216 protein-coding genes, 5 tRNA genes, 1 other RNA gene and 1 pseudogene (1 of these 223 running past the window's edge) are annotated in these 230,686 nt (G+C 71.0%); 77 read left to right on the top strand and 146 right to left on the bottom strand.

The window, feature by feature from the left end:
• Positions 1-87: 87 nt before the first annotated feature.
• Positions 88-1,512 (top strand): type I glutamate--ammonia ligase, encoded by a 1,425-nt coding sequence (glnA, locus tag ASF89_RS08420; RefSeq protein WP_055797142.1) that lies wholly within the window; start codon positions 88-90, stop codon positions 1,510-1,512.
• A 147-nt stretch (positions 1,513-1,659) separates the two neighbouring features.
• Here glnA and ASF89_RS08425 read toward each other — a convergent pair whose 3' ends face one another.
• From ASF89_RS08425 to ASF89_RS15695, 4 genes are all read right to left on the bottom strand, one after another.
• Complete coding sequence (locus ASF89_RS08425) at positions 1,660-4,608, bottom strand: bifunctional [glutamine synthetase] adenylyltransferase/[glutamine synthetase]-adenylyl-L-tyrosine phosphorylase (RefSeq protein WP_055813770.1); 2,949 nt, start codon at positions 4,606-4,608, stop codon at positions 1,660-1,662.
• An 11-nt stretch (positions 4,609-4,619) separates the two neighbouring features.
• Entirely contained in the window at positions 4,620-5,957 is a 1,338-nt protein-coding gene (locus ASF89_RS08430; RefSeq protein WP_055797135.1) for a glutamine synthetase family protein, read from the bottom strand.
• Between the two features lie 73 nt (positions 5,958-6,030).
• Complete coding sequence (locus tag ASF89_RS15690) at positions 6,031-6,201, bottom strand: SPOR domain-containing protein (protein ID WP_156357335.1); 171 nt, start codon at positions 6,199-6,201, stop codon at positions 6,031-6,033.
• Between the two features lie 45 nt (positions 6,202-6,246).
• Positions 6,247-6,399 (bottom strand): hypothetical protein, encoded by a 153-nt coding sequence (locus ASF89_RS15695; protein ID WP_156357334.1) that lies wholly within the window; start codon positions 6,397-6,399, stop codon positions 6,247-6,249.
• A 79-nt stretch (positions 6,400-6,478) separates the two neighbouring features.
• On the opposite strand from ASF89_RS15695, the gene map reads away from it, so the two are divergent.
• Positions 6,479-7,342, top strand: a complete 864-nt coding sequence (gene map, locus ASF89_RS08435) for a type I methionyl aminopeptidase (RefSeq protein ID WP_055797132.1) — start codon at positions 6,479-6,481, stop codon at positions 7,340-7,342.
• 34 nt (positions 7,343-7,376) lie between these two features.
• On the top strand, positions 7,377-8,138 hold the full coding sequence (gene ppgK, locus ASF89_RS08440; RefSeq protein ID WP_055797129.1) for a polyphosphate--glucose phosphotransferase: 762 nt from the start codon (positions 7,377-7,379) through the stop codon (positions 8,136-8,138).
• 81 nt (positions 8,139-8,219) lie between these two features.
• Here the strand turns inward: ppgK and rnpB are convergent.
• From rnpB to ASF89_RS08460, 5 genes are all read right to left on the bottom strand, one after another.
• Positions 8,220-8,601: RNase P RNA component class A (rnpB, locus tag ASF89_RS11610), an RNA gene on the bottom strand.
• Positions 8,602-8,659: 58 nt separating this feature from the next.
• Positions 8,660-9,400: a zinc ribbon domain-containing protein gene (locus ASF89_RS08445; RefSeq protein ID WP_235484051.1), complete on the bottom strand. Its 741-nt coding sequence runs from the start codon at positions 9,398-9,400 to the stop codon at positions 8,660-8,662.
• Between the two features lie 79 nt (positions 9,401-9,479).
• Positions 9,480-10,295: a Nif3-like dinuclear metal center hexameric protein gene (locus tag ASF89_RS08450; protein ID WP_055813773.1), complete on the bottom strand. Its 816-nt coding sequence runs from the start codon at positions 10,293-10,295 to the stop codon at positions 9,480-9,482.
• A gap of 9 nt (positions 10,296-10,304) precedes the next feature.
• Positions 10,305-11,768, bottom strand: a complete 1,464-nt coding sequence (locus ASF89_RS08455; RefSeq protein ID WP_055813776.1) for a hypothetical protein — start codon at positions 11,766-11,768, stop codon at positions 10,305-10,307.
• Positions 11,769-11,889: 121 nt separating this feature from the next.
• Positions 11,890-14,331, bottom strand: coding sequence for an excinuclease ABC subunit UvrA (locus tag ASF89_RS08460; protein ID WP_082489889.1), 2,442 nt, complete (start codon positions 14,329-14,331; stop codon positions 11,890-11,892).
• A 108-nt stretch (positions 14,332-14,439) separates the two neighbouring features.
• On the opposite strand from ASF89_RS08460, the gene ASF89_RS08465 reads away from it, so the two are divergent.
• Entirely contained in the window at positions 14,440-15,402 is a 963-nt protein-coding gene (locus ASF89_RS08465) for a hypothetical protein (protein WP_055814839.1), read from the top strand.
• 24 nt (positions 15,403-15,426) lie between these two features.
• Here ASF89_RS08465 and ASF89_RS08470 read toward each other — a convergent pair whose 3' ends face one another.
• From ASF89_RS08470 to ASF89_RS08480, 3 genes are all read right to left on the bottom strand, one after another.
• On the bottom strand, positions 15,427-16,029 hold the full coding sequence (locus tag ASF89_RS08470; RefSeq protein WP_156463352.1) for a GIY-YIG nuclease family protein: 603 nt from the start codon (positions 16,027-16,029) through the stop codon (positions 15,427-15,429).
• Between the two features lie 46 nt (positions 16,030-16,075).
• Entirely contained in the window at positions 16,076-16,309 is a 234-nt protein-coding gene (locus tag ASF89_RS08475; protein WP_055797119.1) for a PLDc N-terminal domain-containing protein, read from the bottom strand.
• 141 nt (positions 16,310-16,450) lie between these two features.
• Complete coding sequence (locus ASF89_RS08480) at positions 16,451-17,197, bottom strand: SDR family oxidoreductase (protein WP_055813779.1); 747 nt, start codon at positions 17,195-17,197, stop codon at positions 16,451-16,453.
• On the opposite strand from ASF89_RS08480, the gene ASF89_RS16185 reads away from it, so the two are divergent.
• The 3 genes from ASF89_RS16185 to ASF89_RS08490 all read left to right on the top strand — a co-directional run bounded on the left by ASF89_RS16185 (position 17,196) and on the right by ASF89_RS08490 (position 19,174).
• Positions 17,196-17,420, top strand: a complete 225-nt coding sequence (locus ASF89_RS16185) for a hypothetical protein (protein WP_255354982.1) — start codon at positions 17,196-17,198, stop codon at positions 17,418-17,420. The genes ASF89_RS08480 and ASF89_RS16185 overlap by 2 nt on opposite strands.
• Positions 17,421-17,485: 65 nt before the next feature.
• A complete protein-coding gene (locus ASF89_RS08485; RefSeq protein ID WP_055813781.1) occupies positions 17,486-18,532 on the top strand; it encodes a Gfo/Idh/MocA family protein in 1,047 nt (348 codons plus the stop codon).
• A 9-nt stretch (positions 18,533-18,541) separates the two neighbouring features.
• On the top strand, positions 18,542-19,174 hold the full coding sequence (locus ASF89_RS08490; protein WP_055797107.1) for a Pr6Pr family membrane protein: 633 nt from the start codon (positions 18,542-18,544) through the stop codon (positions 19,172-19,174).
• 58 nt (positions 19,175-19,232) lie between these two features.
• On the opposite strand, the gene ASF89_RS08495 is transcribed toward ASF89_RS08490, so the two are convergent.
• Entirely contained in the window at positions 19,233-19,886 is a 654-nt protein-coding gene (locus ASF89_RS08495) for a LysE/ArgO family amino acid transporter (protein ID WP_235484054.1), read from the bottom strand.
• A 69-nt stretch (positions 19,887-19,955) separates the two neighbouring features.
• Here ASF89_RS08495 and ASF89_RS08500 point away from each other — a divergent pair, with 69 nt between their 5' ends.
• Positions 19,956-20,864, top strand: a complete 909-nt coding sequence (locus ASF89_RS08500; RefSeq protein ID WP_055813786.1) for a LysR family transcriptional regulator ArgP — start codon at positions 19,956-19,958, stop codon at positions 20,862-20,864.
• Between the two features lie 19 nt (positions 20,865-20,883).
• On the opposite strand, the gene ASF89_RS08505 is transcribed toward ASF89_RS08500, so the two are convergent.
• Both ASF89_RS08505 and ASF89_RS08510 read right to left on the bottom strand, forming a co-directional pair.
• Complete coding sequence (locus ASF89_RS08505) at positions 20,884-22,632, bottom strand: MDR family MFS transporter (RefSeq protein WP_055813789.1); 1,749 nt, start codon at positions 22,630-22,632, stop codon at positions 20,884-20,886.
• A 7-nt stretch (positions 22,633-22,639) separates the two neighbouring features.
• Positions 22,640-23,383 (bottom strand): TetR/AcrR family transcriptional regulator, encoded by a 744-nt coding sequence (locus ASF89_RS08510; protein WP_055813793.1) that lies wholly within the window; start codon positions 23,381-23,383, stop codon positions 22,640-22,642.
• Between the two features lie 104 nt (positions 23,384-23,487).
• Between ASF89_RS08510 and cls the strand changes: the two genes are divergently transcribed.
• Positions 23,488-24,969 (top strand): cardiolipin synthase, encoded by a 1,482-nt coding sequence (cls, locus tag ASF89_RS08515; RefSeq protein WP_055813796.1) that lies wholly within the window; start codon positions 23,488-23,490, stop codon positions 24,967-24,969.
• Positions 24,970-24,977: 8 nt separating this feature from the next.
• Here cls and ASF89_RS08520 read toward each other — a convergent pair whose 3' ends face one another.
• Entirely contained in the window at positions 24,978-25,934 is a 957-nt protein-coding gene (locus ASF89_RS08520; protein WP_082489891.1) for an alpha/beta hydrolase fold domain-containing protein, read from the bottom strand.
• Between the two features lie 94 nt (positions 25,935-26,028).
• Here ASF89_RS08520 and ASF89_RS08525 point away from each other — a divergent pair, with 94 nt between their 5' ends.
• Positions 26,029-27,174, top strand: coding sequence for a glycerol dehydrogenase (locus tag ASF89_RS08525; protein WP_055813799.1), 1,146 nt, complete (start codon positions 26,029-26,031; stop codon positions 27,172-27,174).
• Positions 27,175-27,313: 139 nt separating this feature from the next.
• Positions 27,314-28,537 (top strand): chromate efflux transporter, encoded by a 1,224-nt coding sequence (chrA, locus tag ASF89_RS08530; RefSeq protein WP_055813802.1) that lies wholly within the window; start codon positions 27,314-27,316, stop codon positions 28,535-28,537.
• Between the two features lie 86 nt (positions 28,538-28,623).
• Here chrA and ASF89_RS08535 read toward each other — a convergent pair.
• Together ASF89_RS08535 and ASF89_RS08540 are read right to left on the bottom strand one after the other, a co-directional pair.
• Positions 28,624-28,699: transfer RNA gene (locus tag ASF89_RS08535), tRNA-Val, on the bottom strand.
• A gap of 79 nt (positions 28,700-28,778) precedes the next feature.
• Positions 28,779-29,252 carry a peroxiredoxin gene (locus tag ASF89_RS08540; RefSeq protein ID WP_055797083.1) on the bottom strand — a complete coding sequence of 158 codons (474 nt, stop codon included), beginning with the start codon at positions 29,250-29,252 and terminating at the stop codon, positions 28,779-28,781.
• 271 nt (positions 29,253-29,523) lie between these two features.
• Here ASF89_RS08540 and aceE point away from each other — a divergent pair, with 271 nt between their 5' ends.
• The 6 genes from aceE (at position 29,524) to ASF89_RS08570 (ending at position 37,228) form a co-directional block, all read left to right on the top strand.
• A complete protein-coding gene (gene aceE / locus ASF89_RS08545; protein ID WP_055813805.1) occupies positions 29,524-32,268 on the top strand; it encodes a pyruvate dehydrogenase (acetyl-transferring), homodimeric type in 2,745 nt (914 codons plus the stop codon).
• 37 nt (positions 32,269-32,305) lie between these two features.
• Positions 32,306-33,511 (top strand): CdaR family transcriptional regulator, encoded by a 1,206-nt coding sequence (locus ASF89_RS08550; protein WP_055797077.1) that lies wholly within the window; start codon positions 32,306-32,308, stop codon positions 33,509-33,511.
• A 111-nt stretch (positions 33,512-33,622) separates the two neighbouring features.
• Complete coding sequence (locus ASF89_RS08555; protein WP_055813808.1) at positions 33,623-34,543, top strand: ACP S-malonyltransferase; 921 nt, start codon at positions 33,623-33,625, stop codon at positions 34,541-34,543.
• Positions 34,540-35,550, top strand: a complete 1,011-nt coding sequence (locus ASF89_RS08560) for a beta-ketoacyl-ACP synthase III (RefSeq protein ID WP_055797071.1) — start codon at positions 34,540-34,542, stop codon at positions 35,548-35,550. Before ASF89_RS08555 ends, ASF89_RS08560 begins: the two co-directional genes overlap by 4 nt.
• Before the next feature lie 78 nt (positions 35,551-35,628).
• Positions 35,629-35,877 carry an acyl carrier protein gene (locus ASF89_RS08565; protein WP_055797067.1) on the top strand — a complete coding sequence of 83 codons (249 nt, stop codon included), beginning with the start codon at positions 35,629-35,631 and terminating at the stop codon, positions 35,875-35,877.
• Between the two features lie 112 nt (positions 35,878-35,989).
• The gene (locus ASF89_RS08570) at positions 35,990-37,228 is read left to right on the top strand and encodes a beta-ketoacyl synthase (protein WP_055797064.1); all 1,239 of its coding nucleotides are present in this window, start codon (positions 35,990-35,992) and stop codon (positions 37,226-37,228) included.
• An 83-nt stretch (positions 37,229-37,311) separates the two neighbouring features.
• Here the strand turns inward: ASF89_RS08570 and ASF89_RS08575 are convergent, their stop codons facing one another.
• The 9 genes from ASF89_RS08575 to ASF89_RS08615 form a co-directional block, all read right to left on the bottom strand.
• Positions 37,312-37,803, bottom strand: coding sequence for a DUF3145 domain-containing protein (locus tag ASF89_RS08575; RefSeq protein ID WP_082475128.1), 492 nt, complete (start codon positions 37,801-37,803; stop codon positions 37,312-37,314).
• A 184-nt stretch (positions 37,804-37,987) separates the two neighbouring features.
• The gene (locus ASF89_RS08580) at positions 37,988-39,649 is read right to left on the bottom strand and encodes a bifunctional 3'-5' exonuclease/DNA polymerase (RefSeq protein ID WP_082489893.1); all 1,662 of its coding nucleotides are present in this window, start codon (positions 39,647-39,649) and stop codon (positions 37,988-37,990) included.
• A gap of 63 nt (positions 39,650-39,712) precedes the next feature.
• Positions 39,713-40,564: a DUF1684 domain-containing protein gene (locus tag ASF89_RS08585; protein ID WP_055797057.1), complete on the bottom strand. Its 852-nt coding sequence runs from the start codon at positions 40,562-40,564 to the stop codon at positions 39,713-39,715.
• 54 nt (positions 40,565-40,618) lie between these two features.
• On the bottom strand, positions 40,619-41,251 hold the full coding sequence (locus ASF89_RS08590; RefSeq protein WP_055813810.1) for an FMN reductase: 633 nt from the start codon (positions 41,249-41,251) through the stop codon (positions 40,619-40,621).
• A 16-nt stretch (positions 41,252-41,267) separates the two neighbouring features.
• Positions 41,268-42,380, bottom strand: coding sequence for an LLM class flavin-dependent oxidoreductase (locus ASF89_RS08595; RefSeq protein WP_055814846.1), 1,113 nt, complete (start codon positions 42,378-42,380; stop codon positions 41,268-41,270).
• Between the two features lie 538 nt (positions 42,381-42,918).
• Positions 42,919-43,260: a hypothetical protein gene (locus ASF89_RS08600; RefSeq protein WP_055813813.1), complete on the bottom strand. Its 342-nt coding sequence runs from the start codon at positions 43,258-43,260 to the stop codon at positions 42,919-42,921.
• A 56-nt stretch (positions 43,261-43,316) separates the two neighbouring features.
• A tRNA-Ile gene (locus ASF89_RS08605) sits at positions 43,317-43,390 on the bottom strand.
• 15 nt (positions 43,391-43,405) lie between these two features.
• The gene (locus ASF89_RS08610; protein WP_235476420.1) at positions 43,406-44,668 is read right to left on the bottom strand and encodes a glycosyltransferase; all 1,263 of its coding nucleotides are present in this window, start codon (positions 44,666-44,668) and stop codon (positions 43,406-43,408) included.
• 74 nt (positions 44,669-44,742) lie between these two features.
• Positions 44,743-45,657: a DMT family transporter gene (locus tag ASF89_RS08615; RefSeq protein WP_055814849.1), complete on the bottom strand. Its 915-nt coding sequence runs from the start codon at positions 45,655-45,657 to the stop codon at positions 44,743-44,745.
• A gap of 41 nt (positions 45,658-45,698) precedes the next feature.
• Here ASF89_RS08615 and def point away from each other — a divergent pair, with 41 nt between their 5' ends.
• The gene (gene def, locus ASF89_RS08620; protein WP_055797047.1) at positions 45,699-46,265 is read left to right on the top strand and encodes a peptide deformylase; all 567 of its coding nucleotides are present in this window, start codon (positions 45,699-45,701) and stop codon (positions 46,263-46,265) included.
• Positions 46,266-46,416: 151 nt separating this feature from the next.
• On the opposite strand, the gene ASF89_RS08625 is transcribed toward def, so the two are convergent.
• From ASF89_RS08625 to dusB, 10 genes are all read right to left on the bottom strand, one after another.
• Positions 46,417-46,489: transfer RNA gene (locus ASF89_RS08625), tRNA-Asn, on the bottom strand.
• A gap of 90 nt (positions 46,490-46,579) precedes the next feature.
• Positions 46,580-47,578, bottom strand: coding sequence for an NAD(P)-dependent oxidoreductase (locus ASF89_RS08630; RefSeq protein WP_082489895.1), 999 nt, complete (start codon positions 47,576-47,578; stop codon positions 46,580-46,582).
• The gene (locus tag ASF89_RS08635; protein ID WP_055814855.1) at positions 47,575-48,444 is read right to left on the bottom strand and encodes an ATP-binding cassette domain-containing protein; all 870 of its coding nucleotides are present in this window, start codon (positions 48,442-48,444) and stop codon (positions 47,575-47,577) included. The genes ASF89_RS08630 and ASF89_RS08635 overlap by 4 nt, the downstream gene beginning before the upstream one ends.
• Before the next feature lie 17 nt (positions 48,445-48,461).
• On the bottom strand, positions 48,462-50,132 hold the full coding sequence (locus tag ASF89_RS08640) for an ABC transporter ATP-binding protein (protein ID WP_055814858.1): 1,671 nt from the start codon (positions 50,130-50,132) through the stop codon (positions 48,462-48,464).
• Positions 50,133-50,230: 98 nt separating this feature from the next.
• The gene (locus ASF89_RS08645; RefSeq protein ID WP_055813816.1) at positions 50,231-51,244 is read right to left on the bottom strand and encodes an ABC transporter permease; all 1,014 of its coding nucleotides are present in this window, start codon (positions 51,242-51,244) and stop codon (positions 50,231-50,233) included.
• Positions 51,245-51,246: 2 nt separating this feature from the next.
• Positions 51,247-52,344, bottom strand: a complete 1,098-nt coding sequence (locus tag ASF89_RS08650; protein WP_055797041.1) for an ABC transporter permease — start codon at positions 52,342-52,344, stop codon at positions 51,247-51,249.
• A gap of 129 nt (positions 52,345-52,473) precedes the next feature.
• Positions 52,474-54,096 (bottom strand): ABC transporter substrate-binding protein, encoded by a 1,623-nt coding sequence (locus ASF89_RS08655; protein ID WP_055797036.1) that lies wholly within the window; start codon positions 54,094-54,096, stop codon positions 52,474-52,476.
• Positions 54,097-54,379: 283 nt separating this feature from the next.
• Positions 54,380-56,287 (bottom strand): DNA primase, encoded by a 1,908-nt coding sequence (gene dnaG, locus ASF89_RS08660; protein ID WP_055813819.1) that lies wholly within the window; start codon positions 56,285-56,287, stop codon positions 54,380-54,382.
• Positions 56,288-56,363: 76 nt separating this feature from the next.
• Positions 56,364-57,650, bottom strand: a complete 1,287-nt coding sequence (locus tag ASF89_RS08665) for a deoxyguanosinetriphosphate triphosphohydrolase (RefSeq protein WP_055813822.1) — start codon at positions 57,648-57,650, stop codon at positions 56,364-56,366.
• A 62-nt stretch (positions 57,651-57,712) separates the two neighbouring features.
• Positions 57,713-58,870 carry a tRNA dihydrouridine synthase DusB gene (dusB, locus tag ASF89_RS08670; protein WP_055813824.1) on the bottom strand — a complete coding sequence of 386 codons (1,158 nt, stop codon included), beginning with the start codon at positions 58,868-58,870 and terminating at the stop codon, positions 57,713-57,715.
• Positions 58,871-58,885: 15 nt separating this feature from the next.
• Here dusB and ASF89_RS08675 point away from each other — a divergent pair, with 15 nt between their 5' ends.
• Complete coding sequence (locus ASF89_RS08675; RefSeq protein ID WP_055813829.1) at positions 58,886-59,362, top strand: aminoacyl-tRNA deacylase; 477 nt, start codon at positions 58,886-58,888, stop codon at positions 59,360-59,362.
• 29 nt (positions 59,363-59,391) lie between these two features.
• Here the strand turns inward: ASF89_RS08675 and ASF89_RS16190 are convergent, their stop codons facing one another.
• From ASF89_RS16190 to ASF89_RS08695, 5 genes are all read right to left on the bottom strand, one after another.
• Positions 59,392-59,517, bottom strand: a complete 126-nt coding sequence (locus ASF89_RS16190) for a hypothetical protein (RefSeq protein WP_255354983.1) — start codon at positions 59,515-59,517, stop codon at positions 59,392-59,394.
• On the bottom strand, positions 59,514-60,149 hold the full coding sequence (locus tag ASF89_RS08680) for a DsbA family protein (protein WP_055813831.1): 636 nt from the start codon (positions 60,147-60,149) through the stop codon (positions 59,514-59,516). The genes ASF89_RS16190 and ASF89_RS08680 overlap by 4 nt, the downstream gene beginning before the upstream one ends.
• A gap of 105 nt (positions 60,150-60,254) precedes the next feature.
• Positions 60,255-61,151: a hypothetical protein gene (locus ASF89_RS08685; protein WP_156463353.1), complete on the bottom strand. Its 897-nt coding sequence runs from the start codon at positions 61,149-61,151 to the stop codon at positions 60,255-60,257.
• A 1,079-nt stretch (positions 61,152-62,230) separates the two neighbouring features.
• A complete protein-coding gene (locus tag ASF89_RS08690; protein ID WP_055797012.1) occupies positions 62,231-63,616 on the bottom strand; it encodes a glycine--tRNA ligase in 1,386 nt (461 codons plus the stop codon).
• A 79-nt stretch (positions 63,617-63,695) separates the two neighbouring features.
• Positions 63,696-64,766, bottom strand: coding sequence for an aminotransferase class V-fold PLP-dependent enzyme (locus ASF89_RS08695; RefSeq protein ID WP_055813838.1), 1,071 nt, complete (start codon positions 64,764-64,766; stop codon positions 63,696-63,698).
• An 81-nt stretch (positions 64,767-64,847) separates the two neighbouring features.
• Here ASF89_RS08695 and ASF89_RS08700 point away from each other — a divergent pair, with 81 nt between their 5' ends.
• Together ASF89_RS08700 and ASF89_RS08705 are read left to right on the top strand one after the other, a co-directional pair.
• A complete protein-coding gene (locus tag ASF89_RS08700) occupies positions 64,848-65,798 on the top strand; it encodes a LysR family transcriptional regulator (RefSeq protein WP_082489896.1) in 951 nt (316 codons plus the stop codon).
• 34 nt (positions 65,799-65,832) lie between these two features.
• The gene (locus tag ASF89_RS08705) at positions 65,833-66,483 is read left to right on the top strand and encodes a hypothetical protein (RefSeq protein WP_156463354.1); all 651 of its coding nucleotides are present in this window, start codon (positions 65,833-65,835) and stop codon (positions 66,481-66,483) included.
• Position 66,484: 1 nt separating this feature from the next.
• On the opposite strand, the gene ASF89_RS08710 is transcribed toward ASF89_RS08705, so the two are convergent.
• Both ASF89_RS08710 and recO read right to left on the bottom strand, forming a co-directional pair.
• Positions 66,485-67,279, bottom strand: a complete 795-nt coding sequence (locus ASF89_RS08710; RefSeq protein WP_055813844.1) for an isoprenyl transferase — start codon at positions 67,277-67,279, stop codon at positions 66,485-66,487.
• Positions 67,276-68,067 carry a DNA repair protein RecO gene (gene recO, locus ASF89_RS08715; protein ID WP_055813846.1) on the bottom strand — a complete coding sequence of 264 codons (792 nt, stop codon included), beginning with the start codon at positions 68,065-68,067 and terminating at the stop codon, positions 67,276-67,278. Before recO ends, ASF89_RS08710 begins: the two co-directional genes overlap by 4 nt.
• Positions 68,068-68,101: 34 nt before the next feature.
• Between recO and ASF89_RS08720 the strand changes: the two genes are divergently transcribed.
• Positions 68,102-68,764: a trimeric intracellular cation channel family protein gene (locus ASF89_RS08720; protein WP_055813848.1), complete on the top strand. Its 663-nt coding sequence runs from the start codon at positions 68,102-68,104 to the stop codon at positions 68,762-68,764.
• A gap of 854 nt (positions 68,765-69,618) precedes the next feature.
• Here ASF89_RS08720 and leuA read toward each other — a convergent pair.
• The 11 genes from leuA to hrcA form a co-directional block, all read right to left on the bottom strand.
• The gene (leuA, locus tag ASF89_RS08725) at positions 69,619-71,376 is read right to left on the bottom strand and encodes a 2-isopropylmalate synthase (RefSeq protein WP_055813851.1); all 1,758 of its coding nucleotides are present in this window, start codon (positions 71,374-71,376) and stop codon (positions 69,619-69,621) included.
• 206 nt (positions 71,377-71,582) lie between these two features.
• Positions 71,583-72,251: a response regulator transcription factor gene (locus ASF89_RS08730; protein WP_055813854.1), complete on the bottom strand. Its 669-nt coding sequence runs from the start codon at positions 72,249-72,251 to the stop codon at positions 71,583-71,585.
• Positions 72,248-73,516, bottom strand: coding sequence for a sensor histidine kinase (locus ASF89_RS08735; RefSeq protein WP_055813857.1), 1,269 nt, complete (start codon positions 73,514-73,516; stop codon positions 72,248-72,250). Before ASF89_RS08735 ends, ASF89_RS08730 begins: the two co-directional genes overlap by 4 nt.
• Positions 73,517-73,612: 96 nt before the next feature.
• Positions 73,613-74,554, bottom strand: coding sequence for a GTPase Era (era, locus tag ASF89_RS08740; RefSeq protein ID WP_055796992.1), 942 nt, complete (start codon positions 74,552-74,554; stop codon positions 73,613-73,615).
• On the bottom strand, positions 74,551-75,894 hold the full coding sequence (locus tag ASF89_RS08745; RefSeq protein WP_055813860.1) for a hemolysin family protein: 1,344 nt from the start codon (positions 75,892-75,894) through the stop codon (positions 74,551-74,553). Before ASF89_RS08745 ends, era begins: the two co-directional genes overlap by 4 nt.
• A 7-nt stretch (positions 75,895-75,901) precedes the next feature.
• A complete protein-coding gene (gene ybeY, locus ASF89_RS08750; RefSeq protein ID WP_055796984.1) occupies positions 75,902-76,363 on the bottom strand; it encodes an rRNA maturation RNase YbeY in 462 nt (153 codons plus the stop codon).
• Positions 76,360-77,436, bottom strand: a complete 1,077-nt coding sequence (locus ASF89_RS08755) for a PhoH family protein (protein ID WP_055813863.1) — start codon at positions 77,434-77,436, stop codon at positions 76,360-76,362. Before ASF89_RS08755 ends, ybeY begins: the two co-directional genes overlap by 4 nt.
• Complete coding sequence (locus ASF89_RS08760; RefSeq protein ID WP_055798374.1) at positions 77,426-77,824, bottom strand: histidine triad nucleotide-binding protein; 399 nt, start codon at positions 77,822-77,824, stop codon at positions 77,426-77,428. The genes ASF89_RS08755 and ASF89_RS08760 overlap by 11 nt, the downstream gene beginning before the upstream one ends.
• A gap of 62 nt (positions 77,825-77,886) precedes the next feature.
• On the bottom strand, positions 77,887-78,618 hold the full coding sequence (locus ASF89_RS08765; RefSeq protein ID WP_055813866.1) for a 16S rRNA (uracil(1498)-N(3))-methyltransferase: 732 nt from the start codon (positions 78,616-78,618) through the stop codon (positions 77,887-77,889).
• Between the two features lie 2 nt (positions 78,619-78,620).
• The gene (gene dnaJ, locus ASF89_RS08770) at positions 78,621-79,733 is read right to left on the bottom strand and encodes a molecular chaperone DnaJ (protein WP_055813868.1); all 1,113 of its coding nucleotides are present in this window, start codon (positions 79,731-79,733) and stop codon (positions 78,621-78,623) included.
• 73 nt (positions 79,734-79,806) lie between these two features.
• Positions 79,807-80,829, bottom strand: coding sequence for a heat-inducible transcriptional repressor HrcA (gene hrcA, locus ASF89_RS08775; protein WP_055796972.1), 1,023 nt, complete (start codon positions 80,827-80,829; stop codon positions 79,807-79,809).
• A 145-nt stretch (positions 80,830-80,974) separates the two neighbouring features.
• On the opposite strand from hrcA, the gene ASF89_RS08780 reads away from it, so the two are divergent.
• Positions 80,975-81,451 (top strand): DUF4870 domain-containing protein, encoded by a 477-nt coding sequence (locus ASF89_RS08780; protein ID WP_369814549.1) that lies wholly within the window; start codon positions 80,975-80,977, stop codon positions 81,449-81,451.
• Positions 81,452-81,455: 4 nt separating this feature from the next.
• Here ASF89_RS08780 and ASF89_RS08785 read toward each other — a convergent pair whose 3' ends face one another.
• Both ASF89_RS08785 and ASF89_RS08790 read right to left on the bottom strand, forming a co-directional pair.
• Positions 81,456-82,571 (bottom strand): site-specific integrase, encoded by a 1,116-nt coding sequence (locus tag ASF89_RS08785; protein WP_055813871.1) that lies wholly within the window; start codon positions 82,569-82,571, stop codon positions 81,456-81,458.
• Entirely contained in the window at positions 82,546-83,262 is a 717-nt protein-coding gene (locus tag ASF89_RS08790) for a helix-turn-helix transcriptional regulator (protein ID WP_156463355.1), read from the bottom strand. The genes ASF89_RS08785 and ASF89_RS08790 overlap by 26 nt, the downstream gene beginning before the upstream one ends.
• Positions 83,263-83,378: 116 nt before the next feature.
• Between ASF89_RS08790 and ASF89_RS16105 the strand changes: the two genes are divergently transcribed.
• The 9 genes from ASF89_RS16105 (at position 83,379) to ASF89_RS08835 (ending at position 88,181) form a co-directional block, all read left to right on the top strand.
• Positions 83,379-83,588 carry an AlpA family transcriptional regulator gene (locus ASF89_RS16105; RefSeq protein ID WP_235484056.1) on the top strand — a complete coding sequence of 70 codons (210 nt, stop codon included), beginning with the start codon at positions 83,379-83,381 and terminating at the stop codon, positions 83,586-83,588.
• A gap of 34 nt (positions 83,589-83,622) precedes the next feature.
• Positions 83,623-84,054 (top strand): hypothetical protein, encoded by a 432-nt coding sequence (locus ASF89_RS08795; protein ID WP_156463356.1) that lies wholly within the window; start codon positions 83,623-83,625, stop codon positions 84,052-84,054.
• A complete protein-coding gene (locus ASF89_RS08800; protein ID WP_156463357.1) occupies positions 84,051-84,233 on the top strand; it encodes a hypothetical protein in 183 nt (60 codons plus the stop codon). Before ASF89_RS08795 ends, ASF89_RS08800 begins: the two co-directional genes overlap by 4 nt.
• A 35-nt stretch (positions 84,234-84,268) precedes the next feature.
• Positions 84,269-84,916, top strand: coding sequence for a hypothetical protein (locus ASF89_RS08805; RefSeq protein ID WP_055813885.1), 648 nt, complete (start codon positions 84,269-84,271; stop codon positions 84,914-84,916).
• 313 nt (positions 84,917-85,229) lie between these two features.
• Positions 85,230-85,712, top strand: coding sequence for a hypothetical protein (locus ASF89_RS08810; RefSeq protein ID WP_055813889.1), 483 nt, complete (start codon positions 85,230-85,232; stop codon positions 85,710-85,712).
• A 29-nt stretch (positions 85,713-85,741) separates the two neighbouring features.
• Positions 85,742-86,539, top strand: a complete 798-nt coding sequence (locus tag ASF89_RS08815; RefSeq protein ID WP_055813892.1) for a hypothetical protein — start codon at positions 85,742-85,744, stop codon at positions 86,537-86,539.
• A gap of 460 nt (positions 86,540-86,999) precedes the next feature.
• Complete coding sequence (locus ASF89_RS08820) at positions 87,000-87,188, top strand: hypothetical protein (protein WP_162240689.1); 189 nt, start codon at positions 87,000-87,002, stop codon at positions 87,186-87,188.
• Between the two features lie 222 nt (positions 87,189-87,410).
• Positions 87,411-88,040, top strand: coding sequence for a hypothetical protein (locus ASF89_RS08830; protein WP_055813901.1), 630 nt, complete (start codon positions 87,411-87,413; stop codon positions 88,038-88,040).
• A gap of 68 nt (positions 88,041-88,108) precedes the next feature.
• Positions 88,109-88,181: transfer RNA gene (locus tag ASF89_RS08835), tRNA-Arg, on the top strand.
• Positions 88,182-88,204: 23 nt separating this feature from the next.
• Here ASF89_RS08835 and ASF89_RS15700 read toward each other — a convergent pair.
• From ASF89_RS15700 to ASF89_RS08850, 3 genes are all read right to left on the bottom strand, one after another.
• On the bottom strand, positions 88,205-89,206 hold the full coding sequence (locus tag ASF89_RS15700; RefSeq protein WP_156463358.1) for a hypothetical protein: 1,002 nt from the start codon (positions 89,204-89,206) through the stop codon (positions 88,205-88,207).
• A gap of 324 nt (positions 89,207-89,530) precedes the next feature.
• Entirely contained in the window at positions 89,531-89,968 is a 438-nt protein-coding gene (locus ASF89_RS15705; protein ID WP_156463359.1) for a hypothetical protein, read from the bottom strand.
• Positions 89,969-90,064: 96 nt separating this feature from the next.
• Positions 90,065-90,649: a GntR family transcriptional regulator gene (locus ASF89_RS08850; RefSeq protein WP_082489901.1), complete on the bottom strand. Its 585-nt coding sequence runs from the start codon at positions 90,647-90,649 to the stop codon at positions 90,065-90,067.
• Between the two features lie 119 nt (positions 90,650-90,768).
• Between ASF89_RS08850 and ASF89_RS08855 the strand changes: the two genes are divergently transcribed.
• On the top strand, positions 90,769-90,996 hold the full coding sequence (locus tag ASF89_RS08855) for an Lsr2 family protein (protein WP_055813914.1): 228 nt from the start codon (positions 90,769-90,771) through the stop codon (positions 90,994-90,996).
• A gap of 91 nt (positions 90,997-91,087) precedes the next feature.
• A complete protein-coding gene (locus tag ASF89_RS08860; protein ID WP_055813917.1) occupies positions 91,088-91,441 on the top strand; it encodes a hypothetical protein in 354 nt (117 codons plus the stop codon).
• A gap of 266 nt (positions 91,442-91,707) precedes the next feature.
• Here ASF89_RS08860 and hemW read toward each other — a convergent pair whose 3' ends face one another.
• The 4 genes from hemW to ASF89_RS08880 all read right to left on the bottom strand — a co-directional run bounded on the left by hemW (position 91,708) and on the right by ASF89_RS08880 (position 96,759).
• Positions 91,708-92,934: a radical SAM family heme chaperone HemW gene (gene hemW / locus ASF89_RS08865; protein ID WP_055813920.1), complete on the bottom strand. Its 1,227-nt coding sequence runs from the start codon at positions 92,932-92,934 to the stop codon at positions 91,708-91,710.
• Between the two features lie 2 nt (positions 92,935-92,936).
• Positions 92,937-93,692 (bottom strand): DUF1990 family protein, encoded by a 756-nt coding sequence (locus ASF89_RS08870; protein ID WP_082489902.1) that lies wholly within the window; start codon positions 93,690-93,692, stop codon positions 92,937-92,939.
• Positions 93,693-93,696: 4 nt separating this feature from the next.
• On the bottom strand, positions 93,697-95,547 hold the full coding sequence (lepA, locus tag ASF89_RS08875) for a translation elongation factor 4 (RefSeq protein ID WP_055796961.1): 1,851 nt from the start codon (positions 95,545-95,547) through the stop codon (positions 93,697-93,699).
• A gap of 66 nt (positions 95,548-95,613) precedes the next feature.
• Complete coding sequence (locus ASF89_RS08880; RefSeq protein ID WP_055813923.1) at positions 95,614-96,759, bottom strand: pyridoxal phosphate-dependent aminotransferase; 1,146 nt, start codon at positions 96,757-96,759, stop codon at positions 95,614-95,616.
• Between the two features lie 244 nt (positions 96,760-97,003).
• Here ASF89_RS08880 and rpsT point away from each other — a divergent pair, with 244 nt between their 5' ends.
• Positions 97,004-97,264 (top strand): 30S ribosomal protein S20, encoded by a 261-nt coding sequence (gene rpsT, locus ASF89_RS08885; protein WP_055796955.1) that lies wholly within the window; start codon positions 97,004-97,006, stop codon positions 97,262-97,264.
• A 138-nt stretch (positions 97,265-97,402) separates the two neighbouring features.
• On the opposite strand, the gene holA is transcribed toward rpsT, so the two are convergent.
• The 5 genes from holA to ASF89_RS08910 all read right to left on the bottom strand — a co-directional run bounded on the left by holA (position 97,403) and on the right by ASF89_RS08910 (position 105,815).
• Entirely contained in the window at positions 97,403-98,437 is a 1,035-nt protein-coding gene (gene holA, locus ASF89_RS08890) for a DNA polymerase III subunit delta (RefSeq protein ID WP_055813927.1), read from the bottom strand.
• Complete coding sequence (locus ASF89_RS08895; RefSeq protein WP_156463360.1) at positions 98,347-100,848, bottom strand: ComEC/Rec2 family competence protein; 2,502 nt, start codon at positions 100,846-100,848, stop codon at positions 98,347-98,349. Before ASF89_RS08895 ends, holA begins: the two co-directional genes overlap by 91 nt.
• A gap of 14 nt (positions 100,849-100,862) precedes the next feature.
• Positions 100,863-101,558 carry a ComEA family DNA-binding protein gene (locus ASF89_RS08900; RefSeq protein ID WP_055813932.1) on the bottom strand — a complete coding sequence of 232 codons (696 nt, stop codon included), beginning with the start codon at positions 101,556-101,558 and terminating at the stop codon, positions 100,863-100,865.
• Between the two features lie 107 nt (positions 101,559-101,665).
• On the bottom strand, positions 101,666-104,287 hold the full coding sequence (gene leuS, locus ASF89_RS08905) for a leucine--tRNA ligase (protein WP_082489903.1): 2,622 nt from the start codon (positions 104,285-104,287) through the stop codon (positions 101,666-101,668).
• 121 nt (positions 104,288-104,408) lie between these two features.
• Positions 104,409-105,815, bottom strand: a complete 1,407-nt coding sequence (locus ASF89_RS08910) for an anthranilate synthase component I family protein (protein ID WP_055813938.1) — start codon at positions 105,813-105,815, stop codon at positions 104,409-104,411.
• 12 nt (positions 105,816-105,827) lie between these two features.
• On the opposite strand from ASF89_RS08910, the gene ASF89_RS08915 reads away from it, so the two are divergent.
• Positions 105,828-106,679, top strand: a complete 852-nt coding sequence (locus ASF89_RS08915; RefSeq protein WP_082489904.1) for an aminotransferase class IV — start codon at positions 105,828-105,830, stop codon at positions 106,677-106,679.
• 85 nt (positions 106,680-106,764) lie between these two features.
• Here ASF89_RS08915 and cydC read toward each other — a convergent pair whose 3' ends face one another.
• The 4 genes from cydC to ASF89_RS08935 are packed head-to-tail and all read right to left on the bottom strand — an operon-like array spanning position 106,765 to position 112,655.
• Complete coding sequence (gene cydC, locus ASF89_RS08920) at positions 106,765-108,543, bottom strand: thiol reductant ABC exporter subunit CydC (RefSeq protein WP_055813940.1); 1,779 nt, start codon at positions 108,541-108,543, stop codon at positions 106,765-106,767.
• Positions 108,540-110,231, bottom strand: a complete 1,692-nt coding sequence (gene cydD, locus ASF89_RS08925; RefSeq protein WP_055813943.1) for a thiol reductant ABC exporter subunit CydD — start codon at positions 110,229-110,231, stop codon at positions 108,540-108,542. Before cydD ends, cydC begins: the two co-directional genes overlap by 4 nt.
• 10 nt (positions 110,232-110,241) lie before the next feature.
• Positions 110,242-111,243, bottom strand: a complete 1,002-nt coding sequence (gene cydB / locus ASF89_RS08930) for a cytochrome d ubiquinol oxidase subunit II (RefSeq protein WP_055813947.1) — start codon at positions 111,241-111,243, stop codon at positions 110,242-110,244.
• Positions 111,243-112,655, bottom strand: coding sequence for a cytochrome ubiquinol oxidase subunit I (locus tag ASF89_RS08935; RefSeq protein ID WP_055813950.1), 1,413 nt, complete (start codon positions 112,653-112,655; stop codon positions 111,243-111,245). Before ASF89_RS08935 ends, cydB begins: the two co-directional genes overlap by 1 nt.
• Before the next feature lie 87 nt (positions 112,656-112,742).
• Between ASF89_RS08935 and ASF89_RS08940 the strand changes: the two genes are divergently transcribed.
• Positions 112,743-113,405 (top strand): DedA family protein, encoded by a 663-nt coding sequence (locus ASF89_RS08940; RefSeq protein WP_055813953.1) that lies wholly within the window; start codon positions 112,743-112,745, stop codon positions 113,403-113,405.
• A gap of 66 nt (positions 113,406-113,471) precedes the next feature.
• On the opposite strand, the gene ASF89_RS08945 is transcribed toward ASF89_RS08940, so the two are convergent.
• Positions 113,472-114,119 carry a TetR/AcrR family transcriptional regulator gene (locus tag ASF89_RS08945; RefSeq protein ID WP_055796927.1) on the bottom strand — a complete coding sequence of 216 codons (648 nt, stop codon included), beginning with the start codon at positions 114,117-114,119 and terminating at the stop codon, positions 113,472-113,474.
• A 140-nt stretch (positions 114,120-114,259) separates the two neighbouring features.
• Here ASF89_RS08945 and ASF89_RS08950 point away from each other — a divergent pair, with 140 nt between their 5' ends.
• From ASF89_RS08950 to ASF89_RS08980, 7 genes are all read left to right on the top strand, one after another.
• Positions 114,260-114,982 carry an SOS response-associated peptidase gene (locus ASF89_RS08950; RefSeq protein ID WP_055796924.1) on the top strand — a complete coding sequence of 241 codons (723 nt, stop codon included), beginning with the start codon at positions 114,260-114,262 and terminating at the stop codon, positions 114,980-114,982.
• Positions 114,983-114,999: 17 nt separating this feature from the next.
• Positions 115,000-116,040 (top strand): App1 family protein, encoded by a 1,041-nt coding sequence (locus tag ASF89_RS08955; RefSeq protein WP_055796920.1) that lies wholly within the window; start codon positions 115,000-115,002, stop codon positions 116,038-116,040.
• Positions 116,041-116,125: 85 nt separating this feature from the next.
• Positions 116,126-116,494 carry a helix-turn-helix transcriptional regulator gene (locus ASF89_RS08960; protein WP_156357328.1) on the top strand — a complete coding sequence of 123 codons (369 nt, stop codon included), beginning with the start codon at positions 116,126-116,128 and terminating at the stop codon, positions 116,492-116,494.
• Positions 116,491-117,774: a type II toxin-antitoxin system HipA family toxin gene (locus ASF89_RS08965; protein WP_055796913.1), complete on the top strand. Its 1,284-nt coding sequence runs from the start codon at positions 116,491-116,493 to the stop codon at positions 117,772-117,774. Before ASF89_RS08960 ends, ASF89_RS08965 begins: the two co-directional genes overlap by 4 nt.
• 69 nt (positions 117,775-117,843) lie before the next feature.
• A complete protein-coding gene (locus ASF89_RS08970; protein WP_055796910.1) occupies positions 117,844-118,170 on the top strand; it encodes a DUF6504 family protein in 327 nt (108 codons plus the stop codon).
• Positions 118,171-118,291: 121 nt separating this feature from the next.
• The gene (gene pnuC, locus ASF89_RS08975) at positions 118,292-118,981 is read left to right on the top strand and encodes a nicotinamide riboside transporter PnuC (RefSeq protein ID WP_055798370.1); all 690 of its coding nucleotides are present in this window, start codon (positions 118,292-118,294) and stop codon (positions 118,979-118,981) included.
• 21 nt (positions 118,982-119,002) lie between these two features.
• On the top strand, positions 119,003-120,790 hold the full coding sequence (locus ASF89_RS08980) for a glycoside hydrolase family 15 protein (RefSeq protein WP_055813956.1): 1,788 nt from the start codon (positions 119,003-119,005) through the stop codon (positions 120,788-120,790).
• 73 nt (positions 120,791-120,863) lie between these two features.
• Here the strand turns inward: ASF89_RS08980 and ASF89_RS08985 are convergent, their stop codons facing one another.
• Complete coding sequence (locus ASF89_RS08985) at positions 120,864-122,228, bottom strand: glucose-6-phosphate dehydrogenase (protein WP_055813958.1); 1,365 nt, start codon at positions 122,226-122,228, stop codon at positions 120,864-120,866.
• Between the two features lie 204 nt (positions 122,229-122,432).
• Positions 122,433-123,770 (bottom strand): aromatic acid exporter family protein, encoded by a 1,338-nt coding sequence (locus ASF89_RS08990; protein ID WP_055813961.1) that lies wholly within the window; start codon positions 123,768-123,770, stop codon positions 122,433-122,435.
• A 113-nt stretch (positions 123,771-123,883) separates the two neighbouring features.
• On the opposite strand from ASF89_RS08990, the gene ASF89_RS08995 reads away from it, so the two are divergent.
• The 7 genes from ASF89_RS08995 (at position 123,884) to ASF89_RS09025 (ending at position 133,741) form a co-directional block, all read left to right on the top strand.
• Positions 123,884-127,333, top strand: coding sequence for a DNA polymerase III subunit alpha (locus tag ASF89_RS08995; protein ID WP_055813964.1), 3,450 nt, complete (start codon positions 123,884-123,886; stop codon positions 127,331-127,333).
• 124 nt (positions 127,334-127,457) lie between these two features.
• Positions 127,458-128,480, top strand: a complete 1,023-nt coding sequence (locus ASF89_RS09000; protein ID WP_055813967.1) for a glutathione S-transferase family protein — start codon at positions 127,458-127,460, stop codon at positions 128,478-128,480.
• Entirely contained in the window at positions 128,477-128,812 is a 336-nt protein-coding gene (locus ASF89_RS09005) for a TraR/DksA family transcriptional regulator (protein ID WP_055796890.1), read from the top strand. Before ASF89_RS09000 ends, ASF89_RS09005 begins: the two co-directional genes overlap by 4 nt.
• Before the next feature lie 185 nt (positions 128,813-128,997).
• Positions 128,998-130,236, top strand: coding sequence for a D-mannonate dehydratase ManD (gene manD / locus ASF89_RS09010; protein WP_055813970.1), 1,239 nt, complete (start codon positions 128,998-129,000; stop codon positions 130,234-130,236).
• 147 nt (positions 130,237-130,383) lie between these two features.
• On the top strand, positions 130,384-131,667 hold the full coding sequence (locus ASF89_RS09015) for a GAF domain-containing protein (protein ID WP_055813973.1): 1,284 nt from the start codon (positions 130,384-130,386) through the stop codon (positions 131,665-131,667).
• A 101-nt stretch (positions 131,668-131,768) separates the two neighbouring features.
• Positions 131,769-133,310 carry an aldehyde dehydrogenase family protein gene (locus ASF89_RS09020; protein WP_055796881.1) on the top strand — a complete coding sequence of 514 codons (1,542 nt, stop codon included), beginning with the start codon at positions 131,769-131,771 and terminating at the stop codon, positions 133,308-133,310.
• Positions 133,310-133,741, top strand: coding sequence for a DUF779 domain-containing protein (locus ASF89_RS09025; protein ID WP_055813976.1), 432 nt, complete (start codon positions 133,310-133,312; stop codon positions 133,739-133,741). The genes ASF89_RS09020 and ASF89_RS09025 overlap by 1 nt, the downstream gene beginning before the upstream one ends.
• Here ASF89_RS09025 and ASF89_RS09030 read toward each other — a convergent pair.
• Both ASF89_RS09030 and ASF89_RS09035 read right to left on the bottom strand, forming a co-directional pair.
• A complete protein-coding gene (locus ASF89_RS09030; RefSeq protein ID WP_055813979.1) occupies positions 133,714-134,424 on the bottom strand; it encodes an SGNH/GDSL hydrolase family protein in 711 nt (236 codons plus the stop codon). The genes ASF89_RS09025 and ASF89_RS09030 overlap by 28 nt on opposite strands.
• 65 nt (positions 134,425-134,489) lie before the next feature.
• Positions 134,490-135,227, bottom strand: a complete 738-nt coding sequence (locus ASF89_RS09035) for a hypothetical protein (RefSeq protein ID WP_055813983.1) — start codon at positions 135,225-135,227, stop codon at positions 134,490-134,492.
• A gap of 86 nt (positions 135,228-135,313) precedes the next feature.
• Here ASF89_RS09035 and rplU point away from each other — a divergent pair.
• The 6 genes and pseudogenes from rplU to ASF89_RS09055 form a co-directional block, all read left to right on the top strand.
• Positions 135,314-135,614, top strand: a 301-nt coding sequence (gene rplU / locus ASF89_RS09040; RefSeq protein ID WP_156463383.1) for a 50S ribosomal protein L21, incomplete at its 3' end; no start/stop codon positions are given.
• Between the two features lie 9 nt (positions 135,615-135,623).
• The gene (locus tag ASF89_RS15395) at positions 135,624-135,725 is read left to right on the top strand and encodes a hypothetical protein (RefSeq protein ID WP_369814555.1); all 102 of its coding nucleotides are present in this window, start codon (positions 135,624-135,626) and stop codon (positions 135,723-135,725) included.
• Between the two features lie 28 nt (positions 135,726-135,753).
• Positions 135,754-135,863: 50S ribosomal protein L27 (locus tag ASF89_RS16295; RefSeq protein WP_369814556.1), on the top strand; the 110-nt coding region annotated here is incomplete at its 3' end.
• 1 nt (position 135,864) lies between these two features.
• Positions 135,865-136,113: pseudogene (gene rpmA, locus ASF89_RS09045) on the top strand (50S ribosomal protein L27); the annotation flags it as partial.
• 129 nt (positions 136,114-136,242) lie between these two features.
• Positions 136,243-137,418: an alcohol dehydrogenase catalytic domain-containing protein gene (locus tag ASF89_RS09050; RefSeq protein ID WP_055796865.1), complete on the top strand. Its 1,176-nt coding sequence runs from the start codon at positions 136,243-136,245 to the stop codon at positions 137,416-137,418.
• Positions 137,419-137,637: 219 nt separating this feature from the next.
• Positions 137,638-138,609 carry a phosphodiesterase gene (locus ASF89_RS09055; protein WP_082475118.1) on the top strand — a complete coding sequence of 324 codons (972 nt, stop codon included), beginning with the start codon at positions 137,638-137,640 and terminating at the stop codon, positions 138,607-138,609.
• Between the two features lie 1,119 nt (positions 138,610-139,728).
• Here the strand turns inward: ASF89_RS09055 and ASF89_RS09060 are convergent.
• On the bottom strand, positions 139,729-140,556 hold the full coding sequence (locus tag ASF89_RS09060; RefSeq protein WP_055813992.1) for an oxygenase MpaB family protein: 828 nt from the start codon (positions 140,554-140,556) through the stop codon (positions 139,729-139,731).
• 38 nt (positions 140,557-140,594) lie between these two features.
• Here ASF89_RS09060 and ASF89_RS09065 point away from each other — a divergent pair, with 38 nt between their 5' ends.
• The gene (locus ASF89_RS09065; protein WP_055813995.1) at positions 140,595-141,071 is read left to right on the top strand and encodes an NUDIX domain-containing protein; all 477 of its coding nucleotides are present in this window, start codon (positions 140,595-140,597) and stop codon (positions 141,069-141,071) included.
• A gap of 44 nt (positions 141,072-141,115) precedes the next feature.
• Here ASF89_RS09065 and ASF89_RS09070 read toward each other — a convergent pair whose 3' ends face one another.
• The 9 genes from ASF89_RS09070 to ASF89_RS09110 all read right to left on the bottom strand — a co-directional run bounded on the left by ASF89_RS09070 (position 141,116) and on the right by ASF89_RS09110 (position 148,903).
• Complete coding sequence (locus tag ASF89_RS09070) at positions 141,116-142,747, bottom strand: stealth conserved region 3 domain-containing protein (protein ID WP_082475117.1); 1,632 nt, start codon at positions 142,745-142,747, stop codon at positions 141,116-141,118.
• 113 nt (positions 142,748-142,860) lie between these two features.
• Positions 142,861-143,226 carry a DUF6804 family protein gene (locus tag ASF89_RS09075; protein ID WP_055796856.1) on the bottom strand — a complete coding sequence of 122 codons (366 nt, stop codon included), beginning with the start codon at positions 143,224-143,226 and terminating at the stop codon, positions 142,861-142,863.
• 69 nt (positions 143,227-143,295) lie between these two features.
• Positions 143,296-143,880: a GDSL-type esterase/lipase family protein gene (locus ASF89_RS09080; RefSeq protein ID WP_055813998.1), complete on the bottom strand. Its 585-nt coding sequence runs from the start codon at positions 143,878-143,880 to the stop codon at positions 143,296-143,298.
• Between the two features lie 78 nt (positions 143,881-143,958).
• Positions 143,959-145,479 (bottom strand): SDR family oxidoreductase, encoded by a 1,521-nt coding sequence (locus tag ASF89_RS09085; RefSeq protein ID WP_055798367.1) that lies wholly within the window; start codon positions 145,477-145,479, stop codon positions 143,959-143,961.
• A gap of 130 nt (positions 145,480-145,609) precedes the next feature.
• Positions 145,610-146,554, bottom strand: a complete 945-nt coding sequence (locus ASF89_RS09090; protein ID WP_055814001.1) for a bifunctional riboflavin kinase/FAD synthetase — start codon at positions 146,552-146,554, stop codon at positions 145,610-145,612.
• The gene (locus ASF89_RS09095) at positions 146,554-146,973 is read right to left on the bottom strand and encodes a hypothetical protein (protein WP_055814004.1); all 420 of its coding nucleotides are present in this window, start codon (positions 146,971-146,973) and stop codon (positions 146,554-146,556) included. Before ASF89_RS09095 ends, ASF89_RS09090 begins: the two co-directional genes overlap by 1 nt.
• Positions 146,974-147,031: 58 nt before the next feature.
• Positions 147,032-147,400 (bottom strand): hypothetical protein, encoded by a 369-nt coding sequence (locus ASF89_RS09100; RefSeq protein ID WP_055796845.1) that lies wholly within the window; start codon positions 147,398-147,400, stop codon positions 147,032-147,034.
• Positions 147,397-148,299, bottom strand: coding sequence for a tRNA pseudouridine(55) synthase TruB (gene truB, locus ASF89_RS09105; RefSeq protein WP_055796841.1), 903 nt, complete (start codon positions 148,297-148,299; stop codon positions 147,397-147,399). Before truB ends, ASF89_RS09100 begins: the two co-directional genes overlap by 4 nt.
• Positions 148,300-148,342: 43 nt before the next feature.
• Complete coding sequence (locus ASF89_RS09110; protein WP_055814007.1) at positions 148,343-148,903, bottom strand: hypothetical protein; 561 nt, start codon at positions 148,901-148,903, stop codon at positions 148,343-148,345.
• 85 nt (positions 148,904-148,988) lie between these two features.
• On the opposite strand from ASF89_RS09110, the gene ASF89_RS09115 reads away from it, so the two are divergent.
• Entirely contained in the window at positions 148,989-149,858 is an 870-nt protein-coding gene (locus ASF89_RS09115; RefSeq protein WP_055814010.1) for an A/G-specific adenine glycosylase, read from the top strand.
• Here the strand turns inward: ASF89_RS09115 and rbfA are convergent.
• The 20 genes from rbfA to ASF89_RS09215 form a co-directional block, all read right to left on the bottom strand.
• Positions 149,855-150,397 carry a 30S ribosome-binding factor RbfA gene (gene rbfA, locus ASF89_RS09120; RefSeq protein WP_055814013.1) on the bottom strand — a complete coding sequence of 181 codons (543 nt, stop codon included), beginning with the start codon at positions 150,395-150,397 and terminating at the stop codon, positions 149,855-149,857. The genes ASF89_RS09115 and rbfA overlap by 4 nt on opposite strands.
• 99 nt (positions 150,398-150,496) lie before the next feature.
• Positions 150,497-153,280: a translation initiation factor IF-2 gene (gene infB / locus ASF89_RS09125; protein ID WP_055814016.1), complete on the bottom strand. Its 2,784-nt coding sequence runs from the start codon at positions 153,278-153,280 to the stop codon at positions 150,497-150,499.
• A 75-nt stretch (positions 153,281-153,355) separates the two neighbouring features.
• Positions 153,356-153,658 carry a YlxR family protein gene (locus ASF89_RS09130; RefSeq protein WP_082475116.1) on the bottom strand — a complete coding sequence of 101 codons (303 nt, stop codon included), beginning with the start codon at positions 153,656-153,658 and terminating at the stop codon, positions 153,356-153,358.
• Positions 153,659-153,751: 93 nt separating this feature from the next.
• On the bottom strand, positions 153,752-154,741 hold the full coding sequence (gene nusA / locus ASF89_RS09135; RefSeq protein WP_055796824.1) for a transcription termination factor NusA: 990 nt from the start codon (positions 154,739-154,741) through the stop codon (positions 153,752-153,754).
• A 155-nt stretch (positions 154,742-154,896) separates the two neighbouring features.
• Positions 154,897-156,660 carry a proline--tRNA ligase gene (locus ASF89_RS09140; RefSeq protein WP_200937142.1) on the bottom strand — a complete coding sequence of 588 codons (1,764 nt, stop codon included), beginning with the start codon at positions 156,658-156,660 and terminating at the stop codon, positions 154,897-154,899.
• A gap of 65 nt (positions 156,661-156,725) precedes the next feature.
• Positions 156,726-157,541 carry a hypothetical protein gene (locus ASF89_RS09145; RefSeq protein WP_156463361.1) on the bottom strand — a complete coding sequence of 272 codons (816 nt, stop codon included), beginning with the start codon at positions 157,539-157,541 and terminating at the stop codon, positions 156,726-156,728.
• 5 nt (positions 157,542-157,546) lie between these two features.
• Positions 157,547-158,599, bottom strand: coding sequence for a VWA domain-containing protein (locus ASF89_RS09150; RefSeq protein ID WP_235484059.1), 1,053 nt, complete (start codon positions 158,597-158,599; stop codon positions 157,547-157,549).
• Between the two features lie 8 nt (positions 158,600-158,607).
• Complete coding sequence (locus ASF89_RS09155) at positions 158,608-159,633, bottom strand: VWA domain-containing protein (protein WP_055814025.1); 1,026 nt, start codon at positions 159,631-159,633, stop codon at positions 158,608-158,610.
• The gene (locus ASF89_RS09160; protein WP_055814029.1) at positions 159,624-160,106 is read right to left on the bottom strand and encodes a hypothetical protein; all 483 of its coding nucleotides are present in this window, start codon (positions 160,104-160,106) and stop codon (positions 159,624-159,626) included. The genes ASF89_RS09155 and ASF89_RS09160 overlap by 10 nt, the downstream gene beginning before the upstream one ends.
• A complete protein-coding gene (locus ASF89_RS09165) occupies positions 160,093-160,980 on the bottom strand; it encodes a DUF58 domain-containing protein (RefSeq protein WP_156357326.1) in 888 nt (295 codons plus the stop codon). The genes ASF89_RS09160 and ASF89_RS09165 overlap by 14 nt, the downstream gene beginning before the upstream one ends.
• A gap of 5 nt (positions 160,981-160,985) precedes the next feature.
• Complete coding sequence (locus ASF89_RS09170; RefSeq protein ID WP_156463362.1) at positions 160,986-162,017, bottom strand: MoxR family ATPase; 1,032 nt, start codon at positions 162,015-162,017, stop codon at positions 160,986-160,988.
• Between the two features lie 68 nt (positions 162,018-162,085).
• On the bottom strand, positions 162,086-162,745 hold the full coding sequence (locus ASF89_RS09175; RefSeq protein WP_055796800.1) for a methionine ABC transporter permease: 660 nt from the start codon (positions 162,743-162,745) through the stop codon (positions 162,086-162,088).
• Position 162,746: 1 nt separating this feature from the next.
• Positions 162,747-163,790, bottom strand: coding sequence for a methionine ABC transporter ATP-binding protein (locus ASF89_RS09180; RefSeq protein ID WP_055796796.1), 1,044 nt, complete (start codon positions 163,788-163,790; stop codon positions 162,747-162,749).
• 82 nt (positions 163,791-163,872) lie between these two features.
• Complete coding sequence (locus ASF89_RS09185) at positions 163,873-164,796, bottom strand: MetQ/NlpA family ABC transporter substrate-binding protein (protein ID WP_055796794.1); 924 nt, start codon at positions 164,794-164,796, stop codon at positions 163,873-163,875.
• A 214-nt stretch (positions 164,797-165,010) separates the two neighbouring features.
• Positions 165,011-166,159, bottom strand: a complete 1,149-nt coding sequence (ispG, locus tag ASF89_RS09190; RefSeq protein ID WP_200913444.1) for a flavodoxin-dependent (E)-4-hydroxy-3-methylbut-2-enyl-diphosphate synthase — start codon at positions 166,157-166,159, stop codon at positions 165,011-165,013.
• 40 nt (positions 166,160-166,199) lie between these two features.
• On the bottom strand, positions 166,200-167,534 hold the full coding sequence (locus ASF89_RS09195) for an RIP metalloprotease (protein ID WP_235484061.1): 1,335 nt from the start codon (positions 167,532-167,534) through the stop codon (positions 166,200-166,202).
• A gap of 101 nt (positions 167,535-167,635) precedes the next feature.
• On the bottom strand, positions 167,636-168,712 hold the full coding sequence (gene dxr, locus ASF89_RS09200; RefSeq protein WP_055814032.1) for a 1-deoxy-D-xylulose-5-phosphate reductoisomerase: 1,077 nt from the start codon (positions 168,710-168,712) through the stop codon (positions 167,636-167,638).
• 50 nt (positions 168,713-168,762) lie between these two features.
• The gene (locus ASF89_RS09205) at positions 168,763-169,785 is read right to left on the bottom strand and encodes an FKBP-type peptidyl-prolyl cis-trans isomerase (protein WP_082489907.1); all 1,023 of its coding nucleotides are present in this window, start codon (positions 169,783-169,785) and stop codon (positions 168,763-168,765) included.
• Positions 169,786-169,864: 79 nt separating this feature from the next.
• The gene (locus ASF89_RS09210) at positions 169,865-170,431 is read right to left on the bottom strand and encodes an FKBP-type peptidyl-prolyl cis-trans isomerase (RefSeq protein WP_055814035.1); all 567 of its coding nucleotides are present in this window, start codon (positions 170,429-170,431) and stop codon (positions 169,865-169,867) included.
• Between the two features lie 98 nt (positions 170,432-170,529).
• Positions 170,530-171,018, bottom strand: coding sequence for an OsmC family protein (locus tag ASF89_RS09215; RefSeq protein WP_055798358.1), 489 nt, complete (start codon positions 171,016-171,018; stop codon positions 170,530-170,532).
• A 45-nt stretch (positions 171,019-171,063) separates the two neighbouring features.
• On the opposite strand from ASF89_RS09215, the gene ASF89_RS09220 reads away from it, so the two are divergent.
• Positions 171,064-172,116 carry an asparaginase gene (locus ASF89_RS09220; RefSeq protein WP_055814878.1) on the top strand — a complete coding sequence of 351 codons (1,053 nt, stop codon included), beginning with the start codon at positions 171,064-171,066 and terminating at the stop codon, positions 172,114-172,116.
• A 21-nt stretch (positions 172,117-172,137) separates the two neighbouring features.
• Here ASF89_RS09220 and ASF89_RS09225 read toward each other — a convergent pair whose 3' ends face one another.
• From ASF89_RS09225 to ASF89_RS09265, 9 genes are all read right to left on the bottom strand, one after another.
• Positions 172,138-173,010, bottom strand: coding sequence for a hypothetical protein (locus ASF89_RS09225; RefSeq protein ID WP_055814038.1), 873 nt, complete (start codon positions 173,008-173,010; stop codon positions 172,138-172,140).
• A 141-nt stretch (positions 173,011-173,151) separates the two neighbouring features.
• On the bottom strand, positions 173,152-174,609 hold the full coding sequence (locus tag ASF89_RS09230; protein ID WP_055814041.1) for an FHA domain-containing protein: 1,458 nt from the start codon (positions 174,607-174,609) through the stop codon (positions 173,152-173,154).
• A gap of 241 nt (positions 174,610-174,850) precedes the next feature.
• Positions 174,851-177,124 carry a transglutaminase-like domain-containing protein gene (locus tag ASF89_RS09235; RefSeq protein ID WP_055814044.1) on the bottom strand — a complete coding sequence of 758 codons (2,274 nt, stop codon included), beginning with the start codon at positions 177,122-177,124 and terminating at the stop codon, positions 174,851-174,853.
• A gap of 77 nt (positions 177,125-177,201) precedes the next feature.
• On the bottom strand, positions 177,202-178,596 hold the full coding sequence (locus ASF89_RS09240; RefSeq protein ID WP_082489908.1) for a DUF58 domain-containing protein: 1,395 nt from the start codon (positions 178,594-178,596) through the stop codon (positions 177,202-177,204).
• Positions 178,593-179,564, bottom strand: a complete 972-nt coding sequence (locus ASF89_RS09245; protein ID WP_055814047.1) for a MoxR family ATPase — start codon at positions 179,562-179,564, stop codon at positions 178,593-178,595. Before ASF89_RS09245 ends, ASF89_RS09240 begins: the two co-directional genes overlap by 4 nt.
• 19 nt (positions 179,565-179,583) lie before the next feature.
• Positions 179,584-185,436, bottom strand: a complete 5,853-nt coding sequence (locus ASF89_RS09250) for an Ig-like domain-containing protein (RefSeq protein WP_156463363.1) — start codon at positions 185,434-185,436, stop codon at positions 179,584-179,586.
• A complete protein-coding gene (locus ASF89_RS09255; protein WP_082475114.1) occupies positions 185,433-186,878 on the bottom strand; it encodes a serine/threonine-protein kinase in 1,446 nt (481 codons plus the stop codon). The genes ASF89_RS09250 and ASF89_RS09255 overlap by 4 nt, the downstream gene beginning before the upstream one ends.
• Before the next feature lie 166 nt (positions 186,879-187,044).
• Positions 187,045-187,845 (bottom strand): PP2C family serine/threonine-protein phosphatase, encoded by an 801-nt coding sequence (locus tag ASF89_RS09260; protein WP_055814054.1) that lies wholly within the window; start codon positions 187,843-187,845, stop codon positions 187,045-187,047.
• The gene (locus ASF89_RS09265) at positions 187,842-188,366 is read right to left on the bottom strand and encodes an FHA domain-containing protein (protein WP_055814057.1); all 525 of its coding nucleotides are present in this window, start codon (positions 188,364-188,366) and stop codon (positions 187,842-187,844) included. Before ASF89_RS09265 ends, ASF89_RS09260 begins: the two co-directional genes overlap by 4 nt.
• Before the next feature lie 169 nt (positions 188,367-188,535).
• Between ASF89_RS09265 and ASF89_RS09270 the strand changes: the two genes are divergently transcribed.
• Positions 188,536-189,096, top strand: a complete 561-nt coding sequence (locus tag ASF89_RS09270; protein WP_200937144.1) for a methylated-DNA--[protein]-cysteine S-methyltransferase — start codon at positions 188,536-188,538, stop codon at positions 189,094-189,096.
• On the opposite strand, the gene ASF89_RS09275 is transcribed toward ASF89_RS09270, so the two are convergent.
• From ASF89_RS09275 to argS, 21 genes are all read right to left on the bottom strand, one after another.
• Entirely contained in the window at positions 189,089-189,850 is a 762-nt protein-coding gene (locus tag ASF89_RS09275; protein WP_055814060.1) for a YaaA family protein, read from the bottom strand. The genes ASF89_RS09270 and ASF89_RS09275 overlap by 8 nt on opposite strands.
• A 22-nt stretch (positions 189,851-189,872) precedes the next feature.
• Positions 189,873-190,133, bottom strand: a complete 261-nt coding sequence (locus ASF89_RS09280; protein ID WP_055796750.1) for a F0F1 ATP synthase subunit epsilon — start codon at positions 190,131-190,133, stop codon at positions 189,873-189,875.
• 2 nt (positions 190,134-190,135) lie between these two features.
• Complete coding sequence (atpD, locus tag ASF89_RS09285; protein WP_055814063.1) at positions 190,136-191,596, bottom strand: F0F1 ATP synthase subunit beta; 1,461 nt, start codon at positions 191,594-191,596, stop codon at positions 190,136-190,138.
• 39 nt (positions 191,597-191,635) lie between these two features.
• The gene (locus ASF89_RS09290; RefSeq protein ID WP_055796744.1) at positions 191,636-192,535 is read right to left on the bottom strand and encodes a F0F1 ATP synthase subunit gamma; all 900 of its coding nucleotides are present in this window, start codon (positions 192,533-192,535) and stop codon (positions 191,636-191,638) included.
• Between the two features lie 43 nt (positions 192,536-192,578).
• The gene (gene atpA / locus ASF89_RS09295; RefSeq protein WP_055796741.1) at positions 192,579-194,216 is read right to left on the bottom strand and encodes a F0F1 ATP synthase subunit alpha; all 1,638 of its coding nucleotides are present in this window, start codon (positions 194,214-194,216) and stop codon (positions 192,579-192,581) included.
• Between the two features lie 61 nt (positions 194,217-194,277).
• Positions 194,278-195,072 carry a F0F1 ATP synthase subunit delta gene (locus ASF89_RS09300; RefSeq protein WP_055814068.1) on the bottom strand — a complete coding sequence of 265 codons (795 nt, stop codon included), beginning with the start codon at positions 195,070-195,072 and terminating at the stop codon, positions 194,278-194,280.
• Positions 195,073-195,074: 2 nt separating this feature from the next.
• Positions 195,075-195,635, bottom strand: coding sequence for a F0F1 ATP synthase subunit B (locus tag ASF89_RS09305; protein ID WP_055796735.1), 561 nt, complete (start codon positions 195,633-195,635; stop codon positions 195,075-195,077).
• Positions 195,636-195,655: 20 nt separating this feature from the next.
• Positions 195,656-195,889, bottom strand: a complete 234-nt coding sequence (gene atpE / locus ASF89_RS09310) for an ATP synthase F0 subunit C (protein WP_043594505.1) — start codon at positions 195,887-195,889, stop codon at positions 195,656-195,658.
• Between the two features lie 53 nt (positions 195,890-195,942).
• Positions 195,943-196,749: a F0F1 ATP synthase subunit A gene (atpB, locus tag ASF89_RS09315; RefSeq protein ID WP_055796730.1), complete on the bottom strand. Its 807-nt coding sequence runs from the start codon at positions 196,747-196,749 to the stop codon at positions 195,943-195,945.
• Between the two features lie 206 nt (positions 196,750-196,955).
• Positions 196,956-197,384 carry a hypothetical protein gene (locus tag ASF89_RS09320; protein WP_055796728.1) on the bottom strand — a complete coding sequence of 143 codons (429 nt, stop codon included), beginning with the start codon at positions 197,382-197,384 and terminating at the stop codon, positions 196,956-196,958.
• Entirely contained in the window at positions 197,381-198,661 is a 1,281-nt protein-coding gene (locus ASF89_RS09325; RefSeq protein WP_235476411.1) for an MraY family glycosyltransferase, read from the bottom strand. The genes ASF89_RS09320 and ASF89_RS09325 overlap by 4 nt, the downstream gene beginning before the upstream one ends.
• Positions 198,658-199,335, bottom strand: coding sequence for an L-threonylcarbamoyladenylate synthase (locus tag ASF89_RS09330; RefSeq protein WP_055814071.1), 678 nt, complete (start codon positions 199,333-199,335; stop codon positions 198,658-198,660). Before ASF89_RS09330 ends, ASF89_RS09325 begins: the two co-directional genes overlap by 4 nt.
• 38 nt (positions 199,336-199,373) lie before the next feature.
• The gene (prmC, locus tag ASF89_RS09335) at positions 199,374-200,261 is read right to left on the bottom strand and encodes a peptide chain release factor N(5)-glutamine methyltransferase (RefSeq protein ID WP_055814072.1); all 888 of its coding nucleotides are present in this window, start codon (positions 200,259-200,261) and stop codon (positions 199,374-199,376) included.
• Positions 200,258-201,340 carry a peptide chain release factor 1 gene (gene prfA, locus ASF89_RS09340; RefSeq protein WP_055796719.1) on the bottom strand — a complete coding sequence of 361 codons (1,083 nt, stop codon included), beginning with the start codon at positions 201,338-201,340 and terminating at the stop codon, positions 200,258-200,260. The genes prmC and prfA overlap by 4 nt, the downstream gene beginning before the upstream one ends.
• Before the next feature lie 2 nt (positions 201,341-201,342).
• A complete protein-coding gene (gene rho, locus ASF89_RS09345) occupies positions 201,343-203,637 on the bottom strand; it encodes a transcription termination factor Rho (protein WP_055814077.1) in 2,295 nt (764 codons plus the stop codon).
• Positions 203,638-203,893: 256 nt separating this feature from the next.
• On the bottom strand, positions 203,894-204,847 hold the full coding sequence (gene thrB / locus ASF89_RS09350) for a homoserine kinase (RefSeq protein WP_055796712.1): 954 nt from the start codon (positions 204,845-204,847) through the stop codon (positions 203,894-203,896).
• Entirely contained in the window at positions 204,844-205,926 is a 1,083-nt protein-coding gene (thrC, locus tag ASF89_RS09355; protein WP_055796708.1) for a threonine synthase, read from the bottom strand. Before thrC ends, thrB begins: the two co-directional genes overlap by 4 nt.
• The gene (locus ASF89_RS09360; protein ID WP_055796705.1) at positions 205,926-207,260 is read right to left on the bottom strand and encodes a homoserine dehydrogenase; all 1,335 of its coding nucleotides are present in this window, start codon (positions 207,258-207,260) and stop codon (positions 205,926-205,928) included. The genes thrC and ASF89_RS09360 overlap by 1 nt, the downstream gene beginning before the upstream one ends.
• A gap of 79 nt (positions 207,261-207,339) precedes the next feature.
• Entirely contained in the window at positions 207,340-208,740 is a 1,401-nt protein-coding gene (gene lysA, locus ASF89_RS09365) for a diaminopimelate decarboxylase (RefSeq protein WP_055814080.1), read from the bottom strand.
• Positions 208,741-208,825: 85 nt separating this feature from the next.
• Entirely contained in the window at positions 208,826-209,593 is a 768-nt protein-coding gene (locus ASF89_RS09370) for an LmeA family phospholipid-binding protein (RefSeq protein ID WP_055814084.1), read from the bottom strand.
• Positions 209,590-211,254 carry an arginine--tRNA ligase gene (gene argS, locus ASF89_RS09375; protein ID WP_055814087.1) on the bottom strand — a complete coding sequence of 555 codons (1,665 nt, stop codon included), beginning with the start codon at positions 211,252-211,254 and terminating at the stop codon, positions 209,590-209,592. Before argS ends, ASF89_RS09370 begins: the two co-directional genes overlap by 4 nt.
• A gap of 103 nt (positions 211,255-211,357) precedes the next feature.
• Here argS and ASF89_RS09380 point away from each other — a divergent pair, with 103 nt between their 5' ends.
• Positions 211,358-211,999, top strand: coding sequence for a hypothetical protein (locus ASF89_RS09380; RefSeq protein WP_156463364.1), 642 nt, complete (start codon positions 211,358-211,360; stop codon positions 211,997-211,999).
• Between the two features lie 25 nt (positions 212,000-212,024).
• Here the strand turns inward: ASF89_RS09380 and ASF89_RS09385 are convergent, their stop codons facing one another.
• Positions 212,025-212,783, bottom strand: coding sequence for a gamma-glutamyl-gamma-aminobutyrate hydrolase family protein (locus ASF89_RS09385; RefSeq protein ID WP_055814092.1), 759 nt, complete (start codon positions 212,781-212,783; stop codon positions 212,025-212,027).
• A 74-nt stretch (positions 212,784-212,857) separates the two neighbouring features.
• Complete coding sequence (locus ASF89_RS09390) at positions 212,858-213,526, bottom strand: pyridoxal 5'-phosphate synthase (RefSeq protein ID WP_082475112.1); 669 nt, start codon at positions 213,524-213,526, stop codon at positions 212,858-212,860.
• 103 nt (positions 213,527-213,629) lie between these two features.
• On the opposite strand from ASF89_RS09390, the gene ASF89_RS09395 reads away from it, so the two are divergent.
• A tRNA-Arg gene (locus ASF89_RS09395) sits at positions 213,630-213,701 on the top strand.
• Positions 213,702-213,725: 24 nt separating this feature from the next.
• On the opposite strand, the gene ASF89_RS09400 is transcribed toward ASF89_RS09395, so the two are convergent.
• From ASF89_RS09400 to ASF89_RS09410, 3 genes are all read right to left on the bottom strand, one after another.
• Positions 213,726-214,289 (bottom strand): recombinase family protein, encoded by a 564-nt coding sequence (locus tag ASF89_RS09400; protein WP_055814095.1) that lies wholly within the window; start codon positions 214,287-214,289, stop codon positions 213,726-213,728.
• Positions 214,290-214,379: 90 nt separating this feature from the next.
• Complete coding sequence (locus ASF89_RS09405; RefSeq protein ID WP_055796681.1) at positions 214,380-214,595, bottom strand: hypothetical protein; 216 nt, start codon at positions 214,593-214,595, stop codon at positions 214,380-214,382.
• Positions 214,596-214,691: 96 nt separating this feature from the next.
• Entirely contained in the window at positions 214,692-215,576 is an 885-nt protein-coding gene (locus ASF89_RS09410; RefSeq protein ID WP_055796678.1) for a DMT family transporter, read from the bottom strand.
• A gap of 70 nt (positions 215,577-215,646) precedes the next feature.
• Here ASF89_RS09410 and ASF89_RS09415 point away from each other — a divergent pair, with 70 nt between their 5' ends.
• The 6 genes from ASF89_RS09415 to ASF89_RS09440 all read left to right on the top strand — a co-directional run bounded on the left by ASF89_RS09415 (position 215,647) and on the right by ASF89_RS09440 (position 221,776).
• Positions 215,647-216,054, top strand: a complete 408-nt coding sequence (locus tag ASF89_RS09415; protein WP_055814098.1) for a hypothetical protein — start codon at positions 215,647-215,649, stop codon at positions 216,052-216,054.
• A gap of 93 nt (positions 216,055-216,147) precedes the next feature.
• Positions 216,148-218,199, top strand: a complete 2,052-nt coding sequence (locus tag ASF89_RS16230; protein WP_055814101.1) for a TPM domain-containing protein — start codon at positions 216,148-216,150, stop codon at positions 218,197-218,199.
• A gap of 58 nt (positions 218,200-218,257) precedes the next feature.
• On the top strand, positions 218,258-218,971 hold the full coding sequence (locus tag ASF89_RS09425) for a PspA/IM30 family protein (RefSeq protein ID WP_055814104.1): 714 nt from the start codon (positions 218,258-218,260) through the stop codon (positions 218,969-218,971).
• A complete protein-coding gene (locus tag ASF89_RS09430; RefSeq protein ID WP_055814107.1) occupies positions 218,968-220,083 on the top strand; it encodes a DUF418 domain-containing protein in 1,116 nt (371 codons plus the stop codon). Before ASF89_RS09425 ends, ASF89_RS09430 begins: the two co-directional genes overlap by 4 nt.
• A gap of 62 nt (positions 220,084-220,145) precedes the next feature.
• Positions 220,146-220,976, top strand: coding sequence for an arginase family protein (locus ASF89_RS09435; protein WP_235484103.1), 831 nt, complete (start codon positions 220,146-220,148; stop codon positions 220,974-220,976).
• Entirely contained in the window at positions 220,973-221,776 is an 804-nt protein-coding gene (locus tag ASF89_RS09440) for a crotonase/enoyl-CoA hydratase family protein (protein ID WP_055796658.1), read from the top strand. The genes ASF89_RS09435 and ASF89_RS09440 overlap by 4 nt, the downstream gene beginning before the upstream one ends.
• A 143-nt stretch (positions 221,777-221,919) precedes the next feature.
• Here ASF89_RS09440 and ASF89_RS09445 read toward each other — a convergent pair whose 3' ends face one another.
• Positions 221,920-222,090: a CsbD family protein gene (locus ASF89_RS09445; RefSeq protein WP_055796655.1), complete on the bottom strand. Its 171-nt coding sequence runs from the start codon at positions 222,088-222,090 to the stop codon at positions 221,920-221,922.
• Positions 222,091-222,248: 158 nt separating this feature from the next.
• On the opposite strand from ASF89_RS09445, the gene ASF89_RS09450 reads away from it, so the two are divergent.
• From ASF89_RS09450 to ASF89_RS09460, 3 genes are read left to right on the top strand one after another with little or no spacing between them, the layout of a single operon-like run.
• Entirely contained in the window at positions 222,249-223,649 is a 1,401-nt protein-coding gene (locus ASF89_RS09450) for an NAD(P)/FAD-dependent oxidoreductase (protein WP_055796653.1), read from the top strand.
• Entirely contained in the window at positions 223,646-224,002 is a 357-nt protein-coding gene (locus ASF89_RS09455) for a Fe-S oxidoreductase (RefSeq protein WP_235476409.1), read from the top strand. Before ASF89_RS09450 ends, ASF89_RS09455 begins: the two co-directional genes overlap by 4 nt.
• Positions 223,999-224,820, top strand: a complete 822-nt coding sequence (locus ASF89_RS09460) for an SDR family NAD(P)-dependent oxidoreductase (RefSeq protein ID WP_055796650.1) — start codon at positions 223,999-224,001, stop codon at positions 224,818-224,820. The genes ASF89_RS09455 and ASF89_RS09460 overlap by 4 nt, the downstream gene beginning before the upstream one ends.
• 4 nt (positions 224,821-224,824) lie before the next feature.
• On the opposite strand, the gene ASF89_RS09465 is transcribed toward ASF89_RS09460, so the two are convergent.
• Entirely contained in the window at positions 224,825-225,766 is a 942-nt protein-coding gene (locus ASF89_RS09465; protein WP_200913442.1) for a siderophore-interacting protein, read from the bottom strand.
• 106 nt (positions 225,767-225,872) lie between these two features.
• Positions 225,873-226,304 carry an SIP domain-containing protein gene (locus ASF89_RS09470; protein ID WP_055796644.1) on the bottom strand — a complete coding sequence of 144 codons (432 nt, stop codon included), beginning with the start codon at positions 226,302-226,304 and terminating at the stop codon, positions 225,873-225,875.
• Positions 226,305-226,562: 258 nt separating this feature from the next.
• On the opposite strand from ASF89_RS09470, the gene ASF89_RS09475 reads away from it, so the two are divergent.
• The 5 genes in view from ASF89_RS09475 to ASF89_RS09495 are tightly spaced (each overlapping or abutting the next) and all read left to right on the top strand, a layout consistent with a single transcriptional unit that may run on beyond the window.
• Positions 226,563-228,071 (top strand): ABC transporter substrate-binding protein, encoded by a 1,509-nt coding sequence (locus ASF89_RS09475; protein WP_055814113.1) that lies wholly within the window; start codon positions 226,563-226,565, stop codon positions 228,069-228,071.
• On the top strand, positions 228,068-229,021 hold the full coding sequence (locus ASF89_RS09480; RefSeq protein ID WP_055814116.1) for an ABC transporter permease: 954 nt from the start codon (positions 228,068-228,070) through the stop codon (positions 229,019-229,021). The genes ASF89_RS09475 and ASF89_RS09480 overlap by 4 nt, the downstream gene beginning before the upstream one ends.
• Positions 229,018-229,905 (top strand): ABC transporter permease, encoded by an 888-nt coding sequence (locus tag ASF89_RS09485; protein ID WP_055814119.1) that lies wholly within the window; start codon positions 229,018-229,020, stop codon positions 229,903-229,905. The genes ASF89_RS09480 and ASF89_RS09485 overlap by 4 nt, the downstream gene beginning before the upstream one ends.
• Positions 229,902-230,681: an ABC transporter ATP-binding protein gene (locus ASF89_RS09490; protein ID WP_055796632.1), complete on the top strand. Its 780-nt coding sequence runs from the start codon at positions 229,902-229,904 to the stop codon at positions 230,679-230,681. The genes ASF89_RS09485 and ASF89_RS09490 overlap by 4 nt, the downstream gene beginning before the upstream one ends.
• Positions 230,678-230,686, top strand: the start of a protein-coding gene (locus ASF89_RS09495; RefSeq protein ID WP_055796629.1) for an ABC transporter ATP-binding protein. Its footprint extends 804 nt past the window's final position; the window shows 9 of its 813 coding nt (coding positions 1-9); the start codon lies at positions 230,678-230,680; its stop codon lies off the right edge, out of view. The genes ASF89_RS09490 and ASF89_RS09495 overlap by 4 nt, the downstream gene beginning before the upstream one ends.

Below are 230,686 nucleotides of genomic sequence, written 5' to 3' on the forward strand. Positions count from 1 at the left end.
ACGTCGAAACGGCCCCTCAATAGCCTCGTCTGAGGCTGCAGCCGTGGCCTGTCCGTTCCAGCCAAGCCCATTGGAGAGACATCTCGTATGTTCACTGATTCTTCCGAGGTGCTGAAGTTCATCAAGGACACCGACGTCAAGTTCCTTGATATCCGCTTCACCGATCTTCCCGGTGTCCAGCAGCACTTCAACATCCCCGCCTCCACGGTCGACGAGGAGTTCTTCTCCGTCGGACAGCTCTTCGATGGATCGTCCATCCGTGGCTTCGCCTCGATCCACGAGTCGGACATGCAGCTCATCCCGGACGTCACCACCGGCTACGTCGACCCGTTCCGTGCCGAGCGCACGCTCATCCTCGTGTTCGACATCTTCAACCCGCGCAACGGCGAGCTCTACAGCCGCGACCCCCGACAGGTCGCCAAGAAGGCCGAGAAGTACCTCGCGTCGACCGGCATCGCCGACACCGCGTTCTTCGCCCCCGAAGCCGAGTTCTACATCTTCGACGACGTCCGCTACGAGGTGAAGCAGAACGCCAGCTTCTACAGCGTCGACAGCGAAGAGGGCGCCTGGAACACCGGCCGCGTCGAAGAGGGCGGCAACCTCGCCAACAAGACCGCGTACAAGGGCGGCTACTTCCCCGTCAGCCCGGTCGACAAGACTGCGGACCTCCGCGACGACATCAGCCTCAAGCTGATCGACGCGGGCCTCGAGCTCGAGCGCGCGCACCACGAGGTGGGCACCGGCGGTCAGCAGGAGATCAACTACAAGTTCGACACGATGGTCCACGCGGCGGACGACATCCTGAAGTTCAAGTACATCGTCAAGAACACCGCCGAGCTCTGGGGCAAGGTCGCGACCTTCATGCCGAAGCCGCTGTTCGGCGACAACGGCTCGGGCATGCACACGCACCAGTCGCTGTGGAGCGAGGGCAAGCCCCTCTTCTACGACGAGAACGGCTACGGCGGTCTCTCCGATCTCGCCCGCTGGTACATCGGCGGTCTGCTGAAGCACGCTCCCGCCGTCCTGGCCTTCACGAACCCGTCGATCAACTCGTACCACCGTCTGATCCCGGGCTTCGAGGCTCCCGTCAACCTCGTCTACTCGGCCGGCAACCGCTCGGCTGCGATCCGGATCCCGATCACGGGCACGAACCCGAAGGCCAAGCGCATCGAGTTCCGCGTACCGGACGCCGCCTCGAACCCGTACCTGGCGTTCGCCGCGCAGCTGATGGCCGGTCTCGACGGGATCCAGAACCGCATCGAGCCGCACGAGCCGGTCGACAAGGACCTCTACGAACTCCCCCCGGAGGAAGCCAAGAACATCCCCCAGGTCCCCGCGTCGCTCGACGGTGCGCTCGACGCACTCGAGGCCGACCACGAGTTCCTCACCAAGGGCAACGTCTTCACCGAGGACCTCATCGAGACCTGGATCGCGTACAAGCGCGAGAAGGAGATCCTCCCGATGGCCCAGCGCCCCCACCCGTTCGAGTTCGAGCTGTACTTCGGCGTCTGACCCGGACAGGTCTCACGAGGCCCGTGCCCCCCAGGGGTGCGGGCCTCGTGGCTTTCCCCGCACACGTTCTCACCGGGCCCCCACGGTCGCGAGGTGCGCGCCGGGCGCCGTGCGCGAGCGAACCCGCCGTGCACGAGCGGACCCGATTCAGCCAGTAGGCTCGGGGGTCTCGTCGAGTCCGTAGAAGCCGCGCTCGAAGACCGCACGGGAGCGCCTCGTGGCGGCCAGGTAGTCCTCTTCGAGGCGCGTCGCCGACCCCGGCGGGTACTCCATCAGTCGAGCCACGCCCTCGAGGAGGCGCCGGTCCGTCGGCAGGACGTCGGACGTCCGGGATGTCCACAGCACGACGGCCGACCGAGCGCGTGACGCGATCGTCCAGGCGTCATGGAGCTTCTGCGCATCGTCGTCCGTCAGGAGACCGGCCTCCGCTGCGGCGGCGAGGGCGTCGAGGGTCGACGGCGTCCGCAGCCCCGGCACCTCGTGGGCGTGCTGGAGCTGGAGGAGCTGGACGTACCATTCGACGTCGCTGAGCGAACCGCGCCCGAGCTTGAGATGACGAGACGGCTCGGCGCCTTTCGGAAGTCGTTCCGCTTCGACCCGGGCCTTGATGCGCTTGACCTCGCGCACCTCCTGCTCGGAGATCGCGGTGGGGTACCGGACGTCGTCGGCCAACGCCATGAAGTCGGACGCCAGCGAGTCGTCGCCGGCGACCGCGCGGGCGCGGAGAAGCGACTGGGCCTCCCAGGTCAGCGACCAGCGGGCGTAGTAGGCGCGGTAGGAGGACAGCGATCGGGCGACGGTGCCGTTCTTGCCCTCCGGTCGCAGACCCGTGTCGAGGTCGAGGGGTACGAGGGCATCGGAGGTCAGCCGGTTCATCTCGCTCACCACGGCCAGGGCCCGGCGGTGCGCCGAGCCATCGTGGTCGTCGGGGGCACGGTAGACGAAGAGCACATCGGCATCGGACCCGAACCCGAGCTCCTCACCGCCGTATCGCCCCATCGCGATGACGGCGAACTCGAGATCGCCGGCGTCGCGCCGAGCGAGGGCCAGCGCGCCGGAGATCGCGGCGGTCGTCACCGCCGACAGCCCGCGGGCGAGCTCGTCGATGCTGAGCAGGCCGAGGATGCCGCCCATCGCCAGACGGAGGATCTCCCGTCGACGCGACTGGCGGAGGACGGCCGCGGCGGCGTCGACGCCCGAGTGGCGCGCGACGGTGGCCTCGGCCTCGGCGAGGAGCGTGCCGAGCGCTCGAGGTCGCAGCTCGTGGTCGTTCTCGAACCAGGCCGCGGCCTCGGGGATGCGGTCGAGGAGATCGGCCACGAACCGCGAGTTCGACAGGACGGTGGTCAGCCGATGAGCAGCCCCGGAGGAGTCCCGCAGCATGCGCAGGAACCAGTACGACTCGCCGAGTCCGTCGCTCAGGCGTCGGAACGCGAGCAGCCCCAGGTCGGGGTCGGTGCCGTCGGCGAACCATTGCAGCATGGCCGGCAGCAGGTGACGCTGGATGCTCGCGCGCCGGGACACCCCCGCGGTCAGGGCGGCGATGTGCCCGAGGGCCCCGCGCGGGTCGACGAAGCCGATGACGGCGAGGCGCGCCGCGGCCTGGTCGCTGCTGAGCCCGAGCTCCTCCTCCGGTCTCGCGGCGACGGCCGATAGGAGGGGCCGGTAGAAGAGTCGCTCGTGGAGGGTCCTGACCCGCCGCCGGACGTCGTGCCACGTGCTCACGAGGTCGCCGGCCGTGGCGCCGAGGCGGGTCGATCTCGCCAGCACGCGCAGCTCGCCCTCGTCGACGGGCATGAGATGGGTCCGTCGCAGCTTCGAGAGCTGGATGCGGTGCTCGAGGAGACGGAGGAGGCGGTAGTCGCGATCGAACTCGGCCGCCTCGGCACGACCGACGTACCCGCGCCGGGCGAGCGCGCCCAGGGCGTCGAGGGTGGCCCTCTGACGGACGTTCTCGTCGGCCTGACCGTGCACGAGCTGCAGGAGCTGGATCGTGAACTCGATGTCGCGCAGTCCGCCCGGGCCGAGCTTCAGCTGGCGGTCGACCTCGTCGGCCGGGATGAGATCGGTCACCCGTTCGCGCATGCGCTGCACGGACTCGACGAAGTTCTCGCGCGAGGCCGCCGCCCAGACGAACGGGGCGATCCGCTCGACGTAGCGGTCGCCGAGCTCGCGGTCGCCGGCGAGAGGACGGGCCTTGAGCAGGGCCTGGAACTCCCAGCCCTTGGCCCACCGCTCGTAGTAGGCGATGTGCGATTCGAGGGTCCGGACGAGGGCGCCGGCCTGCCCCTCGGGGCGGAGGTTCGCATCGACCTCCCACAGCTCGGTCTCGAGGGAGAGCTCGGAGACCGCTCGCACGGTGTGGACGGCGAGGCGGGTGGCGATCTCGACGGCGCGGCCGTTCTCGAGCCCGTCCGCCCCCTGCGCGACGTAGACGACGTCGACGTCGCTGAGGTAGTTCAGCTCTCTCGCACCGGCCTTGCCCATCCCGATGATCGCCAATCGCGTCCGTTCGACGTCCTCGGCGGGGAAGGCGACCTCCCGACGGGCGATGCCGAGCGCCGCCTCGAGGGCAGCGCCCGCGAGGTCGGCCAGCGCCGTGGCCACGAGGGGCATCACGGCGAGAGGGTCGGGTGCGTCGAGGTCGTACGACGCGAGCTGGAGCAGGTTCCGCCGGTATCGCACCCGCAGGGCGACCCGCGCCTCGTCACCCACCCGGTCGCCGACGGCCTCCTGCAGGTCGGCGACGTACTCCGCTTCGGACGGCGGCTGCGTCAGGGAGGCGCGGAGCGCCTCCGACTCGGCCGGTCGTCGGACGAGGAAGTCGGCGAGCCCCGAGGAGGCGCCCAGCACCACGACGAGGCGGGGACCGAAGCCGTCCGCCAGCAGGGACTCGACCGTCGGCCGATCGCGGTCGATCAGACGATCGAGGTGGAGCAGTGCCGCGTCGGGATCCGGGCATGCCGCGAACGAGGGCAGGAGCACCTCGACGGCCGGTGTCGACACGGCGAGCTCGGCGAGGCGGTCGCGCGCCTCGCCGAGCCGGGAGAACCCGAGTCGAGCCAGCTCGGACAGAGCCGCGGCGGGACGGGGCATGGGTCGTGTGCTCAGAGCATCTCGAGGTTCGAGCGCAGCTCGAACGGCGTCACCTGAGCCCGGTAGGCCTTCCACTCCTGACGCTTGTTGAGCAGGACGTAGTTGAAGACCTGCTCCCCCAGCGTCTCGGCGACGAGCTCGCTGTCCTCCATGATGGACAGCGCGTGGTCGAGACTCGCCGGCAGCTGCCTGTACCCGAGGGCGCGACGCTCGGCGTCGCTCATGCCCCAGACGTTGTCCTCCGCCTCGGCGGGCAGCTCGTAGCCCTCCTCGATGCCCTTGAGGCCGGCGGCCAGCATGAGCGAGAAGGCGAGGTAGGGGTTCGCCGCCGAGTCGATGGCGCGGTACTCGACCCGGCTCGAGTTGCCCTTGTTCGGCTTGTAGAGAGGGACCCGGACGAGAGCCGACCGGTTGTTGTGGCCCCAGGTGACGAAGCTCGGGGCCTCGTCGCCGCCCCAGAGGCGCTTGTAGCTGTTGACGAACTGGTTGGTGACGGCCGTGATCTCGGGAGCGTGCTTCAACAGACCGGCGATGAACTGGCGCCCGATGGTCGAGAGCTGGTACTCGGCGCCGGCCTCGTAGAACGCGTTCGAGTCGCCCTCGAAGAGCGACATGTGGGTGTGCATGCCCGAACCGGGGTGCTGACTGAACGGTTTGGGCATGAACGTGGCGTAGACGCCCTGCTCGATGGCGACCTCTTTGATGACCGTCCGGAAGGTCATGATGTTGTCGGCGGTCGTCAGCGCGTCCGCGTAGCGCAGATCGATCTCGTTCTGCCCGGGGCCGGCCTCGTGGTGGCTGAACTCGACCGAGATGCCGAGGTCTTCCAGCATGCGGACCGAGCGGCGACGGAAGTCGTGCGCCGTGCCTCCGGGGACGTTGTCGAAGTACCCGGCGGAGTCCACCGGCTGAGGACCGTCATCGCCGACCTGCGCGCTCTTCAGGAGGTAGAACTCGACCTCGGGATGCGTGTAGAACGTGAAGCCCCGATCGCCGGCCCGGGCCAGGGTGCGCTTGAGGACGTTGCGCGGGTCCGCCACGGCGGGCTGGCCGTCGGGTGTCGTGATGTCGCAGAACATCCGGGCGGTGGGGTCGATCTCACCACGCCACGGCAGGATCTGGAACGTGGTGGGGTCGGGCTGCGCCAGCACGTCGGCCTCGTACGAGCGGGTGAGGCCCTCGATGGCGGATCCGTCGAAGCCGATGCCCTCGGCGAAGGCCCCCTCGACCTCGGCGGGCGCGATGGCCACCGACTTGAGGGTGCCGATCACGTCGGTGAACCAGAGGCGGATGAACTTGATGCCGCGCTCTTCGATCGTTCGAAGAACGAAGTCTCTCTGCTTGTCCATTCACGGCCTTTCTGCTCGCCGTCCAGGCTAGTGGACGCACCGGGTGTCGCGAGGGTCGCCGCTCCGGCGGGGATCAGTCGTCGGCGGCGTCCTCGGCATCGAGACGCGCGTTGCGGGCCTTGATGGTCTCGATGGCCTTCGCCGCCTCGTCGCGCGTGGCGTACGGGCCGGCACGGTCGACAGCGGGCGACACCTTGCCCTCTTCGACCTCGTGCGTCTTCGTGTTGAACCAGAACTCAGCCATGCGGGAAGGCTACCGCCCGCCGGCCGGAGCCGCCCGGAGACGCCGTCAGCGGCGCGGAGGCGCCACGGGCGCGGGCCGACGGCCCGGTGCTCGACGGGCGAGCAGCGACGAGACGAGCGGCGAGAGCAGCATCACGAGGATCCCGGCGATGATGACGAGCGAGCCCACGACCATGAGGGCGATGACGATGGCGACCATGTCGTCGATTCTCGCCTGTCGACGGGACCACGGCAAGCGGACGCGCCCGCCCGACGACGCGCCCCCTAAGCTGGTCGACATGCCCCGGGACCTCGACGGAACACTGACTCCGGGCCGGATCTCAGCGCAGCGTCCGGTCCCCGCGTCCATCCCCCGACCCGAGTACGTCGGCCGGAAGGCACCGAGCCCCTACACGGGCGGCGACGTGTACGACGCCGAGACCGTCGAGCTGATCAGGGCGAGCGGGCGCATCGCCTCGCAGGCCATCGACGCGGTCGAGGCGGCGATCCGCCCCGGCGTCACGACCGACGAGCTCGATCGCGTGGCCCACGAGTTCGTCGTCTCGCACGACGCCTACCCGTCGACCCTCGGCTACCGGGGGTTCCCGAAGTCGATCTGCACCTCGGTGAACGAGGTGATCTGCCACGGCATCCCCGACGACACCGAGTTGGTCGACGGCGATCTGATCAACATCGACATCACCGCCTTCGCCCACGGCGTGCACGGCGACCTGAACCGCACCTTCGTCGTCGGCGAGGGCGCGCCGGCGACCGTCGACCTCGTGGATCGCACTCGCGAGGCCCTCCGCCGCGGCATCAAGGCGGTCGCGCCGGGCCGCGAGGTCAACGTGATCGGTCGGGCCATCGAGTCGTACGCGAAGCGCTTCGGCTACGGCGTCGTCCGCGACTACACCGGCCACGGCGTCGGTCGGGCCTTCCACTCGGGCCTGATCATCCCCCACTACGACGCGCCCCGGTACGACGACGTCATGGAGGTCGGGATGGTCTTCACGATCGAGCCCATGCTGACCCTCGGGGGCATCGACGCCGACATCTGGTCCGACGACTGGACGGTCACGACCCGCGACAAGAGCCTCACCGCGCAGTTCGAGCACACGCTCGTCGTCACCGAACGCGGTGCCGACATCCTCACCCTGAGCTGACGCTCACCCCTCCACCCCCGGAAAGGAACCACCCGTGTCACAGAAGGCAGTGGGCATCGACATCGGCGGCACCGGCATCAAGGGGGCCATCGTCGACCTCGAGTCCGGCGAGCTCCTCACCGACCGCATCAAGAAGCCCACCCCCGCCGGCGGTGAGCCCGACGACATCGTCGCCGTGGTCAAGCAGATCGTCGACGAGCTCGGGGTCGACGACGACGCCATGCCGGTGGGCGTGTGCTTCCCCGCGGCGATCATGGACGGCACCACCCTGTCGGCGGCCAACGTGTCGAAGAAGTGGATCGGCTTCGAGGCCGAGAAGCTCTTCGAGACCACCCTCGGCCGGGACATCCACTTCGTCAACGACGCCGACGCCGCCGGTTACGCCGAGACCCGTTTCGGCGCCGCCCGCGGAGTCAAGGGCCTCGTCATCATGACGACCCTCGGGACCGGCATCGGGACGGCGCTGATCAACGACGGCGTGCTGATCGTCAACGCCGAGCTCGGACACCTCGAGATCGGCGGCAAGGACTACGAGACGAAGGCCTCGTTCGCCGCCAAGGAGCGCGACGAGCTCACCTGGAAGCACTGGGCCAAGCGCCTCCAGAAGTACTACTCGCACCTCGAGGCCCTGCTCTACCCCCGACTGATCATCGTCGGCGGCGGCGTCTCGAAGCACCACGAGGAGTTCCTGCCGCTTCTCGACCTCCGGGCCGAGATCGTCCCGGCGACGCTGCGCAACAACGCCGGCATCATGGGAGCCGCGGCTCTGGCCGCCTCGTCGAACCCGGTCGGCTGACGATCGGGCGCACCGCCCACGACGCGAGAACACCCTGCTGCCGGAGGCGCGCCTCCTGCAGCAGGGTGTTCTCGCGTGAGGCGAACGGGCCGGCTGATACGCCGGGTTCTGTCTCGATGCTCACGCACCGTGGACGGCCATCTCTCTCGGAACTGCGTCGCCGCAGCTCTCCAGCGGTCTACCCGAGGACTCGGCGAGCAACCTCGACGCCCTCTGTCTGACCTTGCTCCGGGCGAGGTTTACCTAGCCGGTCGGTCACCCGAACCGCTGGTGGTCTCTTACACCACCGTTTCACCCTTACCCCGGTCGCACCTCGCGGTGACGACCGTGGCGGTCTGCTCTCTGTTGCACTGTCTCGCGGGTTGCCCCGGGTGGGTGTTACCCACCGCCCTGCTCTGTGGAGCCCGGACGTTCCTCGGCGGCACGGGCGGACCCGTGCCGACGCGACCGTCTTGCCGACCCGTTCGCCCCTTCAGCCTACCGGCCTCGGGCCGGGCGACGCGAGCGGCCGCGGAGGAGGGTCAGATGCCGGACTCCTGCGTGCGGACGAGCACCGCGTTGCTGTCGGGGCAGAGCAGGACGTCGTAGGCGGAGGCCGATCGCACGGCGGCGAGATCGCTGCCGGTGAGGGTCACGCCGCTGGCGCTCGACACGCCTCCGCGCAGGAGGGACGCGCCGACGCCGTAGCGCTCGCGCTGACGTTCGTAGAGGGCCAGCAGATCGGCGGGGACCCGCGCCGCGAGGGTCTGCCGGTCGGCGGCCACCTGAGCGCGCTCGCGCTCGAGCCCGGCCAGCGACTCGTCGCGCGACGTGGTCGCGTCGGCGCGACGACCGTCGATCTGGTCGAGCTCGCTCTGGGTGAGACGGGCGACGGCGCCGAGGCTCTCGACGCGCTCCATCACGTCCATCTGGAGGTCCTCGAGGTCGGAGGTGCGCCGGGCGAGGGCGGCCAGCTCGCCCTCGAGCGCCTGCACGTCTTTCACGGACGACGTGGAGGCGAGACGCTGCGTGTCACGCGCGACCCGTGCCTCGACGACGGACACGTCGGACTCGATGCGCTTCAGCTCGACCTCGGCGTCTTCGAACGCGCCCTGCTCGGAGGCGAGACGGCTGCGGAGGCGGGCGGCGTCGCCGTCGATGGTCGCGAGGACGGCGATCTCGGGGAGGTTGCGGGCCTTGTGGGCGAGCTGCTGCAGGGTCGTGTCGAGCTTCTGGAGATCGAGCAGCAGGGCCTGATCGGCGGGGCTGGCGGTCAGCGGCATGCGTGGCCTTCTTCGTGTCGGTGCGGATGGTCGGAGGACGGGGTGCCGAGGAGGCGCGGCGTGGGCGGGCGGTCGGGCGTCACTGCACGACGGTGAAGTCCCAGGGGTCGGTGCGCAGGTCGCTGAGCGTCACCTCGACGTCGCCGAGGGCCTCGCGCAGCTGGGCCGCGGCGGTGTCGAGCCAGAGCCACTCGGCGGCCCAGTGGGACACGTCGATCAACGCGGGCCCGCGACCGAGGAGCATGAGCTCGCGGGCGTCGGAGGCGGGGTGATGGCGGAGGTCGCTCGTGATGAAGACGTCGGCGGACCGGACGGCGGGATCGTCGAGGAGGGAGTCTCCGGCTCCGGCGCAGAGCGCCACCGTCTCGACGAGGCGTTCAGCGGACCCGGCGACCCGGATGCCGGAGGCGGTCGGCGGGAGCACGTCGCGGAGCATGGTCGCCAAGGCGACGAGCGGGACCGGCTCGGCGAGTCGCCCGACGATCCCGAGGCCGGTCGTCGGGGTGCTCCCCGCGGTGATCGGTCGCTGGTCGAGGAGGCCGAGCTGGTGCGCGAGCACCCGGGAGGTGCCGGTCTCGACGACGTCCGCGTTGGTGTGAGCCGCGACGAGCGCGCAGCCGCCCCTCACGAGACGGGCGATGACGGCCCCCTTGGTGGTGTCCTCGGACACCGTGCGGGCGCCGCGGAACAGGAGCGGGTGATGCACGAGGAGGAGGTCGGCATCCAGTCCGAGCGCCTCGTCGACCGTGTCGAGGACGGCGTCGACGGCGAGGTGGATGTGGGTCACGGGCCGCTCGGGATCGCCGACGGCGAGCCCCGGGGAGTCCCAGGACTCGGCGCCGCTCAGCGGCCAGAGGCGTTCGACGACGGCGGAGACGGAGGCGAGGGTGGACACCCCGTCAGCCTAGTCGCGAGACGGGCGACGGACCCCGGTGAGCAGGACCGCGACGACCAGTGCGGAGACGGCCGCGACGAGGAGGGCGAGGGCCACCGCCGCGCCGGCCGCGGGGCCGGAGCCGCCGATGCCGGAGACGAGATAGCCCTGCCAGGCGAGTGCTGCAACGACGGGCGACAGCACGCCGAATCCGAGGACGGCGGCCACCACGACGGCGGCCACCACCGCGATCGGACGCCGACGCTCGACGACGGACGCGTCGTCGGCGCGCGCCGACACCGCCATCGTCGCGACGACCGCGGAGAGGGCGCCGATCACCGGGACGGCCAGCGTCGCCACGACGGCGGTGCCGAGGGACTCCCCCGCCGCGACGGCCAGGATCAGGGCGAGGAGCACGAGGACGCCTGCGCCGACGACGGCGATGCGGAGCGCTCGGCCCGTACCGGCGACGAGATCGCGGAGACCGGGGCCCTCGGAGACGGCGGGACGGGTCGGGGCCTCAGCCTCGGCCTCGGATCCGGAGACCACGGGGGTCTCCTTCGCCGGACCGGTGACGTCGGCGACCGGGGCGGTCGACGTCTCGCGGGGCGCTGCGGCGGGGGCCTCGGCGGCGGCTCCGACCTCGGCCTCCGGCTCGGCCACGGCCTCCGGCTCGGCCACGGCGTCCGGCTCGGCCACGACCTCCGGCTCGGCCACGACGTCGGCCTCGGCCTCGGCCAATCGGGCCGCCTCGCGACGCGCGGCGAGGTCGGCCTCGGCCTCCTCGGGGGTGACGATGGGGATGAGGTTCGTGTCGCTGTCGTCGACGTCGCCTCCCGCCGGAGCAGGAGCGCCTGCTCCGATGATGTCGATCACGCCCGTGAACCGCAGGCGGGTGCGTTCGAGGACGAGCGCCGCCTCGTCCGTCCCGACGCGGCTGATCTCGCTCTCCCACCGGGCGAAGCGGGCCGCCTCGGCGCGGCGGGCGAGCAGCTGCGCCTGCACCACGGCCATGAGGTCGACCGTCGCGGTGTCCTCGAAGCGCCGGGTCACGAGACGGGCGAGGACGTCGTCGTCGAGGGTCACGCGCTCCGGCGGCTGCGGCAGATCGGGGCCGACGGGGACGGCGAAGACCGGCAGGGTGATGGCGGACGTGTCGACCGAGTGGCGCGGCGCGCTGACCGGCCGGGGGTCCGGCATGGCCTCGGAGGACGCCTCGCGGTCGGCCCCGGAGCCGGGATCGGACGCTGTCGGGACCATGATCGGCTCGGGGGCGTCGGCGCGGTGACTGGGGACGGAGGCGGGGCGGGAGGCGATGCTGTCGCGCGCCTCCGGGGCGAGGGTCTGAGACACGGGGTGGAGCTCCTGCGGGGGCGGCGTCGTGGACGGCGCGGGGGTCGGGGTGGGCTCGACGAACGTCGAGCGGAACCGGTGGGCGTCGACCTCGGGAGGCGCGACGGCGTCCGTCCTCAGCAGGTCCGCGTTCTCGGTCATGCGTGGATGGTACGTCCGCGGGGGCTCCGGATCGGCGCGGCTCGCCGTGCCGACCGGGACTAATCCCGGTGAGCGCGGGTGCACGGCATGCCCTCGTCCGAGACGGGACCGTCCGCGCGGATCAGCGGTCGGCCAGCGCGGCGGCGAGGTAGGGGGCAGTGCGGCTGTGCGGGGAGGCCGCGACGAGCTCCGGCGTGCCGGACGCGACGACCCGCCCGCCTCCGTCACCGCCGGCCGGGCCCATGTCGATGACGTGATCCGCCGCCGCCACGACGCCCATGTGGTGCTCGACCACCACGACGGTGTCGCCCCCGTCGACGAGTCCCTGCAGCTGCGCGACGAGCAGCTCGACGTCGGCGGGATGCAGACCCGTGGTCGGCTCGTCGAGCAGGTAGAGGGTCCGCCCCGTGCGCACACGCTGGAGCTCGGTGGCCAGCTTGATGCGCTGAGCCTCGCCGCCGGACAGCTCCGTGGCCGGCTGACCCAGCCGCAGGTACCCGAGACCGACCTCGCGGAGGGTCTCGAGAGCCCGGGAGGCGGCGGGCACCCCTCTCAGGAACCCGGCGGCCTCGGCCACCGTCATCGCGAGCACATCCGCGATGCTGCGGTCGTTCCACCGCACCTCGAGCGTCTCGGCGTTGTAGCGGGCCCCGTGGCACTCCGGGCAGGGGGCGTAGCTGCCCGGCAGGAACAGCAGCTCGACCGACACCGAGCCCTCGCCCTGACAGACGTCGCACCGGCCCCCGACCACGTTGAACGAGAACCGCCCGGCGGTGTAGCCGCGGGCGACCGCCTCGTCGGTCGAGGCGAAGACCGACCGGACCGCGTCGAACAGCCCCGTGTAGGTGGCGAGGTTCGATCGCGGCGTGCGCCCGATCGGGCGCTGGTCGACCTCGACCACGCGATCGATCCCGTCGAAGTCCGTCGCGGTGTCGGCCAGGACGCCTCCGACGAGGGTGGACTTGCCCGACCCCGAGACGCCCGTCACGGCGGTGAGGACCCCGCGCGGCACCTCGACGTCGACCTCGTGCAGGTTGTGCCGCGAGACCGATCGGAGCGCGAGCACGCCGTCGGGTCGACGCCGCTCGGAGGTCCGGACCGGGGCATCCGACCCGGGGACGAGGAACCGCCTCGTGACCGAGCGCTCGACCTCGGCGAGACCCGCGACCGGTCCGCTGTAGAGCACCGCGCCTCCTTCGCTCCCCGCCCCCGGTCCGACGTCGACGACCCAGTCGGCTCGCCGGACGATGCTCATGTCGTGCTCGACCACGAAGACCGAGTTGCCGCTCGCCCGGAGCTCCTCGAGCACGGCGACGAGGGGCTCGGCGTCGGCCGGGTGGAGCCCGGCGCTCGGCTCGTCCAGCACGTAGACCACGCCGAAGAGCCCCGAGCGCAGCTGCGTCGCGATGCGCAGACGCTGCATCTCGCCCGGGGACAGCGATGGCGTGGCGCGGCCGAGACTCAGATAGCCGAGCCCGAGGTCGTCGAGGACGGTCGTCCGCGCGAGGAGGTCGGAGGCGAGCGTGACGGCGACCTCGGTCACCTCGCCCGACGAGGCGTTCGAGACCGCGGCGGAGGCCGAGGTGAGCGAGGCGGTCGGACGGAGCACGTCTCCGAGCTCCGCCAGGGGAAGGGAGTTCAGCTCGGCGATCGTCCGACCCGCGAACGTGACGGCGAGGGCGGCCCGGGTGAGCCCGCTGCCGCCGCAGAGCGAGCACGGACCGCTCTCGACGAAGCGCAGGACCTTCGCCCGCTGGGTCTCGCTCTGCGAATCGGCCAGGGTGTGGAGCACGAACGCCCGCGCGCTCCAGAAGCGGCCCTTGTAGGGCTTGGCGACGCGGTCCCGCTGCGGGACCACCTCGACCACGGGCTGCTCGTCGGTGAAGAGGAGCCAGTCGCGGTCGGCCTGCGGCAGCTCCCGCCAGGGCCGGTCGATGTCGTAGCCGAGCACCGCGGTGACGTCACGGAGGTTCTTGCCCTGCCAGGCGCCCGGCCAGGCCGTGATGGCCCCCTCGCGGATCGACGACGAGGGGTCGTGCACGGCCGACGCCTCGGTGACCTCGTGAGCCACGCCGAGGCCGTGGCATCTCGGGCACGCGCCCGCCGCCGTGTTCGGCGAGAACGAGTCGGACTCGAGGCGGGAGGCGCCCTCGGGGTAGGTGCCGGCACGGGAGAACAGCATCCGCATCGAGTTGGAGAGGGTCGTCACCGTGCCGACGGTCGACCGCGAGCTCGGGGCGCCCCGTCGCTGCTGCAGGGCGACCGCCGGCGGCAGACCCGATATCCCATCGACGTGCGGGGTGCCGCCCTGGGCGATCAGCCGGCGCGCGTAGGGGGCGACGGACTCGAGGAAGCGACGCTGAGCCTCCGCGTAGATGGTCCCGAAGGCCAACGAGGACTTGCCCGAACCGGACACGCCGGTGAAGGCGACGATGCTGTCGCGCGGCACGTCGACGTCGACCGAGCGCAGGTTGTTCTCGCGGGCTCCCCGCACCCGCACGAAACCCCGGTCGTGGACGTCGGCGGCTCGGCGGGGGAGGTCGGGAGGGGCGGTGTCGGGCATCCGGTCGATGGTAGAGGAGTGCGGCGACACGGGGCCGGAGCGGTCGGGGCCCGGACGGCGGGGCGGTCGCCCGACGGCGATGTCGGTGGTCGCTCTTAGCCTGATGCCGTGCCCGAGCCGATCGACAGCTGGTGGGCGCGACGGCAGACGTCGCGCGGTCTCGCCGTGCCCTACCCCGTGGGTTCCTACCGTGAGGCATGGGCGTCGTTCCCGGTGCTCGTCCGGCAGTACCGCCCCGAGCACAACGGCGGCATCGTGCTCAGTCAGATCCCGCCCGCCGCCGACGTCTACCTCTGCTGGCTGTGCGACGCCGGGCACCTCTTCGTCGCCACCCCCGACGAGCAGCGCCACCGACCCGGCCGCGAACGGCGCCGGTCGTCGTGGTGCCCCGACTGCAGCGACCTCGCCCGACCGCGGCCCCTGCCGATGCGCACCGAGGCGGTCGCGCGTCGGGTCGCGGCGACTCCCGCCGTCCCCGCCGTCGATCCGGGTCGGATGACCCCCCAGGCGCCGTCCGCTCCCCCGCTCCCCTCGACGCCGCGGTCTCCCGAACGCCCGGCGAACCTGCGACCGCGAGGGTCGAAGCCGACACGGGCCACGAGGCCGGTGTGCGCCAAGACGCCGACGCTGCCGACCGGCACCGCCTTCACGAGCTCGTGCGCGCCGCCGCCCGCGTCGGCGGTCGAGGCCGAGCTGCGAGCCGGGCTGACGTCGCGACTCGAGTTCGCGGCCGGTCTCAACGCCGTGCGGGTGGCCCGACCGTTCTTCGATCACCTCGAGGTCTGGCCCGACATCGTGCTCTCCGACCTGCGGGTGGCGATCGAGTACGACTCGACGGGACGCCACGGACTCGAGCACGTCGGCAGGCGCGAGGTGGCCGACCGACGCAAGGACGCCGCCCTGCGGTCGGCGGGGTGGGAGGTCATCCGCCTGCGGACGGGACGGCTGCCGATGCTCGGTCCCCACGACCTGTCGCTCTCGGGGCTGACGCGTCAGACCGTCCCGCGGCTGCTGGACGAACTGCGCGCCATCCGGGGGCCGCTGTTCGTCGACGCCTATCTGCGCCCGTAGCCGGGTCGCATCGGCTGCGGGCGTCTACCCTCGGAGGGCCGTCGCCTCGCTCCGCCAGCGCGCATGGCGCCCCCAGGGGTCGTCGACGCCCGCCGCGAGCGTGGCGATGTGCGCGGCGAGCGGCTCGTTGACGGCGAACCACTCCGTCCGGGCGAACCGCCACGCGGCGAACTGATCATGACGACGACGCTCGACCGCCCGGTCGCCCCGTTCGAACGCCAGCACCTCGTGATGCCAGAGACGCCCGAGCCGCTGCCGCGGATTCGCCGTCGTGCCGATCTTGATGCGGTCGTCGAAGCGGATGTAGTAGACGACATCGACGCGCGGCGGCGCGAGGTCGCCGTCGGGCGAGTCGCCCTGCCGCCACTCGCAGACGGCGCACAGCCAGCCGGCAGGCCAGTGGACCCCGAGTCTCGAGCCGCAGGCCGCGCAGGGGGCGGGCAGCAGGTCGGTGGTCCCGTCGACCGTCTCGGAGCGCGCCGCGGCCCAGTCGGCGGCGAGGGCCAGGTGCTGTTCGCAGAGCGCCACGGGCGAACCGGGCAGCGCCCTGCCGTCGCAGGCGACGGGGTCGTCGTGGACCGCGCCTCCTCGGCAGGCGTCGGCGGATCGGGGCGAGCGCGTGTCCATGCCGGCACGGTAGGCCCGACCACCGACAGACGGCGACGACCGGGGGTCAGTCGGGCTCGTGATCGATCCGGAGCCCCAGGGGGTGCGGCCCGAGCAGCAGCCAGACAGCGCCGGCGCCGATGGGGAACAGCACCACCGCGACGGTCCAGACGGTCCGCTCGATCGGGGTCGTGTCGGCCCTCCGGCGCACGGCGCGGACGATGCTCGCCACGATCGCCACGTACACGGCGAACGCGCCGACCGCGAGCACGACCGTGCCCCACTCGCCCCATCCGCTCATCCCCCCAGCCTACGGTGCCGCCCGCGCGGAGCCACCCGCCCGGCTTGAACCGCCCGCGCGGAGCCACCCGCCCGGCGCCGCCCGCTCGAGGCCGCTCGCTCAGTGCCGCCTGCTCAGTGCCGCCTGCTCAGTGCCGCCTGCTCAGTGCCGCCCGCTCAGCATCGCGAGCACGTCGTCGTAGCGCCCCTCCGCCTCGGCGTCGCGGAGGAACCGCACCCGCTCGACCAGGATCTCGTGGGCGTCCGGCTGCGCCTCCAGCAGGGCCATCGTCTCGTCGAGGTACTCGTCGAGCGGCATCGCCGACGGGTCGTCCTGCTGACCCAGCAGGGTCGTCCGCACCGCCGGGGGCACGAGCTCGATCACCTGGACCCCGGTCGGGGCGAGCTGCACCCGCACGCTCTCGCTGATCGAGTGGATGGCCGCCTTGGTCGCGTTGTACGTCGGCGTGGCGGGCAGGGGGACGCTCGCGAGACCGGACGACACCGTGACGAACGCCGCCCCCGGTCGCGACTGCAGGAACCCGGTCCAGGCGGCGAGCAGACGGATCGGTCCGAGCAGGTTGGTCGTGACCGTCGTCTCGGCCGTCTCGAGGAAGCCCGGCGTCCGGACGTCCTCGAAGCGCATGACGCCGGCCATCGCGATGACGACGTTCGTCTCGGGCCACCGGTGCTGCACCTCGCGCGAGACGGAGACGACGGCGGCGGGGTCGGCCGTGTCGAGCAGGATCGACTCGATGCCGGGCTCGTCCCGGGCGATCTCGGCGAGCAGATCGACCCGGCGCCCGGCCACGACGACCGTGTTGCCGGCGTCGCGGAGCCGCCGGGCGAGACCGAGGCCGATGCCGGACGTGCCGCCGGGGATGAAAACGGTGTTGCCGCTGATCTTCATGCGATGCTCCTCGTGCTGTGGGTGTCGCGACCAGCCTGGGCCGAGGAGGCACGGGTCGGCAGAGTCCCACCCCGAGCTGGGCCCCATCCAGGTGGACTGCCAGGCGCTCTTCACCGAGGACCAGTCGCAGACGCTCCTGGTGCTGACGCCGACGCCGGGATCGCCGGACGCGGAGAGCCTCCGCCTGCTCGGCGTCGTCGGCACGCAGCGCTTCGCCGACTGACCGGGGTCGCTCGTCGGCCCGGCACGGCATGATGAGCGGACGACGATGTGACCCGAGGAGACCCCATGCCCGCCCCCGCCTTCCCCTCCGCCGACAACGCCCCTCTGCGGGGAGGTCCGACGCTGCGCTGGGGAGTCATCGGACCGGGTGAGATCGCCGGCGACTTCACCGACGCCCTCCACCGGCACACGGACCAGCGCGTCGTGGCCGTCGCGTCGCGTCGCCGGGAGCACGCCGAGGCCTTCGCCCGAGACCACGGGGTCGACCGTGCCTTCGACGACGCCGAGGCGATGGCCGCCTCCCCCGACGTCGACGTCGTGTACGTGGCCACACCGCATACGCGGCACCTGCCCGACGCCCTGACCGCGATCGCGGCCGGCAAGCACGTGCTCGTGGAGAAGCCCCTGGCCACGACGGTCGCCGACGCCGATCGCATCGCGGAGGCCGCGGCGGCGGCCGGCGTGCTCGCGATGGAGGCGCTCTGGACGCGCTATCTGCCGCACTCGACGGTCATCGCCCGGCTCCTGGCCGACGGGGCGATCGGCGACGTGCGCCTCGCGACGGCGGACGTCGCCTGGGCCAACGACCTGAGCGCTCCGGGGCGGATGAGCGATCCGGCCCTCGGCGGCGGGGCCCTGCTCGACATCGGCGTGTACGCGTTCTGGTTCACCCAGTTCGTCACGGGTCATCCCGTCGAGCGCTCCGCCACCGGCTCGACCCGAGCCGACGGCGTCGATCTCGACGCGGCCGTCGTGACGCGGACCGCGGAGGGCGTGCTCGCCACGGCCGTGACGAGTCTCCTCGCCACCTCGCCCGGCATCGGCACGGTGGCCGGCTCGGACGGCTCGCTCCGCACCCTCGACCACCTCGTGTTCCCGGCGTCCTTCGAGCTCACGACGGGTCGCGGCACCGCCGTCTGGAGCGACCCGGCCGTCCCGACCGGTCGCGAGGGACTGGCGTACCAGGCGGCTGCGCTCGCGTCGTTCGTCGACCGGGGGCTCCGCGACTCGCCCCTCCACGGGATGGCCGACTCGAGATCGATCCTGGCGACGATCGAGGCGGCCCGCGCCTCCCTGACCGTCGTCGACGGGCGCCCGTCCGCCGCTCGCTAAGCTGACGCCATGACGCGAGCCCGAGTGATGATCCCGTTCCGGCTCGTCATCGCCCTGATCGGCCTCGTCGCCGTGGGGACCCAGTTCGGGGTGACGCTGGTCGAGGACTACAGCGTCGTCAACTTCTTCTCGTACTACACCAACCTCAGCAACCTGTTCGCCGTGGTGGTCTTCTCGGTCGGGGCCGTGCGCACCCTGCGCCGCCGACCGGGCAGCCGCGGGTGGGACGTCGTGCGTCTCGTGAACGTCGTCAACATGGTCTTCGTCGGGCTCGTCTTCAACCTGCTGCTCGCCGGGGTCGGTGGCGGCGTCATCCCCTGGGTGAACGTGGTCGTGCACATGCTCGTGCCCGTGGCCGCCCTGATCGACTGGCTCGTCCTGCCGGCCGGTCGGCGCCTCCCCTGGTCCGCTGCGCTGGTCGGCCTCGTGACCCCCGTGGTCTACAGCGTCTACACGATCATCCGCGGCGCGGTCATCGGCTTCTACCCGTACCCGTTCTACGACCCCGCGGCGCAGGGCGGCGGCGGCGGCGTGGCGGTCTACGTCGGCGTGCTGCTGGTGGCCCTCACGGTGCTCTCGTTCGCTCTCGTCGGACTCGGACGCCTCTCCGGACGCTTCTGGAGGGCGCGCCGGGGCTCCTGAGCCGACCCGCGCCTCCTCGCCGGACCCGCCTCTCGAGGCCGACCGTCGGCGACGGCGGTCAGGGGACGAGGAGCAGGCGCAGGCCGAGGACGGTCATCACGACGGCGATGATCGCGTCGAGCACCCGCCAGGCACCGGGCCGGGCGAAGACCGGACGCAGGAGGCGCGAGCCGAATCCGAGGGCCGTGAACCAGACGAGACTGCCCAGCACCGCGCCGACGGCGAACCACCAGCGCAGCTCCCCGGGCTGCTGATTCGCCACGGAACCCAGGAACACGATCGTGTCGAGGTAGGTGTGCGGGTTCAGCCAGGTGAAGGCGAGGGCCGCCAGGACGGTGGTCGTCACCCGCACCGGAGCCGTCGTCGTGGCGGCCGCGGCGTCGCCGTCGGCGACCACGAGCGCACCGACGGGACGCACCGCCCGGACGGCCGCCAGCACCGCATAGACAAGCAGGAACGCCGCGCCGACGAACCGCACCACGACGACGACCCCGGGGTGCGCCGTGATGAGCGCGCCGATGCCGGCGACCCCGGCGCTGATCAGGACGGCGTCGCTGACCGCGCAGACGATCACGACCGGGAGGACCACGCGGGCGGTCCTCGTCAGTCCGACGCGCAGCACGAAGGCGTTCTGCGCCCCGATGGCGACGATGAGGGCGAGGCTGGTGCCGAAGCCGAGGAGGGCGGTCGGCAGGAGGCTGGTGAGGAGCACGCCGTCGACGCTACGACCCCGGCTCTCATCCATCCAGCTCATGTTCCTGATGCCGCATAAGCTGCTCTGATGCAGCGCTTCACCATCGATCAGCTCGACACGCTCCGCACGATCGTCGACGAGGGCACGTTCGAGGCGGCCGCGCAGCGCCTCCACATGACGCAGTCGGCCGTGTCGCAGCGCATCAAGCAGCTCGAGCGCATCGCGGGCGCGATCCTGCTGCAGCGCACGACCCCGGTGACGCCCACCGCGGCGGGCGACGTCGTGCTCCGCCATGCCCGTCAGATCGACCTCCTCACCGCCGACCTCGTGTCCGAGCTGGGCACGACCGAGGTGGGGGGTGCACCGACGACGCTGCCGATCGCGGTCAACGCCGACTCGTCCGCGACCTGGTTCCTCGACGCGCTCGCCGAGGTCGCGGATGCGCATCCCGTGGTCTTCGACCTCCGACGAGCGGACCAGGATCGCACCTCGGCGCTGCTGCGCTCGGGCGACGTGCTCGCCGCGGTCACCGCGACACGGGCACCCGTGCAGGGATGCACGGTGGAGCCCCTCGGAGTCATGCGCTACCGGGCTGTGGCCAGCGCGTCGTTCGTGGAGCGACGGCTGGGCGGCACAGCCGGCGTCGACCTCCTCGACCGGGCCCCCATGGTCGTCTTCGACCGGACGGACACCCTGCAGCACGACTTCGTCCGCCGCGTGTCCGGGCGCGACCCGCGCGCTCCCCGGCACCACGTGCCGGCGTCCGCCGACTTCGCGCGGGCCACCGTGCTCGGGCTCGGCTGGGGCATGCTGCCCGAGGCGCAGGCCGTCGACGACATCGCGGCGGGGCGACTGGTCGAGCTCGCGCCCGACTCCCCCGTCGACGTGGCCCTCTTCTGGCAGCGGTGGACCCTCGACTCCCCCCTGCTCGACGCCCTCACCCGGGCGGTGCTGAAGACGGCCCGGCGCAGTCTCCACCGGGCTCGGCCCGAGTGAGCGCGCCGGGCCGCGGGCCCTAGCCGGCGTCCGGCCGCCGCGGGGACTCTGCGTCCGGCGCGGCGTCGCCGTCCGGCGCGGCAGCGGTCGGCGGCACCGCGGTCGCTCCGGAGGCGACCGCAGCGGCCGTGGCCGCCTCACCGGCCGTCGACGTCGCCCGCCCACGGCCGGCAGCCTCCAGCTCCTCCGCCTCGGCACCCGAGAGCGCCTCTCCCCTGGCCACCATGCCGGCGACGTCGCTGAGCGCGATCTGCGGCAGGAACAGGGCCAGCACGAGAGCCACGGCGATGAACGGGACCAGGTAGGCGAACACCGGTGCGAGCGAGTCCGCGTACGCCTCGACGACCAGCCGGCGGATCGCGTCGGGGAGTTCGTTCAACGCCGCCGGATCGAGCGTGGCGGTCGCCGACGAGGCGTCGCTCGGCGAGGCGCCGGCGTCCGTGAACACCGTCGTCAGGTTCGACGTCAGACGGCTCGTGAACATGGCGCCGAAGACCGCGACGCCGAGGGCCGCTCCGACCTCGCGGAAGTAGTTGTTCGTGCTCGTCGCGGTGCCGACGTTCGCCGCGTCGACCGAGTTCTGCACGACCAGCACGACGACCTGCATGATGAGGCCGAGCCCGGCGCCGAAGACGAACAGGAACACGCAGATCATCGCCAGGGGCGTGTCCGCCGTCAGCGTCGTGAACAGCAGCATGGCGATGCCCGTGAGGATGGTGCCGACGATCGGGTAGATGCGATACCGGCCCGTCTTCGTGATGAGGTTCCCCGAGAGGATCGACGTGCCGATGAGGCCCGCCATCATCGGGAGCAGGAGCAGACCCGACACCGCCGCGGAGGCGCCCGACGACATCTGCAGGAACGTCGGGACGAACGCGATGGCCGAGAACATGCCGATGCCGAGCACGAAGCCGATCCCCGTCGCGAGCACGAACACCTTGTTGCGGAAGAACGACAGCGGGATGATCGGGTCGTCGGCGCGCGATTCGACGAACACGAACAGGCCGACGGCCACCAGGAAGCCGGCACCCCACGTCCAGGTCTCGCCGGCGCCCCAGCCGTGGTCCGCCTGTCCGCCGAACTCGGTGAAGAAGATGAGGCAGGTCGTCGCGGCCGAGAGCAGGACGACCCCCAGGACGTCGATCCGCTTCGAGGCCTTCTTGCTCGGGAGGGTGAGGGCCATCCAGGCGATCACGAACGCGGCGACGCCGACCGGGATGTTGATGTAGAAGGCCCACTGCCAGGTCAGGTGGTCGACGAAGAACCCGCCGAGGAGGGGGCCGCCGATCGCGGAGAGGCCGAACACCGCGCCGAGCGGGCCCAGGTACTTGCCGCGCTCGGACGCGGGCACGATGTCGGCGATGATGGCCTGCGACAGGATCATGAGCCCGCCGCCGCCGAGACCCTGGATCGCCCGGAACACGACGAACATCCAGAAGTCGTCGGCGAAGGCGCAGCCGATGCTCGCGAGCGTGAAGATCGCGATCGCCGCGAGGAAGAGATTGCGCCGACCGAGCACGTCGCCGAATTTGCCGTAGATGGGCATGACGATGGTGGTGGCCAGCAGGTAGGCGGTGGTGATCCAGGCCTGGTGCTCGACGCCGCCGAGCTCGCCGACGATGGTCGGCATGGCCGTCGAGACGATGGTCTGATCGAGGCTCGAGAGCAGCATGCCCGAGATGAGGGCGCCGAAGATGATCCAGATCCGCCTCTTGGTGAGGAGGAACGGCGCGTCGCCCTTCGTGGCGGGTGTGGTGGACGTGGTCATGACGGGCTCAGCGGGCCTCTCGCTCGGTTGTGACGGGGACGGTGGGGGGCGTGAACAGCTGCCGGGCGAGACCGAACCACTCGGCGAGGACGTCGTCGAAGCGCCTCGTGGGGTCGTCGGTCTCGAAGAAGAACTCCTCGACGGCCCGCTGGGTCAGCGACGTGGCGAGGAGGAAGGCGGCCTCGATGCGCCGGTCGTCGGCGGGCAGACCCTCGTGGCGCGCGATCGCCGTGATCACGCGCCGCTTCTGCTCGCCGCCCTGGCGCATGATCGCGGCGAACAGCCGCGGCTCGCGCTCGAGCGCGGCGCGGAACTCGGCGGCGCGGTCGCGCGTCAGCCCGATCTGCTCGACGCGGGCGACGACGAGTCGCGACAGGTCGTCGAACACGCTCGACAACGGCAGGAGGCGCGGATCGCGAGACGACGCCGCGTACGCGTCGAGCGCGTGGTCGTCATCGTCGATGGCCGTCCCGACCACGGCATCGTCCTTCGAGGCGAAGTGGTTGAAGAACGTGCGCCTCGACACTCCGACGGTGACGCAGAGCTCGTCGATCGTGAAGCCGGCCGAACCGCGGGCCGCGGTCAGCCGTCGCGCCTCGGCGACGAGGTCCGCTCGGAGCCGGACGCGTCGGAGGCCAGCCCTGCCGAGCGCCTCGGGAGCCGTGGTCGCCGCGGGGCCGGTCATCGCGCCTCCTGCTCGATCGTCGTCGGATGTGGTCGGCGACGTCGCCGGAGGCTGGATGCCCGACATGCACTATTGCACTCCTCGGATCAGAGTGCAATAGGACTCGCACCGCACTGGCCGTGTGCCGCACCATCCGGGCGGGTACGCCGTGATGCTGCGAGGATCGACGCATGAACTGGCGCAGGATCCTCAAGGCGTTCCCGACCGTCGTGCTCGTCCTCGACATCCTCATCCGGATCGCCGCCGTCGTGGTGGTCCCCCGCAACCGCCGCCCGAGCTCGGCCATGGCGTGGCTGATGGCGATCTTCGTCGCCCCCATCCCCGGCAGCATCCTCTTCGGCCTGATCGGGTCGACGAGGCTGCCGCAGGATCGCCGCGACCGGCAGCGCGAGATCAACGACCTCATCCTCGAGAACACGAAGGGGCTCGACAACCGCGCCGACACGGTCACGCAGCCGCCGTGGTTCGGCACCGTCGTGCGGCTTAACCGCACGCTCGGCTCCATGCCCCTCATCCCGGGGAACACCGCCCGGCTGCTGCCGGAGTACGCCGAGTCCATCGCCGCCATGACCGCCGCCGTCGACGCCGCCGAGCGCTACGTCCACGTCGAGTTCTACATCTTCACCCGCGACGAGAGCACCTACCTCTTCTTCGACGCCCTGAAGCGGGCGCACGACCGAGGCGTCCGGGTGCGCGTGCTGTACGACCACTGGGCGACGATCCGCAACCCGCAGGGTCGCGTCACCCGCCGGTGGCTGCGCGACTCGGGCATCCGGTTCGAGGAGATGCTCCCGTTCCACCCCACCAAGGGCATGTGGCGCCGGCCCGATCTGCGGAACCACCGCAAGATCGTCGTGGTCGACGGGAACGTCGCCTTCACCGGTTCGCAGAACATGATCGACCCGAGCTACAACAAGCGCGGCAACATGCGGCGCGGTCTGCAGTGGAAGGACCTCATGGTGAGGCTCGACGGCCCCGCCGCCATCGGCCTCAACGCCCTCTTCATCACCGACTGGTACAGCGAGACGGACGAGCTGCCGACCGACACCGACGCCGACGCGGACGCCGAGTCGCCGGTCGACCGCCCGGCCGACTCCGAAACCCTCGAGTGCCAGGTGGTCCCGAGCGGACCGGGCTTCGACGGCGAGAACAACCTGCGCCTGTTCAACGCCCTCGTCTACGGTGCCCAGGAGCGCCTCATCATCGCGAGCCCGTACTTCGTCCCCGACGACTCCATGCTCTACGCCATCACGACCGCCGCCGAACGAGGCGTCGACGTCCAGCTCTTCGCCTGCGAGGTCGCCGACCAGTTCATGGTCTATCACGCGCAGCGCTCGTACTACGAGACGCTGCTGCGCTCGGGAGTGCGCATCTTCCTGTACGAGAAGCCGACCGTGCTGCACTCGAAGCACTTCACCGTCGACGACGACGTGGCCGTGATCGGCTCGAGCAACATGGACATGCGCTCGTTCAGCCTGAACTTCGAGGTGTCGCTGATGGTGCGCGGCGCCGGCTTCGTCGAGGAGGTCCGCCGCATCGAGGACGACTACCGCTCTCGGTCGCATGAGGTCACCCTCGCCGCGTGGTTGTCGCGACCCGCCGGGCTGCAGGTGCTCGACAACGTCGCCCGGCTGACCGCCGCCGTGCAGTAGCCGCGCTGTCAGCCGGCGACGGCCTCGCGCAGCGTCGCCACGATCACCCGCCGGGCCGCGCGCCCGCTTCGCGTCGGCAGCAGCGGGAACGCGTGGATCAGACCGGGCCCCTCGTGCCAGTCGAGCGAGACGCCCGCGGCGGCCGCGCGGGACCTCAGGAGGTGCGCGTCCGGATTCAGGACGTCCCGCGTCCCCGAGAACACGGTGAGAGCGCCGAGCCCCGACAGATGGCCGAACAGCGGGCTGACCGTGGGGTCGCGGAGGTCGAGGGCCCCGCGCCAGTGCTCGGACAGCACCCGGCCCCCCGGTGTGCCGAGCCACGGGTCACTCGGCTGGACCTCCGGGATCCGCGGGTTGCTCCAGCCGAGGTCGAGTGCGGGGGCGATCAGCACCGTCCTCGGCACGACGACTCCGGCGTCACGCAGCGACAGGGCGGCCGAGAGCGCGATCTGGCCGCCCGCCGAGTCGCCCGCGAGTGCGACCGGTCCCGTCGACGACGCGACGAGGTCGACGACGCCGCGCCGCGCCTCCTCGGCCGTGCCGAACGGGACGAGACCGTAGATCGGCACGACGACCGTGGTGGCCGACTCCGCCGCGATCTGCGCGATCAGATGCCAGTGCTGCGACACGATCTCGCCGACCCAGCCGCCGCCGTGCACGTAGACCACCGAGCCGCTCGAGACCCCGTCGCGGCGCGTCACGCGGTACACCGGCCACGCGCCCCGCAGCTCGACGTCGACGCGGACGTCGGAACGCAGGGTGCTCGGCGGACCGAACGGCGCGGGGCGCAGCGAGCGGGCGCGGATCCGTCGACGGGCGCCCGCCGCGCTGACGAAGGTCCGATTCGCCCCCGTAAGCCGCAGGAACGTCGTCACCACCGACTGCGGCACGACGAGCCGCGCCCCCAGGGGCACGCTCACGCCCTGGTCGGAGGAACGGAGGGGGCCGGCGCCGCGCGTGCTCATGCACCGACGGTACCCCGCGTCACCCGGCACGGAGGGGCCACCGAGGAGGCGCGCGTACCGTCCAGCGGACACGCACCGACGAAAGGAACGCCCTATGACCACCCCCATCCGCACCGTCATGAGCCCCGCCCGCTACGTCCAGGGCAAGGACGCGATCACCCGCCTCGGCGAGTTCGTCGCGCCCATCGGCCGGCGTCCGCTGATCGTGTCGGACGACATCGTCTGGGGTCTCGTCGAGGACGCCGTCACCGCCGGCTTCGAGACCGCCGGGCTCGGCGTCGAGCGCGTGGGATTCGGCCGGTTCGCGACCCCCGCGGCGATCGACGAGCTCGTCGAGACCATCCAGGGCGCCTCGGCCGACGTCGTCGTCGCCATCGGCGGCGGCAGCGCGATCGATGCCGCGAAGGCGGCGGGTCACCTCGCCGGCATCCGGTGGGTCAGCGTCCCGACCGTCGCCTCGACCGACGCTCCGACGTCGGCGCTCGCCGTGGTCTACACCGACGAGGGCGAGTTCATCGAGTACCGGTTCTTCCCCCGGAACCCCGACCTGGTGCTGATCGACACGCAGCTCGTCGCGAACGCCCCCGCGAAGTTCCTCGTCGCGGGGATCGGCGACGCCCTCGCGACCTGGCTCGAGGCGCGCGCCTCCGCCCGCTCGCACGCCACCACCATGGCCGGCGGCCTCCCCACGCAGGCCGGCACGGCCCTCGCCGAGCTGTCGTGGCGCATCATCCACGAGAACGCCTTCTCGGCGCTCGCGGCCGCGGAGGACGGCGTCGTGACCCCGGCCCTCGAGGCCCTCGTCGAGGCCAACACGCTGCTCTCGGGGCTCGGCTTCGAGTCGGGCGGGCTCGCCGCCGCGCACGCCATCCACAACGGGCTGACCGCCGCACCGCAGACGCACGGGCTCACCCACGGGCAGAAGGTGAACATCGGCTCGATGACGCAGCTCGTGCTCGAGGGTGCTCCTCGCGCCGAGATCGAGGACTTCGTCGAGTTCACGACGCGGGTCGGGCTGCCGAACACCCTCACCGAGATCGGCCTCACCGTCGACGACCTGGACGAGCTGACGGCCGTCGCCGAGGCCGCCACCGTCGAGACCGAGACCATCCACAACATGCCGTTCCCGGTGACGGCCGCCGACGTGGTCGCCGCCCTCGTCTCGATCGAGCGGCTGTCGCGCTCGATCCGCGCCGAGCGGGGTCTGCCCGAGCCCGAGCTGTACGTCGCCGGGCACTGACGAGGCGGCACGTCAGACCCCGGGAAGCCGCCGAGACCCCAGGGCGCGAGCCGGGGCCTGAGCGGCTCCCCGGGGTGTCGAGCGACGGCGTCGCGGCGTCCGTCACCTGCGGGACACCTCGACCGGGCATCCTGTCCCGGTGACGCACGACGCGACGACCGAACCGGCCACCCGAGGCACCCCCTTCGAGGTCGCCCGGGTCTTCTCCCTGCTGGGGCTGACGTCGTTCGGCGGCCCGGTGGCGCACCTCGGGTACTTCCGGTCCGAGCTGGTCGAGCGGCGACGATGGCTCCCGGACGCCCGCTACGCCGAGCTCGTCGCCCTCGGACAGTTCCTGCCCGGCCCGGCATCGAGTCAGGTCGGGTTCGGGCTCGGTCTGCTGCGAGCCGGGCCGCTCGGGGCGGTGGCCGCGTTCGTCTCCTTCACCCTCCCGTCGGCTCTGATCCTGTTCGCCGCCGCCCTCGGCGTCGGAGCGCTCGACGGGCCGGTCGGCACAGCCGTCGTGACCGGTCTCACGATCGCGGCCGTGGCGGTCGTCGCCCAGGCCGTGACGGGGATGGCGCGGACGCTCGCGCCCGACCCGACCCGCGCCTCCCTCGCCGTCGCCGCGGCCATCGCGGCCCTCGTGCTGCCCGGCTCGACCGGCCAGGTCGGGGCGCTCGCCGTCGGCCTGCTCGCCGGGATGGTCCTCTGCCGAGGAGACGAGGAGGCGCGGGTCGAGACGGTCCGGTCGCCCGTCGGTCGACGGGTGGGCGCGGTCTGCCTGACCGTCTTCGCGATGCTCCTGGCGGGGCTGCCCGTGCTGACCGCCGCGACCCGGTCCGAGACGGTCGCCCTGATCGACGTCTTCTACCGGGCCGGCGCGCTCGTCTTCGGCGGTGGTCACGTGGTGCTGCCGCTGCTCCAGGCGGGCCTCGTCGAGCCCGGATTCGTCGATGACGACGTCTTCCTGACCGGCTACGGCCTCGCGCAGGCGGTGCCCGGGCCGCTGTTCACGTTCGCGACGTATCTGGGGGCGGTCGCCGACCTCGGACCGGGCGGGGCCCTCGGGGCCGTGCTGGCCACCCTCGCGATCTTCGCGCCCGGGTTCCTGCTGCTCGTCGGGGTCCTGCCGTTCTGGGACGCCCTTCGTGGTCGCCGCCTCGTCGGAGCGGCCGTCCGCGGGGCGAACGCGGCCGTGGTCGGGGTGCTGGTCGCCGCGCTCTACGACCCCGTGTCCACCGCGGCGATCACCGGCGTCGGGTCGTTCTGCCTCGCGCTCGTGTGCTTCGTGCTGCTGATCGTCTGGCGGGTGCCGGCGTGGGCGGTCGTAGCCGTGGGGGCGGTCGGCGGTCTCGTGCTGTCGGCGGGCGGCGTCGCCTGACCGGTGGTCGGCGGCCCCGCCCGTCTCCGCCGACTGAGCCGTCGCCCCGGGCGGCCGCCGCAGCGTGTCGGGCGCGCGCCCCCTCGTGGTGGGCCCTACCGGGCTCGAACCGATGACATCCACGGTGTAAACGTGGCGCTCTACCAACTGAGCTAAAGGCCCCTGCGCCGGTCGGACCGGGCGGGTGTGAAAAGGATAGCCGTCGAGGAGGCGCGGGTCGCGCCTCCTGGCGGGTGTCGCGTCAGACGGTGGCGGGCACCAGGGCGTCGAGCGAGGCCCGGTAGTCGTCGAGCGAGCGCTCCTGGCCGGGCTCGGTCACGAAGTGCTCGCGGATGACGCCGTCGACGTCGATCAGGAACGTGGCGCGCGTGGCGAAGCCCTTGTGCTCGAGGAACACTCCGTATTCCTTCGACACCTCGCCGTGGGGCCAGAAGTCGGCGAGGAGCGTGAACTCGTAGCCCTTCTCGTCGGCGAACGCCCGCAGGGTGGCCTTGGAGTCGACGGAGACCACGAGCAGCTCGACGCGGTGGTCCTGGAACATCGACAGGTTGTCGCGGAGCGTGCAGAGCTCTTTCGTGCAGGTGCTCGAGAACGCCAGCGGGAAGAACACGAGCACCACGGGCCTGACGCCGCGGAAGTCCGAGAGTCGGACGTGCTCGCCGAACTGGTTCGGCAAATCGAAGTCGGGAGCCTGGATGTCGTTCTCCAGTGCCATGGTGCGATCCTTCCGCGTCGGCCCGGGCGGCCGGCGACAAACACGATGAGTGATCCTACGCCGCACGCGGGCGAGCGCAAGGGCCGCTCCCAGCGCGTGCGGAGGCTGACTGGGGCAGGGTCACTGTCAGTCGGGGTCACTAGACTCGGGCGAGTCAGGTGGGTGCGTGTCCGGAACCCGGGCGCGAGAGACCTGGCATCTGTCTGTCCACCACACACGGTGCGACCCACACACGGTGCTATCAACACCACGATATTGATTGAGGTCAAGGGTGACGGTAAACGACCAGGACCCGTACACGGTCGACACGACCGATCGCGATCCCGAAGAGACCGCCGAATGGCGGGAGTCGCTCGACTCCCTCGTGGCGGCCCAGGGGCACGAGCGGGCTCGCGAGATCATGAAGAGCCTGCTGACTCGGTCGAGCGAACTGCACCTCGGTGTGCCGATGGTCCCGAAGACGGACTACGTCAACACCATCGCTCCCGAAGACGAGCCCGCCTTCCCGGGCGACGAAGAGCTCGAGCGCCGCTACCGCCGCTGGATCCGCTGGAACGCGGCGATCACCGTGCACCGCGCTCAGCGCCCCGGCGTCTCGGTCGGCGGCCACATCTCGACCTACGCCTCGTCGGCCGCCCTCTACGAGGTCGGCTACAACCACTTCTTCCGAGGCCAGGATCACTCCGGCGGCGGCGACCAGATCTTCTTCCAGGGCCACGCCTCCCCCGGCATGTACGCCCGCGCGTACCTCGAGGGCCGACTCGGCACCGATCAGCTCGACGGGTTCCGCCAAGAGAAGTCCCACGCCTCGGGCGGACTCAGCTCGTACCCGCACCCGCGCCTCATGCCCTCGTTCTGGCAGTTCCCGACCGTGTCGATGGGTCTCGGCCCCATCAACGCGATCTACCAGGCGCAGGTCGCCAAGTACCTCACCAACCGCGGCATCAAGGACGCCTCCGACCAGCAGGTCTGGGCGTTCCTCGGCGACGGCGAGATGGACGAGGTCGAGAGCCGCGGTCAGCTGCAGGTCGCGGCGAACGAGGGCCTCGACAACCTGAACTTCGTCATCAACTGCAACCTGCAGCGCCTCGACGGGCCGGTCCGCGGCAACGGCAAGATCATCCAGGAGCTCGAGAGCTTCTTCCGGGGCGCCGGCTGGAACGTCATCAAGGTGGTCTGGGGTCGCGAATGGGACGACCTGCTCGCCCGTGACACCGAGGGCGCGCTGCTCAACCTCATGAACACCACGCCCGACGGCGACTTCCAGACCTACAAGGCCGAGAGCGGTGCGTACGTCCGAGAGAACTTCTTCGGCCGCGACCCGCGCGCCCTCGAGCTCATCAAGGACTTCACCGACGACCAGGTCTGGAACCTCAAGCGCGGCGGCCACGACTACCGCAAGGTCTACGCCGCGTTCAAGGCGGCGGCCGAGCACAAGGGCCAGCCGACCGTGATCCTCGCGAAGACGGTCAAGGGCTACGGTCTCGGCCCGTCCTTCGAGGGTCGCAACGCCACGCACCAGATGAAGAAGCTCACGCTCGACAACCTCAAGCAGTTCCGCGACGAGATGCGCATCCCGATCTCCGACTCGCAGCTCGACGAGAACCCGTACTTGCCGCCGTACTACCACCCGGGCGACGGCGACGAGGCGATCCAGTACCTGCACGAGCGCCGGCGCGCTCTCGGCGGGTACGTTCCCGAGCGCCGCTCGAAGTACACGCAGCTCTCCGTCCCCGAGTCGACGTCGTACGACGTGGTCAAGAAGGGCTCGGGCAAGCAGGAGGTCGCCACGACGATGGCCTTCGCGCGTCTGCTCAAGGACCTGCTCCGCACGAAGGACTTCGGCCACCGGATCGTGCCGATCATCCCCGACGAAGCACGCACGTTCGGCATGGACGCCTACTTCCCGACGTCGAAGATCTACAACCCGAACGGTCAGCACTACACGTCGGTCGACCGGGAGCTGCTGCTGGCCTACAAGGAGAGCCCCCAGGGCCAGCTCCTGCACGTCGGCATCAACGAGGCCGGGGCGTTCGCGGCCTTCACCGCCGTCGGCACCTCCTACTCGACCCAGGGCGAGCCCCTCATCCCCGTCTACGTCTTCTACTCGATGTTCGGGTTCCAGCGCACGGGCGACGCCATGTGGGCCGCCGGCGACCAGATGGCCCGGGGATTCATCATCGGCGCCACGGCCGGTCGCACCACCCTGACCGGTGAAGGTCTGCAGCACGCCGACGGACACTCGCCGCTGCTCGCGTCGACGAACCCGGCGGTCGTGTCGTACGACCCCGCATTCGGCTACGAGCTCGGCCACATCGTCAAGTCGGGCATGGACCGCATGTACGGCACCGACGAGAACGGCACCCCGACGCACGCCGATCCGAACGTCATGTACTACATCACGGTCTACAACGAGCCGATGCAGCAGCCCGTCGAGCCCGACGACGTCGACGTGGACGGCATCGTCCGGGGCATCTACAAGCTCAAGAGCGCCGAGAACCTGGGCCCGCGCGCCCAGCTCCTCGCGTCGGGCGTGGGTGTGCCGTGGGTGCTCGAGGCCCAGCGCCTCCTCGCCGACGACTGGAACGTGGCCGCGGACGTGTGGAGCGTCACCTCCTGGAACGAGCTGCGACGCGACGGGCTCGCCGCCGACCAGCACAACTTCCTCAACCCCGAGGGCGAGCAGCGCATCGCGTACGTCACCGAGAAGCTCCAGGGAGCCGAGGGTCCGTTCATCGCGACCAGCGACTTCATGGCCGCCGTCCCCGACCAGATCCGCGAGTACGTGCCCGGCGACTACCTGACGCTCGGCGCCGACGGCTTCGGCTTCTCGGACACCCGCGCGGCGGCCCGTCGATTCTTCACGATCGACGGACCCTCGGTCGTCGTCCGCACGCTGCAGGCCCTCGCCCGCCGCGGAGAGGTCGAGCCCCACATCGTGCAGCAGGCCATCGACAAGTACCGGCTGAACGACGTGACCGCCGGCACCAGCGGCAACGCCGGCGGGGAGAGCTGACCGGCCAGTGAGTGCAGAGCGGGTTCCGACCTCGCCGATGGAGCCGTCCGCAGCCACGAAAGAGCGCACGCTCGCGTGGCTGCGGACGGTCTCGGGGGAACTCTCCACCGCGACCATCAAGCGGCTCGAAGAGACACTCCCCTGGTACGGCGACATGCCGCCCGGGCGACGATCGGCCGTGGGGCTCGTCGCCCAGGCCGGCATCACGTCGTTCATCAGCTGGTTCGACGACCCGCGGTCCACACCCTGGATCGCGGCCGACGTCTTCGGCGCCGCTCCCCGCGAGCTGCTCCGATCGATCAGTCTCCAGCAGACGCTCCAGCTGATCCGGGTCACCGTCGAGGTCGTAGAAGAACGAGTCAAAGACGGTGACGACTCGCTGCGCGAGGCGATCCTGCTCTACTCGCGTGAGATCGCGTTCGCCTCAGCCGACGTCTACGCCCGGGCAGCCGAGGCACGGGGCCTCTGGGACGCCCGCCTCGAGGCCCTCGTCGTGGATTCCATCCTCAGCGGCGAGTACGACGACGAGCTCCCCAGCCGCATCGCCGCGCTCGGATGGCACGGGCACGGCGAGGTCTCGGTGCTGGTTGGCACGACCCCGCGGATGCTCGACGTCGACATGCTGCGTCGGACGGCCCGCCACCTGGCCGCCGACGTGCTGATCGGCGTGCAGGGGCGCCGCCTCGTCCTCGTCATCGGACGAGCCGAGGAGGCCGTCGACGAACACGGCACCCCGTCCGGCGCCAACCGCCCCTCGTTCACCGACATCGCCAAGGCGCTCGAACCCGGCTTCGGCGACGGGCACCTCGTGCTCGGACACGAGGTCCCGAGCCTCGTCGACGCGTCCAAGAGCGCCAAGACCGCGCTGGCCGGCTTCTCGGTGGCGCGTGCCTGGCGCAACGCACCGCGCCCGGCGCTGGCCGACGACCTCCTGCCCGAACGCGCTCTCGCCGGTGATCCGGTCGCCCGGTCGACGCTCGTCAACCGCGTGTACAAGCCGCTCAAGCTGCACTCGACCGAGCTGCTCGCGACCCTGTGGTGCTACCTCGACAACGGGAGGTCCCTCGAGGCCACCGCCCGTGAGCTCTTCGTGCACCCCAACACCGTGCGATACCGGCTCAAACGGGTCAGCGACGTGATCGGCTGGGACGCCACCGGCGCCCGCGAAGCGCTCATCCTCCAGTCGGCGCTCATCCTCGGGTCGATCGCCGACCACGACGGGCAGGCGGGGCGCCGTCGCTGAGGCCGACCCGCGCATCCTCGGCTGCCGGATGGTGAGAACCCACAAGGCGGTCGCGGATCTTTGGTCGAGTTGCTACACCGGCGGCGCCACTCGGGGCGGCATGATGGATCAGTGATCGTTGTCGTTGCGCCCGGCCAGGGCTCCCAGAAACCCGGATTCCTCGAACCGTGGCTCGCCGACCCGCAGCTGGCGTCGCTGCTCGGCGAACTGTCCCAGGCGGCCGACGTCGACCTCGTCGCCCACGGCACCACGTCCGACGCCGAGACCATCCGGGACACGGCGGTCGCCCAGCCCCTGATCGTCGCGGCCGGCATCATGACGGCGCACGCCCTCTTCTCCCGCGTGGACCGTTCGCGCATCGCCGGGGTCGCCGGGCACTCCGTCGGAGAGTTCACGGCGGCCGCGGTCTCCGGGGTGCTCAGCGACACCGACGCCGTCTCGCTCGTCGCCGAGCGGGGCCGCGCCATGGCCGACGCCGCCGGTCGGGTCGAGACGGGCATGAGCGCCGTGCTCGGCGGCGACCATGCCGAGCTGCTGGCCCGTCTCGACGAGCTCGGACTGGAGCCGGCCAACTACAACGGCGGCGGGCAGATCGTCGTCGCCGGCGAGCTGTCGGCCCTCGCGGCCCTCGCCGAGCAGCCGCCCGCGAAGGCTCGGGTGATCCCCCTCCAGGTGGCCGGAGCGTTCCACACGCGCTACATGCAGCCGGCCGTCGAACGTCTTCGCGACGCGGCATCGGGTGTGGCCGCGTCCGACCCCACCCTCACCCTGTGGACCAACAGCGACGGCGGCGTCGTCACCGAGGGCGCCCGATTCGTCGACCTCCTCGTCGGTCAGGTCTCGTCGCCCGTCCGCTGGGACGCCACCATGGAGTCGTTCGCGGCCGCGGGCGTCACCGGGCTGATCGAGCTGGCTCCGGCCGGGGCCCTCACCGGCCTCGCCAAACGCGCGCTGCGGGGCGTCCCCTCCGTCGCGATCACGACACCCGACGACCTCACGGCCGCCGTCGACCTCATCGAGGGAGCAGCATGACCACCCCGCAGTTGAACCAGACCACCGGCGCGCAGTTCACGCGCATCTACGCGCTCGGCGCCGCACGCGGCGAGAACGTCGTGCCGAACGCCGACATCGTCGAGCCGATCAACTCGTCGGACGAGTGGATCCAGCAGCGGACCGGCGTGGTCACCCGCCGTCGCGCCGGCAAGGACGTCAAGGTCGTCGACCTCGCCGAGGCCGCGTCGAAGGAGGCCATCGAGAAGTCGGGCATCCGCCCGGACCAGATCGGCGCCGTCCTCGTCTCGACCATCGGGGCGGGCGTCGCCACCCCGTCGGTGGCCTCGCTCCTCGCCGAGCGGGTGGGCGCCAACCCCGCCGCCGCCTACGACATCTCGGCCGCCTGCGCCGGGTTCACCTACGGCATCGCGCAAGCCGACTCGTTCGTCAAGTCCGGCCTCGCCGAGTACGTCCTCGTGGTCGGCGCCGAGAAGCTCAGCGACGTCATCGACCCCACCGACCGCACGATCTCGTTCCTGCTCGCCGACGGCGCCGGCGCCGCGATCGTCGGACCGGCCGAGTCGGCCGGGATCGGCCCGACGGTCTGGGGCTCCGACGGCTCGAAGTGGGACGCCATCGGCATGACGAACACCATGCTCGAGTACCGCGAGGGGGCGGGCGAGATCGCCTGGCCGACCCTCCGCCAGGAAGGCCAGACGGTCTTCCGCTGGGCCGTCTGGGAGATGGTCAAGGTCGCCCGCCTCGCCCTCGAGCGCGCCGGCGTCACGGCCGACCAGCTCGCCGCGTTCGTCCCCCACCAGGCCAACATGCGCATCATCGACGAGTTCGCGAAGCAGCTCGGCCTGCCCGAGTCGGTCGTCATCGGCCGCGACATCGCGACGATGGGCAACACCTCGGCGGCCAGCATCCCCCTCGCCACCCACCGCCTCCTGGACGAGCACCCCGAGCTGAGCGGCGGTCTCGCCCTGCAGATCGGCTTCGGCGCCGGCCTCGTCTTCGGCGCGCAGGTCGTCGTGCTCCCGTAGCGCGCCGCCCCTCCAACGAGCTCCCCGCCTTATAGGCTTTCCCCCGGTCAACCGACACCCCTCAAGGAGAACAACACCATGGCACTGTCCACCGAAGAAGTCCTCGCCGGCCTGGCCGAGCTGATCAACGACGAGACCGGCATCGCGACCGACACGGTCGAGATGGGCAAGTCGTTCACCGACGACCTCGACATCGACTCGATCTCGATGATGACCATCGTCGTCAACGCCGAAGAGAAGTTCGACGTCAAGATCCCCGACGAAGAGGTCAAGAACCTCAAGACCGTCGGCGACGCCGTCACCTTCATCACCAAGGCACAGGACTAGACGTCAGCTGCCCGGTCGTCCCCGCGAGGGGACGACCGGGCGCCCCGTCGTCGGAGCCGCCCGTCCGACAGGCCGCACGCCCGTCCCGGGCCGTCCCTCCAGGAGAATCGTCATGACCAAGAAGATCGTCGTCACCGGCCTCGGTGCCACCACCCCCCTCGGCGGGACCGCCGTCGAGAGCTGGCAGAACCTGCTGGCGGGCCAGTCGGGCATCACGACCCTCGAGCAGGAGTGGGTCGCCAAGTACGAGCTGCCCGTCACCTTCGCCGGGCAGGCCCGCGTGCCGTCCGCCGACGTGCTCGACCGCCGCGAGACCAAGCGCCTCGACCCCTCCAGCCAGTTCGCCCTCACCGCCGCCCGCGAGGCCTGGGCCGACGCCGGCTCGCCCGAGGTCGTCCCCGAGCGGTTCATCGTCGACTGGGCCACCGGCATCGGCGGCGTCTGGACCCTCCTCGACGGCTGGGACACCCTCCGCGAGAAGGGCCCGCGACGGGTCCTCCCCATGACCGTCCCCATGCTCATGCCGAACGGCCCCGCCGCCGCCATCTCGATGACGCTCGGCGCCCGCGCCGGTGCCCGCACCGTCGTGTCCGCGTGCGCCTCGAGCACCGAGTCGATCGCCATGGCGTACGACCACCTCCAGTCCGGGCTCGCCGACATCGCGATCGCCGGCGGCTCCGAGGCCGCGATCCACCCCATGCCCCTGGCGTCGTTCGCCGCCATGCAGGCGCTCTCGAAGCGCAACGACGACCCCGCGACGGCCTCACGTCCCTACGACGTGACCCGCGACGGCTTCGTCCTCGCCGAAGGAGGCGCCGCTCTCGTCCTCGAGACCGAGGAGCACGCGCTCGCCCGCGGCGCCCGCATCTACGCCGAGCTGATCGGCGGCGCGGTCACGAGCGACTCGTACCACATCACCGCCCCCGACCCCGAGGGCAACGGCGCCGCCCGGGCGGTCATCGCCACCCTCGAGAACGCCGGCATCGAGCGCGAGCAGGTCGTGCACGTCAACGCCCACGCGACCAGCACGCCGGTCGGCGACATCGCCGAGTACCACGCCATCAAGCGGGTCTTCGGCGAGCACACGCCCCGGCTGATCGTCTCGGCGACCAAGGCGGCGACCGGGCACCTCCTCGGCGGAGCCGGCGGCATCGAGGCGCTCTTCACCGTCAAGGCGCTGCACGAGCGCGTCGCTCCCCCGACGATCAACGTCACGCAGATGGACGACGAGATCGACATGGACGTCGTCGTCGGCGAGCCCCGGGCCCTGCCCGACGGCGAGATCGTCGCCCTCAGCAACTCGTTCGGCTTCGGCGGGCACAACGCCGTCATCGGCTTCCGGTCGGTCTGAACCGCAGAAGGAGGCGCGGGTCGTGTGAACACGACCCGCGCCTCCTTCGTCCGTCGCGGCGTCTCGCGCAGCGGCGCCGGCGATCAGCCGACCTTGTGCAGCCAGACCACGGGGTTGCCCTCGCCGCTGTAGCGGAACGGCTCGAGCTCGTCGTCCCAGGCCTGTCCGAGGGCGAGACGCAGCTCGCGGTGCAGCTCGAGCGCGTTGGAGCCCGCGACCTCCATGGCGTAGCGGACGCGGTCCTCCGGGACGACCGTGTTGCCGGCCGTGTCCGTCTGCGCGAAGAAGATGCCGAGGTCCGGCGTGTGCATCCACCGCCCGCCGTCGTGCTGCGCATCGGGGTCCTCGGTCACCTCGTAGCGGAGGTGCTCCCAACCGCGGAGAGCCGACGCGATGCGGGCGCCCGCGCCCTCGTCGCCCTGCCAGGAGAACTCCGTCCGCTGGGAGCCGCCGAGGATCGGCTGGTCGACCCAGGCGAAGTTGACGGCGTGCCCCAGGGCACGACCGACAGCCCACTCGACATGTGGGCACAGTGCACGAGGGGACGAGTGCACATAAAGCACTCCCCGAGCCATTGCAGCAGCCACGATTCCTCCATCCGGTTAGGTGCGACTTCCCCATCGACCTGGTGAACGAGTGAAACGGTGGCTTCTCGTGCTGTATGAGATTGTGAACGGACTGGTCCGCTGGCTGAATCATCGCAGACCGGGACCTCGGATCACAACTGTGTAACTCCTGCCAATGGGTGAGCGGGCAGGATCACTTCGCCTGCGAGTAGTCGTCCACGACGGCGACGGTCACGGGGAATCGCACCGGGGCGTCGCCGAAGAGGAGACGCCCGGCCGCCGCAGCGCTGGTCTCGACGACCCCGACCACCTCGTCGGCGACATCCGCCGGGGCGTGGACGACGATCTCGTCGTGCAGGAAGAACACGAGGTGCGGCGCCCCCTCACCGAGCCCGGCGAAGCGCGCGTGCAGGCCGGCCCTGGTCGCGCCCATCCAGCACAGCGCCCATTCGGCGGCGGTGCCCTGCACGACGAAGTTGCGCGTGAAGCGCCCCCAGGCCCGGGCGTCGCGGCCGACGGGCCCCCGGTCCATCTCGGGCGGCAGATCGGCGGCGACGGCCTCGCCGGGCCGCGGCGAGCTGCGCCCGAGCAGGGTGCTGACGACACCGCCCGCCTCGCCCGTCCGGGCGGCGGACTCGACGTACTCCATGGCGCGGGGGAACCGTCGGGCGAGCCGGGGCACGAGTCGTCCGCTCTCGCCCTGCGTCGCGCCGTACATCGCTCCGAGCATCGCCACCTTGGCCTCGGCGCGCGACGCCACCGCCCCGCTCGTCACGATCCCTTCGTACAGGTCGCCCTCACCCGCCGCCGCCATCGCCGCATCCCGCGAGAGCCCGGTGAGGATGCGCGGCTCCAGCTGCGCGGCGTCGGCCACGATCAGCTTCCAGCCCGGGTCGGCCACGACGGCCGCGCGGACGGCCTTCGGCAGCTGCAGCGCGCCTCCCCCGCTCGTGGCCCACCGGCCCGTCACGACCCCGCCGGGCACGTAGTCGGGCCGGAACCGGCCCTGCCGGACCCAGGCGTCGACCCAGGCCCAGCCGTTCGCTACGAGGAGGCGCTGCCGGCGCTTGTAGCGCAGCAGCGGCTCGACCACCGGGTGCTCGTGCCGCTGGATCTCCCACTTGCTCGTGGACGTGACGGGCAGGCCGACCCGGTTGAGCGCCTTGAGCAGCTCGGCGGGCGAGTCGGGGTTGAGGTCCGGGGCGGCGAGGGCCGCGCGGATCTCCACGACGTCGGCGGACATCGCGGCCGGTCGGTCGCCGGCGCGGACCGGGCGGGGGCCCAGCGCCTCGGTCAGCAGACCGTCGTGCACCCGTGCCGACCACGGGATGCCGCGGTGCTGCATCTCGCAGGCGACCAGCGCCCCGGCGGACTCGGCCTTCGTGAGCAGCTCGAGCCCCTCGCGGTGCGCGCTCGACTCGACGGCGCGACGCTGGCGCAGGAACTCGGCCAGCGGGTCGGGCAGCGACTCGGGGACGACGTCGAACAGGCCGTCCCCCTGCGCCAGCTCCGCCTGCGGGCCGTCGTACGGTCCGGGCGGCGTCCCGTGCAGCTCGCTCCCGCTCGTCGCGGCTGACCGCCGCAGGATCGCGTGGCACAGCCGCAGGTCGATGCAGCGAGCGACGCGGACGCCCAGGCCGAGGAGGCGCGGGTACCAGCTGCGGGTGTCGTCCCAGACCCAGCGCGGGGACTCCTCCACCTCGCGCGTGGCGACGGCCATCGCCAGCTCGGCCTCGGCGACCACGATCGGCGCTGCGGCCACCGGGGCACAGTCGGAGGCGTCACGGTCGACGGGCGTGAACTCGACTCGGCCGTCGGGCAGACGGCGGAGGACGATGAACACGCTCTCGATCATGCCACCGGCCACCGACGTCGGAAGGGCGGCCCGGTCGTCTGCGTGCGTCGTCCCCCGCGGGAGTCAGTGCAGGAGGGCGCCCGACCGGTCGAGCACGTTCTTCTCCCCCGCTTCGACCCGGACGAGCAGACGGTTCTGCGCGGGTGGGATGGGGCAGTTGAAGTTGTACGAGAAGGCGCAGGGCGGCAGGACGGCGCGGTTGAAGTCGAGGACGATCGTGCCGTCGGACTCCGGGGTCGGGAAGAGGAAGCGTCCGACCGAGTAGGTCGTGTCGCCCGTGGTCCCGTCGGCGAAGACGAGCTGCAGGCGGTCACCCTGGCCGCTGGGGAACGCTGCGAGCTCGTAGTCGACACCGTCCCGGCGGAACCGGATGAGTCCCGGGAGCGGCTTCGGCCTGCTGAGGTCGAGGTCCTTCTGGTGGCGGATGTCGATCTCGGTGCCGGGCTCGGTCGGGACGAACTCCGCCGTCACCACCCACGACGCGTCGTAGGGGTAGGCGTCGATCGACCCGAACGCGGTCGCCGCGTCGGAGCGGGAGTCCCACACCCGGAGGGCGTACGACGACCCGTCGTCGTTCGCGATCACCGTCCCCGTCGCACCGCCGGCGAACGACACCCGGCCCGGCGTCCCGGCGTCGTCCCCCGCCACCAGGGCCGTCCCGTCGACGAGCACGTCGTCGACGCTCACCCCGTCGTCGGCGCCGGCCGTGACCATCAGCCCCGAGACGCCCGCGGGCGTGGGAGCCCAGATCCCGGCGACTCCCCAGATCGGCTGCTCACCGTCGACCCACTGCGTGTTCACCAGCGCGAGCGGACCGGTGGGCGACGTCACCCGGGTGCGGCGCAGGGCGTGGAACCTCGTCAACTCGACCGACGGCGACGCGCCCGTCTCGTCTCCTGGTGACGTGCTGCTCATGATCGTTCCTCTCGTCTGCGGGTCCAACACGGCGCACCGTGCGAGCATGCCCGCTCAGAGCGGATCGTCGCCGGCGAGTCGTCTGAGCTGCTCCGCGAAGGGCACGACGTCGGCGAACGGGTCGCCGCGCTCGGTCGAACGGGTCGCGACGAGGTCGGCGAACTCGCCGGCCGCGCGGCTCACCCGCTCGGGCAGCCCCGTGATCGTCTCGTCACCGGCGCCCCAGTCCTCGGATGCCGCGAACACCGACGTCGGAACGACCACGGACCTCAGATACGAGAAGAGCGGCCGGAGCGCATGATCCAGCACGAGCGAGTGCCGTGCCGTGCCCGCGGTCGCCCCGACGAGGACCGGCGTGCCGGCCAGCGCATCCTTGTCGATCACGTCGAAGAACGACTTGAAGAGTCCGCTGTACGACGCGGTGAACACCGGGGTCACCGCGATGAGGCCGTCCGCCCGGGTGACCCGGTCGATCACGCCGGCCAGCGCCTCCGGGGCGAACCCCGTCAGCATCGCGTCGGTGATCTCGTGCGCGAGGTCCCGCACCTCGACCACCTCGAACTCGGCGGGGACGCCCGCCGCGAGCATCGACCGGGCGGTCGCCTCGGCGAGACGGTCCGCCAGGAGACGGGTGGAGGAGGGCTGACCCAGCCCCGCCGAGACGACGACGACGTGCTTGGAAGCCATGGCGCGCCTCCTCGGCTCAGTGCGCCGCGACGGCCGGAGCCGGCGCGTCCGCGCTCGTCAGTCCGTCGGCGACCCGGGCCGCGTGCGTCGGCGCGTCGGGGACGTGCTCGGGGCGGTTCACGGCGAACTCGCGCCGCAGCACGGGGACGACCTCCTCGCCCAGGATGTCGAGCTGGTCGAGCACCGTCTGCAGCGGCAGACCGGCGTGATCGATGAGGAACAGCTGACGCTGGTAGTCGCCCACGTAGTTGCGGAAGCCCAGGGTCTTGTCGATGACCTCCTGCGGGCTGCCGACCGTCAGCGGCGTCTGCGACGTGAAGTCCTCGAGGCTCGGGCCGTGACCGTAGACCGGCGCGGAGTCGAAGTAGGGGCGGAAGGCGCGGACGGCGTCCTGCGAGTTCTTCGCGAGGAACACCTGACCGCCGAGACCCACGATCGCCTGATCGGCACGGCCGTGACCGTGGTGCTCGTAGCGCGAGCGGTACAGCTCGACCATCTGCTTCGTGTGCGACGCCGGCCAGAAGATGTGGTTGGCGAAGAAGCCGTCACCGTAGTAGGCCGCCTGCTCGGCGATCTCGGGGCTGCGGATCGAACCGTGCCAGACGAACGGCGGCACATCGTCGAGGGGCCGCGGCGTCGACGTGAAGCCCTGCAGCGGCGTGCGGAAACGGCCCTTCCAGTCGACGACGTCCTCGCGCCAGAGGCGATGCAGCAGAGCGTAGTTCTCGATGGCGAGGTTGATGCCCTGGCGGATGTCCTTGCCGAACCAGGGGTAGACCGGGCCGGTGTTGCCGCGGCCGAGCGTCAGATCGACGCGCCCGCCGGCGAGGTGCTGGAGGAGGGCGAAGTCCTCGGCGATCTTGACCGGGTCGTTCGTCGTGATGAGCGTCGTCGCGGTGCTGAGGATGATCCGCTCGGTCTGGGCCGCGATGTAGGCCAGCAGGGTCGTCGGGCTCGAGTTGACGAAGGGAGGGTTGTGGTGCTCGCCGGCCGCGTACACGTCGAGGCCGACCTCCTCGGCCTTCTTGGCGATGGCGACCATGGCGAGCAGGCGCTCGTGCTCTGTGGGCGCTCGCCCGGTCGTGGGGTCGGGGGTGATGTCTCCGACGGAGAAGATTCCGAACTGCATGCCGTCCACCTTAGTCATTGTCTATGCGTTTGTATGCACCTGGGGGAACCGCCCGCGGGCGTCGGTCATTCCCGCCAGTGCGGGGCCCGCCGCCGCCGCCGCGCGGCCCGCCGCCGCCGCCGCTGCGCGGCCCGCCGTCCCGCCGCGCCTGCCGGCCGCCGCTGCGCCGCCGGTCGCTGTCGGCATCCCGCCGACGGTCGCCGCCGCCCCGCCGGTCCTCGCCGACCGCTTCAGCGTCGGCAACTCCTCCTCTCTGCRCACACGGCACGCTGCGGGGCCGCAACGGGCCGACGGCGAGCACCGAAGAGGAGTTGCCGACAGGGCGAGGCGACCTCGACCACCCGAGGTCACCCAGCCCAGCGCCGACCTCCGGCACGTCGGCAACTCCTCCTCTCTGCACACACGGCACGCTGCGGGGCCGCAACGGGCCGACGGCGAGCACCGAGGAGGAGTTGCCGACGGCGGGAGCAGGAGGGGGCGGGGCTCAGCCGAGCGGCAGGGCTCAGCCGAGCGGCGGGGCTCAGCCGAGCGGCGGGGCTCAGCCGAGGGGCGGGGCGAGGCGGAGGAACCGCTCGGCGACCGACGCGGACGTGACGGGGCCCTCGCCGTCGCGGTCGAGCTGCGGCGAGGCGAACTCGACCGACCAGGTCCGGGCGGAGCCGCCGATCGCCGAGACGCCCTGCCACGCCGACCCGCCCGCGCGGACGATGATGCCCGTCGGACCGTACGGGAACGGCGTGGTCGGATCCTCGTCGGAGTCCAGAACGTAGACCTGCGCGCCGACGCCGAAGCGCGGCCCCGAGGCCGAGCCGGGCCGCGATCGGTCGGACTCGTCGAATCCGTCGTCGGGAGATGCGCCGGGTGTCCGTCGGGTGAACATGCACACATCGTCGCACGGTCGCCTCGACGGGCGCCGACGGCGTCTGCGTCGTGTCGTAGGGCGGACGGGACTTGAACCCGTGACCGATCGATTATGAGTCGACTGCTCTAACCGGCTGAGCTACCGCCCTGTGTCGACCGGGAGCCTAGGAGGCGCGGCCCGGTCCGACCTCGGTGGCCTCGGCCACCGGCTCCCCACGATACAGCGACTCGAAGACGCTCACCGTCCGCTGGATGTCGTGTCCCTCGATGACCTGGAGGCTCGCGCGTCGCATGGCGAGGTACTCGTCGTCGGGGGCCGTGAGCACGCGCGTCAGCTTGTCGGCGAGGTCGCGGCTGTCTCCGGGGCGGAAGAGGTAGCCGTTGACCCCTTCGTCGACGAGGTGCGGCAGGGCCATCGCGTCGGCCACGACGATGGGGAGCCCCGACGCCATGGCCTCGAGGCTGGCGATGCTCTGCAGCTCGGCCACCGACGGCATGGCGAAGACGGTGGCGTCGGTCAGGGTGCGTCGGAGCTCGGCGTCGGAGAGGTAGCCGGCGAAGGTGACGCGCTCGGCGAGGCCGAGCTCGACGGTCATCAGCTGCAGCTGCTTGAGGAGGTCGCCGCCGCCGACGATGGTCAGTCGGGCGTCGAGCGAGGGATCGAGCAGCGTCATGGCGCGCAGCAGCACGTCGATCTGCTTCTCGGCCGTCACCCGGCCGACGAACACGACCCGGTTCGCCGTGGGGCGGTCGTCGCGCGCCGTGTAGTCGGCCGCCTCGATGCCGCACGAGACGGCGAGCACGCCGGTCACGTCGACGGAGCGCTCGAGGAACACCGCCGCGCGCTTGGTCGGCGTCGTGATGGCGGCGACGTGCGTGTAGGTCCGGGCGGCGTCGCGCCAGGCGAGCTTGACGGCGGTGGCCCGGAGGAAGTGCGGCAGCCCGGTGTGCTCCAGGAGGTTCTCGGGCATGAAGTGGTTCGTCGCGATGACACGGATGCCTCGCCGGTTGGCCACCCGCACCACGGCGCGCCCGATCACGATGTGCGACTGGATGTGCACGACGTCGGGCCGGATCTGCTCGATGATCCGCTCGGCGTTCCCCTCGGCCCGCCACGGGGTCGCGAATCGGAGCCAGTCGTGGAGCGGCCACCGCGTCGAGTACAGCCGGTGCACGGTCAGCGTCGCGCCGTCGTGCTGCTCGAGGAACGTGCCGTGGCGGCGGTTCGCCGCCGGGCAGATGACGTGCACGTCGTGCCCTCGACCGGCGAGCCCGACGGCGAGCCGCTCGGCGAAGTTGGCGGCGCCGTTCACGTCGGGCGGGAACGTGTCGGCCGCGATCAGCACGGTGAGGCGGCTCGAGACGTCGCCGTCTCCGATCGGGTTCTCGTCGCGGGGTTCGAGGCCGTGGTCTGGGGCGGGTGTCACGTGTCGTGGCGTCCTTGTGCTCGTCGTTCGCTGGTGCGCCGCCGACGATGACCGCGACGCGGGACCACGGTAGCTCAGCTTCGCTTGGCGGGCTGGTATTTGGCGAGCTGGAACACGCCGTACACCGCGATCGCCCCCGCCACGAGGAAGAGCACGACGGCGATGCCGGGGGCGTTCGCGGCCTCACCGAGCACGACGATGCCGATCGTGACGGCCACGATGGGGTCGACGACGGTCAGCCCGGCGATCACGAGGTCGGGCGATCCCGACGAGTAGGCGTTCTGCACGAAGTAGCCGCCCAGTGCCGCCGCCGCGATCAGCATGATGATGCAGACGATGCTGAGCCCGTCGAAGTTGCCGGCGAAGACCCTGTTGAGGACGACCTTGGCCAGGGTCGCGACGAAGCCGTAGAGGACGCCGGCGCCGATGATGTAGAACAGCGCGCTGCGCCGGTGCCGGAGGGCGACGAAGGCCGCCGCGAGCACCGCGCCCACCACGAGCAGGATGACGAGCACCGTGACGAGCTGATCGGTCGTGATCTCGGTCTCGATCGCGGTGAAGGCGGCGACGGTGGCGAAGAGGCCGATGCCGCCGACGCAGATGGCGATCGAGCGCTTGATCCGCCCGGTCAGGCGACGCCCGGTCGAGCGGGCGTTCAGGACCGCCGTGATCACCAGCGCCACGGCCCCGAGCGGCTGCACGACGAGGAGGGGCGCCACCCGCAGGCTCGTGAGCTGGAAGACGACGGCCAGCCCGAGCATCAGGGTCCCCATGACCCACGACGGGCGGCCGACCAACGCCAGCACCTGGCGGACGCTCATGCCTCCCCGGGAGGCGCCGAGGCGGGTCTCGACCTTGGCCACGCCGCGGTGCTGCAGCTGCGCGCCGATCGAGAGGAAGACCGCCCCGATGAGCGCGATGGGGATGCCCAGGGCCTGGAACGGGGTCAACGAGACCTGCTCGGTCAGGTCGCTGAGGTTCGGGCTCACGGCGACCACGCTAGCGGCCTGCCGCTCAGTAGTCTGGACGAATGGCCGTTCGCCCCATCACCATCACGGGTGACCCCGTGCTGCACTCACCCGCCTCCGACGTCACCGAGGTCGACGACACGATCCGCACCCTCGTCGCCGACATGTTCGAGACCATGGACGCCGCGCCCGGCGTCGGGCTCGCCGGCCCGCAGGTCGGCGTCGGTCTCCGACTGTTCGTCTTCTCGTGGACGGACGACGACGGCGACGACTGGCGCGGCGTCGCCATCAATCCGACGCTCTGGCAGAGCCCGCTGTCGATCGACCCGCTCGACGACGACGACGAGTCCGAGGGCTGCCTCTCGGTCCCGGGCGAGAGGTTCCCCCTCCGTCGTGCCGAGAGCGTGATCCTCCGCGCGACCGACCTCGACGGCGACGAGTTCGAGATCGAGGCCCACGGCTGGCTCGCTCGCATCTTCCAGCACGAGTTCGACCACCTGGACGGCGTGCTGTACACCGATCGTCTCGAGCACCCGTTCCACAAGGCGGCGACGAAGGCCGTCAAGAAGGCGGGGTGGGGCTCCCCGGGCCGCACCTGGCTCCCCGGGGTCGATCACCCCGAGGACTGAGGGCGAGTGCCCGAGGAGGCGCGCGACGGTCGATCCCGTCGCGCGCCTCCTGAGTCCACCGACCTTGCGGGCGACGCACCGTGTCGTCGTGCCCGCGCGCCGGGATCAGCGCAAAGAAAAAGGCCCAGAGGGTGGAGCCTCTGGGCCTTCGCTCCCCGACTTGGACTCGAACCAAGAACCTGCCGGTTAACAGCCGGCTGCTCTGCCAATTGAGCTATCGAGGAATGGCGACTGCCTCGGAGAGAACCCTTCGACAGCGGACACAACTGTAGCAAAGATTCGGGGGCGCATCGAACACGACGCGCTCCCGGATCTCAGTACCCGGCCGCGGCGTCCACGACCCCGGCGAAATCGCCGTGTCCGTGCAGCGCCCTGACGTTGTGCGTGATGCGCTCCGCGAGGAGCGGCGCGGTCATCTCGGGCGTGTCCGCCTGGTGCGGCGTCACGATGACCCGGGGGTCGTCCCAGAGCGGGTGCCCGTCGGGGAGGGGCTCCGGCGAGGTCACGTCGACCCCCGCACCCCAGATCCGCTCGGACCGCACGGCCTCGACCAGAGCGTCGGTGTCGACCAGGTCGCCCCGCGCGATGTTCACGACGACCGCGGTCGGCCGCAGCATCGCCAGGCGGCGCCCGTCGAGCAGCCTCGACGTGCCGCTCGTCGCGGCGGCCGCGAGGACCACCACGTCGGCCTCGGGCAGGACCTCGTCGAGCCGGTCGACGGTCACGGTGCGGTCGACGCCGTCGACGGGCTCGCCGCCCCGGCGGACGATCGTGACCCGCGTCTCGAAGGGCGCCAGCAGACGCACCAGCTCGAGGGCGATGCCCCCGGCGCCCACGATGACGACATTCTTCCCGTAGAGCGAGAGGCCGCGCTGCTCGGTCTGCCAGCCGGTCGCACGGACCCTCGACGGCACGACCCGCAGCAGCGACAGCACGAGCATCAGCGCGTGCTCCGCCACCGGTTCCGAGAACGCGCCCTTCGCGCTGGTGAACAACGGCAGGGCGGTGCCGGCCCGACTCGCGAGCAGTTCGGAGAAGGCGTCGACGCCCGCGTACGGCAGCTGGACCCACTCGATGCCGGGGTGGCGGTCGAGGGCGCGCCGCAGGCCCTCCGGATCGGCGTACGAGAGCCAGATGAGCCCGCGCGTCTCGTCGCCGAGCGGCACGATCGAGCCTCCCCCGGCATGGACGGCCTCGGCGAACCGGGGGTTCTCCCGGGGCGCCAGGCTCACCGGGCCGGGCGACGGCCGGCGCTCGGGGCTCAGCCGGACGGTCGTGGTCGTCGCCCGGTGCCCCCGGGTCGGATCGCTCACGACTCGCGCCCTCCGTCGCGCCCGTCGTCGCGCCGCTCGTCGCGCCGCTCGTCGGGGCGGATGATGTCGATCGGCGTGGTCGTCGACAGCACCTTGACGTACGGGTCGACCCCGTCGCGGAGCACCTCGTCGATCCACCCCAGGCCGACCAGCCGGCCACCGCGCATGACGGCCACGCGGTCGGTGATGGCACGGGCCTCCGAGACCGACGACGTCACGACCAGCGCCGAGAACTGCCGGTCGCGGTGCAGGTTCCTGATCACGTCCAGCACGGCCTGGCGCACGAGGACGTCGACGCCGCGGGCCGGCTCGTCGGCCACGAGGAGGCGCGGCTCGAGCACCAGGGACCGCGCGAGCGCCACCCGCTGCCGCTGCCCGGCGCTGAGCTCCCACGTCTGCTTCAGCATGGTGCCGAGCGGCAGATGGACGGCGTCGATGAGGTCGGCGACGAGTCGGCCCGCCTCGGTCCGGTCGAAGCGCCTGTCACGCTGATAGATCGGCTGCGCGATGGTCTCGCCGACGGTGAGATCGGGGCTCAGCCGCTCGCCGTCGTCCTGCGCGAGGTAGCCGACGGCGCCGGAGAGACGCTCCCGGCGACGGGGCGACGACCGCAGCAGATCGACCCCGAAGACCCTCGCCGCTCCCCCGACGATCCGCGGACGGCCCTCGGCGGGGCGCTCGGAACCGACGAGACCGGCCACCGCGAGGGCGAGCGTCGACTTGCCCGAACCGCTCTCGCCGAGCACGGCGAGGATCTCCCCCGGGGCGATCGACAGCGTGACGCCGTCGACGGCTCGCAGAGCGGGATGACCGCTCCTGGCCGGGTACTCGAGCGAGAGGTCGTCCGTGACCACCGGCACGGACATGTCGAGCTCCACCGCCATCAGACGGCCCCGCCGCCCGCGCCGTCACGCGCGGCGCGGTCGAGCGCGGCGAGGCGCTCCCGCCGGGCGGCCTGCTCCACCGGGTCGGGCACCGGCAGCGACGCGAGCAGCCGCTGCGTGTACGGGTGCTCGGGGGCGCCGAGCACCTGGTCGTTCGGTCCGCTCTCGATGAGGTCGCCGTGGTACAGCACGCCGATCCGGTCGGCGAGCATGTTCACCACCGCGAGGTCGTGGCTGATGAACAACGCCGCGAAGCCGAGATCGGTCTGCAGCTCGCGGAAGAGCTCGAGCACCCTCGCCTGCACCGAGACGTCGAGCGCGCTCGTCGGCTCGTCGGCGATCAGCAGGGCCGGCTCGAGCGCGAGCGACCGGGCGAGGCTCGCGCGCTGACGCTGACCGCCGCTCAGCTCGTGCGGGTAGCGGTCGCCGAACGCCTTCGGCAGCTGCACCGCCTCGAGCAGCTCGTCGACCCGTCTCCGGGCCGCGCGGGCGTCGCCGGCCCGCCCGTGGACGATGAGCGGCTCGGCCACGCATTCGGCGATGGTCAGCAGCGGGTTGAAGCTCGACGCCGGGTCCTGGAAGACGAACCCGATCTCGGCGCGCTTGGGCTTGAAGTCGCGCTCGTGCACGCCGTTCATCTCGATGCCGAGCACGTCGAGAGAACCGCCGGTCACGGGGGTGAGCCCCGCGATTGCGCGTCCGATCGTCGTCTTGCCCGACCCGCTCTCGCCGACGAGACCGAGCACCTCGCCGCGGGCGATCGAGAAGTCGACGCCCTTGACCGCCCGGAACCCGGAGCGACCGAGCCGGCCCGGGTACTCGATCTCGAGTCCCGTCGCGCGGACGACGACGTCGCGGTCCGCCTCGGCGGCCTGGACCTGCGCGCCCCTCGACTCGAGTCTCGGCACGGACCCGAGCAGCCGCCGCGTGTAGTCGTCCTTCGGGGCCGCGAACAGCTCGGCCGACGACGCCTGCTCGACGACCTCGCCGAGGTACATGACCGCGACCCGGTCGGCCAGATCGGCGACCACGCCCATGTTGTGCGTGATCAGCACGATCGCCGTGCCGAACTCGTCCCGGAGATCGCGCAGCAGATCGAGGATCTCGGCCTGCACGGTCACGTCGAGGGCCGTCGTCGGCTCGTCGGCCACGATGACCGACGGGTTCAGCACGAGCGCCATGGCGATGACCACCCGCTGCTTCTGCCCGCCCGAGAACTGGTGCGGGTAGTAGTCGACCCGCTTCTCGGGCTCGGGGATGCCGACCCGTCGGAGGATGTCGATCGCCCGGCGCCGCGCCTCCCTCTTCTTGATGGATCCGTGGGCTCGCAGCCCCTCGATGATCTGCCACCCCACCGTGTAGACGGGGTTCAGAGCGGTCGAGGGCTCCTGGAAGACCATGGCCACGTCCCGGCCGCGCATCGCCCGCATCGTGGACGGCGAGACCTCGAGCACGTTCCGGCCCGAGAGCAGCACCGCGCCGGTCGCCACGGCCGTCTCGGGCAGCAGCCCGAGGATCGTCTTCGCGGTGACGGTCTTGCCGCTGCCCGATTCGCCGACGATCGCCAGCACCTCGCCGGCGCGGACGTCGAGGGTGACCCCCTGCACGGCCGCGACGTCGCCGCCGTCGGTCGCGAAGGTGACCTCGAGCCCCGTGATGCCGACCGCGATGTCGCGAGCCTCGCGGGGAAGATCGTGAGCGGCGTGGCGGACCGGAGCCGCGCCTCCTCGGCGGGACTCCGAACGCCCCGTCGTGTCAGTCGTGTCGCTCACGCGGGGACCTCCTCGGTGACGGCCGAGGTGGCCGTCGTGTCGTTCTTCGTCTTGCGGCGGGCCCGACGGCGGGTCCGGAGGCGCGGGTCGGCCAGGTCGTTCAGGCTCTCGCCCACGAGGGTGATGCCGAGCACCATGAGCACGATCGCGGCACCCGGGAACACGCCCGTCCACCAGATGCCGCTCGCGGTGTCGCTGAGGGCGCGGTTGAGGTCGTAACCCCATTCCGCGGCCGAGGTCGGGCCGATGCCGAAGCCGAGGAACCCCAGCGCGGCGAGGGTGAGGATCGCCTCGGACGCGTTCAGCGTGAGGATCAGCGGCAGGCTGCGCGTGGCGTTGCGGAGCACGTGCTTGAACATGATGCGGGGCGTGCTGCTGCCGACGACCTTCGCGGACTCGACGAACGCCTCGCTCTTCAGCCGGACGGCCTCGGCTCGGACCACCCGGAAGTACTGCGGCACGTAGACGACCGTGATCGAGATGCCCGCCGAGATGATGCCGCCCCAGAGACTCGACTGACCGCCGCTGATGACGATCGAGACGACGATGGCGAGCAGCAGCGACGGGAACGCGTAGACGGCGTCGGCGATGACGACGAGGACCCGGTCGAGCCACCCGCCCAGGTAGCCCGACACGAGCCCCAGCGCCACGCCGATCGTGATCGAGAGGACGACCGCGACGACGACGACCGCGATGGCCGTCCGGGTGCCCCAGACGACGCGGCTGAAGACGTCGTAGCCGCCGACGGTCGTGCCCCAGAGATGGACGGCCGAGGGAGGCGCCTGCCGCGGGAACGTGCCCCCGTCGTCTCCGAGCTGACCGAAGCCGTACGGCGCGATCAGCGGTGCGAAGACGGCGGTGAGGAGGAAGACGGCGCAGATCACGACGCCGGCGACGAGCATGCCGCGCTGGAGGCCGACGGAGCGGCGCAGCTGCGCGACGATCGGGAGGCGCTTCCAGAGCGGCGCGCGACGGTCGGCGAGGACGCCGGTGCTGGTGGTGTCGGTCATGGTCAGTACCTCACACGGGGGTCGATCAGGGCCGCGACGACGTCGACCAGGAAGTTCGTGACGGCGACGATCACCGCCAGGACGGCGACGATGCCCTGCACCGCGATGAAGTCGCGGGCCGAGAGGTACTGCTGCAGCTGGAAGCCGAGACCGCGCCAACCGAACGTCGTCTCGGTGAGCACCGATCCGCCGAGCAGCATCGCGATCTGCAGACCCATCACCGTGATGATCGGGATGAGCGCGGGCTTGAGCGCGTGCTTGCGCACGAGCCGCAGCTCGCCGACGCCCCGCGACCGCGCCGCGTCGATGTAGTCGGAGCCGAGGGTGCCGATGACGTTGGTGCGGACGAGTCGGAGGAAGATGCCCGCCGTCAGCAGGCCCAGCGTCAGCGCGGGCAGGACGGCGTGCGACAGGACGTCGACGATGATCGTGCTGTTGCCCGTCCTCAGGGCGTCGATGAGGTAGATCCCGGTCGGGTTCTCGATGCGCCCGAGCGCGATGCCGATCCGCGTCGAGGCGCGTCCGCCGAGGGGGAACCAGCCGAGCCAGACGGAGAAGGTCAGCTTGAGCAGGAGGCCCGCGAAGAACACCGGCGTGGCGTACGCGAGGATCGCGAGGATCCGGAGCACCGCGTCGGGCCACCGGTCGCGCACGTACGCGGCCAGCATCCCGAGGGGGATGCCGATGACGAGGGCGATGATCAGGGCGTAGAAGACGAGCTCGACCGTGGCCGAGCCGTAGGTCACGATGACCTCGCTGATCTGGCGGTTGTCGGTCGCGGTCGTGCCGAAGTCGAGCCGGACGATCTGACCCAGGTACTCGAGGTACTGCACGATGATCGGACGGTCGTAGCCGGCGGCGGCGAGCCGCTCCTGCAGCTGCGCCTCGGTCAGACGGCCTCCGACGGAGGCGGTGATCGGGTTGCCGACCACGCGCATCAGGAAGAAGACCAGGGTGACCAGGATGAAGACGGTGGGGATGATGAGGAGCGCGCGGACCACGAGGTAGCGACCGAATCCTCCGCCGGGACGACGTCGTCGCACGGTGGGGTCGGGGGTGGGCGGCTCGCTCGCGAGGGGAGCCTCGATGAGCGACGTCACGTCAGGTGCCTTTCGGGGGGTGGGGGCGACGCACGACGCACGAAAGGGCGTCCCGCACCATGGCGGGACGCCCCTCGCGCGTCATGCGTCGTGGAACATGTTCGCTCGCGCGATCGGCCGGTCAGCCGATCAGCGGCTCAGCGCTGCGTAGCGGAACTTGAACGACGGGTCGAGCGTGTCGTCGACGCCCTGCACGTCGCTCTGCGAGACGACGACCTGCGTGCCCTGCAGCAGCGGCAGCGTGGGCAGGTCGTTCGCGACGACGTCCTGGATCTGACCGATGATCTCGGTGCGGGCGGCCTCGTCGGACTCGGCGATCTCCGATGCCAGCAGACCCTGCACCTGAGCCGAGTCGTAGTGGTTGCCGACGAAGTTGTCCTTCACGAAGAACGGCGACAGGTAGTTGTCGGCGTCCGAGAAGTCCGGGAACCAGCCGAGCTGGTACACGGGGTACGCGTCTTCACGGCGCTCGGTCGAGTAGGTGTCCCACAGGGTCGACTGCAGGTTGACCTCGAACAGGCCGCTCGCCTGGAGCTGCGTCTGGATCAACGCGTACTCCTCGTCGCTCGAGGCGCCGTAGTGGTCGGGGCTGTACTGCAGGTCGATCGACACCGGGGTCTCGACGCCGGCCGCCGACAGACGCTCGGTCGCCGCGTCGACGTCGGGGCCGCCCTCGCCGTCGCCGTAGAGCGACTCGAGGGGCTTCGTCGCACCGGTCAGACCGTCGGGCACGACCGAGTACAGGGGCGTGTACGTGTCGTTGTAGACCTCGCTGGCGAGGGCGTCGCGGTCGACCGTGTCGGCGATGGCCTGACGGACCGCCAGCGCCTTGTCGGCGTCGGCGTCGTCCTGCGTCGAGCCGAAGGGCATCGTGTTGAGGTTGAAGACCAGGTAGCGGATCTCGCCGCCGGGGCCGTTGTGCACCGTCAGCGCGTCGTCCTTCGCCAGGTCGGCGAGGTCGGTCGGGCTGAGGCTGCGGTTGGCCACGTCGACGTCGCCCTGCTGGACGGCCAGCTTGAGGTCGGTCTCCTCCGTGTAGTACGTCGCCGTGACCGAGTCGGTCTTCGCCGCGCCGAGCACGCCGTCGTAGGCGTCGTTGGCCTCGTAGGCGATCGTCTCGTTCTCGGCGTAGTCGGTGATCGAGTACTGACCCGAGAACGCGTCGCCGGAGACGATGTCGTCGGCGGAGGTCAGCTCGGTGGCCGAGAAGACGTCCTCGTCGACGATGGGCGCGGCGGGGCTCGAGAGGATCTGCGGCCAGGTCTGGTCGGCGCCGTTCAGCGTGAAGACCACGGTGGTGTCGTCGGGGGCCTCGACGCCCGCGAGGTTGCCGAGCAGCGACGACGGACCGTTCGGGTCCGCGATCGCCAGCTGGCGGTCGAACGTGAACTTGACGTCGCTCGAGGTGAGCTCGTTGCCGTTCGCGAAGGTCAGATCGGGCTTCAGCGTGACCGTGTAGGTGACCGGGTCGGTGAACTCGGCCGACTCGGCGAGGTCCGGTTCGACGTCGGGGCTGCCGTAGGGCGAGTTCATCAGGAACCCGAACACCTGGTTCTGCACGGCGAACGAGCCGTTGTCGTACGAGCCGGCCGGGTCGAGCGACGTGATCACGTCGGTCGTGCCGACGCTGATGCCGTCGAGAGCGGTGTCGGCGTCACCGCCCGAGGCGCAGCCGGCGAGGATGAGGGTGGTGGCAGCGGCGCCACCGACGACGGCGAGAGCGCGTCGTCCGAGCTTGGAGTCGGATGTCATATCCGGTTACCTCTTTCTCTGTGTGCAAGGAGACCCCCCGGGCGCGGCTGTGTTCGCGCCCGATTCGGGGTGGATCCATTGGTAACACACACCGGACTCGCGGCCCTACTCCACGGAGAAGTGTTTACAGGCTCGCAATGAACCTTGCCGCGTGGTCCGTTCTTCGAGACCCGGCCGGGCTGCTCGAGCGCTAGCGCTCGTCAGAGGGGGCGCGGTGCCGCCTGGCGTGCGCGGTGCCACCGGGGCGTGCGCGGTGCCGCGGGGCGCCGCGCCCTGGGCCCGGTCATTCCTGCCGGATGGCGCGACGCTCCTGTTCGAGGGAGACTATGCGCAGCTGGATCTCACGCAGGCCCTCGGGATCCTGTTTGGGGTCGGTCCGGCGGAGCCGCCCCATGGCCTCGGCCTGCTCGCGGAGGATGTCCCGCTCGACGAGAGACGAGACGATGCCCCGGCAGTACGTCGTGATCTCCCGGTTCTCGCGCTCGGGGATCGGCGCCACGGCCAGCTCACGAGCCAGCACGTCGTACGGCGCCGGCGTGTGATCGAGGACGACGTCGAGCCAGTCGCTCGCCTCGAGCCGATCGAGGCTCACGCCGATGGCGTCGCGGACGACGGCGAGAGCGCTGGTCTCGAGCCGGGCCTGGGAGGCGCGCTGCATGAGGAGAGGGCCGACCGCGGCCGGCTGCTGCAGCATGGCCATGAGCGCATCGCGCTCGGTGCGCGTCGTCAGGTCGGACGGGAGGGTCATCAGGGTCGGGCCCGCCGGTTCGTCGGGCAGCGGCGGCAGACTCGTGATCGACTGCGGACCGTCTCCGGCGTTCTGCGGCTTCGCCCGCTCGATCGAGGTCTGGCTCGCGGTCGTCCGCGCGACCTCCTGGTAGGCGGCCACGACCTCGTCGGTGTCGACGCCGACCCACTTGGCGAGCATCCGGGCGTACCCGCGCTGGAGCGACTGCTCGCGCATGGTCGCCAGGACGGGAGCACCGGCCCGGACGGCCCCGGCGCGACCCTCGACGGTCTCGAGGTCGAACTCGTCGATCACACGGCGGATCATGAACTCGAACAGCGGACGCTTCGTCTCGACCAGTCGCCGGACGGCGTCGTCGCCCCGGTTCAGGCGCAGATCGCAGGGGTCGAGCCCGTCGGGGGCCACCGCCACGAACGTCTGCGCCGAGAAGCGCTGCTCTTCGGCGTAGGCCCGCGACGCGGCGCGCTGTCCGGCCTCGTCGGGGTCGAACGTGAAGATCACCTCACCGCTCGCCGACGTGTGCGCCCCGCTGACATCGCCGAGCATCGGTCGCAGCAGCTTGATGTGGTCCACGCCGAAGGAGGTGCCGCACGTGGCGACGGCCGTCGTCACACCCGCCAGATGGCAGGCCATCACGTCGGTGTAACCCTCGACGATGACGACCTGCTTGCCCTTCGAGATGTCGCGTCGGGCCAGGTCGAGACCGTAGAGCACCTGCGACTTGTGATAGATCGGCGTCTCGGGGGTGTTCAGGTACTTCGGCCCCTTGTCGTCGTCGAGCAGGCGGCGTGCCCCGAAGCCGATGGTCGAGCCCGTCACGTCGCGGATCGGCCAGAGCAGGCGCCCCCGGAACCGGTCGTACGGGCTGCGGTCGCCGCTGCTGAGCAGACCGGCCGCCACGAGCTCGTCGTCGCTGAAGCCGCGGCCCTTCAGGTGACTGCGCAGCGCGTCGAACGACTTCGGTGCGAAACCGACGCCGAACCGCTCGGCCGCCGCCGGGTCGAAACCCCGCTCGCCGAGGAACCGGCGGGCCGAGTCGGCGTCGGACGCGGTCAGATGCTCGACGAAGAACTCGCGCGCCCCCTCGTTCGCGGCGATCAGGCGAGCCCGGTTCCCGTGGTCGGTCGCCTGTCCCCCGTCCTCGTAGTGCAGCTCGAAGCCGATGCGCGACGCCAGTCGCTCGACCGCCTCCTGGAAGGTCGTGTGGTCCATCTTCTGGACGAAGCTGAAGACGTCGCCGTCTTCGCCGCACCCGAAGCAGTGATAGCGACCGACCTGCGGACGGACATGGAAGCTCGGGCTCCGCTCGTCGTGGAACGGGCACAGGCCCTTCATCGAGCCGACCCCCGCACCCTTCAGGGTGACGTGGTCGGAGACGACGTCGACGATGCTCGTCCGCGAGCGGACCTCGTCGATGTCGTTCCGTTTGATCAGGCCTGCCACGTGACGATCCTAGATCTCGCGGCCGACACCGGAGGGCGCGGACGGGACGGGACCCGTGCCTCCTCGGCTCGGCTCGTCAACTGCGGAGGACGAGGCGCGCGTGCCAGGCCGTCGCGCTCTGATCGGTGAGCGACGCCACCTGGTCGACGACGACGCGCCGCCTCGCCGTGTCGTCGGCGGCGGCGGCCCAGTCGGCCGCGAAACCCGGGTCGAGCTCGGACGGGCCGGCGGCCCAGAGCGCGTCGGCCAGCCCCGTCAGCAGCTCGCGCTGGTGCTGGTAGATGGGCTGCCTCGTGCCGTGGGTCATGACGAACGCCGCCACGATGCCCTTGAGCACGGCGATCTCGCCGATCACCTCGGGCGGCACGACCATGCTCGCGCTGAACCGGGTCAGGCTCGACTGCGAGTACGACTCGCGGGTCGCGTGCGTCGCCGCACCGGCGAAGCGGCCGATGAGCTGGCTCGTGAGGTTCTTCAGACGCGCCTGGTCGAGCCGCCCTCCGTCGTACGAGTCGACCCAGAAGGGCTGCGAGCGGAGCCGGTCGAACGCCTCGACGAGCTCGTCGCGGCTGAGCTCCCGACCGACCCACTCGTGCATCGCCGTCACGAGCTCGTCGTGCCCGTCGCCCGAGCCGAGGGTCGCCACGTCGACGTAGCCGTTGACGACCGCGTCCTCCAGATCGTGCACGGAGTACGCGATGTCGTCGCTGAGATCCATCACCTGAGCCTCGATGCAGCGACGGCGACGCGGGGCACCGGCCCTCAGCCACTCGAACGCCTCGGTGTCGTCGTCGTAGAAGCCGAACTTCATCCGCCCCGACGGGTCGGGGACGCCCTGCGCCGCCGGCCACGGGTACTTGCAGCTCGCATCGAGACTCGCCCGGGTCAGGTTCACCCCGTAGCTGCGACCCGCATCGTCGATGACCTTGGGCTCGATCCGGGTGAGGAGCCGCAGGGTCTGCGCGTTGCCCTCGAAGCCGCCGATGCCGACCGACCAGTCGTTGAGCGCCTTCTCGCCGTTGTGACCGAATGGCGGGTGCCCCAGGTCGTGCGCGAGGCAGGCCGTGTCGACCACGTCGGGGTCGAGACCGAGACTCGTCGCCAGCTCGCGGCCGACCTGCGCGACCTCGAGGGAGTGGGTCAGGCGGTTGCGTGCGAAGTCGAGACCGGCGGTCGGGCTCAGCACCTGCGTCTTCGCGGCCAGGCGACGGAGTGCGCTCGAGTGGAGCAGCCGCGCTCGGTCGCGCGCGAAATCGCTGCGCCGGTTCGAGTGCTGCTCGGGGAGCCAGCGGTCGGAGTCGGCGGACTCGTACCCGGCGGACGTGCTGAGGGCGGACTCGAGGGGCGTGGACTCGACGGACACCGGGGCCTTTCGATCAGGAGGAGCGGAACGAGCAGGAGGCGCGGGTCGCGACCCGCGAGCGGTCACCCGCCGCTGTGGTGCAGCTCCGCCGCGGCCAGCTCGGCCTTGAACGCCTCGTCGAGGTCGCGGCTCTCGAGCCAGCGGTCGGGCAGCGCGGGTCTCTTGGGGCTGCCCGCGCGACCCCGAGGGCCCTCGGCCGCCGCACCCGGGTACAGCTCGTCAGGATCGAGGGTCGCGAGGAGGTCGTCGATCTCGGAGAGTGAATCGGCGAGGGCGAGAGCCGACCGCGTCTCGCCGCCGACGGGGTAGCCCTTGAAGTACCAGGCGACGTGCTTGCGCATGTCGCGGCAGGCGCGCCCCTCGTCACCCGACCAGAACTCGACCATGAGCTCGGCGTGCCGTCGGAACGCGCGCCCCACCTCGCCGAGCGTGGGCTCGGCCTTCAGGTCCTCACCGCGGAAGGCAGCCGCGAGATCCCCGAACAGCCAGGGGCGACCGAGGCAGCCGCGGCCGACGACGACACCGTCGCAACCGGTCTCGTCGACCATGCGGAGGGCGTCCGCCGCCGACCAGATGTCGCCGTTGCCGAGGATCGGGACGTCGCCGACGGTCTCCTTCAACGTGGCGATCGCCGACCAGTCGGCCGTGCCCGAGTAGAAGTCCGCCGCCGTCCTGGCGTGCAGGGCGATGCTCGCCACGCCGGCCCCCTGAGCGGCCTTGGCGGCCTCCAGGTACGTGAGGTGATCGGAGTCGATGCCCTTCCGCATCTTGATGGTCAGCGGGATGTCGCCCGCCGCCGACACGGCCCGCTCGACGATCTCGCGGAACAGCCCGATCTTCCAGGGCAGGGCGGACCCGCCGCCCTTCCGCGTGACCTTCGGGACGGGGCAGCCGAAGTTCAGATCGATGTGATCGGCGCGGTCTTCGGCGACGAGCATCGTCACGGCCTCCGCGACCGTGTTCGGCTCGACGCCGTACAGCTGGATGCTCCGGGGCGTCTCGGACTCGTGATGCTGGATCAGGCGCATCGACTCGGGCGTCCGCTCGACGAGTGCGCGGCTCGTGATCATCTCGCTCACGTAGAGACCGGCGCCGTACTCGCGACAGAGGCGCCGGTAGGCCGTGTTCGTGATGCCGGCCATGGGTGCCAGCACGACCGGGGATGCGACCTCGATCGGGCCGATCGAGAGGCCGCGCGAGGGAAGAGTGGAAATGGTCATCGGTACGATTCTCCCATGAGCGACGGTGGACCGACAGGACGGCAGCGGGTTCGTGTGGACGCCGAGGCCCACGGCCTGGCTGTGGAGATCGTGTCGCGCCCTGCGGCCGACACGTTGGAGGACGCGGCCTCCCTGCTGGGCGTCGGTCCCTCCGACGTCGTCAAGAGCCTGGTGGTCAGACGCCACGACGGCTCGTTCCTCTTCGCCCTGGTACCGGGCGACCGACAGATCTCGTGGGCGAAGCTCCGATCGGTCGTCGGGGTCAACAAGCTCTCACTCCCCCGGCCCGAGATCGCCCTCGACGCCACCGGGTACGAACGAGGCACCATCACGCCGCTCGGCAGCACGACGGCATGGCCCGTCTTCGCCGACGAACGCATCACCGGCCGACGCGTCGCCCTCGGCGCCGGTGAACACGGTTACAGCGCCTTCGTCGACGCCGATGCTCTGATCACCGCGTACGCGGCCACGGTCGCCGACATCAGCGACTGACACCGCGCCTCCCTCGCTCCTTCGACGGGTCAGACGGGCGCGGGCCCTTCGACCAGGCAGGCGTCGCCTTCGCACGCCACCGCGTCCGGGGACCCGAGCATGGTGAAGGGCGAGCCGGCGGTCGCCGCGGAGCCTTCGGCGGTGCGATCGCTCACGAGCGGACCTCGGCACCGACCTGCTCGAGCGCCTGCAGGAACATCTCGGGTGCCTGTGCTCCCGAGATGCCGTACTTGCCCTCGAGAACGAAGAAGGGCACGCCGTTGATGCCGAACGCCTGCGCCTGCGCCTGGTCGGCGCGGACATCGGGCTCGTAGCGGCCGTCCTCCAGGGCGTCACGCGTGACGACCGGATCGAGCCCGACCTCGGTCGCGAGCTCGACGAGCTCGTCGATGCGACCGAGGTGACGGCCCTGCTCGAAGTAGGCCGCGAGGAGGCGCTCCTTCATCTCGAGCTGGAGTCCGTTCGCCTTCGCGAGGTGGAGGAGCTCGTGCGCCTTGACGGTGTTGGTGTGGCGGAGAGCTGCGAAGTCGTACGCGAGACCGACGTCGGAGGCGATGCCCGCGACGTTGTCGAGCATGCCTTGCACCTGGTCCACGGGCATGCCCTTGTGATCGGCGAGGAACTGGATCTCGTCACCCTCGAAGTCGACCGGGGTGTCCGGAGACAACTCGAACGAGTGGTACTCGATCTCGACGGGCTGACCGTAGCGGGCCACGGCGTCCTCGAACTTGCGCTTGCCGATGAAGCACCAGGGGCAGGCGATGTCGGACCAGATGTCGACCTTCACGGCCCGGTTCTGCGTATCAGTCACACCGGGCGAACCATCGGAGCACCGGCAGCATTCCCGGTGCTCGCCCTCTGCGCCTCCCGCTCACCGCTCACCGCTCACCGCTCACCGCTCACCGCTCACCCTCTCTCGCTCGTCGCCGTCCTCCCCGCCGGGCCCACTCCTCCCCACCGGGCGTCCCCCTCCCCACCGGGAGTGCTCCTCCCCTCCGGGCGTCGCCTCCCTGCCGGGCGCCTCCCTCCCCGCCGGCGGTGCGCCTCCCTCGCTGACCCCCGCCCTCGGACCAGCCGCCTGCGACCACGCACCTGCTCTCGTCGGCAACTCCTGGCCCTTGCGACGTCCCGGCACTCCCAGCCGCCACTTCCTGCGTCCCCGCCCCGGGAGGAGCCGCGGCAGAGAGGAGTTGCCGACACGCGGGACGACGCCCTGCGCCACCGAACGAGCCACCAGTGCCTCGACGACGGCTGAGACGGTCTCCCAGTCGCGTCGCACCATCGACGTGCTCGCCCTGAACGGAAGAATCCCCGCCAGGACCATCGTCGCGTCCTTGACGCGATCCTTCTCGAAGCGGTGGGCATGATGCTCCCGGCCGTCGGTCTCGAGCCCGACGGCTCCGTCGACGAGCATGTCGATCCTCTCGCCCCGGGAGCCGACGGGGACCTGTCGCGCGACGCGTCTGCCTTCCAGCCGCAGGCGAGTCCCGGCGGCGCTCTCGAGGATGCTCTCCGCACCGCCGTCACTCCATGCGGCCAGACCGGCGGCGTCCGCGCGCATCCGCGAGAGCACCATCCGGGCGTCGTCGTCGCCGTGCACGATGCCCTGAAGGCGCGCCCAGTCGACGAGCATGACGGCGTCCTCGAGAGACTCCGCCTCGACCACGGCCCTGGCGAGGGCGTCCCTCGGGTCGACAGCCCACGTCGTCCCGCGATTTGAGAGCTCGAGCGGATCCCAGACGACCCTCACCCCCCGACGACGACGCAACCGCGACGCCGTCTCGGGCACCGAGACCACGATCTGCGGCGGTGTCCAGGACCACGCCCCCAGCTCGTGCAGGGCAGCGGCGCCCGTCAGCCGGCCGCCGATGGCGACAGCGACGAATCGGGGGTCGGTCGGCGACCACGTGCTGTACCAGCCGCGTCGTGCCCGGCGGACCCCGCCGAAGCGGACAGCGGCTGTCAGATGCCGGTCCGTCGCACCAGCGGCGACGAGATCGTGCTTGTGGAGCAGGCCTCCCTCGGAGGCGACGAGCTCGGCGATCGTGGTCATGGCTCCGATGCTGTCGTCGACCGACCCCCTGACGCTCCGAGCCCGGCTCCCCTCGTGGATGGATCCGCCCGAACGCTTGAGGGGTAGGGATGGACCTCGCCGCGTCTCTCTCCGTCGACAACTCCTGCGTCGCGCCCCTCGATCGCCGGTGCCCGCGTCGACGACGACGAATCGACGCAACGCGGAGGAGTTGCCGACGGGACGGCGATCTGCGGAGGGAGGCGCGGGTGGCGACGGCGCCCGGTCGGAGAAGGCGCACGGCCGGCTGCCCGGACGTCGGAAACTCCGGACGCTCGCGTCGATCGACCCGGGCGCGGGGCGAGATCGGACTTCCGCCGAGCAGGGAGGAGGAGTTGCCGACCCGGAGGGCTGGTGGAGCGGAGGAGGAGGAGGGGGGAGGACGAGCCGCCGGAGGAAGAAGGGAGCGAAGGCGAGGGAAGGGACGTCGGCCAGACGGACGGAGGCGGAGCGGACGTTGGCGGAGCGGACGCAGACGGCGGACGCAGACGAGCGGACGTGAGTGGGGCGGACGCGGGCGGACGCCGAAGGGCGGGCGCGAGCGGAGCGGGCGCGAGCGGAGCGGGCGCGGGCGGGGCGGACGCGAGTGGGGCGGACGCGGGCGGACGCCGAAGGGCGGGCACGGGCGGGAGGGCGGGACGGCGCGGGGGGGGCGGGCGCCAGCGGGGCGGGCGCGAGCGGAGCGGGTTCGGGCGGGGCGGACGCAGGCGGCGCCCGCCCCGCACGGGGCGGGGCGGACGCAGGCGGCGCCCGCCTCGCACGGGGCGGGGCGGGCGCCGGAAGGACGCGGAAGCGGGTCAGGCGCCGAGCAGCTGCTCCGCGAGGTAGCCGCGCAGCTGGGCCAACGGCATGCGCTGCTGCTCCATGCTGTCGCGCTCGCGCACCGTGACGGCGTCGTCGTCGAGCGAGTCGAAGTCGACGGTGACGCAGAACGGCGTGCCGATCTCGTCCTGACGCCGGTAGCGGCGGCCGATGGCGCCGGCGTCGTCGAAGTCGATGTTCCAGTACTTGCGGAGATCGGCTGCGAGCTCGCGGGCGAGGGGCGAGAGCCGTTCGTTGCGGCTGAGCGGCAGCACGGCGACCTTGATCGGCGCCAGCCGGCGGTCGAGCTTCAGCACCGTGCGCTTGTCGACGCCGCCCTTGGCGTTGGGGGCCTCGTCTTCGGTGTACGCGTCGACGAGGAACGCCATGAGCGATCGGGTGAGCCCGGCCGCCGGCTCGATGACGAACGGGGTCCAGCGCTCATTCTTGGCCTGGTCGAAGTACGAGAGGTCCTTGCCCGAGGCCGCGGCGTGCGTCTTGAGGTCGTAGTCGGTGCGGTTCGCGACGCCCTCGAGCTCGCCGAACTCGCCGCCGGCGAAGCGGAAGCGGTACTCGATGTCGACGGTGCGCTTGGAGTAGTGCGACAGCTTCTCGGCGGCGTGCTCGTAGAGGCGGAGGTTCTCGGGGTCGATGCCGAGGTCCACGTACCACTGGAAGCGCTGGTCGATCCAGTACTGGTGCCATTCCTCGTCGGTTCCCGGCTCGACGAAGAACTCCATCTCCATCTGCTCGAACTCGCGGGTGCGGAAGATGAAGTTGCCGGGCGTGATCTCGTTGCGGAAGCTCTTGCCGATCTGGCCGATGCCGAACGGAGGCTTGATGCGCGACGACTGCAGGATGTTGTCGAAGTTCGTGAAGATGCCCTGGGCGGTCTCGGGCCGCAGGTACGCCATGCCCTGCTCGTTGTCGACCGGGCCGAGGAACGTCTTCAGCAGGCCGGAGAAGTTCTGCGGTTCGGTCCACGAGCCGGGCTGACCGGTCTCGGGGTCGCGCACGTCCGCGAGGCCGTTCTCGGGCGGGTGGCCGTGCTTGGCCTCGTACGCCTCGAGCAGGTGGTCGGCGCGATACCGCTTGTGGGTGTGCAGCGACTCGACCAGGGGGTCGCTGAAGACCTCGACGTGCCCGGAGGCCTCCCACACCTGTCGCGGGAGGATGACGGCCGAGTCGAGTCCGACGACGTCGTCGCGCCCCTGCACCATCGTCTGCCACCACTGGCGCTTGATGTTCTCTTTCAGCGCGACGCCCAGGGGCCCGTAGTCCCACGCCGATCGAGACCCGCCGTAGATCTCTCCCGACTGGAAGACGAACCCGCGGCGTTTGGCCAGGGCGATGACGGAATCGAGACGGTTGGGTGCTGCCACGTGTGATGCTCCGATTGAGTTGAGGCCCGAGCTGGGTGCCCGGTCGGCCGAGGTACCCGGCAACTCTAGCCGCCGCCTCCTAGCCGCGCAGGGCGCCCGCGACGGCCTCGACGTCGTCCTCGTCGTTCCAGAGGTGGAAGGCGATCCGCACCCGGCCGGCGCGCCCCGAAGCGGTCAGACCGGCCGCGGTGAGCGCCTCGAGGTCTCCGCCGGGATCGACCCAGGTCACGATGGCCTGCCCCTGTCGGGCGATGTCGAGACGGTCGCAGAGCAGGTCGCCGAGGCCGGAGGCGCGGGTCCACACCTCGGTCATGTCGAGACCCGCGAAGGCGCGCAGAGCAGGCAGGGCGCCGACCCAGACCGGCCACGCCGGCGAGACGTCGAACGCGCGCGCGTCGGGGGCCAGCTCCATGATCGGGCCGTAGCAGGAGCCCCAGACCGACTCCCCCGCGTACCACCCCGCCTGGACGGGACGGAGGCGCGCCGCGGCCTCGACGGACACCGTCAGGAACGCCGCGCCGCGGGGACTGCAGAGCCACTTGTAAGCGTGGCACACGGTCACGCCGTAGCGGCTCGCGTCGACGGGCAGCACGCCGGCGGCCTGCGTCGTGTCGCAGAGCGTGAGCACGTGATGGCGTCGAGCAGCGGCGACGATCGCGGCGTCGTCGGCCACGGCGCCGGTGGCCGACTGGATCGCCGACCAGGCGACGAGCCATGTGTCGTCGGAGACGGCGTCCGCGAGTTCGGCCAGCGGGACGCTCCGGACGCGCACCCCCCGGTGGCGCTGCTGCAGGAAGGGGAACACCATCGAGCTGAAGTCGCCGTCGACGCAGATCACCTCGGCTCCGTCGGGGACGGCCGCCGCGACGACGGCGACCATCGACGACGTCTGGGAGCCGATCGCGACGCGCTCGACCGGCACGGCGACGAGGGCGGCGTAGGCGACCCGCGCCTCCTCGACCACGGCCCCGTACTCGATCGGCGAGGTGCCGCCCGTCCGCCACGTGTCGAGATCGAGGCGCTGCGCCTCCAGGGTCGCCGTCATCGGCAGCCCCATCGTGCAGGCCGCGAGGTAGCCCGTGCGCGGCGCGAACGAGCGCGACGCCTCGACGAGGGCCGGCGACCAGGAGGAGCGGGTCGAGTCGGTCATGCCTCCAGACTGGATCCGCCCCACCCTCACGACAACCACCGACATCGTGCGGATCTCATAACCGGCGGTTATGGTTCTGCCATGACCGACGACCTCGACCTGCAGACCCTGCGCGTGGTGCGGGCTCTGGCCGACACCGGCACCATCACCGCGGCCGCCGCCCGTCTGGGTTACAGCCAGCCCGCGGTGAGTCAGCATCTGCGGCGGGCCGAGGCCCGCGTCGGGCACCCTCTCGTGCTCCGGACGGGTCGCGGCGTCATGCTCACCGAGGCGGGCGCCCGTCTCGCCGAGCACGCCGTGCACGTGCAGGCCGCCCTCGACGCGGCCCGCCAGGAGCTCGACCGGCTCGGCGGGGCCGCCTCGGGGCGGGTGCGGCTGACCGGGTTCCCCAGCGCCTCCTCGACGATCGTCCCCGACGTCCTGGCCCGCCTCCGTCGCGACAACCCCGGCCTCCAGGTCACGTACGTCGAGGCGGAGCCGCCCGAGGCGCTCGCGTCGCTGCGCGACGGGACGGCCGACGTCGCCCTGGTCTTCAGCCACCCGGGGTCGCGCGGACCCGACCGCGACCTCGACGGACTGACCGAGCGAGCGGTGTTCCTCGACCGCACGGTGCTCGTGCTGCCCGCCGGTCATCCGTTCGTCGACGGGTCGCCGTTCGTCGAGCTCGCCCGCGAACGATGGATCGGCGGCTGCCCCCGGTGCCGCGGGCACCTGCTCGCGACCTGCGCCGCCGAGGGGTTCTCCCCCGAGATCGTGCTGGAGACGGACAACGCCCTGGCCGTCCTCGGTCTCGTCGCGGCGGGCATGGGCGTCGCCCTGCTCCCGCGCCTCTCTCTGCAGGCGGCCGCTCTGCCCGCCGGAGTCCGGGTCGTCGTGCTGCCCCCGGCGACCGGTCGGCGCATCGCCGTCGTGCACCGACCGGGTGCTCGGCGGGTCCCCAGCGTCCACGCGCTGACGGGGGCGATCGGGTCGCTCGACCCGCGCCTCCACGGCCTCACCGCCCTGAGCGGACGGCGACCGGACGCGGGCTAGGCTGACCGGACCACTCTCGGAAGGTGCTCCACCCGTGCGCAGAACAGTGCTCGCCTCGGCGGCCGGCGTGGCCCTGCTCGTGGGCCTGACGGGCTGCTTCGCGGATCTCGACTCGCTCGAACGGGTCGGCGACGGACCCTCGGGAGGCGCGGCGACGGCTCCCCCGCAGCCGCAGGTGACCGGCGCGCCCGGCACCGGGGGCGGTCCGGCGCCCGACGACCTCGCACCCGGCGGGACCCTGCTCAACCAGGTCAACTACAGCGACCTGACGATCTACGTCTACGACGTCGGGCGACTGACCACGACCGCCCCGTCGATCTACGCCCGCCCCGACGGCACGGACCCGTACCCGGCGGGCACCGAGGTGGTCGCGACCGCCTACGTCCTGACGAACAACTCGCAGCGCCGCCTCGACCTCACCGATCTCAGCGCGGACTACTCGTCGTACGGCAACGATCTCGCCACCCAGGACGTCTTCGCCGGCCGCGACCTGCTCGCCGGTCTCGGCTACGAGACCGAGCTCGACGCGCAGTTCCCCGCGGATGCGGCGACCTGGTACCTGCTGCCGGGCGAGTCGGTCGTGTTCGCGAACGCGTGGTTCCACCGCGATGCGGACGGGCCGTTGACGCTGCAGTTCCTCTGGCCCGCGGAACGCATCTTCCTGGGCGCGAACATCCAGTTCTGAGTCAGGCCGTCGGCGCGTCGATCGCTCCGCCGAAGCGCCGGGATCGCGCTGCGTAGGCCCCGACGGCCTCCCACAGGTCGGTGCGGGTGAAGTCGGGCCAGAGCCGGTCGAGGAACACCATCTCGGCGTACGCCGACTGCCACAGCAGGAAGTTGCTCGTCCGCTGCTCGCCCGAGCTGCGGACGAAGAGGTCGACGTCGGGGAGATCCGCCGTGTAGAGGTGCTTCTGGATGAGCTTCTCGCTGACACCCGACGGCTTGATGCGGCCGGCCGCGACGTCGTCCGCGATGGCCCGGACGGCGTCCGCGATCTCGGTTCGACCGCCGTAGTTGACGCACATCGTGAGGGTCAGGACGTCGTTGCCGCGCGTGAGCTCCTCGGCGAACTGCAGCTCGCGGATGACCGAGCCCCAGAGCCTGGGCTTGCGACCCGCCCAGCGAACACGGACCCCCCACGCGTTCAGCTGGTCGCGCCTCCGATGCAGCACGTCGCGGTTGAAGCCCATCAGGAACCGCACCTCGTCAGGAGACCGCTTCCAGTTCTCGGTCGAGAACGCGTAGACGCTGAGATGCTTCACCCCGAGCTGGATCGCCCCGGCGACGACGTCGAGCAACGACATCTCGCCCGCCTTGTGCCCCTCCACCCGGGTGAGGCCCTTGCCGTTCGCCCACCGGCCGTTGCCGTCCATGACGATGGCCACATGACCGGGCACGGAGCCCTTCGGCAGCTCGGGCGGATACACGCCCGTCCAGTCGAGGGGCCGGAAGTCGGCCGCGTCGCGATGGGTCTTCTTCACGGGTGCCCTCCTGGGAGCGGGGTGCGGCCCGACGGGGCCGGTGCGGTGAGAGCCGCCCTCGGCGGCTCACGATCGACGTGCTGGAGCGAACGGAGTCCCCGCTCGAGATGCCACTGCGTGTACGCCGCCACCACGCCGCTGGCCTGGTTCCGCGTGCCCTCGGGCGACGCATCCGCGACCGCCCAGTCCCCCGTGAGCAGCGCCGACAACAGGGCCAGCGCCTCCTCGGTCAACCGGGGCGAACCAGGAGGCGCGTGATCGTCCGCCACCACCCCGCCGAGCTGCACGACGAACGCCGAGTGCGGGCCGGGCGCGCCGCTGACCGCGCAGTCCCCGAAGCTCGGCGACCACCCCGCGACGCTCAGCGCCCGGAGGAGATACGAGTCGAGGGTCAGCTGCGGCGCGTGCTCGGCGCGGGACAACGAGCGGAGGGCCCCGACGAGCAGGAGGTACTGCTGCAGACCCGCCTCGGCCTCCGTCAGCTTGTCGGCGGTCTCGACCATCACGCTCCCCGCCGTGTAGCTGGCGTAGTCGCCCGCGATCACGGCCCCGTACGACGCCAGCGACTCGGCCTGCTGCACGATGTCGAGCGAACGTCCCTCGTAGAGCTGGAGGTCGGCGACCATCATCGGCTCGAGACGGGCGCCGAACTTCGAGGCCGTGCGGCGGACGCCCTTCGCCACGGCGCGGATCTTGCCGTGGTTGCGACTGAGCATCGTGAGGATGCGATCCGCCTCGCCCAGCTTGTGGGTGCGCAGGATGACGCATTCATCGCGATAGACGGGCACTGCTCCAGTATCCCCCGCGTGGTACAAACGTCGGATGCACGCCACAGCCTTCGCCGTACCTCTGTGGGTGGATCTTCTCGCCGTGGGCATCGGCAGCCTGCAGGGGGCCATGTTCGCCTCCGAGTTCAAGGACCGCCGGCTCGACCTGCTCGGCGTCGCCATCATCGGCACCGCCACGGGGCTCGGAGGCGGCATCCTCCGCGACATGCTGCTCGGCGAGGTGCCTCGCGCCATGTCGAGCAACTGGTACCTGACCGTCGCCGTGCTCTCGGCGATCCTCGGCATGGCGCTGCAGCGGGTGTTCGACCGGCTCGCCGGCGTCATCACCGTGCTCGACGCCCTCACCATCGGCCTGCTGGGCGCCATCGGCTCGACGAAGGCCCTGTCGATGGGGCTGCCCGAGATCCCCGCGGTCTTCGTGGGGGTGATCGCCGCCGTGGGCGGCTCGGTTCTGCGCGACCTCCTGATGAACCTCACGATCGCGATGATGCACGTCGGGTCGCTCTACGCGGTCGCCGCGGCAGCCGGCACGACCGTGCTGGTCGTCGCCGTCTCGCTCGGCGCCCCCGTGGCGGTCGGCGCCGTGGTGGGGACGTCCGTCACTTTCGCCATCCGCATGCTCGCCGTCCGGTTCGGATGGACGCTGCCGGAGCAGCGCGCCCTCAGCAGGCTGCCGCGCTGGCGTCGTCCGCGCTGACCGCCTGGCGGCGGCTGCGCCGGGGTGCGTGCGGGTGTGCGGCTGCGGCGTGCGGGCTGCGGGTTGCGGCCCGAGGCTTGCGGGCTGCGGCGTGCGGCCTGCCGTTTGCGGCCCGAGGCTTGCGGGCTTGCTGCCCGAGGCGTGCGGCCTCGCCGCCGTCAGCGCGGCGAGGCGCTGGTCCGGATGGCGGATCCGGGCACCTGATGCGCGCGACCCGCGTCCCGTCCGCCCGCCCCGGAGGTCCCTCGCAGTCGGCAACTCCTGTCAGCTGCTCGTCATCCGTCGCCGCGCGGGTCATGGCGAGAACGCCGGAGCACGCCTCCGGAGTCGCCGACGGCGGACCCCGCTCGCGGTGGACGGTGCGGCGTGCGCGACCCATGCTGCCGGCGCCTCTGCCCGGCAGCCCTCCCGTCGGCAACTCCTCCCCGCTGCCGCGAACGGGATCGGAGCCGCCGCCGAACCGGGCTCGCTGACCGAGTCGGCAGCGTGCGGCAGGAGTTGGCGACGGCACGTCGGCCGGTGGGCTGCCCTCGGGAGCAGCAGGCCCGCCGACAGGCTGGAGGGACGCGATCGCCCGTCGGCAACTCCTCCTCCCCGCTGCGCACGAGGCCCGAGCGCGCGTGAGGGGAGGGCGGGGCGGCGGGAGGCAGGAGTTGCCGACGCGATGGTCTCGGGCACCCGCGCGTGCTGTCGACACCGGGGAGAGTCGGCTCCCGCTGCGGTGACGGGGCGGCTCAGGCCGACCCGGCTCCGAGCCGGGCGCGGGCGGGAGGCTCAGCCAGGGTCTCGTGCCGAGCCCAGGGCCCCCGGGCCCGTACGGGCCCGGGGGGCTCGGACACACGGCCCGGGGGGGGTCAGGCGGGGGCGAGCTCGCGGGCGGCGACGCCCCGCAGTGCGCGGTTCACGGCGGAGACGATCGCCTTGAGCGAAGCGGTGGAGATGTCCGCGTCGATGCCGACGCCCCAGAGGCGCGTGCCCTCGACATCGAGCTCGACGTACGCGGCGGCCTGAGCGTCTCCGCTCGCGCTGAGGGTGTGCTCGACGTAGTCGTAGAGCTTCACACCGACGCCGTGCGCGTCGAGGATCGAGATGAACGCGGCGATGGGGCCCGTGCCCCGCCCCGTGGTGGCCTCGACGTCGTCGCCGATGCGGAGGTCGACGTCGAGGGCGGTCTCACCGCTCAGATCGCTGGAGGTCCGCGTGCCGGTCAGCTCGAAGCGGCCCCACTTCTCGTCGGCCTCGTCGGCCGGCAGGTACTCGTCGCGGAAGATCGACCAGATGTTCGCGCTCGTCATCTCGCCGCCCTCCTCGTCGGTCCGGGCCTGCACCACGCCGCTGAACTCGATTTGCAGCTTGCGTGGCAGGTCGATGGCGTGGTCGGCCTTCAGCAGGTAGGCGACGCCGCCCTTGCCCGACTGCGAGTTGACGCGGATGACCGCTTCGTAGCTCCGCCCCAGGTCCTTGGGGTCGACGGGCAGGTAGGGAACCGCCCAGGGCAGCTCGTCGACGGAGACGCCCTTGTCGGCTGCCTCGCCCGACATCGCCTCGAAGCCCTTCTTGATGGCGTCCTGGTGCGAGCCAGAGAACGCCGTGTAGACCAGGTCGCCCGCCCACGGACTGCGCTCGTGCACCGGCAGCTGATTGCAGTGCTCGGCGGTCCGCTTCACCATGTCGAGGTCGCTGAAGTCGATCTGCGGGTCGATCCCCTGGGTGAAGAGATTGATGCCGAGGGCGACCAGGTCGACGTTGCCCGTGCGCTCCCCGTTGCCGAAGAGGCACCCTTCGATGCGATCGGCGCCGGCCATGTATCCGAGCTCGGCGGCGGCGATGCCCGTGCCGCGGTCGTTGTGCGGGTGCAGCGACAGGATGACGCTCTCCCGACGCGCCAACCGGCGGTGCATCCACTCGATCGAGTCGGCGTAGACGTTCGGCGTCGCCATCTCGACGGTCGCCGGCAGGTTGATGATGACCGGGCGCTCGGGCGTCGCGTCGAACGCCTCGATGACCTGGTTGCAGATGTCGAGGGCGAAGTCGAGCTCGGTGCCGGTGTAGCTCTCGGGCGAGTACTCGTAGAAGACGGCCGTCTGAGGGATGGTCCTCTCCGCCTCGCGGCACAGCCGCACACCCTCGAGCGCGATGTCGATGACACCCTGACGGTCGGTGCGGAACACGACCTCGCGCTGCAGCGCGCTCGTGGAGTTGTAGAGATGGACGATCGCCTGCTTCGCCCCGGCGATGGACTCGTAGGTCCGCGCGATGAGGTGCTCTCGGGCCTGGGTCAGCACCTGGATCGTGACGTCGTCGGGGATCGCGCCCTCGTCGATCAGGCTGCGCACGAAGTCGAAGTCCGTCTGCGAGGCGCTGGGGAACCCGACCTCGATCTCCTTGTAGCCCATGCCGACGAGCAGGTCGAACATGATGCGCTTGCGCTCGGGGCTCATGGGGTCGATGAGCGCCTGGTTGCCGTCGCGCAGGTCGACCGCGCACCAGCGGGGCGCCTCGGTGATGCGGGCCGACGGCCACGTACGGTCCGGCAAGTCGACGGCGAACTGCTCGTGGAAGGGACGGTACTTGTGGATCGGCATGGCCGACGCGGTCTGGGTGTTCTTCATGGTCTCGAGCTCCTGGGCTTGCCGACAGTGTCAGCGCTTCGTTGGTCGGCCGACGACGAACTCCGCGACGAGGGAGGCCTGGGCTAGGACTCGTCGCGGCAGCTAAGGAGGAGCAGACCGAACAGCACGAGTCGAGGATAGCACCGCCCGGCAGGGGGACGGACCGAGGAGGCGCGCGCGGCTCTCGAGACGACGCACCCCCGCGATCATCCGGTCAGGCCGTGCTCGTACGCGTAGACGACGAGCTGCACGCGGTCGCGGAGCGACAGCTTCGACAGCACGCGGCTGATGTGCGTCTTGACCGTCGCCTCGCTGAGGAACTCCCGACCCGCGATCTCGGAGTTGCTGAGCCCCCGCGAGGCCAGATCGAAGATGTCGCGCTCTCGGGTGGTGAGGGTGCGGAACGCCTCGGGGACGGCTCGGGAGCCGCGTCCGTCGAAGTGCTCGAACAGCTCTCTCGTCGCGGAGGCGGCGATCACCGCGTTGCCGGAGTGCACGGTTCTGATGGCGGCGAGGAGGAACTCGGGATCCGCGTCTTTCAGGACGAAGCCGCTCGCGCCTCCTCGGATGGCCCGGGTGGCCGCCTCGTCGAGATCGAAGGTGGTCAGGACGATGATGCGCGGGGGCTTGCGCATCGCCCGCTCGGCCGCTGCGAGCACCGCGGAGGTCGCGGCGATGCCGTCCATGACGGGCATGCGGATGTCCATGAGGACCACGTCGGGCAGGGCCTCGGCCACCATGGCCACGCCCTCCTCGCCGTTGCTGGCCTCGCCGACGAAGAGCAGATCGGGCTGCGAGCCGACGAGCATCTTGATGCCGGCGCGGAAGAGCGCCTGATCGTCGACGAGTGCGACGCGGATCGACGAGGGAGTCATCGGGCGAGACCTACTTCTTGTGTGAGTGCCGAGGTCGGCACGATGGCATGGACGACGAAGCGCCCGTCGGCGTTCTGGGTGGTCAGCGAGCCGCCGGCGAGCGTCGCGCGCTCGCGCATGCCGTCGAGTCCGTGGCCGCCGCGGCGCTCTTCGCCGGGTGTCGTCGTGGGCCCCGGACGGGTGAGCGGCCGTACGACGTTGCCGATGAGCAGATGGAGGGACTCGTACCGCCAGTCGAAGACCAGCTCGACGACCTCGTCGACCGCCCCGTGGCGCAGCACGTTCGTCAGGGACTCCTGCACGATGCGGAAGACGGCCAGCTGCCGGTTGGTCCCGAGCTGCTGCGGCTCGCCGACGACCCGGTGATCGATGCGCAGGCCCGAGGCGCGCATCTGCTCGAGCAGCTTGTCGAGATCGCCGAGAGCGGGCTGCGGCGCCTCCCCCTGGCTGTGGCGGAGCTGTCCGAGCAGGACGCGCACGTCGCCGAGCGCCTCCCGCGCGGTCGAGGCGATGGTCGTCAGAGCGTCGTCGACGCTCGTGGGGTCGACCTTGGCGGCGTACCGGGCCCCGTCCGCCTGGGCGATGACGACCGCGAGGGAGTGCGCCACGACGTCGTGCATGTCACGAGCGATCCGGTTGCGCTCCTGCTCGACGGCGATGTCGCGCTCGGCTCGGGCGGCCTCGCGCTCGGCCCGAGCGGCATCCCCCTCGGCGCGGATGGTCTCGCGCTCGGCGACCAGGCGGGCCTCGCGGCTCGTGCGCTCGGCGGAGCGCGAGCGGGCCAGCAGACCACCGGCCCAGGGCAGCCCCAGCAGCGCGAGCAGCCCGAGGAACGTGATGCCCACCTGCAGCATGATGCGGACGACGTCCGTGATGCCGCTCACGTCGTAGGAGACGCCGAAGATCGTCGTCTGCACGAAGGTCAGGTAGAACGTGCCGACGGCGGCGCCCACCACGAGCGACACCAGACCGAGCCACTTGAGCCGGTCGGTGCCGTACGCGGCGACCGTGTAGAGGATCACGCAGATGGCGATGTTGCTGACATCGGGCGTCGTCCGCGCGAGCATCTCGCCGATGGCGACCACCCAGGCGATCGACAGAGCCAGACTCGGCGACAACCGGCGCACGGCGAGAGCCACGGCCAGCCCGAGGGCCACGACGCCGGTGAAGGAGTCGTTGGAGATGAGCAGCGCCGCGCCGAAGAGCAGGACCCCCGACGCGGCGTCCACCACCAGCTGATAGGGGGCGAGGCGACGGAAGAGCACGGGACTACCGTACGGCCCGCCGGGACGCTTCACGAGCGAGCGCGCGGACCTCGCGACGGGCGACGGAGGCGGGTCATCCTGTGGAGGGACCTCGGATCAGAAGCCGAGGCGCCCGAGCAGCTTGGGATCCCGCTGCCAGTCCTTCGCCACCTTGACGCGGATGGACAGGAACACCTGCTTGCCGACCAGGGGCTCGATCTGGGCACGCGCCCGCTCGCCGACCTCCCGCAGCCGCTGCCCGCCCTTGCCGATGACGATGGCCTTCTGGCTGTCGCGTTCGACGAAGAGATTGGCGTAGATCTCGAGGAGGTCCTTGTCGTCGCGCTCGACCATGTCGTCGATGGTGACCGCCAGCGAGTGCGGGAGCTCGTCCTGAACGCCCTCGAGGGCGGCTTCGCGGACGTACTCGGCGACACGATCCTCCAGCACCTCCTCGGTGACGGCGTCCGCCGGATAGAGCGGCTGCGAGAGGGGCATGAGCTTGATGAGCTCGGTCGCCAGCACGTCGAGCTGGACGTCCGTCACGGCGGACAGGGGGATGATCGCGTCCCATTCGCGGAGACGACTCACCGCGAGCAGCTGCTCGGCCACCGCCGGGCGGGAGGTCGCGTCGACCTTCGTGACGATCGCGACCTTCCTGGCGCGGGGGAACGCGTCGAGCTGCTCGTTGATGTACTTGTCGCCGGGGCCGATCTTCTCGTCGGCGGGGACGCAGAAGCCGATGACGTCGACATCGCCGAGGGTCGTCTGCACGACATCGTTGAGACGCTCGCCGAGCAGGGTGCGGGGCCGGTGCATTCCGGGCGTGTCGACCAGGACGAGCTGACCGTCGGCGTGGTGCACGATCCCGCGGATGGCCCGCCGCGTGGTCTGGGGCTTGGACGACGTGATGGCGACCTTCTGCCCCACCAGGGCGTTCGTGAGGGTGGACTTGCCCACGTTGGGTCGACCCACGAACGACGCGAACCCCGCGCGGTAGGTCGAACCTCGCGAGGGGGCCGTCGGATCGGCGGCGTGTGTCGGTTCGTCGTGGGTCATGCGGTGTCCTTCGCGGATCGGTTCGAGCTGAGGACGGCGGCGCCGTCGAGGTCGGGGTCGTCGGTGGCGGAGCCGCCCGCGGTCTCGAGCACGGCGCTGCGCTCGACCAGGACGGTCTGGAGGTCGTGTCGGCGACCCTCGGTGCGGTCGGCGGTGAGCGTCAGCCCCGACACCGTGACGACGGAACCCTTCTCGGGCAGGCGCCCGAGCGCCTTGGTCAGGAGCCCGCCGACGGAGTCGACGTCGTCGTCGTCGAGTTCGAGCCCGAAGAGGTCGCCGAGCTCGTCGACGGGCATGCGCGCGCTCACGCGGAACACGCCCTCGGACACCTCGCGATGGGGCGCCACCTCACGGTCGTACTCGTCGCTGATGTCGCCGACCAGCTCTTCGATGAGGTCTTCGAGGGTGACGAGACCGGCGATGCCGCCGTATTCGTCGACGACCATCGCGAGGTGGTTCTTGTCGAGCTGCATCTGACGGAGGGTGTCGTCGGCCTTCTTCGACTCGGGCACGAACGCGGCGGGGCGCGCCAGGGTGCTCACCGGCGCGTCGTCGTGCCCCACGTGCTCGTGCAGTCGGCGCGCCAGGTCGCGCAGATAGACGATCCCCACGACGTCGTCGTTGTCGCGCCCCACGACGGGGACGCGGGAGACGCCGCGCCCGAGGAACAGGCTCATCGCCGACCCCACGGTGGCGGTGGCCTCGATCGTCACCATGTCGGTCCGCGGGACCATGACCTCGCGCACCACCGTGTCGCTGAACTCGAAGATCGAGTGGATGAGCTCGCGGTCGTCCTCTTCGAGCACGTCGAGCTCGGTGGCCTCGTCGACCATGCTGAGCAGCTGCTCCTCGGACGAGAAGGAGGCGCTGGCCGGGCGCCCGGGAGTGACCCGGTTCCCGACGGCCACGAGGGCATCTGCCACCGGTCCGAGGACGAGACGCACCAAGCGCACGAACCCCGCCGTGGCGACGACGAGTCCGCGAGCGTGGGCCCTGCCGACGCTGCGCGGACTCGACCCCACGAGGACGAAGGACACGACGGTCATGATGAGCGCCGAGAGCAGCAGGGCCACCCACCACCGCTCGACGCTGAACGCGAAGGCGAGCGACACGAGGACGGCGGCGGACGTCTCGGCGACCACGCGCACGAAGTTGATGGCGTTGACGTGGGCGCCCGCGTCGACGGACAGCGCCAGCAGCGCCTTGCGGCTGCGGGGCGCGTGCTCCGCCTCGTCGATCAGGTCGGCCCGGCTGAGGACGCCGAGGGCGGAGTCGATGGCGGCGAGGAGTCCGCCGACCACCACCAGGACGACGGCCACGATGACGAACACGGTGACCATCACGGCGTCACGGTCGCTCGTCGGCGCCGGCGAAGGCGGCGAGGATCTCGCGCTGCAGACCGAACATCTCGCGCTCGTCGTCGGGTTCGGCGTGATCGAAGCCGAGGAGGTGGAGGATCCCGTGGCAGGTGAGGAGGTACATCTCGTCGAGGGGGCTGTGACCGGCCGTGGCCGCCTGAGCGGTGGCCACCTGGGGGCAGACGACGATGTCGCCCAGCAGACCGGCGGGCGTCGGATCCTCTTCGGTACCGGGACGCAGCTCGTCCATGGGGAAGCTCAGGACGTCGGTCGGCCCCGGTTCGTCCATCCACTGGACGTGCAGCTGCTCCATCGCGGTCTCGTCGACGAACACGATCGCGAGCTCGGCCTCGGGGTGCACGTGCATCTGGTCGAGCGCGAACGTCGCGAGACGCTGGATCGCCGCCTCGTCGACGTCGACGCCCGACTCGTTGTTGACCTCGATGCTCATCGGGTTCCTCTCGGTGACTGGTCGGCGCGGGCGGCGTCCGAGGCCTCCGAGCGGGCGTGCTGCTGGGCCTGACGCTCGGCGTCGAAGGTCGTGTACGCGTCGACGATCCGGCCGACGAGCGTGTGCCGGACGACGTCGTCGCTGGTGAGACGGGAGAAGTGGATGTCGTCGATGTCGCCGAGGACGCGGGTGACCAGCTGCAGGCCGCTCGCCCCCGTCGGCAGGTCGATCTGCGTGACGTCGCCGGTGACCACCATCTTCGAGCCGAACCCGAGCCTCGTCAGGAACATCTTCATCTGCTCGGGCGTGGTGTTCTGCGCCTCGTCGAGGACCACGAACGCGTCGTTGAGGGTGCGGCCTCGCATGTAGGCGAGAGGGGCGACCTCGACCGTGCCCGCCGCCAGGAGCTTCGGCACGATCTCGGGGTCCATCATCTCGTTGAGCGCGTCGTAGAGGGGCCTGAGGTACGGATCGATCTTGTCGGTCAACGTGCCGGGCAGGAAGCCCAGTCGCTCGCCCGCCTCGACGGCCGGCCTCGTCAGGATGATCCGCTGGACCTCGCGCCGCTGGAGCGCCTGGACCGCCTTCGCCATGGCGAGATAGGTCTTGCCGGTGCCGGCGGGGCCGATGCCGAAGGTGATCGTGTGCTCGTCGATCGCGTCGACGTACTCGCGCTGACCGGGGGTCTTGGCGCGGATCGCCTTGCCGCGACCGGACACGATGGGGTCGCCGAACATGGCGGACGGCGTGCTCTGACCGCCGTCGAGGACGCGGGCGGACGTCTCGACCTCTGCCGGCGCCAGGTCGTGCCCGCCGCGCACGAGGGAGACGAGCTCGTCCACGAGACCGCGCGCACGACGGACCGCGTCGGACGGCCCCTCGAGCACGACCTCGTTGCCGCGCACGAGCACCCGGACGTCGGGGTACTGCTTCTCGACGGCTTTGAGGAGGCGATCCTGCGGGCCGAGCAGCTGGACCATCGCCACCCCGTCGACCTGCATGTCGACTCGGACGACGTCGGCGGCGGCGCCGTCGCTGCGGGACTCGGACGGGTGCGTGTCGCTAGTGGGCAAGGGTGCCTTCCTGGAGGGGGCCGCCCAGGACGTGGGCGTGGACGTGGAACACGGTCTGGCCGGCCGATTCGCCGGTGTTGAAGATCAGGCGGAACGACCCGGAGGAGTGCTCGCGGCCCTCGGCGTCGCGGAACACGGCCGGATCAGCGGCCAGCGCCGAGGCGGTGGACACGAGCTCGGCGAGCAGACCCGGGTCGCCCGCCGCGAGCTCGGCGACGTCGCGATACGGGGTCTTGGGGACGACGAGCAGGTGCACGGGCGCCTTCGGCTCGATGTCGCGGAAGGCGATGAGGCGGTCGTTCTCGAACACGATGTCGGCCGGGATGCGACGCTCGACGATGAGGCTGAAGACGCTCGGCTCCGCTGCGGAGTCCTGCTGATCTGACATGGCGTCCATGGTACCGGCGGCCGCCGACATCCCGCCGGTCTCGACGATCGTCGTCGGACCGGTCACCAGCGCCCGAGCCGCACGCTGAGCACGGCGATGGCCGCCGGTCCGGCCGTCGAGGTCCGCAGCACGGAGTCGCCGAGCCGCACGGGCGTCGCGCCTCCCGCCGTGAGCGTCTCGAGCTCGGCGGGAGAGACCCCGCCCTCGGGTCCGACGACGACGAGCACCGAGGAGGCGCCGGTCAGGTCGACCGCGGACAGCGCCACCTCGGCGGTCGGCTCGAGGACGAGCACCCGCTCGGCCCCGGCCCGAGCCGCGATCGCCTTCGTCGTCGCCAGGCCGGTCACCTCAGGGCCCCAGGGCCGCACGGCCTGCTTGGTGGCCTCCCGGGTGATGGCGCGCCACCGCGCCAGCCCCTTCTCGATCTTCGCGCCCTCCCAGCGGGACACGCTCCGCGACGCCGACCACGGCACGACCTCGTCGACCCCCAGCTCGGTCGCCGCCTGCACGGCGAGCTCGTCGCGGTCGCCCTTGGCGAGGGCCTGCACCAGGCCGATCATCACCTCGGGCCGGACGTGGTGGACGACGGACTCCGCGATCATGACCACCCGGTCGGCCCGCGCCTCCTGCACGGTCCCCTCCACGACGAGACCCCGGCCGTTGCCGACCCGGAGCGGATCGGCGACGCGGACCCGGCTGACGGTCACGGCGTGACGCGCCTCGGCTCCCGCCAGGACGACCTCGCCGCCGACGGTCGCGTCGTCGAGCGCCTCGACGAGGTAGGAGTGCGCCACGATCAGAAGTTCAGGAAGCGGTCGCGCAGCTTGCCGAACAGACCCTGCTGGAACTGCGACAGCTCGGGCCCCTGGTGGCGACGTCCCGATGCGAACTTCTCGATGAGCTCGCGCTCTTTGTGGCTGAGCTTCGTGGGGGTGACGACCTGGATCCCGATCTTGAGGTCACCGCGCCCCGTTCCGCGGAGCTTCGTGACGCCGCGGTCGCGGATGGTGATGATGTCCGCGCTCTGCGTGCCTGGCTTGATCTCGAGCTCGACGTCGCCGTCGATGCCGGGCAGCGTCGTCGCGGTGCCGAGGATCGCATCGGCCATCTGCACCTCGAGGGTCGCGAGCAGGTCGTCGCCGTCGCGGCTGTAGGTGTCGTGGTGCTTGACCTTGACCTCGAGGTACAGGTCGCCGTTGGGGCCGCCGGCCTGACCGACCTCGCCCTGACCGGGCAGCTGCAGGCGGAGACCGGTGTCGACGCCGGCGGGGATGTCGATCGGGATCGTGCGACGAGCGCGCACGCGACCCTGACCCTGGCAGGTGGGGCACGGGTTCGGGATGACGGTGCCGTAGCCGCGGCAGGTGCCGCACGGGCTCGAGGTCATGACGTTGCCGAGCAGCGAGCGGACCGTCCGCTGGATCTGGCCCGAGCCGTTGCAGATGTCGCAGGTCTGCGGCGAGGTGCCGGGGGCGCAGCAGGATCCGTTGCAGGTCTCGCAGAGGACGGCCGTGTCGACCTCGATGTCGCGCTTCGTGCCGAAGACGATGTCGTCGAGCTCGACCTCGAGGCGCAGGAGGGCGTCCTGCCCGCGCTCGCGTCGCGATCGGGGCCCCTGACGCTGCCCGCCTCCCCCGCCGCCGAAGAACGCGTCGAAGATGTCACCGAAGCCGGCTCCCCCGCCACCGCCGCCGCCGAAGCCGGCCTGCGGTCCGAGGTCGTAGCGCTCGCGCTGCTGCGGGTCGCTGAGGACGTCGTACGCGTGCGTGACGTCCTTGAAGCGCTCGGAGGCGTCGGCGCTGGGGTTCACATCGGGGTGGAGCTCGCGGGCGAGTCGGCGGTAGGCCTTCTTGATCTCGTCCGGCGACGCCGTCCGGTCGACTCCGAGCACGTCGTAATGATCTGCCACTTGTTTGGTCTACCTCTTGATGTCGGTGCTGAAGATGGGAGGGGGAAGGGGAGCCGAGGAGGCGCGGAGCGTGTCAGCGCTCGTCGAGCGTCGACGAGAGATAACGCGCCACCGCGCGGACCGCCGCCATGTTCGACGAGTAGTCCATGCGCAGCGGCCCGAGCACGCCGATCCGGGCGATCTCGCTGCCGGAGGACGTGTAGCCGCTGGCGAGCACGGACGTCTGCGCGAGTCCGAAGGACGCGTTCTCGCGGCCGATGCTCGCCACCACGTCGACCGCGTCGAGCTGCATCTCGCCGAAGAGCCGCAACAGCGCGACCTGCTCTTCGATGGCCTCGAGCACAGGATAGAGGCTGCCGCTGAAATCGTCCTCGGTGCGGACGAGGTTCGCCGCGCCGGCCATGACGAGTCGGTCCTGACGGCCGGCGGCCAGCTGCTCGACGAGACTCGCGACGACGCGTCGGACCATCGCGGCCAGATCGGGGCGGAACCGCTCGGGGAGGTCGCTGAGCGATCGCGCGGCGTCGCTGAGCGCGGCACCGCCGACCGCGGCGTTGACCGAGGCGCGCAGCTCGGACAGGAAGGCCTCGTCGACCGGCGTCGGGAGATCGATGATCCGCTGCTCGACCTGGCCGCTGTCGGTGATGAGGACGGTCATGACCTTCGACTCGCCGAGGCTGACCAGCTCGATGTGGCGGACCCGGGCGCGGGAGAACGACGGGTACTGGACGAGGGCGACCTGATTCGTCAGCTGCGAGAGCAGTCTGACCGTGCGCCCGAGGACCTCGTCGAGATCGGTCGAGTCGCCGAGGAAGGTCTCGATGGCCTGCCGCTGCGCGGCCGTGAGCGGTCGGAGGTCGGCCAGCTCGTTGACGAAGAGGCGGTACCCCTTGTCGGTGGGCACGCGACCCGACGAGGTGTGCGGAGCCGTGATCAGCTCCTCCTCTTCGAGGAGGGCCATGTCGTTGCGGATCGTGGCGGCCGAGACGCCGAACTGGTGGCGCTCGACGATCGACTTCGAGCCGACGGGTTCCCTCGACGCGACGTAGTCGTGCACGATGACACGGAGGACTTCGAGTCCGCGCTCCGAGACCACGCCGCACCTCTCTCTCCGCTCGGGCCGTGACCGATCCGGTCGGGCCCCCGGCCTGCCTGGCACTCGCCGAACCAGACTGCCAATCCTACGTCACCTCCGCCCGCGGTCCTACTCCCGGACACCGCGCTGCCCTAGGGTGATGGCCATGACCGACATGCCTCCTTCGCAACCGAACGACCCCGGCGCGGGCCAGCAGCCGTACGGCCAGCAGCCTCACCACGGACAGCAGCCCTCCGGCCAGCCGCAGTACGGACAGCCGCCCTACGGTCAGCAGGGCCAGCCCTCGGTCCCTCCGATGCGTCCGGAGGACGAGAAGCTCTGGGCGACGCTGATCCACCTCGGCGGCATCCTGTTCTGGATCGTCCCCGCGCTGGTGGGCTACCTCGTCCTGAAGGACCGCGGCCCGTTCATCCGCGAGCACACCCGTGTCGCCCTGAACTTCCAGATCACCATGGCCATCGTGCTCGTCGCCTCGGGCCTGCTCAGCGTCATCATCATCGGGGCCATCACCGGCTTCGCCGCCGGCGTCGTCATCGTGATCTTCTCGATCATCGCCGCCGTCGCCGCCAACCGCGGCCAGTACTACAAGTACCCGCTGACCTTCGAGTTCATCAAGAACTGACGGCCTAGTTACTGGTCTCCGCGGCTGTCGCGGACTCACCGGTCCGCAGAGAGTCCGCAAGAGGCTCGAGAGCGGCTCGCATGAGTCCCGCGGCAGCCGTTCTGGTTCGGTCCTCGGCTGTCGGCCAGAGGTGCGCGTACGTGTTCAGGGTGACGGTCGCTTGCGCATGACCTAGGGCACGCTGGACGGTCACGACATCGCAGCCAGAGGCAATGAGGCCCGATGCGAAGTAGTGCCTGAGATCATGCGGGCTGATTCCCGTAACCCCTGCCGCATCGGCTGCTCGACCAAACCAGTACCGCAGACTCGCCGGCGTTGGGGGCGCGCCCGGGAACAGCCACCCATCGTCGCCGAACGTGCCCAGCCGCTCGAGGTGCTGCGCAATCAGCGTGACCAGTTCGTCGGGGATCGAGACGACGCGCTCAGACCCCGACTTGGGCGGCGACACCTCGACCACTCCCCCGTTGTTCTGAGCCTGCCTCTGCACATGCAGGGTGCGGCGCAGGAAGTCAATGTCACCAACCTGTAGCCCCGCCGCCTCTCCGATACGCAGACCAGCGAACGCGCACACGGCAATGAACGGCCTGTACACCTCCTCCACGGCGTCGAGCAGCCACCCCACCTGCTCACTGGTCGGGATGGTCATACGGTGCTCAGCACGTCGCTGACGCGGCAGGACGACACCCGCAGACGGATCCACCGCTAGAACCTGATCCCGGACAGCTCCGCGCAGCACGCCTCGGATGAACCGCATCCGAGTGGCAATGGTCGACGGCTGCATCGTCATCGTCATCGACTTCACCCACGACTCGACGTGGCTCCGGCGAACACGGTCAAGCGGCACATCGCGGAACGTGCAGCCCTTGACCGCGTTACGGGCCGTGCTCAACGTCGCCGGTGCCCAGACCTGACGCGACGACCAGTCAGCAAAGAACGACTCGAGCGTGACCTTGCCCGACTTCGGGTCGACGTAGGTGCCCGTCAGGAAAGCTGCGGTCACCTCGTCTAGATGCTGCTGCGCGTCAACCTTTCGGTCGAAGTGCCGGGAGTGCTCCCTGCCCTCCTCATCGCGGTAGCGGGCGCGCCACTTGCCATTAGGGCGCTTCTGGATGCTGCTCATTCCAGTTCTCCATGTAGTCGCGCACGTAGTCGTAAAGAGCCATGGGTTGCATGTCAGCCATGGCTTCGGGTCGCTCTGTTTCTGGCATGTGCACCCATGGATCCACCTCGTCGTCGATCCAACGGAAGTCCTCAGCCACGTTGGGGAACGGGACGGCAATCTCGGTCCAGTCGTCGTCGGAATCATCCGTTATCCCGTTCAGGGAACGTGCCGTGTCACTCAGGCTGTCTTGCACACGCCGTGCCTTAACCATCCAGGCAGCACCCCAGCGCACAACAGCACCGCTTCGGTCTGACTCGCGCTGCAGCAGGTCCTCAAACTCAATGGCCAGGAACTCGGCCGAGTCTGCAAACGCACTCTCGGCTTCCAACACTTCCTCTTGCGCGCGCGCTGCAGCCCGCCGCAGCCGGTCAATGGCCGTGTACATCGATCCGATTTCGCCCTCGGGCGGTTTCACCATCGAGTAGATCGGAAACGACAGCGCGTCAGATATGAGGAACGCCTCATCTAGGCGCACGGGACGCTCCCCGCCTTCTACGCGCTGAACGGTCTGCTGGTGAAACGACAGGCCCTTGGCTCGCAGCTCTCGCGCCAGCTCCGTCTGCGTAATGCCCAGAGCTTCCCTACGCGAACGCATGTGCGTTCGAAAGTTCTCTTCCCAGGTGGCATATGGGTTCTTGGCGTCAGGCACACCTCACCGTACAAGGTTTTGTCAGGCAATGGCAATCGTGGTGTTGTGCGGCCGCCGATTGTCTGACACAATGTTTTGTGTACCCACTCCCACCATTTCGTTGTCTAGGAGGAAATGTGACCACCACCACAAGTCAGGCACCTCGCTTGCGCCGCCTGCTCACGCTCGAGGAGACGGCCGATGCGCTTCGTCGAACTCCGTCTCAGCTGCGTTGGCTCATGCACACGGGCAACTGCCCCGCGAGCGCACTCGTCGGGGGTCGCCGCATGTTCGATGCCGAGAGCGTCGCCGCTTGGCTCGACGAGCAGTTTGCGCAGGTCTCGTGATCGCCGACGAGAAACAGCTCGAGGTTCCGTGCTGATGCGCAGGAACGAGAAAGCCCCCGAAGCCGGCCAGGGCAACGAGGGCGCAACCGAAATCCAACTGAACGAAGGAACGATCAACATGAACGATACCAACACACTCCCCGGACTCACCATCGTCGATCACGCAGATGGTGATGACGTTCCCGGTACTTACCTCACCGCCTGGTCGCAGTCCGGCGACGACTGGCGCATCACTGTCGACTACATCGGTGACGGTGGTAGCTGGTCTGTGTACGTAGAACTCGACCCGTGCGCGGAAGCCATCACGCGTGAACTGATGGCTGAGATCGCAGCTGCTCATGAAGCAGCACAGCAGATCGCAGACGGGCTCAACGAGAACCCGATCACCGAGCGACTCAACGCAGCGAGACGTCAGCGGGAAGATCACGCCGTGTTCGTTGCTGCTCTCACCAGCATCGGCGCGTGATGGCGACCGTCACCACCGGGATGAACGGCGACAAGGCGTCCGTGGTGCTGATCGCCAAACACGAACAGTTCGACATCACCGAGCATCTTGACCCCTCAAGCGCTAGGCGTCTCGGCGTGCAGTTGCTGTCGGCGGCGGGTCGTGCAGAGCGTGCCGACTCCCGTCCGGACTGGCCCTGATCGCGCGACAACAACAACAGGAAGGAGGGGCCTAGATGACTTGGACCAAGCTGTCGGACGACTTCACTGACGACACCTGGACACTCTCAGACGCCGCCGCGCGAATGCACGTCGATGGCCTCGTGTGGAGCAACCGGAAGTTGCTCGACCTCAGGATCCCGAAGGGTGACCTGCCCCGGTTTGCGAAGACCCCAACGGCAGTTGCAGAACTGCTCGAGGGCGGCTGGTGGGACGAAGACGCCGACCACTACGTGATCAACCATCACGCCCGCTACCAGCGTCTCCGGGAAGCTGTCATCAAGCAGCAGACCGTGAACAAGGAGAACAGGGCGAAGAGAGGTCAGGCAACGCCTGCCAGCAGGGAAGTGCGCTTCAACGCTTCCTCCAACGATTCGTTCGACGACTCGTCCAACGACTCGTCAGTTGGCAACGATTCGTTGAACGAAATGGTCAGGACTGGCCGGGATGAAGAAGGCCTAGAGGTTGCTTTCAACGAACAAACAGGCGAAGTGCTGGCAGAAAGTGATTCGACCCCTCGCAAGGTCGACTCGTGGGCTGTGGCAGCGATCCCGTCCGGCAGGGCGTGCAAGGTCTGCCTGATCCCGCTCCGTGCTGATTCTCCGGTAGATGTGTGTGCGAAGCAGGACGACGCGCACGCTGACGCGCGAAGGTCTGCCGCCTAGTGGCGGGGCTTCCTGCCCCGTCTGCCTCCACAGCGCTTTCAGACTCCGGTCGCGCTGTTCTCCCTCACCGGGATCCGACGTTCGATGCTGTTGCGCGTCTTCTCGAGCAGGGCACCCCCGTTGTCGATTGGCGCATCACGGGGCCGCGGTTGGTACGTCCCTCCGCGGCCCCGGCGGTGTCTGACCAGTTGGTGACCCTCAACCTGCAACCGGCTGTTGCTCATGCCGTTTTGCAGTACCTCCTACACATCGCTGAACCGCAACCAGCGCGGTCCGGCAAAAGCATCACCTACCGCCTGAAAGGCAGGAACTAATGCCGAACATCGAGAACCAGATCGACCCGACGACCGCCGCAGCCATGCGCGGATTCTTCGCCGGCGAATCCTCGGCACCAGCACACTCCGAGACGGGCGCCCGACGTGACAAAGCCGCTGAGCGTGCCGCGTACGACACGCAGAGCGCCCCGGAGCAGCAGGTCGAAGCCACGGCCCCGAAGCCCGCCCCGACCCCGGAGCAGACCGTCAGGAACGAGATCGCAGCCAAGCACGGACTGTCCGAGGGCATCCGCGACCTGTACCTCTCCCACGTCACCGACCCCGACCAGCTCGACCAGATCGCCGCCGCACTCAAGCAGCGCGGGATCACCACCGACCACCCCGCCGTGCGCCGCACAGACAACGTGGCACCCCGCGAAGGGTCGACGCGCAGCACGGGCGGACCCGACCGCAACCTCCGCGACTTCTCGCTCCGGCTGTTCGGTCGTGACCCCGACCTCACCTACACGCGCCACAACTAACCCGACACTCCCGACGAAAGCAGACGCCCATGTCCCGCAGCCTCCCCATCTTCATCCGCAACCTGTTCACGCTCGCCGACGATCTCGACGTCAAGGTCCCCGCCGACACGATCACCGCACTGAACAACGCGGTCGCGGTCATCGACCAGCTCGACGAACTGCACACCTCCACGCAGGACGTCGCCGGCGCGGTGTACAGGGCCGTCCTGAACGGCAAAGACCCGCTCACTGACCCCGAGGTTGAGCGCGTCACCAAGCTCACCGCAATCGCCAGTCAGCCCATCTACGCCCGCGCAATGGAACACGCCAGCGCCAACCTGGTCGAGACAGTGCAGGCCGAGGGCGACACCCTCGTCGCAGCGTTCCAGCCCCGATTCGACAGCGCAGCTCAGGCCGTCGCGGATGCCCGCCCCGTCTTCAAAGCCGCTGGCATCGACACGCTCGACGCGTCCGACCAGATCGCCCGTGCGGGTCTCGACGTCGCACGCGCCAACCTCGCAGCGCGAGAGGGCAACGCCACGATGACCCGGATCAACCAGGGGCTGGGAATGGTGCTCAGCGCTGGTACCAACCACGTACGCGGCATCACGGCAACCATCGACCCGAAGCCTGGCACGACCCGGATCGGACTCGAGAACCAGGCACTCCTGGCCGGTAGCCGCTCGAGCATGAGCGTCTGGACCGCGACCGACAACGGACACACGGTCTCGCTCGCAACCAGCGACCAGATCGCTGAGCGCAACGAGCGCATGGAAGCAGCCGAGTACCAGCAGCAGGCCGACTACGACCGCAGCCTCAGTCAGGCCGCGATGGGCGTCTACCGCTAAGCAGTCGACCGGCAGCACGAGGGGCATCCGCCTAGTCGGGTGCCCCTTTGCTGTACCTCCAGACCGTCACACCTCTGGCATTGCTCGCCGTCGACACGCGCAACCCAAGCTGGCACTCATATATCGACTCTCAACAATGACTTGATATATGAATCCGTTGCCTGTCGACCAACGTCTAGGGGTGGGCGGGGTCCCCGTCGAGACACCTCACAAGCCCCTCCGGGGATAGGCGTCGTCTCCCCCCGCGAGCTGGATGCATCGAGCCTGTGCACCACGCACCCACTGATTACCTACGAATCGAGCAGATATTTTGTCTACTACGCGCCCCCCGAGGGCACCAAAGAGCCTCCGAGAGGGCGGTAAGCGGCTGTGGAGCCGCGTTACGAAGGAGTTTGAGCCCTCCCAGCACGAATTGACGCTTTTGCTACAGGCGTGCCGCCTGCTCGACACGACCGACAGGTTGCAGGCCGTCATCGACGACAGCAGCGTCATCATCGAGACGACGCAAGGGCCGAAAACTCACCCCGCCGTGGTCGAGTTCCGCCAGCAGTCCCTGGCGTTCGCAAAGGTCATGGCGACGATGCGGATCCCCCTCGACGACGATGACACCCCGCAGAAGCGGGCCGGTGTACGCGGGCCGCAGTCATGAGACGCCGACGGCCCGAGCAGCGGGTGATACCGCCCCGCACCCTGACAACCTTTGAGCCGCACGCGTGGTGGGGGCGTGACGACATCGAGCGCAAGTACGACTGGGCCGCAGCGCGTCGGCAGTGGGCCGCTGAACACGGCTTAGACGCGTTCCCCGGCGACGACGAACTCAAGCTGCCAGACGGCAATTTCTACCCCGAAGACATCTAGACAGGACAAGCACATGTTGCAGGCACAGGAGATCCGAACCGGCGTTTGGGAACACTTCATAACCGACCTCCACGGGTGGGCGGTCGGCAGTCGAGAGACGCGCGCACGAATGGTCGTAGAGGAGTGGCTGAGCCTTTACGAAGGCGAAAACGTTGGCCCGCTAGATCGGCAGCCGATCGAGCGCTGGCTTGAGGTGTTCACAGCCGTGGGTTACTTCGAGGCGACCGTCACACTTACCGAGCGCACTCCGTTGCAGCTCGAGGAGGCTGTCACGGTGAGGCTCGACAGTGAGCAGCCATCGCCCATGCCCGACCTGTGGCGCATTAGTCCCAGGGCGACCTCACGCCGGTTCTCTTGGTTCGATAGTTCAGCCAGAGTCACCCAGGTCGTGCGCACCCCGGATCTCGGCATCTGGCGCGCTCGAAACCCGTACCGGGTGTTTGGCAAGATCACCACCCGCCACGTCCTCCTCCCGGATACGCGCTTCTGGGAGGCACAGGGCTACCCGCAAGAAGCGTGGAGTCTCGATCACGACTTCACCGAGTACATCGCCGCCCCAGGTGCTGACGTGCGCGAGATGATCCCCGTCGACCTCAACCCGCAAGACCCGTTGATCTATTTGACAGAGGGTCGAGCGGTGTGACGCATCACGCCACCGCCCCGGCGTAGGTCCAACAACAGTGCCCCGGCCCACACGGGCCGGGGCACCCTCCCGGTGTAGCTCAGCGGATAGAGCAGCAGGTTTCTGCCCTGCGAGTCGGTGGTTCGAATCCACCCATCGGGGCATCGGGCCGGAAGACCCCGCCTCTACGACTTGCTGAGATCCTGCGCGGATTTGAGAAAATCAACAACGGCCTGAATTTGGGCAAGCGACAAGTCTTGCTGCTTGGCGTCCGACTTGCCGTCCCCGTCCTGTTGATTTGAGGCAAAAAGCCTTTGGCCAAGCGTGACACGAAGCATCGTCTGTTGCTCTGCGTCCATCTCATTCGTGAACGGTCCGAGGGCAAGGAGATCCAACGCGCGATATCGGGCCTCCACCGACTGCTTATGACGTCTCGATGCCTGCTGGAACGCATACGCGGCAATTCCCAGGCCGGGTACAGAAAGTGCCACACGAACAATCGCTGTCTGCAATGTCACTTGGTTCAGTTCTCTGAACTCCCACCCCAGGTAGATAACGACGGCTATGCCCGCAAGAACTCCTACGAGGTTCCAGAGCCGATGTGCCCACATCTCTTTACCAGCGAATCGGGCGTAACCCTCACCGACCGCCTGGTCCCCAACGAGTTTTACTAGCTTTTCGCCACGTTTTGCATTGGCCGCAAGCGAGTCGAGATGAGTCTTCGATTGACCTACAAAGCGATCTCGTATTTGGCTATAGGCCGTCATTTGTTCCTGCATCGCCTTCATCAAAGCTGACTTGGCAGCCGCGATGTTAGTTTCACGTGCAGACTCGATTTCCCTAAGGGCTGCCTCTGCTTGTTCGCCGCGGGCAAAAGCCTCAGTCTCGAGTCCTTCAAGCCGTTTACCTAGCGCTTCAATCTCATCTCTACCGGCCTGGACTTCCTGCAACAATAACTCGACGGAGGCTTCCGTCGCGTTCTGAAAGGCAACAGCCGCCTCGGAAATCACTTGAGCGCGACTTTCTTTCTGCAAACTGGGCCACGGAGCACTATTTAAAGTCTCGACGATACGGTCACATTGTGCATCTATCTGCGCAACAGTTTGCGCGGACATGGCTGCTCCCGCATCCCACCCCTCGAGTTGCGATTCGGCCTGGACAACAGCAGCCTCGAGAGTCTGAAACACGGACTGCATATATGGCGCTGATGGAAAAAGATGGGCGTCCATGGACTTGTAGCCCAGTAGGTACGTGAGTGTTGCGCCCAGCCTGCTCAGCGTGTGCCTGTCGGTCGCAGTGCGTCCTGAGGCTTCCTTTGCCGCGCTTCTAAGGAGTTCCGCCCGAGACCAGAGAGGGCGGTCGCGGACTGCTTGGATGTCGTCTGCGGATGTCAACTTATCCCCCGGTGGCGTGAGCGGAACTGTCTAGCGTTGGTCATGTTCTGTCACGAGCCTAGGTGGCAGGAACGGCAGTCCCTATCTCACGTGGGCTATGCAGGCCAGAGGCCAGGTTCATTCGAGCGTGGCGAAGTTGTCCACAGGGTGGCCTTCTGCGTCACACGCGTTGTAAACGCGGCGGATGTCAGACGAGTAGTCGTCTGCTTCCAGGGCTAGTGAACCTAGGTTGTCCGGCAGGTTCTCGATGGTCTCGTTCATCCGATCGGCGATCTGCCCATCTGCTTGCACGTACGCCTTGTCGAAACGATCAGGCACCACGTCAAGTCGAGAACGCCACGCTGCCTGACCCATGTCATCGGATCCCTCGGTGATGAGGGTTCCCAACTCAAGGGATGTGTTCCCGAAGTCGATGCAGGCTTGCCGGTTTGAGTCGGCCTCCGCTGATGAGGTGGGACTCGGCGTGCCGGCTGCGTCGTTCGTGTTGCTTGCGCAGCCTGCAAGGCTTCCCATGACCAATACCGCGGCAACGGTGCTCCACGCGCGTCTCTCCATTTTTGCCCCCTGTGATGTACGCGCTGAGCAGCTTAGAAGCCGAGAGAGTGCCGACATGACCCCAAAGATAGGGGGCTACCGGAGGCTGCCCGATCACTAGCTCTTGAGGATCGCCGAAAGTTCGTTCGCCGCGACAACAAGTGCCTCCCAGTCGTAGGCGTCCGTCTCGCGGGGGCGGAGGAAGTTGACGCGTATACGCAGCGGTTCTTCGGTGCCGAAGAGAAGAGCATTGCCGGATGCCCTGGCTAGTTCGCCTTGCACGTCAAGGAACGACCCCGGTCCTTCGAGGTCTCGCGCGACTAACTGCTTACGAGCCGTGTCAAGTGATTTGCTGAGACGCTCACGCGTGGCAGCGTCAAGGTTGTGAGTGCCCCACTCGCGCGCGAGGGTATGCAGGCCAGCCAGGAACTGGGCAGCCTCCGCGTGCACGGCGTCATCACGGGCAGCGACGCGCGTGTAGCGGTTCGCCTCGATCTCAACGAGGCCGTACGTGTTCAGTTGCGCGATCGCCTCTCTGACGGGTGTGCGCGAGACCCCGAGCCACTTGCATAGCTCGTCGTCGTTGAGCCGTTCACCTGGCTCGAGCGTCCCGTCGACGATTGCAGCGAGGAGCTTGTCGAAGACCACATCGCGGAGGAGGCGTCGAGGGCCAGTGGTCGTTTCAGGTGCGGGGACAGGCATGCCTGCATGATACGCGTGTATGTGTCTGATATGTCAACCCTGAGGCAGGCGAGGAGGGAGCGGTCTTCTTTCTGGTCAATGAGGTTCTGCGGCCTCGCAACTAGGGAGAGAATTGCTCTATGTCACGACGGACCATCACTCAACTCATCGATGACCTCGACGGGTCTGTCATCCCTGGCGGGCTGGGTCGCACCGTCCTGTTCGAGGTCAATGGCACGACCTACGAAATCGATCTGACTGACGCTCATATCGACGAACTGCGGGCCGCTCTTGCTCCCTACCTGAGCGCTGGGCGTCGTTTGTCCGGCGGGCTGGCCTTGAAGCAGCGGAAGACGAGGGCCACTTAGTCGACTGGCCAGGGCTAGGCGCTAACTATGCGGGCAGGTGGCCGACGTCAAGCCCTCAGCACGGAAGACTTCGTCCTGCTGTACTGAGTGGATGAAACACATCACCTTCGCGGACAAGAACTTTCTCGTCGGCGACAGCACAGCCGACGCCGTGATGGACTACGCCGCCATGCTTGGGCAGGGTCGCACCGCCGACACAATCGAACTCAACGCCATCGGTGCCGACGGCGACGAGGTGCGAGCCACCTTGTTCCTCTCCGCAGGCGTTCCGCTGATCTCCGAGTCGACGACCAGCACGCTTCCCGAGCCAGACAACACCGCTGCTGTCATGTACATCGAAAGTCGCCTCGCGTTACGGGTCAGCCCGACACCCTTCGAGCCTGACCCGTTCTTCGAAGAGAACGAGATGAGGGGCTACGACGACGGGTTCGGCACCCTGGACTAGCTATGTCGCTTAGTCCGCGGCGAGTCCGCACGAGCAACGATTCTCACCCGACTTCGACTAGTACAGACAACACTTGCATTGCCCGCTGACCAGGCTTTATCTACTTCAGCAAGAACCTGCAATGCTGGGGCGCGGTTTCTACAAGTACCCGCTGACCTTCGAGTTCATCAAGAACTGAGGCCCGGCGACGGATCGAGGGCGCGCCTCCTGAGAAGGAGGCGCGCCCTTCGACGTCCGTCCGGCTCGCGGGAGCGCCGGGGCCGGTGCTACGAGGGCAGGAGGCGGCGGACGACCGCGTCGGCCATGAGCCGGCCCTCGCGGGTCAGCACGACACGCCCCTGGAGGGCGGGGCGACCCTCGACCCAGCCGTCGGCGATGAGACCGGCGACGGCCTGACGTCCCTCGTCGTCGAGCTCGGCCACGGGGAGCCCCTGGCGGATGCGCACCCCGAGCAGCACGCGCTCGACGCGGCGGGTCTCGTCGTCGAGGGTCTCACGGCCGGCGCCGGGCGACTGCTCGGCCGTCATGCGCTGCTGGTAGGCCGCCGGGTGCTTGACGTTCCACCAGCGGACTCCCCCGACGTGGCTGTGCGCCCCCGGTCCGACGCCCCACCAGTCGTGCCCCTGCCAGTAGGCGAGGTTGTGACGCGAGCGGTGCTCGGCGCCCCGAGACCAGTTGCTCACCTCGTACCAGTCGTACCCGGCGGCGGCGAGGCGGTCGTCGGCGAGCTCGTACATGTCGGCGGCGAGATCGTCGTCGGGCGTCGCCACCTCGCCCCGCCGGATCTGCCGAGCGAGCTTCGTGCCGTCCTCGACGATGAGGGCGTAGGCCGACAGGTGGTCGGGCTGTTGCGCGAGCGCGACGTCGAGCGAGCGCTCCCAGTCGGCCAGGGTCTCGCCGGGGGTGCCGTAGATCAGGTCGAGGCTGACGTCGAGCCCCGCCTCACGGGCCCACTCGACGACGAGCGGGATGCGCTCGGGGTCATGGGTGCGCTCGAGGGTCGCCAGCACGCTCGGCACCGCGGACTGCATGCCGAAGCTGACCCGGGTGAACCCGGAGGCCTTGAGGGCGTGCAGGTACTCGGCGTCGACGCTGTCGGGGTTCGCCTCGGTCGTCACCTCGGCGCCGTCGACGAGCCCCCAGGTGCCGACGACGGCGTGCAGCATCTCGGCCAGGTCGGTCTGCGGCAGCATCGTGGGCGTGCCGCCGCCGAAGAAGACGGTCGACGCGGGCCTCGCCGGCAGTCCGGCCTCGGCCAGGACACGGCCGGCGAGGGCCACCTCGGCCACGGCCTGCGCGGCGTAGTCGTCTCGCTTGGCACCGCGCAGCTCATCGCCCGTGTACGTGTTGAAGTCGCAGTACCCGCAGCGGACCCGGCAGAAGGGGACGTGCAGGTAGACGCCGAAGTCGCGCCGATCGGCTCCGTCGACCACGGACGACGGAAGCGCGCCGTCGACGGGCGCCGGGTCGCCGAGCGGGAGGGTGCTCGGCACCCTCAGTCGTCCAGCCGACGCAGGGTCGGGTCTTCAGGAGCGGTCTCCGGGGCCTCGGCCGCCGTGATGGCCGCCGCGTCGAGGTCCGTCTCGGGCTCGGGCCCGGGCTCGGCGATCGACAGGGCGCGCAGATAGCGTCGCGTGTAGAGGGCCTGCGTGCGCTTCATGAACGGCTCGACGAGCTTCCAGCGGAGCGACGAGGGGCGGGAGAACGACCGGATCGACAGCCAGACCGAGCCGTCGTCGGTCTGGTCGACGATCCAGGACTCCTCGCCGCTCTCGGGGTGACCGTCGAGCGTGCCGTAGGCGAAGCCCTTGCGCTTGGGCTCGTCGATCACGTAGACGACGCGCACGGGAGCCTCGACCTTGCGACCGTAGGCCTCGATGGTGAGGGTCGCGGTGGTGCCCGCCGTCAGCAGCGGGGTGCCGTCGGGTGCGAAGCGCGCCTCGTCGGCGGAGCGGGTCCAGTGGGCGGCGTCGACCGGGGCGCCGTTCTCGTCGAAGGTGACCGGCGAGTACTGGCCCTCCTCGAGGGGCGGCACGTCGTCGACCCGCACCTCGATGCCGCTGCGACGCTGGATCTGCCAGGTCATGGTCGCGATCCACGCCGCCTCGAACCGGGCGTCGCCGTGTCCGACGCGCGTGCGGTACTCGGCGGGGGTGAATCCGCTCGGCGGGTACTGCATGAGGTCGGGCGCCTGCGTGGCTCCGACCTCGCCGTACGTCGTGCGGGTCTCGGTGTACGTCGCGCGTCTCATGCGACTACTTCTTGTCCTTCTTCTCCGTGTCGCCCGACAGGGCGGCGATGAAGGCCTCCTGAGGCACCTCGACACGTCCGATGGTCTTCATGCGCTTCTTGCCCTCCTTCTGCTTCTCGAGCAGCTTGCGCTTCCTCGAGATGTCGCCGCCGTAGCACTTCGCCAGGACGTCCTTCCGCATGGCCCGGATGCTCTCGCGGGCGATGATGCGCGCGCCGATGGCGGCCTGGATGGGCACCTCGAACTGCTGACGCGGGATCAGCTCGCGGAGGCGCCCCGTCATCAGGACGCCGTAGGCGTAGGCCTTGTCGCGGTGCACGATCGCGCTGAACGCGTCGACGGTCTCGCCCTGCAGCAGAATGTCGACCTTGACGAGGTCGGCCTCCTGATCGCCGATCGGCTCGTAGTCGAGGCTCGCGTACCCGGCGGTCTTCGACTTCAGGCTGTCGAAGAAGTCGAAGACGATCTCGCCGAGCGGGATGGAGTAGCGGATCTCGACGCGGTCCTCGCCGAGGTACTCCATGCCGAGGAGGTTGCCCCGCCGCTGCTGGCAGAGCTCCATGATGACGCCCACGTAGTCCTTCGGCGCCAGGATCGCGGCCTTGACCATGGGCTCGCTGACGCTGGCGATCTTGCCGCCCGGGAACTCGCTCGGGTTCGTCACCGTCACGGTCTTCCTGTCGTCGGTCGTGACCTCGTAGACGACGCTGGGCGCCGTCGTGATCAGGTCGAGACCGAACTCGCGCTCGAGACGCTCGGTGATGATCTCGAGGTGCAGCAGCCCGAGGAACCCGCAGCGGAAGCCGAACCCGAGGGCGACCGACGTCTCGGGCTCGTAGACCAGGGCGGCGTCGGACAGCTTCAGCTTGTCGAGCGCCTCGCGGAGATCCGGGTAGTCGCTGCCGTCGATCGGGTAGAGACCCGAGTAGACCATCGGGAGGGGCTCGACGTAGCCGGCCAGCGCCTCCGTCGCGGGCTTCGCCGCCGTCGTGACCGTGTCGCCCACCTTCGACAGCCGCACGTCTTTGACGCCGGTGATGAGGTACCCGACCTCGCCGACCGAGAGGCCCTGGCTGGGGGTCGGCTCGGGCGAGGAGACGCCGATCTCGAGGATCTCGTGCGTCGACTTCGTCGACATCATCTGGACCTTCTCGCGAGGGTTCAGGGTGCCGTCGATCATCCGGATGTAGGTGACGACACCGCGGTAGCTGTCGTACACGGAGTCGAAGATCATGGCGCGCGGCGAGGCGTCGAAGTCGCCCTTCGGCGACGGGATGCGGTCGACGACCCGGTCGAGCAGCTCTTCGACGCCCATGCCCGTCTTGCCGCTCACGCGGAGCACGTCGTCGGGGTCGCCGCCGATCAGACCGGCCAGCTCGGCCGCGTACTTCTCGGGGTCGGCGGCCGGCAGGTCGATCTTGTTGAGCACGGGGATGATCTCGAGGTCGTTCTCGAGCGCCAGGTAGAGGTTCGCCAGTGTCTGGGCCTCGATGCCCTGCGCGGCGTCGACGAGGAGGATCGCGCCCTCGCAGGCCGCCAGCGAGCGGCTGACCTCGTAGCTGAAGTCGACGTGACCGGGGGTGTCGATCATGTTGAGCGCGAAGGTCTTCCCGTCGCGCTCCCACGGCATGCGCACGGCCTGGCTCTTGATCGTGATGCCGCGCTCGCGCTCGATGTCCATGCGGTCGAGGTACTGGGCGCGCATCGCCCGGTCCTCCACGACGCCGGTGATGCCCAGCATGCGGTCGGCGAGGGTCGACTTGCCGTGGTCGATGTGGGCGATGATGCAGAAGTTGCGGAGCGACTCGGGCGGCGTCGACGCCGGCTGCAGTGCACGGGATGCTAGGGGGCTCACACGATCCTCAGGGGGTGTTGGGCGGGGGTTCCGTCGATTCTCCCACGGCGAGCCGGGGATCCGGGTTCAGGCCGTCGGCGCCGGCAGCTTCGACAGGCCCCGGGTGAGGATCTCGGGCTCGGTGGCCAGGCAGACGCGGATCCACCCCTCGCCGCTGCGACCGAAGGCGCTGCCGGGCGCGACGGCCACGCGCTCGGCGAGCAGCAGCCGCTCGGCCCACGACGCGACGTCGCCCCCCGACGCGTGCGACACGTCGATCCAGAGGTAGAAGGCTCCCGTCGGCTCGAGGTAATGGATTCCGCGCTCGTCGAGCAGGGCCGTGGCGAGGTCGAGGTTCCGCCGGTAGTGCTCGCGCGCATCCGCGACCGGCTGATGGTCACCCACGACGGCGGCGAGGGCGGCGTGCTGGTCGGGTTCGGCGACGCAGCTGATCTGCGCCTCCTGGACGGTCCGCATCGTCTCGGCGAGGCCCTTCGGCGTCACGAGGTAGCCCACGCGGACTCCGGTCATCGCGTACGTCTTGCTCAGCGAGAAGACGCTGAAGACCCTGTCGTCGTGATCGAGCGACGCGATGCTGACGTGCTTCGACCCGTAGGTGAAGTACTCGTAGACCTCGTCGCTGATCACCCAGAGGTCGTGACGGCGGGCGAAGTCGAGGAGGCGCGCGAGGGTCTGCTCGGAGTACACGACGCCGAGCGGATTGGACGGGGAGTTGACCACGATCGCGCGCGTCCGGTCGCCGACCAGGCGGTCCAGCTCGTCGACGTCGGGCTCGAACCCGTTGGCCGGCGTGAGCACGTACGGCACCGGCACCGCGTCGAGCATGCGCGCGTTCATCGTGAAGGTCGTGTACCCGGGATCGGGCACGAGCACCTCGTCGCCCGCCGCGAGCAACAGCCCCATGGTCTGGTGCAGCGCCTGCGTCCCGCCGATCGTGACCCAGACCTGCTCGACGTCGACGTGCAGGTCGTTCTCGCGGGCGAGCTTGGCGACGAGGGCCTCGCGGAGCGGTGCGATGCCGCCGTTCGCCGTGTAGTTCGTGCGGTCGTCGGACCACGCCCGACGAGCCGCGTCGCCGATGTGGCGGGCGACCGGGACGTCCGGTTCGCCGATGACGAGCATGTCGACGTCGTCGAGCTGGGCGGCGATCTCGAAGATCCGGCGGATCCCCGAGGCGGGCACGGTCGTCATGTGCGGGGCGAGCTGGGGCATGATGGCACGGTACTACGCACGACACGGCGCGCCGCACGACGTCCGTTCGTTGAGACTCGGGCCGCCTGCTGGTAACGTTGCCTGTTGGCTTGCGCGTTACGTCTGACACGGGCGGAACGCGATCGCAGCCGAGAGCCGCTCCGGTGGCCATCACCGGCGGCAGCACCGGGTCGATCGACGAGAGTCGGTCGGACGCTCGGCTGGCGCACATCGTCCGAGACACAGAATCCAGAAAGTAGTTCACGTGGCAAACATCAAGTCGCAGATCAAGCGCATCGGCACCAACAAGAAGGCCCAGGACCGCAACCGCGCCGTCAAGAGCGAGCTCAAGACGGCCGTCCGCGCCACGCGCGAGGCGATCACCGCCGGCGACAAGGACAAGGCCACCTCGGCTCTCCTCCTCGCCTCGAAGAAGCTCGACAAGGCCGCCAGCAAGGGCGTCATCCACCAGAACCAGGCCGCGAACCGCAAGTCGTCGATCGCGAAGCAGGTCAGCGCTCTCTGAGTCGCCGAACCCGTCCGAAGGCCCCGTCTCGATCGAGACGGGGCCTTCGTCGTCTGACGGGCGGGCCAGCGCAGCCGGCGAGCCGATCTCGGCGCAGCCGCCGAGCGGATCGCTCAGGGCGGGCGGCCGACGGGTCGCTCAGCGGGGCCGGTCGCCCCGCATGGAGATGGTCGTCACCATGCGCTCGAGCGCGTAGATCGCGTCGCGCTCGGCGCCCTTGACGGCCGCATCGGTCTCGGCCACGACCTCGATGCATCGCCCGAGGCCGGCTTCGCTCCAGCCTCGGACCTCCCGCTGCGCACGGTCGACCTGCCAGGGCGCCATGCCGAGCCGCGAGGCCAGCTGGCCAGACGGCCCGTACGCGCCGTGCACCTTGGCCATGCCCCGGATCTTCATGGCGAACGCCGCGACGACCGGCACGGGGTCGGCGCCGGACGCGAGCGCATGACGCAGCAGCACGAGGGCCTCGCCCTGTCGCCCCGCGACGGCCGCGTCGGCGACCTTGAACGCGTTCGTCTCGACGCGCCCCTCGTAGTACTTCTCGACCGTCGCCTCGGTGATCTCCTCGGCGGCGTCCGAGATGAGCTGCTGGCACGCGCTGGCGAGTTCGGCGAGGTCGTCGGAGAACGCGGTGACGAGGGCGCGCAACGCGCCCGAGGTCACCCGCCGGCGCTCGGCCGCGAATTCGGCGGCGGCGAAGTCGAGCTTCTCGGTGTCCTTCTTCAGCTCGGCGCAGACGACCTCGATGCCCTGACCCGTGCCCGAGCGGATCGTGTCGAGCAGCTTCTTGCCCCGGACTCCCCCGCCGTGGCGCAGCACGAGATAGGTGTCGTCGGCGGGCGACTCGAGGTACCGCAGCGTCTCGGTGAGGAACGCGTCGGTGCACTTCTCGACGGTGGCCACGCGGATGAGACGCGGCTCGGCGAACAGCGACGGGCTGGCCAGGGTGATCAGCTCGCCGGGCTGGTAGTGGTCGGCCTCGAGATCATGGACCTCGAGACTCGGGTCCTCGGCGGTGAGCTGGTCGCGCAGCTGCCGGACGGCACGATCGGCGAGGAACTGCTCGGGGCCGCTGACGAGGATCACGGCGGCGGGCCGGATGCGGTCCCACCCGACCTGGTCGATGGCGACACCGGTCTTCTTCGCCGGCTTGGCACTCGCTCGCGCGGCCACGGTCCTCCTCCGGCGACCGGATGCGGAACGGACGCCGCGACCAGCGTAGACGAGGCCTCCGACGAGGGCGCGCGCTCCCGCCACAGACGGCGCCCGCCGTCATCGACCATCACGGCCGCGGATCCGTCGAGGTCGGAGCGGGCGACGGCGGCGGACGTCTCCGCGAGGACCTCGAGCAGCGGGGCCGTCGGGTGCCCGTAGGTGTTGTCGGCCCCCACCCCGATGAGCGCGACCGGCGCGCCCAGCGCGTCGTACAGCGCGGCGTCCTGATCCGCCGAGCCGTGGTGCGCGACCTTGACGACGTCGATCGGGCCCGCGAGGGTGCCGGTCGCCCGCAGGCGACGCTGCTCGACCTCGCCGAGATCGCCGAGACCGACGAGGTCCGGGCATCCCGCCCGGCACCCGTCCGACGGCCGGAAGCGCGTCACGAGGCTGGCCCCGTTGCCCGGCGCCGGCGACGAGCCGGTCGCGGACGGCCAGAGGACCTCCCAGCGGAGGCTCCCCAGCTCGCCGTGCGTGCCGGCCCGGGCGTCGACGACGCGCACCCCGGCGGCCCGCAGGCTCTCGACGACCTGCTCGTCGGCCCTCCGCCCCACCGGGCCGACGAGGGCGACGTCGGCGCGCTCGGCCACGACGGCCACGGCCCCGACGTGGTCGGAGTCGAAGTGGGTGAGGACGAGCAGATCGAGCCGATCGACGCCGAAGAGGCCGAGGCAGCGGGTCAGGGCCTCCTCGTCGTCGCCCGCGTCGATCAGGGCCACCCGACCCGCGCTGCGGACGAGGACGGCGTCGCCCTGCCCGACATCGCACTGGGCGACCGCCCAGTCGCCCGGGACGCTGCTGCGCGCGCCGACGACCCGTCCCGCCACCGCGCCTCCGGCGATGACGACGACGGCCACGAGAGCCGTCGCGGCCGCCCGTCGGAGGGGGCCGGAGCGACGGGCCAGGACGATCACGACGACCAGGGCGGTCAGCACCGACAGGAGCCCCACCGCCACGACCCCCTGCCCCCAGTCGATGCGTGCCGCCGGCCAGGTCGCCACGGAGCGCGCCACCGCGGCGACCCACGAGGCCGGCGCCCACGCGACCTGGGCCACCAGCGCCGCCGGCCCCGGCGCCCACCCTGCGAGCACGCACACGATCAGGCCGAGCACGGTGGCCACCGGCGCGGCGGGCTCGGCGAGCACGTTCGCGGCGACGCCGTGGAGCGGCAGCCCGGGGTCGAGGAGGAGCAGCACCGGGCCGCAGGCGAGCTGGGCCGCGATCGGCACGGCCAGGACGAGCGCGAGAGGCTCGGGCATGATGCGGGAGAGGAGACGTGCCAGCGGCGCGGCGAGGACCACGAGGCCCGCCGTCGCGAGGACGGAGAGCGCGAAGCCGAGGCTCCGCGAGATCCACGGGTCGGCCAGGAGCATGCCCGTCACGGCGACCGCGACCACGGGAAGCCCGGAGACCGGTCTCGAGCCGGCCAGATGGCCGAGCACGACGAGGGCCATGATGGTCGCCCGGACGATGCTCGCGTCGGGGGTCACGAGCACGAGGAACGCCAGGAGCACCGCCGACGCCGCCGCCACGCGGACGACCCGCGGCACGCCGAGCGCTCCCCCGACCAGCATGGTGAGCGCGACGAGCACCGCGCAGTTCGAGCCCGACACGGCCGTGAGATGCGACAGGGACGACGTCCGCATCGCCTCGGTCAGGTCGTCGGGCACGGCCGAGGTGTCGCCGATCGCGAGTCCGGGCAGGAGGGCGGCCCCGTCGCCGGAGAGTCCCGCGGTGACGTCCCGGAAGGAGGCGCGCATCGCCTCGGCCCGCCCGGCGAGTCCCGACGCGGGCTCGCCGGGTCGCAGGGCGCCGCGGGCCGCGACCACGAACGGGGTGTCCCCGCCGGGCTCGACGGGCAGCACCGTCGCGCGCAGGCCGACCCGCTGACCCGCCTCGACGGGGTCGGTCGTCCGCGGGCCGAGCACCAGGACCGACACGCGTCCGTGCCACGCCCGGTCGCCGCTGGTGACGGAGCGGGCGTCGAGCGCCGCGACACGAGACGCCGCCGTCACGCGGTCCGAGATCGTGCCCTCGAGCTCGACCGTGTGGCCCACGAGGGCCACGAGATCGGGCGGGTACCGGGTGTCGTGGCGGACGGCGGCGCCGGCGATGAGCAGCGCGGCGAGACCGGCGCCGAGTGCGACGAGCACGAGCGTCGCCAGGAGGCGGCCGGGTGCCGCTGTGGCGCCCCGCGCCTCTCGGGTTCCCTCGCGGCGGCGGGCGACGACGACCGCGGCGGCCAGGGAGACGAGCGTCACGACGCCGAGGGCGACCGCCGCCGGTCCGAGCCGTGCGGGGAACGGCAGCAGCGCGACGAGAGCCGCCCAGGCGACCCCCGTGGGCACGGTCCACCGGATGTCGAGCATCGGCCGCGCGTCGTTCACACCGTCACCAGCGGGCGGAGCCTCTCGAGGGTCTTCTCGCCGATGCCGGGCACGCCGAGCAGATCGTCGACCGAGCGGAACACGCCGTTCTCCTCGCGCCAGTCGAGGATCGCGCCGGCGGTCGCCGGGCCGACACCCGGAAGGCTCTGCAGCGCGGCGTCGTCGGCGAGATTCAGATCGACGGCATCCCCGGTGGCGGCACCCCCGGACGCCGGTTCGGCGGCACCGCCCGCCCCTCCCCCCTCGGCCGCCTCGGCGGCGGGCTCGCCCACGGCGGGCACCCGCAGCTGCTCGCCGTCGACGACCGGTCGGGCGAGGTTCACCCCGGCCTGATCGGCGCCGTCGCCGAAGCCGCCCGCGGCGGCCACGACGTCGACCACCCGCGAACCGGCCGGCAGCTCGTAGAGCCCCGGCGAGACCACCGCGCCGTGCACATGGACGAAGAGGACGCCGCCCGCGGCCTCCACCCCGCCGGACGGCGCGCCGTCCGGTCCGCCCGCCACGGCGTCGGACGCGCCCGACGACGGAGGCGACGTGACCGCGATCGTCCCCGCGCCTCCTGCCGTGGAGAGCGCGGAGACGACGACGGTGACGACGAGCGCCGCGAGCACGAGCACCACGGCCGCGCCGACCCCCACGCGCCAGCGCGGACCCCGCGACGGGTCGGGGGCGCTGCTGAACGAGACGGTCATGGCGGCACGCTACGAGTCGCCCGACGACCCCCGCGGACGACGACGGCCGCCCTGGGGAAACCAGAGCGGCCGTCGCGGACGGGGAGGACGCATCCGCCCCCGGAGGATCACTTCACCGCGATGTTCACCAGACGCGGCGCGCGCACGATGACGTTCACGATCTCCTTGTCGCCGATCGAGCGCTGAACGGCGACGGAGGCGCGGGCCAGCGCCTCGAGCTCGTCCGAGCCGATCTTGGGCGAGACCTCGAGGCGGTCGCGCACCTTGCCGTTGACCTGCACGACGGCGGTGACGCTCGTCTCGACGAGCAGCGTCGGGTCGGCCTTCCGCCAGCCGTGCGTGGCGACGGAGACGCCCTCGTAGCCGAGCTTCTCCCACATCTCGGACGCCGTGTAGGGCGCGAAGAGCGACAGGCCCAGCGTGACCGTCTCGACGGCCTCGCGGACGGCGGGGTCGCCTGCGCCCGCACCCGAGTCGACGACCTTGCGGATCGCGTTGACGAGCTCCATCAGACGGGCGACGACGACGTTGAACTTGAACGCCTCGGTGAGGCCGGGGGCCTCGGCCAGGAACCGGTGGGTGACCCGGCGGAGGGCCTGGTCGCCGTCGGCCCACACGACGTCGGGTGCGCTCGAGACCTCGCCGGCCAGGCGGAACGCCCGGGCGAGGAACTTCGCGGACCCGGCGGGCGACACGTCGGCCCAGTCGATGTCGTCCTCCGGAGGACCGGCGAAGGCCATCGTCAGGCGGATCGCGTCGACGCCGTGCTTCTCGATCTCCTCGGAGAGCGTGACGAGGTTGCCCTTGCTCTTGCTCATCTTCGCGCCGTCCTGGAGGACCATGCCCTGGTTGAGCAGCGCGCTGAAGGGCTCGGTGAAGTCGAGGTGACCGAGGTCGAACAGCACCTTCGTGATGAAGCGCGCGTACAGCAGGTGCAGGATCGCGTGCTCGACGCCGCCGACGTACTGATCGACCGGGGCCCACCGGTTCACGACGGACGGGTCGAACGCGCGCTCGGCGTCGTTCGGGCTGAGGAACCGCAGGAAGTACCACGAGCTGTCGACGAAGGTGTCCATCGTGTCGGCGTCGCGCTTCGCCGGGGTGCCGTCGATCGGGTTCGGCACGTTCACCCAGTCGGCGGCCGCGCCGAGCGGCGAGCTGCCCTTGGGTTTGAGGTCGAGGCCCTCGGTGGGCGGCAGCAGCACGGGCAGCTGGTCTTCGGGCACCGGGATCTCCGTCCCGTCGGCGCCGTGCACGATCGGGATGGGGGTGCCCCAGAAGCGCTGACGGGAGATGAGCCAGTCGCGCAGGCGGTACGTCTTGGCGCCCTTGCCCGAGCCCGAGGCCTCGAGCAGCTCGATGACGCGCTTGATCGCGTTCGACTTGCTGAGACCGGTGAGCTGACCCGAGTTCATCAGGCGGCCGTCGCCGGTGAGGGCGACGCCCGTCTCGCGCGGGTTCAGCTCGGGCAGGTCGTCGGGCAGGATCGCCTGACCATCCGCGTCGAGCTCGAGCTTCGGGATGACGCCCGTCACGGCCGCGTTGGTGTCGACGACGACCCGCACGGGCAGGTCGTACTCGATGGCGAAGTCGAGGTCGCGCTGGTCGTGCGCGGGCACGGCCATGACGGCGCCGTGACCGTAGTCGGCGAGGACGTAGTCGGCGGCCCAGACGGGCATCGGGTCGCCGGTCAGCGGATTGACGGCGACGCGCCCGAGGGGCACGCCCGTCTTCGGCCGGTCGGTCGACTGGCGCTCGATCTCGGTCGACTTCTGCACCGCCGTCAGGTACTCGGCGAAGCGCTCGCGCACGTCGTCCGTCGCGTCCGCCACGAGCTCGGCCGCGAGGTCGGAGTCGGGGGCGACGACCATGAACGTCGCGCCGTACAGGGTGTCGGGTCGCGTGGTGAAGACCGTGACCCGCTCGTCACGCCCCTCGATCTCGAAGTGCACGTCGGCTCCGACCGAGCGACCGATCCAGTTGCGCTGCATGTTGAGCACCTTCGACGGCCAGCGGCCCTCGAGCTGGTTGAGGTCGTCGAGCAGGCGGTCGGCGTAGTCGGTGATCTTGAAGTACCACTGCGTCAGCTTCTTCTTGACGACGACGGCGCCCGAGCGCTCGCTCGTGCCGTCGGCCAGCACCTGCTCGTTGGCCAGCACGGTCTGATCGACCGGATCCCAGTTGACCCAGCTGTCCTTCCGGTACGCCAGGCCCTTCTCGTACATCTTGAGGAACAGCCACTGGTTCCACTTGTAGTACTCGGGGTCGCTCGTGTGCAGCACGCGATCCCAGTCGAACGACGGCGCGTAGAGCTTCATGCTCTGCTTCTGCTGCTCGATGTTCGCGTAGGTCCATTCGCGGGGGTCGACGCCGCGCTTGATGGCCGCGTTCTCGGCCGGGAGCCCGAAGCTGTCCCACCCGATCGGGTGCAGCACGTTGAAGCCCTGCTGACGCCAGTAGCGCGCGATGACGTCGCCGAGCGCGTAGCCCTCGGCATGACCCATGTGCAGGTCGCCCGAGGGGTACGGGAACATGTCGAGGATGTACTTGCGCGGGCGCTTGTCGTCGGGGTCGACGGCGAACGGCTTCGCCTCCTCCCACACGGCCTGCCACTTGCGCTGCAGCCGCGCGACGTCGTACTCGCGCTCCTCGTCGTGACGGGGCGGGCGCGGGGACTCGTCGGCGGAGGCTGTGTTGTCGTGCTCGTGTGCCACGGGACTCTCATTCATTCCTGGGGAGGGACGCAACCGGCTGCGGGGCACGTCGGAGTGCGGGCACGGCGACCCGACGATCTAGCGTAGATGACGGGCCCGTCGTCCGCCGAACCGGACTCCGGGGGCGGCGCCGGACTCAGGAGGCGCGGGTCGCGTCGTCCGCCAGCACCGCCAGCAGGGCGGCCGCCTTCACCCCGACCTCGTCCCACTCGTCGCGCGGGACCGACGACTCGGTGACCCCGCCGCCGACCCCGATGGTGGCGACGCGGACCGGGCCCGCGCCCCCCGGGCCCTCGTGACGGGCCCCGCCGTCGGCGCCGCCCGCCTCGACGACGATGGAGCGGATCACCATCGCGAGCGAGACGGCTCCGTCGAGGCCGATGAGGCCGACGGCGCCCGAGTAGATCCCGCGGGGGCGCGCCTCCCAGGCGGACAGCAGCTCGACGGCTCGGCGCTTCGGCGCACCGGTCATCGACCCCGCCGGGAACAGCGAGGCGACCGCGTCGAGACCGGTGGCACCGGCTCGCAGCCGCCCGCGCACCGTGCTGACGAGCTGGTGGACGGCCGGGTACGAGCGGACGGCGAAGAGCTCGACGACCTCGACGCTGCCGACGGAGCAGACCCGCGTCAGGTCGTTGCGCACGAGGTCGACGATCATGAGGTTCTCGGCGCGCTCCTTCTCGCTCGTGGCGAGGTCGTGAGCCAGCTCCGCGTCGACGGCGGCGTCGGTGCCGCGGGGGCGGGTGCCCTTGATCGGCGACGACGAGACCCGACCCCCGGGGGTCACCTCGACGAACGCCTCGGGCGAGGCGCCGAGCACGCTCGTGCCGCCGATCCGCACGAACGACGCCTGCGGGGCGGCGGACGCGCGTCGCAGCCTCCGGTACAGGGTCAGGTCGTCGTCGACCCCCTCCACGGTCACCCGGGTCGTCGGGCAGAGCACGTACGCCTCGCCGTCGGCGATCGCGGCCTGGCAGCGGGCCACCAGGGCGAGGTAGGCCGCCGCATCGTGGTCCCAGCGCGGAGGAGCCGAGGAGGCGCGGTGCGGGACGATCGCGCGCCGCGCCTCCTCGACCGCGAGATCGTCCCACCTCGCCCGGACGTCGTCGAGCCACGCGCGATCGGCCGTGCTGACGGCCTCGACGGTCCGCCGGGCGTGATCGAAGACGAGCGCGCGGTCGGTGCGCAGGAGCGCGAGATCGGGCGGGCCGCCGTCGTCGTGCCGGGGGGACGCCCCGTGCAGTCCGCCGTCGCGCTCGAGGAGGCGCAGACCCAGGCCGTAGCCGAGCCAGCCGGCCCACCCCAGCGGATCCGCGTCGTCGCGCCGGTCGGCCGAGGAGGCGCGGAGGGCGTCCCAGGCCGCGTCGAGACCGCCGTCGGAGGCCCGGGCGGTGACCGCCGTGCCCCACGCGACGACGGACCGGCCGGTCGGTGCGCCGACGCCGGCGTCGATCCAGACGACGTCGCCGTCGGCGGCCAGGCACGAGACGACGAGTTCTGGGTCGCGCCACACGAGCGGCGCACGGACCACCGGAGGGCGCATAGCCTTGAGTTTATGAGCACGGCGACGATCCTCCGGTGGCACGACGGACGCCTCGAGACCGCCGCCAAGGACGACCTCGGCCCCGACCGCGCCGCTCCCCGTCGCATCGAGCTCGCCGTCGCCGACTCGTGGCTCGTCGACGACGGCCGGGTGCGGGCGCTCGACGTCCACCGCGACCGCTTCACCGCCTCGGCGGCCGCCGAGCTGGCCGCGCGCGGCACCGGCCCCGCCGACTCCCCCGACGTCGACGCGTTCTGGGCTGCAGCGGTCGCCCGGCTGCCGCGGACGGGCCGCTGGTTCCCCCGGGTCGAGCTCGTCTCCGCCTCCGCGACCGACGCGACCCGCGCCTCCTCGACGGAGCTCCGGCTGCGGCTGCGGCCCGCGCCGCCGGCCTCCTCGTCGGTGGTGCTCGCCACCGCGTCGCACGACCCGCGGACGCTGCCTCTCGTCAAGGGGCCCGACCTCGACGCCCTCGGACGCGTGCGCGACGAGGCGGGACTCCGCGGCGCCGACGAGGCGGTCGTGCTCTCGGACGACGGCCACGTGATCGACGGCGCCTGGAGCTCGATCGTGTGGTGGCGCGGCGACGCGCTCTGCCTGCCCGCCGACGACCTGCCGCGACTGCCCGGGGTGACCGTCCGCACGCTGGCCACGCTGGCGGCCGTGATGGGGATCGACGTGCTGCACGAGCACGCCCGACCCGACGAGCTCGACGGCTTCGAGATCTGGACGACGAGCGCCCTGCACGGGCTGCGCATCGCCACCGACTGGGTCGACGGCCCCTCGCCCGCCGAAGAGCCCGGCCGGCTCGCCCTCTGGCGGAGCCGGCTCGAGGCGCTCCGCCGGCCGCTCCCGCCCGGCTAGGCGCGACCCCGCGTCCCGGTCTCGCGCCGGTGCACGTCGACGCGCCGATCCGGTGGGCCGACGCGCCGATCCGACGGGCCGGGGCCTAGGAGGCGCGGGTCGGGTCGATCACGCGACCGTCCTCGATCCGCACGCGGCGGGTCACCAGTCGCTCGTCGACGGGCACGTGCGAGACGAGCAGCACGGTCGTCCCATCCTGGCGAGCCGTCGTGAGCACGTCGGCGATCAGACGCTCGGCGAGATCCGCGTCGAGTCCGGCCGTCGGCTCGTCGAGGACGAGCACCGGGAACCCGTGCAGCAGCGCTCGCGCCACCGAGATCCGCTGCGCCTGACCGCCCGAGACGAGGGCGCCGCGCTCGCCGAGACGGGCATCGAGGCCCCCGCGGGTGCGCACCCACCCGGCGAGATCGACCCTCTCGAGGACGCTCCAGAGGTCGTCGTCCGACGCCGTGTCGCGGGCGAAGAGGAGGTTCTGACGGACGGACTCGTCGAAGAGGTACGGCTCCTGCTCGAGCAGGCCCACCGTGGCCCTCACGCGCGCGGCAGGCACATCGGACGCCTCACGACCGCCCACCTCGTACCGCCCCTCGTACGCGAGGAACCTCGCCAGGACGGCGGCCAGGGTGCTCTTGCCCGCGCCGCTCGGTCCCTCGATCACGATGCGCTCCCCCACCCGCACGTCGAGGTCGACGGACCGGAGGGCCGTGCGAGCCGACCCGGGCCAGGAGGCCGAGAGCCCCCGGAGGCGCACGGCCGAGCCGCCCGGCGGCGGCAGCGGGAGGCGGGCCGAGGCGACGTCGACCACGTCGGCGCCGGCGTCGGCTCCTGGGCCCGCGTCGGCGTCGGCATCCGCGTCCGCGTCGGCATCCGCGTCGGCATCCGCGTCGGTGTCGGCGTCGACGACGACCTCGGGTGGTGCGACGGCCGGGACGACCGACTCGAGGCGGTCGGCGCTCGCCCGGACCCGCCGCCAGGCGAGCACGGCCGTCGGGACGGAGCCGACGACCTCGAACACCGCCAGGGGCACCAGGGCGACGAGCGCGAAGGCCGGACCCGAGAGATCCCCCGTAGCGACCGACGGGGCCGCTGCGAGCACGGTCGCCCAGACGGTCGCCCCCGACAGGAGCGAGACGAGCGCCGCCACGACTCCGGTCGACGTCGCCCGTCGACGGGCGGCGGCACGGAGGTCGTCGTCGAGGCGGGCGACCCGGTCGAGCTGCCCGTCGACGGCGTCGAAGGCGACCAGCACGTCGAGGTTCTGCAGGGTGTCGAGGACCGCGCCTCCGAGAGCCCCCCGGCGGTCGGCCAGGGCCTGCTCGCTGCGGCGGGCGAGGACGTCGGCGCTGAGGCACCCGACGACGAAGGCCACCACGAGGCCGACGGCGAGCACGAGCGCGGCCCGAGGTGAGAAGAAGGCGACTCCGACGACCGACGCGACCGACGCGGCTCCCGACACGACGAGGGGCTGCACCACGCGCAGCGGGAGGTCCTGCAGCGCATCGACGTCGCTGACCATCCGTGAGAGCAGGTCGCCGCGGTCGACCCTGCCGAGACCGGCGGGAGCGATCCGCACGAGTCGCCGGTAGAGCTCGGTCCGCACGACCGCCAGCTGTCGGAACGCCGCGTCGTGGCTGGCGAGGCGCTCGAGGTACCGGAAGAACGCCCGGGCGAGGGCGAACGCCCTGACCCCCACCATCGACAGGGTGAGGAAGAGGATCGGCGGCTGCTCGGCCGCATGCGTGATGAGGTGAGCCGACGCCGCCAGCAGGGCGATGGCGCTCACGGCGCTGACCGCGCCGAGGAGGACCCCGGGCAGCGAACGACGGAGCGACGGCTGGGCCGCGCGCAGCAGGGAGCGCGTCATCGGCGACCGCCCCCGGACTCGACGGGCACCGGCTCGACGGGCACGGGCTCGACGGAAGCAGCGGCCGGGATGCGGACGACGGCGTCGGCCGCGTCGCGGATCGCGGTGCGGTGCGTCACGACGACCACCGCCACGCCGGATCGCGCCACGGCGACGAGGCCGGCCACCAGGCGCGCTTCGGTGACGGGATCGAGAGCGGATGACGGCTCGTCGACGAGCAGCAGACGCCCCGAGCGGCGACGCAGACGGTGGATCGCCCGGGCCAGGGCGACCCGCTGAGCCTGGCCGCCCGACAGACCCCGGCCGCCCGCGCCCAGGACGGCCGCGGGATCGAGGTCCGACCCGCCGACGTCGTCGAGGGCGCGCCGGACGTCGGCGGGGTCGAGCGGTTCGCCGAGGGCGACGTTCTCGGCGATCGTCCCCGAGAGGAGACCGGCGGTCTGACCCGACCAGGCGATCTCGGCCGGCACGGGCGCGCGCCCGGCGTCCCGCCAGACCACGGCACCCTCGGCCGGCACTGCTCCGCGGAGCGCGGCGAGAAGCGACGACTTGCCGGCGCCGCTCGGGCCGACGACGGCGACCAGGCGCCCCACGGGGGCGACGAACGACGTCGCTGCCAGGGCGAGCGCGCCTCCTCGGTGCACCTCCAGCCCGGAGACGACGAGCGCGTCGGATTCCGCGACGACCCCGACCTCCGATGCGGGCGTCGGGACGACGGGCGACGGGCCCACCGCCTCGGCCTCGTCGAGCAGCTCGATCACGTCGGCGGACGCGGCGACGCCGTCGGACGCCGCATGGTAGTTGGCGCCCACCTGACGGAGCGGCAGATAGGCCTCGGGCGCGAGGAGCAGCACGAACAGGGCGACGGGCAGAGCGAGAGATCCGTCGACGAGACGGATCCCGATCGACACGGCCACGAGGGCCACCGACAGCGACGCGGCGAGTTCGAGGGCGAAGCCGCTGAGGAACGACACCCGCAGCACCGACATGGTCTGCGTGCGGTACTCGTCGGTCAGACGGCCGATGCGAGCGACCTGACGACGCTCGCGCCCGAACACCTTGAGGGTCGAGAGCCCGTTCACCGCGTCGAGGAACGCCGAGGCGAGACCGGCCAGACGATCCCACTGGCGGGCCTGCGCCGTCCGGGTCGTCCAGCCGATCAGCACCATGAAGACGGGGATGAGCGGCAGGGTCGCCACGACGATCACGGCGGAGAGCCAGTCGCTCGCCGCCATGACCCCGACGATGATCGGCGTGCTGAGGGCGGTGAGGATCAGCTGGGGCAGGTACTTGGCGAAGTAGTCGTCGAGCGCGTCGAGCCCCGGCCCCACGAGCGTCGCCAGCCGGGCGGAGTTCCGCCGGGCCAGCCACTCGTGTCCGCGGTCGACGACGGCGCGAACGACCCGGCGGCGCAGCTGGCTCTTGACGACGGCGGCGGTCCGCGCCGCGACGGCTTCGAGCGACCACGAGACGAGCGAACGGACCACGACCGCGATCGCCAGGCCGACCAGCGCCTCCGCGAGGGCCGGGACGCCGCGCCCGTCGACGACGGCGACGACCGCCCGCGACGCGTACCAGGCGACGGCCACGACGCAGAGGGTCTGGACGACGCCGAGCAGCGCCCCGATCGCGAGGAACGACCGGGCCGCCGCCGCGTAGCGCAGGAGGCGCGGGTCGAGCGGTCTCACGGTCGTCGCCTCACGAGTGGGCCGGGATCGATGCCCGGCTGATCCGCTTGCGGAAGATCCAGTACGTGAACCCCTGATAGCCGAGGATGAGCGGGACGAAGACGAGCGCGACCCAGCTCATGATCGTCAGGGTGTACTCCGAGCTGGAGGCGTTCGCGATCGTCAGGCTGTTCGCCGGGTCGTTGCTCGCCGGCATGACGCCGGGGAACAGGGCCGCGAACAGGCTCGCCACCGCGAGTGCGATCGTCACGGCCATCAGGGCGAACGCGCGCCCCTCGCGACCCCGCAGGTTCGCGACGAAGGACCCGATGAGCGCGACGGCCGCGCCCGCCGAGAGCACCGCCGACGCGGGCGTCCCGTGCATGAGCGTGGTGATGGCCAGGAACGACGCCGCGACGACGATCGTGACGGCACCGGCGCGGACGGCGAGTCGCCGGGCGCGATCGCGCATGTCGCCCTCGGTCTTCAGCGAGACGAACACGACGCCGTGGGTGAAGAAGAGCAGCAGGGTCGTGAGACCGCCGAGCAGCGCGTACGGGTTCAGCAGGTCGAGAAGGGTGCCCGTGTAGTTGAAGCCGGGGTCGAGCGGCACCCCGCGCACGACGTTCGCGAAGACGACGCCCCACACGAAGGCGGGTACGGCCGAGCCGACCGTGATCATCAGGTCGAAGCGGCGCTTCCAGGCGGCCTCGGGGCGCTGGTGCCGGTACTCGAACGAGACCCCTCGGGCGATGAGCGCCAGCAGGATGAGCAGCAGCAGCAGGTAGAACCCGCTGAACAGCGTGGCGTACCACTCGGGGAACGCGGCGAACATGAACGCCCCGGCGACGATGACCCAGGTCTCGTTGAGATCCCAGACCGGCCCGATCGTGTTGATCAGCACACGTCGGTCGGTGTCGTCCCGGCCGAGGAACGGCAGCGACATGCCGACGCCGAAGTCGAAGCCGTCGAGGACGAAGTAGCCGACGAAGAAGAACGCCAGGATGAGGAACCAGAGGGTGGCGAGGTCCATCAGTACACCGTCGCTTCGTGTCGGATCTCGCCGGACTCGGGGTCGGGCACGGGCGCCTCGCCCGGCCCCTTCTGGGCCGCCTTGACGATGAGCCGGAACTCGACGACCGCGAGGCTGCCGTAGATCGCGGTGAACGCCACCAGCGAGATGAGCACCGTCAGACCGGTCACGCCGGGCGAGACGCCGTCGGAGGTCTGCAGCAGCCCGAAGACCAGCCAGGGTTGGCGGCCCATCTCGGTGAAGACCCAGCCGACGATCATCGCCAGCAGCGGCAGCGGGTACGACCAGACGGCCGCACGCCACACCCAGCGGTTCTCGGGCAGGCGCCCCTTGCGGGTCACCCAGAGGCCGACGAGCGAGATCATGATGGCGACCATGCCGAGGCCCATCATCCAGCGGAACGACCAGTACGTCACCCAGATGATCGGGGTGTAGTCGCCGGGCCCGTAGAGCTGCGTGTACTGCGCCTGCAGGTCGTTGATGCCCTCGACGGTGCCGTCGAAGGTGTGCGTCGACAGGAAGCTCAGCAGGTACGGGACGCGGATGCTGAAGAGCTCGTGCACGCCGTCGGGCGTGCCCAGCGTGAAGATCGAGAACGACGCGTCGGCGCCCGTCGACGTCTTGTAGAGGGCCTCCGCCGCGGCCATCTTCATCGGCTGGGTCTCGACCATGGCGAGTCCCAGCTGATCTCCGGTCAGGACGGTGAGCGCACCGGCCGCGACCATCGTCCAGAGTCCGAAGCGGAGGGCGGGGCGCATGGTCTCGAGATTCTGATTGCGGGACAGGTGCCACGCCGCCACCGCGACGATCACCGCGGCCGAGACCATGAAGCAGGCGAAGATCGTGTGCGGGAAGGCCGCGAGGGCGACCTTGTTGGTCAGCACCTCCCAGATGCTCGTGAGCTCGGCGCGGCCCTTCTCCTCGTTGATGGCGTAGCCGACCGGGTTCTGCATGAACGCGTTCGCCGCGATGATGAAGTAGGCGGAGAGGATGCTCCCGAGCGTGGCGCCCCAGATGCTCGCCAGGTGGAGGCCCTTGGGCACCTTGTCCCAGCCGAAGATCCAGATGCCGATGAAGGTGGCCTCCAGGAAGAACGCGAGCAGCCCCTCGAGCGCCAGCGGCGCGCCGAACACGTCGCCGACGAAGCGCGAGTAGTCGGACCAGTTCATGCCGAACTGGAACTCCTGCACGATGCCGGTCACGACGCCCATGGCGAAGTTGATCAGGAAGATCTTGCCGAAGAACCGGGTGAGCTGCAGATAGTGCAGCCTGCCGGTCCGGACCCATGCCGTCTGGAAGACCGCGACCGTGAAGGCCATGCCGATCGTCAGGGGCACGAAGAGGAAGTGGTAGATCGTCGTCAGACCGAACTGCCACCGCGAGAGGAGGAGCGGGTCGAGGAGGTCGTTCACAGGACTCAGTATGCGTCCGCAGTAAAACAACACCTGTCGATTAGGGGGGTCGGTCGCTGCCGGATGCCTGTGAATAGGATCGGGGGCGTGAACGACCTCCTCGGCAGCCTCCTCGACCTCGTCCAGTCGGTCGACCCCGTGCTCCGGACCCTGCTCGCGGGCCTGGCCATGGTGCTCGAGACGTCCGTGCTCCTCGGACTGGTCGTCCCGGGCGACACCGTCGCCATCGTGTCGTCGACCGCGGTCGCGACGCCGTCCGAGTTCGTCGCCCTGATCGCCGCCCTGATGATCGGGGCGCTCGTCGGCGAGAGCGTGGGCTTCGCTCTGGGTCGCCGCTTCGGACCGGCGATCCGCCGCAGCGCCGTCGGCCGACGCCTGGGCGAACGCAACTGGGTGCGGGCGGAGACCTACCTCGCACGCCGCGGCGGCATCGCCGTGTTCGTCTCGCGCTTCCTGCCGGTGCTCCATTCGCTCATCCCGCTGACCGTCGGGATGAGCCCGATGCGCTACCGCACGTTCCTGGCCTGGACCGCCCCCGCGTGCCTGCTGTGGTCGACCGCGTACGTGTCCGTCGGGGCCGGGGCGGCGGGCGGCTACCGGGAGGTCGCCGACCGGCTGCACGGCGCCGGCTACCTGTTCGTCGCCGCGATCGTCGTCTTCGCGGTGGCCGTCGTGGTGATCAAGCGGATCGTCCACTCCCGGGAGGAGCGCCACATGACGCCTCCGCCGGAGAACGACGCCGAGGCGTGAGCTCGGTGGGCGTGGGCCCGGCGGGCGCGGATCCGGCGGACCTCGGCCCGGCGGGCGCCCGAGAGGTCAGCGGACGGCGAGCACCGGCTCGAGATAGGCGACGACCACGCGGCGGCACTCGTCGATGAAGCGGCTGTCGCCCTCGCCCCCCGACACGAAGGCGCGAGCGAGCAGCGAGTTGCCGATCTCGACGACGACCTCTACCGCCAGCTCGGTCTCGACGTCGCGGACGACGCCGAACCGGTCGACCAGCAGGCTCGTGATGCGATCGGCCAGAGGACTGCCGGAGGGCGCCTCGTGCGGGGCTCCGAGGTCGGGGGCGTCGCCGAAGCGGATGGCCCGGAACCCGGGCTCCTCGCGGTACATGTCGGCCTTCGCGTCGATCAGGGCCTCGATGGCACGCCGCCAGTCGACGATCTCAGGGTCGGCCACCCGATCGGCCACCCGCGACGTCAGCCGCTGGATGCAGCGGAGGGCGAGGGCGTCGACCACGGCGATCCGGTCGGGGAAGTACCGATAGACGGTGCCGATCGACGCCCCGGCGCGCTCGGCGACCATCGCCGTCGTCAGACGCTCGTAGCCGATCTCGTCGATGATCGACGCCGCGGCGTCGAGCAGCCCCGTGAGGCGCGCAGAGCTCCGGGCCTGGACCGGCTCGTTCCTGAGCAGTGACGATCCCCCGGGCAGTGCTTCATTGACCTCGGTGACGAGCAACGGTTCTCCTTCTGGCGAGTCGCGACGTCGTCGCGGCATGGTGCTGGACGTCGGGGGATCGTGCCGGGGCGCGGCGGGCGCATCCGCCGCCTCGCCGACCGATGGCACCCGATGTCGGCGGGAGCCGGGATGATGGACGCATGTGCGGACGATTCGTGATGGCTCGCGCCTCGAGCGACCTGGTGGCCCTGTTCGACGTTGATGTATCAGGAGACACTCTCCCAGATCCTTCCTGGAATATCGCTCCGACCCGCCCGGTGCACCTCCTGGTCGATGCGGCGCCCCGGGGCGACGACGCCGGCGGCCCGCCCGTCCGTCGTCTCGCGGCCGCCCGCTGGGGTCTCGTGCCCGGCGGCTCGGCCGGACCCGAGGGCGCGCCCGTGATCAACGCCCGGTCCGAGACGGCGGCCGCGAAGCCGATGTTCCGCGAGGCCGTCGCCGCCCGTCGGGGGCTGGTCCCCGCCACGGGGTACTACGAGTGGACGACCGACTCGGCCGGGGTCAGGCACCCGCACCTCGTCCACCTCCCCGACGACGAGGTGATGCTCTTCGCCGCGCTCTACGAATGGTGGCGGGACCCTCGAGCGGCGCCCGACGCGCCGTCCCGGTGGCTGCTGTCGACGACGATCCTGACCCGCGCCTCCTCGGGTCCGCTCGCCTCGCTGCACGACCGCATGCCGGTCTTCGTCGGGGCCGACGTGATGGACGACTGGCTCGACCCCGAGACCGAGGGCGACGCCGATCTCGTCGAGGGCGTCGCGGGGCTGTCGCCCGAGATCGCCGGGCGCACGACGTCCCACGAGGTCTCGCCCGCCGTCGGCTCGGTGGGCACCGACTCCCCCTCCCTCGTCGAGCCCCTCTGACGTGACAGGATGGGCGCATGCCCGACACCCGTAGACCGGCCCCGGCCGGAGTCGAGCCGCTGCTGCACCGCGCCGCCCGCATCGAGAACTCGGTCCACCGGTTCCGAGAGAAGCGCGCACGCAGGCGGGGTCTCCTCCCGACGATCGTGCCCTACACGGGCTACGGCTCCCCCGGGTGGGCTCGCGTCCTGTCCCGGGTGCTGCTCACCCCGGCCGGGACCCTCGAGGGGATCGACCGCGCCAACGTCCGCGGCTGGCGGAGCTTCACCAGCGTGCCGGTCGAGAAGGCCCGCGTCGACGTGGTGCTGGGCGGGCGCACCCACCACCTCACGACCGACCGCGGCGGGGTGCTCGACGTCCGGGTCGAGGTCGATCTCGAGCCCGGCTGGCACATCGCCACCGTGAGCTGCGAGGGCTCGCTGCCCGTCGACGCGCCGGTGTACGTGATCGACCCCGACGTGCGGTTCGGCATCGTCTCCGACATCGACGACACGGTGATGGTCACCTCCCTGCCCCGCCCCTTCCTGGCTGCCTGGAACACCTTCGTGCTCAACGAGCACGCGCGCCGCCCCGTGCCCGGCATGTCGGTGCTGTACGAGCGCCTGCAGCGCTCCGCCGGCGGATGCCCCGTGATCTACCTCTCGACGGGCGCCTGGAACGTGGCGCCGACGCTGTCGCGCTTCCTCTCGCGCAACCTGTACCCGAGCGGCCCTCTGCTGCTGACCGACTGGGGTCCGACCCACGACCGGTTCTTCCGGAGCGGCCGCGAGCACAAGCGCGCCTCTCTCGAGCGCCTGGCCGCCGAGTTCCCCCACATGCGGTGGCTGCTGGTCGGTGACGACGGGCAGCACGACGAGGAGCTCTACGGGAGCTTCCTGCACGAGCATCCCGACTCCGTCGCGGCCGTGGCGATCCGGCAGCTCTCGCCGAGCGAGGCCGTTCTCGCCGGTGGCCGATCGCGCTCCGAGCACGCGCAGGGCAGTGACGTCACCTGGGTCTCGGCCCCCGACGGCGCCGGTCTGTGGGATCAGCTCGCCGATGCGGGCATCGTCGAGTGACGCGGGCCTTCTCTTATCACCGGATTTCTCGCTTTTGAGGCCTGATCGTGCTGCAATAGCCGGATAATCGGTTTTCGGAGGGGTGATGAACGGGAACGGATCCACCGCCAGGCGACGATCCACCGACGAGTGGGAGACCCTGATCGGCGAGCGCGTGCGAGCCCGCCGACTCGACGAGGGCGTCGACCAGGTCGACCTCGCCCGCGAGGCCGGCGTCTCGACGAGCACCCTGCAGAATCTGGAGAACGGGCGGGGCAGCACCCTGAAGACCCTCGTCCGCGTCCTCCGGGCCCTCGACGCCGCCGACGCGCTCGAGGGGCTGCTCCCGGCGAGCGCGGTGAGCCCGATCGACGTGCTGCGGAGCGCCGGTCGTGAGCCGAGGAGGCGGGTGTACCGACCGCGGACGACCGTCCGCGACGACGGGGCGCCGTCGACGGAGGACCCGTCCCGATGAGCTGGTCGGCGGTGCAGGCGGTGGAGGTCTCGGCGTGGGGGTCGCGGGTCGGCGCGGTCGCCCTCGACGAGGGGCTCGGGGCGTACGTCTTCGAGTACTACCCCGACTGGGCGGCCAGGGGGATCGAGCTGGCTCCTCTGACGATGCCGGTGCGCACGAGGCGTCATGTGTTCCCGCAGCTGCCCGAGGCCACCTTCCATCGGCTCCCGGCCCTGCTGGCCGATGCGATGCCCGACGACTTCGGCAACGCGGTGATCGACGCCTGGCTGGCGAGGCAGGGTGTCCGGCGGGGGGACGTCAGTCCGCTCGACCGGCTGGCCTACATGGCGGACCGGGCCATGGGAGCTCTCGAGTTCCGGCCGTCGCGGGGGCCTCGTCACCGCCGGAGCAGCGCGGTCGAGCTGAGCGCCCTCGTGGAGGGGGCCCGGAGCGTGCTCGACGCGCAGTTCGACTCGGACCGCGAGACGGAGGCGGCGATCCAGTCGCTGATCCAGGTCGGCACCTCGGCGGGAGGCGCTCGGGCGAAGGCGGTCATCGCGTGGGACCGCGAGTCGGGCGAGGTCCGCTCGGGGCAGCTGCCGGCCCCTGAGGGGTTCGAGCACTGGCTGATCAAGCTGGACGGCCTGGGTGCGGACGCGGAGCTCGGGTCGGGCGGGTCGTCGGGGCGCGTGGAGTACGCCTATTCGCTGATGGCGCGGGCGGCGGGGGTCGAGATGGCCGAGTGCCGGCTGCTCGAGGAGAACGGTCGCGCTCATTTCATGACGCGTCGCTTCGACCGCGGGCCGGCGGGCAAGATCCACTCCGTGACCCTGTGCGGGACGGCGCATCTCGACTTCCGTCAGAGGCAGACCCATGAGTACGGTCAGCTCTTCGACACGGTGGAGTCGTTGGGGATGGGCGCGGAGGCGAGGGCGCAGGTGCTCCGACGGATGGTGCTGAACATCCTGGCGGCGAACAACGACGATCACACGAAGAACTCGTCGTTCCTGCTGGCGTCGCCGACGGCGTCGTGGACTCTGGCGCCCGCCTACGACGTCACGTTCGCGCACAATCCGACGGGACGATGGACCTATCAGCATCTGATGGGGGTCGACGGGGTGTTCCGCGACGTCGGGCGGGACGACGTCATGCGACTGGCCGACCGGTACCTCGTCCCCGGCGCGTCGGAGATCGTGGCCGAGGTGAGCGAGGCGGTGGCGGGGTGGCGGGGCTTCGCCGAGGAGGCGGGGCTCGACGACGACGCGGCCCGTCGGATCGAGGATGCGCTGCCCCGCTGGTGAGACGGATGTCGGCGGCCGACCGTACACTCCGTTCGAACACACTTTCGAACGACGAGCGAGGCGGATCACATGAAGATCGACGAGAAGGTGCCGGTCGAGACGACCGCCGACGGGGCGCCGCTCCGGTTCGTGTGGCGAGGCGTCGTCTACGGCGTCGTCAGTCCGCCGGAGCGGTGGATCACCCGTCGCGAATGGTGGCGGTCGGCGGATCGTGCACCGCGCGGCGGGGCGGACGACCTGCTCGAGCTGCCGGTCTGGCGGGTCGACGCCCTGCCGCTCACCGACGGCGTCCATCGGATCGACGGCACATTCGATCTGGCACTCGATCCGGCCAGGGGGTCGTGGCTGCTGCTGGGCGTGTTCGACGACCGGGTCGAGCAGCAGCTGTTCGCCTGACCACCGGTACCGCACGACAGGGCGAGGGAATGAACCACGGGCCGCGGTCGTTCCCGATCTCGGCGGGACGAACGCCGTGGCGGACCACGGGCTCGGTCGTCGCCGCGACCAGGAGGACGACGTGCAGGTGATCCGGTGGCTCTTCGACGCTCAGCTGGTGCTGGGTGATCAGACCATCCTCTGGCGTGAGGTCGTGGGCAACGTCTTCGGTCTGCTCAGCGCCCTCGGCGGCATGCGCCGCAAGGTCTGGGCGTGGCCGGTCGGCATCGTCGGCAACGCGCTGCTGTTCACCGTGTTCCTCGGCGCGGTGTTCGACACGCCGAACCCGGTCAATCTGCTCGGGCAGGCCGGGCGTCAGGTCATGTTCATCGCCGTGTCCGTCTACGGCTGGTACCGCTGGCGACGGAGCGCGACCGGCGCCGGGGCGGCCGTCGAGCCGCGGTGGGCCGGTCGACGCAACCGGGTCCTGCTGGTGGTGGCCCTGCTCGGCGGCACCGCCGTCCTCACCCCGATCTTCAGCGCACTCGGTTCGTACGAGCCGGTGTGGGCCGACGCCTGGATCTTCATGGGGTCGCTGCTGGCCACGTACGGCATGGCGAAGGGCTGGGTCGAGTTCTGGCTCATCTGGGTCGCCGTGGACCTCGTGGGCACTCCCCTGCTCTTCAGCGCCGGCTACTACGCCTCGGCGTTCATGTACGTCTTCTACGGGGCGTTCACCCTCATGGGCTTCGTGGTCTGGGCGCGGACCAGGCGACGGAAGCCGCTCGTCGAGACCCGGTGGCCCGACCCCACCCTGCAGCACCGTCACTGACCCGGCTGCTTGGATGGCCGCATGCCCCTGCCCATCGAGAACTACGCCCTGATCGGTGATCTGCACACCGGATGCCTCGTCGGCACCGACGGCAGCATCGACTGGCTGTGCCTGCCGCGCTTCGACTCCGCCTCGACGTTCGGGGCGCTCCTCGGCGACCACGACGCCGGCCGGTGGCTGATCGCCCCCTCCGACGCCGCGGCGACCGCCACCCGGAGCTACCTCGACGACACCTTCGTGCTCGTCACCCGCTGGCGGACGCCGACCGGCGTCGTCGAGGTGACGGACCTCATGCCCTTCGGCGACCGACGGGCCGACGTCGTCCGTCGGGTCACCGGCATCTCCGGGACGGTGCCCATGCGGGTCGATCTCGCCATCCGCTTCGGGTACGGCAGCGCCATGCCCTGGGTCAGACAGGTCGTCGAGGCGGACGGCACCGCCCTGGTCGCGACGGCCGGGCCCGACGCGGTCGTCGTCCGCGGTCCGCGGCTGACCGCCACCGACCACACCCACGAGGCCGGGTTCGACGTCTCCGCCGGCGACGTCGTCGATCTCACCCTCACGTGGTACCCCTCGCACCGCACGCCGCCCACGCCGATCGACGTGGACGCCCGGATCGCCGAGACCACCGCCTGGTGGCGTGACTGGGCCGCGCGCTGCACCGCTCCTCCCGCCTACGAGCGCGAGGTGCGACGATCGCTGCTCATCCTCCGCGCGCTGACGAACGAGGACACCGGCGGGATCGTCGCCGCGGCCACGACGAGTCTGCCCGAGCAGTTCGGCGGGTCGCGCAACTGGGACTACCGCTACGTGTGGCTCCGCGACGCCTCGATGACCCTCCAGGCGCTCATCCTGCACGGCTACGCGGAGGAGGCGGAACGATGGCGTGGCTGGCTGCTGCGGGCGATCGCCGGAGACCCCGCCGACGTCCAGATCATGTACGGCCTGGCGGGCGAGCGGTACCTCCACGAGAGCGAGATCGACGGCCTCCCCGGCTACGGAGGCGCCTCCCCCGTCCGGGTGGGCAACGGCGCCTACCGGCAGTACCAGGGCGACATCTTCGGAGAGGTGATGATCGCACTCCACGAGGCGCGCCTCCTCGGGGTCGACGAGAACGAGTACTCGTGGCCTCTGCAGCGGGCCCTCCTGCAGTACGTCGACGACAACCGGTCACGACCCGACAGCGGCATCTGGGAGATCCGCGGCGAGGTGCGGCACTTCACCCATTCGCGGGTGATGATCTGGGCCGCCCTCGACCGCGGCATCAAGGGCGTCGAGCAGTTCGGCCTGGACGGCCCCGTTGACCGATGGCGAGCGCTCCGCGACGAGGTGAGGGCCGACATCGAGGATCACGGCTGGAACGCCGAGCTCGGCACGTTCACCCAGCACTACGACACCACCGAGGTCGACGCGTCGCTGCTGCAGCTCGCGCAGGTGGGCTTCGTCGAAGCCGACGACCCCCGCATGCTGGGCACCGTCGCCGCGATCGAGCGCGACCTCCTGCACGACGGCCTGCTGCTGCGCTACCGGACGGAGAGCGGCGTCGACGGGCTGGAGGGCACCGAGAACCCGTTCCTCACCTGCTCGTTCTGGCTCGTCGAGCAGTACGCGGCCTCGGGTCGCCTGGACGACGCGGTCGTCCTCATGGACCGCCTGGTCGGCTACTGCAACGACGTGGGCATGCTCTCGGAGGAGATCGAGGTGGCGACCGGTCGCCACGTCGGGAACACCCCTCAGGCGCTGTCGCACCTGGCGCTCGTGCGGGCGGCGGACGCGATCGCGCTCGCCCGGTCGACCCGCGCCTCCTAGGGGACGCCCTCGACGACCACGGCCGCCCTGCTCACGGGGAGCGGGGCGGCCGACGGAGGACGACGCGGACGGATCAGGCGGGCCAGTCCGACGGACCGGTCGAGCCGGCCGCGTAGGTGTCGAGCGGGACCTGCCCGGCCTTCCAGGCGTCGATCACGGGAGCGACGATGGCCCAGCAGCGCTCGGCGACGTCACCGCGGATCGACAGCGTCGGGTCGTCGTGGAAAATGCCGCTGAGGACCTCGCCGTAGGGCGTGAGCTCGGGCTTGCCGAGCGTGACCGACATGGTCGACTTCTCGAGGTCGAAGGGGTTGCCGGAGCCGTTGGTCGTGACGCCGAGCTCCATCGTCTCGGGGCTGATCTCGATGCGCAGCGTGTCGGGCGTCGACGAACCGTTGAGGCCCTCGGGCAGCGCCGGGACGGGCTTGAACGTGATGAGGACCTCCTTGCGGATCTTGGTCATGCCCTTGCCCGAGCGGAGGATGAACGGGACCCCGGCCCAGCGGCGCGTCTTGACCTCGAACTCGACCTCGGCGAGGGTCTCGGTCTGACGCTCGACGTCGACGCCGTCCTCGTCGGCGTACGACGGGACGTCCTTGCCGTCGATGGTGCCGGCCGTGTACTGCGCCCGACGGCTCGACGCGACGGGGTCCGCGTCTCGGACCCAGGTGGCGCGGAGGACGCGGGCGATCTCGCTGCGGAGCTCGACCGAGTCGATCGACGACGGGGCGTCCATCGCGATGACCGCGAGCACCTGCAGCAGGTGGCTCTGGATCATGTCGATCAGGGCGCCGGCCTTGTCGTAGTACTGGGCGCGACCCTCGAGACCGAGGACCTCGTCGTAGAAGATCTCGACCTTCTCGATGTTCTCGCTGTTCCAGACCGGCTCGAAGAGGCGGTTCGCGAACCGCAGGCCGATCATGTTGAGCACCGTGGCCCGACCGAGGAAGTGATCGGTGCGGTGGATGCGCTCCTCCGGGACGATCTTGAGCAGCTCGGCGTTGAGCTCGCGGGCGCTCTCCTCGTCGGAGCCGAAGGGCTTCTCGAGGGCGAGGCGGAGACCGTCGGGCAGGTCGATCTCGGCGAGCGCCTGGATCACGCGGGTGCTGATCGCCGGCGGAAGGGCGAAGTACATCACGGGGGTGCCCTCGCTGGCCTCGAACAGGGCCTTCAGGTGCTCGACCGTGGTGGGGTCGCCCTGGATGTAGCGGCTCGACGCGAGGGTCTTCTTGGCGAGGTCGCTGCCGGCGTCGCCGTTGAACGCCGTCTTGACGACGTCGTCCCATTCTTCGGGGCTCCGCTCGCTGCGGCCGGTGCCGATCAGCTGCACGTCGACTCCGCGGTCGCTCTTCAGCAGGCTGGCGAGGCCGGGGAGCAGCAGACGCTCGGTGAGGTCTCCGCTGGCTCCGAGGATGATGAGGGTGGTGGTGTCTGTCACTGTGCGGCTTTCATGGATGAGGGCGGCGAACGGGTCGTCGCTTGTCGATCTGGCGGCGGGTGGGGATGCTCGGGCCACGGGTGTCAACGCACAGGGCGGACGGGCATTCCCGTCGACCGCCCCGGCCGGTCGTGGCTCGGGTCGCGTCTCGGCGTCGGTGCCCGGTCAACCGTACTGCTCTTGGGCGACGGGCGTCGCACCCCGTCAGTCGGCGTCGCGTCGGACGGTGTCGCGGGGCGCGTCGTCGTCGCCCGCCGCCCTGGCCGCGGCGTCGCCGTCAGCGGTGTCATCGACGTCGGCGGTGTCGTCGACGTCGGGTGCCTCGTCTCCGTCGGCGTCCTCGGATCCTGTGCGCGCCTCCTCGGCGTCCTCGGATCCCGTGCGCGCCTCCTCGGCGTCGGTGTCGCCACCCGCCGTGCTCACGTCCGGCTCGGCGGGCCGAGGGGCGGTGCCGTCGTCGGGGTCGAGGGCGGCGACGATGCGGCCGAGCGAGACGGCGATCGAGACCCCGCCGCTGGTGTCGGTGGTGGGGCGGTCGCGGTGGGCGTCGATCGCCTCCCAGAGGTCGGCGATGCGACGACGGGCCTCGACGAACACGTCGGCGTCGGAGTCGTGACGCCTGATCACCTCGGCGACGCCGTGGAGGGTGTGCGCCACGGCCGGGGCGAGCGAGTCGGGCATGCCGATCTGGCGGCCGATGCGTCGGCCGAGGACCCCCGAGACCTCGGCGATGTCCTGCAGATGGAACGAGACCCGCTCGAACGCGGCCAGTTCGGCGTACTCGCGGCCGAGATCGCGTCGACGCAGCAGCCACCGGGGGTTCATCCTCCGCGACTCGTCGGCGTACTGCACCGACGATCGGACGCTGTGGAGGGTGGCGGGGAGCTCGCCGACGCGGTCCTCCCAGTCATCGTCCTCGAGGGGCCAGGGCGTCTCGAAGACCCCGGCGATCTCGTCGGCTCGATCGGCGAGCGCCTGCCGGACCCTACGGAGCCGCGTGTCCGCACGCGAGGTGTTCAGCGGCGGCACGATCACGAAGTTGACGACGACGCCCACGACGACGCCGACGCCGAGCTGGACGATGTAGCCGATGCCGTACGACTCGGTGTCGGATCCTCCGAGCAGCAGCACGAACAGGCCGGCGGTGAGCACCCAGTCGCGACCGGCGCCGAGCCAGCGGATGCCGGCGAGCACGACGCCGACGCCGACCAGCGCGGCGACGGCGAGGACGCCGGGTGGCCCCTCCTGCAGGGCGAAGACCGCCGTGGCGAGGGCGATGCCGACGACGACGCCCAGCAGCACCTGGATGCCCTGTCGCAGCGAGGCCCGCAGCGTCGGGTACATGGCGATGACCGCGCCGAGGGGCGCGTAGTACGGGTAGTCGGCCGCCGTCCCGGGGATCTGCGGGGCGATCCAGTAGGCCAGGCCCGCGGCGAGCGCCGTCTTCACGGCGAGCAGGAGGCGCGGCTGGGCGAGCAGCACGCGCGTCCAGTGCCCGACGGTGCGGGCGTCCCGGCGGAGGGTCGATGGGCGGTCGGTCATCCTCCGATGATGTCAGTCGGGCGGCGACCCCGACTGGTCGCATCAGCACGTACACTGATCGAACATCTGTTCGAACCGACCCGGCCGGGGGGTCTGAGCACGAGGCACGAGTCATGCGTTTCACCCATCTGCGCGTCGCGTCGGCGTTCAGCGCCCACTACGGCACGGCCCATCCGAAGACCCTCGTCGACGCCGTCGCCGAACGCGGGGCCGACGCGGCCGCCATCACCGACCGCGACGGCCTCTACGGGGCGATCCGGCACATCGGGGCGTGCCGGGCGGCGGGCGTCGACCCCATCGTCGGCGTCGAGCTCGGGTGCCGCGACGACCGGCCGGGCGCCGCCCCGGAGGGCTCGACGGTCGAGCGGATCGTCGTGCTCGCTCACGGGGCGGTCGACGGCGGACCGGCGGGGGCGGGGTGGGCGGCCCTCTGCCGCCTGATCAGCGCCGCGCACGGGCGGGCGACGAAGAAGGCGAGCGGCAGCGCGAACAGCGTGGCGACGATCGGCCGGTCGAGGGTCAGGGCTTTCGTCCAAGGAGACTCCGGGCCGGCGGCGACGGTGCTGCTCGGCCCCGACTCCGACGTGGGCAGACTGGTGCAGGCGGGTCGGCACACGGAGGCGGCGGCGGCGTTGACGGACTGGGCGGCGATGCTGCCCGGAGGGGTCGTGGTCGAGGTCGTCTGCCATCTGACCGAGCCGGGCGAGAGCCGCAGCATCCGACACGCCGCCCGCATGCTCGAGCTGGCCGATCATGTCGGGGTGCCGGCCGTGCTGACCAACGCCGTGCGGTATCTCGACTCCGACGAGGCGGTCACCGCCGACGTCCTCGACTCGGCCGGTCATCTCGCCGCTCTCGGCAGCTTCCGTCCGCAGCCGAACGCTCAGGCGCACCTGAAGGGGGCCGGCGAGATGCGCGGCATCGCGCAGATGGTGACCGACGCCTCCTCCCTGCCCCGCAGCGCCGCCGACGAGATGCTGTCGGCGACCGAGAGGCTGGCCGACCGGTGCCGGCTCGATCCGGCCGCCGATCTCGGCTGGGGTCGCCCGAAGGTCCCCGAGCCGAGCGCCGTGGGCGTCGACGGCGACCCCGATCAGGTGCTGTTCCGTCGGGCCGAGGCCGGTGTCACCGAGCGGTTCGGCGATGCGGGGCGCGAACTGCGCGAGAAGGTCGAGGAGCGCATGCGCTACGAGCTCGGCATCATCACCGGGTTCGGGTTCGCCGGGTACTTCCTGACCGTGGCCGACGTGTCGAGGCTCATGCGCGAGATGAGGGTCCGGAACGCCGCTCGCGGCTCGGGGGCCGGCAGCCTCGTCACCTATCTGCTGCGGATCTCCAACGTCGATCCGATCGAGCACGATCTGCTGTTCGAGAGGTTCCTCGGCAACAAGAGGGAGACCCTGCCCGACATCGACATCGACGTGGAGTCGGCGAGGAGGCACGAGGTCTACCGGGCGATCTTCGACCGCTACGGCAGCAACCGCGTGACGCTGATGTCGATGCAGTCGACCTACCGAGGCAGGGGCGCGGTGCGCGACGCCGGTCTGGCCCTCGGTCTCGACGACGAGCAGATCGATCTCGTCGCCAAGAACGTCTGGCGCTCGAACGCCCGAGACCTGCGCACGGCCCTGGCCGAGAAGCCCGAGCTGCGCGAGATCGCCGAGCTGGCGCGCAGCGACCGGCAGATCGACCTGCTCGTCGATCTCAGCGAGCGGCTCGACCGACTGCCTCGGCACATCTCGATGCACCCGTGCGGGGTGATCCTCGGCGACTCCGACCTGCTCAGCATGACCCCCGTCCAGCCGAGCGGAATCGGTCTGCCGATGAGCCAGTTCGACAAGCACGACATGAACGACGCCGGGCTGCTGAAGCTCGACGTGCTGGGTGTCCGCATGCAGAGCTCGCTGGCGTACGCCCTCGACGAGATCGAGCGGGTCAACGGCTCGAGGGCCGCTGTGGCGGGGGCGCTGCCCGTCGACGCCCGGTACGTCGACCGCCAGGGGCGCATCGAGCTCGACGAGATCCCCCATGACGACGAGCCGACGTTCGCCTCCATCCGCACCACGCACACCCTCGGCATGTTCCAGATCGAGAGCCCGGGGCAACGCGAGCTGATCGGCAAGATGCAGCCCGACCGCTACTCCGATCTCATCGCCGACATCTCGCTGTTCCGTCCCGGCCCGATGAAGGGCAACATGATCGCCCCGTTCCTCGACACGAAGCACGGGTTCCAGCACCCCGACTACGTGCACCCGAGCTTCGCGTCGTTCCTCGACGACAGCTACGGCGTCGTGATCTACCACGAGCACGTCCTGCGGATCCTCGAGGCCACGATGCAGGTCAGCCTCGCCGAGGCCGACGAGATCCGACGGCACATGGGCAAGGGCGACGACGACGCCCTCGAGTCGACGTTCCGGGCACGCACCCGGGCCAACGTCGACCCCGAGACCGGGCGTCGTCGATACACCGATGCCGACATCGACCGCGTCTGGGCCGTGCTGAAGGGGTTCGGCTCGTTCGGGTTCTGCAAGGCGCACGGTGCGGCGTTCGCTCTGCCCACCTATCAGAGCGCCTGGTTGAAGACGCACTACCCGGCCGAGTTCCTCGCCGGCGTCCTCACCCACGACCCGGGGATGTACCCGAAGAGGCTGCTGCTGACCGAGGCGCGGCGGATGGGCATCCCGGTGCTGCCGCTCGACGTCAACGCCTCGACCGACGTCTACCAGGTCGAGCGGCTGCGCCCTCCGGCCACCCCGATCGCCCCGACCCGCACGGGCGACCTGGGCATCCGTCTGTCGCTCGCCGACGTGCACGGCATCAGCGACGCCGAGCTCGCCCGGGTCGTCGTCGGCCGCCCGTACGAGTCCATCACCGACTTCTGGCAGCGGGCGACGCCGTCGAGATCCCTGTTCGAGCGACTCGCGCAGGTCGGGGCCCTCGACTCGCTCGCCGGACCCGACCGGACCCGCGGCGACGTGCTGGCCCGGGTGCGGGCGCTGACCGGCCGGGCGACGCGGCCACGGGCGGTGGACGTCGAGAACCAGCTCGACTTCGCCATCGACGACTCCGACACCGTGCCCACCGGCACCCCCGACGTCGGCATCCGAGACCGCGTGAGCGCCGAGCTCGACATCCTCTCGATGGAGGTCAGCGAGCACGTCATCGAGAGCTACCGGCCCATGCTCGACGATCTCGGGGTGGTCCGGGCCGCCGACCTGCGCGACCACTGGAACGGCACCACGGTGCTCGTGGCGGGCATCCGCATCGCCACCCAGACCCCGCCGATGCGCAGCGGTCGGCGCGTCGTCTTCATCAGCCTCGACGACGGCAGCGGCGTCTCCGACTCGACGTTCTTCGACGAGGCCCAGCAGCGTGCGGGGTCGCTGCTCTTCGGCACCCGGCTCATGGTGATCAAGGGCCGCACGCGTCGCACCGGCGAGCGCGGCATCTCGCTCGAGGCCGACGACGCCTGGGATCTCAAGACGATGTGGCGGGAGTGGAGCGCCACCCGCGCCTCCTCGGGGGTCGGCGTCGGCATCGGCTCGGACGACGCCGGAGCCTGACCCGCGCCCACCCCGCGTCGGCAACTCCTCCTCCCTGCCGCGCACACGCCCCCGACGACCGCAAGTCGCCACCCGCCGCGACACGGGACAGGACTTGCCGACCGCGCGTGCGTAGGGTGGCGGCATGAGCGAGCAGCACGCGAACGGCACCTACGTCGAGCCCGGCCAGGAGTACACCCGCGACACCAACTACATCGAAGACCGGATCACCCGCGACGCCGGCGACGGCTGGCCGGTCGAATCCGGCCGGTACCGGCTCGTCGCCGCCCGCGCCTGCCCCTGGGCGAACCGCAGCGTCATCTCGCGCCGCCTGCTCGGTCTCGAGGACGCGATCTCCCTCGGGCTGCCCGGCCCCACGCACGACGCCCGCAGCTGGACCTTCGACCTCGACCCCGACGGCCGTGACCCCGTGCTCGGCATCGAGCGGCTCCAGGAGGCGTTCTTCAAGCGCACGCCCGACTACCCGCGGGGGATCACCGTGCCCGCGATCGTCGATGTGCCGAGCGGCAAGGTCGTCACGAACGACTTCCCGCAGATCACCCTGGACCTCGCCACCGAGTGGACTGAGTTCCATCGCGACGGCGCGCCCGACCTCTACCCCGAGCACCTCCGGGCCGAGATCGACGAGGTCAACGCCGTCGTCTTCCGAGACGTCAACAACGGCGTCTACCGCGCGGGGTTCGCCGGCTCGCAGAAGAGCTACGAGCGGGCCTACCGGACCCTCTTCGAGCGCCTCGACTGGTTGTCCGGACGACTGACCGATCAGCGGTTCCTCGTGGGCGACACGATCACCGAGGCCGACATCCGGCTCTTCACCACGCTGGCCCGCTTCGACGCCGTCTACCACGGCCACTTCAAGTGCAACCGGAACAAGCTCACCGAGATGCCGGTGCTCTGGGCCTACGCCCGCGACCTCTTCCAGACCCCCGGCTTCGGCGACACGATCGACTTCGACCAGATCAAGAAGCACTACTACGTCGTCCACAGCGACATCAATCCGACCGGCATCGTGCCCGCCGGACCCGACCCGTCGGGCTGGCTGACCGAGCACGGCCGCGAGCGACTCGGCGGACGGCCCTTCGGCGACGGCACTCCCCCGGCTCCTCCCCGCGCCGGCGAAGAGGTGCCCCCGCTCGTCGCCCCGTGATCGGGCCGGTCGCCCGCCTCGAGCGGATCCGCGACGACGCCCTGTCGCTGGCCGACCGCCTGCGACGCGACATGGAGGCGGTGTCCGAGGCCCGCGAGTCGGCCAACGTCGACGACGAGCACGATCCCGAGGGGTCGACCATCGCCTACGAACGGTCGCAGCTCGACGCCATCCGGCTCTCGGCGCTGGAACGGGCCGATGACGCCCGTGCCGCTCTCGAACGAATCGAGTCCGGCACCTTCGGCCGGTGCGAGCGCTGCTCCGCCCGCATCGGCGAGGCGCGGCTCGAGGCCCGGCCCACCGCGAGGCTCTGCATCGACTGCGCGCGGTGACCCGCCCCTCCTACGCCGCGACGAGTGCCAGCAGACGAAGCCCGAGCCGAGGAGGCGCGGAGCCAGGAGCCGAGGAGGCGCGGGTCGGCAGGCCCGTGCCTCACCGAGTCGACGCCGCATCGCCTCCGTAGGCTGGAAGAAGCGAGGTTCCGTCACCGCGCAGCCATCCAGTCGAAGGAGACCGAATGAAGATCGATGAGGCCGAGGTCATCGTCACCAGCCCCGACCGCAACTTCGTCACGCTGAAGCTGACGACCGACGAGGGGGTCACGGGGCTCGGCGACGCCACGCTGAACGGGCGCGAGCTCGCGGTCGTCGCCTATCTGACCGAGCACGTCGTGCCGCTGCTGATCGGACGCGATCCCGCCCGGATCGAGGACACCTGGCAGTTCCTCTACCGCAGCGCCTACTGGCGTCGCGGGCCGGTGACCATGGCCGCCATCGCCGCCGTCGACGTCGCCCTCTGGGACATCAAGGCGAAGATCGCCGGGATGCCGCTCTACCAGCTGCTCGGCGGGGCGTCGAGGACGGGCCTGCTGACCTACGGTCACGCCTCGGGCAAGGACCTCGAGGAGCTGTTCGACAGCGTCCGCGACCACCAGGAGCAGGGCTACAGGGCGATCCGGATCCAGACGGGGGTGCCCGGTCTGAAGTCGATCTACGGCATCGCCTCGAATGCGACCTTCGACGCCAACAGCGGTGTCCGCTACGACCACGAGCCCGCCCAGCGCGGGGCGCTGCCCAACGAGGAGGACTGGGACACCCGGTCGTACCTGCGGCACGTGCCGACGGTCTTCGAGGCCGTGCGGAACGAGTTCGGCCCCGAGATCCCGCTGCTGCACGACGGACACCACCGCATGACGCCCATCCAGGCGGCGTCGCTCGGGAAGTCCCTGGAGCCCTACGACCTCTTCTGGCTGGAGGACGTCACCCCGGCCGAGAACCCCGAGGCGCTGCGCCTCGTCCGCCAGCACACGACGACTCCCCTGGCGATCGGAGAGATCTTCAACACGGTCTGGGACTACCAGCAGATCATCCGCGAGCAGCTCGTCGACTACGTCCGCAGCGCGGTCACGCACACCGGGGGCATCACCCACCTCCGCAAGGTGCTCGACCACGCGGCGCAGTACCAGATCAAGTCGGGCATGCACGGTCCGACCGACATCTCCCCGGTGGGGATGGCGGCCGCGATGCACCTCGGCCTCGCGATCCACAACTTCGGCATCCAGGAGTACATGAAGCACGGCGCCCGGACGGACGAGGTCTTCGAGCAGAGCTTCACCTTCACGGACGGGATGCTGCACCCGGGCGACCAGCCGGGCATCGGCGTCGAGCTGAACGAGCGGGCGGCGGCCGCGTACCCGTACGAGAAGGCCTACCTGCCCTACAACCGGCTGGCCGACGGCACGGTGCACGACTGGTGAGCTGAGCCGGGCGGCCCGGGCCCGGCACGTCGGTCGTCCACCCAGGACACGACCTTCCGCCCCGGGCCGCTCCGACGTACCCTGTGAGCACCCGGCGATGACGCCGCACCACGGCCGACCCGCCCGATCGACGACGATTGGTGCTCGATGACGCTCGTGACGAGCCCCGGCCCCGCAGGAGGCGCGCCCCTGCGACGGGTCGTCCGCGAGTCGTGGGGCCGGGCGGCCGGGCACCGCCTCGACCCCGACGAGCTCCCCCGCCTCGAGCTTCCGGAGGACGACCTCGAGGCGTGGCGGCGCGGTCATCCGCTCGCCCTCGTCCTCCCCGTCCTCCGACGTCTGCTCGTCGACGACGCCGAGGGCTCGGGTCTGCTCGTCGCGGTCGGCGACGAGCACGGCCGACTGCTCTGGGTCGAGGGCGACTCGTCGGCGCGACGGCAGGCCGAGAGCATGCTGTTCGTCGCCGGAGCCGGATGGTCGGAGGCGCGGGTCGGCACGTCCGCTCCCGGCACGGCGCTCGAACTCGACCGAGGCGTGCAGATCCGCGGGGAGGAGCACTGGAATCATCGCGTCCAGGCCTGGTGCTGCACGGCCGTGCCCGTCCACGATCCCGTCGACGGGCGCCTCCTCGGGGTCGTCGACATCACGGGCGACGCCCGGGCCGCGGGGTCGCAGACCCTGCCCCTGGTCCGGGCGACGGTCGCGGCGATGGAGGCGCACCTCGCGCTCTCGAGGGCGGCGGCGGTCGCCAGCGGGTCGACCCGCGCCTCCTCGGCTCCCCGTCGCACCGCACGCGAGCTCGCACTCGCGCCCGAGAGCACGCCCGCGCCGGCGCGCCTGGCCGCGCTCGGCCGAGACGAGGCCGTGCTCTCCGTCGGCGCACGGCGCCTCGTGCTGAGCGCCCGGCACTCCGAGATCCTGCTGCTGCTGGCGCACCGACCCGAGGGGTACCGGGCCGCCGACCTCGCGGACGCCGTCTACGGCGACGTCGACGCCGTCACGACGCTGCGCCCCGAGATGGTGCGGCTGCGGCATGTCGTCGAGTCCGTCGATCCGACGCTCGTCCCCCTGTCGCGCCCCTACCGGCTGCCCCGGCCCATGGGCCTCGACCTCCACGACCTCGCCGCGCTCCTGGGGCGGGGTTCGCATCGCGCGGCCGTGCGGGCCGACCGGGGACCGGTGCTGCCGTCGTCGACCGCGCCGGGAGTCGTCGAGCTCCGGGCGGAGGCGCGGGCCGGGCTCCGCGACGCCGTGCTGGCGGCGGGCTCGACCGACGCGCTCGCCGCCTTCGCCGAGGCCCCCACCGGTCATGACGACGAGACCGTGCTGCTCGAGCTGCTGCGGCGGCTGGCCCCGCACTCGCCCCGCCGCGCCGGGGTCGTCGCGCGCCTCGAGGCGCTCTCCGGCCGCCGCGACGCGATCGCAACCTGATGCAACCCCGCCCCGCATAGTCTGCCGCCGAGCGGCGGGCGGACCCCGCCGCCCCCGGTCGCATCGCGACCGGTCCGACGACGACGTCGAAAGGGACAGCCATGACCGTCACCACCCCTCCCACCACCTACGCGGCGCCGGGCACGCCCGACGCGAAGGTCCGGTTCCGGGCGCGCTACGACCACTTCATCGGCGGCGAGTACGTCGCACCGGCGAGCGGACGGTACTTCGAGAACCCGAGCCCGGTGAACGGCAAGGTCTTCACCGAGGTCGCCCGGGGCGACGCAGCCGACATCGACAAGGCAGTCGAGGCCGCGTGGCGGGCCTTCGACACCTGGCGGAGGACCACGATCGCCGAACGGTCGATCATCCTCAACCGGATCGCCGACGTCATGGAGGCCAACCTCGAGATGCTCGCCGTCGCCGAGACGTGGGACAACGGCAAGCCCATCCGCGAGTCCCTCGCCGCCGACGTCCCGCTCGCGATCGACCACTTCCGCTACTTCGCGGGCGCCATCCGCGCCCAGGAGGGCTCGACCGGCGAGATCGACGGCGACACCGTGGCGTATCACTTCCACGAACCGCTCGGCGTGGTCGGGCAGATCATCCCCTGGAACTTCCCGCTGCTCATGGCGGTGTGGAAGCTGGCCCCCGCCCTCGCCGCCGGCAACTGCGTCGTGCTGAAGCCCGCCGAGCAGACCCCTGCCTCCATCCACGTGTTCATGGACCTCGTCAAGGACCTCCTCCCGGCGGGCGTCCTCAACATCGTCAACGGGTTCGGCGTCGAGGCCGGCGCCCCGCTGGCCAGTCACCCGAACATCCGCAAGATCGCGTTCACCGGCGAGACGACGACCGGGCGGCTCATCATGCAGATGGCGAGCGAGAACCTCATCCCCGTCACCCTCGAGCTCGGCGGCAAGAGCCCGAACGTCTTCTTCGCGGACGTCGCCGACGAACGCGACGACTTCTACGACAAGGCCCTCGAGGGCTTCTCGTTCTTCAACCTGAACTCGGGAGAGGTCTGCACCTGCCCCTCACGGGCGCTGGTGCAGAAGTCGATCTACGACCAGTTCACGGCCGACGGCCTCGACCGGGTCAGGAAGGTGAAGCAGGGGAACCCCCTGTCGATCGACACGATGATCGGGGCCCAGGCCTCGAACGACCAGCTCGAGAAGATCCTCAGCTACATGGACATCGGCCGGCAGGAGGGCGCGAAGCTGCTCATCGGCGGAGACCGGGCCGATCTGGGCGGCGACCTCACCGACGGCTACTACGTGAACCCCACCGTCTTCGAGGGCCGCAACTCGATGCGCATCTTCCAGGAGGAGATCTTCGGGCCCGTCCTGTCGCTGACGAGCTTCAGCGACTACGACGACGCCATCAAGATCGCCAACGACACCCTCTACGGCCTCGGCGCCGGGGTGTGGAGCCGCAACGGCGCCCAGCTCTACCGCGCCGGGCGCGACATCCAGGCCGGTCGCGTGTGGTCGAACACGTACCACCAGTACCCGGCCGGAGCGGCGTTCGGCGGGTACAAGCAGTCGGGCATCGGGCGCGAGAACCACAAGATGATGCTCGATCACTACCAGCAGACGAAGAACCTGCTGGTCAGCTACGCGGACGGCCCGATGGGGTTCTTCTGATGCCGACCGCCAGCCCGTCCCGGGTCGACGTCACCGCCGAGGCCGCCGCGTTCCTGGTGGATCTCACGGCCCGGCACGGTCCGCTGATGTTCCATCAGTCGGGCGGGTGCTGCGACGGCTCCTCGCCGATGTGCTACCCCGTCGGGTTCTTCCGCCTCGGCGCCGTCGACGTCCACCTCGGCGATCTCCGCATCGCGGGTCTCGATCCGATCGAGGTGCACATGTCGCGCAGCCAGTTCGAGTACTGGAAGTACACGCACCTGACCATCGACGTGGTGCCGGGGCGCGGCGCCGGCTTCTCGATCGAGTCCCCGGACGGACGGCGCTTCCTGATCAGGTCGCGCCTGCTCGACGACGCCGAGCTGACGGCCTTCGACCTGGCCGGAGCACCGGAGGAGCGAGGTCAGCCCTCGACGAGCGCGCTGAGCTGATCGTCCGCCGCCTGCGCCATGCGGGCGGCGGCGGTCGGGTTCGCCAGGATGCCGTCATCGGTCAGCCCGGACTTCCAGTCGCCCTCGCCGCCCTCCACCGGGGTCGTCAGGTCGAGCACGTCGATCCCCCGGTCGGCCGCCCCCTCGCTGAGCCGCGTGTTGACGTCGACGGTGTCCGTGCCCCGGTCTCCCGAGGGCGGCAGCAGGGCGGCGACCGGCGTCGCGCCCCGATCGAGCACGCCCTGCCAGAGGGCGGCGACGTCGGTGGCCGTCTCGCCGGCCGTGCGCCCGGCCGCGAGATCGAACGTGCCGGCCTGCACGACGACGAGGCCGCCCTCGGCCGTCGCCGCGTCGAGGTGCTCGACGAGGTCGGCGGCCGTGGCCCCCTCGTACGCCTCGAACGCGCCCTGACTCGCGCCGTCGACAGCCCCGGCCTCGACCGTCTGACGCCACCAGCTGCCGGCGGCGAGCGCATGCGAGTCGCCGAGGATCGACACGGTGACCGCCGGCGGCGTCGACGACGCCGAGGCGGAGGGAGAGCCGCCGGCGTCGGAGGGACGCGTGGCGGTGAGGGCGAGACCGGTCAAGGCCACGGCCGCGACGGCGAGGACCGCGAGCCCGATGTACGGGAGCGGGCCGCCCCGTCGTGATCGCTTCGGTCGCGGGCGGTGTCCTGAGGCCATTCGTCGAGCCTAGGTCATCTTCGACCTGCGCATCGCCCCGCCCGACGTGCGGGCCGGACGCCGCCTCAGTCGACCGGGCCCGCCCGGTCGGGCTCGGGTGCGGGCTCGAGCGCGTGCTCGGGTTCGGGTTCGGGTTCGGGTTCGGACTGGAGCGCGTGCTCGGGCGTTGCCCTGCGCTCCGGGAGGGCGTACACGCCGTGGCCCACCCGAGCGACCCGCCCCTGGCGGGCGAGGACGCTCAGCGTCGACAGCACGCTGCTGCGCCGGTAGTCCGGCAGCGCCTCGACGATGGCCGCGGTGCGCAGCTCGCCGCCCCGCAGGACTTCCGGGATCCGGTCGGCGAGGGAGTCGCCGACGTCAGCGCCTGCATCACCCGACGGGCCCTCCTCGTCGACCCGCGCCTCCTGCAGGTACTCCGCCCTCGCGTGGTCGAGGCCCTCGGCCGAGACGCGGGTGATCGCCCCGTCGGCACCCGACGCCTGCGCGTACGGGGCGAGGGTCAACGAGCGACCGACCCGTGCGTAGACGGCCGACGCGCTCGTTCCCTGGTGCTCCGCGATCTCGGGGTAGGAGGCGCCCCCCAGCAGCAGCACCGCCTCGCCCTCGAGCCCCAGCCACTGGCCGAGGCTCGCGATCTCCCACCCGGCGGCAGTCACCGCCGATCCCCAGACCTCGATGTCGTCGGCGTGCTCCGAGGTGAGCCGCTTGAGGTCGTCGAGCAGATCGAGAAGGCGCTCCCGGGCGTCGTCGACGATCTCGGCGGTGAACTGCGGTGGCCGGCGAAGTTTGATCGATCGTGACATTTGTGAAAGACTATCGAAGTTGCCATCACGGCACCACGACGTCGCCCGGCAGTCCGGGCGTCACACCCCCACACTTTGGAGTTCCCATGGCTTTCGCAATCGTGCGCGCCGGTGGCCGTCAGGAGAAGGTCGAGGTCGGAACGATTCTGACCGTCGATCGCCTCAAGGCCGCGACCGCCGACACCGTCTCGTTCGTCCCCGTCCTGCACGTCGACGGCGACACGATCCTCTCCGGCGACGACCTGGCCAAGGTCACGGTCGAGGGCGAGGTCCTGAACGACCTCCGCGGCCCGAAGATCGTCATCCAGAACTACAAGAACAAGACCGGGTACAAGCGCCGCATGGGCTTCCGTGCCGACCTCACCCGCGTCAAGATCACCTCGATCANGCCCGAAGATCGTCATCCAGAACTACAAGAACAAGACCGGGTACAAGCGCCGCATGGGCTTCCGTGCCGACCTCACCCGCGTCAAGATCACCTCGATCACGACCAAGTAGCACCGCGACCACCAGGAGCTGAGAACACATGGCACACAAAAAGGGCGCATCGTCCACCCGTAACGGCCGCGACTCCAACGCCCAGCGCCTCGGCGTGAAGCGCTTCGGCGGCCAGGTCGTCCTCGCCGGCGAGATCATNAAGGGCGCATCGTCCACCCGTAACGGCCGCGACTCCAACGCCCAGCGCCTCGGCGTGAAGCGCTTCGGCGGCCAGGTCGTCCTCGCCGGCGAGATCATCGTCCGCCAGCGCGGCACCCACTTCCACCCCGGCGCCAACGTCGGCCGCGGCGGCGACGACACCCTGTTCGCCCTCGCCCCCGGCTCGGTCGAGTTCGGCACCAAGGGCGGCCGCAAGGTCGTCAACATCGTCGCCGGCGCCACCGCGTAGGTCGGCACCAGCACGCGCCTCGGGGCGATCGGACCACGGTCCGGTCGCCCCGAGGCGTTCCTGTGCCGCAGCCGACCGCCTGTACCCCTCGCTCAGGAGGCGCGGTGCCGGGCCGCGTAGACGGGACGGATGAAGGCACTCACTTTCCAGTCCGTCACGAACGTCTCCGTCGAAGACGTGCCCGACCCCTCGATCATCGAACCCACCGACGCCGTCATCCGCGTCACCTCGGCCGCCATCTGCGGCAGCGACCTCCACCTGTACGACGCACTCGGCGCGTTCCTCGACAAGGGCGACGTGCTCGGCCACGAGACGATGGGCGTCGTGACCCACGTCGGCTCCGACGTCAGCCGCATCAAGGTCGGCGACCGCGTCGTCGTCCCCTTCGTCATCGCCTGCGGTCACTGCTTCATGTGCGACCGCGGTCTGTTCTCCCAGTGCGAGACCACCCAGGTCACCGAGTTCGACTCCGGCGCGACCCTCTACGGGTTCAGCAAGCTCTACGGCCAGGTCCCCGGCGGACAGGCCGAGCAGCTGCGCATCGCCCGCGCCGACGCGAACCTCATCCGCGTCGGCGACGAGCTCCCCGACGAGCGCTATCTCTTCCTCAGCGACATCCTGCCGACGGCCTGGCAGGGCGTCGAGTACGCGCAGGTGCCCGACGGCGGCACGCTCGTCGTCCTGGGTCTCGGTCCGGTCGGGCAGTTCGCGGCCCGCATCGGCGTCCACAAGGGATACCGCGTCATCGGGATCGACCCCGTCGCCGAGCGTCGCGACATGGCGGCCCGGCACGGCGTCGAGGTCCTCGACCTGACGAAGGACGTCGCCGACGTCGTCAAGGGCATGACCGACGACCGCGGACCCGACTCCGTCGTGGACGCCGTGGGCATGGAGGCCCACGAGCACGCCGGCATCGGCCTCGTCCAGAAGTTCGCCGCCGCACTGCCCTCCCCCATCGGACAGGCCGTCATGCAGAAGGCGGGCATCGACAGCCTCGGCGCCATGCACCTCGCGTTCGAGATCGTCCGTCGAGGAGGCACCGTCTCGCTCAGCGGCGTCTACGGCGGGACCGCCGACCCGACGCCGTTCCTGACGCTCTTCGACAAGCAGATCACCATCAAGATGGGCCAGTGCAACGTCCAGCACTGGATCGACACGCTGATGCCGCTCGTCGAGGACCCGTCCGACCCCCTCGGCACCATGGACCTCGTGACCCACCCCGTGCCGCTCTCCGAGGCCGCCGCCATGTACGACGTCTTCAAGAACAAGGACGACGGCTGCATCAAGGTCGTCCTGAAGCCCTGATCCCGATCAGCCCTCCGGCCGCCCCCTCGACCCGCGCCTCCTCGGGTCGAGGGGGCGGCCACGTCCGGCACGCCCGGGAATCCGTCGAGTTCGCAGACCGTTAACCGAAACGCGTACCGTCGTTCATGACATCCGGAGCAATCCGATGATGGACTAGGCATCGAATCAACAACGCGGGTCTCCTCCCGGTCCCGCGTCGGCGACATCGAAGAGAGAACCATGGATCTCCGGACGGCCGAACACCCCAGGCCGAACCACTTCATCCTGCACCTCAGCGACACGCACCTCGTCGGAGGTGACGGCGCCCTCTACGGAGCGGTCGACAGCGCAGCCCGACTGCGGCAGATCGTCACCGAGATCGAGGCGTCGGGGAACCACCCGGAGGCCATCGTCTTCACCGGCGACCTCGCCGACAAGGGCGAACCGGACGCCTACCGCAAGCTCCGCGCCCTGGTCGAGCCCATGGCCGAGCGACTCGGAGCCCAGGTGATCTGGGCCATGGGAAACCACGACGAGCGCGGTGCGTTCCGGGAGCAGCTCTTCGGGCAGCTCCCGTCGCAGCGGCCGGTCGACCTCGTCTACGACGTCAACGGTCTGCGGATCATCACCCTCGACACGACCGTCCCCGGGCATCACCACGGCGAGCTCACGGGCGAACAGCTCGACTGGCTGGCCGAGGAGCTCAGCACCGATGCGCCCGACGGCACCATCATCGCCATGCATCACCCGCCCGTTCCGAGCGTGCAGGACCTCACCGCCCTCGTCGAACTGCGCGATCAGGCCGCCTTGGCCGAGGTCGTCGAGGGCAGCGACGTGCGCTCGATCATCGCGGGGCACCTCCACTACTCGACGAACACCGTCTTCGCCGGCATCCCCGTCTCCGTGGCCTCGGCCACCTGCTACACGCAGGACCTCAACGCCGCAGGCGGAGGCACCCGGGGGCGCGACGGAGCGCAGTCGTTCAACCTCGTGCACGTCTACGACGGCGCGGTCGTGCACTCGGTCGTGCCGATCGGCACCTACGAGACGGTGGGCGAGCGGGTCCCGGCCGACGTGGTCGCCGAACGCCTCGCCCTGGCCGGCGTGCGGATCGCCCCGGCTGCGCCGCGACACCGCGCGACGGACACCGCTCCGGTGCCCCTTCCCGTGCAGCAGGACTTCGCGCTGACCGGGCCGATCGACACCCTCTGAGCCGTCGCCGCGCGGGGCTCGCCTCCGTGCGGCTCGGACGGGCTCGCCTCCGCGCGGCTCGGACGCCCCGGACGTCATGCCGCACCCGTCGTCGTGCCCGACCCGTCCTCGTCGCTCCCGACCCATCCCCGTCGGCAACTCCTGCCCCCTGCGTCCTCCGCGCCGCTGGACCGGCTGCTGACGCCCCGCGCGCGCACAGAGCCGGAGTTGCCGACGGCGACGGCGACGGCACTCCCGAACCAGCCGGGCACCCGCGGTCCCGCCCGGTGGTGGGCAACTCCTGCTCCCTGCGTCCTCCGCGCCGCTGGACCGGCTGCTGACGCCCCGCGCGCGCACAGAGCCGGAGTTGCCGACGGCGACGGCACCCCGAACCAGCCGGGGGCCCTCCGTCCCGCCCGGACGGCAACTCCTGCCCACTGCACCCCCGACGCCGCCGCACCGGCTGCCGACACACCTCGCACGCACAGCACCGGAGTTGCCGACAGCGGCGGCACCCCGAACCAGCCGGGCGCCCGCCGTCCCGCCCGGTGGTGGGCAACTCCTGCCCACTGCACCCCCGACGCCGCCGTACCGGCTGCCGTCGCCCCGCGCGCGCACAGAGCCGGAGTTGCCGACGGCGTGGCACCGAGTCAGGGGACGACCAGCCTCGACGCAGCCTCGGCCATCGTGTCGGCAAGTCCTGATTCCGGTTCGACGCGGGAGTCGTCGGTCCGCCTTTCCGGCCTCACGAGCGCAGGCGGCAGGAGTTAGCGACACTCGAAGACGAGGCGAAACCGCGCCGCGGGACGGGGCGGACCCGCGGTCGAGTCGAGCCTGAGGCGTCGGCGGCTGCCTCTCCGGGTCGGCACGAGGTTGCCGGCGCGGCGCGGCGCGGGTCGGGTCGGCCCTGGGCCGGCTCAGGACCGTCGGGCTGGAGCCGGCCGACCCGAAGCGGCCGGCGCGAAGCAGCCAGCCCGCAGCGGCCGGCGCGAAGCAGCCAGCCCGCAGCGGCCGGCGCGAGGCAGCCGGCCCGCAGCGGCTGGCGCGAGCCACAGCCGACACGCAGCGGCCGGCGCGAGGCAGCCACCCCGCGGCGGCCGGCGAGAGCCCATGGGCCTCTTGCGCACGGCCGGCTGGTGGTCAGGCGGCGCGCGCCGGATCCGAGGCCATGGAGACGCGCATCCGCCGCAGGTACCCATCGCGCAGCACATGACGCAGCCGCGCCGGCAGATGCGGCACGACGGCCGCAGCGACGGCCATGACCAGGTCGTAGCGTCGGGCCGCCCGGGCGTCCCACGGCAACTCGAACTGCCGACGCACCTCCGGCGGGAGGGACCCCGCGGTGACCAGGCGGGCGACGGGCATGACGGCGCGCAGCCACCACGGTGCCGCTGCCGGGTGCAGCAGCCGCTGCGCGACCGAGCGCGTCGCATCGTCGACGACGAGGGTGGCGAGCGAATGGTCCCAGTAGCGCCCGAAGGCCGCCCGGTCGGCGGGCCACAGCTCGCGGGGCATCTGCAGGGCCGTTCCGACCACGGCGTACTCCTGATAGAGGGCGTCGGCGACGGGGCCGGGAAGCGGGCCGTGGACGCGTTCGAACACGGTCATCGCCGAGTCGTACAACGTGGCTGCGACCCAGAGCTGCAGCTCGGGGTCGAAGGCGTCGTAGACGATGTCGGCGTCGGGCCCGGATCGCACCGGCCGATGCGCGCGCCCGACCTCGCGCCGGACGTGCGCACGCTCGGCGGGCGTCCCGAAGACGATCGCGTAGAGATACGTCATCGTGCCGTGCAATCTCGAGAGCGGTCGGTCGGCGAAGTCGCTGTGGTCCGCGACGCCGTGCCCCACGGCGGGGTGGGCCAGCTGCAGCAGGATCGCCCGGCCGCCTCCGGCGAGGAGCACCGACTCCCCCGCCATGTCGGAGATGCCCCGCACGTCGGAACCGCGCAGTGTCCACGGAAGCCTCATCCGGTCAGCCTACGGCCCGGCCTCGGTAGGGTTCCTCCATGTCGACGCCCGAATTCGTCCTGTCCCTCCGCGAGAAGATCGGCACCGAGCGCCTCTGGTTGAGCGGCGTCACCGCCGTCGTCGTGCGGGGCGACGACCTCCTCCTGGTGCGACGAGCGGACACGGGCGCCTGGACCCCGGTCACCGGCATCATCGACCCCGGCGAGCACCCCGCTGATGCCGCTGCCCGCGAGACCCTCGAGGAGGCCGGGGTCGTCGCCGTCGCCTCCCGACTCGCCGCTGTGGGTGTGACCGACGAGATCGTGTACGGCAACGGCGATCGTGCCCAGTACATCGATCACACGTTCGTCATGAGCTACCGCGCGGGCGACCCGCACCCGGCCGATGGCGAGAACACCGAGGCGCGCTGGTTCGCCCTGGACTCGCTGCCGCCGCTGGGCGACGAGATGCGGCGGCGAATCGACGCGGCTCTGTCCGACGAGTCGGCCGCCCGCTTCGGGACCGCCGCCGACTGACCGGAGCCGAGGAGGCGCGCGAGGGTCCGCCGACCCGCCGCCGTCTAGCCCTCGATGCTGCCCTGGGGCCCGCCGGCCCGGAGCGCCCGGCGGTCCTGCTCCGCGCTCTCGCGGGCGACCCGGTCCATCTCGGCCTGCTCCCAGGGTGCCGGGAACGGGTAGTACCGCTCGAGGAAGTCGGTCACCGTGGCCGTGCGCTCGTCGTCGCTGACCTCGGGGAAGCTGCCGTCGTTGAGGCAGAAGAAGTCGTAGGAGCGCTTCTTCAACAGCTCGGAGAGCGAGGCGAGCCCCGACACCATCGTGGTGTCGACGTAGCTGACCCGCGCGTTCTCCTGCACGATCGCACGACCGGTCATGAGCGAGTAGTAGTGGTACAGCGAGTTCGTGACCGAGATGTTCTCCTTCGCCCGGAACGGGCTGGCGGCCGTGGCCGAGAACTCGTCGGCGAACTCGTGCTCGAGCTCGTACATGACGCTGCGCCGGAGCGGAGCCGCCGTGTGCTCGAGGTGCCGCGTCGTCACGCGTCCGAAGCGCTGCTGGAGCAGGCGCCGGTTGACCCGGGCGGCGTTCTCGAAGCCGCTGCGCTCCGGGTTGTTCAGGCCGAGACCGATGCGGGTGTCCGCCTCGATGAACTTCGTGACGGAACCCGGTGAGAAGAACATCGACGGTGCGACGGGCCGGCCGAAGAACATGTCGTCGTTCGAGTACAGGAAGTGCTCGCTCAGCCCCTCGATGTGGTGCAGCTGCGATTCGACGGCCTGCGAGTTGTGGGTCGGCAGGTACGAGAGGTCGGAGAAGAACTCCTCGCTGCGCACCACGCGGACGCGGGGGTGGTCGCCGAGCCACTCGGGCACCGGCGAGTCGGTGGCGATGTAGATGTTCCGCACCCACGGCGCGAACATGTAGACCGATCGGAGCGCGTACTTCAGCTCGTCGATCTGACGGAACCTGGCGGCGGCGTCGTCGCCCTCGCCGACGACGTGGCGCTTGGCCTGTGCCGCCCGAGCACGCTGGTACTCGACCGAGTTGCCGTCGACCCACGAGAAGATGAGGTCGATGTCGAACGTGATGTCGGTCGCGTGATCGTCGAACATGTGCGCGAGGGTGGGCCACTCGAGACCGAAGCGCTCGACGGTGTCCTCGACGGCCTCGACCCGGGGCAGCGCCGTGCGCATGAGCGCGTTCTCGGTCGGAGCCAGGATCTCGTCGTCCGTGACGATCCAGAACTCGACCTGCACGGCCGTGCCGGCGCCGTACCGGAGTCGCCCGATGGGCTCGACCCGGGGCCGGTAGATCTTGAAGATGCGCTCGTTCTCGGCATCCAGGCCGCCCTCGACCACGAGGACCGCGCGTCCTTTGCCTGCTTTCGCGTAGAACGGCTCCGTCGCCGAGGCGGCGACCATGGCGGCCACGAAGGCCTCGCGGTGGACGATGTCGACGGCGATCACCGGACGGATGTCGTTCCCTCGGACGAGGAGGTACGGGATGTCCGACTCGTCGAGGACGCGGCGCAGGTAGAGCAGGTCCTCGATCATGGACTGCTGGGGAGTCAGATGCCCGTTCAGCAGGGTGAACTGCCCCTTGCGGAGCACGACGTCATCGCGATCGAGACCACCGGATCGGGTACGAGGGGTCAGCAGAGGGCTCTCCGTCGTACCGGTGATCTCGGTGACCATTCAGACTCAACCTTCCGTGCGGGCCTCGGGTAGGCCGCTTCACACTGGGGAACATTTGATTTTAGCGGTAGCGGCGTCTCTGCGCCGATCGCCGCCGCCGACGCGGGAAGGTCTCAGCGTCGACCGGCCCGCGAGGACGGCACGGAGGCCTCGTCCGTGGGCACCTTGACGAGGATCCCCACGGCGATGAAGACGGCAGCGGCCACGAACTGGAGTGCCGCCCAGGGCTGCCCCTCGATGGGGATGACCACGACGGGGTTCCAGATGACGGCGACGGCGGCGAGCAGTGGGGTCGCCCACCATGCCCGGCCGCGGACGGCGAAAACGAGCATGATGAGCGCCAGGATCGACACGACGTACCGGAACCCGATGAACAGCCCCGAGTCAATGAGCACGACACCGACGATGAGAGCCACGGCCCCGAGGAGACCGGGGGCCAGAGCGGGACGGGTGTAGGCGGGGGCGGTGGGCGTTGGCACGTCTGGGAACCTCTCGATCGACCGCCGACGGCGGTACCGCCCGAGTTTATCGGCCCGCCGGCGCCGGCCTCAGTCGATGTCGTAGGGGACGTTGAGCACGCTCAGGGGACGGCTCATGGGCGGCTCGTCCCGGAGGCGCTCGAGGCCCGGACGCAGTTCGGTCAGCCAGGCCTCGTATCCCTCGGCACTGAGGCGACCCTGCTCGTCGACGAACTCGGGTCGGATGGCATCGCCCGACTCGTCGGCCAGGGCCGGCCAGAGGTCGAGGTACTGCGCGCGGACGGTCGACGAGAACTGGCGCAGGTGGCGGTTCGCATCGCGGATGCGCGGAGCGAGCTCCGCACCCCGGGGCAGGATGGACTGCAGCAGCAGACGGGTCCCCGGCAGCTCGCGGCGCATGGTCACGAGGAGGCTCTCGACCCCGCGCACGACCTGCTCGACCGACCGACGGCCCGTGAAGTCGTTCGTCCCGATGAGCAGCACGACCGAATCGGGACGAGCCGCCACCACGGCGTCCACGCGTTCGGCCAGCGTGGCCGTCGTGTCGCCGTCGACGCCCAGGTTGACGACGTCGTCTTCGGGGAACCAGGCGGCCCAGTCCCCGGCACGGGTCACGTCGTCGCCGACGAACACCACGGTCTCATTCTTCGACATGGTCGACCTCCTTCTTCACAGCGTTGTCGCACCATGCTGTCAGCACGCGCTGGGAACCGACAAGGAGGCACGTCAGGGTCATGCCGCGTCCGTGGCGTCGGCCGGTGCTCCCGATGGTGCGACGACCCGGTGCGCCGCGTCCCGCTCGGCCGTCGCGGTGATGCGTTTGAGCATGCCGGAGAAGATCACCCCGTGGAACGGGAGGATGGCGAACCAGTAGAGACGGCCCCCGAGCCCCTGCGGGAAGAACACCGCGCGCTGTCGATAATGCGAGCCGCCGCCCTCGACGGGTGTGACGGTCATGTCGAGCCACGCGCCTCCCGGGACCTTCATCTCCGCTCGGAGACGCAGGAGGGTGCCGTGCTCGATCCTCTCGACGCGCCACCAGTCGAGGGCGTCGCCGACGCGGAGCGTCGTCTGGCTGCGCCGCCCACGACGCAGACCGACCCCGCCGACGAGGCGGTCCATCCATCCCCGGGCCGCCCAGGCCAGAGGGAACGAGTACCAGCCGTTCTCGCCGCCGATGCTCTCGACGACACGCCAGAGCTCCGCCGGCGGGGCGCTCGTCTCGGTCTCGCGATCGTCGGTGTAGACGGTGTGACCCGACCAGTCGGGATCGCTCGGCAGCAGGTCGCTCGGGGCACCGGAGACGCTGCTGTCCTGCCAGCTCGTCTCGACGTCGCCGTCCTTCTCCTTCTGGAGGGCCAGCCGGACGGCGGTCCGGTAGCGGAGCAGGCCGCTCGCCGGTGGAGCGATGTGCTGATCGATGTCGTGCTCATGCACGACGCAGTCGTACTGCAGCGACGCGATGATCGGCACGGCGAGCGCCCGCGGCACGGGCGTCACGAGATTGACCCACTGCGAGGCGAGCCAGGGCGTGAACACGGGGAGCGACGCGATCGGCCGCTGCTTCAGCCCCGCCTCGAGCGCGTAGCCGTTCATCATCTGCCCGTACCGCAGGACATCCGGTCCCCCGATGTCGAAGGTCCGATTGACGTCGGCGGGCACGTCCGCCGCCCCGAGCAGGTAGTGCAGCACGTCGCGCACCGCGATCGGCTGGATCCGGTTGCGCACCCACTTCGGGGCCGGCATGTAGGGCAGGACGTCGGTCAGGTGACGGATCATCTCGAACGACGCGGACCCCGAGCCGATGACCACCCCGGCCTGCAGCGCCACGGTGGGGACCCCGCTGGCGAGGAGGATGTCACCGACGTCCTTGCGGGACTGCAGGTGCTTCGACAGCTCGCCGTCCGGATGCAGACCCCCCAGGTAGACGATGCGCCGGACACCGGCGGCCGACGCCGCGTCGGCGACCGTGTGGGCCGCTCGGGCCTCGGCATCGCCGAAGTCGCCCTTGCCGCCCATCGCGTGCGCCAGGTAGTAGACGACGTCGACACCCGCCATCGCGGGCCCGACGGTCTCGGGATCGGTCAGATCGCCGGGGAGCACCTCGACGTTCTGCGCCCAGGGGACGTCGACCAGCTTCTCGGGCGAGCGCACGAGGACCCGGACGTCGGCCCCCGCCTCGACCAGTCGGGGGGCGAGACGACCCCCGATGTAGCCGGTTGCGCCCGTCACGAGCACCCGCCTGCCGGACACGCCCCCCTCGATCGGGGTCGCGTCGCTGTCGAGCGGATTCTGGGGGTTCGAATTCTCGGGGGGCACGCGCCCACCGTACGCCGGACCCCCGACACCCAGCCGGTCTCGTCGGGACCCGCCCGGCCGAACGTCAGGCGGGCGCGGGCACGCCGAGGATCTCCCGCGTCCGACGGACGTCGGCCGCGATGTGCTCGATGAGCGCCTCGAGCCCGTCGAAGCGCACGTTGCCCCGAACCCAGTCGACGAACTGCACCGTGACCTCGCGGCCGTAGAGGTCCATGGTCACGTCGAGCAGGTGCGCCTCGACCTGCTTCGCCGGGACCCCCTCGAACGTCGGATTGTTCCCGACCGACACGGCTGCGGGGTAGCTGACGCCGTCGACGAGGACACGGGCGGCGTAGACGCCGTCGGCGGGCACGAAGCCCTCGCTGAAGGGCGCGAGATTCGCCGTGGGGAACCCCAGCTCGCGCCCGCGCTGCTCACCCTTCACCACGATCCCCCTCACCGTGGGTTCCCGCCCGAGGAGGTCCGCGGCCTCGCCCACGCGGCCCGAGTCGAGCAGCTCGCGGATCCAGGTCGAGGAGGCGCGGCGCCCGCCGGCGGGACGGACGTCGTCGATGGACACCACTCGGAATCCGCGCGAGGCGCCCAGGTCGCGGAGAGTCGCCACCGACCCGCTCCCCCGGACGCCGAACCGGAAGTCATCCCCGACGAAGACCACCCGGGCATGCAACGCGCCTGCCAGGATGCGGTCGACGAACTGCTCGGGGGTGAGCGCGCGCAGTTCTTCGTCGAAGGGCAGCATCAACGTCGCGGCGACCCCCGCGGCCTCCAGCAGTTCGCGCTTCTGCCGGTTGCTCACCAGGGCCGTCGGAACCCGGTCGGGTCGCAGCACGGCGAGGGGGTGCCGGTCGAAGGTGACGACCGTGGCCGTCAGCCCCTCGGCGGCGGCGACCTCCTCCAGCAGGTCGATCACGGCGCGATGGCCCACGTGGACGCCGTCGAACTTGCCGATCGTGACCGCGCTGGGGCCGAACCCGGCCGGGACGTCCGCCACCGATTCGTAGAACTCCATCAGCGCGCGATGTCGTCGGAACGCGGACGCGTCCGTGCCAGCCACACCATCCCGAGCACGGGCAGGATGAGCGGGATGAAGCCGTAGCCCCGGCCGAAGAACGACCACACGGTGTCGTCGGGGAACAGCTGGGGGTCGAGGGTCGTGAGCAGGCCGACGATCAGCACACCGGCCAGCTCGAACGAGATCGTGGCCCAGGCGACCGCGTACGAGGCCCGACCCCGCTTGATGAGCGAGACCGTGGCGACGATGTAGACCACGGCCGCGAGGGCGCTCAGCGTGTAGGCCAGCGGAGCCTCGGAGAACTGCTCGAGGATCTGGAAGACCGATCGACCGGTGGCGGCGAGAGCGAGCACGGCGTAGACGGCGATGAGGACGCGGCCGACCCCGACCGCACGCGTTGACTTCTGAGTGTCCATCACGACCAAGGATATGACGCGGGGGCGCCGGTCGACGACCGTGCGGGGAGGCGGTGGGTCATGCGGTCTGCACCGTCCAGATCTGCAGCATCCGGTAGACCATGACCGCGACGGCGAAGACCGCGGCCGAGAGCACCACGTTGCTCCAGCGGGACCTGTCGACCAGCGCCCAGACGACCGCGAGCGGCGGCAGCAGGATGGCGGAGATCAGGTAGATGTAGAACTCGACGACGTTGCCGGTCGGATCGTTGCCCGCGAAGGGCGCGACGATCGCCACGACGAGCTGCACGAGGAGCAGGACCAGCACGACGGCGGCGGCCCCGACGGTGACGTCGTTGGGCAGCCTGCCGGCCAGCCCCGCCACGAGGCACACGATGCCGGCGAGGCAGGCGACGACGACCTGCAGCCAGGTGAACCACTCGATCACGAGACGACCTCGTCGGTCGGGAAGTTCACGATGGGCTTGGCCCGACCGCCGCGGACCGAAACCAGCCCGGCGAGAGCGCCGGCGGGAGTGAGCGCCGCGAGGGGACCCTCGGTGTCGGCGCGCTCCACCGCGACGCGCTTGCCGTGTCCGAGGTCGACGGTCTCGCCCGCCGTCATCCGCCAGACCGGGAACAGCGTCTCGGCCACGGCGGCCGGGGGGATGAGCGCCGGGGCGACGTCGATGCCCTCGAGGACGGAGGCGCTCCTCACGTCGAACGGCCCGACCCGGGTGCGCCGGAGGGCCGTCAGGTGCCCGCCGACCCCCAACGCCGCGCCAAGGTCGCGAGCCAGGGCTCTGACGTACGTCCCCGAGGTGCACGAGACGCGCACGTCGAGGTCGCGGACGAGGAGCCCGTCGACGACGCTCTCGCGGCGGTCGAGCACGGCGAACTCCGTGATCGTGACGTCGCGGGCCGTCAGTTCGACCTCGACGCCCTCACGGGCGAGATCGTAGGCCCGTCGTCCGCCCACCTTGATGGCGCTGACGGTGGTCGGCACCTGGCTGATCGGACCGGTGAGCGCGGCGACGCCCGCATCGACTGCGGCGTCGTCGACGTCCGCCGCCGACACCCGCTCTATGACGTCGCCGTCGCTGTCGTCGGACGTGGTCGAGACCCCGAGCCGGATCGTCGCGTCGTAGCCCTTGTCGAGCCCGACGAGGAAGGTCAGGAGGCGCGTGGACGAGTTCAGACCGAGCACGAGGAGACCGGTGGCCAGGGGGTCGAGGGTGCCGGCGTGGCCGACCTTGCGCGTCCCCGCCGCACGGCGGACCCGGGCGACCGCATCGTGGCTGGTGATGCCCTGCGGCTTGTCGACGAGGAGGATGCCGCTGTTCACCAGACGACGTTATCGCAGGTGAGCGGGCCCGGGAGCCGCGCGGCCCTCAGCACGCGTCGTCGAATCGCCGGCGCGGGTGCTCGGGGTCCGTGCCGTCGATGACGGCCGACGCCGTCGCCCGGGCGGCGGGGCGGTCGTCGTCGGCCGACACCCACACGCGGTAATGCCAGATGCCCGCGAGCCCGGCACGGCTCAGATCCGACCCGTCGACGAGGAGGACGGCGTCGGCCGGACCCGTCACCCAGCTCGACTCGACGGGGCGGTCGGCCTCGGCGTCGTAGGCCGCCTCGACCCATCCCGTGCTGCCCCCGAGGCGGAAGGGCTCGATGAGGACTCGGCGGAACACGCTCTCGTCCAGCTCGGGCGCGGCGTCGCGCCCCGCACCCTCCGGGCGGCGGGAGAACGCCGACACCGACGCGCGGAACGCCGTCAGGCCGGACTCGAGCAGCGCGTCCGCCAGGTCGTCCGCCAGGCCGGCGGTCGCCACGGAGCCGCCCGGAGGACCGTCGACCGCGACGATGACGCGGCCGCGGCCGTAGTTGTGCCCGATCTCGTTCGCCAGTTCGCGGAGCGTGTCCCTCTTGGCCGGAGCCCATCTCGTCGTCATGCCCCCACGCTACGCCGCACCCCCGACAGCGCCCCCGGCGGCGGCGCGCAGGCTGCGGCAGCCCCGAGGCCCCTAGGCTCGGCGGGTGAGCATCTCCCCCGCCGTCAGCGACTGGTTCACCGTCAACGGGCGCGATCTGCCGTGGCGCCGGCCGGGGTTCCCGGCCTGGGGCACGCTGGTCAGCGAGGTCATGCTGCAGCAGACGCCCGTGGTGCGCGTGGTCCCGCGTCTCGAACGATGGCTCGACCGCTGGCCCCGGCCGGCGGACCTCGCGGCCTCCCCCGCGTCGGAGGCGGTGCGGGCCTGGGATCGCCTCGGCTACCCCCGTCGGGCGCTGGCGCTTCACGCGGCGGCCGTGGCGATCACCGAGCGCCACGGCGGCGTCGTCCCCGAGGACGTCCCGTCGCTGCTCGCCCTGCCGGGCGTCGGCGATTACACGGCGCGGGCGGTCGCCGTGTTCGCGTACGGCCACCGGCACCCCGTCGTCGACACGAACGTCCGACGAGTCCTCGCCCGAGCGGTCGAGGGACTCGCCGAACCCTGGGCGCCCAAGGCCTCCCGGGACCTGCCGCTGATGGAGAGCCAGCTTCCCGACGACGCCGAGGAGGCGCGGGTCGCCAGCGCAGGAGTCATGGAGCTCGGGGCACTCGTCTGCACCGCCCGCTCCCCCTCGTGCGACGCGTGCCCTCTGCTCGCACAGTGCGCCTGGGTGGCAGCGGGCCGTCCGGCCCATGTCGGCCCGCGCCTCCCTGGTCAGGCGCGATTCGCCGGATCCGATCGGCAGGTCAGGGGGCTCATCATGGCCGAGCTGCGCGCGAGCGACGTACCCGTGACGAAGAAGGAGATCGACGCCGTCTGGCCGGAGCCGCTCCAGCGCGACAGAGCCCTCGCCGGGCTCCTCCGCGACGGTCTCGCCGCAGGTTCGCCCGACGAGGGCTACCGCCTTCCCGACTAGCGGGTCGAGCCGTCCGGCTCCGCGAGGTCGTCGCCCGAACTCGCCGCGTCGACCGCAGGGTGCTCGTCGCGGGGGTCGTCCCCGTCCAGATCCTCATCGTCCAGATCGTCGGCGTCGAGATCCCGGGGCTTGACGTACGGGTCCGCCTCGCCGGCGAACTCGGCGGACGAGGCCATCGTCTGGCTCTCGTGATCGCGCTGTCGCGCCTCCTGCAGGAGTCGGTCGATCGAGGCGGCGTTCTCGGGCAGGGCGTCGAGGATGAACTCGAGACTCGGGGTCAGCCGGGCGGTGATGTTCTTGCCGACCTCGCTGCGGAGCATGCCGGTCGCGGACTTGAGGGCTGCGCCGGTGTCGCGGCGCTCCTCGTCCGTGCCGTAGACCGTGTAGAAGATCGAGGCGTGCTGGAGGTCGCCGGTCACCTTGACGTCGGTGATCGTGACGAATCCGAGACGGGGATCTCTGATGCCGCGTTCGAGACGCCGCGCCACGATCTCCTGGATGCGGTCCGCCATCTTGCGGGCGCGTTGCGCGTCAACCATTGTTCGCTCCTTCGTGCTGTTCGCCGGGGTGGCGAGAGGGGTGAGGCCCCGCCCCGACCGTAGTCGGAGCGGGGCCTCGTGTACTGCGACGACGCGGGATCAGACCCGCGGCTTCTCGACCATCTCGATGGTCTCGATCTCGTCGCCGATCTGGATGTCGTTGAACTTGCCGAGACCGATACCGGCCTCGAAGTCCGTCCGCACCTCGGTGACGTCGTCCTTGAAGCGGCGGAGCGAGTCGATCGCCAGGTTGTCGCCGACGACGACGCCCTCGCGGATGACCCGGGCCCGGGCGTTCCTCGTGATCGTTCCGGAGCGGACGATGACACCGGCGATGTTGCCGACCTTCGACGAGCGGAAGATCTCGCGGATCTCGGCGACACCGGACTGCTTCTCTTCGAACTCGGGCTTGAGCATGCCCTTCAGCGAGTTCTCGATGTCCTCGAGAGCCGCGTAGATGACCGAGTAGAAGCGGACGTCGACGCCTTCGCGAGCGGCGCGCTCACGGGCCTTCGTGTCAGGACGGACGTTGAACCCGATGATGACGGCGTTGTCCACCGTCGCCAGGTTCACGTCGCTCTCGGTCACCGCACCCACACCGCGGTGGATGATGCGCAGCTGCACGCTGTCGTCCACCTCGATCTTGAGCAGCGACTCCTCGAGCGCCTCGACGGCACCCGACACGTCACCCTTGATGATGATGTTGAGCGCTTCGACCTTGCCCTCTTCGAGTGCACGGGTGAAGTCCTCGAGCGAGATGCGCTTGCGGGCCTTGGCCAGCGACGCGTTGCGCTCGACGGCCTCGCGCTTCTCGGCGATCTGGCGGGCCGTGCGGTCCTCCTCGGTGACGAGGAAGGTGTCGCCGGCTCGCGGGACGCTCGACAGACCCTGGACCAGCACGGGGCGGCTGGGGTAGGCCTCGAGCACGGCCTCGCCGTTCTCGTCCATCATCGCTCGGACGCGGCCGTAGGCCGTCCCGGCGACGATGGCGTCTCCGACGCGGAGGGTTCCCGACTGGATGAGCACCGTCGCGACGGCACCGCGTCCCTTGTCGAGACGAGCCTCGATCGCGACGCCTCGGGCGTCCTTGTCGGGGTTCGCCCGCAGGTCGAGACCGGCGTCCGCCGTGAGGAGGACCGCCTCGAGCAGCGCGTCGATGTTCTTGTTGTCGCGCGCTGACACGTCGACGAACATGACGTCTCCGCCGTACTCCTCGGCGACGAGGCCGTATTCGGTGAGCTGCTGGCGCACCTTCGCCGGGTTCGCACCCTCTTTGTCGATCTTGTTGACCGCGACCACGATCGGCACGCCGGCCGCCTGGGCGTGGTTCAGCGCCTCGACCGTCTGCGGCATGATGCCGTCGTCGGCCGCGACGACGAGGATCGCGATGTCGGTCACCTGCGCACCACGGGCACGCATGGCGGTGAACGCCTCGTGACCGGGTGTGTCGATGAAGGTGATGGCGCGCTCGACGCCCTCGTGCGGCGCCCACACCTGGTACGCACCGATGTGCTGCGTGATCCCGCCCGCCTCGCCGGCGACGACGTTGGCGTTGCGGATCGCGTCGAGGAGTCGCGTCTTACCGTGATCGACGTGTCCCATGACCGTGACGACCGGGGGACGGATCTGCAGGACGGACTCGTCCTCGTCCTCGAGCTCCTGCTCGAGGTCGATGTCGAAGCCCTCGAGGAGCTCCTTGTCTTCATCCTCCGGGGAGACGACCTGGATGTTGTAGCCCAGCTCCTCGCCGAGGACCTGGAAGGTCGCCTCGTCGAGCGACTCGGTCGCCGTCGCCATCTCACCGAGGTGGAAGAGGACGGTCACCAGGTTGCCGGGGCTGGCGTCGATCTTGTCGGCGAAGTCGCTGATCGAGGCACCGCGGCGGAGACGGACGATCGTGCTGCCGTCGCCGCGGGGGACGCTGACGCCACCCAGCGACGGAGCCGACCGCATCTCGAACTCGGCCCTCTTCGTGCGCTTCGACTTGCGGGCCTTGCTCTTGCCGCCACCGCGACCGAAGGCACCGGCCGTGCCGCCGCCGGGGCCACGACCGCGACCGCCACCGCCACCGGCGGGACGGGGCGGGCCGAAGCCGGGGCGGAATCCGCCGGCAGCACCGGGGGCGCCGCCGCCGGGACGCTGGAACCCGCCGCCGGCGCCGCCGGGACGGGCACCCGCGCCGGCGGGACGCTGGCCGAAGCCGTTGGGACGGGGGCTGGCGCCGACACCGGGGCGCGGGGCGCCGGGGCGGGGTGCGCCGGGACGGGGAGCCATGGGGCGGGGGCCCGCTGCTCCACCGGGACGCGGCATGCTGCTGGCCGCACCGGATCCGCCGGGACGCGGAGCACTGGGTCGCCCCATGCCCTGGTTGCTGGCGAAGGGGTTGTTGCCGGGGCGGGGAGCACCGGGGCGCGGGCCGCCGGGCTTCGGACCCGCGGCACCGGGGGTGGCGGCGTCGGCGGCCGGAGCAGTGGTGTCGTCCTTCGCCGCAGCGGCGGCGGCGCGCTGCGCCTCGGCCTGGGCCTGACGCTCGGCGACCGTCAGGGGCGCCACGGGGGCGGGAGCGGCCTCGGCGTCGGGCTCGCTCGCCACGACGGGCGCGGGCTCCGGCTCGGCGACGGGGGGCTTGGGCGCGGCCGGGCGGGGTCCGCCGGGCTTGGGCGCCGATGAGGCCGGCGTCTTGGGGGCGGCGGCCGGAGCGGCCGGAGCGGCCGCGGGCTTCGCGGCGCCGGCGAAGGCCTGGCGCAGCTTGCGAGCCACGGGGGGCTCGACGCTGGAGGACGGTCCCTTGACGAACTCGCCCATCTCCTTCAGTTTCTCGAGTGCGGTCTTGCTGTCGATCCCCAGCTCGCTGGCGATCTCGTGTACGCGTGGTTTAGCCACAGTTCTCCTGTCTCGGGCCCTTCCCGAGACGGGAGGGGCCTTCAGTTCTGGACGGGTCTCATTTCGAGCCGCTCATTAGTTGTCCATGTGCCGTTCAGCCTGTTCTGTCGTGGCTACTGGTCGTGCAGGGGTGATCCGCATGAAATAGGCGCGGAGCTCGTCGACGTCGGGTTCTGAGTCGAGGCGGAGCGCACGGCGGAAGGCCCTGCGCTTCGCTGCCGACTCGAACGCGTCGATCGACGGCGTCAACCACGCACCCCGCCCGGGAAGCGTCGCGGTCTGGTCGACCACGAGATGTCCGTTTCGGGCGACGACCCTCACGAGTGAGGATCGCGGAGCGCGCGCTCGAGTACCGATGCACGTTCTGACGGGTTCCACCTTACCCCCTCGGGTCGTCGGACGGGAGACGCTCGGGGCGAACGGCGTGGTGCGCCGATCGACCCCGGGCGACTCGAGTTCGGAGAGGCCGGCTCAGTCGTCCTCGAGGATCGAGTCGGGCTGGATGTCGATTCGCGCGCCCGTCAGCTTGGCGGCGAGGCGGGCGTTCTGGCCCTCCTTGCCGATGGCGAGCGACAGCTGGTAATCGGGCACGAGGGCGCGGACGGCCTTGGTCGCCTTGTCGATGACGAAGGCGGACGACACCTTGGCGGGCGACAGCGCGCTCGCGACGAAGACGGGCAGATCGCTCGAGTAGTCGACGATGTCGATCTTCTCGTCGTTCAGCTCGGTCTGCACGGCGCGGACCCTCGCGCCCATCTCGCCGATGCAGGCGCCCTTGGCGTTGACGCCGGCCTCGGTGGCGCGGACGGCGATCTTGGTGCGGTGCCCCGCCTCGCGGGCCAGGGAGACGATCTCGACGACGCCGCTGGCGATCTCGGGCACCTCGAGGGAGAACAGCTTGCGGACGAGCGACGGGTGCGTGCGCGAGACCGTGATCTGCGGCCCCTTGGTCCCCTTGCTGACGCCGGTCACGTACACGCGGATGCGCGAACCGTGCACGTACTTCTCGCCGGGCACCTGCTCCTCCGGGGGGAGGATCGCCTCGACCGTCCCGAGGTCGACATGGACCATGCGGGGGTTCGGACCCTGCTGGATGACGCCGGCGACGATGTCGCCCTCGCGCCCCTTGAACTGCCCGAGGACCTTGTCGTCGCCGATGTCGCGCAGACGCTGGTTGATCACCTGCTTCGCGGCGAAGGCGGCGATGCGACCGAAGTCGCTGGGGCTGTCGACGGACTCGCCGACGACCTCGCCCTCCTCGTCGCGCTCGATGGCGAAGACCGACACGTGACCGGTCTTGCGGTCCAGCTCGACGCGGGCGGCCGGCACACGGCTCTCCGGCTGGTTCGTGTGCTTGAGGTAAGCCGTGAGGATGGCCTGCTCGATGATGCCGACGAGTTCGTCGAAGGGAATTTCACGCTCGCGCTCCATGAGGCGCAGCACACTCAGGTCGATGTCCACTGAGGGCCTCCACTATTCAGATCTGCAGGCTGCACGCGCGGTGGCGCGCACAGCATCCTCCTACGGTACCCGAGTGGCGGACCGCCGCGACACCGGGACGTCCGACGACCCGCGCCTCCTGGGCCGGGACCGAGGAGGCGCGGGTCGTCGGTCGATCAGACGGTGCGGGGAGCCGAGAGGGTCGCGACGGCCTCGGCCACGGGCACGGGGGTCCGCTCGCCGGTCCGGCGGTCCCAGAGCTCGACGACGCCCTCGCCGGCCGACCGGCCGACGACGACGATCTGCGGCACCCCGAGGAGCTCCGCGTCACCGAACTTGACCCCGGGCGAGACCTTGGGCCGGTCGTCGTAGAGGACGTCGAGACGGTTCGCCTCGAGTTCGGCGGTCAGCCGCTCCGCGACCTCGAAGACGACGGGGTCCTTGCCGGTGGCGACGACGTGCACGTCGAAGGGGGCGACATTGGCGGGCCAGACGAGGCCCTTCTCGTCGTTGTTCGACTCGGCGATGACCGCGAGGATGCGCGTCACGCCGATGCCGTACGAGCCCATGGTGACCGTGGCCTGCTTGCCGTTCTCGTCGAGCACCTTGAGGCCGAGCGCCTCGGCGTACTTCCGACCGAGCTGGAAGACGTGGCCGATCTCCATGCCCCGGGCCGTCTCGATCGGCCCCGAGCCGTCGGGCGCGGGGTCGCCCTCGCGGACCTGAGCGGCCTCGATGACGGCGTCGGGGACGAAGTCGCGGCCGGCGACGAGACCCGCGACGTGCACTCCCTGTCGGTTCGCGCCCGTGACCCAGGCCGACCCGTCGACGACACGGGGGTCGACGACGTAGCGGATGCCGGAGTCGGACTCGAGCCCGAGGACCTGCGGGCCGAGGTAGCCCTTGACGAGCACGGGGTGCTTGGCGAAGTCGGCCTCGCCGGCCGCCTCGACCTCGGCGGGGGCGAAGGCGACCTCGAGGCGCTTCATGTCGACGTCGCGGTCGCCGGGCAGACCGACCACGACCAGCTCGCGAGAGCCGTCGAGGTGGCTGAGAGCGACGACGACGTTCTTCAGGGTGTCGGCCGCCGTCCACTCGCCGCCGTCGGGGCGTGCGTGGTGCGCGTTGAGCTGCGCGACCAGCGTGTCGATCGTGGGGGTGTCGGCGGGCTCGAGCTCGAGCGCCTCCGGGAGACCGTCGAGGGGCACGGCGCCCGGCACGACGGTCGTGAACGCCTCGACGTTGGCGGCGTACCCGCCGGCGGAGCGGACGAAGGTGTCCTCGCCGACGGCCGTCGGGTGCAGGAACTCCTCGCTGCGGGAGCCGCCCATCGCGCCGGCGTCGGCCTTGACGATCACGTACTCGAGGCCGAGACGCGTGAAGATGCGCTCGTAGGCGTCGCGCTGCGCCTGATAGCTGGCGTCGAGACCGGCGTCGGACACGTCGAACGAGTAGGCGTCCTTCATGGTGAACTCGCGGCCGCGCAGGAGTCCGGCACGCGGACGCGCCTCGTCGCGGTATTTGTCCTGGATCTGGAAGAGCGTCAGGGGGAGGTCCTTGTACGACGAGTAGAGGTCCTTCACGAGCAGCGTGAAGGCCTCTTCGTGGGTGGGCGCGAGCAGGTAGTCGCCGCCCTTGCGGTCCTTCAGACGGAAGAGAGCGTCGCCGTACTCGACCCAGCGACCCGTGACCTCGTAGGGCTCCCGGGGCAGCAGAGCGGGGAAGTGGACCTCCTGGGCCCCCGCCGCCTGCATCTCGTCGCGGATGACGGCCTCGATCTTCGCCTTGACCCGGAGGCCGAGAGGCAGCCAGGCGAAGACTCCCGGCGCCTGGCGACGGATGTACCCCGCGCGGACGAGGAGCCGGTGGCTGGTCACCTCCGCATCGGAGGGATCTTCACGGAGGGTTCGGACGAAGAGCTGGGACAGACGTGTGGACACGGCCCTAGCTTAGGGCCGACGCCCGTTCGCTCCCGTGGCACGGAGCAGCCGGGCGCCACCCGACCTCACCAGGGACGGCCGTCGTACTCCTGCGGATTCTCGTCGTAGTAGCGCTCGCGGTCGGCGTCCTGCTGCTGCTCGCGCCGGCTCTGCTCGCCCTGGTCGCGCAGCCGGTCGAGCGGGTCGCCCGACCCGCCGCCGCCCTCGCCCTGGTCGTCGCCACCGGCGCCGGGCTCGCCCTCGTCGCCGGGCTGCCGATCGCCGCCCTCCTGCTCGCGCTGCGCCTCCTCCTCCTTGTCGCCGAGACGACCGTCGGCCTCCTCGAGGGGTTCGGACGTGTCGGGCGCCGCCGCGTCCTCCGGCGGCAGGAAGCATCCCTCGGGCGCCTCCGCGATGGCCTCCCGCCCCTCGCCGAAGAGCTCCTCGGCGTCGTCGAAGCGCTGCTCGAGAAGGGCGGCGTCACCCTGCGCCTCGATCGTCAGCACGAGGTTCGTGCGGATGACGCACGAGATGGTCGGGTCGTCGGGGGCCAGACGCAGGGCCGTGCCGAACTCCTGCCGGGCCACGTCGAGGACCCCGATCCGGGCGTAGCCCGCCCCGCGATCGAAGTGATGCACCCAGGGTTCGACGACGTTGGCCAGCCCGAGCGGCTCACTGAACGAGGTGCTCCGCTCGTAGGCCCCCTCGTCGTAGGCCCATCGGGTGAGACCCGCCAGGACGGGCAGGCTCAGCAGCTTGACCGCCACGAGCAGCGCCACGACGACGACCGGCAGCGACCACAGCACGAGGCGTCGTCGGAGGCGACGACGGTACGCGTCGACCGCCGTCTCGTCCACAGGCGAGGTGCCGCCCCACCGGTCGACGGGCGGGGGGCCGGTCACGGCCGTCACGACCGTGCCCGATCCGCCGAGCGGGGAGCCGAGGAGGCGCGGGACGACCCGTCGCCCCGGGCCGGCCGGATCTCCCGGAGCGCCTGCAGAACGAGCAGGACGTCGAGGAGCACCAGGACGACGAGGGGCACCGCGGCGAGCCAGTAGAGCTCGGTGACGCTCTCCGCGCGCGCGTCGGTCGAGACCACGCGGCCGTCGCGAGCATCGGCCACCGCGGCGTCGACCGGGGTGTCGGCCTCGCGGTGGACGTAGGGGACGCCGAGCTGGTCCGCGATCGTCCGGAGCGCCTCCTCGTCGATGCGGGACACCGCCTCGGGCGAACCGGCCCGGGTGCGGTCGACGATGTACTCGTCGGTCGAGTAGTCGTCGCCGTAGCCGTCGAAGACCTTCATGCGGCCGCCCTCGGCGGTGCCGTAGCCCAGCACCGCTCCCCCGTCGACGTCATCCGCCGCGGCGGCGAAGGACCCGGGGTCCTCGTCGGCCGTCTGCTCGCCGTCGCCCAGGTAGTAGACGACGTTCGCCCGTCCGGGGTCGGTCTCGCGCGCTTCGGACAACCGCTCGGCGAGGAGGTCGTTCGCCTCGCTGATGGAGCTGCCCGACGAGTAGTAGGTGATCTCGCGGTTCATCACCCGGGCGGCGGTGAGGAGCGCCGACGCGTCGTCCGTCAGCGGCGTCCGCAGCACGGCCGAGCTGTCGAAGGAGATGAGCGAGAAGCGGGCGCCCGCCAGCTGCTCCGTCACGGAGGCCACGTCGGCACGCACGCCGTCCAGGCGAGGGGCGCCGTCCCCCCAGTCCTCCGCCGCGATGCTCGAGGTCGTGTCGACGACGAAGAAGACGTTGAGATCCGCCGCCGACGCGGGCGACGAACCGCCGGGCACCCCGGGGCGTGCGGCGATGACGAGCAGCAGCACGACCACGGCCGTCCGCCGCGCCCACGCCGCCCTGAGGCGGGGACTCCGGCGCTCGGCCACGAGCCGCCAGCCCGCGAAACCGCCGAGCACGGCCGCGGCGACGATCAGCACGCCGACGGGCAGCACGGGATCGAACACGACCGGCGTCACAGTCGCACCCGCCAGAGGAGCACGAGCGCGGCGGCGGCGGCGAGCAGCCCGGCGATCGCGAGACCCCTCGGGTCATCGGTCACCACGAGCCGGCGGGTCCCGGTGAACAGGCCCGCCTCTCTCGCGTCGATCCGCTCGATGATCCCGGCCACGCTCGTCGCGTCGTCGAGCGCGTAGTAGGCCCCACCCGTCGACTCGACGGTCGTCCGGAGCTCCGCGGCGACCTCGTCGGCGACGGCGTCGGTCGAGTAGTCGGCCGGGTTGACCGCGTAGACGCGGACGCCGCGCTCGGTCGCGAGCTCGCCGGCCTCGGGCAGCGTGACCAGCGCCTCGCCGTTGACGTAGTTGTCGGTGGCCAGCACGATCGAGCGCGGTCTCGTGCTCTCGCCGTCGCCGTCGCCGTCGCCGTCGCCGTCGCCGTCGAAGCCGAGCAGGCAGGAGGCGAGGCCGTCGCCGATCAGGCTCGCCCCGCTGCCGAGGTCGGTTCCCGACCAGTACCGCGTGCCTTCGTCGCCGGCGCTGTCGAACGACTGCCGGTAGAGCTCGAGCTGGGTGCGGACGAAGTCGTAGTCGTCGGTCAACGGGAACGCCGTCACCGTCGAGCTGTCGAAGAGCGACAGACCGATCCGCTCTCCGTCGAGACCCTCCGCGAGTCGACCGAACGTCTCGACGATCTGCGAGTCGACCTCGGTCATCGACCCCGAGACGTCGAGGCAGAGCATGATGTCGCGCTTGAACGACGGCGGCTCGACCACATCGACGCTCGACACCCGCGAGGCCAGCAGGCCCGCGACTCCCCCGAGCCCGATCAGGCCGACGAGGGCCGCGACGAGCACGAGACGGTAACGGGAGACCAGGCTTCGGTAGACGGGGAGGCGCGTGAGACGTTCACCGTGCGCCACGGGTGTGCCGAGACGCCGCCGTCGATCGCGGTCACGGCGCCGACGGCGGACCTCGAACAGGGTCACCCCGAGACAGACGAGCGCCAACAGGAGCGGCATCCACCAGAAGATCAGGCCCATGAGCGCACGACCTCCCGAGCGGTCTCGAGAGCCTGCGCGGGCTCGCCCGGCCGCAGCCGTTCGAACGCCGGCGGGTAGAACTGCGCGACCGCCCCCGTGAGTCGCGGCAGGTCCGCCTCGCGGAGATCGGCGAGGGTCATGACGTGCGTGTCGACCCCGTCGGTCTCGTGCACGAAGAACCGCAGCAGCAGACTGAGCCGTGAATGGACCGCGCGGTCGTCGAGGACCCCCTCCTCGGACGCCGACGCGATCTCGTCGATGAGAGCGAGGTAGCGGCTGCGGAGCGAGGCGAGATCGGCCGATGGCTCCCGACGGAGGGCGAGCCGCGCCTCCGGAGGCAGCCGACGCGCGGTGAATCGCGCCACGAAGACGAACCAGCCCGCCACGAGGAGCAGGAGGACGAGACCGAGCGCCGTCCACAGCACCCAGCCCGGGTACTGATAGGGGCCGAAGAACCCGTTATCGGCGAGCACGGCGGTGCTTCTCGATCAGGGCGAACAGCGCCGGCACGACGGCGGCACGACTGCCCACGCGTTCGCTGCTGATGCCCAGCGACCGCAACCCGCGCACCGTCCGGTCGTGCAGCGACTCGTCCGCGCGATCGAACTCGCGCCGGAGCTCGCGGTTCTCGCGCAGATACGCGGGCAGCCCCGCCATCTCATGGACGTCGTACACGTCGGTCGCCCGGCTCCCGCGGGTCATGAGATCCGCGTCGCCGACGGTCAGCCAGACGATCTCGTGCTGGGCGCGCAGCCGACGGAGCAGCCGGGTGAGGCGGTCGTCGAGAGCGACGTCGTCGGTGACGACCAGCAGCAGGGAGCGACGCCGCACCCCGCGAGCGACCCAGTCGAGCAGGCCCACGAGGTCGCTGCGCGCCGAATCGAGCGAGACCCGGGCGTCGATCCGCCTCAGGAGCATCTCGAGATGCGCCTCCGTGCCGCCGGACGGGAGCGCGACGGCCCCGGATTCGTCGCCCATGACGAGCGAGACCGTGTCGCCGTGGGTGGCCGCGATGTATCCGAGCGCCCCGGCAGCCATCACCGCGATGTCCTTCTTCGTCTCGCCCCCGGCCGCGGTCGCCGCCATGTTGCGACCCGTGTCGACGACGAGGACGAGATGCTGGCGCCGGCTCGCGATGTAGCGCTTGACCAGAGGCTCCCCGTGCCGTGCCGTCGCCTTCCAGTCGATGTCCTTGACGTCGTCGCCCGCCACGTACGCCCGCAGATCGTCGAAGTCGTGGCTGCGACCGTGGTGCACCGACGCGTATCCGCCCTCGAGGAGATCGAGGGTGCGCCGATGAGCGAGCAGCGACATCGTGGTCCGAACACGGAGGAGCAGGCCGGGCACGGTGGTCAGGGCGTCTGCACGGCGCCGAAGACGGCGTCGATGATGGTCTCGGGGGCTACCTCGTCGGCCGTGGCCTCGTAGCCGAGGATGATGCGGTGCCGGAGCACGCCGTGACGCAGGTGCTTGACGTCCTCCGGGATGACGTAGTCGCGCCCGTGCAGAAGAGCGAGCGCCCTGGCCGCCTGAGTGAAGGCGATGCTGCCTCGCGGGCTGGCGCCGAACCGGACGTAGTCGGCCAGGGAACCGGGCAGGTACTGCTGCGGGTGGCGGGTCACGTAGACCAGCTGGACGATGTAGTTGACGATCGACGGATCGACGTAGACGCGCTTCGCGAGACCCTGGAGGAACAGGACGTCGTCGAGCGAGACCCCGGTGCGGGGCTCCGGCGCCTCGTCGTCGTAGACGCCGGACTCGATGCGTCGGATGATCTCGGCCTCGTCGGCGGGTGACGGGTAGTCGAGGACCTCTTTCAGCAGGAACCGGTCGAGCTGCGCCTCGGGAAGCTGGTACGTGCCCTCCTGCTCGATGGGGTTCTGCGTCGCGAGGACCAGGAACGGGTGCGGCAGCCGGTGCACGACGCCGCCGATGCTCGTCTGACGTTCCTGCATCGCCTCCAGCATGGCGCTCTGGGTCTTGGCGCTCGATCTGTTGATCTCGTCGAGCAGGACGAAGTTCGAGTGGACCGGCCCGAGACGCGTGACGAAGGTCGACTGCCGGGCGTCGTAGATCTGCGTGCCGGTGATGTCGCTCGGCAGCAGGTCGGGGGTGCACTGGATGCGCGTGAACGACGCCTCGACGGACTGGGCGAGGGTCTGGGCGGCCGTCGTCTTGGCGAGACCCGGGACGCTCTCGAGCAGCACGTGGCCCCCGGTGACCAGAGCGATGAGCAGGGTGTCCCGGAGCGAGGTCTGCCCGACGACCTTGCGCGAGAACGCCTGCGACACGGCGATGACGACCTCGCGTGCCCGGTCGAGCTCGCCCGGGGTGATCGGGCCGCGGTCTGGAGCAGCAGGCGGGGGCGTCGTCGTGTCCGTCACGCGCCCACTGTAAACCAGGCGGCCATCATCGCCCCTGAGCGGGATGACGAGCGCGGATGCCGGCGGAGCTACCTCCGGAGCGCCTTGCGGGCCAGCGTGTTGCCGACGTACTGGACCAGCTGCACCAGCACGATGATGAGCAGGACGGCGGCCCACGTGACGACCGGGTCGAACTGGCGGTATCCGTACAGCAGGGCGAAGGCGCCGAGACCGCCGCCGCCGACGTACCCCGCGACGGCCGACATGTCGACCAGCGCGACGAAGATGAAGGTGTAGCCGAGGATGAGCGGCCCGAGGGCCTCGGGCAGGATGATGCTCCGGATGATGCGGAACGGGCCGGCTCCCGCCGCACGGGCCGCCTCGACGACTCCCGGCTGCACCGTCAGGAGGTTCTGCTCGACGATCCGCGAGATGGCGAACGACGCCGCCAGCGACAGGGTGAAGATGATGGCCGAGTTGCCGACGCCGCTGCCCACGGCGACCCGGGCCAGCGGCTGAGCCGCGGCGAGGAAGATGATGAACGGGATGGGACGGAACACGTTCACGACCACGTTGAGCACGCTGAAGACGGCGCGGTTCGCGAAGAGCGCTCCCCCGCGGGTGAGGTAGAGGGCCAGACCGATCAGCAGCCCGCCGATGCCGCCGAAGAACAGGGTCAGCGCGACGATGTAGACGGTCTCGTAGGCGGCCTGCCAGAGCAGAGGCTGCAGTTCGATGAGGGAGTCCATGTCAGCGTCCTTCCGAAGCGGATGAGGGGAGCTCGGTCGCGGCGGCGCCCAGGTCCGCCAGGGCGGCGTCGATGTCGGTGGGCCTCCCCGACAGGGCGAGGGTCAGGGTGCCGAACGTCCGCCCCGCGATCTCGTCGATGCCTCCGTACACGATCTCGAAGCCCACGGCATGACGGGCGAGCGCACCGAAGACGTGCCCCTGGTCGACGCCGCCCTCGGAGACCCGGACCGTGACGAGCCTGCCGGCGTGCCGACCTCGGAGCGCCGTGAGCTCGTCGCCGTCGGGTGAACCCGCGACGACCGTCGACACGAACCGCCGGGTCGAGGTCTCGCGGGGTGCGGAGAAGACGTCGAAGGTCTCGCCGATCTCGACGACGCGCCCCTTGTCCATGACGGCCACTCGGTCGGCGATGGACTTGATGACGTCCATCTCGTGGGTGATGACGACGATCGTGATGCCGAGCTCGGCGTTGACCCGGCGAAGCAGGGCCAGGACCTCCTGCGTGGTCTCGGGATCCAGCGCGCTGGTCGCCTCGTCGGCGAGCAGGATCCCCGGCGAGGTCGCCAGGGCGCGAGCGATGCCGACCCTCTGCTTCTGTCCGCCCGAGAGCTGATCGGGGCGGGCGTGCGCCTTGTCCGCCAGCCCGACGAAGTGCAGCAGATCGCTGATGCGGCGCTGGTGCTCCGATCTGGGGACGCCGGCGGCCTTCAGCGGGAACTCCACGTTGCCCCAGACCGTCTTGGACGAGAAGAGGTTGAACTGCTGGAAGATCATGCCGATGCCGGCGCGCTTGACGCGCAGCTGCCGCTCCGACAGACCGGTGATCGGCGACCCGTCGATCTCGATCCGACCGCTCGTCGTCGGCTCGAGGGCGTTGATGAGCCTGACGAGCGTGCTCTTGCCCGCACCGGAGTAGCCGATGATGCCGAAGATCTCGCCGTCCGCGATCTCGAGGCTGACGCCGTCGACGGCCGTCAGCGGCGCCGCGCCCTTCTCGCGAGGCGGGTACGTCTTGACGACGTCGGTCAGGGTGATCGCGGGCATGGTTCTCCTCGTCGGGGGCGGGGCGGACACGACCCGCGCGCCGGCGTGGCGCGCGGGTCGTGTCGTGGGGTCGTGCTCGGCGTCAGCCGTTCTGCTCGACGAGCTCCTCGGTCTCGGAGAGCGACGACTCGAGGTCGGCGACGGGGACCTTGACGGTGACCGCGGTGCCGCCCGAGTTCTCGACGACGCCGTCGGTGACCGCCTGGGTGTCCTGGTAGATCTCGACGAGCTTCGCGTACGTCTCGTCGTCCTTGTCTGCCTCGCGCGCCGCGAACACGTTCACGTAGGGCAGCGCCTTCGGGTCGTTGGGGTCGTCCTGCGCGATGATGTCGTCGGGCGAGAGGCCGGCCTTCGTCGCGTAGTCGTTCGTGATGATCGACCCGTCGAAGTCGGGCAGCGACGTCGCGGCGAGATCGGCGGCCACCGGGGTGACCTCGACCGTCGAGGCGTCCGTGTCGATGTCGTTCACACCCGAGAAGATGCTGCCGCCGTCCTTCAGCTCGATGAGGCCGTTGGACTGCAGCACGAGCAGCGAGCGAGCGAGGTTGCTGGCGTCGTCCGGGACGGCGATGGTGTCGCCCTTCTCGAAGTCGCTCACGTCGGTGTACCGCTCGGAGTACAGCGGCAGCGGGTAGATGGCGGTCGAGCCGATCGGCACGAGGTCGGCGTCGGCGGCGACGTCGTACTGCGCGAGGTACACGATGTGCTGGAACTGGTTGAGGTCGACCTCGCCCTCCGTGAGCGCCGGGTTCGGCTGCTCGTAGGTGCCGAAGTCGACGAGTTCGACGTCGATGCCCTCGTCGGCGGCCGCGTCGACGAACGTCGCCCAGTAGGGGTCGCTCTTGCCGACGACGCCGATGCGGACGGTCTCGTCGGACGAGCCCCCGCGCGACACGGCGAAGCCGATCCCGACGGCGGCCAGCACGAGCACGACGACGACGATGATCGCGATCAGTCGGCCGGGGCCCTTCTTCGGGGCGTCGATCAGGGGGGTGGCGTCGGTCATGGGTGTCCTCTCGATGGCACAGGGAAGCCCCGAGGCCGGCTGCTGTGCGGACCATCGAGGCGCTTCCATGATGACGCACCCCGCCGCTCCGCGCTCACCGGGGAGTCACACGACGACACACACGTGCGCCTCGTCCGTCTCGGGGAGGGCACCACGACGAGGAGGCGCGGTGCGGCTCTCGCCGCGCCGCGCCTCCTCGGGGGGAACCGTGTCGTCAGACCGTCAGGACCTGAGGCGAACCGGTCTCGCCCGGGGGCATCTCGGCTGCGAGGCGGTTGGCCTCGTCGATCAGCGTCTGGACGATCTCGGACTCGGGGACCGTCTTGATGACCTCGCCCTTGACGAAGATCTGGCCCTTGCCGTTGCCCGAGGCGACGCCGAGGTCGGCCTCGCGCGCCTCGCCCGGTCCGTTGACGACGCAGCCCATGACGGCGACGCGGAGGGGCACGGTCATGCCCTCGAGGCCGTCGGTCACGTCGTTGGCCAGCTTGTAGACGTCGACCTGGGCACGCCCGCAGCTCGGGCAGCTGACGATCTCGAGCTTGCGCTCACGGAGGTTCAGCGACTGGAGGATCTGCAGGCCCACCTTGACCTCCTGCGCGGGCGGGGCGCTGAGGCTGACGCGGATGGTGTCGCCGATGCCCTCGCCCAGCAGGATGCCGAAGGCGGTGGCGGACTTGATCGTTCCCTGGAACTCGGGACCCGCCTCGGTCACGCCGAGGTGCAGAGGCCAGTCGCCCCGCTCGGCGAGCTGACGGTAGGCCTTGACCATGACGATCGGATCGTTGTGCTTCACCGAGATCTTGAAGTCGTGGAAGTCGTGCTCCTCGAAGAGGGAGGCCTCCCAGACGGCGGACTCGACGAGCGCCTCGGGCGTCGCCTTGCCGTACTTCTGCAGGATGCTCGGCTCGAGGGATCCGGCGTTGACGCCGATGCGGATCGAGACGCCCGCCGCCTTGGCCGCGGCCGCGATCTTGCCGACCTGGTCGTCGAACTTGCGGATGTTGCCGGGGTTGACCCGGACGGCGGCGCAGCCGGCGTCGATCGCCTGGAACACGTAGTTGGGCTGGAAGTGGATGTCGGCGATGACCGGGATCTGGCTCTTCTTCGCGATGATCGGAAGGGCCTCGGCGTCGTCGCGGCTGGGCACGGCCACGCGGACGATGTCGCAGCCGCTGGCCGTGAGCTCGGCGATCTGCTGCAGGGTCGCGTTGATGTTGGGGGTCGGCGTCGTCGTCATCGACTGCACGCTGACGGGTGCATCACCGCCGACGAGGACCTTCCCGACCTTGATCTGCCGCGTCTTGCGGCGCGGGGCGAGGACTTCGGGGACCTTCGGCATTCCGAGATTGACTGCTGGCACGTCCACATCGTAATCCTCGGCGCTGAGCGCCGAGTGACCGTCAGCCGAACAGCGAGATCGGGTTCACGATGTCGGCGTACACGAGCAGCACGCTCATGCCGCCGAGCAGGATGACGACGGCGAACGTCAGCGGGATGACCTTCGCGGTGTCCACGGGCCCCGGGTCGGGGCGACGCAGGAGCTTCGCGAAGCCCCGACGCACGGCCTCGACGAGCGCACCGGCGATGTGGCCGCCGTCGAGCGGCATCAGCGGGATGAGGTTGAAGACGAAGAGCGCCACGTTGAGACTCGCGAGGAGGTTGACGACGTAGGCGGCGCGGTCGACGATAGGGACGGAGTCGAGGCTCACGATCTCGCCCGCCATGCGTCCGACCCCGACGACGCTGACGGGGCCGTTCGCGTCGCGCTCCCCGCCGCCGAAGGCGGCCTCCGCGACCCCCACGAGACGCTGGGGCAGGTGGATGATCAGGTCGACGACGTGGGTGACGTTGGCCCACACGGCCGGCAGGACGGCCGTGACGGGCTGACGGGCCGTCTCGGTGGCGAAGCCGATGCCGACGAAGCCGACCTCTCGGGTCACCGGGGTGCCGTCCGCCTCCTCCTCGTACTGGCCGGTGCTCTCGTCGACGACGTAGCGCTCGGAGAGCGTGGGGGTGACCTGCAGCGTCCGCTCCGACCCGTCGCGGTCGACGACGACGTCGAGCGTGGTGTCGGCGGAGGCCCGGAGGACCGACGCGACCTGGTCGCCGTCGGTCATCGCCCGGCCGTCGATCGACACGATGCGGTCGCCGTTGCGCAGTCCCGCGGCGAAGGCCGGGGCCGGGGTCGCGTCCGTCGGGCACGACGTCGCCGTCGACCCGGCGGGCAGCACGCACTCGTTGACCAGGCCGACCGTGGTGCTCTCCCGCGCGACGCCGAAGCCGCAGAGCACGACGGCGAACAGGACGACGGCGATGAGCAGGTTCATCACCGGGCCGCCGAGCATGATGATGATCCGCTTGTAGACGGGCAGACGGTAGAACGTGCGCTCCTCGGCGCCCTCGTCGATCGTCTCGGCGCTGGCCGTCCGGGCGTCCTGCACGAGGGTCTGGAAGAACCCCGTGCTCGAGGCGCGTCCGGCGACGCCGTCCTTCGCCGGCGGGAACATGCCCGACATCGAGATGTAGCCGCCGAGGGGCAGCGCCTTCACGCCGTACTGCGTCTCACCCCGCATCCGCGAGAAGATCGTCGGCCCGAAGCCGATCATGTACTGGCCGACCTTGACGCCGAACCGCTTCGCCGGGACGAGGTGCCCCACCTCGTGCAGGGCGATCGACACGGCGAGGCCGACGACCATGATCAGGACGCCGACGATGAAGAGCAGAACGGTGAGCACCGGGCAAGGGTAGCCGTGCCGCGCCGGGAAGCCGCCACGGGATCACCCAGGCGACGCTGTGAACCCGAGCGCGCCTCCTCGGCCGACGGATGGTCGGCGCGTCAGCGGGCGAGCAGGGCGTCGGCCTCGGCCCGGGCCCAGCGCTCGGCCTCGAGGACCCCCTCGAGGCTCGACGGGCCGGCCTCGTGCCGGTCGACGACCTCGCGGACCGTGTCGAGGATGCCCAGATAACCCACCCGGCCGGCGTGGAAGGCGAGCACGGCCTGCTCGTTCGCGGCGTTGAACACGGCCGGGAACGTCGCGCCCGCCCGCCCGACCTGCTTCGCGAGATCGACGGCGGGGAACGCCTCGACGTCGAGGGGCTCGAAGGTCCAGGAGGAGGCGGTCGTCCAGTCCAGCGGACGCCCGACTCCTGCCACGCGGTCGGGCCAGGCGAGACCGAGCGAGATCGGCAGGCGCATGTCGGGCGGCGAGGCCTGCGCGATCGTCGAGCCGTCGACGAACTCGACCATCGAATGGACGATCGACTGGGGGTGGACCGTCACCTCGATGTCGTCGTAGGGCACGTCGAACAGGAGGTGCGCCTCGATGACCTCGAGCCCCTTGTTGACCATCGTCGACGAGTTGGTCGTCACGACGAGACCCATGTCCCAGGTCGGGTGCGCCAGCGCCTCGGCCGGCGTCACGTTCTCGAGCGATGACCGCGAGCGCCCGCGGAACGGCCCGCCCGAGGCGGTCAGCACGAGTCGCCGAACCTCGGACGCGGAGCCGGATCGGAGCGCCTGCGCGATGGCCGAGTGCTCGGAGTCGACCGGCACGATCTGGCCGGGCCGCGCCCGCTCGCGGACGAGGTCGCCCCCGACGATGAGGCTCTCTTTGTTGGCGAGCGCGAGCGTCGCCCCCGAGTCGAGCGCCGCCAGGGTCGGGGCGAGCCCGACGGACCCGGTGATGCCGTTCAGGACGACGTCGGCCTCGACGTCCCGGACGAGCGCCACCGACTCGTCGGTGCCGAGCGCCACGTGCTCGACCCCGAAGCGGGCCGCCTGCTCGCCGACCAGCTCGCGATTGGTGCCGGCCGAGAGTCCGACGACATCGAACAGGTGCGGGTTCCTCTGGATGACGTCGAGCGCCTGGACGCCGATCGAACCGGTGGACCCGAGGATGGTGATGCGTCGCATGAGGCCACCCTAGGCCCCGCCGCCGACGGGCCGGGAGCCGTCTCGGCGGCCTAGGCGACGGCGAGGATGTCGATCACGAACACCAGGGTGTCGGTGGGCTCGATCTCGGCGCCCGGCTCCCCCGCGTCGCCGTACCCGTCGGCCGGGGGCACGATCACGACGACCTGCGAGCCGACCGTCTGCCCGATCATCGCCTCGGCGAATCCCGACACGACCTGGTCGGTCGAGAACGAGGCGACGCTGCCGCGTCCCCAGCTCTCGTCGAAGACCTCGCCCGTCCGCCAGGTGACCCCCTGGTACTGCACGGTGACGTTCGCCGGATCGGGCACGACCTCGCCGTCGCCCTTCTTCAGCACCTCGATCCGGAGGTCGGTCGGCGGGTCGGCGTCGGGGATGGTCACGGTGGGTCGGCCGTCGTCGGCGAGCGTCACCTCGGGGAAGCCCTCGACGGCGGCCTGAGGCTCGCCCGTGGCGCTCGTCGGCACGAGGGAGAAGGTGTCGACGACGATGACGGCCGCCGGGTTGGGCGCAGCCGTCCCCGGGGTGGCCGGCTGCATGTCCGCGGCGGACGCGACCGTCACGGTGCGCGAACCGGCCCGGGCGCACGAGAGCGCGCCTTCGATCCCCGGGACGTAGAACTGCCCGCTGATGGTCAGCTGCTCACCCGAGTCGCCCGTGTACCCGGCGGTGCTGAGCTCCGCACCGGACTCCGCGTCGAAGACGGTGATCGCCACGCGGACGACGTCGCCGACCTCGGTCGACGGGCCCGTTCCTGCGACGACCACCGTCTGCTGACTCGTCTCGGCGGCCAGCGGCGCGGCGAGCTCGATGGAGGGCTTCTCGCCGAAGCCGCCCGAGACCCGGACGGAGTCGGACTCGGCACCCGGTTCGAGACACGTCGTCGGAGTCGCCGAGACGGAGGGGGCATCGGTCGGCGCCGGGTCGGCGTCGGTCGTGCAGCCCGCCAGCAGCAGCGCGGCGATGGGCACGCACACGAGCGCCGGGACACGACCCCGTCGGAGCCGGGAGGCGCGGGTCGAGGAGGCGCGGGTCGTCTCGGTCGTGTCGGTCACGTCGGTCTCGGACTCACTGTTCGGGTCGGGTCGGGCGGAACGGGCCGACGGGACGCATCACCGCCCCGTCGCGGTCCCGTCAGCCGACCGCGAGGATGTCGATGACGAAGACGAGCGTGTCGGTCGCCGTGAACGCCGCACCCTGCGGCACGTTGTCGCCGTAGCCGTCCGCCGGCGGGATCGACACGATGGTCTGCGAGCCGACGGTATGACCGACCATGCCCTCGGCGAAGCCCGTGATGACCTGGCCGGTGCCGAAGGTCGCGGGCTCGCCGCGCTGCCAGCTCGAGTCGAACGTCTCGCCGGTCTGCCAGACGACGCCCTCGTACTGCACCGTGACGGTGTCGCCGTCCTGGACGACGGCGCCGTCGCCCTTCTTGAGGACCTCGACCTGCAGGTCGGCCGGCGGGTCGGTCTCGGGCACGGTCACCGTGGGGGCTCCGTCGTCGGCGAGCTCGACCGTCGGGAACCCGGGGGTCGGGTCCTGCGGCTCGCCGGTGGCGCGCAGAGGCGCCTCGGACGTCGCGGAGGCGCTCGGGGCGGGAGCTCCACCGGCGGTGGACTCCTCACCGGCGTCGGTGCCGCCGCACGCGGCGAGCGCGAGGACGAGGACGGGGACGGCGAGCAGGGCGAGGGGACGGCGCATGGGGATCTTCCGGTAGGTGGGGGCGGAAACTGCCGCGGCCGGTGGCGCGCCGCGAGCCTGATCAGTCTGCCGCACCGATCGGTCGGCCGGCTGAGTGCTCAGTCGGTCTGCGCGGAGTCGGCGACCGCGATGCGGGGCTCGTGCCCCACGGGGAACGCCACCGACGAGGCGATGAAGCACTTCCGGGCCGCCTCGGCGTGCAGCTCGAGCGCGCGGTCGACCATCTCGGCGGCGGCCACGGTGACCACGGGGCGCAACGTGACGGAGGTGAACCGCCCGCCGCCGTCGGCGGTCTGCGTCATGCGTCCGACGGCGGCGTCCTCGTAGGCGACGACGACGACCCCGGCGGTCGCGGCGACGTGGAGGTAGCTGAGGAGGTGGCACTGGGCCAGAGCCCCCAGGAGCAGCTCCTCGGGGTTCCAGCGATCCGCATCGCCGTGGAAGGTGCGGTCGGCGGATGCCTCGATGTCGTGCCGCTTGTCGGCGGCGCTCAGCGTGTTGTCCCGCCCGTACGACCGGTACGAGACGGTGCCGACGTCGCGGGCGCCCGTCCAGCGCAGGTCGACGGCGTAGTCGTGGTCGAGCATGGGTCCTCCTCGGTCGGTGCCGACGGTCTCGGTACACTCCCCATCATGACCGACCCGCGCCTCCTCGAGCCATCGTCCGCCGCCCGCCGCCCGCTGACGGTCGACGGGAGCGTCGAGCTGGCCGTGCTGACGCGATCGGGTCTCGACGAGAGCCGTCATCTCGGAGCCGGCGTGGTCGTCGACGCCGCCGGTTCGGTCCTCCGCGAGGTCGGCGACGTGGGCGCGTCCATCTACCCGCGGTCGTGCCTCAAGCCCCTGCAGGCCCTCACGGTCATGCGCTCGGGCGTCGCCCTGAGCGGGCCGCAGGCCGTTCTGGCCACCGCGAGCCACGCCGGCACCGCCGAGCATCTGCAGGTCGTCTCGGCCCTGCTCGAGCGGTCGGGCAGCGGCGAGGAGGACCTGCTCTGCCCGCCCGACTGGCCCGGCGACCGCGCGAGCGCCCGTCGTGCCGAGGGAGCGCGGCGCATGGCCATGAACTGCTCCGGGAAGCACGCGGCGTTCCTCCTCGCGTGCGCCGAGAACGGCTGGGACCCGACGAACTACACCGATCTCGACCACCCGCTGCAGCGGGCGGCACGCGAGACCGTCGCCGAGTTCACCGGCGAGCGGATCGATCACGCGGGGGTCGACGGATGCGGCGCACCGGTGTTCGCCACGACCATCACCGGGCTCGCGCGAGCGGTGGCGACCGTCGCGGGTGCGGCCGGCGCGCCCGGAGCGACTTCCGGCGCCCCGACCGCCGTGGACCCGGACGCTCGCGCCCTCGTGGAGGCGGTGCTGGCGGACGCGTGGGCCATCGACGGCCCGGGGCGGGCGAACACGGTCGCGATCGACGAGCTGGGCGTGTTCGCCAAGCTCGGTGCCGAGGGCGTGCTCGTCATGGGCACGGTGGACGGCATCGGGACGGCCGTCAAGATGCTCGACGGGAACCTCCGGGCCGCGACGATGGTGGCGCTGCATCTCCTCGTCGGTCAGGGCGCGGTCGACGCGGACGCGGCGGAGGCAGTCGTCGAGGCGACCCGCGAGCGCGTGCTGGGTGCGGGACGCGACGTGGGACGCATCCGGCTCTCCGACGAGCTGGTGGGCCGGCGGGGCTGACGCTCAGGCCGCGTCCGGGCATCACGCGGGTCGTCGGTCGGCGACGTCGAGCACGGACACGTAGTCGAGGTCGACGGGCACGCGACACGGTCGCCCGGCTCGTCGCGTCACCTCGGCCGAGGCGTCGAGGGCGATCTCGATGATCACGTCGGCGCCGCTCACGGCGTCGAGGTCCGCCGCGTACATCACCTCCAGCCGGTCGGCCCGCGAGCGCCGCGCCTGCAGCAGGTACCCCGAGGCGGCTGCACGGGCGAGCGGGACGGGCCCGACGACGCCGACGAGACCGCGCGCCTCGACGCAGAGCGGCCCGTCGTCGAGGACCGACGCCGCGGCGGAGAGTCGAGCGCAGGCCGCCTCGGCCTCGACGTCGACGCCACCTCGCCCGTCACGACCCTCGCCCGCCTCGGGCGCCCGGATCGGCAGCGGCACGACCGCACTCGCGACCTCGCCCCGGCCGAGCACGAGCTGGGGGCCGGCCGAGGAGGCGCGGGTCGTCAGCGCACCGGACGTCGCGTCGGTACGCGCCCGAGCGGCCCTGGCCACCGCCGCGCTGCCGGGGAACCGGCTGCGCAGCTCCGCCCGTTCTCGTCGGTGGAGGTCGTGCAGAGTCGTCGCGGTCGCCCGCATGTCGTCGTCGAACCGACGCCGCTCACGACGGGCCCGTGACGGCGAGCCGACCAGGCCGTCGATGCCCCAGAGGGCGAGGATCGCGCAGACGACGCCGAGCGCCGCCGTCAAGGCCTGGGCGCCCGAGCCCGACCAGAGCGCGGTGCCCACGACCGAGGCGAGGGCGGCGGCAGCGGCGCTGGCCACCGGGGGCGACCGGGTCGCCGGCGCACGCGGGACGACCGGGAGCTGGATCGTGAGACGGGGCGGGGGTTCGGTGGACGACATGACCCCAGGACATCAGGGTCGGTCGTCGAGCGGACGTCGGCGGCGGCTTCGTGGGGATGATCCCCGGCCGCTCGCGATCGGGGAGGAGGGATGGGAGCCGGACGACCCGTCCGCGACGACGGACCGCCGGCGACGGAGTCCTCAGCCGACGACGAAGTACTGCTCGCCGATGTCCACTCGACTCCCCCGAGCGACCCTCACCCGTGTGCCGGGCTCGAGACGCCGTGCGCGCTGATCGCGGGGCCGCACGATCGTGCCGTTTCCCGACCACCGATCGCTGAGCCAGAGGTGCCCGTCGTCCTGACCGAACTCGAGATGGGTCTTCGAGACCGAGCGCCCCGGATCGACGATGCGGATCAGCTGATCGAAGCGCTCACCGGGCTGCGGGGTCGGCGCCCGGCCGACGAGCCCGGTCCCGTCGACGGTGAAGCTCTCACCGGTGCTGAACTGGAGCACGAAGGGAGCGCCGACGGGGCCGCGTCGCACGATCCGCGTCTCATCGACGTCGTCCTCGTCGGTCGCCGCCGCCGCCGTCTGCGCCCGGGACGGCCACGCCGGCTCGGGAAGAGGCGGCAGGTCGGGCAGCTCCCGAGCGTCCACCTGGGGTGCAGGCTCGGAGGACGTCGCGTCGTCGGGCGCGTCGGCGGGAGGCACGTCGTCGGGCGCGTCCTCTGGCGACACGACGCCCGGCGACGACTCGTGGCGCCTCAGGGGGCCTCCGTGGTCGGCGCTCGGCATGACGTCCGCCGCGCTGACGTCGCCCTCCGCCCGGTCGCCGTGTTCCGCCGCCTGCTTCCGGAGGAAGGGGACGATGGGCCCCGTGAACGAGAGGGCGACGGACTGGACGACCGCTCCACAGACACCGCAGAAGATGTCGTCCTCGTGGACCTCGGCACCGCACTGGGTGCAGCGCTCGGCCTGACCGGCCGTACCGGGCTCGACGAGCGGGACGGGAGCGTCCTCGGAGTCGTCTCGCGGTTCGGTCGAATCCCTGATCGGCTCGACACGGACGGTGTCCCCGGGACCCGGCGCGGGGACGACGGCACGGGACCGGTCGCGAGCCGGTCCGGCTTCCTCCCCGACATCGGAACGGCTCGCGCCGTCCGCCCGGTCGTCGGCGGCACTGCCGCCGGTCGCGGGATGACCGTCGGCGGCTCCGTCCGAGTCGTCGTCGGGTCGCGTCCCCGCGGTGCCCTGCCCGGTCGGCTCGACCACGGGCTCGGGCTCGGGCTCGGGCTCGGGCTCGGCGCCGGGATGCTCAACGACGACGGGCAGTTCGCCCGAGGAGGAATCGCCCCCGACCGGGCCGGCCGATGTGATCGGCGTCAGCGAGGCCGTCCAGAGCGGAGCCGAGGAGGGTCGCCGACCGTCCTCTCTCGTCGTGGTCGGTTCGCGGAGCGGCGCCGGAGACGGTCGCGGCACCTCGGGCGCCGCCGGAGCCGACTCGACGACGGGAGCGAGCTCCACGTCGCCGACGCCGACCGATGCCTCGGGCGTGCGCTCGAGCCGTGACGCGGACTCGGCACTCGGGGGTGATGCCTCCGACGCGCCGTCGTGCGAGTCCCCCGCCCAGGCCGGGGGCGCATCGAGTCGCGGCACCGGATCGTCCGTCGAGGGCCCGGCGGACGGCTCTCGGACCCACCACGGCCGCTCCGAGGAGGACCGCGCATCGCGACGCGGCGGCCAGGCGGGCGCCGCGGGTTCCCTCGGCTCCGCGGAGCGGGAGGCCTCGGGTGCCGAGGTGTCGACCCCGGAGAGTGTCCGACCGCACTCGCCGCAGATCATCGCACCGACGGGCAACGGACTGGCACAGGTGGGGCACTGCATGCGGAAGGGACCTCTAGCGTTCGGGACGTGTCCCGCCATGGTAACGGCGGAGTGAACGCAACGAGACCGCCGCCCTCGCACGCTGCCATCTCGTCTTCCCGGACCCGAGCGCCCTCCGCATGTCGGAGACGGCGCTCCAGACGCGATCGGCGTCGTCCGACGCCGGTCCGCCCGGGGCGAAGGTCGCCCGATCGGCGACCCGCGCGAGCACGGCCGGCCGGGAGCCCCCGACGATCGCCGCGAACTCGCCGCGCGTGGCGGCGGCGGGCGTCTCGACGCCGTGATCCACCGCGGCATCTCGGAACTCCTGCCAGCCGCCGACGATGCGGGACGTCGGATCGGGGTGCCGCATCCTCCTCCGCCGACGCCGGGCCTTCGCGGCGACGATCGCCAGGAACGGCGATGCCACCAGGGCCAGCACGACGGCGCCGACCCCGACCGCGCGGAGCACGAGCCGAGCCACGGCCAGCCACGCCGCGGGGGCCTCCGGGGACTCCTGGTCGGCCTGCGGAGGCGTCTGCTCGTCTCTCAGCTGGGGTTCGTCCGGCGGGGGCTGCACGACCGACTCCGGCCTCTGGAGGCGGTTCGGGTCGAGGAGTCGATCATCGGGGATGCGGCGCTCGTCGGGGACGGGATCGATCGCGACCCAGCCGTACTCGGCCGTGTCCACCTCGATCCACGCCGTGACGTCGCCGCCCCGGACGGCGACCGCCTCCGTCCCCGCGGAGGCGGCCTCCGGGACGAAGCCCATGACCACGCGCGCGGGGAAACCGAGCTCGCCGGCCATCAACGCGGCCGCGGCCGCGTACTGCTCCGCGTCGCCGATCATCACCGGATCCGTGAAGAGCTCCGCCAGCCGGTCGGCCCCGTGTCCCGACCGGCTGGCCGGCTCGTCGGAGGAGACCCCGTGACTGATGTAGCCGTCTTCGCGGAGCGCCCCGAGAGCCGCCTGGAGACGAGCCCCCGGGCCCTCCACTCCGCGGACGTCGCCTGCGAGCGAGTCGATCAGCTCGGTGGGCACCGCCTGGGCCGCCGGGACGGTCGCAGCACCGGGCGTCACCGTCTCGAGGGCCTCGGCCGTGGGCTGCGGCGCCAGCACGGCGTCGATGCGGTACGAGTCGCCGGCGTCGAGGCCCCCGTCGACCGCCGCGGTGCCGCTGACGTCGTTGTAGACGAAGCCGGAGCGGAGGGTCGAGGCGTCCGACCCGTCGAAGGCGATCGATCGGAGCCTGCCGACGGTCGGCAGCCAGACTCCCTCGTACGATCCGACCTCGACCGACAGGGTGGTCGCCGTACCCGGCGACGCGCTCTGGTCGACGCTCGCGGGGACGCGGTCGAAGGTGCCGGATTCGCTCGAGACCTCGGCGCTCCCGACGGTGTACGCGACGCCGTCGTACGTGTCGAGGGTCGCGAGGCGGAGGAGAGCACCCTCCTCCAGTCCGCTGACGGAGAAGAGCGTCTCGTCCACGGCGGACTCCTGCTCGTAGACCCGGAGTCGGGTCAGCGGACTGACGAGACGCCGCGGGTCGAAGGGGGCCTCGACGATCGAGCGGGCGACCGTCCGCGGCGACGACGGCGGAGCCGCCTCGACGACCGCGGCGGCCGCCGCGCCGGCGACCAGGAGCGTGACGATCGTGCCGGCGACGGCGCGCACGGCGACGGCCCGGTGACCCGACGTCCGGACGGATCGCGCGCCTCCTTCGAGAGAGAGGACGGCCTGACGTCGGCGGTGCAGACGCCACCCGAGGGACCAGACCACGGCGGCGACGACGAGAGCGACGCCCGTGAGGGTCGGCACCCAGGCGTCCTCGGGCCCGAGCACGATGCCGGCCAGGAAGACCACGACGGGGGCGACGACGGCGACCTCCCCTCGACGGGATCGGAGTGCCACGCTGAGACCGACGACCGTCGCGAGCAGGAGGAGGACGAACGCCGGGACCAGCAGCGCCTCGTAGCTGCCGACGGGCAGCGTGATCGTGACGAGGCGCTTCCAGCCGAGGGCGGTCGCCGCCACCAGCTCCGCCAGACCCGTCGCGGTCGGGAGCACCCCGGAAGCGGCCTCGCTCGGGACCGCCAGCGGGACGCCGAGCAGGAGGAAGACGGCCATCGTCGCGACGAGGACCGCGAAGCTCGACGATCGGAGGACGGCGCCGGCGATGGCGATCACCGTCCCGACGGCCACGGTGACGACGACGAGCAGGACGAACTCCCGGCTCCGATAGACGGGCCACAGCGTGGAGGCGGCGACCAGGGTCATCACGGCGTACGACGAGGTGACGGACGCCACGAAGGAGGCGCGCGGTCGTGTCCCCGGACGCTCCGGCGTCCGTCGCCCGGCCTGCCGGACGGGGTTCTCGCCCTGACTCACGACGCCGCCGCCCGCGCCAGGGACTGGCGGAGATCGTCGAGGTAGCCGATGGTCAGAACCGTCAGATCGGCGAGTCGGCGGACCCCGGGCGCGCCGTCGGGGTCGCAGACGATCGCGACGACCTCGACCCCAAGCGGCAGGTGCAGGGCGGCGGAGCGCAGCGCCGACAGGGTCGTGGTCGACCCCACGACGAGGAACGCCACGGAGACGCCGGTCACCTGACCGCCGGTCACCCGTGCCACGTCGGCGATGGTCAGCGCCGAGTCGGCCCGCTCGACCACGGCGAGGCCGTCGAGCAGGCGCGTCCGGGTCACGGTGTCCAACGTCAGCACGGCCAGCGTCTTGCGTCTCGCGAAGTCGGGGGTGCGTTCGCCCACCACCACCGTGAGATCGCGGCCGTCGCCGATCGCCCGCCCGCCGAGGGAGCCGACCACGCTCACGGCGAGCTCGAACTCGTCGTCGGCGGCGAAGTCCGCCCGCGCCAGGCTCAAGGCGACGACCAAGTGCGACCGACGGCTCTGCTCGAACTGGCGGACCATGTAGGCGCCCGTCTTGGCGGTGGACCGCCAGTGGATGTGGCGCCGCTCGTCTCCGGGAACGTAGTCGCGGATCGCATGGAACGAGAGGTCGTCGGGGGCGAGGTCCCGAGTCGGGCTGCCCTCGAGATCGCGGACGAAGCCCGTGCTGGTGCTCGGGATCCCGATCGTCGCGGGATGCACGACGACCTCGCGAGGCGTCGTCCACTCGACCACTCGGCGGACGAGCCCGACGGCGTCGCCCCTGACCGTCCGGGCCGGACCGATCCGCATCACGCCCCGCCGATCCGTCGGGACCGGAAAGGACTCGGTGACGGTGTCGCCCGGCCGGATCCCCGGCAGCTGGACCTCCAGGAGCCCCTCCGCGACGGGGAGCTCGACCCTCACGCCGAGGAGGCGACGCCGGGTCGGATTCGCGACCCGCACCTCCCCCATCGCCGACTGCCCCACGGCCACGCGGTCGTGCGGGAGGTCGACCGTGATCTCGGCGGCGGAACGGCCGACCAGGAAGACGGCGGCGAACAGCATCATCGCGAGAGCCGCGACGGCGATCGCGAGCAGCTCGACCCACCCGAGCACGTACCCTCCGACGAGGCCGACGGGCACGATGAGCAGGACCGTCCAGCCGAGCGGGGTCACGATCGCCGAGGCGGACCGGCGTGCGGTGGCGAGTCCGCGACGGACGGCGGCCAGCGTCTTCACCAGGACGACGAGCAGATCGGCCAGCGGCCCGGTGCGGTCGCCGACGAGGCGCGCGCGGACATTGGTCGGACCCGCCGTCCCGGTCGGGAACCGGGCGTCGGTCTTCGTGTCGGCACGCCTGTGACGGTCGTCGGCTGAGAGGGGCGCGCTCACACGGCGGACCGTTCGGCCGGCGGCGGCGTCTCGAGCAGGAGCTGCGCGACGACGCTCGCCGGGGTCACCCCGTCGAACTCGGCTTCGGGGTCGAGCACGATGCGGTGCGCGAGGACCGGTCCGGCGAGCGCCTTGACGTCGTCGGGGACGACGTAGTGCCGCCCCAGCGAGGCCGCGTAGGTCTTCGCACAGCGGACCAGGGCCAGGGCGCCCCGGACGCTGACGCCGAGGCGCACCTCGTCGGCCGTGCGCGTGGCCTCGACCAGTCGCGCCACGTAGTCGTTGATGCTCGGTTCGACGTGCACCGTCCGCGCCAGGACCGCCATCTCGGTCACGACGTCGGCTCGGACGACGGCGGGGATCGTCCCGTCGTGCACCCGGGTCGCCGCACCCGCGAGGATGCGGACCGTCGCGGCGTGGTCCGGGTAGCCGATGGAGGTCTTCATGATGAAGCGATCGAGCTGCGCCTCGGGGAGCCGGTAGGTGCCGGCCTGCTCGACGGGGTTCTGCGTCGCGATGACCATGAAGGGACGACCGACGTCGTGACTCACGCCGTCGACGGTGACCCGCCCCTCCTCCATGACCTCGAGGAGGGCCGACTGCGTCTTCGGGCTCGCTCGGTTGATCTCGTCGGCCAGCACGACATGGGCGAAGATCGGACCGCGGTGGAACTCGAACTCGCCTCGCCTCTGGTCGTAGACGCTGACGCCGGTGATGTCGCCGGGCAGCAGGTCGGGGGTGAACTGGATCCGGCTGCTGGTGCCCTGGACGGTCTGCGCGATGGCCCGGGCGAGGGACGTCTTGCCCGTGCCGGGGAAGTCCTCGAGGAGGAGATGGCCTTCGCTGAGCATCGCCGTGAACGAGAGCCGCACCACGAAGGACTTCCCGAGCAGCACCTGATCGACACCGGCGACCAGGCGCCCGAACACATCGGAGAACCAGGAGGCCTGCTCGGGGGTCATGCTCATTCGATCGATCGCTCTCTGGTCAGGGGGTGGGGCCGGTCGAGTCCGGTTCCGTGTCGGGTGCGGGGTCGCAGATCCCGGTCGCGCCGCCGGGATCGGTGTGCACCCCCGCGACCGTGGCCTTGACCGACACCGACGCGGCGCCGGCGGGGACGATCCCCGTCAGCTCCGTCGACCTGCCGACGGGCGCCCCGGCTGCTCCGTCGGCGGATGACGGACCGAAGTAGGTCACCTCCACGGACGTTACGGGCGAACCGGCGTTGCGCGGAGCCGACGCACCGAGGGGGGCTCCGACCGTGCACGACGCGACGACCGCCCGCGTGTCGACGGGGACGACGGTCGCCGGGCTCGAGACCGGACCGCACTCGTTCCTCGTCTGACCCGCCCGACAGGCCTGGAGCGTGAGCGTGATCGGGACCCCGAAGCCGTTGTCGTCGTCGACGAATCCACCCTCCGTCACGGTCCGCCAGGCCCCGTCGCCCACGCGGTACTGGTAGAAGTCGACCGCACCCGTGGCGGCGAGCCCCTGGACGCGGGCCTTGAACTGCCCGTCCGGGCCGCGGTACTCCACGCCCCAGGTGCCGCCGGCGCGACCCGGAGGAGTGACGGACTCGGCTGCGGCTCCTGCGCTCGAGCAGAAGACGCCGTTCGACGCCACCACGGTGTAGGTGTAACCGGCATCGCGCTCGGGCGTCTCGCTGTACGTCGTCGACGAGAGTCCGGATGCCACCCGGGTGCCCGTCGCCGCGCAGCCGGTGACGGTCGACCCCGTCGGCGATCGGTAGACGTCGTAGCGGGGCGCCGATCCCCCGGCCGTGGCCGGTGCCGTCCACGAGATCGAGATCTGGTTGCGCGTCGCCCCCGCCCGGACGGAGAAGGCGCCGGGGACGCCGACGGCCGTGGCGCGCACGGCGCTGCTGCGGGACCAGTCGGTCGAGCTCGTCACCTGCGCACGGTTCGAGGCGAAGACCCGGACGTCGTAGCGACCGCCGGGCACGAGCCCGGCGACGGTCGTCGACGTCGAGAGGGTGGACTGGACGCCGGGGGCGCCGCTGCCGGTGATCTCCACCGAGTACCCCGTCACGGCCGTCCCCCCGGCGGGGCGCGGGACGGCGGACCAGCTGACGTCGAGAGCGCCCGGCGTCGTCGCGGAGGGGAGCACCTGCACGTTCGCGGGCGCCGCCGGGACGAAGTCCGCACGGTAGGGCTCGCTCGCCGCGCTGGGCTCGCTCGTTCCGACGGCGTTGGCGGCCACGACCGAGAAGCGGAACGTCTGCTCGGGATCGAGATCGGTGAGCGTGCACACCGTCGACAGGCCGCAATCCCGTGAATAGGTCGTGCCGGCCGAGCCCACGCCGTCGATCCGGAAGCCGCGCAACGGCGAGTTGTTCGCGACGGGGGCGGCGTACGAGAGGGTCAGCTGCCCTCCCGTGAAGCCCCCGATGCGGACCGGCGCGACGGGAGTGCCGGGGACGTCCTGGACGGAGATCGTCACGTTGCCCCAGACGGCTCTCGACGGATCGCCGGTGGCATCCACGACCTGGTACTGGACGTTCGCGTCGACGGGCGCCGCCGAGTCGCTCACGGACACGGACAGGGTGCCGCCGTCGGCGCTCGGTGTGACCGAGACGCCTGCCGGGAGGGCCGAGCCGCTCAGACCGCGGATGCCCGACACCCGCAGCCTCTGGCCGGGGAACGGGTTCCGGGCCTGATCGTTGGCCAGCACGTCGAGGGAGGCGCTCCGCCCCCTGGCGACCACGACCGAGTCCGGCGCCGGAGCCACGAGGGGTCGAGTCGAGCCGACGACGGCCAGCCGCACCGCGCCTCCTCGGCCCGTCGCTGCCGCGTCCGCCACCGTGACGGGCAGCGTGCGCGTGGTGCCCTTCGACGTCGACGCGCCCGCCGTCACCGTCAGCTCCCGACCCGAGAGGTCGAAGGAGAATCCCTGGCCCGACGGCCGCCCCAGGGCGAAGCGGAGTTCGTCGAGGTCGTCGGGATAGGGGTAGGTGGTGAGCCTCGCGAGGTCGATGGTGCGCGACTGCCCGGGCTCGAGGTCGAGAGAGGTCCCGGTGAAGACGGGAGGCTGGTTCTCGCGAGGCGTCACCGTGATGGGCAGGACGAGCGTGGAGGTCCGGCCGTCCGGGTCGTCCGCGGAGCGTCCGTCCGTGACCTCGAACGAGAGGGAGGCCACTCCGAAGAAGAGATCCGCCGAGGTGAACCGCAGAGTGGTGTCGTCGACCACGAGGTCGTCGCCGTTCGCGTGGGTGGCCCGTACGGAGCCGGAGTCGGTCAAGCGCACACCGCGGTCGCCCGCGGCTATGACGTAGTCGTCGAGGTCGATGTCGACGGGGGTCTCGCTGACGACCGTGATGGAGGGCGCGGATCGATCGAGTTGCGGCAGCGCGTCATCGAAGCCGGGCACGCGGATGAAGGCGAGGGCCCTGACCGTGGGATCGTCCGGATGGGCGACCCAGAACGGGATGATCTGAGCGGCGTCGGTCACGGTGACCCGGATGCGCCGCTGGTCGGTCACGCTCGCCGTGTCGCCGTAGCCGGGCTCGAGCCCGAGTCCCGAACGGGACACGGGACCGTCGGCGGAGAAGACGTTCGCCAGCACGTCGACGTCGACCGTCGACCGCCCCCGGATGTCGCGGAGATCGAGCACCGTGTCGTCCACCAGCGGAGGCGTCAGCGCGGCGTCGGGATCGACCGTGACGGTCACGAAGCTCGAGCTGGTGCCGCCTCGGGCGTTCTCGACCGTGTAGACCACCCCGTAGCGCCCCGGTGTCGTCGGCGGCGTGACGGACACCAGCTCGCCGTCGACGATCTCGGCGCCCACCTCCTCGCCTGCGGTCTCCACGCCCGTCACCGACAGGTCGCCCCCATCAGGATCCGAGTCGTTGTCGAGCACCCGCACGGCGATCGATCCACCGGGGCGCATGCTGACGTCGTCCTCGATCGCCACCGGAGAGCGCGATCCCTCGGCTGGAGCCGAGATGCCGATGCGCACCGTCCCGGTGGCCCTCGCGCCGAGGGCGTCGACGACGGAGTACTCGAACGAGTCCGTTCCGGCCGAGTAGGGCCCCGCCTCGTAGTCGAGGCGATCGACGCCCGACATCGTGACCGCTCCCTTCTCCGGGTTGCTGCCCACGCCGACGAGCTGCACGCTGTCGCCGTCCGGGTCGATGCCGTCGAGCGGGACGGCGAGCCGGACGGTCTCGCCGGTCACCACCCGCGCCGTCACCGTCTCGGGAACCGGGGAGGCGTTCGTCGCGGCGTCGATCTCGCGCACCGTGATCGTGATCTGGGCATCCGCGGTCTGACCGTCCTCGCCGACGGCCGTGTAGACGGCCGTCACGATCCCGGGGGTCGTCGGGGCGAGGTACCGGAGTCGATCTCCGGAGGCAAAGAGCAATCCCCCTCCTGCCGGGACGTCCCTCCGCAGGTCGTGCGCGAGCGAGACGTCGTCGCCATCGGGCTGCTCGTCGTTGGCCAGGACGTCGATGTCGACGACGTCACCGACCCTCACCGTCGCCTGGTCGTCCGTCGCGACCGGCGGCTGCGTCTGCTGGCGGCGCGGGATCTCCACGACCGTGACGCTCCCGACGGCCGACGCCAGGCCGTTCGTGACCGTGTAGGAGAAATCGACCGGTCCGTCGTCGAGGGGGCCGGTGAGGGTCACGCGGACGAACCGCTGGTCGAGGGTCTCGACTCGCAGTCCGCTCGACGGCTGCACGCCGGAGGTGGCGGTCACCAGCAGGACGTTCCCGGCCGGGTCGCGGTCGGTCGCCGCGATGTCGACGGTCTGGCTGCTCAGGGTCTCGACGAACACCGTCTTGGGAGTCGTCACCGGGGGGCTGTTCACGTCGGGCGGCGTCTGCACCTCGACCCGGATCGTGCCGGTGGCCGTCTGATCGCCGTCGGTGACCGTGTACTCCAGGTTGTGAGTCCGGACCTCGTCGCTGCTGAAGAGGAAGGTCCCCGCGTCGTAGCTCGCCGCGATGTCGGTGCCGTCCTGCTGCGGCACGCTGTTGAGCGTCACCGGCCCCGTGCCCCCGTGCGCGTACACCAGGGGTCGCACGGTCGTCTGCTGACCCGCGTAGGCCTGGACGGCGAACGAGTCCGCCGTCAACGGAGTGTCGCCCGGGGGCGAGACCGTGATCCGCAGGAGGCCGTTCGACTCGGAGCGCCCGTCGGAGACCGTCAGTGCCACCTCGATCGTCGCCGGCCCCTCACCGGCGTCCTGATAGACCACGTCGCCGTCGGGGGTGAACGACACCCGGTCGGCGGCCGAGGCGGAGGTCAGGTAGAAGGCGTCGCCGTCCGGATCCACCCAGTCGCCCAGGACCGGCGTCGTGACGCGCCCTGCGGACGCCACCTCGACGGTGGACTGCCGGACCTGCACCGGCGCTCGGTTGTCGTCGGCGGTCGCCACGTCGATGGTCACGGTCGCGGTGTCCTGTCCGCCGCGACCGTCGGAGATCGTGTAGTCGAACGTGACCGGCCCGGTCGCTTCGCGGCTCAGGGTCAGGAGGAGCCGCTGTCGATCGCCGACGACGTCCAGTCGACCGATCGACCGGTCGAGGCCCGAGACCTCGTCGATGATCAACGGATCCCCGTTCGGGTCGGAGTCGTTCAGGAGGACGGCCAGGGTCGTCGCCCGGCCGGGGCGTGCCCCCAGAGCGTCGTCGACGGCGACCGGGGCCTTCTGATCGGGGTCGAGCTCGAGGGTGTCGTCTCCGACGTCGTCCTCATCGTCCTGGGGCCGGTCGTCCTTCTCGAGCAGATCGTCCCAGTTGTCGATGAGGCGGCCGTCCGACTGGACGGCCCAGCTGCGTCCGCTGACCGGATCGTTCAGCACCGCCCGACGACCGTTGAGCTGATAGGTCGGCTCGGCATCGCGGGGCATGCCCTCGAGCTCGCTGAGACCTCCTCGCGCCGACGAGCAGGAGCTCCACTCGCCCCCGTCCGACCAGGCCGCCCGGGCGCAGCCGTCGACGACGACCGGGCGCGCAGGCACCCCGGACCGGTCAGCGACGGGCTCGGAGACCCGGCCACCGGCGAACGCCACCGAGAGCAGACCGGCTGAGGTGCCCACCATGACCGAGTCGCCGCCGGCGCTGCTCCGCTGCAGCGCGAGACCGCCGTCCGGTGTGGTGGGCAGGTCGACGACCCGACCGTCGACGAACAACTCGCCCGTCAGCGTGTCGAGGAGGACCCGATGGGGGCCGACGGACGCCACCTGGTACGGCCCCTCCCCCGTCGTCGCCACGGGCTCGGACGAGACGACGTCCAAGCCCCCGGCGCCGTCGATGGTCGACAGCGTCCGGTTCGCCGCCGAGAACGCCACGACCACTCCCGCCGGCGTCGAGTCGACGACGACGTCGCGGCCGAGGCTCAGCTCCGCCGGCGCGTCCGTGGAGAACGAGGCGAGCTCGGATGACGGCGTCGACCACAGGTCCCCCGTGCCGCCCGACACGACGACGGCCCGGCCGGGGGCGAGGAGCACCTCGGGCCGCTCAGGCGGCAGCGGCGTGCTGACGTCGGCCGTCGCGGTGGCGGGGTCGACCACACCCACCGTCGCGGTCGTCCGATCGACGAGCACGACGGCGTCGCCGTTCTGCTCGACCGCGATGTCGGACCCCTGGCTCCGCACCGCGGTGTTCAGCTCGCCGACATCCGGATTGGCGCGACCGATGGCGGAGCGCGAGCCGTTGGCCACCCAGACGGTGCCGTCGTCGAGATCGACACGCCGCTGCTCGTAGCCCCCGCTGACCACGGAGACCCCTGCGACCAGACCCACGATGAGGACGCTGCTCAACGCCGTCGCCGTCTTCGACCGGTTGACCCGGACCCAGTCGACGATGCGGCTCATCCGCCGACCCCGGACGCGCACGCCTCGGCGCTCGGCGGGCCCGTCCGCCCGTCCCGATTGACGCTGACCGTGACGCAGACCTGAGCACGGCCGTCGGCGTCGCCGACGACGAAGCGCGACGCGGTCTGCTGGCTCGTGTCGCCGCCCGCCGCCGTGTCGGTGACGATGACGTAGGTGTCACCGGCCAGCAGGCCCGGGTCGTCCCATTCGAAGAGGACGGAGCCGTCGTCACGTGTCGCCACGACGTCGGTGACCCGCGGGATCTCGTCGGGATCGGAACGGACGAGCACCAGGGTCCCCGCTGCTCCGAGGCCGATGACGACCACCGCCGCCGCCACGAGCAGCCACACGGCGGCCAGGCCGGCGCCACTGCGAAGCGGTCGACGTCGGGACGAGCCGGTGCCGCGAGGCAGGGCTCGGCCGCCGATGGTCCCCGTCCCGTGGACGGCCTCGGCCTGAGCCGCGGTCACCCGACGACGACGACGACGTCGACTCGCCGAACCGGCGGGAGCAGCCCCCCGCAGGCGCGTCCGGTCCTCGAGATCGGCCACCGTCGCCAGCGCCCAGTCGTCCACGGCGACCTCGATCGGCGTCGGCGAGACGCCGAGCTCGTTCTCGACCTGCTGCAGTTCGCGGATGAGCTCGAGGACGCTCGAGGGACGGTGCTCGGCACGCCGTGACATCGCCCTCGCGAGGACGCGTTCGAGGCTCGGGGGGACGTCCGTCCGCCCCGTGGGCGCCAGGCGGGCCTTGTCGATGCGGCCGATGAGGTCCGACGCGGTGTTCTTCTCGCTGCCGAGGATCTCGAAGGGGCTGCGGCCGGCCAGAAGCGAGTAGACCGTGGCGCCGAGGGACCAGACCTCGGACTCGATCGTGCCGCCCGTCTCGTCCAGGAGCACCTCGGGCGCCGACCAGGGGATCGACATCCCCACCACGTCGTTCGGCTGGCTCTCGCCGAGCGAGGCGGCGATGCCGAAGTCGGACAGGACGGGATGGCCGTAGGCGGTCATGAGGATGTTCGAGGGCTTGATGTCACGATGCAGGACACCCTGACGGTGAGCCGTCTCGACGGCGCTGCCGATCTTGACGCCGATGCGGAGGACGTCGGCGACGGGGATGCGGTCGTGCCGGTACCGCTCGCTGAGCGACGACGAGCAGAGCTCCATGACGAGATACGGTCTGCCGTCGGCGGAGACGCTCGCCTGGTAGACGGTGAGGATGGAGGGATGCGAGCTCAACTGGGCCATGAGATTCGCCTCGGCCTGGAACATGTGCCGGACCTGATCGTCGACGACCTCGCTCAGCATCACCTTCACCGCCACCTGGCGCCGGGGCATGTTCTGCTCGTAGAGGAACACGTCGGCGAAACCGCCGGACCCGAGCACGCGGACGGGGCTGAAACCGGGCAGCACAGGAGGCTGGGACGGCAGTCGTCGTGCCACGTCGCCCTCCTGGAAGGTCAGCCGGATGTCACTCGTCGGGTCGGTCCGACGTCATGTCGGCGCGATCGATTGTAAGTGGACCGGTCGGGCGTTGTGCCCCGGTCGACACGTCCGGGGGACAGAGCCGGCTCCCCCATTTAAGGGGAGGGAGGACGCCGTCCTGCTGTCAGTCCTCCGAGGTGACGTGCGGGCCCGTCGCGGATCGGACGTCGACCACGACGGCCGTGACGTTGTCGCGGCCGCCGGCCTCCACCGCGGCGTCGACGAGCGCGGTGGCCGCTCGCAGCGAATCGTCCGTCTGCGCGAGGATCTCCTCGATGCGAGCCGTCGAGAGCTCCTTCGTGAGACCGTCGGAGCAGGCCAGGAGGCGCAGTCCCGTCAGAGCGGGGACCCGCCAGTAGTCGGGGCTCTGCTCGGTGTCGAACCCGACGGCGCGGGTGATGACGTTGCTGTCGGGGTGCCCTTCGGCGTCCTCCGCGCGGAGCAGACCGGCGTCCACCATCTCCTGGACGACGGAGTGGTCGATGGTGACCTGGTGCAGCACGCCCTCGTGCACGAGGTACACGCGGGAGTCGCCCACGTTAAAGACCGTGAACTCGAAGCCCTCGTCCCCGTGGGACAGGACGGCGCCCGTGGCGGTCGTCCCGACGCCCGACTCGGTCCCCTCGGCGGCGACGGCGATGTCGGCGGTCGCGCGGCGGAGTGCCTCCTCGAGGCCCTCGGTCGTCACCGTCGTCTCCGTCGCCCCCTCGAGCATCCGCCGGACGACGGCGTCGCTGGCCACGTCGCCTGCGCTGTGGCCGCCCATGCCGTCGGCCACGACGAAGAACGGGGACTCGGCGAGGAAGCTGTCCTCGTTGTGAGCGCGCCTGCGGCCCACGTCGGTGACACCGGCCCAGTCGAGGACGATCGAGTCGTCGCCGAGGGTCACGGTGTGGGCGGTCGTCGAACGGCCGAGCTCTGTCACGTGTGGTTTTCTTCCTGAACGGTCGAACGGGTGGGGGCGAGGATCTCGAGGATGTTGCCATCGCCTAGGTCAACTATCGTGCCTGCGAGGGCCACGGTCGACTCGCCTTGCCGCAGTTTCACGGGAACGCGGCCCGGAGACCTCACGATCGTCCCGTTGGTCGAGCGCAGGTCGGTGACGACGACCACGTCGCCGTCCTGCCGCAGCTCGACGTGGCTGCTCGAGACCTCCTGGGTCGGCGACGGGACGGCGACCAGCGACGGCGGCACGCCGAGCACGACCCGCGGCGCCGTGGGGCGTCGCCCGACGACCACCGGACGGTCGAGGCGATGCACGTCGGCCCCCACCCGGACCCGGGACCACCGGCGTGGCAGCACCTGCCGATGCCGACCGGCCGTCGTCCGTCCGGTCGCCGCCGCCTCGGCGCGCAGCACCGTGTCCTCCGGTCGACCGACCACGGTCGCATCGACGTCATCGACGTGATGCCGGTCGTCCTCGTCCCCCACGTCATCGTGACCCACGCGTCCATCCTTCCGTCGAGTGGCCGAGGAGGCGCGGGGCGCCCCGTCCGCAACGCTAGCGTCGTCCACGTCTCGCGTCGTCTCCTCCACCGATGTCCCCTGCGCCGCACCGTCCACACCCCCCGACGGCCCCCGCCCCCGCACCGGATCCGCCTCGTACCGTGTCGCCATGCCTGACCTCGTCCTCGTGCCTCCGCTCCCGCCGGAGGACGGGTCCGACGTCGACGACCTCGGCTTCGTCCGACTCGACAGCCCCATCGGGCGGATCGAGATCATCACCCGGCACTTCGCCGTCGAGCGCGTCGTCGTCGCCGAGCGAGACCTGCTGCCGCACGACGACCTCGACGAGCGTCCGGACCCTCTGCTGCACGCCGCCCGTCGGCAGCTCACCGACTACTTCAGCGGTCACCGACGTCGCTTCGACCTCCCCCTGCGCATGACGGGAACGATCTTCCAGCGCTCCGTCTGGTCGGCCCTGTCCGAGGTCGGCTGGGGCGAGACGACGACCTACGGCAGACTCGGCGGGGCCATCGGCAGCCCCCAGGCCGGTCGTGCGGTAGGCGGGGCCGTCGCTGCGAACCCGCTCCCCCTGCTCGTGCCGTGTCACCGCGTCCTGGGACGAACAGGTGGAGTGACGGGATACACGGTCGGTCGGGGCGTGGAGACGAAGCAGTGGCTCCTCCGGCACGAGGGCATCGTCTATCGCGAGGGCCCGGTACCGGTCACGTGACGGGCGCCCCGTCGAGAAGCGAGTCGGACACCAGCACGGTCTCGGCACCGCCCTCGACCACGATGCCTCGGGAGGCGCACCACGCGAACAGGTCGCCCCGGTCGTGGAGGACGGGACGCTCGTCGAGGAGTGCGGCCACGAGCAGTCCCTTGGACTTCTTGTTGAAGTGGTTCAGGGCCCTGCGCCGACCGCCGACATCGGCGACCACCCGGACGTACGTTGACCGCTCCCCCACGGGTCCGAGGCCGACGTAGCCCTCCGACCGGAGGTCGACGATGAACTCACCCGTCTCCGCCAGCGCCGATGACACGGCGCCGCGCCACGTCGCTCTGAGGGACGGCCCGGGCAGCCGCGAGTCGTGCGAGAGGCGATAGGCGGGGATGAGGTCGTGTGCACGCACAGGACCGAACAGCGCCGAGTGGATCACGATGTGCCGCTCAGCCCAGGCCCACGAGGCCTCGGAGAGCCCCTCAGCGCCGATCGGATCGAAGAGAACGCCCGTGTAACGGCTCAAGGCCGGCATGGTCGGCGAGTCGAGCAGCCGTCGATCGCGAACGACCTCGTCGTGCTGACGCGGGCTGAGCTTCAAGGCCGCGAGGGCCGCGGACTCGTCGGCGGCAAGGCGCGTGAGGCGCCCGACGACGTCACGACGGATCGGTTGGAGCCCGGGGAACGCCAGCCCGGCGAAGTCGAGCCGGGAACCACTGCTGCCCCCGTCGAGTTTGGTCTCGGACGGGGGCAGCAGGAACAACATGGTGGAGCAGGTGGACGACGGGTCAGACGAGCTGCGCGTTGCGCGCCACCACGGTGACCGTGTCGTTCTCGACGGACAGGAAGCCGTCATCCGCGGTCGCCTCGACGGTGGTGCCGTCCGACAGCCTGACCCGGACCTGACCGGTGGCCAGGATCGCGAGGAGAGGCTCGTGACCCGGGAGGATCCCGATCTCACCCTCGGCGGTGCGAGCGACGATCGACGACGCCTCGCCCGACCACACCTCGTGGTCGGCCGAGACGACGCTCACTGAGAGAGCAGCCACGATCAGCCGTTCTCCTTCTGGATCTGAGCCCACTTCTCTTCGACGTCGGAGATGGATCCGACGTTGAAGAAGGCCTGCGTCGCGACGTGGTCGAACTCGCCGTCTGCGATGGCCGTGAACGACTCGATGGTCTCCTTCAAGGGGACCGTCGAGCCCTCGACACCGGTGAACTTCTTCGCCATGTACGTGTTCTGCGAGAGGAACTGCTGGATGCGACGAGCGCGCGAGACGGTGATCTTGTCTTCTTCGGAGAGCTCGTCGACACCGAGGATCGCGATGATCTCCTGGAGCTCCTTATTCTTCTGAAGGATCGCCTTGACGCGGATGGCCGTGTTGTAGTGCGCGTCGCCCAGGTAGCGGGGGTCGAGGATGCGGCTCGTCGAGGTCAGCGGGTCGATGGCCGGGTACAGACCCTGCGACGCGATCTCACGCGACAGCTCGGTCGTGGCGTCGAGGTGCGCGAACGTCGTGGCCGGCGCGGGGTCGGTGTAGTCGTCGGCAGGCACGTAGATGGCCTGCAGGGACGTGATCGAGTGACCGCGGGTCGACGTGATGCGCTCCTGGAGGACACCCATCTCGTCGGCCAGGTTCGGCTGGTACCCCACGGCGGACGGCATGCGACCGAGGAGGGTCGACACCTCGGAACCGGCCTGCGTGAAGCGGAAGATGTTGTCGATGAAGAGCAGGACGTCCTGCTTCTGCACGTCGCGGAAGTACTCCGCCATCGTCAGCGCCGACAGGGCCACGCGGAGGCGCGTTCCCGGCGGCTCGTCCATCTGGCCGAAGACGAGGGCGGTCTTGTCGAAGACACCCGCCTCGTCCATCTCGGCGATGAGGTCGTTGCCCTCGCGGGTCCGCTCGCCGACTCCGGCGAACACGGAGACTCCACCGTGATCCTGCGCGACGCGCTGGATCATCTCCTGGATGAGGACGGTCTTGCCGACACCGGCGCCACCGAACAGACCGATCTTGCCGCCCTGCACGTACGGGGTGAGCAGGTCGATCGACTTGATGCCGGTCTCGAAGAGCTGCGTCTTCGACTCGAGCTGGTCGAAGGCCGGGGGCTTGCGGTGGATGGGCCAGCGCTCCGTGATCTCGATCTGCTCGTCACCCTCGAGGTTCAGGATGTCGCCCGTGACGCTGAAGACCTTGCCCTTGGTGACGTCGCCGACGGGCACGGAGATGGGGCCGCCCGTGTCGGTGACCTCCTGGCCACGGACGAGACCGTCGGTGGGCTTCAGAGCGATCGCTCGGACCAGGTCGTCGCCGAGGTGCTGGGCGACCTCGAGCGTGAGCTCGCTGGTCGTCTCACCGATCGTGATGGTGGTCTTGAGCGCGTTGTAGACGCCCGGGATGGCGTCGTGCGGGAACTCGATGTCGACGACGGGGCCCGTGACCCGGGCGATTCGCCCGACGCCGGGAGCCGACTCGGTCGCGACCGGCGCGGTTGCGGTGTCAGTCATGGCTTCTCTCTCTTCGGATGATGAAACTGGTGTGCAGATCTACTTGGACGAGCTGAGGGCGTCGGCGCCGCCCACGATCTCGGAGATCTGCTGCGTGATCTCGGCCTGACGCGCGTTGTTCGCCAGACGGGTGAAGTCGCGGATCAGGGTGTCGGCGTTGTCGCTGGCCGCCTTCATGGCCTTCTGACGCGCTGCATGCTCCGACGCCGCCGACTGGAGCATGGCGTTGAAGATGCGGCTCTCGATGTACACCGGCAGGAGTGCGTCGAGCACCTCGGTCGGATCCGGTTCGAAGTCGTACAGCGGGAGGACCTCGTCGTCGGCCGGCTCCTCGATGCCCTCGACGACCTCGAGCGGCAGGAGACGGACGACCTCGGGAACCTGACTCACCATGTTGACGAAGCGGTTGTAGACGATGTGGATCTCATCCACGCCACCCTCGGCCGCATCGGTGAGGAACTTCTCGACGACGGAGTCGCCGATCTCCTTCGCCGTGGCGAACTCGGGCTGATCGGTGTTGCCCGTCCAGATCTTCTCGGCGTCGCGCTTGCGGAAGGCGAAGTAGTTCTGCGCCTTCCGGCCGACGATGTAGAAGACGACGTCCTTGCCCTGGCTGCGGAGTAGCTCGGCGAGCTGCTCGCTCTCTTTCAGCGCATTCGAGCTGAAGGCGCCGTTGAGGCCGCGATCGGACGTGAAGATCACGATCGCGGCCCGCTCGATGGTGTCGGGCTCGGTGGTGAGGATGTGATCGACGTCCGAGAAAGTCGCCACGGCCGACACCGCGCGGGTGATGGCCCGCGAGTACGGACCCGAGGACTTCATCCGAGCCTGCGCCTTCTGGATGCGCGAGGCAGAGATGAGCTCCATCGCGCGGGTGACCTTCTTGGTCGTCTGCGCGGAGCGGATCCTCTGTCGGTAGACCCTGAGTTGGGCTCCCATTGTTCTCCTGTTGTCTCGTCAGTCGTGATCGTCGGACAGCGCGTCAGCGCTTGGTCTTGACGATCTTCTCCTGGTTGACGTCGTCGGCGTCGGTCGCCGTGAACTCCTCGCGCCCGACGGACGCCAGGGGCTTGCCCTCGCCCGTCTGGAACTCCTGCTTGAAGGAGTCGATGCCCGAGTCGAGAGCCGAGACGATGTCGTCGCTCAGCACGTTGGTCTCACGCAGCTTGGTGAGAACCTCGGTGTTGCGGCCCATGTAGTCGAGCAGCTCGCGCTCGAAGCGCAGGATGTCGGGCACGGGGACCTCGTCGAGCTTGCCGTTCGTTCCGGCCCAGATCGAGACGACCTGCTCTTCGACGGGGTACGGCGAGTACTGAGGCTGCTTGAGCAGCTCGGTCAGACGGGCACCACGGGCGAGCTGACGACGGCTTGCCGCATCGAGGTCGGATGCGAACATCGCGAAGGCCTCGAGCGAACGGTACTGAGCGAGCTCGAGCTTGAGGGTTCCCGACACCTTCTTGATCGACTTCACCTGCGCGTCGCCACCGACGCGCGAGACCGAGATGCCGACGTCGACCGCGGGACGCTGGTTCGCGTTGAACAGGTCGGACTGCAGGAAGATCTGGCCGTCGGTGATCGAGATGACGTTCGTGGGGATGTACGCCGAGACGTCGTTCGCCTTCGTCTCGATGATCGGGAGACCCGTCATCGAACCGGCGCCCAGCTCGTCGGACAGCTTCGCGCAACGCTCGAGCAGACGCGAGTGCAGGTAGAACACGTCGCCGGGGTAGGCCTCGCGGCCCGGCGGGCGACGCAGGAGGAGCGACACGGCGCGGTAGGCCTCGGCCTGCTTCGACAGGTCGTCGAAGATGATGAGGACGTGCTTGCCGCTGTACATCCAGTGCTGACCGATGGCGGAACCGGTGTACGGGGCCAGGTACTTGAAGCCGGCGGGGTCCGAGGCGGGAGCGGCGACGATCGTCGTGTACTCCATGGCTCCGGCGTCCTCGAGAGCGCCCTTGACCGAGGCGATCGTGGAGCCCTTCTGGCCGATCGCGACGTAGATGCAGCGGACCTGCTTGTTCTCGTCGCCGGACTCCCAGTTGGCCTTCTGGTTGATGATCGTGTCGATCGCGATGGCCGTCTTACCGGTCTGGCGGTCGCCGATGATCAGCTGACGCTGCCCACGACCGACGGGGATCATGGCGTCGATGGCCTTGATGCCGGTCTGCATGGGCTCGTGCACCGACTTGCGCTGCATGACGCCCGGAGCCTGGAGCTCGAGGGCACGACGACCCTCGGTCGCGATCTCGCCGAGACCGTCGATGGGGGCGCCCAACGGGTCGACGACGCGACCGAGGTAGCCGTCGCCGACGGGTACGGACAGGACCTCACCCGTGCGGGTGACCTCCATGCCCTCTTCGATGCCGGAGAACTCACCCAGCACGATCGCGCCGATCTCGTCCTCGTCGAGGTTCTGGGCGAGGCCCTGCGTGCCGTCGGCGAAGCGGATGAGCTCGTTGGCCATGACGCCCGGGAGACCCTCGACGTGCGCGATGCCGTCGGCGGCGTCCGTGACGTGACCGACCTCGGTGGTCGAGGCCTTCGACGGCTCGTACGACGAGACGAAGTCCTTGAGAGCATCGCGAATCTCATCGGGGCTGATCTTGATGTCTGCCATTGTGATTCCTATTCGTAGCGAGGCTTCAGGGGGCCTCGAGTCTGTGTGGGGGAGGTCGCGTCTAACCGGCGAGCTGAAGTCGCAGGAGACTGAGCTTCGTCGCGACGGTCCCGTCGATGACCTCGTCACCGATCTGCACGCGCAGACCGCCGATGATCGTCGGGTCGATGACCTGGTTGATGCGGAGGTTACGCCCGAACTGACGGGCCAGGCCCGCCTCGAGGCGTCCGAGGTGAGCGGTGTCCAGTCGCGTGGCGCTGGTCACGGTGGCGACGAGCTGGTCGGACTGGTCCGCCACGATCTCGGCGGCCGTGCGCAGCAGTTCGCCGATCCGTCGGCCACGCGGCTGACGCACCAGGTGCGACACGATGGCCAGCGTCTGCGGGCTCGCCTTGTCGCCGAGGAGACGCTGGACGAGACCGGCCTTGGCCGATGCGTCGCTCAGCTTCGTCCCGATCGCCAGCTCGAGGCGGGCGTCGGATCGGACCACGGCGTCGAAGGCGAAGAGCTCGTTCTCGATGCTGCTGTCTTGCGGAGCGCTGAAGGCGATCACCCGGAACCCGAGCTCTTCGATGCCGGCGAGCAGGTCGCGCGATGACGACCAGCGGCTGCCGACGACCGAGACGAGCAGCGCCCGTGCGGCCTCGGAGAACGACCCGAAGAGCCGGTCGACGAGCTGCTTCTTGACGGCCACGTCGGTCGACGGGTCGGAGAAGTACGCCTGCAGCTGGACGGAGCCGCCGATGACCCGACCAGCGTCGAGCAGCTGCTCGCCGGTGGTCAGGTCGGCGGAGCCACCCAGGTCGGCGAGGACGGACCGCGCCGACCCGAGGGCCTCTCGGGACATGGAACCCATCGTCAGCTGCCCGCCTTAGCGTTCTGGTCGGCCTCGAGGTCGGCCAGGAAACGGTCGACGACCGCCGACGCCTTGGCGTCGTCGTTCAACGACTCGCCGATGACACCCGACGCGAGGTCGATCGCGAGCGATCCGACCTCGGCGCGGAGGGACGCGACGGCGGCCTGGCGCTCGGCCTCGATCTGAGCGTGCGCCGATGCGGTGATGCGGTCGGCGTCCGCCTGAGCCTGCTGCTTGAGCTCGGCGAGGATCTCGTTGCCCTCGGCTCGCGCAGCCTCACGGATGCGCGCCGCCTCGGCACGTGCGTCGGCGAGCTGCTTCTTGTACTCGTCGAGGGCCACGGCGGCCTCGGCCTGAGCGGCCTCGGCGTGCTTGATGCCGCCCTCGATCTTCTCGGCACGCTCGTCGAGGATCTTGCGGAACCTCGGGATCGCGAAGATCCCGAAGAACGCAGCGATGACCACGAAGACGACGAGTGACCAGAGGATGTCGTAGTCAGCGGGGAAGAAGATGGCGGCCCCTTCGGGAGCACCGCCTTCGGCCGCGAGGATCTTCTCGATCATCGGTGTGTCGTCCTAACTGATCAGGAGAAGATGAAGCCGGCGGCGAGGCCGATGAAGCCCAGCAGCTCGGTGAATGCGATACCCAGGAACATGGTGACCTGGAGTCGACCGGCGAGCTCGGGCTGGCGAGCCATGGCCTCGACGGTCTTGCCCGCGACGATGCCGATACCGATGCCGGGGCCGATCGCTGCGAGGCCGTAGCCCACGGTCGCGATGTTGCCGTTGATCTCAGCGAGGATCGTGGTGGTGTCCACTTGTGTTTCCTTCCGGTTGGGCGGAGTCCGTCGGTCGACGGACGCCGTCGTTCTTAGTGTTCTTTCGCCGCGGCCTGTTGGATGTAGACCGAGGCGAGGAGTGTGAAGACGTAGGCCTGGAGGATCGCGACGGCCATCTCGACGATGGTCATGACGAATCCGCCGATGAGCGTCAGGGCGCCGAAGGCCATGAACCCGCCGCTCATGCTGAAGAAGAAGAAGTGCGTCGCCGCGAAGCAGAGCACCAGCAGGAGGTGCCCCACCATCATGTTCAGCAGGAGTCGGAGGGCGAGCGAGATCGGTCGCACGATGAAGATGTTGATGAACTCGATCGGCGTCAGCAGGATGTACATCGGCCACGGGACCCCGGGCGGGAAGAGCGCGTTGCGGAAGAACGTGCCCGTGCCGGCCTCGCGGATGCCCGCGTAGATGAACATGACGTACGCGACGACGGCCAGCAGCAGGGGCATGGCCACGACCGAGGTGCCTGCGATGTTCAGGCCGGGGATGATCCCGGTGATGTTCATGGCGAAGATGCCGAAGAACATGGCCGCGAGGATCGGGAGGTATTTCCGGCCGAGTCGTTCGCCGAGGATCTCCTCGACGATCTGGACGCGGACGAAGTCGAGGCCCAGCTCTGCGATGCTCTGACCACGGGTCGGGATCAGCCGACCCTTGCGGAGAGCCAGCCAGAACAGCAGCAGCATGATGGCGATCGCGAAGAGGCGGACCAGCATGATGCGGTTCAGCTCGAAGGGGGTGCCTTCGAAGAAGATGGCGGGAGGGAAGAACTCGTCAAGAGTCGGGGCGTGGAATCCCCCGTCTCCGTGGCCGGCGTCGGCGGCGGAGAGCAGGTTCACAGCGTTCGCTATCAGCGCTATCTCCTGTGTCGGGGCGAGCACCCTGAAGTGTCGCGACGATGAGTGGGGTTGTCATCCGATGACCCGCAGAGAATCGCGGCCGGGGAACGGTCAATACTCTACCAAGTGAAAGCTCACGGACACGAATCGGCGGAGCTTATTTCACCAGCTGCAGTGTTCGCTGGCACCATCCGATGGGTGGGCTGTCAGTCCCGCGGAGCGGGGGGCAGCGTCGCGTCGCTGACGTGCGACAGGCGACCCCTGACGACCACCAGGGCGTCGATCGCCAGCGTGCCCACGATCGAGACCACGAGCGAGAGGAAGAGGACGACGTCGTCGACGAAGGGCTGATCGCGCACCAGGACGAGCAACGCGATGAAGATCACGAGCTTGAGCAGCCAGGCGCCCATGACGATGCCGAAGAACGCCGCGAGCTCGAAGCGGATGGCGACGAGCATGCTCGCCGCCGTGATGCCCGCGAACAGCACGGCGAGCCCCGTCCCCAGGAGAGCGCTCCAGAGACCGTCGGCTCCGGCGGCGAGGTACCCCGCGCCTCCTCCGACGACGGCGATGACGAGGGCCAGGATCGCCGTGTAGCGCAGCACCTGGACGAAGATCGATCGGGCGTCTTTCATGGGTGTTCCTTCGGTGGTGAGAGTTCGGGGACCGCGGCCTGGGCGGCCGTGTCGGTATCGGCGGGGTCGAGGGCGGATGCGGCCTCGTCGAGCGGGTCGAAGCGGTCGGACTCCGTCACCTGGAGCTCGTCGCTGCTCGTGGCCTGCACCGCCATCTCGACGCGCTTGCGCCTGCTGAGCGGCGCCAGGGTCACGGCGGTGCAGGAGACGAGACCGACCCCCAGGAAGATCACGACGAAGTAGGTCGGCTTGACGAAGAGGAACATCAGGCAGCCCACCGCGACGACGACCGTCCAGGCGTAGAAGATCAGGACGGCCTGGAAGTGGGAGTGGCCCATGTCGAGGAGTCGATGATGCAGGTGCTTGCGATCGGCCGTGAACGGCGACTTGCCGGCGCTCACCCGGCGGAGCACGGCGAGGCCGAAGTCGAGCAACGGCACGATGAGGATGGCGAAGGGCAGGAGGATCGGGATGAACGCCGGCAGCAGCGCCGTCCGCGAGATCTGGGCCGGGTCGATCTGGCCGGTCACGGAGATCGCGCTCGTGGCCATGAGCAGACCGGTCAGCAGCGCCCCGGCGTCGCCCATGAACAGCCGCGCGGGATGCCAGTTCAAGGGCAGGAATCCGAGGCAGGCTCCGATCAGCACGGCGGAGATGAGAGCCGCGAGGTTGAAGTACTCGGTCTGGCCGATGGTGATGGAGATGACGAAGCTGTAGACGAAGAACACGCCGTTAGCGACGATCGCCACGCCCGCGACGAGGCCGTCGAGACCGTCGATGAAGTTGACCGCGTTCATGACGAGCACGACCGCGAGGATGGTCAGGATCAGCGACATGTAGGGCGAGCCGATGGCGAGACTGCCGCCGAGCGGCAGGGAGACCAGCTGGACCCCCTGCCAGGCCAGCACCCCGGCGGCGATGATCTGGCCGGCCAGCTTCGTCATCCAGTCGAGGTCGTAGAGATCGTCGACGACGCCGATGACCACGATGATCGTCGCGGCCGCGATGATCGCGAGCGGAGGCCCGGCGTCGGCGAAGACGAGTCGGAAGTAGTCGACGTCGGAGATGAGCGGGAACAGGAACCAGGCGGAGAGCAGGGCCACGACGACGCCCGTCCACATCGCGACTCCGCCCAGTCTCGGCGTCGGGGTCTTGTGGACGTCCCGCTCGCGGATCGTCGGGTAGATCTTGTACTTGAGTCCGAGCCGCCACGCCGCGACCGACATGACGAAGCTGACCGCTGCCGCGATGGCCATCGCGAGCAGGTAGTACCTCACGCGATCGCGTCGACCCCGACGACGCGCGTGATCTCGGTGTCGGCGAGCACGCCGTGCCGGACGATGCGGAGGACGCCGTCGTCGGACGCGGTCGCATCGACGATGGTCGAGCCGGTGTTGGCCCCCGGCCGACGCTCGTAGTCGGAACCGACCACGCCGGCCTCCAGGTACACCGAGACGGAGTCGCCCAGCATGGCCCGGGCCTCGTCGGCGGTCGTCGCCGCCGGACGACCGGTGAGGTTGGCGCTCGAGACCGCGAGCGGTCCCGTCTCCTCGAGGAGCTCGAGGGCCAGCGGGTGGCTCGGCATGCGCAACGCGACCGTGCCGCGAGTCTCGCCGAGATCCCAGGTGAGCGACGGCTGGGCGCGGAAGATGACGGTCAGCGGCCCCGGCCAGAACTCGTCGAGCAGGGGGCGGACCACGTCGGGGACCGACGCCGTGAGTGCGGCGAGCGTGTCGAGACCCTTGATGAGCACGGGCGGCGGCGACTGACGCCCCCGCCCCTTGGCGTCGAGAAGACGCTGGACGGCGGACGCGTCGAACGCGTCGGCGCCGACCCCGTACACGGTGTCGGTGGGCAGGACGACGAGCTCACCGCGGCCCACGGCCGTGCGCGCGAGACGCATGCCGGCGAGCAGCTCGGAGTCGACGGAGCAGTCGTAGAGAGAGGCCATGACCTGTCGATAGTAGTGCGACGGACCGCAACGCCCGCTCAGCGCACCGCCGTCGTCGCCCGGTCGCGCCCGGTGAGGTCGGTCGTGGTCTCGGGCCGTCGCCAGCCGTCGGCCTGCAGGATCTCCCGGATCGCGCCTCCTTGGAGCTCGCCGTGCTCGATGACGAGCACTCCCCCGGTGTGCAGGAGACGCTTCGCCGTGAGCGAGAGGGCGCGGACGACGTCGAGGCCGTCCTCACCGCCGTAGAGCGCGAGGGACGGATCGTGCAGACGCACCTCGGGGTCGCGCGGCACCATTCCGAGCGGCACGTACGGCGGGTTCGACACCACGACGGAGACGGTGCCGTCGAGCTCGGGCAGAGCATCCGCGAGATCGCCCTCGACGAGCCGGACCTCGGCGCCGACCGAGGCGATGTTGCGCCGGGTCCAGACGGCCGCCTCGGGCGACAGCTCGACCGCGGTCACGACGGCGTGCGGGACCTCGGTCGCGAGGGCGAGCGCGAGGGCTCCGCTGCCGGTGCCGAGATCGACGGCAAAGGGGTGCTCGGCCGCGACGGCGCGCAGTGCGTCGATCGCGATCTGCGCCACGCCCTCGGTCTCGGGACGGGGCACGAAGACCCCGGGGCCCACCTGGAGCGTGAGCGACCGGAAGGCCGCCGTCCCCGTGATGTGCTGCAAGGGCTCCCGGGAGGCGCGGCGCGAGACGACCTCGGACAGCGCGGCGACGGCGTCGTCCGGAAGCGGTGCCCGGGTGACCGCCCTGGCCCGGACCACCCCGCGGCCGAGACCCGTGACGTGCGAGACGAGGAGCTCGGCGTCGACCCGGGGGCTGGGCACCCCCGCACCGGCCAGCACCGCCTCTGCCGCCTGCAGAGCGGAGTCGACGGTGCTGACCGAGGCGAACGCCGCGAGGGCCGGGTCGGTCACGACGCGGTGTCGCCGATCTCGGCCAGGCGAGCCTCCTCGTCGGCCTGGATGCACGAGTCGATGACCGCGCCGAGCGCGCCGTCCATCACCGCATCCAGGTTGTAGGCCTTGTAGCCCGTGCGGTGGTCGGCGATCCGGTTCTCGGGGAAGTTGTACGTGCGGATCCGCTCGGAGCGGTCCATCCCCCGGATCTGGCTCTTGCGCGCGTCGGAGGCGATCGCCGCCTGCTCCTCCTGCTGACGGGCCAGGATGCGGGCCCGCAGGACCCGCATGCCGGCCTCGCGGTTCTGCAGCTGGCTCTTCTCGTTCTGCATCGCGACGACGATCCCGGTGGGGAGGTGCGTGATGCGGACGGCGGAGTCGGTCGTGTTGACCGACTGGCCCCCGGGGCCGCTCGAGCGGTAGACGTCGATCTTGAGGTCGTTCTGGTTGATCTCGACCTCTTCGGGCGCGTCGACCTCGGGGAAGACGAGGACGCCCGTCGTCGAGGTGTGGATGCGCCCCTGCGACTCGGTGGCCGGAACCCGCTGGACGCGGTGCACGCCGCCCTCGTACTTGAGGTGCGCCCAGACGCCCTGCGACGGGTCGCTGGCATTCGACTTGATCGCGACCTGGACGTTCTTGTAGCCGCCCAGATCGGAGTCGTCGCTCTGGATCATCTCGGTCTTCCAGCCGCGCGACTCGGCGAAGTGGAGGTACATGCGCAGGAGGTCGGCGGCGAACAGGGCGCTCTCCGCGCCTCCTTCGCCTCCCTTGATCTCCATGATGACGTCGCGACCGTCGTCGGGGTCGCGAGGGATCAGCAGTCGCCGGAGGCGCTCCTGGGACTCCTCGAGACCCTGCTCGAGAGCGGGCACCTCGTCGGCGAACGCCTCGTCCTCCTTGGCGAGCTCGCGGGCCGCCTCGAGGTCGTCGCCCGCCTGCTGCCAGGCCGAGTGCGCCGCCACGATCCGGCTGAGCTCGGCGTAGCGCCGATTGATCCTCTTGGCGCGCGCCGCATCGGCGTGCACCGCGGGATCACTGAGCTGGGTCTGGAGAGCGTCGTGCTCGGCCAGCAGCACCGCCACCGACTCGAACACTGTTAGTGCTCCTTGTGGCCGTTGTCGTGGCCGTTCGCCGGCACCGACTTCTGCACCTGGACGAGGAACTCGACGTTGCTCTGCGTCTCGCGCAGGTTGCCGAGGACGATCTCGAGCGCCTTCTGCTGGTCGAGACCCGCGAGGGCCCGACGCAGGCGCCAGGTGATCTTGACCTCGTCGGGGCTGAGGAGCATCTCCTCGCGGCGGGTGCCCGACGCGTTGACGTCGACCGCCGGGAAGATGCGCTTGTCGGCCAGGTGACGCGACAGACGCAGCTCCATGTTGCCGGTGCCCTTGAACTCCTCGAAGATCACCTCGTCCATCTTCGAACCCGTCTCGACGAGCGCCGTGGCGAGGATCGTCAGCGAGCCGCCGTTCTCGATGTTGCGCGCCGCGCCGAAGAAGCGCTTGGGCGGGTAGAGCGCCGACGAGTCGACGCCGCCCGAGAGCACGCGACCCGAGGCCGGAGCCGAGAGGTTGTAGGCGCGACCGAGGCGCGTGATCGAGTCGAGGAGCACGACGACGTCGTGACCGAGCTCGACGAGACGCTTGGCGCGCTCGATGGCCAGCTCGGCGACCGTGGTGTGGTCTTCGGCGGGACGATCGAAGGTCGAGGCGATGACCTCGCCCTTGACGGTGCGCTGCATGTCGGTGACCTCTTCGGGTCGCTCGTCGACGAGGACGACCATGAGGTGGACCTCGGGGTTGTTCTTGGCGATCGAGTTCGCGATGGCCTGCAGCACGAGCGTCTTGCCCGCCTTCGGCGGCGAGACGATCAGACCGCGCTGCCCCTTGCCGATCGGCGCCACGAGGTCGATGATGCGGGTCGACAGCTTCTGCGGCTCCGTCTCGAGACGCAGGCGCTCCTGCGGGTAGAGCGGGGTCAGCTTGTTGAACTCGACGCGCTTGGCCGCCTCGTCGACCGGCTGGCCGTTGATCGAGTCGATGCGGACGATGGCGTTGTACTTCTGACGCCCCTGGCCCTGCTCGCCCTCGCGCGGCTGACGGATCGCGCCGACGACCGCGTCGCCCTTGCGCAGGAAGTACTTCTTGACCTGACCGAGCGACACGTAGACGTCGCTGGCTCCGGGCAGGTAGCCGGTGGTGCGGACGAACGCGTAGTTCTCGAGGACGTCGAGGATGCCCGCGACGGGGATGAGGACGTCGTCCTCGGTGATCTCCGGCTCGAACTCGTCGTTCTGCGTCGCGCCGCGACCGCGCTTCCGATCACGCTGACGCCCGCGACCCTGACGGCCGCCCTCGTCGTTCTGCTGGCCGTTCTGCTGGCCGTTCTGCTGACCGTTCTGCTGGCCGGAGCCCTGCGCGCCGGCGGGCTGCTGGTCACCCCGGGCGCCATCGTTCCTGTCGCCCGTGCTCTGCTGCTTCGACTGCTCGTCGGAGCGGGCGCCGTCGGTCTGGGCGGTCTGGCCGTTCTGGGCGTTCTGGGCGTTCTGGCCGTTCTTCCGGTCGCCGCGGTTGCGGTTGCGGCTGCGACGACCGCCGCCCTGCTGACCGTTCTGATCGTTCTGATCGTCGGAGCCGTTCTGCTCGCCGCCCTCGCCCTCGGTACGGGCGTCGGTGCCCGCCTCGGGGGCGCTCGTCGGCGCCGGAGCGGCGTCCGTCGACGCTGCGGGCGCCTGGGCCGCGGCGACGCTGGCGTCGGTGGCTCGACGAGACCCGCGACGACTGCGCGTCGGGCGCTCGGCCGGCGTCTCGGCGGCGACGGGCGCCTCGGTCTCGACGGACGACGAGGACTCGGATCCGGTCGGAACGGTCGTCGTCGCGACCTCCGGTGCCGACTCGACCGGGGCGGAGACCTCGGGCGCGGCGTCGGCCACGAGAGGAGCCGTGCCGGTCTGACCGGCGTTGAGGTGGTCGGTCGCGCCCCGCTGGGCGGGAGCGCCCGCGGCGGAGGACGCCCGACGCGAGCCGCGGCGCTTGGTGGCCGGAGCCTCGGAGACAGGGGCCTCGACGACCGGGTCCTCGGCGGCGGGCGCCTCGACTGCAGGCGCCTGGGCGGCCACGGCGTCGGTCGTCTCGACGTCGAGGGTCGGCTGAGCGGCGTCGACCGACTCCGCCGTCTCGGCCGGAGTCGCGTCGACGACGGCGGGCGCCTCGACGGTGCCGGTCATCGCGGCGGCCTCGGTCGCGGCGATGGCGGCGACGAGGTCGCCCTTGCGGAGCTTGGAGAGACCGCTGATGCCGAGCGACGAGGCGAGGGCCTGCAGCTGGGGCAGGCGCATGGCGCCGAGCTCGGTGGTGCGGTCGGTGGACGCGGAGTTGCTGACGTCGGTCACTGGATGGGTTCCTTTCGCTCCCCCGCACGGAACGGCGGGGCAGAGCTGCTCACACCCCGCTGCCTCTCGCCTGCAGGACTGTGCTGCAGGAGAGGATCTCGGAGGTGCGGTGCACGGCTGCCGGATCGGCAGACGGGCACTGCTAGATGTGCACTACGGGATGGTTGCGACCCGGGGACTCGACGACGTGGAACCCCATGCGGGCCCGAGTCGGACTGCGTCGACCTGAGGTCGTCGGAGAGCTGGTCGAGCGGTGCTAGATGCCCAGGAAATCTGAGTTTTCTACCGGGTGCGCTACGACTGTAGCACCTTTGAGATCGACGGCCAGCATCAACGCACGCCACTCCGAGACGCCGTGCTCGGCCACCAGATCGGCGGCGAACAGGCGTTGCGCGGGGTCGCTGCCGAGCACCAGGAGCGACGGCCCGGCCCCCGAGACGACGGCGGCCAGACCCGCGTCGCGGAGGAGTCGGATGAGGGCGTCGGTCTCGGGCATCGCGCTCGCCCGATAGCTCTGGTGGAGCCGATCCTCGGTCGCGGCGTGGAGCAGCTCGGGGCTCTGCACGAGCGCCGCGACGAGCAGGGCCGAGCGGGACACGTTGAACGTCGCGTCCTCATGCGGCACCGACGCGGGCTGGAGGCTCCGGGCGAGCTTGGTCGAGAGGGTCGTCTCGGGGACGAACACCACGGGCGAGACCCCCCGGTGCACCAGCAGCCGCTTATGGGCGGGACCCGTGGACGTCGTCCAGGCGATCGTGAGCCCGCCGAAGAGCGCGGGCGCGACGTTGTCCGGATGCCCCTCGAGCTCGGCGGCGAGAGCGAGCAGGTCGGACGACGAGAACTCGACCTCTCCCTCGAGCAGACCCTTGGCGGCCATGACACCGGCCACGATGGCCGCCGCGGACGAGCCGAGTCCGCGGCCGTGGGGGATGACGTTCCGAGCGGAGAGCCGGAGCCCCGGCAGGTCGCGACCCACCGAGGCGTACGCGGCCGCGATCGAACGGACCACGAGGTGCGACTCGTCCGTCGGCACCTCGCCGGCGCCGACACCGGACACGTGCACCTCGACGCCGCTGCCGGACGTCGCCGTCACCACCAGCTCGTCGTAGAGCGACAGTGCCAGACCGAGCGTGTCGAAGCCCGGGCCGAGGTTGGCCGATGTCGCGGGGACCCTGACGAGAACCGACCTCTCGGTCGGAGCGGAGGTCATGCAGATGCCGGGACGAGCCCGAGCACCTCGGCCACGCGAGCCGTGTCGCTCGCGACGACCGTCGGCTCGACCGTCGAGCCGTCCGCCCGGCGGAGGGCCCACTGCGGGTCCTTGAGGCCGTGACCGGTGACCGTCAGCACGACGGTCGATCCCGCGGGCACGACGCCGGCGTCGGCGCGCTCGAGGAGACCGGCCACGCTGATCGCCGACGCCGGCTCGACGAACACGCCGACCTCGGCGCTGAGGATCTTCTGAGCGGCGAGGATGGCCTCGTCGGTGATGGCGCCGAACCAGCCGTCCGTCAGGTCTCGGGCCTCGAGCGCGAGCTGCCAGGACGCCGGGTTGCCGATGCGGATGGCGCTGGCGATCGTCTCGGGGGACCTGACGACCTCGCCTGCGACGATCGGGGCGGACCCGGCGGCCTGGAACCCGAACATGCGCGGCAGTCGCGTCGACCGACCGGCCTCGACGTCCTCGCGGTAGCCCCTCGTGTAGGCGGTGTAGTTGCCGGCGTTGCCGACGGGGATGAAGTGGAAGTCCGGGGCGTCGCCCAGGACGTCCACGACCTCGAAGGCCGCGGTCTTCTGGCCCTCGATGCGGTCGTTGTTCACCGAGTTGACCAGGTGGACGGGGTAGTTCTCGGCGAGGTCGCGAGCGATGTCGAGGCAGTCGTCGAAGTTGCCCTGGATCTGCAGCAGCTGACCGTCGTGGGCGACGGCCTGGCTCAGCTTGCCCATCGCGATCTTGCCCTCGGGCACGAGCACCGCGGCCGTGATGCCGGCGTGGGCCGCGTAGGCGGCGGCCGAGGCGGACGTGTTGCCCGTCGAGGCGCAGATGACGGCCTTCGCACCGTGCTCGACGGCCTTCGAGATGGCCATCGTCATGCCGCGGTCCTTGAACGAACCCGTCGGGTTCATGCCCTCGTACTTGACGAAGACCTTCGCTCCCGTCCGGTTCGAGAGGGCCGGTGCCGGGATGAGAGGCGTTCCGCCCTCGCCGAGGGTGACGATCGGCGTGGCCTCGCTGATGTCGAGACGGTCGGCGTATTCGCGCAGGACACCCTGCCACTGGTGGGCCATCAGGCTCCTTCGACTCTCAGGACGCTCGTGACGGTGTTCACGACCGGTGATTCCTCCAAGGCCTCGACCGTCGCCGCGAGTGAGGACTCCAGCGCACGGTGCGTGCCGATGATCAGAGTAGCGGTGGCCGGGGTCGCGTCGTCGCCGCGCTCCGCGTCCGGCCGGACTCCCCCGGTCTGCTCGACGCTGTGGACGCTCACTCCGTGGTGGCTGAGGACGCCGGCGACCTCGGCCAGCACGCCGGGCTGGTCGGCAACGTCGAGCGTGATCTGGTAACGCGTGGTGACCTGGCCGATGGGCAGCACCGGGAGGTTGGCGTGCGTGGACTCCGCGACGCCCGGGCCGCCGATGACGTGCCTCCTGGCCGCGGAGACGAGGTCGCCGAGCACGGCGGACGCCGTCTCGATCCCGCCGGCGCCGGCGCCGTAGAACATCAGGTCGCCCGCTGCCTCCGCCTCGACGAAGACGGCGTTCTTGGCCCCGTGCACGGCGGCCAGCGGATGACCGAGGGGCACGAGCGCGGGGTAGACGCGCGCGCTGACGCCCTCGACGCCCTCGGAGTCGACGAGCCGCTCGCAGATGGCGAGGATCTTCACGACGTAGCCGGCCTTGCGGGCGGCGACGACCTGCTCGTGGGTGACACGGGTGATCCCCTCGCGATGGACCGCCGAGAGCGGGACCGTGGTGTGGAAGGCGAGGCTCGCGAGGATGGCGGCCTTCTGGGCCGCGTCGTACCCCTCGATGTCGGCCGTCGGGTCCGCCTCGGCGTACCCCAGCTCGGTCGCGGTCGCCAGCGCCGCCTCGAGCGTGTCGCCGTCGGTGTCCATGCGGTCGAGGATGAAGTTCGTGGTGCCGTTGACGATGCCCATGATGCGGACGATCCGATCGCCGGCCAGGCTGTCGCGCAGCGGGCGGATGATCGGGATCGCGCCGGCCACCGCCGCCTCGTAGTACAGCTGGGCCCCGACCTGCTCGGCCGCCTCGAAGAGCTCGGGCCCGTGACTGGCGAGGAGCGCCTTGTTGCCCGTGACGACGTCGGCCCCCGACCCGAGGGCCTTCAGGACGTAGCTGCGCGCCGGCTCGATGCCGCCCATGAGCTCGACGACGATGTCGGCTCCGAGGATGAGCGACTCGATGTCGGTGGTCAGGAGCTCGCGCGGGAGGTCGACGTCGCGACGCGCGTCGACGTCGCGGACGCCGATGCCGACGAGCTCGAGTCCCGCGCCGGCACGGCCCGCGAGGTCGTCGGCCTGCTCGAGGAGCAACCGGGCCACCTGGGACCCCACCGATCCGGCGCCCAGCAGAGCGACCCTCACGTTGCGGTATTCGATCATGGCTTTCCGTTCTCATGGGCTGGTCCGCGTCGGCGGACCCTGGTCGGGGAGGAAGGGCGGGGCGGAGGGGTCGACGAGGTCAGGAGAGACCGGCGTCACGGGCGAGCAGGTCGGCCTCGGTCTCGCCCCGGACGATGACCCGTGACTGCCCGTCGACGACGGCCACCACCGGCGGTCGTCCGACGTGGTTGTAGTTGCTCGCGAGACTCCAGCAGTAGGCGCCCGTGGCGGGGACGCCGACGAGATCGCCCGGGGCCACGTCGCCGGGCAGGTAGTCGGCCAGGACCACGAGGTCGCCGCTCTCGCAGTGCTTGCCCGCGACGCGCACGAGCACCGGGTCGGCCGAGGAGGCGCGGTTCGCGATCGAGACGGAGTAGTCGGCTCCGTAGAGGGCCGTCCGCGCGTTGTCGCTCATGCCGCCGTCGACGCTCACGTAGCGACGGACGGCCTGACTCGCGCCGTCGTCGGAGGTGACGAGCACGTCTTTGATGGTGCCGACCTCGTAGAGCGTCGTGCCCGACGGCCCGATGATCGAGCGACCCGGTTCGACGGCCATGACGGGGACGGGGATGCCGAGACGACGGCACTCCTCGTCGACGATGTCGGCCAGCGCGGCCGCGAGCTCGGCGATCGGCCGGGAGTCGTCGGCGCTCGTGTACGCGATGCCGAAGCCGCCCCCGAGGTTGAGCTCGGGCACGTCCCCGTCGCGCAGGAGGTCGGCGTGCACCGCCAGCAGTCGCGACGCCGCCTCGGCGAAGCCGTCGCTGCCGAAGATCTGCGAGCCGATGTGCGAGTGGAGACCGAGGAATCGGAGCGATGAGCGGTCGCGTACGGCGGCGACGACCTCCGCGGCGTCGGCGAGGGGCACGCCGAACTTCTGGTCTTCGCGGGCCGTGGCGAGGTACTCGTGCGTCGACGCGTGCACGCCCGAGTTGACGCGCAGCCGGACGGCCTGGACCACGCCGTGCCGGTCGGCGGCGTCCGCGACGCGGGCGACCTCGTCGGCGTTGTCGAGGACGATGACGCCGATGCCCTCGCCCACGGTCCGGTCGATCTCGCCGAGCGACTTGTTGTTGCCGTGGAAGCCCATCCGGGCGGCCTCGACGCCGGCCGCGCGGGCGACCGCGAACTCACCGCCCGTGCAGATGTCGATGCGCATGCCGGCAGCGGACACCCATCGGGCCACCTCGACGGAGAGGAACGCCTTGGCTGCGTAGTAGACCGACACGGTCGTGCCGATGCGGCCGAACTCGCGGCGGAACGACTCGACGGCCTCGGCGGCCCGCCCCCGCGCGTCGGCCTCGTCGACGACGTAGAGCGGAGTGCCGTGGCGGGATGCCAGATCGCGGGCGGACACGCCGCCGATGACGATCCCCCCCGATTCGTCTCGGCCCGCCGTCCGTGACCAGACCGAGGCGTCGAGGGCGTTCGGCTCGACCGGCACCCGCAGCCAGGCGGGGGCGAGGGGGTTCGACGACACGGGCACCTCGGTTCGGGGGGACGACGGGGACTGTTCTGAGCCTAGCGACGGCGACGCCGGCGTCATGCCACCGGGCCCTCCGCCGTCACGAGCAGGAGGCCTCGTCGTCGAGGAGCGGCTCCGACAGGTCGAGGCCGGGCGACGAGAGGTCGATCGAAGCGCGGTCGGTCGTGACGTCGACCCCGGTGATGGCGGAGTCGGTCGGCAGGTACTCGGCGACGCAGACGGTGGTGGCGAAGTCGCCGAGGAACCGCGTCAGATCGAGCCGGATCGACGTGTCGGGCAACGACGCCGCCGTCGGAGAGAAGGAGATCGCCCGGCCGGCGTCGGCCACGGTCGGCGACGCGGAGACGTCGACCGGCACGTCGCCGACGATCGGGATCGTGAAGGTCTTCTGGTAGGTGACCTGGCCGTCGTCGAAGGACACCGTGCCTCCGGAGTCCTCGATGCCCTCGAGGCGGTTGACCGTGGCTGCGTCGGCGGAGACCGTGCCCACGACGGCCCCCGTCGGGCCCGCCAGGTCGGTCGGCACATCGGCGACGTCGACCCGGAAGCTCACCGGGTCGCTCGCCGACCCGGACGCAAGCGTCACCGAGTCGAGGGTCCCCCGGGAGAGCTGCCACAGGACCGACAGGCCGTGGATGTCGACCGCGACGTCGTCGACCCCCGAGGTCTCTTCGACCTGGACCGACGCGCGGTCCTCGATGACGGCCCGCGTCACGACGTCCGCCACCACCGCGATGATGACCAGCATGACCACGAAAGCCAGCACGGCGACGAGCGCGACGCCGCGACGACGTCTCTTGCGCGGTCGGACCGGCTGCTCGGCGAAGGTCTCGTCGAGCGCGCTCACATGCGGTCCGGGGCCGAGACGCCGAGCAGACCGAGCCCGTTGCGGATGACCTGGCCCGCGGCCTCGTTCAGCCAGAGCCGCGTGCGGTGCAGATCGGTGATGGCCTCGTCGCCGAGAGGGGTGACCCGACACGAGTCGTACCACCGGTGGTAGGTGCCCGCCAGCTCTTCGACGTACCGGGCCACGCGGTGGGGCTCGCGCAGCTCCGCCGCCTGACGCACGACGCGAGGCAGCTCGGCGAGCGCGCCGAGCAGGGCCGCCTCGGTCGGGTGCGAGAGCAGCGAGGCGTCGAAGGCGTCTCGCGTGACGCCGGCGGCCTCCGCGTTCCGGGCCACGGCGCGTGTGCGGGCGTGCGCGTACTGGACGTAGAAGACCGGGTTGTCGTTGCTGCGGCGGGTCAGCAGGTCGAGATCGATGTCGATCGAGCTGTTGACCGGGCTGCGGACGAGCGAGTAGCGCCCGGCGTCGACCCCGACCGCGTCGACGAGGTCCTCCATCGTCACGACGGTGCCGTTGCGCTTGGACATGCGGAGCGGCTCGCCGTCGCGCAGCAGGTTGACCATCTGACCGATGAGGATCTCGAGGTTGACGCCCGGCTCGTCGCCGAAGGCCGCGCACATGGCCATCATGCGGCCGACGTAGCCGTGGTGGTCGGCGCCGAGCATGATGAGGTTGCGCTCGAACCCGCGCTCGCGCTTGTCGAGGTAGTAGGCGAGATCGCCGGCGATGTACGCGGCCTCGCCGTCGGTCTTGATGACCACCCGGTCGCGGTCGTCGCCGAAGTCGCTCGTCTTGAGCCAGGTGGCCCCGTCGGCCTCGTAGACGTGGCCGAGCTCGCGGAGGCGCGCCACGGCGCGTTCGACGGCCCGCGACTCGTGCAGCGAGTTCTCGTGGAAGAAGACGTCGAAGTCGACGCCGAAGTCGTGGAGCGACGTCTTGATGTCGCCGAACATGAAGTCGACGCCCACCGAGCGGAAGAGCTCCTGGGCCTCGTCGCGCGGGAGGTCGCGCACGTCGGCGTCGACGGTCGCCATGACGCGCTCGGCGATGTCGCCGATGTACGACCCGCCGTAGCCGTCGTCGGGGGTGGGCTCGCCGAGCGCGCTGGCGAGGAGGCTGCGGGCGAAGCGGTCGATCTGGCCGCCGTGGTCGTTGAAGTAGTACTCGCGGGTGACGAGGGCGCCCTGCGCCTGGAACACGCGGGCCAGGCTGTCGCCGACCGCGGCCCAGCGCACCCCGCCGAGGTGGATCGGGCCGGTCGGGTTGGCCGACACGAACTCGAGGTCGATGGTGACGCCCTCGTAGTAGTCGCCGCGCCCGAAGGCCTCGCCCTGCTCGACGATCGTCTTGGCGAGGACGCCCGCGGCGGCGGCGTCGAGGCGGATGTTGACGAAGCCCGGCCCGGCGACGTCGACGAGGGCCACCCCGTCGACCTCGGCGAGCTCGCCGGCGATCTCGGACGCGAGCTCGCGCGGGTTCGACCCGACCCGCTTGGCGAACTTCATGGCCACGTTCGTCGTCCAGTCGCCGTGATCGAGGTTGCGGGGACGCTCGAGGACGACGTCGGCGGGGGTCACCGAGACCTCGCCGGCGACGCCGCGGCGCTCGAGGACGCCCGAGACGACGGCGAGGAGGGAGGAGGAGAGTTCGGCGGGAGTCACGAGGGTTCATCTTACCGTCTGACGGCGGCGGATCAGCGGGCGACCGGGTCGGCGCAGCCCCGACGGAGACGACCCCCGGGCGCCATCGGTGAAGATGGTCCGCATGACGCCGATCACCCGCCCCCCTCTGCGAGGTCTCACCCTGGCCGCGATCGTCGGACTCGCGGCCCTGCCGCTCGCCGCGTGCACCTCGGGCGACGCGCCGGCACCGGAGTCGAGCGCCGCGGCGTCACAGGACGCGACCGCCGGCGCCCCCGGCGACGCGACGCCGACCCCGACCCCGACGACCCCGGCCCTGGTCAGCACGCCGGTGGATCTCGACTGCTCGGCCCTGGTCGATCCGGCGACGGTCGCTGCGGCCCACCCCGGCCTGTCGCCCGCTCCCGTGCCCGAGGGCGCCGACGACGACGGGGTGACCACGCCGCTCGAACGGGTCGCCGCGGCCGACGGCACCCTGTGCGCCTGGACCGACACGGCCGGGGACACCATCACCCTCGGAGTCGCGCAGTACGACGACGCCGGACTGACCTCCCTCGCGAACGAGCTCGTCGCGACGAGCAACTGGGTGCCGACGTACGGAGTCGAGGGCTACTTCGACGTGACGCAGGGCGTCGGCCGGGCGGAGTTCCTCCCCCTCCCCTACGACGTCGTGCTCGAGTCCACCGCGTTCGTCGAGCCGGGATCGGCCGAGCCCGTGGCGTCGCAGGTGGTGGTGGCGCTCGAGGCGGGCGGCGCGACCGGCTGACCCGCGCCTCCGGCGACCCCGGGAGTCAGGCGGCGCGCGACGCCCGACCGGCGGACAGGGCCTCGAGGCGCAGCCGCGCCAGAAGCGCCGGCAGCTGCGCGCGGTCGGCGCCCGGATCCTCCGGGTGCCACTGCACGCCCGTGATGGGCGCCTCGACGTGCTCGACGGCCTCGATGGCGCCGTCGGCCGCCCGGGCGACGACCCTCAGCCCCGCACCGGGACGTCCGATGGCCTGGTGATGCGAGCTCCGGACGACGACGCGGGTGCCGAGCACCCCGGCCAGTCGACTCGCGGGGTCGATCGCGACGAGGTGGTCGGCCATCGACAGGTCGGCCGGGACGCCCGCGGTGCGGTGCAGACCCGCCTCGTCGTCGAGATGCTGCTCGAGCGTCCCCCCGAGGGCGACCGACATGATCTGGTGGCCCCGGCAGACGCCGAGGAGGGGCGTGCGGGTCTCGAGGGAGCGTCGCACGAGAGCGATCTGCGCCTCGTCGGCCACGGCGTGGTGCGGACCCTCCGACGGGTAGCCGCCCGACGCGCCGTAGAAGCGGGGCGAGATGTCCTCGCCGCCGAGGACGACCACGGCGTCGGCCCGCGCCGTCGAGGCCAGCAGGGCGTCGACGCCCAGCTCGCCGGCCGCGACGCGATCGGTCGTCCACCCGCCCCGCGCCGCATCGCCGAGCACCCGGGCCACCATCGTCTGCACGTACGCGTCGTAGCGCGGGGCGTGCGGGCGGTGACGGGTCACCTCGACGACGGCGAGGTGGAGGGTCTCGGAGGGCATGGCCCCATCGTCGTCACGCCCGGGCGGCGACGCCAGCTCCGTGTCTCCGCGTTACGGAGCGATCGACGTGATGCTCAGGGCCACAGGGAGGCGCGGGTCCACGAATCGCCCTCGCGGTCGTACCGCAGGCGCACCTGATCGCGGCCGCTCGTGGCCTGCCAGAACTCGATCGAGGCGGGCTCGACCCGGTACGCCGTCCAGTCGTCGGGGGCGGAGTCCTGGTCGGCGTCGATGCGCGAGCGGGCGTCGTCGAGGGCGCGCCGCGCCTCCTCGGGGTCGGCGATCACGCTGCTCTGCGGCAGGGCGACGGCGACGGCCCGCGACTGCGGGTGCCGCGATGTGAAGTCCGCCCGGCTCGCCTCCCGCGACCCGGGGACCGCGCGCCCCGTGACGCGGATCTGCCGCCCGCGCTCCGACCAGAAGAACGACAGGGCGACGCGGGGCTCGACCTCGATCTGCCGACCCTTCGGGCTCAGCGACGACGAGGCGAACCAGAAGTCGTCGTCGACGTCCTTCAGCAGGACGACGCGCGAGGCGGGCGCACCCGACGCGTCGACGGTCGCCAGGGTCATCGCCTGGGGCTGCGGGACGCCGGCCTCGACGGCCTCGATCAGCCACTCCCTCACGAGCTCCCGCGGATCGGCGGGCGCGACGTCGGGGTCGAGGGCGGGGACGTCGGGGTGGGGCGCCTTCGCCTCGCGGAGGCGGTCGCGGAGGGTCGGGGCGGACTCGTCGGTGCTCATCGCACCACAGTGCTCCGCCCAGGTGGAGGGCGACCGTGAGCGGCCGGGCCGGACCGCGTCGGGAGGCGGCGGGAATCGCTGCTAACCTGGACGACGTTCCTGGGCCCCCATAGCTCAGGGGATAGAGCACTGCCCTCCGGAGGCAGGGGCGAAGGTTCGAATCCTTCTGGGGGCACCGTCATCCGACCGGATCGTCGCCCTACCGTGCGCCGTCCGGCTCGTCGTTCTCGAGCTCACGCCGCAGCACGCGCTCCGAGACTCCCAGATGCCGGGCGACGTCTCGCATCGGCAGCTCGTCGGCGAGCAGCACCCGCGCGATCCGCAGCCGGCGGGACCCGAGACCCTGCGGTCTGCTCGACCGGGCGTCGCGTCGTCGACGGGCGGCCGCGAGACCGGTCTCGGCGTCGACCGTCCGCTCGTGGCCGGCGAGCGCGGCGGCCGTGCGGAAGAAGTAGCGACCCCAGGGTCCGATCTCGTCGATCCCCTCGTCGAGCGATCGGAAGGCGACGCCGCGCTCGTCGAGACCCGACACGAGGTCCAGCAGGGAGGCCACCGACCCGCCCAGGCGATCGAGCCGCGTCACGACGAAGACGTCCCCCTCGCGGAGCGAGGCGAGCGCGTCCACGAGGAACGGCTGACGGGTGCGGCGACCCGTCGCCCGATCGATGTAGATCCGCTCGCAGGCCGCGGCCTCGAGCACGGACTGCTGCCGGTCGGGCGATGCGTCGTCGTCCGAGATGCGGGCGTAGCCGATCACCGCCATGACCGGTCCTGCTCTCTCTGAGACGAAAGGCCCCGCCGAAGCGGGGCCGTCGAGGATGTCGGACGTCGGGTGACTCCGCCGGTCGGGGACTCAGGAGTAGGTGAGGGCGATGACCGCGACGTCGAGGCTGCGGTAGACGCCCTCGGCCCTCGTGGCCGATCGGACCCGCCCGCGGAGGACCTCGTAGCGGCCGTCGGACTCGTGGACGAATCCGATCACGCCGGCCGTCGGCGTCGAGATGCGGTGATAACCGTCGCCCAGGTCGATGACCTCGGCGCGGGACGTCTTCTCGAGAACAGCTCCCATGGTGTTCCTCCTTGCTTGCGGCGGACCGACTCTGGCCCGCTGACCGCAGACTACGCCCGCCACCCCGCGATCGGGGTACAGATCGTCCAGGATCGGCTAGGCGGGCGGTGGCTCCGACGCCGTCGCCACCCGCCGGCGCGCCGTGACGGTCACCCCGATGCTGGCGGCCGTCACGAGCGCGAGGGCGACGAGCTCGCGGGCACCGAGCGCCTGTCCGAGCACGACGAGCCCGGCGAACGCGGCCAGCGCCGGCCCGAGGCTCGACAGGACCCCGAACACCCGCGTCGGCAGGCGGCGGAGGGCCACCATCTCGAGCGCGTAGGGGACCGCCGAGGTCGCGACGGCGACGATCAGGAAGACGCCGAGGAGGCGCGGGTCGGCGACCACGGCGGCGCTCGCGTCGGCAGCGCCGAACGGCACGACCACGACGGCGGCGACGAGCATCGAGACCGCGAGCCCCGACAGGGAGTCCGCACGTCGACCGAGGTTCGCGTTGGCGACGATGTAGCAGGCCCAGAAGGCTCCGGCGCCGAGGGCGAGCACGACCCCGACGACCGGGATCGACCCGCTCGAGTCGGAGCCGAGCACGACGACGCCGGCGAGCGCGAGCACGGCCCAGCCGGCGTCGAGCCAGCGGCGGGTCTGGGCCAGCGCGACGACGAGCGGGCCGAGGAACTCGAGGGTGACCGCGACGCCGAGGGGGACGACGTCGATGGCGAGGTAGATGAGGGAGTTCATCCCGGCCAGCGCGAGGCCGAGGACGACGACCCCGAGCCAGGTGCGAGCATCCCAGCCGCGGACCCGCGGCCGGAAGACGACGAGCAGGATGAGGGCGCCGAGAGCGAGCCGGAGGGACGCGGCGCCGAGGGGGCCGACGGCGTCGAAGTGCGTGCGGGCGAGGGCCGCGCCGAACTGCACGGAGACGATCGCGGCGACCGCGAGCACGGGGGCCGGGACGGCGTCGAGCGGGGGTCGGCTCACGACGGGGGTTCCTCACGGACGGACGGAGGCCGGGACGGCCGTCGCCGCGGTGCGGCACTACGATCGTGGCATGTCCGACGCTCTCTCCGTCATCTCGCCGGTGATCGAGCTCTTCGGCTGGCTCGGGTTCGTCGCCGGCACCCCCTTCCTCATCGCCGCCGCCGCCGTCGGGCGACGGGCCCGTCGGTACGAGGAGACGGTCGCCGTGGTCATCCCGGCACCGGAGTACGCGCGGGTTGCGACGGCCCGGTGGATGGACTCGTGGGGCGACCTGCACGAGACCCAGTTCGCTGAGTACGCGATCGAGACGCCCGTCGAGACCGAGCTGACGGTCCACTACGACCCTCGCCGCCCCTCCTCGGTGCGCGTCGACACCCCGCACGACGACGGCCGGGCCCTGCGTCTCGTCGGCATCGTGCTCGTGGCCGTGGGCGCGGTCTGCGCGGTGGCGTCGATCGCCCTGCTGTTCGTCGGGTGACGCCGCCTCGCGGCCCGGTCCGCTCACGGCGGATGCTCGGGCGGACCGTCGGAGGCCCTCACTAGACTCGGCCCCATCGTCGAGGGGAGAGTCGTGGGCGTCGTCGCACGAGAGGGACGGATCGCGTCGGGTGCCGAGATGATCGGCGCTCTGGCGCTCGGCGGGACGGTGCTGGCGGCATCGATCGTGGGCGGCTCGCTGCTCGGCGTGACGAGCGCTGCAGCGGCCGGGCCCGTCGATCTGGCCGGCGCCTACGTCGTCGACCAGGCCGACGTGCTGTCGGACGCCGACGAGCAGAGGGTCGAGCAGTCGCTCGACACCCTCGCCGCCGAGAACGGCACCAATCTCTTCGTCGTCTACGTCGACTCCTTCACCTCCCCCTCGGACCGCACCGAGTGGGGTCGCGCTACGGCGGAGCGGAATCAGCTGGGCGTCAACGACGTGCTGCTGTCGGTCGCCGTCGACGATCGCCTGTACGACCTCTCGGTCGCCGAGTCGTCGTCCATCACGGCCGCCGACCAGTCGGCGCTCGAGACGGACGTGCTCGTGCCGGAGCTCCGCGACGGCGACTGGGCCGGCGCCGCGACCTCGCTCGCCGACGCCCTGGCGCCCGGGGCCGCCGGAGCTGACGACGACGGATCGTCCTCCGGCGGCGGGACCTGGCTGCTCTGGACCCTCGGCGTGCTCGCGCTCGTGGTGCTGGCCGCGGTCGTCGCCGTCACGGTCCTCCGACGCCGCCGGAGAGGCCGCGCCCTCGCCGCCGCTCGGGCCGAGCAGGATGAGCTGGAGCGTCGTGCCGCCGGTCTGCTCGTCGCCCTGGACGACGAGATCACCGCCGGCTCGCAGGAGGTCGGCTTCGCCGAGGCCCAGTTCGGCGAGCAGGTCGCCCGGCCCTTCGTCGAGGCGTTGGAGTCCGCCCGGTCGAGCGCGCGCGAGGCCTTCGCCCTACGTCAGAGACTCGACGATCATGTGCCCGACGGCGCCGGGGAGCGACGCGAGTGGACGACACGGATCATCGAGCTGTGCGAGACGGCGGGGACGACCCTCGACGCCCAGTCCGACGCGTTCGACGAGATGCGGCGGGCCGAGGACTCCGCCCCCGCCGATGCCGAGGCGCTGCCCGCCGACGTCGCAGTCCGTCGGGCCCGCCTCGCCGAGACGCGGAGCACCCTGGAGGCGCTGTCCCGCACCTACTCCCCTCCGGCGGTGGCGTCGATCGTCGACGACGTCGACCAGGCGGACCGGCTGCTCGAGTTCGTCGACGAGAGCGCGACAGCGGCCCGAGAGCATCTCGCCGCGGGCGAGACCGGTCAGGCGGTCGCCCGCATCCGCTCCGCGCGCCAGGCCCTCGGCCAGGTCGATCAGCTGGCCGACTCGGTCGTGCGCTCGGGCGAGTCGCTGGCCACGGCGCAGAGCCGGATCCGCGAACTGACGATCGAGCTGCGCACCGATCTCGACGCGGCCCGATCACTCGAGCCGTCGGCTGCCCCCCGGGGCGTCGACCTCGCCGCGACGGTGGCGGCGGTCGACGAGGCGCTGCGCTTCGCCGACGAGAACCGCGCCGACCCCCTCGCCGTGCTCGCCCGTCTGGATGACGCCGACGACCGGGTCGACGCCGCCCTCGCCGCCGTCCGCGACGCCGAGACCGCGCGCCGGAAGGCCCAGGCGGCCCTGGACCAGGCGCTCCTGTCGGCTCGGAGCCGGATCAGCGCCGCACGCGACTTCATCGAGACCCGGCGAGGCGCGGTCGGGCCCGGTGCCCGCACTCGTCTCTCGGAGGCCGAGCGGCACCTGGCCGAGGCCGTCTCGCTCGCCACCGTCGATCGCGACGCCGCGCTCGGCGAAGCGCATCAGGCGAACCTGGCCGCTCAGGCGGCGTCGAGCGAAGCGGCCGCGGACGTCTCGACGTATCAGCAGGCCTCGCCGTTCGGCGGCTCGGGCGGCGGCGGCCGAGGAGGCGCGGATCTCGGCGGCATCGTCACCGGCCTCATCATCGGCGGGCTCATGAACAGCGGCGGGGGCGGTGGCGGCTTCGGCGGAGGCGGCGGCTTCGGGGGCCGCAGCGGCGGCTTCGGCGGAGGCGGACGCGGCGGCGGCTTCGGCGGCGGCGGCGGCGGCCGCCGATCCGGCGGCGGACGCTTCTGAACCGCAGCGGCCCTTCCGACACAGACCACGGCAACGACCACCAGACGAAAGGACCACCATGTCGAAGCAGTCCATCTTCGGACGAATCGCCCAGCTGACGAGGGCGAACATCAACAACCTGCTCGATCAGGCCGAGGACCCGAGCCTCATGCTCGACCAGCTCGTCCGCGACTTCACCAACAGCATCGCCGAGGCCGAGAGCGCCGTCGCTCAGACGATCGGCAACCTGCGCCTCATCGAGCAGGACCACGCCGAGGACGTCGCCGCGGCCGCCGACTGGGAGCGCAAGGCTCGGGCCGCCAGCGGAAAGGCCGACGAGCTGCGGGCCGCCGGCAACACGGTCGACGCGGACAAGTTCGACGCGCTCGCCAAGGTCGCCCTCGGTCGTCAGCTGTCGGCTGAGAAGGAGGCCAAGGACGCCGAGCCGACCATCGCCGCGCAGACCCAGGTGGTCGACCGGTTGAAGACGGGTCTGACGCAGATGCGCGAGAAGCTCGACCAGTTGAGCAGCAAGCGCGACGAGCTGAACGCCCGGGCCAAGTCGGCCGAGGCCCAGTCGCGGGTCGCCGACGCGGTGAAGAGCATCGACCTGATGGACCCCACCAGCGAGCTCAGCCGCTTCGAGGACAAGGTCCGCCGCGAGGAGGCCAGGGTGCTCGGGCAGCAGGAGCTCGCGGCCTCGAGCCTCGACGCGCAGTTCGAGGGTCTCGAGGACCTCGACGAGCAGACCGAGATCGAGGCGCGCCTGGCCGCGCTGAAGCTCGGAGCGTGACCGTCGGCGCCGCGGGCCCGTCGACGCCGACGACCGGTCGGGTCCGGGTCACGCGCCCGGGTGCGTCACGGCTCGTCGGCGTCGACGTGGCCCGCGGCCTCGCCGTCCTCGGCATGTTCGCGGCGCACCTCTGGCCGCGCGATCTGCTCGACGAGCGCCTCTTCGACGGACGCTCGGCCATCCTGTTCGCCACCCTCGCCGGCGTCTCGCTCGGGCTCATGACCGGCGGCGCCGATCCGACGCGCCCGGACGATCGAGGCCGCCGGGCTCTGTCCATCGCGATCCGCGCGGTGCTGCTGATCGTGCTCGGGCTGCTGCTGCAGGCCTGGAACCCCTACGTCCTGGTGATCCTGCCGTACTACGGGGTGATGTTCGTGCTGCTGCTGGCCGTCCTCTGGCTGCCTCGGCGCCTCCTCGTTCCGCTGGCCGTCGTCGTCACCCTCGCGGCTCCATTCGCCGCCTCCCTCGTGCCCCTCGACGCGGTCGGCGACGCCGCGGCTCCGGGCCTCGCCGGTCTCGCGGCCGACGCCCTGCTCGTGGGCGCCTACCCGGCACTCGTCTGGCTGCCCTTCCTCCTGGCCGGCCTCGCAGCCGCCCGCAGTGATCTCGCCCGCCCGGCGACGGCCGCCCTCCTGGTGGTCGTCGGAACCGTCGCCGCGGTGATCGGCTACGGCGCGCGGTTCCTGCCGGGCGCCTCCGACGTCGCCGCCCTGGACCCCGCCGACCACGAGGGCATGCCCGCCGAGATCGTCGGCTCGGGCGGCGTCGCACTGGCCGTGATCGGCCTCCTGCTGCTCGCCACCGGCACCGGTCGTGTCGCGGGCCGGGTGACCCGGGTCGTCCGGGCCGTCCTCTCGCCGCTCGCGGCGGTCGGCGCCCAGCCCCTGACCGTCTACACGCTGCATCTGCTGCTCACGGCGCCCCTCTTCACGGCCTACCGGTCCGCCGGCGGCTCGTACGGACTCCCCCTCGGCTGGCTCGTGGCCTCCGTCGTCGGCACGCTCGTCTACGCCGTCCTCTGGCGACGGTTCGTCGGGCGCGGTCCGCTCGAGCGCCTGGTGGCGGCCGCCAGCCGGCCCGGGGCCGGGCGCGACGACGCCGTCTCCCGCTGACCCGGGCCTCCTCGTCATCGCCCGTCGAGGTCCCTGCCACGACCGCCCCGCGCTGTGCCAGACTGACGCGCGTGAGGTTCGTCGTGGTTCCGCAGTGGCAGGGTTCTCCGTCGTCGAGGGCCATGCGGCTCGCCGAGGGCGCGTACGCGATACTGGGCGATCTGCCCGCGTCGGCGACCACCGTCGTCGAGGTCCCCGTCGGGGCCGGCGACTCGCTGGGCACCCAGGTGCACCGGCTGTCGTCCGTGCTCACCGTCGCCGACGCCCTGCAGCAGGAGCTCGCGACCGGCACCGGACCCGCGCTCGTCGTGGGCGGCGACTGCGGGGTCGAGCTCGGCGCCGTCCGCCACGCGCTCAGCCCGTCGACGGCCGTCGTGTGGTTCGACGCCCATCCCGACCTGCACGCGCCGCGCAGCAGCGAGAGCGGCGCCTTCAGCGGGATGGTGCTCCGGGCTCTGGTCGGCGACGTCGACGACGACCTCCCGACGCTCGATCCGGCCGAGACGCCGCTCGACCCGGGCCGCATCGTGCTCGCCGGCGCGCGCAGCTTCGACGAGGCCGAAGACCGGTACGTCGACAGTCGCCGCGTCTCGACGGTCTCGTCGCTCGATCTCACGCCCGACGACGTCGTGGCCGCGGTGGCCGCGACGGGGGCGACCGAGGTCTACCTGCACGTCGATCTCGACGTGCTCGACCCCGGCATCATCGACGGACTGCTGGCGCCCCAGCCGTTCGGCGTCGATCTCGCGACGCTCATCGCGACCATCACCGCCCTCAAGACCCGCTTCACCCTGGTGGGGGCCGGGCTCTGCTCGTTCGCCCCCGTCGACGCGACGAGCGCCTCGGACGACATGGGCACCATCCTCCGCATCGTCGGGGCCCTGTCGCGATGAGCGGACCCGACGCCGGCGACCGCCCCCGCGTCACGGTCGAGCGCCGCGGGGGCGTCCTCCTGATCGGACTCGACCGTCCCGAGAAGCGGAACGCCGCCGACCTCCGCATGCTGCGCGAACTCGCTCTCGCCTACGGCCGACTCGACGACGACCCCGGACTGCACGTCGGACTCGTCTTCGCGCACGGCGACCACTTCACGGCGGGGCTCGATCTGACCGACGTCCTCCCGGCCGTGACCGACACCGGTCTCGACATCGTCCCCGAGGGCGGCGTGCACCCCTGGCAGGTCGACGGACGATCGCTGACCAAGCCGGTCGTGCTCGCCGTGCAGGGCACGTGCCTGACGCTCGGGGTCGAGCTCGCGCTCGCCAGCGACATCGTGATCGCCGACGAGACGGCCCGTTTCGGTCAGATCGAGGTGAGCCGGGCGATCCTCCCGTTCGGCGGCGCGACGACGAGGCTGCCCCGACGCGCGGGCTGGGGCGACGCGATGCGCTATCTGCTCACCGGCGACCTCTTCGGAGCCGAGGAGGCGCGGCGCATCGGGGTCGTGCAGGAGGTCGTCCCCGAAGGGGCCGCCTTCGATCGGGCTCTGCGACTCGCCGAGCGGATCGCCGCCCAGGCCCCACTCGCCGTGCAGGCCACCCTCGCCAACGCGCGTCTGGCCGTGCGCGAGGGCGACGCGGCGGCCGAGGCCTCGCTGCAGCCCGAGCTGGTGCGCCTGCTCGGCACGGACGACGCCCGAGAGGGTGTCGCGGCGTTCACGGAGCGGCGCGACCCGCGATTCTCGGGGTCGTGATCGTCCGGGCCCGAGCGGCACCGCCGACCGGAACCGCCGACGGGCACGATCGACCGGCAGCGCTGTCCGACCCGGCTGACCGGCCCTCACACGACGAAGCCCGCCCCCACGAGGGGAGCGGGCTCCGGGCGTGATGACGCGTCTTACTTGAAGACGTCTTTCACGTCTTCGCCGGTCTTCTTGGCACTCGCGGCGGTCTGGTCCTTGCGACCCTCGGCCTTGAGGTCCTCGTCGCCCTTGCGGTCGCCGATGGCCTCCTTGGCCTTGCCTGCGATGTCCTGAGCGGCGTTCTTGATCTTGTCGTCGAGTCCCATGAAGACCTCCTCTGCTTGGCGCGTCAGCGCATGATGCCCAAACGCTATCGAGGCGACCCCGGTGCCGACCGCACGCACATCCGGCGCCCAGGATGCGTGCGCGGAACGGCCAGCGAGCATCCGGACGAACGCCCGGGAGCGAGGACTACGGTCGTCGCATGACTGCTTATGATCTGATCGTGATCGGCGCCGGCGCGGTCGGCGAGAACGTGGCCGACTACGCCAAGCGCAAGGGCCTCTCGGTGGCCCTCGTCGAGGCCGAGCTCGTCGGCGGCGAATGCTCGTACTGGGCGTGCATGCCCTCGAAGGCGCTGCTGCGCTCCACCGCGGTCGTGCGGGCGGCGCGCGCGGTCGACGGCGCCGCCCAGGCGGTCACCGGCGCTGTGGACGTCGCGGCCGTGCTGCGCCGCCGGGACTCCTTCACGAGCGGATGGGACGACTCCGGCCAGGCCGACTGGGTCGCCGGCGCGGGCATCGACCTCATCCGCGGACACGCCACCATCACGGGAGTGCGGGAGGTCACCGTCGACGGCGTCGTGCACACCGCGAACCACGCCGTGGTCGCCGCGACCGGATCATCGGCCCTGCTGCCCGACATCCCGGGTCTGGCCGAGGCTCGCCCCTGGACGAGCCGGGAGGCGACGAGCGCTCAGAGCGTCCCGCAGAGCCTCGTGGTCATCGGCGGCGGCGTCGTCGCCACCGAGATGGCGACCGCATACCAGGGTCTGGGCTCCGTCGTGACGCTCGTCGCGCGGAGCGGTCTGCTCGGCGGTCAGGAGCCCTTCGCCGGGGAGCTCGTCGGGGACGGACTCCGCGAGCTCGGTGTGGACGTCCGCGTGGGGGTCTCCCCCGTCTCCGTCCTCCGCACCGAGCACGACACCGTCGAGGTGACCCTCGACGACGGGAGCACCGTGATCGCCGACGAGGTGCTCGTGGCCACCGGCCGGGTGCCCCGCACCTCGGACCTCGGACTCGAGAGCATCGGCATCGAGCCCGGCGACTGGCTGCAGGTCGACGACACCCTGCTCGTGCACGGCACCGACTGGCTGTACGGCGTGGGCGACGTCAACCACCGGGCCCTGCTCACCCATCAGGGCAAGTACCAGGCCCGAGCCGCCGGCGAGGTCATCGCGGCGCGGGCCCAGGGGACCGAGCTCTCGACCGCCCCCTGGGGAACCCACGTCGCCACGGCGGACGACGCCGCCGTGCCGCAGGTCACCTTCACCGACCCCGAGGTGGCGAGCGTGGGTCTCACGGCCGAGGCCGCCACGCAGCGCGGCATCGACGTGCGCGTCGTCGACTACGACCTCGCGTCGGTCGCCGGCTCCGCGCTGCACTCGGACTCGTACAAGGGCCACGCGCGACTCGTCGTCGACGAGGGTCGGAAGGTCGTCGTCGGCGCCACCTTCGTCGGACCGGAGGTCAGCGACCTCCTGCACGCCGCCACGATCGCCGTCGTCGGCGAGGTCCCGATCGATCGGCTGTGGCACGCCGTGCCGTCGTACCCGACGGTCAGCGAGGTCTGGCTTCGCCTGCTGGACGGCTACGGGCGCCCGTGACGGGCCTGCTGCTCGACTCCCCCGTCTCGCGCCTCGGCTGCGCCGTCGCCACCCTCGTCGGCCTCGCCGTCGGCGTCCCGCTCAGCACGGGGCGGATCCGGGTCGTCGGCGACCTCATCGTCTGCCGGGGTCTCCCCCGGTGGGCGTTCCGCCGCGGCGGCACCTGCGTGGGCCGGGTCTACCTGACCCGGTACAACGACGGCCCCCGGGTGCTGCGACACGAGGCCGTCCACGTCACGCAGTGGCGGCGATACGGCATGCTGATGCCCCTGATGTACTTCCTGGCCGGCAGCGACCCGCTGACGAACAGGTTCGAGATCGAGGCCGGCCTCGAGGAAGGCGGTTACCGATGACCCGCACCGTGATCATCACCGGAGCGAGCAGCGGCATCGGCCGCGAGGCCGCGAAGGCGCTGTCGAAGGGGGGCGCCGAGCTCGCGATCGTCGGTCGCAACCCCGAGCGCACCCGCGCCGTCGCGGACGAGGTCGGCGGGAGCGCCTTCATCGCGGACTTCGACCGGCTGGACGACGTCCGCGGACTCGCGGAGCGCCTCCTCGACCGCTATCCCCGGATCGACGTCCTCGCCAACAACGCCGGCGGGCTCGTCAATCCGCGCGGCGTCACCGCCGACGGCCACGAGCGCATCCTCCAGTCGAACCACCTCGCGCCGTTCCTCCTGACCCGACTGCTGCTGCCGCGACTGATCGAGAGCGAGGCGCGCGTCGTGTCGACCGCGAGCGTCGCCAACCTGTTCGGCCGCGTGCGTCTCGACGACCTCGACTGGGCGAAGCGGCCGTGGCTCGGCGGCTGGCGCCAGTACGGCACGAGCAAGATCGAGACGATCCTGTTCATCCGCGAGCTGGCGAAGCGCACGGGGCTCGAGGCCTTCTCGTTCCACCCCGGGATCGTCAAGACGAACTTCGGCGCCGACTCGTCCATGTGGCGCATGGCCAACGTGCTGACGAACGGGCACTACGGCATCTCGGCCGCCGCCGGAGCGCTGCCGCTCATCCAACTGGCGGGGCCTAGCACGATCGGCGTGCCGAGCGGCACCTACTTCGACCAGCTGAAACCGGACGGCCTCGTGCTGCCCCAGGCCAAGGACGCCTCCCTGGCCGCCGCCCTCTGGGAGCGCAGCTCCGAGCTCGTCGGGCTGCCCTCGGAGGTCTGAGGCGCTACATCTCGGCGCGGCCGAGCCGCCAGTAGCCCATGAAGGCGACGTGGCGGCGGTCGACGCCGACCTCGGCGACCAGGAACCGGCGCAGGGTCTTGATGGCGGCGGCCTCGCCGGCGAGCCAGGCGTACAGCTCGCCGTCGAGGGCCTCGCCGTGGCGGGCCTCTCCTTGGGGGACGTCCCAGAGGATGTCGTGGTCGACGTCCACCTCGGAGACCTCGACGCCGCGGTGCCACGCGGTGACGTACCGGGCCGTCCAGCCGCGGACGGCCTCGACGAGTCGCGCGCCGTGCCCTTCGTCGGACCCGTCTCGTGCGAGCCAGTGGACGGAGACCCCGGGAGGCGCGGTGAGCTCGAGCACGTCCGCCGACGTCGGCACCTCGAGGAACACGCAGCCCCGGGCGTCGGCGGGCAGGCTCTCGACGATGGAGGACACGGCGGGCACGGCGGTCTCGTCGCCGGCGATGAGCACCGAGGAGGCGCCCCGCGGGTTCCATTCGACGCCGCTGCCGGTCACGCCGCTGGTGGCGTCGGGGCCCACGAGCATGGCGTCGTCGCCGACCCGGACGGCCGCGAGCCAGGCGGCGGCGGGCCCGCCGTCGGCGTGCACGACGAAGTCGACGTCGACCTCGCGGAGCTCCGGTCGGACGGCTCGTGCGGTGTACGTGCGGAAGGGATTGCGGGCATGGTCGGGCAGGGCGCGCCACTCACCCCACCAGTCTCCGGACGGGAACGTGTCGAAGCCCGTGGACTCCAGCGGGAGGACCACCTTGATGCGCTGGTCGAGCCCGTCGGCCCCGAAGTCGCCGAGTTCGGGACCGCCGAACGTCACGCGGGTGAACGACGGCGAGAGACGCTGGACCCTCTCGACCCTGGCCCGGTACGGGCGGTGGGCGGGTTTCACGACGGACCCGGGCGAGGCCTCGGCTACGGAAGTAAGCACACCCTAAGTATGGCAGTCCTAACCTGACGGTCAAGAAGAGGTTCCTGGACGTCGAGACAGCTGCTCGGACGGTCGGAGACCAGCGTCCCCGCCGGCCGACGGCGGATCAGAGCGCCGCGGCCCCGTCGACCGTCTGGAAGACGCGGTGCAGATCATGCCGGAGGTCGTAGGCGAACGACGGCGGCCCGGCGATCCAGATGACGTGCTCGCCGGCGACCAGCGAGTCGGTGTCGACGTACATCTCGGCGAGCCACGCGCGGACGGCCCGCTCGAGCGCGTCGCCGGGCTCGCAGGAGCGCCCCGACCCGGGTGCACCGGATCGGCGATCGCGAGCCAGCCAGGCGACGGCCACCCGGCCCGGTGCGGCGAGAGGCACGATCTGGCTGCTGTCGTCGACCTCGACGAAGACCTGCCCGCGCGCGCAGAGGGGCAGCGCGGCCAGCATGCCGCGCAGCTGGTCGAGGGAGGAGGCGTCGCCGGCGAACAGCACGCGGGTGGCGTCGTGCTGGAGGGGCGGGTCGCGGTATTCGAGGAACATGTCCTCGTCAGTATAGGTAAGCCTCACCTATCCCGACACACGTCCGCCCGATTCGCAGCCGGGTGGTAGGTTCTGACCGTCCACGGATCCGGCAGCGACCCGTGGCGAGGGGCCGCGCCGTGTCCGACAGCACCACGGTGGCGGATCGTGACGACCGGACCGACAGCGACCGGAGATCCCCCGCAGCAGAGCCGAGACCACCTCGGCATCCTTCGCCGAGGCGCCGACGCCCCGGCCCACCCCGGAAGGCCCCTCCGCGTGCGCACCCTGCCCCTCCTCGCCGCCGTCACCGCTCTCGTCCTCGTCACGGCCGGCTGCACGTCGTCGCCCGACCCGACGGGCGCCCCCGACGACGACGCCACCGTCACCGTCGGCCTCGTCCTCGAGCCCACCGACCTCGACATCCGCCGGACGGCCGGCATCGCGCTCGATCAGGTGCTGATCGACAACGTCTACCAGGGCCTCGTCGGGCGCACCCAGGACAACGAGATCGTCGACGTCCTGGCGTCCAGCCACGAGGTCAGCGACGACGGCCTGACCTACACCTTCACCCTCGCCGAGGGCGTGACCTTCCACGACGGGGCCGCGCTGACCGCGGAGGACGTCGTCTGGTCGCTGCAGCAGGTCGCCGACGACGACAGCCTGGCCAACCACGGCGATCTCGCGGCGGTGGACGCCGTCACCGCGCCCGACGAGTCGACCGTGGTGATCACGCTGTCCCGACCGGACTCGGCGCTGCTGTTCTCGCTGACGGGGCGAGCCGGCCTCGTGCTCGAGCAGCAGGCCGACAACGACCTCTCGACCACGGCGAACGGCACAGGGCCCTTCACCCTCGAGGGGTGGACCCAGGGCGACAACCTGCGGCTGAGCCGCAACGACGACTACTGGGGCACGCCCGCGGCCGTCGGCGGGGTCGTCTTCCGGTACATCCCCGACCCGTCCGCCCGCATCAACGCCTCGCTGTCCGGCGACATCGACGTGCAGACCGCGGTCGACGCGACGCTCCGCAGTCAGCTCGACGGCGTCGACGGGCTGACCGTCAGCGAGGGCCGCACCACCGACAAGTACACCCTCGCCTTCAACAACGCGGTCGAGCCCTTCACCGATCCCCGCGTGCGCAAGGCGATCCGCCTCGCCGTCGACAACGACGCGCTGATCGCCGCCACCGGGGGCTCCGCGGTCGACCAGGGCGGGCCGATCCCCGAGCTCGACCCGGGCTACCGCGATCTGACCGACGTCGACGCGTACGACCCCGACGCCGCCCGCGCGCTCCTCGAGGAGTCCGGTCAGGGCGATCTCGACCTCACCCTCGAGTACGCGAACGTCTACCCGGCCGCCATCGGCGATGTGCTGACGACGCAGCTCAAGGCCGTCGGCATCACCCTCACCGTCGAGCAGGTCGACTTCTCGACCTGGCTGAGCGACGTCTTCGTCGCCCCGTCCGACGGCTCGCCGCGCGACTTCCAGCTGAGCATGGTCAACCACGCCGAGACCCACGACTTCGGCAACTGGGCCGATCCGGACTACTACTTCGGCTACGACTCCCCCGCGGTGCAGGGCCTCTACGCCGAGTCCCTCGCCGCCACGGACCCGGCCGACGCCGACGAGGCCCTCGCCGAGGCCGCGGCGATCGTCGCCGACGACGCGCCGGCCGAGTGGCTGTACACCACGACGACGCTCACGGCCATCCGAGACGGCATCACCGGGTTCCCGACCTCGTCGACGACGACACGGCTCGATCTCTCGTCGCTGGCCGCCACCGAGTGATCAGGTTCACGGCCGGGCGTCTGGTCCTCTTCGCCGTCGGTCTGCTCGTCGCGAGCGCTCTGATCTTCGCGACGCTGCGCCTCCTGCCCGGCGACGTCGCCCAGGTGATCGCCGGCACGACGGGCTCGCCCGCCCAGGTCGCCGCACTCCGGGCCGAGCTCGGACTCGACCGGCCGTTCCTCGCGCAGTACCTCGACTGGGTGGGAGGGCTGCTGAGGCTCGACCTCGGCCGGTCGCTCGTGACCGGGACCCCGGTCGCGGACGAGATCGCCGACAAGCTGGCCGTCACGCTGCCGCTCGCCGGGCTCTCGCTCGCCGTCGGCCTCGTCGTGGGCGTCCCTCTCGGCGTGCTCGCGGCGCTCCGCCGACGGCGCCCGCTCGGCACGGCGGCATCGATCGGCGGTCAGATCCTCGCCGCCGTGCCGGCCGTCTGGGCGGGCATGCTGCTGATCGCCCTGTTCGCCGTCACCCTGGGCTGGCTGCCGACGCAGGGCTTCCCCCTCGACGGGTGGTCCGATCCGGCGGCCGCCCTGAGGGCGCTCGTCCTGCCCGCGGTGACCATCGGTCTCGTCGAGGGCGCCGTGCTGCTCCGCTTCACCCGATCCGCCGCGCTCGGAGCGCTCGACGCGGACTACGTCCGGGCCGCCGCCGCCAAGGGCATGACGCGCGACCGGGCCCTCGTGCGCCACGGCCTGCCGAACGTCATGCTGAGCGTCGTGAGCGTGCTCGGAATCCAGGCCGCCGGTCTCGTCGTCGGCGCGGTGCTCGTGGAGCAGCTCTTCAGCCTGCCCGGCGTCGGTCGCATGCTCGTCGCCGACGTCGGCCGCCGAGACCTGACGAAGGTGCAGGGAGAGCTCATGACCCTGACCGCGATCGTCCTCGCCGTCGGCTTCGTCGTGGACGTCGTGCACCGCGCCCTCGACCCGAGAGCACGGGAGCGGGGCGAATGAGGCGCGGGTCGTGGATCCGGGCCCTGGTGTCCGGGCCGGCCGGCGCCTTCGGCGCGGGGTGGCTCGTGCTCGTCGCGGCGGCCGCCGTCGTCGCCCCGTTCTGGACGCCGTTCGATCCCTTCGCCACCGACCCCTACGGAGCCTGGGCTCCGCCGTCGACCATGCACCTCCTCGGGACCGACTCCGTGGGTCGCGACATCTTCAGCTACGTGGCCCGAGGGGCCACCACGACCGCCGTGGTGGCGGTCGCCTCGGGCGCCGTCGCCCTCGTGGTCGGCGTCGCCCTCGCAGCGCTCGGATCGCTGACCGCGCGTTGGGTTCGGGACTCCGTGTCGGTGCTCATCGACGTCCTCGTCGCGTTCCCGACGATCCTGATCGCCATGGCCCTGGCCGCCGCCTTCGGCGGGTCGCTGGCCGTGGTCGTCGTCGCCGCCGGCACCGGCTACGGGGTCAACATCGCCCGGGTGTCCCGGGCCGAGATCCGCCGGGTCGGCCGGGAGGACTACGTGCTCGCCGCCCGCGCGGCCGGCGTGGGGCCGCTCGGCGTGGTGGCGCGGCACGTGCTGCCGAACGTGGCGCCCCTCTTCGCCGTCCAGGTCTCGCTCGCGATGGCCACGTCGATCCTCGCCGAGGCCGGACTGTCGTTCCTCGGGTACGGGGCGTCCGCCGAGACCGCCTCGTGGGGCCGACTGCTCAGCGACCTGCAGAAGTTCATCGGCGTCCACCCCGGGACGATGGTGTGGCCCGGCGCCGCCATCACGCTCACCGTGCTGGCGCTCAACCTGCTCGGCGACGCCGTCCGCGACGCCGGGGACCCGCGCCTGCGCCGGCGCGCACCCTCCGCCGCCCCGGACCCCGCCGATGCGCCGGGGGTGGTCTCGTGAGCCTCGAGATCAGTGATCTCAGCATCGAGCTCGCCGGACGGACCGTCGTCGACGGCGTCTCCCTCTCGGTGGGACCGCAGGAGCGCGTGGGGCTCATCGGGGAGTCCGGATCGGGCAAGTCGCTGACGCTGCTCGCCGTGCTGGGGCTGCTGCCCGACGACGCCGTCGTCCGAGGCGGCATCTCGTTCGACGGCCGCGAGCTCGTCGGGCTGCCCGACCGCGACCACGCCCCCCTCCGAGGAGCCGGGATCGGCGTCGTGTTCCAGGACCCGACGACGTCGCTCGACCCCGTCCGCACCATCGGCCGTCAGATCGCCGAACCCCTTCGACTGCACGAGGGGGTCGGACGTCGCGAGGCCCGTCGCCGTGCCGTCGACGCGGCCGCCGAGGTCGGTCTGCCCGACCCCGAGCGCATCGTCGACCGCTACCCGCACCAGCTGTCGGGGGGTCAACGTCAGCGCGTGGTCATCGCGACGGCCCTCATCGCCCGCCCGCGCCTCCTGCTCGCCGACGAGCCCACCACGGCCCTCGACGTCTCGACCCAGGCCGAGGTGCTCGACCTCTTCGCCCGTCTCGTCGACGAGCGCGGCGCGTCGCTGCTGTTCGTCACCCACGACCTCGCCGTCCTGCGTCGAGCCGTCGACCGGGCCGCGGTGCTCGCCGACGGCCGCGTCGTCGAGGAGGCGTCCGTCGACGACCTCGTGCACCGCCCGCGCCACGCCGTCACCCGGGGGCTGGTCGAGGCGACGAGGGCGACCACCTGGAGGGCGCGATGAGCGAC

Source organism: Frigoribacterium sp. Leaf172 (assembly GCF_001424285.1).
Classification (GTDB): domain Bacteria; phylum Actinomycetota; class Actinomycetes; order Actinomycetales; family Microbacteriaceae; genus Frigoribacterium.

Bases quoted from the DNA above. Each gene is read 5' to 3' on its own strand.
- ASF89_RS08855 (WP_055813914.1), top strand. From the start codon at position 90,769: ATGTCACGACGGACCATCACTCAACTCATCGATGACCTCGACGGGTCT.
- ASF89_RS09300 (WP_055814068.1), bottom strand. From the start codon at position 195,072: ATGGGTTCCATGTCCCGAGAGGCCCTCGGGTCGGCGCGGTCCGTCCTC.
- thrC (WP_055796708.1), bottom strand. From the start codon at position 205,926: ATGGCCCACCAGTGGCAGGGTGTCCTGCGCGAATACGCCGACCGTCTC.
- ASF89_RS09000 (WP_055813967.1), top strand. From the start codon at position 127,458: ATGAGCGAGCAGCACGCGAACGGCACCTACGTCGAGCCCGGCCAGGAG.
- ASF89_RS09020 (WP_055796881.1), top strand. From the start codon at position 131,769: ATGACCGTCACCACCCCTCCCACCACCTACGCGGCGCCGGGCACGCCC.
- ASF89_RS09440 (WP_055796658.1), top strand. From the start codon at position 220,973: ATGAGCGGACCCGACGCCGGCGACCGCCCCCGCGTCACGGTCGAGCGC.
- thrB (WP_055796712.1), bottom strand. From the start codon at position 204,847: ATGACCTCCGCTCCGACCGAGAGGTCGGTTCTCGTCAGGGTCCCCGCG.
- ASF89_RS08810 (WP_055813889.1), top strand. From the start codon at position 85,230: ATGCCGAACATCGAGAACCAGATCGACCCGACGACCGCCGCAGCCATG.
- manD (WP_055813970.1), top strand. From the start codon at position 128,998: ATGAAGATCGATGAGGCCGAGGTCATCGTCACCAGCCCCGACCGCAAC.
- ASF89_RS08695 (WP_055813838.1), bottom strand. From the start codon at position 64,766: ATGACCGACTCGACCCGCTCCTCCTGGTCGCCGGCCCTCGTCGAGGCG.
- ASF89_RS08910 (WP_055813938.1), bottom strand. From the start codon at position 105,815: ATGCGCCCTCCGGTGGTCCGTGCGCCGCTCGTGTGGCGCGACCCAGAA.
- ASF89_RS09080 (WP_055813998.1), bottom strand. From the start codon at position 143,880: ATGTCGAAGAATGAGACCGTGGTGTTCGTCGGCGACGACGTGACCCGT.
- ASF89_RS09270 (WP_200937144.1), top strand. From the start codon at position 188,536: ATGCCTGACCTCGTCCTCGTGCCTCCGCTCCCGCCGGAGGACGGGTCC.
- ASF89_RS09275 (WP_055814060.1), bottom strand. From the start codon at position 189,850: ATGTTGTTCCTGCTGCCCCCGTCCGAGACCAAACTCGACGGGGGCAGC.
- leuA (WP_055813851.1), bottom strand. From the start codon at position 71,376: ATGAAGAACACCCAGACCGCGTCGGCCATGCCGATCCACAAGTACCGT.
- def (WP_055797047.1), top strand. From the start codon at position 45,699: ATGGCCGTTCGCCCCATCACCATCACGGGTGACCCCGTGCTGCACTCA.
- ASF89_RS08565 (WP_055797067.1), top strand. From the start codon at position 35,629: ATGGCACTGTCCACCGAAGAAGTCCTCGCCGGCCTGGCCGAGCTGATC.
- ASF89_RS16185 (WP_255354982.1), top strand. From the start codon at position 17,196: ATGCGATGCTCCTCGTGCTGTGGGTGTCGCGACCAGCCTGGGCCGAGG.
- ASF89_RS08595 (WP_055814846.1), bottom strand. From the start codon at position 42,380: ATGCAGTTCGGAATCTTCTCCGTCGGAGACATCACCCCCGACCCCACG.
- ASF89_RS09015 (WP_055813973.1), top strand. From the start codon at position 130,384: ATGACGCTCGTGACGAGCCCCGGCCCCGCAGGAGGCGCGCCCCTGCGA.
- ASF89_RS08795 (WP_156463356.1), top strand. From the start codon at position 83,623: ATGCGCAGGAACGAGAAAGCCCCCGAAGCCGGCCAGGGCAACGAGGGC.
- ASF89_RS08445 (WP_235484051.1), bottom strand. From the start codon at position 9,400: ATGCCGCTGACCGCCAGCCCCGCCGATCAGGCCCTGCTGCTCGATCTC.
- rbfA (WP_055814013.1), bottom strand. From the start codon at position 150,397: ATGGTTGACGCGCAACGCGCCCGCAAGATGGCGGACCGCATCCAGGAG.
- ASF89_RS08490 (WP_055797107.1), top strand. From the start codon at position 18,542: ATGACGCGAGCCCGAGTGATGATCCCGTTCCGGCTCGTCATCGCCCTG.
- ASF89_RS09070 (WP_082475117.1), bottom strand. From the start codon at position 142,747: ATGGTCACCGAGATCACCGGTACGACGGAGAGCCCTCTGCTGACCCCT.
- ASF89_RS09360 (WP_055796705.1), bottom strand. From the start codon at position 207,260: ATGATCGAATACCGCAACGTGAGGGTCGCTCTGCTGGGCGCCGGATCG.
- ASF89_RS09425 (WP_055814104.1), top strand. From the start codon at position 218,258: ATGTCGAAGCAGTCCATCTTCGGACGAATCGCCCAGCTGACGAGGGCG.
- ASF89_RS09485 (WP_055814119.1), top strand. From the start codon at position 229,018: ATGAGGCGCGGGTCGTGGATCCGGGCCCTGGTGTCCGGGCCGGCCGGC.
- ASF89_RS08950 (WP_055796924.1), top strand. From the start codon at position 114,260: ATGTGCGGACGATTCGTGATGGCTCGCGCCTCGAGCGACCTGGTGGCC.
- ASF89_RS09250 (WP_156463363.1), bottom strand. From the start codon at position 185,436: ATGAGCCGCATCGTCGACTGGGTCCGGGTCAACCGGTCGAAGACGGCG.
- ASF89_RS15690 (WP_156357335.1), bottom strand. From the start codon at position 6,201: ATGGCTGAGTTCTGGTTCAACACGAAGACGCACGAGGTCGAAGAGGGC.
- dusB (WP_055813824.1), bottom strand. From the start codon at position 58,870: ATGACCATTTCCACTCTTCCCTCGCGCGGCCTCTCGATCGGCCCGATC.
- ASF89_RS09030 (WP_055813979.1), bottom strand. From the start codon at position 134,424: ATGGCCTCAGGACACCGCCCGCGACCGAAGCGATCACGACGGGGCGGC.
- ASF89_RS09450 (WP_055796653.1), top strand. From the start codon at position 222,249: ATGACTGCTTATGATCTGATCGTGATCGGCGCCGGCGCGGTCGGCGAG.
- cydC (WP_055813940.1), bottom strand. From the start codon at position 108,543: ATGACGCGCTCCCTGCTGCGCGCGGCCCAGCCGTCGCTCCGTCGTTCG.
- ASF89_RS09390 (WP_082475112.1), bottom strand. From the start codon at position 213,526: ATGAGCACCGACGAGTCCGCCCCGACCCTCCGCGACCGCCTCCGCGAG.
- ASF89_RS09215 (WP_055798358.1), bottom strand. From the start codon at position 171,018: ATGCTCGACCACGACTACGCCGTCGACCTGCGCTGGACGGGCGCCCGC.
- ASF89_RS08870 (WP_082489902.1), bottom strand. From the start codon at position 93,692: ATGAGACGCGCGACGTACACCGAGACCCGCACGACGTACGGCGAGGTC.
- ASF89_RS08785 (WP_055813871.1), bottom strand. From the start codon at position 82,571: ATGAGCAGCATCCAGAAGCGCCCTAATGGCAAGTGGCGCGCCCGCTAC.
- ASF89_RS08570 (WP_055797064.1), top strand. From the start codon at position 35,990: ATGACCAAGAAGATCGTCGTCACCGGCCTCGGTGCCACCACCCCCCTC.
- ASF89_RS08540 (WP_055797083.1), bottom strand. From the start codon at position 29,252: ATGGCACTGGAGAACGACATCCAGGCTCCCGACTTCGATTTGCCGAAC.
- ASF89_RS08675 (WP_055813829.1), top strand. From the start codon at position 58,886: ATGAGCGACGGTGGACCGACAGGACGGCAGCGGGTTCGTGTGGACGCC.
- ASF89_RS08600 (WP_055813813.1), bottom strand. From the start codon at position 43,260: ATGTTCACCCGACGGACACCCGGCGCATCTCCCGACGACGGATTCGAC.
- ASF89_RS09245 (WP_055814047.1), bottom strand. From the start codon at position 179,564: ATGAGCATGACCCCCGAGCAGGCCTCCTGGTTCTCCGATGTGTTCGGG.
- ASF89_RS09305 (WP_055796735.1), bottom strand. From the start codon at position 195,635: ATGATCGAGAAGATCCTCGCGGCCGAAGGCGGTGCTCCCGAAGGGGCC.
- ASF89_RS08470 (WP_156463352.1), bottom strand. From the start codon at position 16,029: ATGGACACGCGCTCGCCCCGATCCGCCGACGCCTGCCGAGGAGGCGCG.
- ASF89_RS08550 (WP_055797077.1), top strand. From the start codon at position 32,306: ATGGAGCCGTCCGCAGCCACGAAAGAGCGCACGCTCGCGTGGCTGCGG.
- ASF89_RS08805 (WP_055813885.1), top strand. From the start codon at position 84,269: ATGACTTGGACCAAGCTGTCGGACGACTTCACTGACGACACCTGGACA.
- leuS (WP_082489903.1), bottom strand. From the start codon at position 104,287: ATGAATGAGAGTCCCGTGGCACACGAGCACGACAACACAGCCTCCGCC.
- ASF89_RS09220 (WP_055814878.1), top strand. From the start codon at position 171,064: ATGACCGACCCGCGCCTCCTCGAGCCATCGTCCGCCGCCCGCCGCCCG.
- ASF89_RS08590 (WP_055813810.1), bottom strand. From the start codon at position 41,251: ATGGCTTCCAAGCACGTCGTCGTCGTCTCGGCGGGGCTGGGTCAGCCC.
- ASF89_RS08915 (WP_082489904.1), top strand. From the start codon at position 105,828: ATGAGCACGGCGACGATCCTCCGGTGGCACGACGGACGCCTCGAGACC.
- ASF89_RS09400 (WP_055814095.1), bottom strand. From the start codon at position 214,289: ATGGCGGTGATCGGCTACGCCCGCATCTCGGACGACGACGCATCGCCC.
- ASF89_RS08830 (WP_055813901.1), top strand. From the start codon at position 87,411: ATGTTGCAGGCACAGGAGATCCGAACCGGCGTTTGGGAACACTTCATA.
- ASF89_RS09035 (WP_055813983.1), bottom strand. From the start codon at position 135,227: ATGTCACGATCGATCAAACTTCGCCGGCCACCGCAGTTCACCGCCGAG.
- ASF89_RS08480 (WP_055813779.1), bottom strand. From the start codon at position 17,197: ATGAAGATCAGCGGCAACACCGTTTTCATCCCCGGCGGCACGTCCGGC.
- ASF89_RS08500 (WP_055813786.1), top strand. From the start codon at position 19,956: ATGCAGCGCTTCACCATCGATCAGCTCGACACGCTCCGCACGATCGTC.
- map (WP_055797132.1), top strand. From the start codon at position 6,479: ATGCCCCGGGACCTCGACGGAACACTGACTCCGGGCCGGATCTCAGCG.
- ASF89_RS08525 (WP_055813799.1), top strand. From the start codon at position 26,029: ATGACCACCCCCATCCGCACCGTCATGAGCCCCGCCCGCTACGTCCAG.
- cydB (WP_055813947.1), bottom strand. From the start codon at position 111,243: ATGGACCTCGCCACCCTCTGGTTCCTCATCCTGGCGTTCTTCTTCGTC.
- ASF89_RS08585 (WP_055797057.1), bottom strand. From the start codon at position 40,564: ATGAGCAGCACGTCACCAGGAGACGAGACGGGCGCGTCGCCGTCGGTC.
- ASF89_RS08580 (WP_082489893.1), bottom strand. From the start codon at position 39,649: ATGATCGAGAGCGTGTTCATCGTCCTCCGCCGTCTGCCCGACGGCCGA.
- ASF89_RS08900 (WP_055813932.1), bottom strand. From the start codon at position 101,558: ATGACCGTCTCGTTCAGCAGCGCCCCCGACCCGTCGCGGGGTCCGCGC.
- ASF89_RS09445 (WP_055796655.1), bottom strand. From the start codon at position 222,090: ATGGGACTCGACGACAAGATCAAGAACGCCGCTCAGGACATCGCAGGC.
- ASF89_RS08860 (WP_055813917.1), top strand. From the start codon at position 91,088: ATGAAACACATCACCTTCGCGGACAAGAACTTTCTCGTCGGCGACAGC.
- ASF89_RS09330 (WP_055814071.1), bottom strand. From the start codon at position 199,335: ATGGCCTCTCTCTACGACTGCTCCGTCGACTCCGAGCTGCTCGCCGGC.
- ASF89_RS08955 (WP_055796920.1), top strand. From the start codon at position 115,000: ATGCCCGACACCCGTAGACCGGCCCCGGCCGGAGTCGAGCCGCTGCTG.
- ASF89_RS09415 (WP_055814098.1), top strand. From the start codon at position 215,647: ATGTCCGACGCTCTCTCCGTCATCTCGCCGGTGATCGAGCTCTTCGGC.
- ASF89_RS08430 (WP_055797135.1), bottom strand. From the start codon at position 5,957: ATGGACAAGCAGAGAGACTTCGTTCTTCGAACGATCGAAGAGCGCGGC.
- ASF89_RS08970 (WP_055796910.1), top strand. From the start codon at position 117,844: ATGAAGATCGACGAGAAGGTGCCGGTCGAGACGACCGCCGACGGGGCG.
- ASF89_RS08760 (WP_055798374.1), bottom strand. From the start codon at position 77,824: ATGTCAGATCAGCAGGACTCCGCAGCGGAGCCGAGCGTCTTCAGCCTC.
- ASF89_RS09090 (WP_055814001.1), bottom strand. From the start codon at position 146,554: ATGGAGTTCTACGAATCGGTGGCGGACGTCCCGGCCGGGTTCGGCCCC.
- ASF89_RS08425 (WP_055813770.1), bottom strand. From the start codon at position 4,608: ATGCCCCGTCCCGCCGCGGCTCTGTCCGAGCTGGCTCGACTCGGGTTC.
- ASF89_RS08960 (WP_156357328.1), top strand. From the start codon at position 116,126: ATGAACGGGAACGGATCCACCGCCAGGCGACGATCCACCGACGAGTGG.
- ASF89_RS09460 (WP_055796650.1), top strand. From the start codon at position 223,999: ATGACCCGCACCGTGATCATCACCGGAGCGAGCAGCGGCATCGGCCGC.
- ASF89_RS09065 (WP_055813995.1), top strand. From the start codon at position 140,595: ATGTCGACGCCCGAATTCGTCCTGTCCCTCCGCGAGAAGATCGGCACC.
- ASF89_RS08850 (WP_082489901.1), bottom strand. From the start codon at position 90,649: ATGCCTGTCCCCGCACCTGAAACGACCACTGGCCCTCGACGCCTCCTC.
- ASF89_RS15705 (WP_156463359.1), bottom strand. From the start codon at position 89,968: ATGGAGAGACGCGCGTGGAGCACCGTTGCCGCGGTATTGGTCATGGGA.
- ASF89_RS08815 (WP_055813892.1), top strand. From the start codon at position 85,742: ATGTCCCGCAGCCTCCCCATCTTCATCCGCAACCTGTTCACGCTCGCC.
- ASF89_RS08560 (WP_055797071.1), top strand. From the start codon at position 34,540: ATGACCACCCCGCAGTTGAACCAGACCACCGGCGCGCAGTTCACGCGC.
- ASF89_RS09385 (WP_055814092.1), bottom strand. From the start codon at position 212,783: ATGCCCTCCGAGACCCTCCACCTCGCCGTCGTCGAGGTGACCCGTCAC.
- ASF89_RS08455 (WP_055813776.1), bottom strand. From the start codon at position 11,768: ATGACCGAGAACGCGGACCTGCTGAGGACGGACGCCGTCGCGCCTCCC.
- ASF89_RS08700 (WP_082489896.1), top strand. From the start codon at position 64,848: ATGACCGACGACCTCGACCTGCAGACCCTGCGCGTGGTGCGGGCTCTG.
- ASF89_RS08780 (WP_369814549.1), top strand. From the start codon at position 80,975: ATGACCGACATGCCTCCTTCGCAACCGAACGACCCCGGCGCGGGCCAG.
- ASF89_RS09320 (WP_055796728.1), bottom strand. From the start codon at position 197,384: ATGAAAGACGCCCGATCGATCTTCGTCCAGGTGCTGCGCTACACGGCG.
- ASF89_RS08895 (WP_156463360.1), bottom strand. From the start codon at position 100,848: ATGCTCGACATCCGGTGGACCGTGCCCACGGGGGTCGCCTGGGCGGCT.
- ASF89_RS08720 (WP_055813848.1), top strand. From the start codon at position 68,102: ATGCACGCCACAGCCTTCGCCGTACCTCTGTGGGTGGATCTTCTCGCC.
- atpA (WP_055796741.1), bottom strand. From the start codon at position 194,216: ATGGCAGACATCAAGATCAGCCCCGATGAGATTCGCGATGCTCTCAAG.
- ASF89_RS09185 (WP_055796794.1), bottom strand. From the start codon at position 164,796: ATGACCGACGCCACCCCCCTGATCGACGCCCCGAAGAAGGGCCCCGGC.
- ASF89_RS08460 (WP_082489889.1), bottom strand. From the start codon at position 14,331: ATGCCCGACACCGCCCCTCCCGACCTCCCCCGCCGAGCCGCCGACGTC.
- ASF89_RS09055 (WP_082475118.1), top strand. From the start codon at position 137,638: ATGGATCTCCGGACGGCCGAACACCCCAGGCCGAACCACTTCATCCTG.
- ASF89_RS09470 (WP_055796644.1), bottom strand. From the start codon at position 226,304: ATGTTCCTCGAATACCGCGACCCGCCCCTCCAGCACGACGCCACCCGC.
- ASF89_RS09405 (WP_055796681.1), bottom strand. From the start codon at position 214,595: ATGGGAGCTGTTCTCGAGAAGACGTCCCGCGCCGAGGTCATCGACCTG.
- ASF89_RS08730 (WP_055813854.1), bottom strand. From the start codon at position 72,251: ATGACTCCCTCGTCGATCCGCGTCGCACTCGTCGACGATCAGGCGCTC.
- ASF89_RS08485 (WP_055813781.1), top strand. From the start codon at position 17,486: ATGCCCGCCCCCGCCTTCCCCTCCGCCGACAACGCCCCTCTGCGGGGA.
- ybeY (WP_055796984.1), bottom strand. From the start codon at position 76,363: ATGAGCATCGAGGTCAACAACGAGTCGGGCGTCGACGTCGACGAGGCG.
- ASF89_RS08575 (WP_082475128.1), bottom strand. From the start codon at position 37,803: ATGGCTCGGGGAGTGCTTTATGTGCACTCGTCCCCTCGTGCACTGTGC.
- atpD (WP_055814063.1), bottom strand. From the start codon at position 191,596: ATGACTGACACCGCAACCGCGCCGGTCGCGACCGAGTCGGCTCCCGGC.
- ASF89_RS09095 (WP_055814004.1), bottom strand. From the start codon at position 146,973: ATGGACACTCAGAAGTCAACGCGTGCGGTCGGGGTCGGCCGCGTCCTC.
- ASF89_RS15695 (WP_156357334.1), bottom strand. From the start codon at position 6,399: ATGGTCGCCATCGTCATCGCCCTCATGGTCGTGGGCTCGCTCGTCATC.
- ASF89_RS08995 (WP_055813964.1), top strand. From the start codon at position 123,884: ATGCGTTTCACCCATCTGCGCGTCGCGTCGGCGTTCAGCGCCCACTAC.
- ASF89_RS08520 (WP_082489891.1), bottom strand. From the start codon at position 25,934: ATGAGCACGCGCGGCGCCGGCCCCCTCCGTTCCTCCGACCAGGGCGTG.
- ASF89_RS08880 (WP_055813923.1), bottom strand. From the start codon at position 96,759: ATGCCCCAGCTCGCCCCGCACATGACGACCGTGCCCGCCTCGGGGATC.
- ASF89_RS09180 (WP_055796796.1), bottom strand. From the start codon at position 163,790: ATGCCCGCGATCACCCTGACCGACGTCGTCAAGACGTACCCGCCTCGC.
- ASF89_RS09225 (WP_055814038.1), bottom strand. From the start codon at position 173,010: ATGTCGTCCACCGAACCCCCGCCCCGTCTCACGATCCAGCTCCCGGTC.
- cls (WP_055813796.1), top strand. From the start codon at position 23,488: ATGAACTGGCGCAGGATCCTCAAGGCGTTCCCGACCGTCGTGCTCGTC.
- ASF89_RS09290 (WP_055796744.1), bottom strand. From the start codon at position 192,535: ATGGGAGCCCAACTCAGGGTCTACCGACAGAGGATCCGCTCCGCGCAG.
- ASF89_RS09380 (WP_156463364.1), top strand. From the start codon at position 211,358: ATGACGCCGATCACCCGCCCCCCTCTGCGAGGTCTCACCCTGGCCGCG.
- ASF89_RS08475 (WP_055797119.1), bottom strand. From the start codon at position 16,309: ATGAGCGGATGGGGCGAGTGGGGCACGGTCGTGCTCGCGGTCGGCGCG.
- ASF89_RS09155 (WP_055814025.1), bottom strand. From the start codon at position 159,633: ATGGGCCTGATCTTCTGGTGGATGCCGCTCCTGTTGGCGCTCGTCTGT.
- ASF89_RS08980 (WP_055813956.1), top strand. From the start codon at position 119,003: ATGCCCCTGCCCATCGAGAACTACGCCCTGATCGGTGATCTGCACACC.
- era (WP_055796992.1), bottom strand. From the start codon at position 74,554: ATGACCCACGACGAACCGACACACGCCGCCGATCCGACGGCCCCCTCG.
- ASF89_RS09175 (WP_055796800.1), bottom strand. From the start codon at position 162,745: ATGGACTCCCTCATCGAACTGCAGCCTCTGCTCTGGCAGGCCGCCTAC.
- ASF89_RS09210 (WP_055814035.1), bottom strand. From the start codon at position 170,431: ATGCGCCGTCCCCTCGCCCTGCTCGCCGTCCCCGTCCTCGTCCTCGCG.
- ASF89_RS09110 (WP_055814007.1), bottom strand. From the start codon at position 148,903: ATGACGACGAGATGGGCTCCGGCCAAGAGGGACACGCTCCGCGAACTG.
- ASF89_RS08990 (WP_055813961.1), bottom strand. From the start codon at position 123,770: ATGACCGACCGCCCATCGACCCTCCGCCGGGACGCCCGCACCGTCGGG.
- ASF89_RS09025 (WP_055813976.1), top strand. From the start codon at position 133,310: ATGCCGACCGCCAGCCCGTCCCGGGTCGACGTCACCGCCGAGGCCGCC.
- ASF89_RS09050 (WP_055796865.1), top strand. From the start codon at position 136,243: ATGAAGGCACTCACTTTCCAGTCCGTCACGAACGTCTCCGTCGAAGAC.
- ASF89_RS08510 (WP_055813793.1), bottom strand. From the start codon at position 23,383: ATGTCGGGCATCCAGCCTCCGGCGACGTCGCCGACCACATCCGACGAC.
- dxr (WP_055814032.1), bottom strand. From the start codon at position 168,712: ATGCGACGCATCACCATCCTCGGGTCCACCGGTTCGATCGGCGTCCAG.
- ASF89_RS08655 (WP_055797036.1), bottom strand. From the start codon at position 54,096: ATGACATCCGACTCCAAGCTCGGACGACGCGCTCTCGCCGTCGTCGGT.
- ASF89_RS08635 (WP_055814855.1), bottom strand. From the start codon at position 48,444: ATGTCCGTGCCGGTGGTCACGGACGACCTCTCGCTCGAGTACCCGGCC.
- ASF89_RS08505 (WP_055813789.1), bottom strand. From the start codon at position 22,632: ATGACCACGTCCACCACACCCGCCACGAAGGGCGACGCGCCGTTCCTC.
- ASF89_RS08645 (WP_055813816.1), bottom strand. From the start codon at position 51,244: ATGACCGACACCACCAGCACCGGCGTCCTCGCCGACCGTCGCGCGCCG.
- ASF89_RS08965 (WP_055796913.1), top strand. From the start codon at position 116,491: ATGAGCTGGTCGGCGGTGCAGGCGGTGGAGGTCTCGGCGTGGGGGTCG.
- ASF89_RS08745 (WP_055813860.1), bottom strand. From the start codon at position 75,894: ATGGTCACCGTGTTCGTCATCGTGGCCGTCGTCCTGGTGGTGGTCGGC.
- glnA (WP_055797142.1), top strand. From the start codon at position 88: ATGTTCACTGATTCTTCCGAGGTGCTGAAGTTCATCAAGGACACCGAC.
- ASF89_RS09060 (WP_055813992.1), bottom strand. From the start codon at position 140,556: ATGAGGCTTCCGTGGACACTGCGCGGTTCCGACGTGCGGGGCATCTCC.